Source organism: Microbacterium sp. Z6_144 (assembly GCF_057197625.1).
Genome location: NZ_JBXVPT010000001.1, coordinates 2,305,673 through 2,511,838, shown reverse-complemented (window position 1 = coordinate 2,511,838; position 206,166 = coordinate 2,305,673). Strand labels below are relative to the sequence as shown.

The 206,166-nt window shown below is 70.2% G+C and carries 185 protein-coding genes, 1 tRNA gene and 1 riboswitch (1 of these 187 running past the window's edge); of the genes, 97 read left to right on the top strand and 89 right to left on the bottom strand.

Annotation, left to right across the window (positions count from 1 at the left end):
* Positions 1-92: 92 nt before the first annotated feature.
* Entirely contained in the window at positions 93-1,742 is a 1,650-nt protein-coding gene (locus tag AC2DGY_RS12170) for a thiamine pyrophosphate-binding protein (RefSeq protein ID WP_484509951.1), read from the bottom strand.
* 247 nt (positions 1,743-1,989) lie between these two features.
* Between AC2DGY_RS12170 and AC2DGY_RS12165 the strand changes: the two genes are divergently transcribed.
* On the top strand, positions 1,990-3,879 hold the full coding sequence (locus tag AC2DGY_RS12165) for an FAD-binding monooxygenase (protein ID WP_484509950.1): 1,890 nt from the start codon (positions 1,990-1,992) through the stop codon (positions 3,877-3,879).
* A 13-nt stretch (positions 3,880-3,892) separates the two neighbouring features.
* Here the strand turns inward: AC2DGY_RS12165 and AC2DGY_RS12160 are convergent, their stop codons facing one another.
* Positions 3,893-4,600, bottom strand: coding sequence for an IclR family transcriptional regulator (locus tag AC2DGY_RS12160; protein WP_484509949.1), 708 nt, complete (start codon positions 4,598-4,600; stop codon positions 3,893-3,895).
* A gap of 191 nt (positions 4,601-4,791) precedes the next feature.
* Here AC2DGY_RS12160 and AC2DGY_RS12155 point away from each other — a divergent pair, with 191 nt between their 5' ends.
* Together AC2DGY_RS12155 and AC2DGY_RS12150 are read left to right on the top strand one after the other, a co-directional pair.
* Positions 4,792-6,264 (top strand): NAD-dependent succinate-semialdehyde dehydrogenase, encoded by a 1,473-nt coding sequence (locus tag AC2DGY_RS12155; protein WP_484509948.1) that lies wholly within the window; start codon positions 4,792-4,794, stop codon positions 6,262-6,264.
* A 56-nt stretch (positions 6,265-6,320) separates the two neighbouring features.
* Positions 6,321-7,394, top strand: a complete 1,074-nt coding sequence (locus AC2DGY_RS12150) for a winged helix DNA-binding domain-containing protein (RefSeq protein WP_484509947.1) — start codon at positions 6,321-6,323, stop codon at positions 7,392-7,394.
* A gap of 3 nt (positions 7,395-7,397) precedes the next feature.
* Here the strand turns inward: AC2DGY_RS12150 and AC2DGY_RS12145 are convergent, their stop codons facing one another.
* Positions 7,398-8,840: a helix-turn-helix domain-containing protein gene (locus tag AC2DGY_RS12145; protein ID WP_484509946.1), complete on the bottom strand. Its 1,443-nt coding sequence runs from the start codon at positions 8,838-8,840 to the stop codon at positions 7,398-7,400.
* Between the two features lie 118 nt (positions 8,841-8,958).
* On the opposite strand from AC2DGY_RS12145, the gene AC2DGY_RS12140 reads away from it, so the two are divergent.
* Complete coding sequence (locus AC2DGY_RS12140) at positions 8,959-10,848, top strand: phosphoenolpyruvate carboxykinase (GTP) (RefSeq protein WP_484509945.1); 1,890 nt, start codon at positions 8,959-8,961, stop codon at positions 10,846-10,848.
* Between the two features lie 95 nt (positions 10,849-10,943).
* Here AC2DGY_RS12140 and AC2DGY_RS12135 read toward each other — a convergent pair whose 3' ends face one another.
* The 3 genes from AC2DGY_RS12135 to AC2DGY_RS12125 form a co-directional block, all read right to left on the bottom strand.
* On the bottom strand, positions 10,944-11,408 hold the full coding sequence (locus AC2DGY_RS12135; protein ID WP_484509944.1) for an ester cyclase: 465 nt from the start codon (positions 11,406-11,408) through the stop codon (positions 10,944-10,946).
* 161 nt (positions 11,409-11,569) lie between these two features.
* A complete protein-coding gene (locus AC2DGY_RS12130) occupies positions 11,570-13,468 on the bottom strand; it encodes an ABC transporter ATP-binding protein (protein ID WP_484509943.1) in 1,899 nt (632 codons plus the stop codon).
* 21 nt (positions 13,469-13,489) lie between these two features.
* Positions 13,490-13,711 (bottom strand): AsnC family protein, encoded by a 222-nt coding sequence (locus AC2DGY_RS12125; RefSeq protein WP_484509942.1) that lies wholly within the window; start codon positions 13,709-13,711, stop codon positions 13,490-13,492.
* Between the two features lie 177 nt (positions 13,712-13,888).
* On the opposite strand from AC2DGY_RS12125, the gene AC2DGY_RS12120 reads away from it, so the two are divergent.
* From AC2DGY_RS12120 to AC2DGY_RS12110, 3 genes are read left to right on the top strand one after another with little or no spacing between them, the layout of a single operon-like run.
* Positions 13,889-14,830 carry an ABC transporter ATP-binding protein gene (locus AC2DGY_RS12120; RefSeq protein ID WP_484509941.1) on the top strand — a complete coding sequence of 314 codons (942 nt, stop codon included), beginning with the start codon at positions 13,889-13,891 and terminating at the stop codon, positions 14,828-14,830.
* Complete coding sequence (locus AC2DGY_RS12115; RefSeq protein WP_484509940.1) at positions 14,827-15,702, top strand: ABC transporter permease; 876 nt, start codon at positions 14,827-14,829, stop codon at positions 15,700-15,702. Before AC2DGY_RS12120 ends, AC2DGY_RS12115 begins: the two co-directional genes overlap by 4 nt.
* Positions 15,699-16,523, top strand: a complete 825-nt coding sequence (locus AC2DGY_RS12110) for an ABC transporter permease (RefSeq protein WP_484509939.1) — start codon at positions 15,699-15,701, stop codon at positions 16,521-16,523. Before AC2DGY_RS12115 ends, AC2DGY_RS12110 begins: the two co-directional genes overlap by 4 nt.
* 57 nt (positions 16,524-16,580) lie before the next feature.
* Here the strand turns inward: AC2DGY_RS12110 and AC2DGY_RS12105 are convergent, their stop codons facing one another.
* The 8 genes from AC2DGY_RS12105 to AC2DGY_RS12070 form a co-directional block, all read right to left on the bottom strand.
* Positions 16,581-18,026: an MFS transporter gene (locus AC2DGY_RS12105; protein WP_484509938.1), complete on the bottom strand. Its 1,446-nt coding sequence runs from the start codon at positions 18,024-18,026 to the stop codon at positions 16,581-16,583.
* Positions 18,027-18,078: 52 nt separating this feature from the next.
* Positions 18,079-18,429: a Fe-S protein gene (locus tag AC2DGY_RS12100; RefSeq protein ID WP_484509937.1), complete on the bottom strand. Its 351-nt coding sequence runs from the start codon at positions 18,427-18,429 to the stop codon at positions 18,079-18,081.
* 85 nt (positions 18,430-18,514) lie between these two features.
* Positions 18,515-18,988, bottom strand: coding sequence for a 6,7-dimethyl-8-ribityllumazine synthase (gene ribH / locus AC2DGY_RS12095; protein WP_484509936.1), 474 nt, complete (start codon positions 18,986-18,988; stop codon positions 18,515-18,517).
* Positions 18,985-20,265, bottom strand: coding sequence for a GTP cyclohydrolase II (gene ribA / locus AC2DGY_RS12090; protein WP_484509935.1), 1,281 nt, complete (start codon positions 20,263-20,265; stop codon positions 18,985-18,987). Before ribA ends, ribH begins: the two co-directional genes overlap by 4 nt.
* Positions 20,262-20,891 (bottom strand): riboflavin synthase, encoded by a 630-nt coding sequence (locus AC2DGY_RS12085; RefSeq protein ID WP_484509934.1) that lies wholly within the window; start codon positions 20,889-20,891, stop codon positions 20,262-20,264. Before AC2DGY_RS12085 ends, ribA begins: the two co-directional genes overlap by 4 nt.
* Positions 20,891-21,931, bottom strand: coding sequence for a bifunctional diaminohydroxyphosphoribosylaminopyrimidine deaminase/5-amino-6-(5-phosphoribosylamino)uracil reductase RibD (gene ribD, locus AC2DGY_RS12080; protein ID WP_484509933.1), 1,041 nt, complete (start codon positions 21,929-21,931; stop codon positions 20,891-20,893). The genes AC2DGY_RS12085 and ribD overlap by 1 nt, the downstream gene beginning before the upstream one ends.
* Before the next feature lie 54 nt (positions 21,932-21,985).
* Positions 21,986-22,142: riboswitch (FMN riboswitch) on the bottom strand.
* A 67-nt stretch (positions 22,143-22,209) separates the two neighbouring features.
* Positions 22,210-23,073, bottom strand: coding sequence for an Fpg/Nei family DNA glycosylase (locus tag AC2DGY_RS12075; protein ID WP_484509932.1), 864 nt, complete (start codon positions 23,071-23,073; stop codon positions 22,210-22,212).
* Between the two features lie 26 nt (positions 23,074-23,099).
* Positions 23,100-23,663 (bottom strand): GNAT family N-acetyltransferase, encoded by a 564-nt coding sequence (locus AC2DGY_RS12070; RefSeq protein ID WP_484509931.1) that lies wholly within the window; start codon positions 23,661-23,663, stop codon positions 23,100-23,102.
* Between the two features lie 263 nt (positions 23,664-23,926).
* Between AC2DGY_RS12070 and AC2DGY_RS12065 the strand changes: the two genes are divergently transcribed.
* Positions 23,927-24,766 carry an endonuclease domain-containing protein gene (locus AC2DGY_RS12065; RefSeq protein ID WP_484509930.1) on the top strand — a complete coding sequence of 280 codons (840 nt, stop codon included), beginning with the start codon at positions 23,927-23,929 and terminating at the stop codon, positions 24,764-24,766.
* A gap of 236 nt (positions 24,767-25,002) precedes the next feature.
* On the opposite strand, the gene trpS is transcribed toward AC2DGY_RS12065, so the two are convergent.
* From trpS to sdhC, 7 genes are all read right to left on the bottom strand, one after another.
* Positions 25,003-26,007 carry a tryptophan--tRNA ligase gene (trpS, locus tag AC2DGY_RS12060; RefSeq protein ID WP_484509929.1) on the bottom strand — a complete coding sequence of 335 codons (1,005 nt, stop codon included), beginning with the start codon at positions 26,005-26,007 and terminating at the stop codon, positions 25,003-25,005.
* A gap of 174 nt (positions 26,008-26,181) precedes the next feature.
* Entirely contained in the window at positions 26,182-27,030 is an 849-nt protein-coding gene (locus tag AC2DGY_RS12055; protein WP_484509928.1) for an exodeoxyribonuclease III, read from the bottom strand.
* Between the two features lie 106 nt (positions 27,031-27,136).
* Positions 27,137-28,369: a YihY/virulence factor BrkB family protein gene (locus tag AC2DGY_RS12050; RefSeq protein WP_484509927.1), complete on the bottom strand. Its 1,233-nt coding sequence runs from the start codon at positions 28,367-28,369 to the stop codon at positions 27,137-27,139.
* 188 nt (positions 28,370-28,557) lie between these two features.
* Entirely contained in the window at positions 28,558-29,343 is a 786-nt protein-coding gene (locus AC2DGY_RS12045; protein WP_484509926.1) for a succinate dehydrogenase iron-sulfur subunit, read from the bottom strand.
* A 2-nt stretch (positions 29,344-29,345) separates the two neighbouring features.
* Positions 29,346-31,154 carry a succinate dehydrogenase flavoprotein subunit gene (gene sdhA / locus AC2DGY_RS12040; RefSeq protein WP_484509925.1) on the bottom strand — a complete coding sequence of 603 codons (1,809 nt, stop codon included), beginning with the start codon at positions 31,152-31,154 and terminating at the stop codon, positions 29,346-29,348.
* A gap of 32 nt (positions 31,155-31,186) precedes the next feature.
* Entirely contained in the window at positions 31,187-31,633 is a 447-nt protein-coding gene (locus AC2DGY_RS12035; RefSeq protein ID WP_484509924.1) for a succinate dehydrogenase hydrophobic membrane anchor subunit, read from the bottom strand.
* A complete protein-coding gene (sdhC, locus tag AC2DGY_RS12030; protein WP_484509923.1) occupies positions 31,633-32,070 on the bottom strand; it encodes a succinate dehydrogenase, cytochrome b556 subunit in 438 nt (145 codons plus the stop codon). Before sdhC ends, AC2DGY_RS12035 begins: the two co-directional genes overlap by 1 nt.
* Before the next feature lie 233 nt (positions 32,071-32,303).
* Between sdhC and AC2DGY_RS12025 the strand changes: the two genes are divergently transcribed.
* The 9 genes from AC2DGY_RS12025 to AC2DGY_RS11985 all read left to right on the top strand — a co-directional run bounded on the left by AC2DGY_RS12025 (position 32,304) and on the right by AC2DGY_RS11985 (position 42,783).
* Positions 32,304-33,422, top strand: coding sequence for a mannose-1-phosphate guanylyltransferase (locus AC2DGY_RS12025; RefSeq protein WP_484509922.1), 1,119 nt, complete (start codon positions 32,304-32,306; stop codon positions 33,420-33,422).
* 147 nt (positions 33,423-33,569) lie between these two features.
* Positions 33,570-34,646 carry a BMP family lipoprotein gene (locus AC2DGY_RS12020; protein WP_484509921.1) on the top strand — a complete coding sequence of 359 codons (1,077 nt, stop codon included), beginning with the start codon at positions 33,570-33,572 and terminating at the stop codon, positions 34,644-34,646.
* Positions 34,647-34,754: 108 nt separating this feature from the next.
* Positions 34,755-36,251, top strand: a complete 1,497-nt coding sequence (locus tag AC2DGY_RS12015; protein WP_484509920.1) for an ABC transporter ATP-binding protein — start codon at positions 34,755-34,757, stop codon at positions 36,249-36,251.
* Entirely contained in the window at positions 36,248-37,510 is a 1,263-nt protein-coding gene (locus tag AC2DGY_RS12010; RefSeq protein WP_484509919.1) for an ABC transporter permease, read from the top strand. The genes AC2DGY_RS12015 and AC2DGY_RS12010 overlap by 4 nt, the downstream gene beginning before the upstream one ends.
* Entirely contained in the window at positions 37,510-38,787 is a 1,278-nt protein-coding gene (locus tag AC2DGY_RS12005; protein ID WP_484509918.1) for an ABC transporter permease, read from the top strand. Before AC2DGY_RS12010 ends, AC2DGY_RS12005 begins: the two co-directional genes overlap by 1 nt.
* A gap of 1 nt (position 38,788) precedes the next feature.
* Complete coding sequence (locus tag AC2DGY_RS12000; RefSeq protein ID WP_484509917.1) at positions 38,789-39,190, top strand: cytidine deaminase; 402 nt, start codon at positions 38,789-38,791, stop codon at positions 39,188-39,190.
* A complete protein-coding gene (locus AC2DGY_RS11995) occupies positions 39,187-40,500 on the top strand; it encodes a thymidine phosphorylase (RefSeq protein ID WP_484509916.1) in 1,314 nt (437 codons plus the stop codon). Before AC2DGY_RS12000 ends, AC2DGY_RS11995 begins: the two co-directional genes overlap by 4 nt.
* 24 nt (positions 40,501-40,524) lie before the next feature.
* Complete coding sequence (locus AC2DGY_RS11990; protein ID WP_484509915.1) at positions 40,525-41,640, top strand: adenosine deaminase; 1,116 nt, start codon at positions 40,525-40,527, stop codon at positions 41,638-41,640.
* 231 nt (positions 41,641-41,871) lie between these two features.
* On the top strand, positions 41,872-42,783 hold the full coding sequence (locus AC2DGY_RS11985) for a hypothetical protein (RefSeq protein ID WP_484509914.1): 912 nt from the start codon (positions 41,872-41,874) through the stop codon (positions 42,781-42,783).
* Between the two features lie 73 nt (positions 42,784-42,856).
* Here the strand turns inward: AC2DGY_RS11985 and AC2DGY_RS11980 are convergent, their stop codons facing one another.
* The 6 genes from AC2DGY_RS11980 to AC2DGY_RS11955 all read right to left on the bottom strand — a co-directional run bounded on the left by AC2DGY_RS11980 (position 42,857) and on the right by AC2DGY_RS11955 (position 48,528).
* Positions 42,857-44,011 carry a mannitol-1-phosphate 5-dehydrogenase gene (locus AC2DGY_RS11980; RefSeq protein ID WP_484509913.1) on the bottom strand — a complete coding sequence of 385 codons (1,155 nt, stop codon included), beginning with the start codon at positions 44,009-44,011 and terminating at the stop codon, positions 42,857-42,859.
* Positions 44,008-44,445: a PTS mannitol transporter subunit IIA gene (locus tag AC2DGY_RS11975; RefSeq protein WP_484509912.1), complete on the bottom strand. Its 438-nt coding sequence runs from the start codon at positions 44,443-44,445 to the stop codon at positions 44,008-44,010. The genes AC2DGY_RS11980 and AC2DGY_RS11975 overlap by 4 nt, the downstream gene beginning before the upstream one ends.
* Positions 44,446-44,551: 106 nt before the next feature.
* Positions 44,552-46,162, bottom strand: coding sequence for a PTS mannitol transporter subunit IIBC (locus tag AC2DGY_RS11970; RefSeq protein WP_484509911.1), 1,611 nt, complete (start codon positions 46,160-46,162; stop codon positions 44,552-44,554).
* Positions 46,159-47,886 (bottom strand): phosphoenolpyruvate--protein phosphotransferase, encoded by a 1,728-nt coding sequence (gene ptsP, locus AC2DGY_RS11965; RefSeq protein WP_484509910.1) that lies wholly within the window; start codon positions 47,884-47,886, stop codon positions 46,159-46,161. Before ptsP ends, AC2DGY_RS11970 begins: the two co-directional genes overlap by 4 nt.
* 13 nt (positions 47,887-47,899) lie before the next feature.
* The gene (locus AC2DGY_RS11960; RefSeq protein ID WP_484509909.1) at positions 47,900-48,175 is read right to left on the bottom strand and encodes an HPr family phosphocarrier protein; all 276 of its coding nucleotides are present in this window, start codon (positions 48,173-48,175) and stop codon (positions 47,900-47,902) included.
* Positions 48,176-48,204: 29 nt separating this feature from the next.
* A complete protein-coding gene (locus AC2DGY_RS11955; protein WP_484509908.1) occupies positions 48,205-48,528 on the bottom strand; it encodes a PTS sugar transporter in 324 nt (107 codons plus the stop codon).
* Positions 48,529-48,727: 199 nt separating this feature from the next.
* On the opposite strand from AC2DGY_RS11955, the gene AC2DGY_RS11950 reads away from it, so the two are divergent.
* Entirely contained in the window at positions 48,728-50,653 is a 1,926-nt protein-coding gene (locus tag AC2DGY_RS11950; RefSeq protein WP_484509907.1) for a BglG family transcription antiterminator, read from the top strand.
* A 39-nt stretch (positions 50,654-50,692) separates the two neighbouring features.
* Here AC2DGY_RS11950 and AC2DGY_RS11945 read toward each other — a convergent pair whose 3' ends face one another.
* The 3 genes from AC2DGY_RS11945 to AC2DGY_RS11935 form a co-directional block, all read right to left on the bottom strand.
* Positions 50,693-51,274: a GNAT family N-acetyltransferase gene (locus tag AC2DGY_RS11945; RefSeq protein ID WP_484509906.1), complete on the bottom strand. Its 582-nt coding sequence runs from the start codon at positions 51,272-51,274 to the stop codon at positions 50,693-50,695.
* A gap of 544 nt (positions 51,275-51,818) precedes the next feature.
* Entirely contained in the window at positions 51,819-53,507 is a 1,689-nt protein-coding gene (locus AC2DGY_RS11940) for a phospho-sugar mutase (protein WP_484509905.1), read from the bottom strand.
* Positions 53,504-54,337, bottom strand: a complete 834-nt coding sequence (locus AC2DGY_RS11935; protein WP_484509904.1) for a purine-nucleoside phosphorylase — start codon at positions 54,335-54,337, stop codon at positions 53,504-53,506. Before AC2DGY_RS11935 ends, AC2DGY_RS11940 begins: the two co-directional genes overlap by 4 nt.
* Before the next feature lie 75 nt (positions 54,338-54,412).
* On the opposite strand from AC2DGY_RS11935, the gene AC2DGY_RS11930 reads away from it, so the two are divergent.
* A complete protein-coding gene (locus AC2DGY_RS11930) occupies positions 54,413-55,870 on the top strand; it encodes an NAD(P)H-quinone dehydrogenase (RefSeq protein WP_484509903.1) in 1,458 nt (485 codons plus the stop codon).
* Positions 55,871-55,882: 12 nt separating this feature from the next.
* Here AC2DGY_RS11930 and AC2DGY_RS11925 read toward each other — a convergent pair whose 3' ends face one another.
* Together AC2DGY_RS11925 and AC2DGY_RS11920 are read right to left on the bottom strand one after the other, a co-directional pair.
* Positions 55,883-57,649 carry an acetyl/propionyl/methylcrotonyl-CoA carboxylase subunit alpha gene (locus AC2DGY_RS11925; protein WP_484509902.1) on the bottom strand — a complete coding sequence of 589 codons (1,767 nt, stop codon included), beginning with the start codon at positions 57,647-57,649 and terminating at the stop codon, positions 55,883-55,885.
* Between the two features lie 78 nt (positions 57,650-57,727).
* A complete protein-coding gene (locus AC2DGY_RS11920) occupies positions 57,728-58,384 on the bottom strand; it encodes a Maf family protein (RefSeq protein ID WP_484509901.1) in 657 nt (218 codons plus the stop codon).
* 36 nt (positions 58,385-58,420) lie between these two features.
* Here AC2DGY_RS11920 and AC2DGY_RS11915 point away from each other — a divergent pair, with 36 nt between their 5' ends.
* Genes AC2DGY_RS11915 through AC2DGY_RS11900 form a run of 4 tightly spaced genes read left to right on the top strand, consistent with a single transcriptional unit; the run spans position 58,421 to position 62,666 of the window.
* A complete protein-coding gene (locus AC2DGY_RS11915) occupies positions 58,421-59,701 on the top strand; it encodes a class I SAM-dependent RNA methyltransferase (RefSeq protein ID WP_484509900.1) in 1,281 nt (426 codons plus the stop codon).
* A 19-nt stretch (positions 59,702-59,720) separates the two neighbouring features.
* Positions 59,721-60,383 carry a response regulator gene (locus AC2DGY_RS11910; protein WP_484509899.1) on the top strand — a complete coding sequence of 221 codons (663 nt, stop codon included), beginning with the start codon at positions 59,721-59,723 and terminating at the stop codon, positions 60,381-60,383.
* On the top strand, positions 60,376-61,632 hold the full coding sequence (locus AC2DGY_RS11905; RefSeq protein WP_484509898.1) for a sensor histidine kinase: 1,257 nt from the start codon (positions 60,376-60,378) through the stop codon (positions 61,630-61,632). Before AC2DGY_RS11910 ends, AC2DGY_RS11905 begins: the two co-directional genes overlap by 8 nt.
* Entirely contained in the window at positions 61,629-62,666 is a 1,038-nt protein-coding gene (locus AC2DGY_RS11900; protein WP_484509897.1) for a hypothetical protein, read from the top strand. The genes AC2DGY_RS11905 and AC2DGY_RS11900 overlap by 4 nt, the downstream gene beginning before the upstream one ends.
* A 367-nt stretch (positions 62,667-63,033) precedes the next feature.
* On the opposite strand, the gene AC2DGY_RS11895 is transcribed toward AC2DGY_RS11900, so the two are convergent.
* Together AC2DGY_RS11895 and AC2DGY_RS11890 are read right to left on the bottom strand one after the other, a co-directional pair.
* Entirely contained in the window at positions 63,034-63,264 is a 231-nt protein-coding gene (locus tag AC2DGY_RS11895) for an acyl-CoA carboxylase epsilon subunit (RefSeq protein WP_484509896.1), read from the bottom strand.
* Entirely contained in the window at positions 63,261-64,850 is a 1,590-nt protein-coding gene (locus tag AC2DGY_RS11890) for an acyl-CoA carboxylase subunit beta (RefSeq protein ID WP_484509895.1), read from the bottom strand. Before AC2DGY_RS11890 ends, AC2DGY_RS11895 begins: the two co-directional genes overlap by 4 nt.
* 151 nt (positions 64,851-65,001) lie before the next feature.
* Here AC2DGY_RS11890 and AC2DGY_RS11885 point away from each other — a divergent pair, with 151 nt between their 5' ends.
* The 10 genes from AC2DGY_RS11885 to AC2DGY_RS11840 all read left to right on the top strand — a co-directional run bounded on the left by AC2DGY_RS11885 (position 65,002) and on the right by AC2DGY_RS11840 (position 75,400).
* On the top strand, positions 65,002-65,796 hold the full coding sequence (locus tag AC2DGY_RS11885) for a biotin--[acetyl-CoA-carboxylase] ligase (protein ID WP_484509894.1): 795 nt from the start codon (positions 65,002-65,004) through the stop codon (positions 65,794-65,796).
* Between the two features lie 123 nt (positions 65,797-65,919).
* Positions 65,920-66,648 (top strand): hypothetical protein, encoded by a 729-nt coding sequence (locus AC2DGY_RS11880; RefSeq protein WP_484509893.1) that lies wholly within the window; start codon positions 65,920-65,922, stop codon positions 66,646-66,648.
* 106 nt (positions 66,649-66,754) lie between these two features.
* Positions 66,755-67,309: a PH domain-containing protein gene (locus AC2DGY_RS11875; RefSeq protein ID WP_484509892.1), complete on the top strand. Its 555-nt coding sequence runs from the start codon at positions 66,755-66,757 to the stop codon at positions 67,307-67,309.
* A 50-nt stretch (positions 67,310-67,359) separates the two neighbouring features.
* Positions 67,360-68,496 carry a 5-(carboxyamino)imidazole ribonucleotide synthase gene (locus AC2DGY_RS11870; RefSeq protein WP_484509891.1) on the top strand — a complete coding sequence of 379 codons (1,137 nt, stop codon included), beginning with the start codon at positions 67,360-67,362 and terminating at the stop codon, positions 68,494-68,496.
* Positions 68,497-68,593: 97 nt separating this feature from the next.
* On the top strand, positions 68,594-69,061 hold the full coding sequence (gene purE, locus AC2DGY_RS11865; protein WP_484510015.1) for a 5-(carboxyamino)imidazole ribonucleotide mutase: 468 nt from the start codon (positions 68,594-68,596) through the stop codon (positions 69,059-69,061).
* Complete coding sequence (locus AC2DGY_RS11860; RefSeq protein WP_484509890.1) at positions 69,058-70,527, top strand: LCP family protein; 1,470 nt, start codon at positions 69,058-69,060, stop codon at positions 70,525-70,527. Before purE ends, AC2DGY_RS11860 begins: the two co-directional genes overlap by 4 nt.
* Entirely contained in the window at positions 70,524-71,609 is a 1,086-nt protein-coding gene (locus AC2DGY_RS11855) for a glycosyltransferase (protein ID WP_484509889.1), read from the top strand. The genes AC2DGY_RS11860 and AC2DGY_RS11855 overlap by 4 nt, the downstream gene beginning before the upstream one ends.
* A gap of 21 nt (positions 71,610-71,630) precedes the next feature.
* Positions 71,631-72,563 (top strand): glycosyltransferase family 2 protein, encoded by a 933-nt coding sequence (locus tag AC2DGY_RS11850; protein ID WP_484509888.1) that lies wholly within the window; start codon positions 71,631-71,633, stop codon positions 72,561-72,563.
* 132 nt (positions 72,564-72,695) lie between these two features.
* Positions 72,696-73,151, top strand: a complete 456-nt coding sequence (locus tag AC2DGY_RS11845) for a hypothetical protein (RefSeq protein ID WP_484509887.1) — start codon at positions 72,696-72,698, stop codon at positions 73,149-73,151.
* Between the two features lie 17 nt (positions 73,152-73,168).
* Positions 73,169-75,400 (top strand): hypothetical protein, encoded by a 2,232-nt coding sequence (locus AC2DGY_RS11840; protein WP_484509886.1) that lies wholly within the window; start codon positions 73,169-73,171, stop codon positions 75,398-75,400.
* Between the two features lie 12 nt (positions 75,401-75,412).
* On the opposite strand, the gene rfbD is transcribed toward AC2DGY_RS11840, so the two are convergent.
* Genes rfbD through rfbA form a run of 3 tightly spaced genes read right to left on the bottom strand, consistent with a single transcriptional unit; the run spans position 75,413 to position 78,711 of the window.
* Complete coding sequence (gene rfbD, locus AC2DGY_RS11835) at positions 75,413-76,831, bottom strand: dTDP-4-dehydrorhamnose reductase (RefSeq protein ID WP_484510014.1); 1,419 nt, start codon at positions 76,829-76,831, stop codon at positions 75,413-75,415.
* 5 nt (positions 76,832-76,836) lie between these two features.
* Positions 76,837-77,838, bottom strand: a complete 1,002-nt coding sequence (gene rfbB, locus AC2DGY_RS11830) for a dTDP-glucose 4,6-dehydratase (RefSeq protein ID WP_484509885.1) — start codon at positions 77,836-77,838, stop codon at positions 76,837-76,839.
* A 3-nt stretch (positions 77,839-77,841) separates the two neighbouring features.
* Positions 77,842-78,711 (bottom strand): glucose-1-phosphate thymidylyltransferase RfbA, encoded by an 870-nt coding sequence (gene rfbA / locus AC2DGY_RS11825; RefSeq protein ID WP_484509884.1) that lies wholly within the window; start codon positions 78,709-78,711, stop codon positions 77,842-77,844.
* A 198-nt stretch (positions 78,712-78,909) separates the two neighbouring features.
* Here rfbA and AC2DGY_RS11820 point away from each other — a divergent pair, with 198 nt between their 5' ends.
* From AC2DGY_RS11820 to AC2DGY_RS11805, 4 genes are read left to right on the top strand one after another with little or no spacing between them, the layout of a single operon-like run.
* Positions 78,910-80,838: a rhamnan synthesis F family protein gene (locus AC2DGY_RS11820; RefSeq protein WP_484509883.1), complete on the top strand. Its 1,929-nt coding sequence runs from the start codon at positions 78,910-78,912 to the stop codon at positions 80,836-80,838.
* Positions 80,835-82,772, top strand: a complete 1,938-nt coding sequence (locus tag AC2DGY_RS11815) for a rhamnan synthesis F family protein (protein WP_484509882.1) — start codon at positions 80,835-80,837, stop codon at positions 82,770-82,772. Before AC2DGY_RS11820 ends, AC2DGY_RS11815 begins: the two co-directional genes overlap by 4 nt.
* A 42-nt stretch (positions 82,773-82,814) precedes the next feature.
* Positions 82,815-83,735 carry an ABC transporter permease gene (locus AC2DGY_RS11810; RefSeq protein WP_484509881.1) on the top strand — a complete coding sequence of 307 codons (921 nt, stop codon included), beginning with the start codon at positions 82,815-82,817 and terminating at the stop codon, positions 83,733-83,735.
* Between the two features lie 6 nt (positions 83,736-83,741).
* Positions 83,742-84,944 (top strand): ABC transporter ATP-binding protein, encoded by a 1,203-nt coding sequence (locus AC2DGY_RS11805; protein WP_484509880.1) that lies wholly within the window; start codon positions 83,742-83,744, stop codon positions 84,942-84,944.
* A 16-nt stretch (positions 84,945-84,960) separates the two neighbouring features.
* Here AC2DGY_RS11805 and AC2DGY_RS11800 read toward each other — a convergent pair whose 3' ends face one another.
* The 3 genes from AC2DGY_RS11800 to AC2DGY_RS11790 are packed head-to-tail and all read right to left on the bottom strand — an operon-like array spanning position 84,961 to position 89,077.
* A complete protein-coding gene (locus AC2DGY_RS11800) occupies positions 84,961-87,198 on the bottom strand; it encodes a glycosyltransferase family protein (RefSeq protein WP_484509879.1) in 2,238 nt (745 codons plus the stop codon).
* The gene (locus AC2DGY_RS11795) at positions 87,195-88,244 is read right to left on the bottom strand and encodes a glycosyltransferase family 2 protein (protein WP_484509878.1); all 1,050 of its coding nucleotides are present in this window, start codon (positions 88,242-88,244) and stop codon (positions 87,195-87,197) included. Before AC2DGY_RS11795 ends, AC2DGY_RS11800 begins: the two co-directional genes overlap by 4 nt.
* Positions 88,241-89,077 (bottom strand): glycosyltransferase, encoded by an 837-nt coding sequence (locus tag AC2DGY_RS11790; RefSeq protein ID WP_484509877.1) that lies wholly within the window; start codon positions 89,075-89,077, stop codon positions 88,241-88,243. The genes AC2DGY_RS11795 and AC2DGY_RS11790 overlap by 4 nt, the downstream gene beginning before the upstream one ends.
* 111 nt (positions 89,078-89,188) lie before the next feature.
* Here AC2DGY_RS11790 and AC2DGY_RS11785 point away from each other — a divergent pair, with 111 nt between their 5' ends.
* The 6 genes from AC2DGY_RS11785 (at position 89,189) to AC2DGY_RS11760 (ending at position 98,362) form a co-directional block, all read left to right on the top strand.
* The gene (locus AC2DGY_RS11785; protein WP_484509876.1) at positions 89,189-89,686 is read left to right on the top strand and encodes a GtrA family protein; all 498 of its coding nucleotides are present in this window, start codon (positions 89,189-89,191) and stop codon (positions 89,684-89,686) included.
* A gap of 129 nt (positions 89,687-89,815) precedes the next feature.
* Positions 89,816-92,068, top strand: a complete 2,253-nt coding sequence (locus AC2DGY_RS11780) for a hypothetical protein (protein WP_484509875.1) — start codon at positions 89,816-89,818, stop codon at positions 92,066-92,068.
* Positions 92,069-92,127: 59 nt separating this feature from the next.
* The gene (gene glf / locus AC2DGY_RS11775) at positions 92,128-93,264 is read left to right on the top strand and encodes a UDP-galactopyranose mutase (RefSeq protein WP_484509874.1); all 1,137 of its coding nucleotides are present in this window, start codon (positions 92,128-92,130) and stop codon (positions 93,262-93,264) included.
* A 7-nt stretch (positions 93,265-93,271) separates the two neighbouring features.
* Positions 93,272-95,293: a DUF6541 family protein gene (locus AC2DGY_RS11770; RefSeq protein WP_484509873.1), complete on the top strand. Its 2,022-nt coding sequence runs from the start codon at positions 93,272-93,274 to the stop codon at positions 95,291-95,293.
* Between the two features lie 31 nt (positions 95,294-95,324).
* Entirely contained in the window at positions 95,325-96,725 is a 1,401-nt protein-coding gene (locus AC2DGY_RS11765; RefSeq protein WP_484509872.1) for a hypothetical protein, read from the top strand.
* Complete coding sequence (locus AC2DGY_RS11760) at positions 96,725-98,362, top strand: hypothetical protein (protein ID WP_484509871.1); 1,638 nt, start codon at positions 96,725-96,727, stop codon at positions 98,360-98,362. Before AC2DGY_RS11765 ends, AC2DGY_RS11760 begins: the two co-directional genes overlap by 1 nt.
* On the opposite strand, the gene AC2DGY_RS11755 is transcribed toward AC2DGY_RS11760, so the two are convergent.
* The 4 genes from AC2DGY_RS11755 to AC2DGY_RS11740 all read right to left on the bottom strand — a co-directional run bounded on the left by AC2DGY_RS11755 (position 98,363) and on the right by AC2DGY_RS11740 (position 101,932).
* Positions 98,363-98,881 (bottom strand): GtrA family protein, encoded by a 519-nt coding sequence (locus tag AC2DGY_RS11755; protein ID WP_484509870.1) that lies wholly within the window; start codon positions 98,879-98,881, stop codon positions 98,363-98,365.
* 65 nt (positions 98,882-98,946) lie between these two features.
* Positions 98,947-99,975, bottom strand: a complete 1,029-nt coding sequence (locus AC2DGY_RS11750; protein ID WP_484509869.1) for an NAD-dependent epimerase/dehydratase family protein — start codon at positions 99,973-99,975, stop codon at positions 98,947-98,949.
* A complete protein-coding gene (locus tag AC2DGY_RS11745) occupies positions 99,975-100,736 on the bottom strand; it encodes a glycosyltransferase family 2 protein (RefSeq protein WP_484509868.1) in 762 nt (253 codons plus the stop codon). Before AC2DGY_RS11745 ends, AC2DGY_RS11750 begins: the two co-directional genes overlap by 1 nt.
* Positions 100,733-101,932 (bottom strand): nucleotide sugar dehydrogenase, encoded by a 1,200-nt coding sequence (locus AC2DGY_RS11740; RefSeq protein WP_484509867.1) that lies wholly within the window; start codon positions 101,930-101,932, stop codon positions 100,733-100,735. Before AC2DGY_RS11740 ends, AC2DGY_RS11745 begins: the two co-directional genes overlap by 4 nt.
* Positions 101,933-102,059: 127 nt before the next feature.
* Here AC2DGY_RS11740 and AC2DGY_RS11735 point away from each other — a divergent pair, with 127 nt between their 5' ends.
* Together AC2DGY_RS11735 and AC2DGY_RS11730 are read left to right on the top strand one after the other, a co-directional pair.
* Positions 102,060-102,851: an ABC transporter permease gene (locus AC2DGY_RS11735; RefSeq protein ID WP_484509866.1), complete on the top strand. Its 792-nt coding sequence runs from the start codon at positions 102,060-102,062 to the stop codon at positions 102,849-102,851.
* Complete coding sequence (locus tag AC2DGY_RS11730; RefSeq protein WP_484509865.1) at positions 102,851-103,597, top strand: ABC transporter ATP-binding protein; 747 nt, start codon at positions 102,851-102,853, stop codon at positions 103,595-103,597. The genes AC2DGY_RS11735 and AC2DGY_RS11730 overlap by 1 nt, the downstream gene beginning before the upstream one ends.
* Before the next feature lie 1,685 nt (positions 103,598-105,282).
* Here the strand turns inward: AC2DGY_RS11730 and AC2DGY_RS11725 are convergent.
* Genes AC2DGY_RS11725 through AC2DGY_RS11710 form a run of 4 tightly spaced genes read right to left on the bottom strand, consistent with a single transcriptional unit; the run spans position 105,283 to position 110,971 of the window.
* Positions 105,283-106,266: a glycosyltransferase family 2 protein gene (locus tag AC2DGY_RS11725; RefSeq protein WP_484509864.1), complete on the bottom strand. Its 984-nt coding sequence runs from the start codon at positions 106,264-106,266 to the stop codon at positions 105,283-105,285.
* Positions 106,250-108,172: a glycosyltransferase gene (locus tag AC2DGY_RS11720; protein ID WP_484509863.1), complete on the bottom strand. Its 1,923-nt coding sequence runs from the start codon at positions 108,170-108,172 to the stop codon at positions 106,250-106,252. The genes AC2DGY_RS11725 and AC2DGY_RS11720 overlap by 17 nt, the downstream gene beginning before the upstream one ends.
* A 52-nt stretch (positions 108,173-108,224) precedes the next feature.
* The gene (locus AC2DGY_RS11715) at positions 108,225-109,571 is read right to left on the bottom strand and encodes an O-antigen ligase family protein (protein ID WP_484509862.1); all 1,347 of its coding nucleotides are present in this window, start codon (positions 109,569-109,571) and stop codon (positions 108,225-108,227) included.
* A complete protein-coding gene (locus AC2DGY_RS11710) occupies positions 109,568-110,971 on the bottom strand; it encodes an O-antigen ligase family protein (protein ID WP_484509861.1) in 1,404 nt (467 codons plus the stop codon). The genes AC2DGY_RS11715 and AC2DGY_RS11710 overlap by 4 nt, the downstream gene beginning before the upstream one ends.
* Before the next feature lie 41 nt (positions 110,972-111,012).
* Between AC2DGY_RS11710 and manA the strand changes: the two genes are divergently transcribed.
* The 4 genes from manA (at position 111,013) to AC2DGY_RS11690 (ending at position 116,937) form a co-directional block, all read left to right on the top strand.
* Positions 111,013-112,182, top strand: coding sequence for a mannose-6-phosphate isomerase, class I (manA, locus tag AC2DGY_RS11705; protein WP_484509860.1), 1,170 nt, complete (start codon positions 111,013-111,015; stop codon positions 112,180-112,182).
* Positions 112,183-112,325: 143 nt separating this feature from the next.
* Entirely contained in the window at positions 112,326-112,649 is a 324-nt protein-coding gene (locus AC2DGY_RS11700; RefSeq protein ID WP_484509859.1) for a WhiB family transcriptional regulator, read from the top strand.
* A gap of 68 nt (positions 112,650-112,717) precedes the next feature.
* Positions 112,718-115,546, top strand: a complete 2,829-nt coding sequence (locus AC2DGY_RS11695) for a glycosyltransferase (RefSeq protein ID WP_484509858.1) — start codon at positions 112,718-112,720, stop codon at positions 115,544-115,546.
* Positions 115,543-116,937 (top strand): DUF5719 family protein, encoded by a 1,395-nt coding sequence (locus AC2DGY_RS11690; protein ID WP_484509857.1) that lies wholly within the window; start codon positions 115,543-115,545, stop codon positions 116,935-116,937. Before AC2DGY_RS11695 ends, AC2DGY_RS11690 begins: the two co-directional genes overlap by 4 nt.
* 9 nt (positions 116,938-116,946) lie before the next feature.
* On the opposite strand, the gene AC2DGY_RS11685 is transcribed toward AC2DGY_RS11690, so the two are convergent.
* Positions 116,947-117,381, bottom strand: coding sequence for a metallopeptidase family protein (locus AC2DGY_RS11685; RefSeq protein ID WP_484509856.1), 435 nt, complete (start codon positions 117,379-117,381; stop codon positions 116,947-116,949).
* Positions 117,382-117,450: 69 nt separating this feature from the next.
* Here AC2DGY_RS11685 and AC2DGY_RS11680 point away from each other — a divergent pair, with 69 nt between their 5' ends.
* A complete protein-coding gene (locus tag AC2DGY_RS11680; protein ID WP_484509855.1) occupies positions 117,451-117,657 on the top strand; it encodes a DUF3499 family protein in 207 nt (68 codons plus the stop codon).
* Between the two features lie 24 nt (positions 117,658-117,681).
* Here the strand turns inward: AC2DGY_RS11680 and AC2DGY_RS11675 are convergent, their stop codons facing one another.
* Positions 117,682-118,506, bottom strand: coding sequence for an RDD family protein (locus tag AC2DGY_RS11675; protein WP_484509854.1), 825 nt, complete (start codon positions 118,504-118,506; stop codon positions 117,682-117,684).
* Positions 118,507-118,522: 16 nt separating this feature from the next.
* On the opposite strand from AC2DGY_RS11675, the gene AC2DGY_RS11670 reads away from it, so the two are divergent.
* The 3 genes from AC2DGY_RS11670 to katG all read left to right on the top strand — a co-directional run bounded on the left by AC2DGY_RS11670 (position 118,523) and on the right by katG (position 122,398).
* On the top strand, positions 118,523-119,518 hold the full coding sequence (locus AC2DGY_RS11670; RefSeq protein WP_484509853.1) for a stage II sporulation protein M: 996 nt from the start codon (positions 118,523-118,525) through the stop codon (positions 119,516-119,518).
* Between the two features lie 160 nt (positions 119,519-119,678).
* Positions 119,679-120,140 carry a Fur family transcriptional regulator gene (locus AC2DGY_RS11665; protein WP_484509852.1) on the top strand — a complete coding sequence of 154 codons (462 nt, stop codon included), beginning with the start codon at positions 119,679-119,681 and terminating at the stop codon, positions 120,138-120,140.
* A complete protein-coding gene (katG, locus tag AC2DGY_RS11660; protein WP_484509851.1) occupies positions 120,137-122,398 on the top strand; it encodes a catalase/peroxidase HPI in 2,262 nt (753 codons plus the stop codon). The genes AC2DGY_RS11665 and katG overlap by 4 nt, the downstream gene beginning before the upstream one ends.
* Before the next feature lie 54 nt (positions 122,399-122,452).
* Here the strand turns inward: katG and AC2DGY_RS11655 are convergent, their stop codons facing one another.
* The 5 genes from AC2DGY_RS11655 to AC2DGY_RS11635 are packed head-to-tail and all read right to left on the bottom strand — an operon-like array spanning position 122,453 to position 127,864.
* Entirely contained in the window at positions 122,453-123,754 is a 1,302-nt protein-coding gene (locus tag AC2DGY_RS11655) for a DUF58 domain-containing protein (RefSeq protein ID WP_484509850.1), read from the bottom strand.
* A gap of 3 nt (positions 123,755-123,757) precedes the next feature.
* Positions 123,758-124,744 (bottom strand): AAA family ATPase, encoded by a 987-nt coding sequence (locus AC2DGY_RS11650; protein WP_484509849.1) that lies wholly within the window; start codon positions 124,742-124,744, stop codon positions 123,758-123,760.
* Complete coding sequence (locus AC2DGY_RS11645) at positions 124,741-125,904, bottom strand: DUF4350 domain-containing protein (protein ID WP_484509848.1); 1,164 nt, start codon at positions 125,902-125,904, stop codon at positions 124,741-124,743. The genes AC2DGY_RS11650 and AC2DGY_RS11645 overlap by 4 nt, the downstream gene beginning before the upstream one ends.
* Entirely contained in the window at positions 125,901-126,548 is a 648-nt protein-coding gene (locus tag AC2DGY_RS11640; protein WP_484509847.1) for a DUF4129 domain-containing protein, read from the bottom strand. Before AC2DGY_RS11640 ends, AC2DGY_RS11645 begins: the two co-directional genes overlap by 4 nt.
* An 8-nt stretch (positions 126,549-126,556) precedes the next feature.
* Positions 126,557-127,864 carry a glycerophosphoryl diester phosphodiesterase membrane domain-containing protein gene (locus AC2DGY_RS11635; protein ID WP_484509846.1) on the bottom strand — a complete coding sequence of 436 codons (1,308 nt, stop codon included), beginning with the start codon at positions 127,862-127,864 and terminating at the stop codon, positions 126,557-126,559.
* 156 nt (positions 127,865-128,020) lie between these two features.
* On the opposite strand from AC2DGY_RS11635, the gene mtrA reads away from it, so the two are divergent.
* The 5 genes from mtrA (at position 128,021) to hpf (ending at position 133,557) form a co-directional block, all read left to right on the top strand.
* Complete coding sequence (gene mtrA / locus AC2DGY_RS11630; RefSeq protein ID WP_484509845.1) at positions 128,021-128,701, top strand: MtrAB system response regulator MtrA; 681 nt, start codon at positions 128,021-128,023, stop codon at positions 128,699-128,701.
* A 7-nt stretch (positions 128,702-128,708) separates the two neighbouring features.
* The gene (mtrB, locus tag AC2DGY_RS11625) at positions 128,709-130,376 is read left to right on the top strand and encodes an MtrAB system histidine kinase MtrB (RefSeq protein WP_484509844.1); all 1,668 of its coding nucleotides are present in this window, start codon (positions 128,709-128,711) and stop codon (positions 130,374-130,376) included.
* Positions 130,373-132,037 carry an LpqB family beta-propeller domain-containing protein gene (locus tag AC2DGY_RS11620; protein ID WP_484509843.1) on the top strand — a complete coding sequence of 555 codons (1,665 nt, stop codon included), beginning with the start codon at positions 130,373-130,375 and terminating at the stop codon, positions 132,035-132,037. The genes mtrB and AC2DGY_RS11620 overlap by 4 nt, the downstream gene beginning before the upstream one ends.
* 92 nt (positions 132,038-132,129) lie before the next feature.
* Positions 132,130-132,792: a ComF family protein gene (locus tag AC2DGY_RS11615; RefSeq protein ID WP_484509842.1), complete on the top strand. Its 663-nt coding sequence runs from the start codon at positions 132,130-132,132 to the stop codon at positions 132,790-132,792.
* A 102-nt stretch (positions 132,793-132,894) separates the two neighbouring features.
* Positions 132,895-133,557 (top strand): ribosome hibernation-promoting factor, HPF/YfiA family, encoded by a 663-nt coding sequence (hpf, locus tag AC2DGY_RS11610; protein WP_484509841.1) that lies wholly within the window; start codon positions 132,895-132,897, stop codon positions 133,555-133,557.
* 532 nt (positions 133,558-134,089) lie between these two features.
* Here hpf and AC2DGY_RS11605 read toward each other — a convergent pair.
* Entirely contained in the window at positions 134,090-135,403 is a 1,314-nt protein-coding gene (locus AC2DGY_RS11605; RefSeq protein WP_484509840.1) for a hypothetical protein, read from the bottom strand.
* 179 nt (positions 135,404-135,582) lie between these two features.
* Between AC2DGY_RS11605 and secA the strand changes: the two genes are divergently transcribed.
* The 3 genes from secA (at position 135,583) to AC2DGY_RS11590 (ending at position 140,172) form a co-directional block, all read left to right on the top strand.
* Positions 135,583-138,405, top strand: a complete 2,823-nt coding sequence (gene secA / locus AC2DGY_RS11600; RefSeq protein WP_484509839.1) for a preprotein translocase subunit SecA — start codon at positions 135,583-135,585, stop codon at positions 138,403-138,405.
* Positions 138,406-138,493: 88 nt separating this feature from the next.
* On the top strand, positions 138,494-139,720 hold the full coding sequence (locus tag AC2DGY_RS11595) for a pyridoxal phosphate-dependent aminotransferase (RefSeq protein ID WP_484509838.1): 1,227 nt from the start codon (positions 138,494-138,496) through the stop codon (positions 139,718-139,720).
* Positions 139,721-139,824: 104 nt separating this feature from the next.
* Positions 139,825-140,172: a hypothetical protein gene (locus AC2DGY_RS11590; RefSeq protein WP_484509837.1), complete on the top strand. Its 348-nt coding sequence runs from the start codon at positions 139,825-139,827 to the stop codon at positions 140,170-140,172.
* 1 nt (position 140,173) lies between these two features.
* On the opposite strand, the gene AC2DGY_RS11585 is transcribed toward AC2DGY_RS11590, so the two are convergent.
* Positions 140,174-140,614 carry an Rv3235 family protein gene (locus AC2DGY_RS11585; RefSeq protein ID WP_484509836.1) on the bottom strand — a complete coding sequence of 147 codons (441 nt, stop codon included), beginning with the start codon at positions 140,612-140,614 and terminating at the stop codon, positions 140,174-140,176.
* Between the two features lie 150 nt (positions 140,615-140,764).
* Here AC2DGY_RS11585 and AC2DGY_RS11580 point away from each other — a divergent pair, with 150 nt between their 5' ends.
* A complete protein-coding gene (locus AC2DGY_RS11580) occupies positions 140,765-141,382 on the top strand; it encodes a hypothetical protein (protein ID WP_484509835.1) in 618 nt (205 codons plus the stop codon).
* Positions 141,383-141,387: 5 nt separating this feature from the next.
* On the opposite strand, the gene AC2DGY_RS11575 is transcribed toward AC2DGY_RS11580, so the two are convergent.
* The gene (locus tag AC2DGY_RS11575) at positions 141,388-141,669 is read right to left on the bottom strand and encodes a helix-turn-helix domain-containing protein (RefSeq protein ID WP_484509834.1); all 282 of its coding nucleotides are present in this window, start codon (positions 141,667-141,669) and stop codon (positions 141,388-141,390) included.
* A gap of 98 nt (positions 141,670-141,767) precedes the next feature.
* Here AC2DGY_RS11575 and AC2DGY_RS11570 point away from each other — a divergent pair, with 98 nt between their 5' ends.
* From AC2DGY_RS11570 to AC2DGY_RS11560, 3 genes are read left to right on the top strand one after another with little or no spacing between them, the layout of a single operon-like run.
* Entirely contained in the window at positions 141,768-142,397 is a 630-nt protein-coding gene (locus tag AC2DGY_RS11570; protein ID WP_484509833.1) for an SAF domain-containing protein, read from the top strand.
* Positions 142,394-143,650 carry a CpaE/TadZ family protein gene (locus AC2DGY_RS11565; RefSeq protein WP_484509832.1) on the top strand — a complete coding sequence of 419 codons (1,257 nt, stop codon included), beginning with the start codon at positions 142,394-142,396 and terminating at the stop codon, positions 143,648-143,650. The genes AC2DGY_RS11570 and AC2DGY_RS11565 overlap by 4 nt, the downstream gene beginning before the upstream one ends.
* A gap of 34 nt (positions 143,651-143,684) precedes the next feature.
* Positions 143,685-145,178: a sensor histidine kinase gene (locus tag AC2DGY_RS11560; RefSeq protein ID WP_484509831.1), complete on the top strand. Its 1,494-nt coding sequence runs from the start codon at positions 143,685-143,687 to the stop codon at positions 145,176-145,178.
* Positions 145,179-145,286: 108 nt separating this feature from the next.
* On the opposite strand, the gene AC2DGY_RS11555 is transcribed toward AC2DGY_RS11560, so the two are convergent.
* Positions 145,287-145,535 carry a WhiB family transcriptional regulator gene (locus AC2DGY_RS11555; protein ID WP_019182239.1) on the bottom strand — a complete coding sequence of 83 codons (249 nt, stop codon included), beginning with the start codon at positions 145,533-145,535 and terminating at the stop codon, positions 145,287-145,289.
* Positions 145,536-145,751: 216 nt separating this feature from the next.
* Here AC2DGY_RS11555 and AC2DGY_RS11550 point away from each other — a divergent pair, with 216 nt between their 5' ends.
* Positions 145,752-146,138 (top strand): histidine kinase, encoded by a 387-nt coding sequence (locus AC2DGY_RS11550; RefSeq protein ID WP_484509830.1) that lies wholly within the window; start codon positions 145,752-145,754, stop codon positions 146,136-146,138.
* 14 nt (positions 146,139-146,152) lie between these two features.
* Here the strand turns inward: AC2DGY_RS11550 and bcp are convergent, their stop codons facing one another.
* Genes bcp through aroA form a run of 3 tightly spaced genes read right to left on the bottom strand, consistent with a single transcriptional unit; the run spans position 146,153 to position 149,034 of the window.
* Positions 146,153-146,629: a thioredoxin-dependent thiol peroxidase gene (bcp, locus tag AC2DGY_RS11545; RefSeq protein ID WP_484509829.1), complete on the bottom strand. Its 477-nt coding sequence runs from the start codon at positions 146,627-146,629 to the stop codon at positions 146,153-146,155.
* Positions 146,626-147,678: a ribosome small subunit-dependent GTPase A gene (gene rsgA, locus AC2DGY_RS11540; RefSeq protein WP_484509828.1), complete on the bottom strand. Its 1,053-nt coding sequence runs from the start codon at positions 147,676-147,678 to the stop codon at positions 146,626-146,628. The genes bcp and rsgA overlap by 4 nt, the downstream gene beginning before the upstream one ends.
* 15 nt (positions 147,679-147,693) lie before the next feature.
* The gene (gene aroA, locus AC2DGY_RS11535; RefSeq protein ID WP_484509827.1) at positions 147,694-149,034 is read right to left on the bottom strand and encodes a 3-phosphoshikimate 1-carboxyvinyltransferase; all 1,341 of its coding nucleotides are present in this window, start codon (positions 149,032-149,034) and stop codon (positions 147,694-147,696) included.
* 82 nt (positions 149,035-149,116) lie between these two features.
* On the opposite strand from aroA, the gene AC2DGY_RS11530 reads away from it, so the two are divergent.
* The 3 genes from AC2DGY_RS11530 to AC2DGY_RS11520 all read left to right on the top strand — a co-directional run bounded on the left by AC2DGY_RS11530 (position 149,117) and on the right by AC2DGY_RS11520 (position 151,352).
* Positions 149,117-149,734 carry a sigma-70 family RNA polymerase sigma factor gene (locus AC2DGY_RS11530; protein ID WP_484510013.1) on the top strand — a complete coding sequence of 206 codons (618 nt, stop codon included), beginning with the start codon at positions 149,117-149,119 and terminating at the stop codon, positions 149,732-149,734.
* A 13-nt stretch (positions 149,735-149,747) separates the two neighbouring features.
* The gene (locus AC2DGY_RS11525; protein ID WP_484509826.1) at positions 149,748-149,987 is read left to right on the top strand and encodes a zf-HC2 domain-containing protein; all 240 of its coding nucleotides are present in this window, start codon (positions 149,748-149,750) and stop codon (positions 149,985-149,987) included.
* Positions 149,988-150,053: 66 nt separating this feature from the next.
* Positions 150,054-151,352 (top strand): GNAT family N-acetyltransferase, encoded by a 1,299-nt coding sequence (locus tag AC2DGY_RS11520; protein WP_484509825.1) that lies wholly within the window; start codon positions 150,054-150,056, stop codon positions 151,350-151,352.
* Positions 151,353-151,408: 56 nt separating this feature from the next.
* Here the strand turns inward: AC2DGY_RS11520 and AC2DGY_RS11515 are convergent, their stop codons facing one another.
* Positions 151,409-155,077, bottom strand: coding sequence for a multifunctional oxoglutarate decarboxylase/oxoglutarate dehydrogenase thiamine pyrophosphate-binding subunit/dihydrolipoyllysine-residue succinyltransferase subunit (locus AC2DGY_RS11515; RefSeq protein ID WP_484509824.1), 3,669 nt, complete (start codon positions 155,075-155,077; stop codon positions 151,409-151,411).
* A gap of 144 nt (positions 155,078-155,221) precedes the next feature.
* On the opposite strand from AC2DGY_RS11515, the gene guaB1 reads away from it, so the two are divergent.
* From guaB1 to AC2DGY_RS11500, 3 genes are all read left to right on the top strand, one after another.
* Positions 155,222-156,679, top strand: a complete 1,458-nt coding sequence (guaB1, locus tag AC2DGY_RS11510; RefSeq protein WP_484509823.1) for a GMP reductase — start codon at positions 155,222-155,224, stop codon at positions 156,677-156,679.
* A 253-nt stretch (positions 156,680-156,932) separates the two neighbouring features.
* Positions 156,933-158,276: a hemolysin family protein gene (locus tag AC2DGY_RS11505; RefSeq protein ID WP_484509822.1), complete on the top strand. Its 1,344-nt coding sequence runs from the start codon at positions 156,933-156,935 to the stop codon at positions 158,274-158,276.
* Positions 158,273-159,319: a hemolysin family protein gene (locus tag AC2DGY_RS11500; protein WP_484509821.1), complete on the top strand. Its 1,047-nt coding sequence runs from the start codon at positions 158,273-158,275 to the stop codon at positions 159,317-159,319. The genes AC2DGY_RS11505 and AC2DGY_RS11500 overlap by 4 nt, the downstream gene beginning before the upstream one ends.
* Positions 159,320-159,370: 51 nt before the next feature.
* On the opposite strand, the gene AC2DGY_RS11495 is transcribed toward AC2DGY_RS11500, so the two are convergent.
* Positions 159,371-160,435: an NADH:flavin oxidoreductase/NADH oxidase gene (locus tag AC2DGY_RS11495; RefSeq protein WP_484509820.1), complete on the bottom strand. Its 1,065-nt coding sequence runs from the start codon at positions 160,433-160,435 to the stop codon at positions 159,371-159,373.
* A gap of 31 nt (positions 160,436-160,466) precedes the next feature.
* On the opposite strand from AC2DGY_RS11495, the gene AC2DGY_RS11490 reads away from it, so the two are divergent.
* From AC2DGY_RS11490 to AC2DGY_RS11475, 4 genes are read left to right on the top strand one after another with little or no spacing between them, the layout of a single operon-like run.
* Positions 160,467-161,312, top strand: a complete 846-nt coding sequence (locus AC2DGY_RS11490; RefSeq protein WP_484509819.1) for an ADP-dependent NAD(P)H-hydrate dehydratase — start codon at positions 160,467-160,469, stop codon at positions 161,310-161,312.
* Positions 161,313-161,357: 45 nt separating this feature from the next.
* On the top strand, positions 161,358-162,575 hold the full coding sequence (locus tag AC2DGY_RS11485) for a hypothetical protein (protein ID WP_484509818.1): 1,218 nt from the start codon (positions 161,358-161,360) through the stop codon (positions 162,573-162,575).
* A 9-nt stretch (positions 162,576-162,584) separates the two neighbouring features.
* Positions 162,585-162,902, top strand: coding sequence for a thiamine-binding protein (locus AC2DGY_RS11480; RefSeq protein WP_484509817.1), 318 nt, complete (start codon positions 162,585-162,587; stop codon positions 162,900-162,902).
* Between the two features lie 19 nt (positions 162,903-162,921).
* The gene (locus AC2DGY_RS11475) at positions 162,922-164,142 is read left to right on the top strand and encodes an MFS transporter (RefSeq protein WP_484509816.1); all 1,221 of its coding nucleotides are present in this window, start codon (positions 162,922-162,924) and stop codon (positions 164,140-164,142) included.
* Between the two features lie 27 nt (positions 164,143-164,169).
* On the opposite strand, the gene metX is transcribed toward AC2DGY_RS11475, so the two are convergent.
* Both metX and AC2DGY_RS11465 read right to left on the bottom strand, forming a co-directional pair.
* The gene (gene metX, locus AC2DGY_RS11470; RefSeq protein ID WP_484509815.1) at positions 164,170-165,375 is read right to left on the bottom strand and encodes a homoserine O-acetyltransferase MetX; all 1,206 of its coding nucleotides are present in this window, start codon (positions 165,373-165,375) and stop codon (positions 164,170-164,172) included.
* Positions 165,376-165,609: 234 nt separating this feature from the next.
* Positions 165,610-166,932, bottom strand: a complete 1,323-nt coding sequence (locus AC2DGY_RS11465; RefSeq protein ID WP_484509814.1) for a bifunctional o-acetylhomoserine/o-acetylserine sulfhydrylase — start codon at positions 166,930-166,932, stop codon at positions 165,610-165,612.
* 126 nt (positions 166,933-167,058) lie between these two features.
* On the opposite strand from AC2DGY_RS11465, the gene AC2DGY_RS11460 reads away from it, so the two are divergent.
* Entirely contained in the window at positions 167,059-167,838 is a 780-nt protein-coding gene (locus tag AC2DGY_RS11460) for an SDR family oxidoreductase (RefSeq protein WP_484509813.1), read from the top strand.
* A gap of 104 nt (positions 167,839-167,942) precedes the next feature.
* On the opposite strand, the gene AC2DGY_RS11455 is transcribed toward AC2DGY_RS11460, so the two are convergent.
* Positions 167,943-169,400 carry an MFS transporter gene (locus tag AC2DGY_RS11455; protein ID WP_484510012.1) on the bottom strand — a complete coding sequence of 486 codons (1,458 nt, stop codon included), beginning with the start codon at positions 169,398-169,400 and terminating at the stop codon, positions 167,943-167,945.
* 103 nt (positions 169,401-169,503) lie between these two features.
* Here AC2DGY_RS11455 and AC2DGY_RS11450 point away from each other — a divergent pair, with 103 nt between their 5' ends.
* From AC2DGY_RS11450 to AC2DGY_RS11440, 3 genes are all read left to right on the top strand, one after another.
* The gene (locus AC2DGY_RS11450) at positions 169,504-170,001 is read left to right on the top strand and encodes a phosphoribosyltransferase (RefSeq protein ID WP_484509812.1); all 498 of its coding nucleotides are present in this window, start codon (positions 169,504-169,506) and stop codon (positions 169,999-170,001) included.
* A gap of 1 nt (position 170,002) precedes the next feature.
* Entirely contained in the window at positions 170,003-170,701 is a 699-nt protein-coding gene (locus tag AC2DGY_RS11445) for a uracil-DNA glycosylase (RefSeq protein ID WP_484509811.1), read from the top strand.
* 118 nt (positions 170,702-170,819) lie between these two features.
* Positions 170,820-171,431 carry a GNAT family N-acetyltransferase gene (locus tag AC2DGY_RS11440; protein ID WP_484509810.1) on the top strand — a complete coding sequence of 204 codons (612 nt, stop codon included), beginning with the start codon at positions 170,820-170,822 and terminating at the stop codon, positions 171,429-171,431.
* Between the two features lie 24 nt (positions 171,432-171,455).
* On the opposite strand, the gene AC2DGY_RS11435 is transcribed toward AC2DGY_RS11440, so the two are convergent.
* The 8 genes from AC2DGY_RS11435 to AC2DGY_RS11400 all read right to left on the bottom strand — a co-directional run bounded on the left by AC2DGY_RS11435 (position 171,456) and on the right by AC2DGY_RS11400 (position 178,900).
* Positions 171,456-171,728: a protealysin inhibitor emfourin gene (locus AC2DGY_RS11435; RefSeq protein ID WP_484509809.1), complete on the bottom strand. Its 273-nt coding sequence runs from the start codon at positions 171,726-171,728 to the stop codon at positions 171,456-171,458.
* Between the two features lie 58 nt (positions 171,729-171,786).
* Positions 171,787-172,854, bottom strand: a complete 1,068-nt coding sequence (locus AC2DGY_RS11430) for a M4 family metallopeptidase (RefSeq protein ID WP_484509808.1) — start codon at positions 172,852-172,854, stop codon at positions 171,787-171,789.
* Positions 172,855-172,891: 37 nt separating this feature from the next.
* Positions 172,892-173,683, bottom strand: a complete 792-nt coding sequence (locus tag AC2DGY_RS11425) for an ABC transporter ATP-binding protein (RefSeq protein ID WP_484509807.1) — start codon at positions 173,681-173,683, stop codon at positions 172,892-172,894.
* A complete protein-coding gene (locus AC2DGY_RS11420; RefSeq protein ID WP_484509806.1) occupies positions 173,680-174,483 on the bottom strand; it encodes an ATP-binding cassette domain-containing protein in 804 nt (267 codons plus the stop codon). The genes AC2DGY_RS11425 and AC2DGY_RS11420 overlap by 4 nt, the downstream gene beginning before the upstream one ends.
* On the bottom strand, positions 174,480-175,367 hold the full coding sequence (locus tag AC2DGY_RS11415) for an ABC transporter permease (protein WP_484509805.1): 888 nt from the start codon (positions 175,365-175,367) through the stop codon (positions 174,480-174,482). The genes AC2DGY_RS11420 and AC2DGY_RS11415 overlap by 4 nt, the downstream gene beginning before the upstream one ends.
* Entirely contained in the window at positions 175,364-176,314 is a 951-nt protein-coding gene (locus AC2DGY_RS11410; protein WP_484509804.1) for an ABC transporter permease, read from the bottom strand. Before AC2DGY_RS11410 ends, AC2DGY_RS11415 begins: the two co-directional genes overlap by 4 nt.
* A complete protein-coding gene (locus AC2DGY_RS11405; RefSeq protein WP_484509803.1) occupies positions 176,311-177,822 on the bottom strand; it encodes an ABC transporter substrate-binding protein in 1,512 nt (503 codons plus the stop codon). The genes AC2DGY_RS11410 and AC2DGY_RS11405 overlap by 4 nt, the downstream gene beginning before the upstream one ends.
* 130 nt (positions 177,823-177,952) lie before the next feature.
* A complete protein-coding gene (locus tag AC2DGY_RS11400) occupies positions 177,953-178,900 on the bottom strand; it encodes an alpha/beta fold hydrolase (protein WP_484509802.1) in 948 nt (315 codons plus the stop codon).
* Positions 178,901-178,978: 78 nt separating this feature from the next.
* Here AC2DGY_RS11400 and AC2DGY_RS11395 point away from each other — a divergent pair, with 78 nt between their 5' ends.
* From AC2DGY_RS11395 to AC2DGY_RS11385, 3 genes are all read left to right on the top strand, one after another.
* Complete coding sequence (locus AC2DGY_RS11395) at positions 178,979-179,455, top strand: carboxymuconolactone decarboxylase family protein (protein WP_484509801.1); 477 nt, start codon at positions 178,979-178,981, stop codon at positions 179,453-179,455.
* Positions 179,452-180,177 (top strand): tyrosine-protein phosphatase, encoded by a 726-nt coding sequence (locus AC2DGY_RS11390; RefSeq protein WP_484509800.1) that lies wholly within the window; start codon positions 179,452-179,454, stop codon positions 180,175-180,177. Before AC2DGY_RS11395 ends, AC2DGY_RS11390 begins: the two co-directional genes overlap by 4 nt.
* A gap of 83 nt (positions 180,178-180,260) precedes the next feature.
* On the top strand, positions 180,261-180,725 hold the full coding sequence (locus tag AC2DGY_RS11385) for an SIP domain-containing protein (protein WP_484509799.1): 465 nt from the start codon (positions 180,261-180,263) through the stop codon (positions 180,723-180,725).
* A gap of 124 nt (positions 180,726-180,849) precedes the next feature.
* On the opposite strand, the gene AC2DGY_RS11380 is transcribed toward AC2DGY_RS11385, so the two are convergent.
* From AC2DGY_RS11380 to AC2DGY_RS11365, 4 genes are all read right to left on the bottom strand, one after another.
* A complete protein-coding gene (locus AC2DGY_RS11380; RefSeq protein ID WP_484509798.1) occupies positions 180,850-181,308 on the bottom strand; it encodes a Fe-S oxidoreductase in 459 nt (152 codons plus the stop codon).
* Complete coding sequence (locus tag AC2DGY_RS11375) at positions 181,305-182,114, bottom strand: arginase family protein (protein WP_484509797.1); 810 nt, start codon at positions 182,112-182,114, stop codon at positions 181,305-181,307. The genes AC2DGY_RS11380 and AC2DGY_RS11375 overlap by 4 nt, the downstream gene beginning before the upstream one ends.
* Before the next feature lie 93 nt (positions 182,115-182,207).
* Positions 182,208-182,969 carry a PspA/IM30 family protein gene (locus AC2DGY_RS11370; protein ID WP_484509796.1) on the bottom strand — a complete coding sequence of 254 codons (762 nt, stop codon included), beginning with the start codon at positions 182,967-182,969 and terminating at the stop codon, positions 182,208-182,210.
* 85 nt (positions 182,970-183,054) lie between these two features.
* Entirely contained in the window at positions 183,055-185,061 is a 2,007-nt protein-coding gene (locus AC2DGY_RS11365) for a TPM domain-containing protein (RefSeq protein WP_484509795.1), read from the bottom strand.
* A 143-nt stretch (positions 185,062-185,204) separates the two neighbouring features.
* On the opposite strand from AC2DGY_RS11365, the gene AC2DGY_RS11360 reads away from it, so the two are divergent.
* The 6 genes from AC2DGY_RS11360 to AC2DGY_RS11335 all read left to right on the top strand — a co-directional run bounded on the left by AC2DGY_RS11360 (position 185,205) and on the right by AC2DGY_RS11335 (position 189,824).
* A complete protein-coding gene (locus AC2DGY_RS11360; protein ID WP_484509794.1) occupies positions 185,205-186,038 on the top strand; it encodes a DUF3097 domain-containing protein in 834 nt (277 codons plus the stop codon).
* A 104-nt stretch (positions 186,039-186,142) separates the two neighbouring features.
* Positions 186,143-186,877: a tRNA (guanosine(46)-N7)-methyltransferase TrmB gene (gene trmB / locus AC2DGY_RS11355; RefSeq protein ID WP_484509793.1), complete on the top strand. Its 735-nt coding sequence runs from the start codon at positions 186,143-186,145 to the stop codon at positions 186,875-186,877.
* Complete coding sequence (locus AC2DGY_RS11350) at positions 186,874-187,809, top strand: CPBP family intramembrane glutamic endopeptidase (RefSeq protein WP_484509792.1); 936 nt, start codon at positions 186,874-186,876, stop codon at positions 187,807-187,809. Before trmB ends, AC2DGY_RS11350 begins: the two co-directional genes overlap by 4 nt.
* A gap of 112 nt (positions 187,810-187,921) precedes the next feature.
* Positions 187,922-188,239, top strand: a complete 318-nt coding sequence (locus AC2DGY_RS11345; protein ID WP_484509791.1) for a DMT family transporter — start codon at positions 187,922-187,924, stop codon at positions 188,237-188,239.
* A gap of 95 nt (positions 188,240-188,334) precedes the next feature.
* Positions 188,335-189,624: a hypothetical protein gene (locus AC2DGY_RS11340; protein ID WP_484509790.1), complete on the top strand. Its 1,290-nt coding sequence runs from the start codon at positions 188,335-188,337 to the stop codon at positions 189,622-189,624.
* 127 nt (positions 189,625-189,751) lie between these two features.
* Positions 189,752-189,824: transfer RNA gene (locus AC2DGY_RS11335), tRNA-Arg, on the top strand.
* 95 nt (positions 189,825-189,919) lie between these two features.
* Here the strand turns inward: AC2DGY_RS11335 and AC2DGY_RS11330 are convergent.
* On the bottom strand, positions 189,920-190,129 hold the full coding sequence (locus tag AC2DGY_RS11330) for a hypothetical protein (protein ID WP_484509789.1): 210 nt from the start codon (positions 190,127-190,129) through the stop codon (positions 189,920-189,922).
* A 215-nt stretch (positions 190,130-190,344) separates the two neighbouring features.
* A complete protein-coding gene (locus AC2DGY_RS11325) occupies positions 190,345-190,527 on the bottom strand; it encodes a hypothetical protein (protein WP_484509788.1) in 183 nt (60 codons plus the stop codon).
* A 212-nt stretch (positions 190,528-190,739) separates the two neighbouring features.
* Between AC2DGY_RS11325 and AC2DGY_RS11320 the strand changes: the two genes are divergently transcribed.
* The 4 genes from AC2DGY_RS11320 (at position 190,740) to AC2DGY_RS11305 (ending at position 196,172) form a co-directional block, all read left to right on the top strand.
* Positions 190,740-191,786 carry a YihY/virulence factor BrkB family protein gene (locus tag AC2DGY_RS11320; protein WP_484509787.1) on the top strand — a complete coding sequence of 349 codons (1,047 nt, stop codon included), beginning with the start codon at positions 190,740-190,742 and terminating at the stop codon, positions 191,784-191,786.
* Positions 191,787-191,886: 100 nt separating this feature from the next.
* Positions 191,887-192,057, top strand: a complete 171-nt coding sequence (locus AC2DGY_RS11315) for a CsbD family protein (RefSeq protein ID WP_484509786.1) — start codon at positions 191,887-191,889, stop codon at positions 192,055-192,057.
* Between the two features lie 135 nt (positions 192,058-192,192).
* Entirely contained in the window at positions 192,193-194,952 is a 2,760-nt protein-coding gene (locus AC2DGY_RS11310; RefSeq protein WP_484509785.1) for a cation-translocating P-type ATPase, read from the top strand.
* Between the two features lie 17 nt (positions 194,953-194,969).
* Positions 194,970-196,172: a Fic family protein gene (locus tag AC2DGY_RS11305; RefSeq protein ID WP_484509784.1), complete on the top strand. Its 1,203-nt coding sequence runs from the start codon at positions 194,970-194,972 to the stop codon at positions 196,170-196,172.
* A 34-nt stretch (positions 196,173-196,206) separates the two neighbouring features.
* Here AC2DGY_RS11305 and AC2DGY_RS11300 read toward each other — a convergent pair whose 3' ends face one another.
* The 4 genes from AC2DGY_RS11300 to AC2DGY_RS11285 form a co-directional block, all read right to left on the bottom strand.
* Entirely contained in the window at positions 196,207-196,614 is a 408-nt protein-coding gene (locus AC2DGY_RS11300) for an HIRAN domain-containing protein (protein WP_484509783.1), read from the bottom strand.
* A 69-nt stretch (positions 196,615-196,683) separates the two neighbouring features.
* Positions 196,684-197,511, bottom strand: a complete 828-nt coding sequence (locus AC2DGY_RS11295) for a universal stress protein (RefSeq protein WP_484509782.1) — start codon at positions 197,509-197,511, stop codon at positions 196,684-196,686.
* A gap of 99 nt (positions 197,512-197,610) precedes the next feature.
* Positions 197,611-199,113: a Cys-Gln thioester bond-forming surface protein gene (locus tag AC2DGY_RS11290; RefSeq protein WP_484509781.1), complete on the bottom strand. Its 1,503-nt coding sequence runs from the start codon at positions 199,111-199,113 to the stop codon at positions 197,611-197,613.
* Positions 199,110-200,642, bottom strand: coding sequence for a Cys-Gln thioester bond-forming surface protein (locus tag AC2DGY_RS11285; protein WP_484509780.1), 1,533 nt, complete (start codon positions 200,640-200,642; stop codon positions 199,110-199,112). The genes AC2DGY_RS11290 and AC2DGY_RS11285 overlap by 4 nt, the downstream gene beginning before the upstream one ends.
* A 400-nt stretch (positions 200,643-201,042) precedes the next feature.
* On the opposite strand from AC2DGY_RS11285, the gene AC2DGY_RS11280 reads away from it, so the two are divergent.
* Complete coding sequence (locus AC2DGY_RS11280; RefSeq protein WP_484509779.1) at positions 201,043-201,810, top strand: LuxR C-terminal-related transcriptional regulator; 768 nt, start codon at positions 201,043-201,045, stop codon at positions 201,808-201,810.
* Positions 201,811-201,853: 43 nt separating this feature from the next.
* Here AC2DGY_RS11280 and AC2DGY_RS11275 read toward each other — a convergent pair whose 3' ends face one another.
* Positions 201,854-202,693 (bottom strand): SDR family oxidoreductase, encoded by an 840-nt coding sequence (locus tag AC2DGY_RS11275; protein WP_484509778.1) that lies wholly within the window; start codon positions 202,691-202,693, stop codon positions 201,854-201,856.
* A 155-nt stretch (positions 202,694-202,848) separates the two neighbouring features.
* On the opposite strand from AC2DGY_RS11275, the gene AC2DGY_RS11270 reads away from it, so the two are divergent.
* Together AC2DGY_RS11270 and AC2DGY_RS11265 are read left to right on the top strand one after the other, a co-directional pair.
* Positions 202,849-203,187 carry a sugar ABC transporter ATPase gene (locus tag AC2DGY_RS11270; RefSeq protein ID WP_484509777.1) on the top strand — a complete coding sequence of 113 codons (339 nt, stop codon included), beginning with the start codon at positions 202,849-202,851 and terminating at the stop codon, positions 203,185-203,187.
* A 57-nt stretch (positions 203,188-203,244) separates the two neighbouring features.
* Entirely contained in the window at positions 203,245-204,357 is a 1,113-nt protein-coding gene (locus AC2DGY_RS11265) for a DNA glycosylase AlkZ-like family protein (RefSeq protein ID WP_484509776.1), read from the top strand.
* A 70-nt stretch (positions 204,358-204,427) separates the two neighbouring features.
* On the opposite strand, the gene AC2DGY_RS11260 is transcribed toward AC2DGY_RS11265, so the two are convergent.
* A complete protein-coding gene (locus AC2DGY_RS11260) occupies positions 204,428-204,757 on the bottom strand; it encodes a hypothetical protein (RefSeq protein ID WP_484509775.1) in 330 nt (109 codons plus the stop codon).
* A 103-nt stretch (positions 204,758-204,860) separates the two neighbouring features.
* A complete protein-coding gene (locus AC2DGY_RS11255; RefSeq protein ID WP_484509774.1) occupies positions 204,861-205,079 on the bottom strand; it encodes a hypothetical protein in 219 nt (72 codons plus the stop codon).
* A 144-nt stretch (positions 205,080-205,223) separates the two neighbouring features.
* On the opposite strand from AC2DGY_RS11255, the gene AC2DGY_RS11250 reads away from it, so the two are divergent.
* Positions 205,224-205,382: a hypothetical protein gene (locus AC2DGY_RS11250; protein ID WP_484509773.1), complete on the top strand. Its 159-nt coding sequence runs from the start codon at positions 205,224-205,226 to the stop codon at positions 205,380-205,382.
* A gap of 36 nt (positions 205,383-205,418) precedes the next feature.
* On the opposite strand, the gene AC2DGY_RS11245 is transcribed toward AC2DGY_RS11250, so the two are convergent.
* Positions 205,419-206,166 carry the 3' portion of an SGNH/GDSL hydrolase family protein gene (locus tag AC2DGY_RS11245; protein ID WP_484509772.1) on the bottom strand. The gene runs 86 nt beyond the window's last position, so 748 of the gene's 834 nt are visible here — the last part of the coding sequence; its start codon lies off the right edge, out of view — the gene reads right to left on this strand; its stop codon occupies positions 205,419-205,421.

Genomic DNA, 206,166 nt, shown 5'->3' with positions numbered 1-206,166 from the left:
GGGGGGGGGGGGGGGGGGGGTGGGGGGGGGGAGGGGGGGGGGGGGTGTGGGGGGGGGGGGGGGGGGGGGGGGGGGGGGGGGGGGGTGAGGGGTCAGCCGGCGTGGATGATCTCTTGCCAGAAGGGGGCGATGACGCTGCCGCTGACCCGCAGGTCGAGCAGCAGGAACGGCCGGTCCGCCACCGGGCGTCCGGTCCAGGCCGCCAGGGCGTCGAGGTCGGCGACCGTCCGCACGACCACGCCCTCCGCGCCGAAGCCTCGGGCGACGCCCGCGAAATCCACCTCCGGGATCAGCATCGGCTCGCGTGCGAGGCCCTTGGCGCCGTAGTTGTTGACCTCCGCGCCGTACTGCGCGTCGTTCCACACCACCGCGATGCCTCGGCCTCGGGCGACCCGGACGGCCGTCTCCAGGTCGGCCAGCGCCATGAGCCCGCCCCCGTCGCCGGTGGTGAGCACGATCGTGGAGTCCGGGCGGGCGACGGCGGCGCCGGGGAGGCTGGGAAACCCGAGCCCGATCGACTGGTACGCGGTGCCGACCATGATCATGCGATCGGGGGATGCCACGGGCCAGTACATGTTCGACCAGCCGAGGAAGTGCCCGCCGTCCGAGACGATCACCCGATCCTCGGGCAGCAGCTCGGCGATCCGTGCGGCCGCTCCCCGCGGGTCCATCCGCCCGTCCGGCGCGAGGTCGTCGCCCCGTTCCTGCCGGCGCGCAGCAACGACGTCCACGCCGTCACGCCATCCCGACCGGGTGCCGCCGAGGGCGCGGAGGCGGCTCAGGATCGCACCGGCGGCCGAGGCCGCGTCGCCGCGGACGTAGCCGCCGACATGGGGATGGGTCGCCGTCTCGGCGAGGTCCACCTGGAACACGCGCGTGCCGGGCCCGAACAGGTCGCCGAAACGCATCGTGAACTGGTTGAGGGCCGCGCCGAAGACCACCACGACGTCGGCCGAGCGGACGAGCTCCATGGCCGCCGGTGCGCCGAATCCGCCCGCGACCCCCAGATCGAACCGGCCGTCGGGAAAGAGGCCGCGGCCGAGCGCGGTGGTGGTGGTGAGGGCTCCGGATGCGGCGGCCAGCTCGCCGAGCACCTCGCCGGCCCCCGCCAGCCATGCGCCACGGCCGCCGAGGAGCACTGGCCGCTCCGCCTGGGCGAGGGCGGCGGCGACGGTGTCCAGCACCGCCTCACCGAACGCCGTCCGGGGGGGAACGAGCGAGACGGGCTCCAGCTCGAAGTCTCCGGGGATGGGTCCGGCATCGCGCGTGGCGAGGTCGTAGGGGATCGCCAGCACAACAGGCACCCGGTACGCGTGCGCGTGCTCCAGGGCGATCGTCACGGTGGCCGCGGCATCCCGGTGCCCGACGCTGTACGTACGCGCCCCGATGCCGTCGGCCAGGGCGATCTGGTCCACGCCCCAGGGGCGCGGGCCGGACGTCGGCTCGTCGCCGACCAGCAGGACGAGCGGGGTGCGCGCATGAACGGCCTCGGCGAGGGCGGTCAGCGCGTTGGTGAAGCCGGCGCCGTAGGTCGCGGTCGCGGCGGCGATCCGCCCGGAGGCGCGGTAGTAGGCATCGGCGGACGCGACCCCCGCGGCCTCGTGCCGGACCGCGACGAAGCGGGCCGGGGTGTCGCGCTCGATCGCATCGATGAAGTACGCGTTGCCATTGCCCATGACACCGAACACCGTGTCGATGCGGCGGGCGAGAGTGGCGGCGACGTGGGCGGAGACGGAGGGCATGGCGAGGCCTTTCGAGACAGGGACGGATCAGCCGTATGTGTCTCGCGCGCTCCGGGGAGCGGGCTGCGTACCCCTTTTTCGGGCACCGGCGGCTCGCAACTCCCGCCGGACGGTCGCCAGTATAGGCGGCGCCCCTGGTACGCGGCTTGCGCGGGACGGGGGCCGGCCCTATTCTGCCTCCGCGCGATATGCGAATAGCGCATTCGCATAGAGAACACGCGCGACACGATGACGTGAAGGAGATCCCGTGCAGTTCCACCACCACGGTTATGTGTCCGCCGATCCGCGCGTCCAGCCGGCCGCAGGCACCGGGATCGATCGCCCCGCGGAGCTGCCCGACACCATGGACGTGCTCATCGTGGGGAGCGGACCGGCCGGGATGGTCGCCGCCGCTCAGCTCGCCCAGTTCCCGGGCGTCTCGACGCGCATCATCGAGCGTCGCCCCGATCGGCTGGCGATCGGCCAGGCCGACGGCATCCAGGCGCGCAGCGTCGAGACGTTCCAGGCGTTCGGGTTCGCCGAGCGCATCATCGCCGAGGCCTATCGGATCACCGAGATGGCGTTCTGGAAGCCCGACCCGAGCGACCCCTCGCGAATCGTCCGCACCGCGCGCACCCCTGACGACGCGACGGGCATCAGCGAGTTCCCGCACCTCATCGTCAACCAGGCGCGGGTGCTCGACTACTTCGCCGAGTACGCGGCGCACTCGCCTGCCCGGGTTCGTCCCGACTACGGCTGGGAGTTCCGCGGGCTCGCCGTCGGCGAGGACGAGTACCCCGTCGAGGTCACCCTCGCCCGCACTGCCGGCGATGGCGCCGGTGCCGAGCGCGTGGTGCGGGCCAAGTACGTCATCGGCGCCGACGGCGCGCGCAGCCGGGTCCGCGAGGCCATCGGGTGCCGTCTGGAGGGCGACCAGGCCAACCACGCGTGGGGGGTCATGGACGTGCTCGCGGTGACGGATTTCCCCGACATCCGCACCAAGTGCGCGATCCAGTCCGGCGGCGGCGGCAACATCCTGCTGATCCCCCGCGAGGGCGGGCACCTCTTCCGGATGTACGTCGACCTCGGCGAAGTGCCCGCCGGCGGCGGGTCCGCGGTCCGGGCCACGACGATCGACCAGATCATCGCCACCGCCAACGCGATCCTGCATCCCTACCGTCTTGACGTGAAGGACGTCGCCTGGCACAGCGTGTACGAAGTGGGTCATCGCCTCACCGACCGGTTCGACGACGTCCCCCTGGACGAGATCGGCCGGCGCACCCCCCGTGTCTTCATCACCGGCGACGCCTGCCACACCCACAGCGCCAAGGCGGGACAGGGGATGAACGTGTCGATGCAGGACGGGTTCAACATCGCGTGGAAGCTCGGCCATGTGCTGGAGGGGCGTGCGCCCGAGAGCCTGCTGACGACGTACTCCGGTGAACGCCAGGTGGTCGCGCAGAACCTGATCGACTTCGACAAGCAGTGGTCAACGCTCATGGCCAAGCGTCCCGAGGAGTTCGACGACCCGTCGGAGCTGGAGGAGTTCTACGTGCGGACGGCGGAGTTCCCGGCCGGCTTCATGACCCGGTACGCCCCATCGATCCTGGTGGCCGAGGCGCGTCATCAGGAGCGTGCCGCCGGGTTCCCCGTCGGGAAGCGCTTCCACTCGGCCCCGGTGACCCGGGTGTGCGACGGCAACCCGATGCAGCTCGGCCACCATGCCCGCGCCGACGGTCGCTGGCGCATCTACGTCTTCGGCGACGCGCAGAACTCCGGCGCGGTGGAGCGCCTCGCCGCCTGGCTCGCGGAGGCTCCCGAGTCGCCGGTCGCGTCCACGCCGGCCGGAGCGGACCGCGACGCGTGGGTCGACGCGAAGGTCGTCTACCCCCGCCCGCACACCGAGGTGGATCTCGGGTCGGTCCCGCCGGTCTTCCTGCCGCGCGTCGGGCCGTTCCAGCTCATCGACTACGAGAAGGTGTACGCCGCCGATCCCGCCGACGACATCTTCACGCGGCGCGGCGTGGGCGCGGAGGGCGCGATCGTGGTCGTGCGCCCCGATCAGTACGTGTCGGCCGTGCTGCCCCTGGACGCCACCGACGAGCTCGCGGGGTTCTTCGCCCCACTCTTGCGGGGGGAGCGCGCGGCGGTGGTGTGACGCGCGCCGCGGATCAGCCGCCGTAGGCGCGGACGATGCGTTCGCCCGCCTGGATGAGGCGCGCGGCGATGACCTGCTCGGGGGCGGTCAGCTCCACGTGGATGACCGCGATGGCCGCATGGGGTTGGCCGGGGAGATGGAGGGGCACCGCCACCGAGCGCAGGGACGGCACGACCTCGCTGTCGCTGACGGTGTACCCGCGCTCGCGGGAGAGCTCGAGTTCGGCCCGGAGCGTCTCATCCACGGTGCTCGGCCACGCACTCTGCGGGATCCCCACCAGGATCGCCTTCCCCGGCCCGCCCCGGGTGATCGGATGCCGATGGCCCGGCCGGTAGGAGATCACCGCGCCGGCGCGTCGTGGGGCGGCGCTGACCAGCGTCACGGCCTCGTCGACGTCGGCGAGCATCGCGAGGAGGCACGTCATCCCGAACTCGTTGGCCACCTCGTCCAGTTCCGGCATCGCCGCCTGCTGCACGTCTCGTGCGACCCCCGACGCCAGGGCCGCCAGGCCCGCGCCCAGGGCGACCCGTCCGCCTCGGTCGCGTGCGACCAGTCCGTGATCCTCGAGAGTGCGCAGCATCCGGTAGGCGATGGAGCGGTGCACACCCAGCTCTGCCGACAGCTCCTCGATGGACAGGGTCCGGCTGGCGCCGGCGAGGATCTCCAGCAGCCGGATGCCCCGGCTGAGGGTCTGCGAGCGGGCGGTGTGGGGGTCGGGCATGCGGGCATCCGTTTCAGGCAGGTCGCGCCGCGAGACGGCGCGTGTTCGATAGTAGGACGCCGTGCTCACTGGGAGAACGCCGGTCGCCTCGCCGTCTATACGCGACAGCGCGGTTATACGCAACGTCCATCGCTGCCGAGCTCTCTGCTGGCCAGAATGAGCGGAGACCCGAACACGATCGAGGAGCACACATGACCGAGGCGCGCGAAGCCGAACTACTGGCATCGATTCCCGACGGGCTGTTCATCGGAGGGCAGTGGCGCCCGGCCGAAGGCGGCAAGACCCTGGATGTCGCCGACCCCTCCACCGGCACTGTGATCCGCTCGATCGCCGACGCCTCGGTCGCCGACGGACAGGCGGCGATGGACGCCGCCGCCGACGCCTTCCCCGGGTGGGCTGCCACCCCGGTGCGCGAACGGGCGGAGATCCTGCGCCGTGCGTTCGACCTGCTGCAGGCGCGCAAGGAGGACGTCGCGCTCGTCATGACGCTGGAGATGGGAAAGCCCCTCGCCGAAGCGCGCGGGGAGATCGCGTACGGCGGCGAATTCCTGCGCTGGTTCAGCGAGGAGGCCGCGCACGTGTCCGGCCGGTACGGCGCGAACCCCGAGGGCACCGGCCGCATGATCGTCACCCAGCATCCCGTCGGACCGGCGTTCCTCATCACGCCGTGGAACTTCCCGCTGGCCATGGCGACACGCAAGATCGCTCCGGCGCTCGCGGCCGGGTGCACGGTCGTCATCAAGCCGGCGTCCCTCACCCCGCTGACCACGCTGTTCTTCGCGCAGATCCTCGAGGAGGCGGGCGTTCCCGCCGGCGTCGTCAACGTGGTGACCACCACCTCCTCCGGCGCGGTGTCGGAGCGCATCATCCGCGACCCGCGGCTGCGCAAACTCTCCTTCACCGGTTCCACGCCCGTGGGCCAGGGACTGCTGAAGCAGGCATCGGAGAACGTGCTGCGCACGTCGATGGAACTCGGCGGCAACGCGCCCTTCGTCGTGTTCGACGATGCCGACCTCGACAAAGCGGTGGACGGGGCGATGCTCGCGAAATTCCGCAACATCGGGCAGGCCTGCACCGCGGCCAACCGCTTCATCGTGCACCGCCCGGTGGTGGAGGAGTTCACGCGCCGCGTGACCGAGCGCGTGAAGGAGCTGCGCATCGGCCGCGGCACCGAGGAGGGCGTGGTCATCGGCCCGCTCATCGACGACCGCGCGGTCGCCAAGGCCACGGCGCTGGTCGGAGACGCCGTCGAACGCGGTGCCACGGTGACCACCGGCGGGTCTGCCGTGGACGGCCCCGGGACGTTCTACGAGCCCACCGTCGTCTCGGACGTCCAGCCGGGAAGCGAGATCCTCCGCGAGGAGATCTTCGGGCCCGTGCTGGCGATCGTGCCGTTCGACACGGAGGACGACGCGGTGCGTATCGCCAACGACACCGAGTACGGCCTGGTCTCCTACGTGTTCACCGAGAACCTCGCCCGTGGCCAGCGCATGATCGAGCGGCTGGAGACGGGGATGATGGGCCTCAACGTGGGTGTGGTGTCCAACGCCGCGGCGCCTTTCGGCGGCTGGAAGCTCTCCGGCCTCGGCCGCGAGGGCGGAGCCGAGGGCATCCACGAGTACCTCCAGACGAAGTACACCCTCACGGCGAACCCGTTCGCCTGAGCCCCCGCCCGCCCCCGCGGACAGACACTGTCCGCGGGGGCGGGCAGGATGGCGCAGTGACCACCGCGCAGGCTCTCGACCGCAGACTCCGCTCGCACCGGCTGTCCGCTCCGGCGGCCTCGGTGACGGATGCGGCCGCCCACATGCTCGCCGTGCAGTCCCAGGAGTTCTGGGGCGGCCGGTGGGCGCTCGCCGTGCGCACACGCGGGACGCCGACGGTCAGCGACGTGGACGCGGCGTTCGACCGGGGAGAGCTCGTCCGCGCATGGCCCATGCGCGGTACCCTCCACATCGTCCCGGCGCGCGATCTCGCCTGGATGCTGTCGCTCACGGCCGACCGCCAGCTGAAGGCCGCCGCGCCCCGCCGCCGCGATCTCGGACTCGATGAGGAGGCGCTGGCGCGCGGGGAAGTGCTCGTCCGCGCGGCACTGGCCGGGGGCAATCGGTTGACCCGGGCGGATGCCTTCGACGTGCTGGAACGCGGCGGAGTCGATCCGGCCGGGCAGCGCGGCATCCATGTGCTGCACGTGCTGGCGCTCCGCGGCGTGATCGTGTCGGGGCCGGTGGTGCCGCGCGTGGGCGGGCCCCCGCGCGAGCAGTATCTCGTGCCGGCCGAGGAGTGGATCGCCGATCCGGTGATCCCGACCGACCCCCTCGCGGAGCTCGCCGCGCGTTTCGTCGCCTCGCACGGCCCCGCCACGGCGCGCGACCTGGCCTGGTGGGCCGGCCTTCCGCTGGGAACCGCGCGCACGGCGATGGCCGCCGCCGCCGGCCGGGTCGAGGCCTCCGGGGACGGCCCCGATCCGTCGTATGTCGGTGCCGGCGCGGCGCCGCGGCGCGTCGCATCCGCCCCCGACGTCCTGGCGCTCCCGCCCTTCGACGAGTACTACCTCTCGTACGCCGATCGCACGCTGCCCTGTGCGCCGGAGTTCCTCCCGGTCGTGGGGCCGAGCAAGAACGGGATCGTGCGTCCGATCCTCCTCCATCACGGGCGGGTCGCCGGCGTCTGGGCCCATTCGCTGGCCGTCGGGCGGCACGCCGATGATCCGGTGCCCGACCTCTTCGCCCCCGTCGATCCGGCGGAGGTCGCCGCCGCGCTGGGCCGCTACGCCGCCTTCATCACCGGCTGAGCCTCAGCTGCCGGCGTGCCGCTCCAGGAACTCGAAGACCTCGGTGTCGTCCACGCCCGGGAAATCGCCCCGGGGGAGGGGCGAGAACATGTGCATGTGCACACGTGCGCTCGGCCACGCCTTCCCCGCCCACCGCTCGGCGACGCCGGCGGGGGGACGGCGGCAGCACGACTCGTCGGGGCAGCGCGATTCCGCGCGCTGTTGCGTCTCGCGGCCGCGGAACCACTTCGCGTCGTCGAAGGGCACTCCGACGGTGATGGAGAAATCGCCGTCGGAGGTCGATCCGGTCTGCGTGGAGCACCAGAAGGTTCCCGCCGGAGTATCGGTGTACTGGTAGTGCTCCGTGGTGCGGTTCTGCTCGGAGAACGCCCGCCGCGCCGAGAACCGGCGGCAGGCCACCTGCCCCTCGATGGATCCGGTGACATCCGTCGGAAGCGGCAGGTCGTCGTTCTCGTAGACGCGGGAGATCGCCCCCGACCCGTCGACGCGCAGGAAGTGCAGCCGGATGCCCAGGTGCTCCGTTGCCAGGTTGGTCAGCCGCATCCCGGCGGCTTCGTGGGTCACGCCGAACGCGTCACGGAAGTCCTCCACCGCCAGGTTGCGGTCGCGCTTGGCCTGCTGGAGGAAGGCCACGGCGTTCGTCTCGGGCATGAGGCAGCACGCGGCGAAGTAGTTGATCTCCAAGCGCTGCTGGAGGAAGTCCGCGTAGTCGTTGGGGCGCTTGTGCCCGAGGATGCGGTGGGCCATCGCCTGCAGCGCCATCGACCGCAGACCGTGACCTCCGGGGATGGATGCCGGGGGCAGGTAGATGCGGCCGTTCTCGAGGTCGGTGACCGACCGAGCCGAATGCGGCAGGTCGTTGACGTAGATGAGCTCGAAGCCGAGCTGCTCGGCCATGATGCTCACCGAGCGGTGCGTCAGCGCGCCGCCGAGGTGGCCGGCGGCTTTCAGCTGCTTCTCGGCGAGCTTCTCGATCTCGGGCAGGTAGTTGCCCCGCTCGCGCATCCGCAACCGCAGCTCGGTGTTCGCGCGGCGCGCCTCCTCGGGGGTGGCGATCGCCTCCCGCTCGCGTCGCTGCAGTTCCCGGTGCAGACCGAGGATGGATTCGAGCGTCTCATCGCTGACGCCCTTGGTGACCTTGATCGGCGGGATGCCCAGCTGCCGGAACACCGATCCCCCTTGCGCGCGCTCCAGCTCGATCTCCAGGGCCGCCCGGTGGTTGGGCGGCTCGGCGGACAGCAGATCGGCGACCTCCGTCCCGGTGGCCCGGGCGATCTCCTGCAGCAGTGAGAGCTTCGGCTCCCGCTTCCCGTTCTCGATCAGGCTGAGCTGGCTGCCGGCGACGCCCACGAGGGCGCCCAGCTCGTCCAGTGTGAAGCCCGAGGTGAGCCGCTGGTGGCGGATGCGGTGGCCGAGCGTGGCGAGTTCGATCGCGGGGGGAGCCATTCCTTTAGCGTAGCGAAAGAACCGCAACTCTTGACGCTCGAATGTTCGGAAAGAGGCGAGCGGACCGGCCAAGGTGGAACAAGACACCCTTTCTGAACCTCGACCTGGAGGAGCATCCATGGCTCTCGCCGAGATCCACAGCAGCCGTCCCACCCGCGCTTCGGTGGGGGCTCTGCGCCGCTTCGGGAAGCGCCCGGATGTGCGCGGACCCGGGATGGACGCGCTCGTGGCGTGGGTCGACGAGATCGCCGCGCGCACCCAGCCCGACCGCATCCACTGGGTCGACGGCTCGCGCGCCGAGAACGATGCGCTGCTGCGTCAGATGGTGGACGAGGGCAAGCTCCTCAAGCTCAACCCGGAGTGGCGGCCCGGGTCGTACCTGGCGCGCTCGCACCCGGGCGACGTCGCCCGTCTCGAGTCGCGCACCTACATCGCCTCCGAGCTGGAAGAGGATGCGGGCCCCACGAACAACTGGATCGCGCCCAAGACGATCCGCGCCACGCTCGACGGAGTCTTCGAGGGGTCGATGCGCGGACGCACGATGTACGTCGTGCCGTTCTCGATGGGGGCGGTCGGCGGTCCGCTGTCGCACATCGGCGTGCAGGTCACCGACAGTGCATACGCGGTGACCTCGATCGGCATCATGACCCGCGTCGGCCCCGAGGTGCTGGGGCGGATCGCCCAGGGCGACCCGTGGGTCAAGACCGTGCACTCGGTGGGCGCCCCTCTCGCGCCGGGCCAGGCCGATGTCCCCTGGCCGTGCAACGACGAGAAGTACATCGTCCACTTCCCCGACACCCTCGAGGTGTGGTCGTACGGCTCGGGCTACGGCGGCAACGCGATCCTGGCCAAGAAGTGCTTCGCCCTCCGCATCGCCTCGGTGATCGGCCGCGACGAGGGGTGGCTGGCCGAGCACATGCTGCTGATCCGGGTCATCGATCCGGCCGGTCGCGCGTACCACGTGGCCGCGGCGTTCCCCTCGGCGTGCGGCAAGACCAACCTCGCGATGCTCCGACCGACCATTCCGGGCTGGCGCGTCGAGACCCTCGGCGACGACATCGCCTGGATCCGTCCCGGCGCGGACGGGCGCCTGTGGGCGATCAACCCCGAGGCGGGATTCTTCGGCGTTGCGCCGGGAACGGGTGAGTCGACCAACGTCACCGCCGTGGAGACGCTGTGGGGAAACACGATCTTCACCAACGTCGCGCTGCGCCCCGACGGCGACGTGTGGTGGGAGGGGCTGACCGACGACGCTCCGCCGCACCTGACCGACTGGGAGGGCAACGCCTGGACGCCCGACAGCGGACGTCCCGCCGCGCATCCGAACTCCCGCTTCACCGTCGCCGCGGCGCAGTGCCCGCAGATCGCCGCCGACTGGGAGGCTCCGGAGGGCGTACCGCTGGATGTCATCCTCTTCGGTGGCCGCCGCGCCACCAACGTGCCGCTCGTGGTGGAGGCGACCGACTGGACCCACGGCGTGTTCCTGGGGTCGACCATCTCTTCGGAGAAGACCGCAGCGGCCGAGGGAACGGTCGGCGAGCTCCGCCGCGACCCGTTCGCCATGCTCCCCTTCTGCGGCTACAACATGGCCGACTACTTCGGGCACTGGCTGAAGGTCGGGCAGACGCTGCGGTTCGACCGGGCCCCCCGCATCTTCCAGGTGAACTGGTTCCGCAAGGGCGCCGACGGCCGGTTCCTGTGGCCGGGATTCGGTGAGAACTCCCGCGTGATCGACTGGATCATCCGCCGCATCCAGGGCCAGGCCGGAGCGGTGGAGACGCCCATCGGCCGCATCCCGCGCGCCGAGGACCTCAACCTCGACGGCATCGACGTCCCCGAGGCCGACCTCGACGAGCTGTTCGCCGTCGACCCGGATTCGTGGCTGCAGGAGGCTGACCTCACCGAGGAGTTCTACGCGACCTTCGGTGGCCGCATCCCCGCTCCGCTGAATGCCGAGCTGGCTTCGCTGCGTTACCGCCTGAAGGCCGCGAAGGCCGCGCAAGCCTGAGGCCCCGCCACACGCCGAGAAACGACATCCCGGACGAGAAACCACGCGGCGCGTGGCGTCTCAGCCGGGATGTCGTTTCTCGCCGGGGCGGGCGGCTAGGACTGCGCGGGGACGAGGTCGACGCCGAGCTGGCGCATCCACTCGAGGTTGTCGTACGCCACCCACTCCTCGGCCAGCTTGCCGTCGGCGTCATAGCGGAACATGTTGATCAGCGACAGCGTGACCGTCTTGCCGTGGGGCTGCACGGTGCCGAACCGGGTGGCGAACGGCGCGGTGAAGGTGCCGCCCATCTCGGTGCGGCAGCCGATGAAGTCGCCGGCGGAGACGATCTCGTAGCGCTCGCAGTAGTAGCCGGTGAAGGATTGGCGCATCTGCGCGAAGTAGGCCGCCAGCGCGGCGAAATCGAGGTCGCCGTCCGGACCGTGGAACTGGAAGTCCGAGCTGAAGTAGGCCCGCAGCGCTTCCGCGTTCTCGTGGGCGATGGCTTCGCGGCCGACGGCGACGAGCGCGCGGGAGCGCTCGTCATAGCGGGTGTCGTCGGGCTCGATGAACTGGGACATGGTCGCATCCTCCGAATCACTCGGTCGGCGGGTGTGCGGACCGATTGGATGCCACGCTATGGGCTGGGGTGCACTCCAGGTCAAGTCTTCCGCGCAGTGGGCTGCGCGGCGGGCAGGAGCCTCTCCCGCTCGTAGAAGCGCTCCTCTCGGGCGTGCGCGGTTCACACCAGGAGCTGGTGCTTCGCCAGCTCGCGGTACAGGGGGGTGGATGCGACGAGCTCCGAGTGGGTGCCCGCCCCCACGACCTGCCCGTGGTCGAGCACGACGATGAGGTCGCTGTCGACCACGGTGGACAGGCGATGGGCGATCACCAGGAGGGTGCGCCCGGTCGCCACGGCGTCGATGGCCTCGCGCATCCGTTGCTCGTTGACCCCGTCCAGGGATGAGGTGGATTCGTCCAGGAGCAGCACCGGGGGAGCGGCCAGCAGTGCGCGGGCGATCGCGAGGCGCTGACGCTCTCCGCCGGAGAGCATGACCCCGTCCTCGCCGACGGGCGCGTCCACGCCGAGGGGACTCCGCTCGAGGACATCGCCGAGGTTCACCGCGCGCAGCACCGCCGCGCACTCCGCATCGCTCGCCTCGGGGGAGGCCAGCCGGAGATTGTCGGCGATGGTGCCCGCCAGGGTCGGAGCATCCTGTTCGACGTAGCCGAAGCGCGCCCGCAGCGCATCACGGTCGAGGCTGCGCGCGTCGACGCCGTCGATGAGGATGCGGCCTCCCGTGGGGTCGTAGAACCGCTCCACGAGCGACAGCACGGTGCTCTTCCCGGCACCCGACGGCCCGACCAGCGCCACGCGTGCGCCGCGCGGGACGTCGAACGAGACGCCGCGCAGCACGTCGCGCAGCACGTCGCGCTCCGCGGCGTCCTCGGCCCCGTCCTCCTCATCGGGGAGGCGCTCGACGTGCACCTGTTCGAGCACCGCGCGCGCCTCCTTGGCCGCCGCCTCACGCGCCTGGACGACGTTCTCGGGGTACCGGAACCGCACGTCGCGGAACGCGATCGCCGGCGCCTGCGGATCGGGCACGGCGGCGGGGTCGGGGGAGTCGGCATCCGTCTCGGTGGGCAGGTCGAGGATCTCCTGGATGCGGCCGAGAGCACCGAGCGCCTGGCTCACGGAGGTGATCGCGCCGAGGGTCGATCCCAGCGGCGCGATGAGGAGGAAGAGGAACATGATGAACGTGATCAGGCCGGAGATCTCGATCGCGCCGGAGGCGACGCGGAACCCGCCGACTCCGAGCACGACCAGGAGCGAGACCTGCAACGCGATGCCGGCGACGGGGACGACCAGGGCCGAGACCTTCGCGATCCGTATGCCGACGCCGTAGGCCTCGGTCGCCAGGCCCGTGACCGAGGTCGTTTCACGCTCGGTCGCTCCCGCGGCCCGCACGGTGCGGATCGAGCCGACGGCACGTTCGACGGCGGATGCGAGCTCCCCGACCTTGACCTGCTGCTCGGTGGATGCGGTGCGGATGCGGCCGCTCAGGAGGACGACCGTGAGCACCGAGAGGCCGAGGACGAGCACGATGAGCGCCAAGAGCACCGGGTCGATCAGTGCCATGGCGACGAGTGCGCCGAGGAAGATGAGCAGGTTGCCGACGGCGTCGGCGAGCCCCTGCGTCAGGACGGCGTACAGCAGCGTCGTGTCGGTGCCCACGCGCGAGACGAGGTCGCCGGTGCGGCGGGCGTCGAACTCGCTGATCGGGAGGTGCAGGATGCGGCGGATCAACTGCCTCCGGCTGGAGTAGACCACTGCGGTGCCGGTGCGCTGCAGCAGATAGTGCTGGTAGCCGGAGATCACCGATGACACCACCACGAGCCCCACGACGAGCCAGATCAGGGCGCCGAGGTCGATTTCGCCCTGCACGCGCGCGATCACCTCGCCCACGAGGAGCGGCTGGGCGAGCGTGGCGGCCGCGCCGAGGATGCTGAGGATCGCCACCACGACGAACACGCGACGGTGTTCGAGGAGGAACGGCAGGAGCTGGCGAAGGGTGGCGCGCGGCCCTTCCGGCTGCGCGCGGCGCCCGCGGCGCGCGCGGGCAGGGGCTGAGGTGGACATCGGTTCCTCGTTCGGGTGGGGTTACTTTCGACCGTACTTCTTGTGCACGGCCTGTTTGGACACGCCGAGGGCTCCGGCGATGGCCTGCCAGGAGAATCCCTGGTTGCGGGCGCGGCGCACCTGCACTTCCTCCGCGCGGGCGAGCTCACGGCGCACCTCGGCGAGGCGGTGCAGTTCGGCGATCGGCTCGCGGTCGGGTGCCGCTCCGAGAGCGGTGCGGATGTCGTTTCCGGTCACGAGCATTCCCTCCTGTATGCGTCAACACTAGTTGACACGCCGCTGCAATGTCAATCGATGTTGACGCGCCATCTGTCGCGGCCTCAGGGGTCAGCTTCCGCCGCCTCGGAGCACCGTGAGCCGGCAGAACCTGTCCCCGGAAGCACGCGATGAGCGTGTCAGCGGCGGTTATAGGGTGGTGCGGTGCCAGAAGCGGTGATCCGAGCCAGCAACCTCGTCAAGGCGTACCGGGTGAAGGGCAAGCCCGACTTCCTCGCCGTCGATGGACTGTCCTTCGAGGTCGCGCCGGGGGAGTCGTTCGGCCTCCTCGGGCCGAACGGGGCGGGCAAGTCCACGACCATGAAGATGATCGGCGCCGTATCCACCCGCACCGCCGGTGACCTCAGCATCCTGGGCCTCGATCCCGACAGCCACGGTCCGGAGATCCGTTCGCGCCTCGGAGTCGTACCGCAGCAGGACAACCTCGACGGCGAGCTGAACGCCCGGGAGAACCTCTACATCTACGGGCGGTACTTCGGACTCCCCGGGAAGGTCTGCGCGCAGAAGGCGGACGAGCTGCTCGCCTTCGCCCAGCTGCAGGACAAGGCCAAGAGCAAGGTCGACCAGCTCTCCGGCGGGATGAAGCGGCGCCTCACGATCGCACGGGGTCTCATCAACGACCCCCGCATCCTCCTCCTGGACGAACCGACCACCGGCCTCGACCCGCAGGCCCGCCATGTGCTGTGGGATCGCCTGTTCCGCCTCAAGGAGCAGGGCACCACCCTGGTGCTGACCACGCACTACATGGATGAGGCCGAGCAGCTGTGCGATCGACTGGTCGTCGTGGACAAGGGCCGCATCATGGCCGAAGGAACCCCGTCCTCCCTGATCCGCGAGCACTCGAGCCGTGAGGTGCTCGAGGTGCGGTTCGGCTCCGATCGCAACGAGCAGGCCGCGGAGCAGGTGCAGGGCATCGGCGAGCGCGTCGAGGTGCTCCCCGATCGCGTGCTCATCTACGCCGCCGACGGCGAGGCGGCGCTCGAGCGCGTCACCGCGCTGGGCCTGCAGCCGATCACGTCCCTCGTCCGCCGTTCGAGCCTGGAGGATGTGTTCCTTCGGCTGACCGGAAGGTCGCTGGTCGAATGACCCTCAGCCAGGCGCCCGGCGCGGGGGACGCGCGCATCCACCCCTCGTTGGACGAGTTGCGGGCCGAAGCGCTCGAGTGGGGGCGGAAACCGCGGGCTCGGGGCTCGTGGTACGTCACCGAGCACATGGTGCGCGCGATGCGCGCGTATGGCTGGACGATCCTCTTCGGCGCGCTGGGGCAGCCCATCCTCTACCTCCTGGGCCTGGGCCTGGGCCTGGCAGCCCTCATCCAGAGCGATATCGACGACGGCGGCCAGCCGGTCTCCTACCTCGTCTTCATCGCACCCGCCCTCCTCATGACCGCCGCGATCGCCGTCGCGTCGGAGGAGTTCACCTATCCCGTCATGGCCGGATTCAAGTGGCGGCGGTACTTCTACGGCTTCAACGCCTCGCCGCTGGCGTCGGCGCAGATCGCGCACGGCGTGATCCTCGGCGCCGTGGCCCGCATGTTCGTCGCCGTCGCGGCGTACTACCTGTTCATCTGGGTCTTCGGTGCCGTCCCGCACCCGCAGACGGGGTGGATCTCCATCGCCGTGGGCGTGCTCGCCGGGGTGAGCTTCGGCATCCCCCTCATGGCATACGCCGCGTCGATCGAAGACGACAAGGGCCAGTTCGCCCTGGTGCAGCGGTTCATCTTCATGCCGATGTTCCTGTTCTCGGGAACGTTCTACCCCCTGGAGACGCTGCCCGTGTGGCTGCAGTGGATCGGCTGGATCTCGCCGCTGTGGCACGCCACGGAACTCGGTCGCATGGCCACGTACGGCCCGGTCGACCTTCCCACCGGGGCATTGCACCTGGCCTACCTGATCGTGCTCGCCGTCATCGGCTATGTGCTCGGCCGTCGCACCTTCGAACGGAGACTCGCCAGATGACCGCCCTCGCCGCGCCCGAGACCGCCGGCCGCCGGCGTGGGGTGCGCGCCCTGTGGGCGGGCAACCCCCAGGCCGTCGTCCAGCGGGGCCTGCTGGCCGCCCGTTCGTCGAGCTGGATCGTCGTGCTGTCGGGATTCTTCGAGCCGGTCCTCTATCTGGCGTCGATGGGCATCGGCCTGGGCGCGCTGGTCGGCGACGTCCAGACGTCGGCGGGCGTCGACGTGCCCTACGCCGCGTTCATCGCTCCGGCCCTGTTGGCGGTGTCGGCGATGAACGGCGCCATCTACGACTCCACCTGGAACGTCTTCTTCAAGCTCAACTACGGCAAGCTCTACGAGGGGATGCTGTCCACGTCGCTCGGGCCGCTGGATGTCGCCCTGGGCGAGATCCTCTACGCGCTCCTGCGCGGGCTGCTCTACGCCACCGGCTTCATGATCATCATGCAGCTGCTGGGCCTGAACCTGGCCCCCACCGCCATCCTCGCCCTCCCGGCCGTCGTCCTCATCGCGTTCGGGTTCGCCAGCGTCGGCATGGCGATCACGAGCTACATGAAGACGTTCCAGCACATGGACTGGATCAACTTCGTGATGCTGCCGATGTTCCTCTTCTCGGCGACGTTCTACCCGATCACGGTGTACCCGGAGGTGGTGCAGTGGATCGTGCAGGCCCTGCCGCTGTGGCACGGGGTCGAACTCATCCGGGGCCTGACGACCGGAGCACTGAGCGCGGGGATGCTGTGGCACGTCCTGTACTACGCCGTGATGATCGCGATCGGGCTGGTCCTCACCACGAAGCGGCTCCGCGCCCTGTTCCTAGACTGACACCGGCGACGACGGATGCCGCGGAGCCGAAGCCCCGCGGCATCCGTTTCGGCCGTGTCAGAGCGAGCCCGTGGCTCCCACGCCGATGTTCTCGTCGTAGTCGACGTCCTTGGTCTCCTTCGACAGCGCAAGCGCGATGAAGGTCAGTACCGCCGAGCCCGTGAGGTACAGCCCGACCAGCCACGGTTCGCCGTCGGCAGCGGCCCACAGCGCGACCGCGATGAGCGGTGCCACCGCGGCGCCGAGGATCGAGGCGACGTTGTACGAGATCGCCGAGCCGGTGTAGCGCACGTTCGTGGGGAACAGCTCCGGGAGCACCGCGCCCATCGGACCGAAGGTGAGGCCCATCAGCAGGAAGCCGAGGATGAGGAAGGCCTGGATGAGCGCGCCCGTGAACTTCGGGTCGGCCTGCGGCATCAGGAAGACGTTGAACGCCACGCCGAACACGGCGATCGCTCCCGTCACCCACAGCAGCAGCTTGCGGCGGCCGATGGCGTCGGCCACCGGACCCGACAGCAGCGTGAAGACGCCGAAGAACACGACTCCGATGATCTGCATGGTCACGAAGTCGGTGTACCCGAAGCCGAGCCCGGGGACGTAGGCGGCCGCATCGAAGGGTTCACCCGCCGCATCCGCCGTCGCCTGAGCAGCGTCGGTGGTCGCCTTCGTGCCGTAGGAGAGTGTGAAGCTCGTCATGAGGTAGAAGAGCACGTACGTGGCGAGCATGATGAACGTGCCGAGGACGAGCTGGCGCCAGTGCTGGCGCACCACCTCCCCGAGCGGGAACTTCCGCAGCGCCCCGGTCTTCTCCGCACGCGCGAACGTCTCAGACTCCACGAGCTTGAGGCGCACCCACAGGCCGATGATCACCATGACGGCCGAGAAGAGGAACGGCACGCGCCATCCCCACGCCAGGAACTCCTCGGAGCGCTGCGCCGGGCCGTCGGGGTGGGGGAGGGCGAAGTTGATCACGAGGAAGACGGTGTTGGCGATGATGAACCCGATGGGCGCACCCAGCTGCGGGAACGTGCCGTACCAGGCACGCTTGCCCGCCGGCGCGTTCTCCGTGGCCACGAGGGCCGCGCCCGACCACTCGCCGCCCAGGGCGAAGCCCTGCGCGAGACGGAGGAACAGCAGGATGAGCGCCGCCCACCAGCCGATGTCGTTGTAGGTGGGCAGCAGGCCGATGATGAAGGTCGCGATGCCCATCGTCAGGAGCGACGCGACGAGGGTGGCCTTGCGACCGAACCGGTCGCCGAAATGCCCGAAGACCACAGCGCCGATGGGGCGGGCGACCATGGCGGCGCCGAACACGGCGAAGGAGGACAGCAGCGAGGTGGTCTCGTCGCCGGTCGGGAAGAACAGGACCGGGAAGACCAGAACCGCGGCGGTCGCGTAGACGTAGAAGTCGTAGAACTCGATGGTCGTTCCCACCAGGCTCGCAGTGATGACACGCGAGCGGGGGTTGGCGGGGGCGGGGGGAGCAGAGGTGGGGGAGGTCATGAAGCTCCTGTCGGGGGGACGCGAGGGACCCCCAGATACTATGCGACGGAAGTCACCACAGCAGCGCGATGGCCGCGTTCGTCAGGGTGAGGACCCCGACCAGCCAGAACATCACCGGGGGGAGCGACCCGGTGCGGCGCTGTCGCACCGAACCCATCCCCAGGAGCGCGCCGATCACGACGAGGATGAGGAGCTTGACGCCGAGCTTCACGTAGTTCAGCTCGCCCTCGATTCCCCAGGGTGCTGCGAGGATCAGGCCGGCGACCCCGGCGATCGCGAGGCCCCAGTCCATGATCCGGGTGAACCGGATGCGCCGCGCGACGGCTTCGACGACCCAGGCGCCGAACAGGGTCGCGAACCCGACGAGGTGGACGAGGACGACGATGTTGCGCAGGGTCTCCATGTCCTTCACCGTAGGGCGCGGCATCCTCGCCCGCCAGGAAGGCAGGCCTCAGCGGCGCTCCGCCGGGCGGACGAGCGGGCTGGGGTCAGGTGCGCAGGTCGCGGAGGACGAGTGCCGTGCGCAGCGCCGCGTCCGCGGCCTCGGCGCCCTTGTCCTCCTTCGAGCCGGGAAGACCGGCACGGTCCAGACCCTGCTGCTCGTCGTCGAGCGTCAAGACCCCGAAGCCGATGGGGCGGCCGGTGTCGAGGGCGACGCGCGTCAGCCCGTCCGTGGTGGCCGAGGAGACGTACTCGAAGTGCGGGGTGCCGCCCCGGATGATGACCCCGAGGGCGACGACGGCGTCGGCGCCGGCGTCCAGGGCGACTTTCGCAGCGACCGCCAGCTCGAACGAGCCGGGCACCCGCACGAGCTGCCACGACGCCCCCGACGCATCCAGGACGCGCCGGGCACCGGCGATGAGCCCGTCGGTGATGACGTCGTGCCAGGTGCCGGCCACGACGACGACGGTCAGGTCGCTCGCGTCGACGCTCCCGGCCTCGGGTGCTCCTTTGCCGCTCATGCTTCGGCCCCTTCCTTCATCTGCTTCAGCGCATCGGCCAGGTCGGCCTCGGCGATGAGGTGGCCCATGCGGTCGCGCTTGGTCTCGAGGTACTGGTGGTTGTTCGGCCCGACTCCCACCAGCAACGGCACCTGCTCGGTGACGTCCAGCCCCAGTTCGCGCAGCTGAGAGACCTTGTCGGTGTTGTTGGTCATCAGCCGCAAGCGGCTCACCCCGAGGTCGGCGAGGATGCCCGCAGCCGCGGCGTAGTCGCGCGCATCGGCGGGAAGACCCAGGGCGAGGTTGGCATCGACCGTGTCCAGGCCCTGCTCCTGCAGGCTGTACGCGCGCAGCTTGTTGATGAGCCCGATGCCGCGGCCCTCGTGCCCGCGCATGTACACCACGACCCCGCCATCCTGTTCGATGGCATCCAGGGCGGCTTCCAGCTGCGGGCCGCACTCGCACTTGAGCGACCCGAACGCCTCGCCGGTGAGGCACTCGGAGTGCACCCGCACGAGCGGCGCATCGTCGCTGAGGTCACCCGAGACGACGGCGAGGTGATCGGTGCCGGTCACGCGGTCCTTGTACGCCAGGAAGCGGAAGCTGCCGTGCGAGGTGGGCACGTGGGCCTCTGCGCGGAGGCTGACCCGGCGCGTGTGCCGCTCGGCGGCGACTTTCGGGGGGAGGGGAGACTGCTCGTCCAGGTACCCGATGAGCTGCTCGATCGTGATGACCGGGATGCCGCTGCGCTCGCCGAGCTCGAGGAGCCCGGGGAGCCGCATCATCGAGCCGTCCTCGGCGACGACCTCGGCGATCGCGCCCACCGGCTGCAGGCCGGCGAGTCGCATCAGTTCGACGGCGGCTTCGGTGTGGCCGCTGCGTTCGCGTACGCCGCCGTCCACCGCACGCAGCGGCAGGACGTGACCGGGTCGGATGAGGCTGCCCGGGACTGACTCCGGGTCGGCCAGCACGTTGAGGGTGTGTGCCCGGTCCGACGCGCTGATGCCCGTGCTGTTGCGACCGGATGCGTCGACGCTCACGGTGTATGCGGTACCCCGGGCGTCCTCGTTCACCGCGACCATCGGCGGCAGGTCGAGGCGGTCGGCCCAGTCGGCGGGCATCGGTGCGCACAGGAACCCGCTGGACCAGCGGATGGTCCAGGCGATCCACTCCGGGGTGGCGAGCTCGGCGGAGAGGATGACGTCGCCCTCGTTCTCGCGGTCCTCGTCATCGGCGACGATGACGGGGCGGCCGGCGCGCAGCGCGTCGAGAGCTTCGGGGATGGTGGCAAGGCTCATCGTGAGCGTCCTTCGGGGGTTGTGGGGAAGGCGAGGAGTCTCTGCACGTGGCGCGCGAGGATGTCGGTTTCGAGGTTGACGGGGTCGCCGACGGCGGCGTCGCCCAGGGTCGTGGCCGTCAGGGTCTCCGGGATGAGGGAGACCTCGAGCCACGGGTCGGCGGCGTCGGCCGGGCTCACGCCGCTGACGGTGAGCGAGACGCCGTCGATCGCGATCGACCCCTTGTCCACGACGAGCGGGGCGAGGTGGGCGGGGATGGCGATCCGCACCACTTGCCAGCGGTCGCCGGGGCGCACCTCGACGACCGTTCCGGTGCCGTCGATGTGCCCCTGGACGATGTGCCCGCCCAGGCGCCCGTGAGCGGCCGTGGCCCGCTCGAGGTTGACCGTACGGCCGGGCTCGGCACCGGCGAGAGTCGACATGTCCAGGGTCTGCTTCATGACGTCGGCGGCGAACCAATCAGGACCCTGGTCCACGACCGTCAGGCATACGCCGCTCACCGCGATCGAGTCGCCGTGCGCCGCATCCGTCACCGCCAGCGGGGCGCGCACGGTCAGCCGGACGCCGTCGCCGGACGGCTCGACCGCCGTGAGGGTTCCGAGCTCTTCGACGATTCCGGTGAACATCAGGCGTCTCCTTCGGTGACAGGTCGTGCGGTGATCAGCAGGTCGTGGCCGAGGGCCTGGACGGACGACACCGCGAGGCGCCGTTGCTGCGTGATCGTATCGACTCCGAGGCGCCCCAGCGCGGGGCGGTCGGTGCCGTCGGCGCCGTGGCCGATGAGGGTCGGGGCCACATAGGCGAGTACCTCGTCGACGAGGTTCTCGCGCAGGAAGGCGCTCGCGATCGTGGGGCCGCCCTCGACGAAGACGCGCTGAGCGCCGAGGTCGCGCAGTTCGGCCAGCACCGAGAGCAGGTCGCTCCCCGACCTCTGGATGAGCTGCCGCGGATGGCGGCGCAGCGCAGCATCCTCGGGAACCCGGCGGTCGCCGAGCACGACGGGGATCGGCTGGTGCTCGTACAGGGTCCCGTCCGGGCGACGGGCGGTGAGGGCGGGGTCGTCGGCGAGGACCGTCCCGGTTCCCACCAGGATCGCGTCGGCCTCGGCGCGGCGACGGTGCACGTCGGCCCGTGCGTCGGCGCCCGTGATCCACTGGCTCGTACCATCCGGTGCCGCCGCACGGCCGTCTAGGCTCTGCGCCCACTTCACGGTCACGAAGGGGCGTCCCAGCCGCTGCACCGTCAGCCAGCCGTCGAGCAGCGCCCGCGCCTCGTCGGCTCCCACCCCGCCCTCCACCGACACGCCGCCGGCGCGGAGGCGTGCGGCACCGCCGGCCGCGACCTGGTTCGGATCGTCGAGGGCGTAGACCACGCGGGCGACGCCGGCCTCCAGGAGTGCGAGCGCGCAGGGACCCGTCCGTCCGGTGTGGTTGCACGGCTCGAGGGTGACGATCGCGGTGGCGCCGCGCGCGGCGCCGGGGGCGAGCTTCGACAGCGCGTCGACCTCCGCGTGCGCGGTGCCGGCCCCCCGGTGCCACCCTTCGGCGATCACGTCGCCGCCGGGGGAGAGGATGACCGCGCCCACCTGCGGGTTGACGCCGACGGGTCCGCGCGCGGCGAGGGCGAGCGCACGGCGCATCGCCTCGCGTTCCGCGTCGTCCGCCATGTCGATCCTCCGGTCCGGTCCGGGGTCGTTGCGGCAGGGCGGCGCGGTGCGCCGACCGTGCGCCTCCCATCCGGACTCGCGACGGCGGACCGTCGCATCACCGTCGGTTCCGGATTTTCACCGGATCGGCTTCGACCTCCGCCCGAAGGCGGGGGTCGGGCTCGCGGACTGTCACCGCCGGTTCGGATTCTCACCGACCCCGGAGCACGTTGATGTTCTCGATACTAACGAACGCAGAGCCTGGCCGGGCATTCCCCGGTCCGTCGCTGCATCCGGGGTCACTTCAGCAGGCGCGAGAGTCGCCGATCGGCGAGGATCTTGCCGCCGGTCTGGCAGGTCGGGCAGTACTCCAGGGAGTTGTCGGCGAAGAAGACGCTCCGCACCTCGTCGCCGCACACCGGGCACGTCTGGCCGCGCCGGCCGTGGACGCGCATGCCGCGGCGCTTCGCGTCCTTCAGGTCGGCGGGTGGTTTGCCGGATGCTTCGTCCAACGCTTCGGCGAGGGTGGCGGTCATGGCCGCGAACAGCCGGTCGATCTCGGCGTCGTCCAGGGTGGAGGCCAGGGCGTACGGTGACATCTTCGCCGCGTGCAGGATCTCGTCGGAGTACGCGTTGCCGACGCCCGCGATCACCGACTGATCGCGCAGCACACCCTTGATCTGCGTGCGACGCCCGGTGAGGAGGCCGGCGAGCGTGTCGCGCGTGAAGGCGGGGTCGAGGGGATCGGGACCGAGCCGGGCGATGCCCGGCACGTCGGCGACGTCGCGCACCACGTAGACGGCGAGCGACTTTTTCGTGCCGGCCTCGGTCAGGTCGAACCCGGAGGCGTCGTCGAACGCGACGCGCAGGGCGATCGGCGACTTCCCCGGCTTGATCAGTGTCGACGGGAGGGTGTCGTACCAGCGCAGCCAGCCGGCCTTGGCGAGGTGGAAGACGAGGTGAGCGCCGCCGTCGGTCGCGACGTCGAGGAACTTCCCGTGGCGCTCCACGCCGCTCACGGCCGCGCCCTGCAGATCGGTGATCGGCGGGTCGTACGTCTTCAGCGCCGAGATCGCCGACACCGTCGCCCGCGTGATCGTGCGGCCGACCACCCGTCCGCGGAGGTAGTCGACGAGCCCCTGCACCTCGGGCATCTCCGGCATGCGGTCATCCTGCCACGGATCGCGACTCAGTCGCCGAGAACGCTCCACGGCTGCGGTGCGCGGTCGTCCCGCGGGAGCAGGCCGGCGATCCACACGTCGTCGCGGCCGAAGGCGTTCGACATCGCCTGACGCAGGGTGCCCTCATAGCGGAACCCGAGGCGCTGCGCCACGCGCGCCGAGGCGCGGTTGCCGACGACGGCACGCCACTCGATGCGCGCGGCGCCCAGTCCGTCGCTCGCGAAACCCCAATCGACGGCGGCGCCGGCCGCCTCGGCGAGGAACCCGCGCCCGCGAGAGGTCCGACACATCCAGAAGCCGATCTCCTGTCCGCCGCCGGTCTGCCGGTGAAGGCTCAGCATCCCGGCGAGCGTGTCGCCGTCGCGGATGGCCCAGGTGGCCTCGATCCCGTCGGCCCACCGTCCGGGAACGGCGGCGACGAAGGCCTCGGCGTGCTCGGGCAGGTACGGCGAGGGCACCGCCGTGTAGCGCTGGATGTCCGCATCCTGGCACGCCCGGAAGATCGCCTCGACGTCGTGCTCGGTCGGTGGCAAGAGCACCGTCCGCGGGCTCCTCAGGGTCACCGGTTCCATGCCCGCCACCCTACTTCTGGACGCGTCGCCGCTTCCGGATGCGCCGCCGCCGTCTCCGTACCGTACTCAGTCCCGTTGGCCGGCGAAGTGCGGACAAACCGCACGATCCCGCGACGACCTGGTGGGCGACACGCGACTGAGACTGAATACGGTACGACTTGGGCGAGGTGCGGCCGCTCTGCACAGCACCCCAACCCGGGGAACTGATCCACAGATCCGGCCGCCGTCCGTCAACGGGAGGCCACCGGAGCGACAGTCGACCGATGACCGTCGCATTCGCGCACCGTGCCGAGTTGATGTCGAGCGGACTGAGCCGCCGCGAGATCGACCGAGCTGTCACCGCCGGGAGCTTGATCCGCGCGCGACGTGACCACTACGTCCCCGGTGATACCCCGGAGGCCGTCGTGCGTGCGGTCCGCGTCGGCGGACGGCTGACGTGTCTGTCCCTGCTCGCGTCGCTCGGGGTGTTCGTGCTCGTCAACCGGGTCCTGCATGTGCACATCACGCCAGGGTCGAGCAGGATGCGCTCGCCGCACGATCGCTTCCGCCGTTTGGAGCACCGAGCTCAGCGGGGCGTGCGCCTGCATTGGGCGCCGCTCGGCGAGCAGCCCGGCCAGGCAGCGGTCGTGTCGATTCTCGACGCTCTGGCACACAGCGTGCTCTGCCAGACGCCACGCGCTGCCGTCGCCACTCTCGACAGCGCGCTTCACTTGGGGCTCATTTTCCTCGGCGACCTCCCCGAGGTGTTCCGCCGTCTTCCCCAGCGATACGCCGTGCTGATTCCTCTCGTGGATGGTCGCTGCGAATCCGGATCGGAGAGCTTCCTGCGCCTGATGCTGCGTGGGCTTGGTTGTCGGGTCGAGCCACAGGTCGTCGTGCGCGGGGTCGGCCGGGTCGACTTCGTCATCGATGGATGGCTCGTCATCGAATGCGACAGTCGCGCTCACCACTCGGATTGGGATGCCCAGATGCGGGACCGGCGCCGCGATCTGTTGCTCGCCGCTCTCGGATATACGCCGTTGCGAGTGACCGCATCTCAGATCTTCGACGAACCGGAACTCGTCCTCGCCGCTATCCGAGGCCTGCTCGCAGCGCACGGCTGAATTCCGCACCTGTCGGCGCGTCGGCTGACACGGTGGCACGCGCGTCGGCACGCGCGGTGGCGCACGCGGTGGCACTAACTCAGTCTGGTTTGCCCCGGCCCGCACTGGCGTCCCGGAGTTCCGGGCCTCACCGACGCGGGGTGGGTGAACAAGACTGAATTCGGCACGGGGAGCGGGCGCGGCGTGGCGGGCGGCGCGAGAGCCGGCGGGCACGCTCTGGCGCGGCGGGGGGAGGGTCAGGCGCGGCGGAGGAGGCCCAGGCGGTCGTAGACGGCGGAGAGGGTGCCGTCGGCGACGGATGCTGCCCGGCCCGCGTTCTCCGCAAGCACCCGGTCGAGCTCGGCGGGGTCGTCGAGCATCGACAGTGCGCGCTCACGCACCGGCGCGAACTCGTTCACGACGACCTCGGCGAGGCCCTTCTTGAAGTCGCCGTAGCCGCGGCCGGCGTACTCGTCCTCGATCGCGGGAATCTGACGTCCGGTGAGTGCGGCATAGATCACGAGGAGATTCGACACGCCCGGCTTGGCCTCGCGGTCGAAGCGCACGCTGCCCTCGCTGTCGGTCACGGCCCGCATGATCTTCTTCGAGGTCACCGACGGCTCATCCAGCAGCCACAGGGTCCCCGCATCCGACTCGGCCGACTTCGACATCTTCGCCGTCGGATTCTGCAGGTCGAAGATGCGCGCGGTGTCGCGCTGGATCACCGGCGTCGGCACCGTGAAGGTCTCGCCGTAGCGGGCGTTGAACCGCTCGGCGAGGTCGCGCGTGAGCTCGATGTGCTGCTTCTGGTCGTCGCCGACGGGAACGACGTCGGTCTGGTAGAGCAGGATGTCCGCGGCCATGAGCACCGGGTAGGTGAACAACCCGACGTTCGTTCCGTCCGTGCCGTACCGGGCGGACTTGTCCTTGAACTGCGTCATCCGGCCGGCCTCACCGAACCCCGTGATGGTCGACAGCACCCAGGCCAGCTCGGCGTGCGCGGGAACGTGCGACTGCACGTAGAGCGTCGATCGCGACGGTTCGATGCCCGCGGCGATGTACTGTGCGGCGGTGCGGCGGGTCTTCGCGCGCAGCTCCGACGGGTCGTTCGGCTGGGTCAGCGCGTGCAGGTCGACGACGGAGAAGAAGGCGTCGTACGACTCCTGCAGGTCTCGCCACTGCATGAGCGCCCCGATGTAGTTGCCGATCTGGAGCGAGTCGGCGGAGGGCTGCATGCCGGAGTAGAGACGGGGTTTGGTCACTCACCGATTCTACCGGCGGGCGATGCGGCCCCTGCCGGTCCGCGGGTTCGGGGGAGGACGACACGTGCGGATGCTGCGCCCTGAACCGTCCGAACCCGGCGACGATCTCCGCATCCGGCGACGGCAGCGGAGGACCGGCCGAGCCGAGCCGGGGCACCAGGGGTTAAGAGGGGGTCAGCGGCCGAGCGTGTAGTCGGCGATGACCGGCGCGTGGTCGCTCCAGCGCGTGTCCCAGGACGGGGCGCGCACGACGCGGTAGTCCGCGACGCGCTCGGCCAGGGCGGGGGTGGCGAGGTGGTAGTCGATGCGCCACCCGGAGTCGTTGTCGAACGCGCGCCCGCGCATCGACCACCACGTGTACGGACCGTCGACGTCGCCGGCGTGGCGGCGGCCGATGTCGACCCATCCGAGGCCCGTGCCGACGCTGCCGTCGGCGCCGGTCACCGTGGCTCCCGCGTCGCCGAGGAAGCGGTCGAAGTACGCGCGCTCGCGCGGGAGGAAGCCGGCCTTCTTGACGTTGCCCTTCCAATTGCGGATGTCCAGCTCGCGGTGCCCGACGTTGAGGTCTCCCATGATGAGGGCCAGCGGATGCTCCGCCTCGAGCTGCGGCATCCGTCGTTCCATCGCGTCCAGGAAGGCCCACTTGGCGTCCTGCCGAGGGGTGTCGGCCTCACCGGTGTGCACGTACGCACTGACGATCGCGATGCTCTCGCCGTCGATGTCGAAGTCGGCTTCGATCCACCGGCCCGCGGAATCCAGCGGCTCGGGCCCGAGGACGGTGCGCATCTGGACGGACGGCAGCCGGCTCGCGATGGCGACCCCGGCGCGGCCCTTGGCGAGTGCCTCGTCGTTCACGACCTCCCACCCCGGGAGCGCGGATCGCAGTTCGTCCTGGGTGGCGCGCACCTCCTGGATCGCGAGGATGTCGGCGTCGGCCTCGTCGAGCCACTCGCTCATACCCTTGCGGGCGGCAGCACGGATGCCGTTGACGTTGATGGACACGATGCGGACGCGGCGGGGCACCTCCCGAGCCTAACCGCGCGCCCCGACATCGGCGGGTCGCGCCTCTGCGTGCTGACGCGTCCGCCGGGATGATCGCCCCCGGTCGGCCGGGAGGGTCTCGCCCGCGTCAGTCCCAGGGGAGAGCGGAGCGGGGGAGGGACGCGGCGTTCCGCTCGGCATCGGAGACAGCCGCCTCGGCCTCGGCGACCCGGCGCCGCGCGGCTCGGCGCGCGTACCACGGCGCCGTCTGCGCCTTCTGACGCGCCTCCCGCAGCCGGACCCGGGCGGCGACCAGCAGGGCGGCGCGCTCGTCCGCCCGCTCGTCTCGTTCGCTTTCGAGCGACTCCCCGTGGTCGGCGGCGGCCACGGCGATCCACGCGGCGGCGACGAGGATCACGATGCCGTTCAGACGGAACCAGAGGAGGAAGCCGATGAAGATGGCGAAGGTCGCCAGGAGCGGGTTGGACGGGGTGTAGACGAAGACGAATCCTGCCCCGATCTGCAGCACCACGATCGCGCCCCCGCCCAGGAGCGCGCCGGGCCAGATCCGTCGCCAGCGGAGCGACGTGCCGGTGAGAAAGCGGAACAGCGCCGCGAGGGCGAGCGTGTTCACCCCGAACGCGACCACGAGCGACAGCCCGCGGGTGACGACCTGGGCGCCCACCGAATCGCTCGTGCGTCCCAGGAGCGAGAAGAGCAGGTCCACGGCGCCGGTGGTGATGGAGCTCAGGGCGGCGCCGGTGATGAGTGCGAGCCCGAACAGAAGGGCCGCGAGGAGGTCGCGCGCCTTCAGGAGCAGGTAGCTGCGGCGATCGAAGGGCAGTCCGAAGGTGTCCCGGACGGCGCGGCGCGCGTAGGTGACGAAGCCGATCGCCGTCCAGATCACGGCGACGAGCGCCACGACGCCGGTCGCCGTGAACAGCCTGCTGCTTCCGGATGCGATCTGCTGCACCTGCTCGGGGGTGATCAGCCCGGTCTCGCTGATGAGTTCGGGGATGTAGCGATCGATGAGGTCGACGAGGGCGCTCACGGCGCGCCGGCTGTCGCCGAGCCAGACGCCCACCGCCGCGAACGCCAGGTAGATGACGCTGAAGATCGCGAACAGCGATTGATACGAGATGCCCGCGGCCAGGAGGAACCCGTTGTGCTGCAGGAAGTGGCGCCACACGCGGACGGGGAACCACTCGAGGGTTCGCCGCGTGATCTCGCCCGCGCGTTCGAGAGGTACGTCGAGACGCTCGCGGAGCTCGCCGCGGCGATCACCCGCGGCGTCCGCGCCGGTGGGCACCGCGCCGGCGGACGCCGCCGGAAACGGCCCGGGGTCGGGCCTGCGGCGGCGCGGGGGCGGAGTCTCGGTCACGCGAACAGGGTATCGAGGCCGCCATCGCGCGGGGCGAGGCATCCCCGGTGCGCGCCCGGGCGCGCACGGACCCGGGATCAGCATCCGCGCCCGGGCGCGCGCACGGACCCGGGATCAGCATCCGCGCCCGGACACGCTGACGGCCCCGGATCAGCGTCCGGGGCCGTCAGCGCGCGATGCGTCGGTTCTCAGCGCCGACCGCTGAGGACGGCCTGCTTGACCTCGGCGATGGCCTTCGTGACCTCGATGCCGCGGGGGCACGCCTCGGTGCAGTTGAAGGTCGTGCGGCAGCGCCAGACGCCCTCTTTGTCGTTGAGGATGTCCAGGCGCACATCCGCGGCGTCATCGCGCGAGTCGAAGATGAAGCGGTGCGCGTTGACGATCGCGGCCGGGCCGAAGTACTGCCCGTCGGTCCAGAACACGGGGCACGACGACGTGCACGCGGCGCACAGGATGCACTTGGTGGTGTCGTCGAAGACCTCGCGGTCGACGATCGACTGGATGCGCTCCTTGCCGGCCTCCGGCTTGGAGTTCGCGATGAGGAACGGCTGCACGTCGCGGTAGGAGGCGAAGAACGGCTCCATGTCGACGATGAGGTCCTTCTCCAGGGGGAGACCCTTGATGGCCTCGACGTAGATCGGCTGCGAGATGTCGAGGTCCTTGATCAGCGTCTTGCAGGCGAGGCGGTTGCGGCCGTTGATGCGCATCGCGTCCGAGCCGCAGATGCCATGGGCGCACGACCGGCGGAAGGCGAGCGACCCGTCGACCTCCCACTTGATCTTGTGCAGGGCGTCCAGCACACGGTCGGTGGGGTACAGCTCGACGTCGTAGTCGACCCAGCGCGGTTCCGCGTCGACCTCCGGGTCGAACCGGCGGATGTTGAAGGTGACCAGGAACGACTGGACGCCGGTGGACTCGGGCGCCTGCTCGACGCTCTGCGAATCCCGTGCGGTGTCGATGGTGGCAGTGGCCATGCTCAGTACTTCCTCTCCATCGGCTGGTAGCGGGTGATCACCACGGGCTTCCAGCCGAGCTCGATGTGGTCGGCCGGATGCGACGAGTGGGGGTCGCCCGTCAGGTAGGCCATGGTGTGCTGCATGTAGTTCTCGTCGTCCCGCTTGGGGTAGTCGTCGCGCATGTGCCCGCCACGGCTCTCCTTGCGGTTCTGCGCGGCGTAGACCACGACCTCGGCGAGATCGAGGAGGAACCCGAGTTCCACAGCCTCGAGCAGGTCGGTGTTGTAGCGCCTGCCCTTGTCGTCGACGTGCACGTTGAGGTAGCGCTCGCGAAGGTCGGCGATGACGTCGAGCACGTGGGCGAGGGACTCTTCGGTGCGGAACACCTGAGCTCCCTTGTCCATCTCGTCCTGCAGCGTCTTGCGCAGCACGGAGATCCGCTCCGTGCCGGGGTTGACCCGCATCCGCTCGATCAGCTCGCGGATCTCGCGGGTGGGATCCTCCGGGAGCGCGACGAAGTCGGCGGTCTGGACGTACTCGACGGCGTTGCGGCCGGCGCGCTTGCCGAAGACGTTGATGTCCAGCAGCGAGTTGGTACCGAGCCGGTTGGAGCCGTGGACGGACACGCACGCGCACTCCCCGGCGGCGTACAGGCCCGGGACGACGGTGGTGTTGTTGCTCAGCACCTCGGCGTTGTTGTTGGTGGGGATGCCGCCCATCGCGTAGTGCGCCGTGGGCATCACCGGCACCGGCTCCACCACCGGGTCGACGCCGAGGTAGGTGCGGGCGAACTCGGTGATGTCGGGGAGCTTCGTCTCCAGCACCTCGGCGCCCAGGTGCGTGCAGTCCAGCAGCACGTAGTCGCGGTGGGGGCCGGCGCCGCGGCCCTCCGCGACCTCCTGCACCATGCATCGCGCGACGATGTCACGCGGGGCCAGGTCTTTGATCGTGGGGGCGTATCGCTCCATGAAGCGCTCGCCGCTGGCGTTGCGCAGGATCGCGCCCTCTCCGCGGGCGCCCTCGGTGAGGAGGATGCCGAGCCCCGCGAGGCCGGTCGGGTGGAACTGGAAGAACTCCATGTCCTCCAGCGGCAGGCCCTTGCGCCACACGATCCCGACGCCGTCTCCGGTGAGGGTGTGGGCGTTCGAGGTCGTCTTGAAGATCTTGCCGAACCCGCCGGTGGCGAAGATCACGGCCTTGGACTGGAAGACGTGCAGGTCGCCGGTGGCCAGCTCGTACGCGACCACGCCGGCGACCTGGGTGCCGCCGTCGGCATCCTTCACCGTGATGAGGTCGAGCACGTAGAACTCGTTGAAGAAGTTGATGCCGAGCCTGACGCAGTTCTGGAAGAGCGTCTGCAGGATCATGTGGCCGGTGCGGTCCGCCGCGTAGCAGGCGCGTCGGACGGGGGTCTTGCCGTGGTCGGCGGTGTGGCCGCCGAAGCGGCGCTGATCGATCTTCCCCTCGGGGGTGCGGTTGAAGGGGAGGCCCATGTTCTCGAGGTCGATGACCGCGTCGATGGCCTCCTTCGCGAGGATCTCCGCCGCATCCTGGTCGACGAGGTAGTCGCCGCCCTTGACCGTGTCGAAGGTGTGCCACTCCCAGGAGTCCTCTTCGACGTTCGCGAGCGCGGCGGCCATGCCGCCCTGCGCCGCACCGGTGTGCGACCGGGTCGGGTAGAGCTTGGAGATGACCGCGGTCTTCGCGCCCGGGCCCGCCTCGATCGCCGCGCGCATGCCGGCGCCGCCGGCGCCGACGATGACGATGTCGAACTGGTGGTAGTGCACGCCGTCGCGGACGACGGAATCAGCGCTGGTCTGGGTGCTCACGGAATGATGCCTCTACTGGTTCGGTCGGAAGGTCAGGCGGCCTGGCACATGTCCCACAGGGAGCTGGATTCGGTCACGCCGATGCAGGGGTCGAAGGTGAAGACCACGAGAGTGCCGAGCAGGATCAGGAGACCCGCCGACAGCCACAGCGCCCACACCAGCACGCGACGCACGGTGGGGGAGGCGACGTAGTCGTTCACGATCGTGCGCATGCCGTTGGCGCCGTGGATCATGGCCAGCCACAGCATCAGCACGTCCCACCACTGCCAGAACGGCGAGGCGAACTTGCCGACGACGAAGGCGAAGTCGATCTGGTGGATGCCGTCGCCGGTCATGAGGTTGACGAACAGGTGCCCGAAGATGAGGACGACCAGGAGCACGCCGGAGGCGCGCATGTACACCCAGCCCCACTTCTCCAGGTTCGAGCCCTTGTTGCGGGTGCGCGGTGCCGGCACCGTCGAAGCGATCTGGGCGGTCATCAGTGCCCCCCTCCCACGTTGGCGAAGACATTGATGAGGTGCCGGGGGGTGAACCCGAGCATCGTCACGGCCCAGACGCCCAGGACGATCCACCACAGCTGACGCTGGTGGCGCGTCGCCCAGCCCCAGAAGTCCACGAGGATGATGCGGATCCCGTTGTACGCGTGGTACGCGATCGCTCCGACGAGGGCCACCTCGCCGAGGCCCATCACCGGGTTCTTGTACGTCCCGATGACCGCGTCGTACGCCTCGGGCGAGACGCGGATGAGCGCGGTGTCGAGGATGTGGACGAGCAGGAAGAAGAAGATGGCGACGCCGGTGATGCGGTGCAGAACCCACGACCACATGCCTTCGCGGCCGCGGTACAGCGTCCCGCGTGGAACCTTCGAGGTGGTCTCGGCCACCGTCGGCGTGATGCGCGCTGGTGCAGACACCATCGTCCTCCCTGATCGAACACGGCTGAGCGGGCGGTCCGTTGCCCCGAGAAGCGCCAATGGCTTCTGCGTCACACGGGCGCGGGATCATCCTACGACCGGGGGCGTAATTCCGGGGATTAGGCCGACCTTACTGTCTCGATATCGAGATATCCGGCGGGGCCGCGGATGCCCCGTTCCACGACGGTCATCCGTCCGACACCTGCCGCCAGCCCGCGCGCGGCTAGCCTGTTCGCATGTCCCACGATCCCATCGACGACTTCTACGCCGTCATTCCCGCCGGCGGCATCGGCAGCCGGCTGTGGCCGCTCTCGCGCGCGGAGGCGCCGAAATTCCTCCACGACCTGACGGGGTCCGGCCAGACGCTCCTGCGCGCCACCTGGGACCGGCTGGAGCCGCTGGCAGGTCGTGACCGCATCGCCGTGGTCACCGGGCGCGCCCACCGCGCGGCGGTGGAGAACGAACTGCCCGGTATCCCCGACCACAACGTCTTCCTCGAGTCCGAGCCCCGTGACTCGTCGGCGGCCATCGGTCTGGCCGCGGCGATCCTGCACCGTCGAGAGCCGGATGTCATCATCGGTTCGTTCGCCGCCGACCACGTCATCCGCGGAACGCGCACGTTCGAGTTCGCCGTCCAGCAGGCCGTGGCCGTCGCCCGCGCCGGCTACATCTGCACGATCGGCATCCAGCCCAGCGAACCGTCGGTCGGCTTCGGCTACATCCGCAAGGACGGTGAACTCGACGTCGACGGCTCACCCGAAGCGGCAATGGTGGAGCGCTTCGTGGAGAAGCCCGACCTGGAGACCGCGCGCGGCTACTTCGCCGACCGCAACTACCTGTGGAACGCGGGCATGTTCATCACCCGCGCCGACGTGCTCCTGGCCGAGCTCGCCGCGAACGAGCCCGAACTGCACGCCGGGCTCCTGGAACTGGCGGAGGCGTGGGATGACCGCGACCGCCGCGGTCCGGTCGTTGACCGGGTGTGGCCGACACTGAAGAAGATCGCCATCGACTACGCCGTCGCCGAGCCGGCCGCGGAGAAGGGCCGCCTCGCCGTCATCCCCGGTCACTTCGACTGGGACGACGTCGGCGACTTCGCGAGCCTGGCCAAGCTCAACTCCCACGGGGGCAAGAACGAGCTGGCGATCCTGGGCAGCCATGCCCGGGTGCTGGCCGACGCCTCCAGCGGGATCGTGGTGTCGCAGACCGAACGGATCATCAGCCTCATCGGCGTGCAGGACATCGTGGTGGTCGACACCGCCGACGCGCTGCTGGTGACCACGAGCGAGCACGCCCAGCGCGTCAAGGGCGTCGTCGACGCCCTCAAGCTCACCGGGCGCGGCGACGTGCTCTGACGGCCTCGAAGCATCGCAACTTGGTAACTCTTCGGGCCTGAGGGCCGACCAGAGTGGGTGGTCTCGCGCCATCCGACGTAACGTTCAGAAATATCCCGGCCGGGCGCTGCGGTTTTCCGCGCCCGAACCTGTTCAGAGAGGACTGCAGTGACTGCACCCACCCGTAAGCGGACTTTCGCCACCATGGCGTTCATCGGAGCCGCCGGCCTGCTGCTGTCGGCGTGCGCACCGGCTCCCGAGGAGGGTGGCGGCTCCGCAGAGGACAGCGACTTCCTCGCCTGCGCCGTGTCCGACGAGGGCAGCTGGAACGATAAGAGCTTCAACGAGTCGGCCTACCAGGGCCTGCTCGATGCGGAATCCGACCTCGGCATCGAGATCGCCGACGCCGAGTCCAACAGCGAAGAGGACTTCACCCCGAACCTCACGCAGATGGTCGACGCCGGGTGCGACGTGACCTTCGCGGTCGGCTTCAACTTCTCCATCAACGACGTCATCTTCGACTTCGCCGAGGCCAACCCCGAGGCCCGCATCGTGTGGATCGACGGGTGGAACCAGGGCCAGGAGAACCTCAAGCCGATCACCTACGCGATGCAGGAGTCGAGCTTCCTCGCCGGCTATCTCGCCGCGGCGTTCTCCACCAGCAAGATCATCGGTACCTACGGTGGCGACCAGATCGACTCCGTCACCTCCTTCATGACCGGTTACTACAACGGGGCGAAGTACTACGAGGAGGAGACCGGTACGCCGATCACCATCGTCGGCTGGGACCCGGCAGCCAACACCGGTGACTTCGTGGGCGACTTCGCGAACACCGGTGTGGCCCAGACCATCTCGCAGGGGCAGCTCGCCGCCGGCGCGGATGTCATCTTCCCTGTCGCAGGCAGCCTCTTCACCGCGACCGCCGAGGCTATCCGCGAGGCAGGGTCGGGCGTCATGCTCGGTGTCGACAAGGACATCGCCGTCACTCAGCCCGAGCTCGCCGACATCACGCTCACCTCGGTGGAGAAGCGCATGACTCAGGCCGTCCTCGAGGTCATCACGACGATCATCGAGAGCGACGAGTTCACCGCTGACCCGTACGTCGGCACGCTCGCGAACGACGGCACCACGCTGAGCGACTTCGGTGTGTTCGACAGCGAGATCCCGCAGGAAGTGAAGGACCGGCTCGAAGAGATCAGGGCAGGCATCATCGACGGGTCGATCGACCCGCTCGCCGGCCCCTGATCCTTCGTCCCATCCCTGGCACAGTCACACCCCTGGCACACGCCGGGGCGGCACAGTCCGCCTCGGCGTGTGCCGTTTCGAGCCGGTTCCGGCAGGATGGGTCGCACCATGAAACTCGAACTCCGCGGGATCACGAAGCGGTTCGGACCGCTGGTGGCCAACGATGGCATCGACCTGGTGGTCGAAGCCGGCGAGATCCACGCGCTCCTCGGTGAGAACGGCGCCGGGAAGTCCACCCTCATGAACGTGCTTTTCGGGCTCTACCAGCCCGACGAGGGCGAGATCCTTCTCGACGGCGTCCCCCAGCACTTCTCCGGACCGGGCCGGGCCATGGCCGCCGGCATCGGAATGGTGCATCAGCACTTCATGCTCATCCCTGTGTTCACCGTGGCCGAGAACGTGATCCTCGGCCACGAGCCCAGCCGTGGCGGAGTGCTCGACCTCGCCGAGGCGCGCCGGCGCGTGCGCGAGATCTCCGACCGGTTCGGCTTCGAACTCGACCCGGACGCCGTCGTGGGTGACCTGCCCGTGGGCGCCCAGCAGCGCGTCGAGATCATCAAAGCGCTCGCGCGGGACGCCCGTGTGCTCGTCCTTGACGAGCCCACCGCGGTGCTCACCCCCCAGGAGACCGACGAGTTGATGGCGACGATGCGTCGCCTGGCCGACGGCGGCACCTCCATCGTCTTCATCACGCACAAGCTCCGCGAGGTGCGCGCGGTCGCCGACACCATCACGGTCATCCGGCTCGGCAAGGTCGTCGGGTCGGCCGCCCCCAGCGCATCCACCGACGAACTGGCCGCCCTCATGGTGGGGCGCGCGGTCGGGCTGACCGTCCACAAGGATCCGCCGAAGCTCGGCGCGGAAGCGCTGGTCGTGGAGAACCTCACCCTGTTCGGGCCCGCCGGCGAGCGGCTCCTGGACGACGTCTCCTTCACCATCCGCGCCGGCGAAGTGCTCGCCGTGGCCGGCGTACAGGGAAACGGGCAGACCGAACTCACCGAGGCTCTCGTCGGTCTCCGCGACAAGATGCAGGGGAGCATCCGCCTCGACGGGGAGGAACTCTCCTCCGCCCACGTGCGACACGTGCTCGACAGCGGCGTCGGGTTCGTCCCGGAGGACCGGAAGGTGGACGGGCTGGTCGCGGAGTTCTCCGTGGCGGAGAACCTGATGCTCGACCGATCGTTCTCCGGCCCCTTCACGAAGGGCCCCGCGATCGACTTCGCCGAACGCGACCGCTTCGCCGACGAGGCCATCGAGGAGTTCGACATCCGCACCCCGCACCGCGGCGTCCTGGTCGGGCGCCTCTCCGGCGGCAACCAGCAGAAAGTGGTGCTCGCCCGCGAGCTCGGACGCGACCTCAAACTGTTCGTGGCCTCGCAGCCCACCCGGGGCGTGGACGTGGGGTCCATCGAGTTCATCCACGAGCGGATCGTGGAGATCCGCGACTCGGGCATTCCCGTCCTCATCATCTCGACCGAGCTCGACGAAGTCGTCGCCCTCGCCGACCGCATCGCCGTGATGTACCGGGGCGCCATCATCGACATCGTTCCCGCCGACACGCCTCGGGAGCGGCTCGGCCGCCTGATGGCAGGAGTGCACGAATGACCCAGCCGCAGACCGACGTCATCACGCCGGATCCGCCCCCGGGGAGCCGCCCGACGCTCGGCGACGTGCTTCGCGACATCGCCTCCGGCGGCATCGTCCGCACGATCGCCGCGATCGTGCTGTCGCTCATCGTGGCTTCGGTGCTCATCATCTTCACGAACGAAGATGTCGGTCGCACGCTGCCGTATTTCTTCTCCCGCCCGACGGACTTCCTCGGGGAGGCCGGGCGTGCGGTCGGGAACGCCTACGCGGCGCTCTTCCGGGGATCGGTCTACAACTTCTCCGCCGAGTCCCCCGAGCGGGCGTTCCGGCCCCTCCTGGAGTCGCTCCGCTTCGCCGGCCCCCTCATCGCCGCCGGCCTCGGTGTCGCGCTGACCTTCCGCGCCGGCCTGTTCAACATCGGTGGCCAGGGCCAGATGGTCATGGCCGCGATCTGGTCGGCGTGGGCCTCGTTCCAGCTGCACCTGCCCTACGGCATCCACCTCGTCGTCGCGGTGCTGTTCGGGCTGGTCGGCGCCGCGATCTGGGCCGGCATCGCGGGGGTGCTCAAGGCGACGACGGGCGCCCACGAAGTGATCGTCACGATCATGATGAACTACATCGCGGTGTCGTTCGCGACGTTCCTCATGCGCACCCCGGTGCTGCACGACATGGAGTCGGGGAGCAACCCGACGACGCGGCCCCCCGACCCGACCGCGGTGTTCTCCCGCATCTTCGGTCCGGGCTTCGATCTCCGCTGGAGCTTCGTCCTCTGCATCGTGGCCGTCGGCGTCTACTGGTGGCTCATGGAGCGCTCGTCGTTGGGCTTCCGGCTGCGCATGGTCGGGCTGAACCCCGACGCCGCGCGGACGGCGGGCATCGACGTGAAGCGGATGTACATCGTCGCGATGGTGCTGTCGGGCCTGTTCATCGGCCTGGCGGGCATCAACCAGTCGCTGGGGCGCGACGGCAACTTCGGCCCCTCGATCGACTCCGGCATCGGATTCGACGCGATCACCGTGGCTCTGCTCGGCGGATCGCGGGCGGGCGGCGTGCTGCTGGCCGGCATCCTGTTCGGGATGCTGCGTGCCGCCGGCCCCACGATGCAGCTGGCCGATGTCGCACCGGAGATCCTCGGCGTCGTGCAGGGCCTCATCGTGCTGTTCATCGCCGCGCCGCCGCTGGTGCGCGCCATCTTCCGGTTCCTGCCGACGCCGCGCGAAGTGACCGAGCTGAACACCGGTCGAAAGCCGCAGCTCGAGGCGAAGGGAGACGAGTGATGACCGCCGTCGCCGTTCCCGAGAAAAGCGCTCCTGCCACCGCCCTCCCGCCCCGCGCCTGGCGCACCCCGATCCTCCTCGGCGCGCTGGCCGCAATCACTCTCATCGCGTTCGGCCTGCTGGGCAATGACGAGACGGTGGCGTTCCAGCTTTCCGGACGCGACGACGCCGTCCAGCTCGCCCCGTTCGTCACGACCGCGCGTGCGGCCGGTGTCGTGTCCGGGGTCGTCGCGGTCGCCGCGGCCGTGGGCGCTTTCGCACTGGCCGCCCGCCGTCGCCGGGTGAGCGTCTGGTTCCCGCTCGTCGTCGGCCTCGGATTCCTCGTCGCCCTCGTCGCCTGGGTCGGGGCGGGGGGATCGGTGCCCGTGGTCTTCCTCCTCACCGGCGCGATCGCCCTGTCCACCCCCATCGTGTTCGGCGCGCTCTCCGGGGTCATCGGCGAGCGTGTCGGCATCGTGAACATCGCCATCGAAGGGCAGCTCCTCGCCGGTGCCTGCACGGCCGCGATGGTGGCATCGGTCACGGGAAACCAGATCCTCGCCCTCGGTGCCGCGATGATCTCCGGCGCGCTGATCGCGATGGTGCTGGCCTGGTTCTCCATCAGCTACCTGGTCGACCAGGTGGTGGTCGGTGTCGTGCTGATCGGCCTGGTCACCGCCGTGACGAACTTCCTCTACTCGGCGGTGATCGGCGCCAACTCCGCGGCGCTGAACGACCCCGGCACCCTCCCGCGGATCGCGATCCCGCTTCTGTCGGACATCCCTGTTCTCGGCCCGGTCTTCTTCGATCAGCGGCTGACGACCTACATCATGTTCGTCCTGGTGCCGCTGACCTGGTTCGTGCTGTTCCGCACGACCTGGGGCCTGCGCATCCGCGCCCTCGGCGAGCATCCGCTGGCGGCTGACACCGTCGGCATCAAAGTGAACGTGTGGCGATTCTGGACCGTCAGTGTCGCGGGTCTCATCGCCGGTCTCGGCGGTGCATCGCTGACCATCGGTGCGGTCGGCCCGTTCGTCCGCGAGATGAGCGCGGGGCAGGGCTTCATCGCCCTGGCCGCCGTCATCCTCGGCCGGTGGAACCCGTGGGGCGCGGCGATCGCGGCACTCCTGTTCGGCTTCGCCAGCAACTTCCGCATCTGGGCCGGCCAAGCCGGATCGCAGATTCCGACCGACCTCATCCAGATGACCCCGTACGTGGTGACCCTCATCGCCGTGGCGATCGTGGCCGGCCGAGTCGTCGGCCCCAAGGCCGCCGGCAAACCCTATGTCAAGGAGTGACGTGACCGACATCGACTGGGACGTTCTCCGCGTCGCCGCAACCGAGGCCATGCAGCGCGCCTACGCGCCGTACTCACGGTTCAAGGTGGGGGCGGCGGCGCTGGTCAGCGACGGGCGGATCGTCTCGGGGTGCAACGTCGAGAACGCCTCCTACGGTGTGGGCCTCTGCGCCGAATGCGGTCTCGTCTCCGACCTGCACATGTCCGGGGGCGGTCAGCTCGTGGCCTTCGTGTGCGTCAACGGCGAGGGGCAGACCATCATGCCGTGCGGACGGTGCCGCCAACTGCTGTTCGAGCACGCGATCCCGGGGATGCTCCTGGAGACGGTGTCGGGGATCCGCACGATCGACGAGGTGCTGCCCGACGCGTTCGGTCCGCGCGACCTGGAGGAGGTCGCTCGATGACGGTCTCCTCCTCCGCCTCCGGCTCCATCGAGCCCCATGACGCGATCGATGTGATCCGCGCGAAGCGCGACGGCGGCCGCATCCCGGAGCCGGCCCTGCGCTGGATGATCGACGCGTACACGCGCGGCTACGTGACCGACCCGCAGATGGCGGCGTTCGCCATGGCGGTGCTCCTCAACGGGATGGAGCGCGACGAGATCCGCGTGATGACCGACGCCATGATCGACTCCGGCGAACGGATGGACTTCTCCTCGCTGGACAAGCCCACCGTCGACAAGCACTCCACCGGCGGCGTGGGGGACAAGATCACCCTGCCGCTCGCTCCGCTCGTGGCGGCCTTCGGTGTGGCTGTGCCGCAGCTGTCCGGCCGGGGCCTCGGACACACCGGTGGCACGCTGGACAAGCTGGAGTCGATCCCCGGCTGGCGCGCCGCGCTCACCAACGACGAGATCCTCGCGCAGCTGGATGAGATCGGCGCGGTCATCTGCGCCGCCGGGTCGGGCCTCGCCCCCGCGGACAAGAAGCTCTACGCCCTGCGCGATGTCACCGGCACCGTCGAGGCGATCCCGCTCATCGCCTCGAGCATCATGTCGAAGAAGATCGCAGAGGGCACCGGATCTCTCGTGCTCGACGTCAAGTTCGGCTCGGGTGCCTTCATGCAGGACATCGACCGCGCACGCGAGCTGGCCCGGACGATGGTCGCGCTCGGCACCGACTCGGGTGTGGCGACCACGGCGCTCCTCACCGACATGAACTCACCGCTCGGGCGCGCGATCGGCAACGCCAACGAGGTGCGTGAGTCGGTCGAGGTGCTCGCCGGCGGCGGGCCCGCCGACGTCGTGGAACTGACCGTCGCCCTGGCCCGCGAGATGCTCACCCTGGCCGGCAGGCCCGACGCCGACGTGGAAGCCGCCCTCGCCGACGGCCGGGCGATGGACGTGTGGCGACGGATGATCCGCGCCCAGGACGGCGACCCGGATGCCGCGCTGCCGCAGCCGCGCGAGACCCACACCGTCACCGCCGACCGCGCCGGCACCGTGCGCCGCCTCGAGGCACTGCCCTTCGGCATCGCCGCCTGGCGGCTGGGTGCGGGCCGTGCCCGGCCGCAGGATCCCGTGATCCACGCCGCCGGGATCGACCTGCACGTCGCCCCGGGCGACACCGTCGTCCCCGGTCAACCGTTGTTCACCCTCCTGGCCGATGATGGTGAGCGGTTCGGCCGGGCCCTCGAGGCTCTGACGGGTGCGTGGGAGATCGGCGACGAGGCCCACCAGGCCCCGCCTCGGGTTCGCGAACGCATCACCGCCTGACGAATTCACGATCCGGGAGGAACCATGGCCATCGACTCCGACGGCGACATCCGCGTCCAGGGGCAGTCGCTTCGTGCGCTGCCCAAGGTCTCGCTGCACGACCACCTGGACGGCGCGGTGCGGCCGGAGACCGTGCTCGATCTCGCCGACGCCGCCGGCCTGGAGGTGCCCGAGACCGACGCCGACGACCTCGGCGACTGGTTCGCCGACCGTGCCGATTCCGGCTCCCTCGTGGAGTACCTGAAGACCTTCGAGGTGACCGTGGGGGTCACGCAGACACGCGAAGCCCTCACGCGGGTCGCCCGGGAGTACGTCGAGGATCTCGCCGCGGACGGGGCCGTCTACGGCGAGGTTCGGTGGGCGCCGGAGCAGCACCTCGCGCTCGGGCTCACTCTCGATGAGGCGGTCGGAGCCGTCCAGGAGGGCCTGGAGGAGGGCGAGGATGCGGCGCAGGACGCCGGCCGTGACATCCGCGTCGGGCAGATCCTCACCGCCCTCCGACACAACGAGCGGTCGCTGGATGTCGCGCGGCTCGCCGTGCAGTGGCGCAGCCGCGGGGTTGTCGGGTTCGACATCGCCGGACCGGAGGACGGGTTCCTCCCCGCCCGCCACCGCACGGCGTTCGATTACCTCGCCGGCGAGTTCTTCCCCGTGACCGTCCATGCCGGTGAGGCGGCCGGGCTCGAGTCGATCCGGTCGGCCCTGCTGGACGGCCGGGCGCTCCGCCTCGGCCACGGGGTGCGCATCGCGCAGGGCCTCGATGTCGTCTCGCGTGAGGGCGACGAGGTCCGCGTGCACCTGAGCGACCTCGCCCGGTGGGTGCGCGACCGCGAGATCCCACTGGAGCTGGCGCCGTCCTCCAACCTGCAGACCGGCGCCATCGCGGCGTGGGGGACGAGCCTGGAGGACCACCCGTTCGATCTGCTCTACCAGCTCGGCTTCGCCGTCACGGTGAACGTCGACAACCGGACGATGAGCCGCACATCGCTCACGCGCGAGCTGGCGCTGCTCGTGCAGGCGTTCGACTACGGTCTCGATGACCTCGAGGCCTTCCAGCTGAACGCCGCCGCAGGCGCGTTCCTCCCGGTGGAGGAACGCGAGGAGCTCATCGACCTCATCGCCGACGGCTTCGCCTCCTGACCCCCACCCCCCACCCCCCACCCCCCACCCCCCACCCCCCACCCCCCACCCCCCACCCCCCACCCCCCCCGGCGTGATGTCTCACTTCCGCAGGTTCTGAGGCGCTGGAAGCTGCACAACTGAGACATCACGCCGCTCGATACGTCCTCCACAGGAGTGCGATGCCGGCGAGAGGGGGCGGGAAGCTGGGGAGAGAGCGGGGGAGGGCGGCGGCGGGGATTGGCTGGGCGGATGACGACGCGGCATTCCCCCTTCGGCGACCGGCCGTTCTCCATCGCTGCCGGCACGGCAGCCGGGCTGGGGCGTGGAGCGCTGGCGGGCCCGATGTTCGACGCGCCCTTCCGGGGCGTTCGGCAATGGAAGGACGCGGGGGCGGCGGATGACGAGCGTTCCCGGCTGATCCGTCGCTGCCGGCAGTATGCGCCGCGGATGTCGGCGGCGCAGTTCTTCAGTCATGACACGGCACTGGTGGCGTACGGCGCGCCCACCCCGTACGGCTGGGAGCTCGCCGATCTTCATGTCTCGGTCCATCGGCCCCACCAGGCCCCTCGGACACGCGGCATCCGCGGTCATCGTCTGCAGGAGCGCGTCGCGGCCGTTCGTGAGGTCGCGGGCCTCCGCCTCGAAGACCCCTCCCGCGCGTGGGTACAGCTGGCGCGCGATTGGCCGTTCGACGCGATGGTCGCTGCCGGAGACTTCCTCGTCGCGCGTCGTCGCCCGCTGGCGATGCTGGACGACCTGCGCGCCGAGGTCGCCTCGGCGCGACGAGAGCGGGCTCTCGCGGGCGTGCTGGCCGCCATCCGCGTCGGATCGGAGTCGCCCGAGGAGACGCGCCTGCGCCTGGTGCTGGTGCGCGGCGGGCTGCCCGAACCCGAGCTGAACGTCGACATCTTGGACGACGCCGGCCGTTTCCTCGGCCGAGGAGATCTGGTGTTCCCGCGATGGAAGGTGCTCGTGGAATACGACGGTCGACAGCATGCGAGCGACCCGGACCAGTTCGCCAGGGACGCCGACCGCTGGCACGGGTTCGCCGAGAACGGCTGGACCCTCGTCCGCGTGCTCCGTCATCACCTCCGGGGTGGCGGAGCCGTCGCCCTCGGCCGCACCCGCTCCGCTCTCCTCCGCGCCGGCTGGCGCCCCTGACGGCGCGGGATGTCTCACTTTCGCAGGAAACCCGGGCGGGAAAGCTGCGGAGGTGAGACATCACCCGCGCGGGTCAGACGAGCTCGGCCTGGCGGGTCTGGACGATCTGCTGGATACGGGGGAAGAGGGGATGCTCCGGCTCCAGGCCCGTCACGGCTGCCGTGAACTCCGCGGCCGACTGCTCCCGCAGCATCCGCTGCAGGTCCACCGACTGCGCGTCCTCCGGGTCGTCGAACGCGAGGGCGGCCGCCATCGCGCCCACCAGTCCGTCCACGGGAAGACCCCGCTCGACCGCCTCCGCGGCGGGCCCGACGAATCGCTCGTGCCGCGACAGCTTGCGCAGCGGCTGCCGCCCCACCCGCCACACGGTGTCGGGGAGGGCGGGGTTGCGGAAGCGGCGGAGGATCGTCTCGCGGTACCGGGTCTGCGTCGCCGGGTCGAGGTCGTGCTTCTGGATCAGCAACTCAGAGGTCTCCCGCAGCGCGGCATCCACGTTCGCGGCGATGCGGGGGTCGGCCAGCGCATCGGAGATCCGCTCGACGCCGGCGGCCGCGCCGAAGTACGCCGTCGTGGCGTGACCGGTGTTAACGGTGAAGAGCTTCCGCTCGATGTACGGCGTGAGATCGTCGACGAAGTGCGCGCCGGGGATGTTCGGCGGGGTGTCACCGAAGGGTCCGCGCTCGATCGCCCACTCGTAGAACGGCTCGACGGTGACATCGATCCCGCCACCAGGCTCCTGGGCGGGCACGATGCGGTCCACGGCGGTGTTGGCGAACACCGCCCGGCCGGAGATGGCCTCCCACCCGTCGCCGGCGACGGACGCCATCTCCTCGCGGAGCAGGTCCGTGGCACCGATCGCGTTCTCGCAGGCCATGACCTGCAGCGGAGGCGCCGCCGGGTCGCGGAGGCCGAGACCGGCGACGATGTGCGGCGCGACGAACTTCAAGATGGTCGGTCCGACCGCGGTGGTGACCACATCCGCCGTGGAAACCTCGTCGACGAGAGCGGATGCGTCGGTCGCGCTGTTGATCGCCCGGAATCCGGTGACGACGGTGTCGACGCCGCCCTCGCCCACCTCGTGCACCGTGTACTGGGAGGCCGCGTTGATGGCCTCCACGAGGGGTTCGGCCACGTCGGAGAACACCAGCTCGTACCCGCCCTGGTGCAGCAAGAGCCCGACGAATCCCCGGCCGATGTTGCCGGCGCCGAAGTGGACGGCCTTGCTCACCGGTTGACCGCCGACAGCGCCGCGTACAGATCTTCCGCCGACTCCACCGTCTTCAGCCGCGCCACCTCATCTTCGTCAGAGAACAGGATCGCGATCTGCGACAGGATCTCCAGGTGCTCGTCGCCCTTGCCGGCGATCCCCACCACGAAGGTGACCGGCTCCCCGCCCCAGTCGACACCGCCGTCGTAGCGCACGACCGACAGGCCGGACTCGAGGATGGTCTGCTTGGTCTCGTTCGTGCCGTGGGGGATGGCGAGCTCGTTGCCCATGTACGTCGACACGGTCTCCTCGCGCTGCTGCATCGCGTCGTAGTACGCGCTGGTCACGGCGCCGGCGGACTCGAGGATGTCGGCGGCTTCTTTCATCGCCTCCTCGCGGGTCGCACTGCCGGAGTGGATGCGTACCTGTCCGATGCTGAGGACGTCACGGGCCATAGTCTCGCCTTTCGTTGATGTGTTCAGCCTCCCAAATGGCAGGCCGAACGGGAAGAAGGCCGCGGGACCGGGGGCATCACGCCGGCCCGGCCCCGCGGCGGTCGTTCTACTGCGCGGTGTCGTGCTGGTCGCGGACCAGGTCGACGACCTCGTCGTACTTCGGCGAGTTCATGAAGTTGTCCACCGAGACGTGCACCGCGTGCGGCGACTGCCGCCGCGCACGGTCGGTGAGCTGGCTCTGCGTGATGACCAGGTCAGCCGAGTCGTCGAGGTTGGCGATGGACTTGTTGGTCACCGTCACGTCCTGGTAGCCGGCCTTCTTGATCTTGTTCCGCAGGACGCTCGCGCCCATGGCGGACGAACCCATGCCCGCGTCGCACGCGAACACGATGCTGCGCACCGGCTTGGTGGCGACCACGCCGCCCTCCAGCCGGCCGCCCGTCTCCCGCTCGGTCTCGAGCCGGTCCACCGCGTCCTCGGCCTCGCGGACCGCCTCACGGTCGGTGCCGTCGGCGGCACGCAGCCCGTCCAGCGCCGCGGAGGACTTGCCCTTGTTCGCCGCCGTCTTGGAGACCGCCGCAGAGAACTGGTCGCCCTCGGCGAGGAGGTCGCGCTTGCGGGAGGCGCGCAGGATGACCGCTGCAACGAGGAAGGTCACCGCTGCCGACAGCACGACGGAGAGGATGACGGCGAAGTACGCACCCGATGCCGTCTGCGCGAGCACCGCGAAGATGCTCCCAGGGGCTGCCGGGGCGCGAAGGGCTCCGCCGAGCAGCATGTTCGTGGTCACGCCGGTCGCCCCGCCCGCGATCAACGCGACGATCAGTACCGGCTTCATGAGGGCGAACGGGAAGTACACCTCGTGGATACCGCCGAAGAACTGGATGACCGCAGCGCCCGGTGCCGAGGCGCGAGCTGCACCGATGCCGAAGAACGTGAACGCGAGGAGCAGACCCACACCGGGGCCGGGGTTGGCCTCGAGCAGGAACAGGATCGAGGAGCCGTTCTCCGACGCCTGTGCGATGCCGAGGGGCGTGAGCACGCCGTGGTTGATGGCGTTGTTGAGGAAGAACACCTTCGCCGGCTCGATGATGATGCTCGTCAGCGGAAGCAGGTTGGTCTCCACCAGCCAGTTCACCGCGATGCTCAGCACGTTCATGAGGCCGTTGACCAGCCACGCGACGGGGTAGAACCCGACGATGGCCATCACGAAGCCCCAGATGCCGGCCGAGAACATGTTCACGAGCATCTCGAAGCCGGCCCGGATCTTGCCGTCCCACAGCCGGTCGAGCCACTTCATGGTGTAGGCCGCGAGCGGCGCCATGATCATCGCGCCGATGAACTGGTGGATCTCACCCAGCGGCGGCTCGCCCGCCGGGAGCGTCGCGTTGAACTGCGCGATGAGCAGGTCGGAGCCGGCGATGACACCCATCGTGGCGATGGCACCGACGACGGCACCGCGCACGCCGTAGACCATGTGGCCGGCGGTGTAGGCGATGATGATCGGCAGCAGGTAGTGGATGAAGGGGCCGACGATCGTGGCGAGGTCGGCGTTGGGCGTCCATCCCACGTCGATGAAGAACGCCGTGAAGATCCCCCACGCGATCAGCGCCGGGATGTTGGGCATGATCATGCCCGAAAGGAAGGTGCCGAATCGCTGAATCGCGACGCGGGCGCCCCCTTGCTTGGGGGCCACCTCAGGCGACGTCGTCGTCATTGGATTGTCTCTTTCTGTGATGCGGGGGCGGCGTCTGCCGCCTCCGGCGCTGATGAAAGCGAAGCCGCGTCGGCGGCGTCGCGGGCGGAGGCCGCGTCATCCGCGGCCAGGGCTGCCTCGGCGATGCGACGGGCGTCGTCGAGAGTGTGGGTGAGGAGGGTGGCTCGCACGTCGGCCAGCGCGGTGGGCGCCATGGACAGGCTGGTCGCCCCCAGCCCGACGAGCACCACCGCGAGAAGCGGGTCGGCCGCCGCCTCGCCGCAGATGCCCACCGGCTTGCCGGCGGCCGCGCCGGCAGCACCCACCTCGCGCACCAGCCGGAGCACGGCCGGGTGCCACGGATCCTGGAAGGAGGCGACCGATCCGAGCAGCCGGTCGGCCGCCAGCGTGTACTGGGTGAGGTCGTTCGTTCCGATGGAGGCGAAGTCGGCGCGAGCAAGGATGCGGTCGGCCATAAGTGCCGAGGAGGGCACCTCGACCATGACACCGGCCGTCTTCAGGCCGTAGTCGTGGGCGAGGGCGACGAAGTACTCCGTCTCCTCGACCGTGGACACCATCGGTGCCATGACCCACAGGTCGGCGGGGCCTTCCGCGGAACGGCGGGTGGCGGCATCCGCTTCGGCCAGCGCCGTCAGCTGCTCGCGCAGGATGTCTTCGCTGGCCCGCAGCGCGCGGAGGCCCCGCAGCCCCAGCGCGGGGTTCTCCTCGTGCGCGTCGTTGAGGAAGGGCAGCGGCTTGTCGGCGCCGGCATCGAGCACCCGTACGACGACCTTCTTGCCGGGGAAGGTCGCCAGCAGTTCGGTGTATGCCTTCCGCTGCTCCTCGACCGTCGGCGCGGAGTTGGCGCTGAGGAAGAGGAACTCGGTACGGAAGAGGCCCACGCCCTCGGCGCCCAGCTCGACGGCCTGGGCCGCGCCCCCGGGCTTGCCGAGGTTGGCCAGCAGCGGCACCGCGGTGCCGTCGGCCAGGGCGCCGGGCGTGATCGGCGCCGATGCGGCCGACGCCCGCTGGGAGGCGCGGGTCTCAGCGCGAGAGAGTTCGTCCCGGTTCGGGTCGGCGATCACGACCCCGGCCGCCGCATCCACGATGACCGTGGTGCCGTCGGCGAGCGTGTTCGCGTCGGCTGCTCCCACCACCGCGACGATGGACTTCTCGCGAGCGAGGATCGCGGTGTGCGAGGTGGGGCCGCCCTCGGTGGTCACCAGCGCGAGCACCTTGTCGAGATCGAGGAGGGCGGTGTCTGCGGGGGCGAGGTCTTTCGCGACGAGGACGAAGGGATGCCCCGGGTCGGGGACGCCCGGCGCCGGAACGCCTCGCAGCCGGGCGAGGACGCGCTGAGCGACGTCGTCGAGGTCGGCCGCGCGCTCGCCGAGGTATCCGCCGAGGGCCGTCAGCTGCTCGCGGAACGAGGCGAACGCATCCCACACGGCCCATTCGCCGGTCTTGCCGGCCGCCAGCCGCGTGTCGATCTCGGTCTCGAGGCTCGGGTCTTCCGCCATCATCGCCTGCGCCTCGAGAACGTCGCGCGCGGCGCCGCCGGCCTGCGCACCCCGCTGCTCGAGCTCCCGGGCAACCGCGGTGACGGCCTCCCGCACCCGGGCCGTCTCCTCCTCGGTGGACATCGCGCTCGCGGCGTCGTCCGGTGCGGGGAGCGGCTCCGCCATGCGGGCGACCGGGCCCTGGGCGACCCCGAGTCCGATCCCGACCCCGCGCAGCTGCGTCATCGTCGCGTCCCCGTCACTCGGCATCATGGTCGGTGCTCAACAGGTCGGCGAGCGAATCCAGGGTCGCGTCGGCCGAGTCGCCGTCGGCGGTGAGGGTGACGTAGTCGCCCTGATCGATGCCGAGGGCGATCACGCCGAGGATGCTGGCGGCGTTGACCGGCGCGCCGGAGTCCTTGGCGATCGTGATCGGGATGCCGGCTTCCTTCGCCGCCTGCGCGAACAGCTTCGCCGGCCGCGCGTGGAGTCCGTGGGACGATCCGATCCGTACCGTGCGGGTGACCTGGGGCATTGTCTCTGCTTTCTCGTATGACAGGGGGGTCAGCGGCTGGCGCTGGAAGAGGACGGGAGTGTTGCGCGGACCAGTTCCAGGGTCCGCTCGCCGGTGAGGTCGGAGAAGATGTCGTCGGGGAGCACCGCGACGGCGACGCCGTGCTCGGCGGCGCTTCGCTGGATCCACTCGCGCTCAGCGGCCAGGTGCGGACCGACCAGCACGATGTCGGCGGAATCGAGATCGATCACCAGCGAACCGGCGGTGCCGGCGACCGCCGAGTAGGGCAGGCCACGTTCGTGGGCGGCGCGTCGAACGCGTTGCGCCACGAAGGTGCTGGACGCACCCGCGCCACAGACCACCAGGATCCTCATCGATCACCCTCCTTCTCGCCCATCCTTGTGAGTTTGCTGAACGCGGACAACCACATCTGTTTCCCACCCCCCGGAACGGGAGCACGGACTCGCCGGGGGCCGGGTGGCGGCGGCACCCGCGCCGCGGCGGACGTCCCGTGGTTGACTGGGACGGCGGCCCCGCCGAACCGGCCGCGGAAACGATCGTGACGGCACCATGATGACGAGGGCGCGCCAAGACCGGCTCCTCGGTCTGCTCACCCGCGACGGGGACTGGGCCACCGCGGCCTCCCTCGCCGATGTGCTCGGCGTCACCCCCCGCAGCATCCGGTCCTACGTCACGTCGCTGAATGCGCGCGTGCACGCCGGTGTGGCGGTCGAGTCTGGTCCGCTCGGCTATCGTGCCGGCCCGGATGCCGCGGCTGCTCTGCGCGCCGCCCCGGCCGCGGACGGGGGCACCCCGCGCGACCGGCTGCACACGCTGGTGCGGGCGCTCCTGGACAGCCGGGAGGGGATCGACGTCTTCGACACGGCCGATGCGCTCCACGTCAGCGCGGCGACACTCGAGGCAGACCTCGCACGCGTGCGCGGGCTTCTGGGCGGAACCGAGCTGACGCTGGAACGGTCGGCGTCCACCGCGCGGCTGCGTGGCACCGAGATGGCCCAGCGGCGCCTGCTCAGCCGGCTGGCCCACGACGAGATGGACGCCGGGTCCTTCGACCTCGAGGTGCTGCGGCGGACGCTCGGGGAGGGCTCGGTGGGCGCCCACGCCTTCGGACCCTTCAAGGCCGAACTGACCTCGGAGCTCGGGGCGCTCGGCTACTTCGTCAACGAGTACGGGATCGGCGATGTCGTGATGCACATCGCGATCGCCGCCGACCGCATCGCCCGCGATCGGGCGCTGGAGCGCACGGCGGGGGAGACCTCGGCGGCGCATCGGCAGGTCGCCGCGCTCCTGGACCGGCTCTCCGAGAAGCATCTCGGCCTGCGGCTGGGCGCCGGCGACCAGCAGCATCTCGCCACCCTCGTGCTCACGCGGGTGGTCGCCCCCGGTGCCCCGGCGGCCGACGACGCGCGCGCGCGGCTCGAGCCCGATGTCGAACAGGCCGTCCGCGCGGTGGTCGAGCGCGCCGCATCCGAATTCCTCGTCGACATCGCGCACGACGATTTCATCCTGCGCCTCGCGCTGCACGTGCAGAACCTGCTGCACCGCTCGAAGGAGCAGGCGTGGTCGCGCAACCCGCTCACGCGGTCGCTGAAATCCACGTACCCGATGATCTTCGAAGTGGCCGTCTTCATCTCCAGCGGACTGCACGAGAGCCTGGGGATCCCGATCCTCGACGACGAGATCGCCTATGTCGCGATGCACGTGGGGGGCCGGCTGGAACGCAGTCGTCGCTCCGATCAGCTCCTCACCGCCACGATCGTCTGCCCCGGCTACTACGAGCTCCACGAACTGCTGCGTTCCAGCGTCGACCGCTCCCTCGGGCAGGCGATCGAGGTCGTCGGAGTCGAGACCCGCGTCGACCCCGACTGGCCCTCGATCGACACCGACCTCGTCCTCACCACCATCGACCCACCACTGGCGGGGGACCGGATCGTCCGCATCCAGCCGTTCCTCACCGACGCCGACGTGGACCGGGTGCAGGCCGCGGCCGCACGGATCCGCCGCGGGCGCCGGCTGCGGCGACTCCGGGCCGAACTGGAGCGCTACTTCGACTCCTCCGCGTTCGTGCGCGGGGTCGATGGGGCATCGGGCGAGGAAGGCGTTATCCGCCACCTCGGGAGCCTCCTCGTGCGACAGGGCGTGATCGACGAGGGATATGTCGAACGGGCGATCGAGCGGGAGCGCCTGTCCTCCACCGCGTTCACCGATGCGCTGGCCGTTCCGCACGCGATCGGGATGACCGCGACCCGCACCCAGATCGCGATCGGCATCGCCGAGCCCTCCATCCCGTGGGGGGAGGGGCGCGTGCAGGTCGTCGCGCTCGTGGCGTTCTCCGAGGCCGACCGCGAGGCCTTCCAGACGGTCTTCGAGCAGTTCGTCGAGGTGTTCTCCGAGCGGGAGAGCGTGCAGCGGATCGTGCGGCGAGCAACCGATTTCGCCGGGTTCCTCGATGAGCTGGTCGCCGTCATCGACGGCTGAGGCGGCTTGCGGCTGACACCGTTTCCGGCTGGCGCTTTCTCAGGCCTCGCGTTCGAGCCGGGTCTCGAGTCCGCGCCGGACGGCCGGCCACTCGCCGGGCAGGATCGAGTACACGACCGTGTCTCGGAGGATGCCGTCCGGGCTGATGCGGTGGCTGCGCAGTACGCCGTCCTGCTTCGCGCCGAGGCGCTCGATCGCCGCGCGCGACTGCCGGTTGTGCCAGTGGGTGCGGAACTCCACGGCGATCGCGTCGCAGACCTCGAACGCATGGCCGAGGAGGAGGAGCTTCGCCGCGGTGTTGACGGCCGTGCGCTGGGCGCTGAGCCCCAGCCACGTGTGGCCGATCTCCACGTGCCGGTTGGCCTGATCGATGTTGCAGAACGTGGTCTCTCCGACGACCGTGCCATCGCGGATCACCGCCCACGGGTTCATCGTGCCCTCGTCGCGCCAGCCCAGTCGCTGCGCGATGTCGTCGGTCACAGCATCCGGTGCGGGCACCGACGTGTACCAGACGTGCTCGAGCCCTCGGGCGGCTTCTGCGAGGCCCGGGCCGTGCTCGGGGCGGAGAGGCTCGAGGCGGACGAACGCGTTCTCCAGCCTCACCGGCGCGACGAACTCCATGCCGGCGAGCATAGGACGCCCGCCCGCCCGCGGGCATCCGGCGCGGCCCTTCCCGGCCCCCGGCGCGGGCCCTGCCCGGCCCCCCGGCGCGGGCCCTGCCCAGCCCCCGGGCGCGAGCCCTGCCCCGCACTCCCGGCGCGGGCCCTGCGCCGGCACTTGCGCGTGCGGCTGTCCGCACCCGCCCGCCCGTGCGGCTGTCCGCACCGGCGCACCGTACTCAGTCTCATTCCGTCGTGGGCCTGCGCAATTCCCGGATTTCCGCGGGCCCGCTGGTTGCGGCGTCGGTTCAGACTGAGTACGTGCACGGGGTGGGCGCGCCCGGCCAGGGTCGGAGCACCGAACGAGCCCCACACACGCTCCGGCCCGGCGGCTGCCCTCACCGGCGCCGTACTCAGTCTCGTTGCCGCGTGCGGCTTGCGTGGGTCGCGGATTTCCGCAGCTACGACCGATGCGGCGTCGGTTCAGACTGAGTACGTGCACGGGGTGGGCGCCCACCGCGCCGGGTCGGGGAACCGAACGAGCCCCAGCGCGCCCCCGGCGGCGGTCAGCGGAGGTTGTCCAGCAGCGCCCGCGCGCCGGCGGCGAGAGCGGCCAAGCGCTCCCGTGCCTCGGGTTCGGACTGGCCGTGCACGTCGAGGTACATCTTCAGCTTCGGCTCGGTGCCGCTGGGCCGGACGATGAGGCGGGAGCCGTCGTCGAGCCGGATGCGGAGGACATCGCCGGGGGGAAGGTCGTCGACGCCGGTGAGCAGGTCGTCGATCCGGGCGACGGGGCTGTCGCCCACCCGCGTCGGCGGCTCGGCGCGGAGGCCGGCCATGATGCGCGCGATCTCCGACACCTCCGACACGCGGATCGAGATCTGGTCGCTCGCGAAAGCGCCGAAGGTGGCGCGCAGTTCGTCGAGCAGACCGCGGAGGTCCGTTCCCCGCCCCCGCGCCTCGGTCGCGAGTGCGAGCAGGGCGATGGCGGCCGAGATGCCGTCCTTGTCGCGGACTGTCTCGGGATCGACGAGGTAGCCGAGCGCCTCCTCGAACCCGTAGACGATGCCGGGTGCCCGGGAGATCCACTTGAAGCCCGTCAGGGTCGCGGTGAAGCCGAGGCCGTAGTGCTCGGCGATCGCCTGCAGGCCGGGGGAGGACACCAGCGAACACGCCAGCGTGGCGCCCGGGATACCGGCTTCGGAGGCGATCCGCGCGGCACGCCACCCCAGAAGAAGCCCGACCTCGTTCCCGCTGAGGCGGCGCCATCCCCCGTCGGACTGGGCGTCGGGGATGGCCACGGCCAACCGGTCGGCATCGGGATCGTTCGCCAGCACGAGTTCGGCACCGGAGCCGCGTGCGGTGTCGAAGGCCAGGTCCATCGCTCCCGGCTCTTCGGGATTGGGGAAGGCCACCGTGGGGAACGCGGCGTCCGGCTGGATCTGCTCATCCACGACGGTCGGTTCGGGGTACCCGGCGGCCGTGAGGATGCTGCGGAGGGTCTCCCACCCGACGCCGTGCATCGCGGTGTAGACCCAGGTGAGGCCTTCCGCCGCCGCGGCGGCCGGCGCCACGGCGGCGGTCGCCGCGATGTAGGCCTCCACGACCTCCTCCGGCGCGTTGGCGTAGCCGACCGAGCGCGGGATCGTTCCGATGTCGCCGCGGTCGGCGACGGCCTGGATGTGGGCGGCGATCTCGGAATCGGCGGGGGAGACGATTTGCGCGCCGGCGTCCTCACCGCCGAGGTACACCTTGTATCCGTTGTCTTCGGGCGGGTTGTGGCTGGCGGTGACCATGACCCCTGCGGCAGCGCCGAGATGACGTACCGCGAACGCGAGGACCGGGGTGGGCAGCATCCGCGGCAGCAGCACGGCGTGAAGGCCCGCTCCCGCGAAGATCTCCGCCGACTCGCGCGCGAACACGTCGGAGTTGCGGCGCCCGTCGTATCCGACCACGACGAGCGGCGTCGCCCCGCCGGACGCGCGTTCGACGAGGTAGGCCGCGAGGCCCGCGGCGGCCTGGGCGACCAGGACGCGGTTCATGCGATTCGGCCCGGCACCCAGCGCCCCGCGGAGGCCGGCCGTGCCGAACGCGAGCCGGTGCGAGAAGCGGTCGACGAGATCCGATGCCGCCGCGGCGTCGTCGCCCTCGGCGCGCTCGATGAGCTCCTCCAGTTCGCGGCGGGTCTGGGGGTCGGGGTCCTGCGCCAGCCACGCCCGGGCGGAGGCGATCAGTTCGTCGGGGAGGCCGTTCACAGCGCCTCGATGATCCGGGCCAGGAGCGAAGAGATCACCGGTTCGGCCTCGCGGCCTGCCTCGAGGACCTCCGCGTGGCTCAGGGGGGTCTTCTGGATGCCCGCGGCGAGGTTGGTGATGAGTGACATCCCGAGGATCTCCATCCCGGCCTGGCGGGCGGCGATCGCCTCCAGCGCGGTCGACATGCCCACGATGTGGCCCCCGATGGCCTTGGCCATCTGCACCTCGGCGGGTGTCTCGTAGTGCGGCCCGCGGAACTGGCAGTACACGCCCTCATCCAGCTCCGGGTCGATCGTCCGGGCGACCGCGCGCAGCCGCGCCGAGTACAGGTCGGTCAGGTCGATGAAGGTGGCGCCTTCCAGGGGCGAGGCGGCCGTGAGGTTGATGTGGTCGCTGATGAGCACCGGCTGCCCCGGGTGCCAGGTCTCGCGGATTCCGCCGGCGCCGTTGGTGAGGATCATGGTGGATGCTCCCGCCGCCGCCGCCGTCCGGACGCTGTGCACGACGCGGCGTACGCCGTGGCCTTCGTAGAAGTGGGTACGGGCACCGATCACGAGCACGTGCCGGCCCGCGGGGGTGCGGACGCTGCGGAGCGTGCCCACGTGGCCCTCCAGCGCCGGCTTGCTGAACCCGGTGACCTCGGCGGCCGGCACGCTGGCGACCGTCTCGCCGAGGAGTTCGGCGGCACGGCCCCATCCGCTTCCGAGGGTCACGGCGATGTCGTGGTGCTCCACGCCGGTGAGCCGTGCGAGGTCGGACGCGGCCTGCGCGGCGATGTCGAAGGGGTCGGCGGAGGGGTCGTCGAGCGGGTTCGCCGCGGTGTCTGGCATCCCCCCACTCTACGAACGTGCGGGGCCGGGTGCCACGCGCGCTGCCCCGGCCCAGTACGCGACAGAATGGATGCCATGTCCCTCAGCTTCGAGCGCACCCAGAGCGTCGCCATCCTCGGCGGCGGACCCGGCGGCTACGAGGCGGCGCTCGCCGCCGCTCAGCTCGGAGCGGAGGTGACGGTCATCGAGCGCCAGGGCATCGGTGGGGCGGCCGTGATCACCGACGTCGTCCCGTCCAAGACGCTGATCGCCACGGCCGACGCGGCGGTGGCGGTGCAGGGTGCCAGCGATCTCGGCGTGCAGCTGTTCGCGAAGGGCGGCGACGGCCGGCCCCTGTCTGCGCAGGTCGCCGTCAACATCGCGGCCGTCAACCGCCGCGTGCTCGCGCTGGCCCGTCAGCAGTCCGACGACATGCGGGCGTCGCTGGTGGAAGCGGGAGTCCGGATCATCGCGGGCCAGGGGCGCCTGGACGGCGACTCCGCCGTCATCGTGTCCACCGAGGCCGGCGGCGCCGACTTCGACCGCGTCGAGGCCGACACCCTGGTGGTGGCGGTCGGGTCCTCCCCGCGGGAGCTCCCCTCCGCGCGACCCGACGGGGAGCGCATCCTCACGTGGACGCAGCTGTACGACATGAAGGCCCTCCCCAAGCACCTCATCGTCGTGGGGTCGGGGGTCACCGGCGCGGAGTTCGCGTCGGCGTACATGAACCTCGGGTCTCAGGTGACGCTCATCTCCAGCCGCGACCAGGTGCTCCCCGGTGAAGACACGGATGCCGCGGCCGTGCTGGAGAAGGTCTTCAAACGGGGCGGCATGACCCTGCTGTCGAAGTCGCGGGCGCAGAGCGTGGTGAACACCGGCGAGGGTGTCGTCGTGACCCTCTCGGACGGCCGCACCATCGAGGGGAGCCACTGCCTCATGGCCGTCGGCGCGGTGCCGAACACCGCGGGCATCGGGCTGCAGGAGGCCGGCGTGCAGTGCGCCGACTCCGGACACATCCGCGTGAACCGGGTAGCGCGCACCTCGGTGCCGAACGTCTACGCCGTGGGAGACTGCACGAACTTCGTGCCGCTCGCTTCGGTCGCGTCGATGCAGGGTCGCACCGCGATCTTCCACGCGCTCGGCGACACCGTCATCCCGCTCGAGCGCCGCCGCATCACCGCCAACATCTTCACCGCCCCGGAGATCGCGTCGGTGGGGTTCTCGGAGCAGGACGTCACCGAAGGGCGCGTCGACGGGGTCGTGCGCAGGCTCCCGCTGTCGGCGAACCCGCGCGCGAAGATGCAGGGCATCAGGGACGGATTCGTGAAGATCATCGCCCGGCAGGGGAGCGGCACCGTAATCGGCGGGGTCATCGTCGGACCGCGCGCGTCGGAACTCATCTACCCGCTGGCCATCGCGGTGGAGCGGCGCCTCACGGTCGACCAGGTCTCCCGGGTATTCGCGGTCTACCCGTCGCTGTCGGGGAGCATCACCGACGCCACGCGGGCGATGCACATCGTGGAGCGCAACGACGCCCCGGAGCCCGACGCCTGACCGGTCGGCGGTTCAGGAGATCGTCAGCAGCAGGTGACCGGCGGCCACCGTCGTGCCGGGAGCTGCGTCGATGCCGCCGACGACACCGTCCTTGTGCGCCGGGATGGGCTGCTCCATCTTCATCGCCTCCAGCACCACGACGAGGTCTCCCTTGACGACGATCTGACCGTCGGCTACGGCGACCTTGACGATGGTGGCCTGCATCGGTGCCTTCACCGCGTCACCGGTGGCCCCGCCGACGGCGGATGCGGCGTGCGAACGCCGTGAGGGCGGTACGGCGGCGGGGCGCCCCGCCGCCGTCCCCGAGGAGGCGATGCGCTCGGGCAGGTTGACTTCGAGGCGCTTTCCGCCGACCTCGACCACGACGGTGTGCCGGGGGGAGGGGGCGGTGGGCGGCTCGAGTTCGCCGTCCCATGCGGGGATGTCGTTGTGGAACTCCGTCTCGATCCACCGCGTGAAGACGCCGAACGACCCGTCCTCGGCGGTGAAGGCCGGGTCGCGGACCACGCGGCGATGGAACGGCAGCACGGTGGGGAGCCCCGCGACTTCGAACTCGTCGAGGGCCCGGCGGGCGCGCTCCAGCGCCTGGGCGCGGTCGCGCCCCGTGACGATGATCTTCGCTAGCAGCGAGTCGAACGATCCCGACACGGTGTCCCCGGCGGTCACGCCGGAGTCCAGTCGCGTGCCAGGGCCCCCGAACGTCTTGAAGACGTGGATGGGGCCCGGCTGGGGCAGGAAGCCGCGGCCGGGGTCCTCGCCGTTGATGCGGAATTCGATCGAGTGCCCGGTGGGGGTCGGATCGTCGTAGCCGATCTCCTCGCCCTCGGCGAGGCGGAACTGCTCGCGCACGAGGTCGATTCCGGTGACCTCCTCGGAGACGGGATGCTCCACCTGCAGGCGCGTATTGACCTCGAGGAAGGAGATCGTCCCGTCCTCGCCGATGAGGAATTCGCACGTGCCCGCACCCACGTAGCCGACGTCGCGGAGGATCGCCTTGGACGAGGTGTAGAGGATGTCGTTCTGCTCGGGGGTGAGGAAGGGCGCCGGTGCCTCCTCCACGAGCTTCTGGTGCCGGCGCTGCAGTGAGCAGTCGCGGGTGGAGATCACGACGACCGTTCCCGCGGCATCCGCCAGGCACTGCGTCTCGACGTGGCGGGGACGGTCGAGATACTTCTCGACGAAGCACTCGCCGCGTCCGAACGCCGTGACGGCCTCTCGCGTGGCGGAATCGAACAGTTCCGGGATCTCCTCGATCGTGCGGGCGACCTTGAGGCCGCGTCCGCCGCCGCCGTAGGCGGCCTTGATGGCGACCGGCAGGCCGACGCTCTCGGCGAAGGCGATGACCTCCTCGGCGCCGGCGACGGGGCCGGGGGTGCCGGGTGCCAGCGGAGCACCCACCTTCTCGGCGACGCGACGTGCGGTCACCTTGTCGCCGAGGGCCTCGATGGCCTCGGGCGACGGGCCGATCCAGATGAGCCCTGCATCGATCACCGCGCGGGCGAACTCGGCGTTCTCGGCGAGGAAGCCGTAACCGGGGTGGACGGCGTCGGCGCCGGAGCGGCGGGCGACGGAGAGGATCTTCTCGATCGAGAGGTACGTCTCGGCGCTGGTGGCGCCCTCCAGCGCGTAGGCCTCGTCGGCGAGGCGCACGTGCAGTGCGTCGCGGTCGGAGTCGGCGTAGACCGCGACGCTCGCGCGACCGGAGTCGCGGGCGGCGCGGATGACTCGGACGGCGATCTCGCCGCGGTTAGCGATCAGCACCTTGGCGATTTTCGGCATGGGTGCCAGCCTACTCACGGCACGGGGGCGATTTTTGAGCCACCTGCACAAGAAACGCCGGAGAAGGTGTGGGGGAGTCTACGAATCGACCCGGCGGTTCCAGAGGTCCGTCCACTCGCCGCCCAGGGTGCGGACCAGCGCGCGGACCGTGGACAGCGACATCCCCACCACCGTGGAGGGGTCGCCCTCGACCCGCTCGATGAAGGCTCCGCCGAGACTGTCGACGGTGAACGCGCCCGCGACGTGCAGCGGTTCCCCCGTGGCGACGTATGCGGCGATCTCCCGGTCGGTGATGTCCGACCGGAAGGTGACGGATGCTTCGGCCGCGGCATCCGCGCCGGTCGCCGGCGCCCCCGGCGACAGGCGCAGCACGCTGTGCCCCGAGTGCAGGACGCCGGTGCGCCCGCGCATCCCGCGCCAGCGTTCGGTCGCCACCTCGGCGGTGTAGGGCTTTCCGAGGATCTCCCCGCCGAGGGCGAACATCGAGTCACCGCCCACGACGAACCCGTCGAAATCCGGGTCGAGAGTCATCAGCTGGACGGCGACGTCAGCGGCCTTGCGCCGCGCGAGGAGCAGCACGTGCTCCGCGGCGGGCAGCCGTCGGCCCTGGGCGGCCTCCGCCTCGGCCACGACGGCGTCCTCATCCACGTTCGGTGCGATGGTCTCCGGCTCGATGCCGGCCTGGCGCAGCAGCATCAGTCGGGCGGGCGAGGTGGAGGCCAGGCAGACGCGCATGCTCTCACGCTAGCCCTCGCGTGGGAGGCTGGAGGAATGGATGCCGGAGACCTCGTCGAACTGGAGATCACCGATGTCGCCCACGGCGGCGTCTTCGTCGCGCGGCTGGACGGGCGCGTCGTCTTCGTCGCCGACGCGATTCCCGGGGAGACCGTCCGGGCTCGGCTGACGGACACGCGGAAGAAGTCCTTCTGGCGGGCCGAGACCGTGGAGGTTCTCACCGCATCGGCGCACCGGCGTCCGCACGTGTGGGCGGCAGCGGACGTGTCGGTCGCGCCCGAGGAGCGCCCCGGGGGCGCGGATTTCGGGCACATCGACCTGTCGCACCAGCGCGAGCTCAAGCTGCGCGTGTTCGATGACGCGCTTCGCCGGATCGGCAAGGTGACCGTGCCGGTGACGATGGAAGCCCCCCATCCCGTCCGCGACGCCGCCGGGGCGGTGCTCGCCGAGGAGAGCCCGGACGGCACGGGATGGCGCACCCGCGTGAGCCTGCACGTCGATGACGAGGGCAGGATCGGCCCCTACGCCGCGCGAAGTCACCGGGTCATCCCCACCGCCGACCTCCCGCTGGCCACCTCCGCCGTCGCTGCCGCCGCGTCGCGGCTGCGCGGGCAGGCGCCGGGGCGTGTGGACCTCGTGCAGCCCGCGGACGGCCGGGTGCGGATCGTGCCGCGGCCCGATGCGCCGGCGCGGACGCCGGGGGAGCCCGAGGTGCTGCTCGAGCAGGTCGGCACCCGTTCCTTCCGGGTGGATGCCGGCGGCTTCTGGCAGGTTCACCGCCTCGCCGCGCACAGCCTCACCGCGATCGTCACCGAGGAGCTCCGCGCCGTCGGGGCGGTGGGCGACCCGGACGCCGCGCATCTCGACCTCTATGGCGGGGTGGGCCTGTTCGCCGCGGCGCTCGGAGACCTGGGGGGACCAGCCACCCGTGTCACCTCCGTTGAATCCGACCCCCGTGCCACCGAGTATGCGGGGGAGAACCTCGCGGAGTGGGTGGGTGCGCGGGCGGTCACGGCGCGCGTGGACCGCTTCGTGCGGGAACTGGCGGCGGATGCGTCGGCGCGCGAGCGTGAGCGCCTCTCCCGCGGCGTCGTGCTGCTGGACCCGCCCCGAGCTGGAGCGGGGCGCGAGGTGGTCGAGGGGATCGTGGCTCTCGGCCCCGCACATGTCGTGTACGTGGCCTGCGACCCCGTCGCCCTGGCACGCGATCTCGGCACGTTCCGCGACGCCGGCTACGAGGCCTCCCGCGGAATCCGCGCCGTCGATCTGTTCCCCCATTCGCATCACGTCGAGGCGATCACGGTACTGAGCCGGTGACACCGATAGCATGACGACTATGACGCGAGTCGCCCTGATCGACGATCACGAGTCGGTGCGCCTGGGACTCGAGGCGGCGATCGCTCACGACGAGAGCTTGACGGTCGCTTTCTCCGGGAGCACGGTCACCGAATATCTGGCATGGCGAACCGGCCAATCGGCTTCCCCGGCCGACGTGGTGGTACTGGACCTCACCCTCGGCGACGGGACGACGGTCTCGGAGAACGTCGAGCGTCTGGTCGCCGACGGCTCGAGCGTCATCATCCACAGCGTCGCCGACCGGCCCGCGGCCGTGCGGGAGGCGCTGTCTGCCGGAGCCGCCGGAATCGTCAGCAAGGCCTCGCCCATCCATGAGGTGCTCGGCGCCATCCGCACCGTCGCGATGGGCGAACTGCTGAACAACGTCGAGTGGGCCAGCGCCGTCGAGGCCGACCGCGCCTTCGCCGACGCGCAACTGTCGGCGCGCGAACGCGAGGTACTGCGACTGTACGCCGCGGGGTTGCCGCTGAAGGCCGTCGCCGAGCGACTGGGCGTCGCCTACTCCACCGCGAAGGAGAACATCACGCGCGTGCGAGTGAAGTACGTCGAAGTGGGTCGCCCGGCCCCGACGAAGATCGACCTGTTGCGCCGCGCAATGGAAGACGGGATCCTGCAACGCCCCGAGGGCGACACCGATGGCTGAAGCTGATCGGTCCGTTCTCGACGCGGCGTGGGGGCGCCTCCCGAGCTCGCGCGAGGCGACCGAGACCCTCGGCTCCTTCACCCGCGCGCGCATCGAGCGCGTCATCGAGCTCCTGGTCGGCCCCGGGTCGCTGATTCTCGGCGCCCAGGCGGTGTTCGCGTCATTCGGCCCGGGAGACGAGCGCACCGGGTGGCACCTCCCGCTGGTGCTCGCCGTCTTCCTTCCGCTGGCTGCCATGGTCATCGCGTGCGTCGTCGGCAGGTTCTCACGGGTGTTCTGCGGTCTGTTCGCGGTCGTCTACGTCATCGCCCTGGCCCTCTGGCCGGTCGCGACCACCGGCGGCGCTCAGCCGGTTCCCGCCGAAGAACCCTGGATCTTCTATCTGGTCAACGTCGCGACCGTCGCGACGGTCGTTGCCTTTCCGCTGCCGCTCCAGATCGTGTGGACGGTGGTCACCCCGCTGCTGTTCGGCCTCGTGCGACTCATCCAGGCCGGATTCGCGGAGGAGTTCTTCTTCCCCGTGGGCCTGGACGTCTCCTTCGCGCTGATCCTCGGCGGGGTCGTCGTCGTCCTCGGCTGGACCTACCGGGCGGTTGCGGCCAACGTCGATGAGACTCGGGCGCGGGCGGTGGCCAGCTACGCAACGGCAGCCGCCGCTGCCGCCACCGAGCGAGAGCGGGTGGCGGTGGCCGCGCTGATGCATGACAGCGTCCTCGGGGCGCTCCTGGCCGCCGAACGGGCCACGACGCCGCGCGAGCGCACGCTCGCGGTGAGCATGGCCCGCGAGGCGCTCACGCGTCTCGCCAACGCCGAGAAGGACCCGTGGGAGGGCAGCGACGAGCCGGTGGACGCCGCGCGCCTCGCGGACGACCTGGAAAGCGGTGCGCGCGAAATGGGTGTCCAGCTGCTCGTCGCGCGCTCGTTCGACCCCGACACACCCCGAGTTCCCGGACGCGTGGCGCGCGCCCTCGTGCTGGCGGCACTGCAAGCGGTCGCCAACGCGGTGCAGCACGCCAACGCGCAAGGGCTGACCGTGCAGCTGCGCGGGCACGCCGACCCCGGCGGCGTGGTCGTGCGCGTGGGTGACACCGGCGGCGGATTCGACGTGGACCACATCCCCGAAGACCGGCTCGGCATCCGCGGTTCGATTCTCGCCCGGGTCACCGCGGTCGGCGGGCGCACCGAGATCGAATCCGGTTCCCACGGCACGACGATCACCCTCGAGTGGGACAGCGGGGATCGCTGGTGAGCGTCCGTGCGATCGTCTCCGCCCTTGCCGTCGCCTTCACGGCCTATCTGGCAGCCCGCGGATTCTGGTGGGACAGAGCCGACGTCGACCACCCGTGGCTGATCTTCCTCGCGCTGCCGGTGTATCTCATCGTGACGTGGCTCACGATCTTCTGGGGCGTCGGCCGGCACAAGCCCGGTGCCGCCGCGGTCATCCCCACGCGCAAGGGGATGCTGCCGGTGTGGGTCTGCGCGATCGCCCTGGGCGTGGCGGTACTCGTTCCCAACGCGATCTTCTTCGCCGTGGAGCCGACCTCGCGGACGCAGCCGTTCGCCACGTGGGTGATCGGTGGGATCGGCGCCCTGATGACCATCGTCATGGTCCGTCGGCGGCCGTGGTTCGCCTGGGTCGGACTCGGCGTGGCCGCAGCCTCCGTCTCGCTGTGGATCGGCGTCCTGCCTACCCTGGCCCTCGGAATGGTCGGCTCGATCGTGTGGGTCGCGGCCGCCCAGCTGCTCATGTCGGCCCTGGACCGGGCCGCGAACGACACGGTGCGCCTCGCTGAACTCCAGCAGGCCGCATCCGCCTGGCAGGCGTCGCAATCCGGCCGCCAGCGGGAGCGGCGCGTGCAGGTGCAGCGGGCCCTGCAGATCGCGGGACCGATCCTCGGCCGCACGATCGAGACGGGGGGCAACCTCCGCCCCGCCGAGCGGCTCGAGGCGCGTCTGGCCGAGGGGCGCCTGCGGGACGAGCTGCGCGGCCCGAGTCTGCTGGATGACACCGTGCGCACCGAGCTGGAAGCCGCCCGCCGGCGCGGCATCACCGTCACGATGCTCGACGAGGGGGGCCTGGAAGACCTCGAAGAACCGGCTCTCGCCGGCATCCGCGGCGAACTGGCCGACATCCTGCGGTCGGCGTCGTCCACGCGGTTGATCATCCGGACCTCGCCGCACGACCGGGTGGCGGTCACGATCGTCGGGCGATCGGGAGACGGCGACAGCCTCTCGGACGAAGACAGCGTCGAACTCTGGCACGAGATCCTGCGCACGCGGTGATCCACCCGACTCGCCGGTCCGGCGGGGGAGGGCTCCGGACCGGCGAGACGAACGGGGGGAGGCGAGGGGCGGCGAAGCCGCCCGCCCCTCGCCTGGCGGACAGTTACCCGAAAACCGTCCGCAAGACCGGGACTGGCTGTAGAAGCAGTCCCGGCCGAACGCGTAATGCGTTCCAGCTCCTCCAGTATGCGCTTCGTGCAACGCCCCGTCTGTAGGTATTTCGGGGGACAGGTATCAGCATTCCGGGCGACCCGGTATCAGTCTTCCGGAGGACAGGCGCGCGATGACGGCCGAGACACTCAGCCGGACACCCAGCCGCGTTCGCGCGACAGCTCAGCCGGAGACCTGGCCGCGTTCGCGCGACAGCTCAGCCGGCGAAGCCGCCCCAGCCCCGCTCGCGCGACAGCGTCGCGCGGGCATCGCGCGCCGACACGCGCCACCGGGAACGACTGCGCTCCACCGGCACGACGGCCGCGGCGGCCTCTTCCGCGTACGCCTCGCTCACGACGGCCATGAGGGCCGCGAGCTCCTCCTCGGTGGGATTCCCGTGGCGGACGTCGATCGAGACGACCGGCTCCGGCTCGTGCGCGGAACTCACAGCGGGATGTTCCCGTGCTTTTTCGCGGGGAGGCTCGCGCGCTTGCCGCGCAGCGCGCGGAGGGCCTTGGCGATCGCGACGCGGGTCTGCGCGGGCTCGATGATGCCGTCCAGTTCGCCACGCTCGGCGGCGAGGAAGGGGGATGCGACGTTATAGGTGTACTCGTTCGCGAGGCGGGTACGTACCGCTGCGACGTCCTCCCCGGCGGCTTCGGCGCGCTTGATCTCGCCGCGGTAGAGGATGTTCACGGCCCCCTGGCCGCCCATCACGGCGATCTCGGCGGTCGGCCAGGCGAGGTTGATGTCGGCGCCCAGCTGCTTGGAGCCCATCACGATGTACGCGCCGCCGTAGGCCTTGCGCAGGATCACGGTGACCAGCGGAACGGTGGCCTCGGCGTACGCGTACAGCAGCTTCGCGCCGCGGCGGATGACACCGGTCCACTCCTGGTCGGTGCCGGGGAGATAGCCCGGGACATCCACCAGCGTGACGATCGGGATCGAGAAGGCGTCGCAGAACCGCACGAAGCGGCTGGCCTTCTCGCCCGCGTCGATGTTGAGGGTTCCGGCCATCTGCGACGGCTGGTTCGCGATGATGCCGACGGTGCGGCCCTCGATCCGGCCGAAGCCGATGACGATGTTCGGGGCGAACAGCGGCTGCACCTCGAGGAAGTCGCCGCCGTCCACGATCCGCGAAATCACGGTGTGGATGTCGTACGGCTGATTCGCTGAGTCGGGGATGACGGTGTTCAGCGAGCGGTCCGCATCCGTCGTCTCGAACTCGAACGGGGTGTCGTACACCTGGATCTCGTCGAGGTTGTTGTCGGGGAGGAAGCTGAGGAGGGTGCGGGCGTAGTCGAGCGCGTCGTCTTCGTCTTCGGCGAGGTAGTGCGCGACGCCCGAACGGGTGTTGTGCGTGTACGCGCCGCCGAGCTCCTCCATCCCCACGTCTTCACCGGTGACGGTCTTGATCACGTCGGGACCGGTGACGAACATCTGGCTGGTCTTGTCGACCATGATCACGAAGTCGGTGAGGGCGGGGGAGTACACCGCGCCGCCGGCGGCCGGGCCCATGATGATCGAGATCTGCGGGATGACGCCGGAGGCGGCGGTGTTCAGGCGGAAGATCTCGCCGTATTTGCCGAGGGCGACGACCCCCTCCTGGATGCGGGCACCGCCGGAATCGAGGATGCCGATGATCGGGATACCGCCGCGGAGGGCGAACTCCATGACCTTGATGATCTTGTCCCCGGCCACCTCACCGAGCGACCCGCCGAAAGCGGAGAAGTCCTGCGCGTACACCGCGACGGTGCGCCCGTGGATGGTGCCGGTGCCGGTCACCACGGAGTCGCCGTAGGGGCGCGACTTGTCCATGCCGAACGCCGTCGTGCGGTGACGGACGTATTCGTCCAGCTCGACGAACGATCCCGGATCGACGAGCAGTTCGATACGCTCGCGCGCGGTCAGCTTGCCCTTCGCGTGCTGCTTGACGCGAGCGGCCTCCTCCGCGTCGACCACCGCCTCCTGGTACCTGCTGCGAAGGTCCGCGATCTTGCCCGCGGTGGTGAATGGATCGTGCTGCTCGGTCACGCGTTCCACCCTATCGGCGCGGTGTTGCGCGGCGTTGGAGGGTGCGCACAACGCATCGCGCGTTCGCCTGTCGACTCGGCTGCCTCACACCGGGGCCCGGGAGGGTGTCAAGGACCCGACGCCTGGCCGGCGGGCGGCCTAGGGTGGGGCCATGCCGATCCCCGAGAAGGGCTACCCGCGCGCCGCGCAGGTCAGTCCGCGCCTCCAGGTCGTCGAGACGACCGACTCCACCAACGCCGACGTGCTGGCCGCCGCCGCGGAGGACCCGGCCGGCTGGCCGCACCTGTCGGCGCTCGTCACCACCGACCAGCGCGCCGGCCGTGGGCGGCTCGACCGCACCTGGACGGCGCCGGCCGACACCGCGCTCGCCGTCTCCGTGCTCGTCCGCGTCCCCGGGCTCCCCATGCACGCGCGCGGGTGGATACCGCTGGCCGCCGGCGCCGCGATGACCCGCGCCGTGGCCGCGCAGCTCATCGCCACGGGCAACTCGGCCCGGCTGAAGTGGCCGAACGACGTCCTCGTGGACGGGGGGAAGATCTCCGGAATCCTGGCCGAGGTCATGCCCTCGGACTCCGACGCCGTCGTGGTCGGCGCGGGCGTGAACACCACCATGACGCGGACGGACCTGCCCGTCTCCACCGCCATCTCCTTCGCCGCCCTCGGGCTGGAATGCGACGACGACCGTCTCCTCGCCGATTACCTGCGGGCGCTGGACGAGCAGCTGCAGGCGCTGCTCGCCGCGCACGGCGATGCCGCGGCATCCGGGGTGCTCGGTGAGGTCGAGGCGCTGTGCACGACGCTCGGGCGGGACGTGACCGTCGCCCTCCCCGATGGCACGACCGTCGCCGGCCGGGCGCAGCGCATCGACGCGGACGGCCGCCTCGTGATCGTCACGGGCGTCGACGAGGTGCCGGTGTCAGCCGGCGACGTCGTGCACGTGCGCTGACCGCGTGGGAGCGCCCGACCGAACAGCAGCCTGGGACATTATGACGTGTGAGCGAAACCGAAGCAGGGCATCAGCGAACAGGTGACGGCGTCGGCCCACGGCGCCGACAAAGGGAATGGAGCCGTGACCGGGAGAGATGAGCTTGCGGCTCAGGAGCGCGCAACACTTCCGTCGGTCATGCAGCGCGGCGTGAAGAGTCTCGAGCGAAGCCGCCGGAAACGCACGGCGGTCGTCTGGGGTGTCGTCGTCGCCGTGCTCGCGGTGGTCCTGGTGGGATCGGTCTTCGTCGCGGGTGCGCAGACTGGGTCGGGACCGGCGACCATGACAGCATCTCCCTCGGTGTCTCCGCGTCCGACGCCGACACCGACAGACCCGCAGTCTCCCCTGCCTACCCCGACCTCCGCCTCCGGCGAGGAGCCGGCCGCGTGGGATCCCACCGAGTGGATCGTCAGCGAAGACGGCATGGGCCCGTTGCGCGTTGGGATGCCCTTCCCGGCTGCGGTGGCTCTCATCCCCGATGCAGTGAACGCCTGCGGCCATGCATTCACCAACGAGACCAGCACACTGTGGATGGCGCGGTGGAGTCAGGACCCCACGGGTGCGCTGGCCGATGTCCAGTGGTCTCGCTGGGACGTCACCACGTGGGACATCTCCATGGGGCCGCGGACTGCCGAGGGGATCGGCCTGGGTTCCACTGCAGAAGAGGTGCTGGCGGCTTATCCCGCCGCCGTCCCGGTCCAACGCAACGGTGAGTACCTCCAGGTGGGTCGCATGTACTTCGAGACCCGGGACAACATGGTGCGAAGCATTGGCGTCACCTCGTCGGAGATCCCGTACGAGTACTGCGGATGAGGTGTGGCGAGCCGGCCCGCTCGCGTCCCAGCCGCGGCGACGTCGTGCACGTGCGCTGACCGCGTGGGAGCGCCGCGATGTCGGCGCAGCCGGTGACAATAGGAGGGTGACCTCTCCGACGACCTATGGAGGGCGGCCCCGCACGCCCGCTCCGGGAGCGCCCACGCCCGAAATGCGCGTCGCGCGGTTCCGCCCGCACGCGCGGCGGTTGTTCTGGTCGTCGCTCGTGCTCATCGCCGTGGCAGGCGCGACCGGCTACTTCTACGGCAACCTCCCGGCTCCCTTCGAGAACTGGATGCTGCTGACCGCTGCCGCGGTCGTCGTCCTTCTCCTCGTGGTGCTGCCGTGGGCGGTGTGGTGGTCGCACACCTACACGATCACGACGCGTCGCGTGATCGAGCGCGCGGGGCTGTTCGGCACCCGCCGCAGCGAGCTGCCGCACATGCGCGGATACACGATCCAGGTGCGCCGTGGTCCGCTGCAACGGCTGTGGGGCGCGGGCACCCTCATCCTGTCCAACGGCATGGACGCTCCGCTGCGGCTGCGGAACGTTCCCAACGCCGAGCTCGTGCACGAGGTGCTCGTCGACCAGGTCGAGGTCAACCAGATCCTCGCGCACCGCGACTCGCAGCCCACCACCTTCCCGACGCCGTCCGCCTGAGGTCACCGCGGCCCGGGCTGCGGGATGATGGGAGCGACGGAAGGGGAACCATGACGATGCGAGTGGGGATCATCGGCGGCGGACAGCTGGCCAGGATGATGATCGCGCCGGCGGTCGAGCTGGGACTGGACGTCCGCGTCCTCGCCGAAGAGCCGGGGATGTCGGCATCCCTCGCCGCCACCGCGACGGGCGACTATCACGACGCCGAGACGGTGCTCGCCTTCGCGCGTGACGTCGACGTGATCACCTTCGACCACGAACACGTTCCCCAGGACGTCCTCGCCGCCCTCGTCGACGCCGGAGTGCCGGTGCATCCGGGGCCGGCGGCGCTGGGCGTCGCGCAGGACAAGATCGTCATGCGCCGGCGCATGGCGGAACTCGGGGCGCCGCAACCCGACTGGGCGGCGGTGGCGGACGAGACGCAGCTTCAGGAGTTCCTCGACGACCACGGCGGTCGCGCCGTCGTGAAGACCCCGCGGGGCGGCTACGACGGCAAGGGCGTGCGCGTCCTGTCGGCCGCGCACGAGGCGCAGGACTGGTTCGCCGTGCTCGCCGAGGATGCCCGAGGGGGCGAACTGCTGGTCGAGGAACTCGTGGACTTCTCCCGCGAACTCGCCCAGCAGGTCGCACGCCGCCCGTCGGGCGAAATGGCCGTCTATCCCGTTGTCGAGACCGTTCAGCGCGGCGGCGTGTGTGCCGAGGTCGTCGCCCCCGCACCCCGGGGGGACGGCCGGCTCGCGCGGGCCGCTGCCGACCTCGGCGTCGCGATCGCGGAAGGGCTCGGGGTGACCGGGATGCTCGCCGTGGAGCTGTTCGAGACCACGGATCAGCGCATCCTCGTGAACGAACTCGCGATGCGGCCGCACAACAGCGGTCACTGGACGCAGGACGGCGCCGTCACCAGCCAGTTCGAGCAGCATCTGCGGGCCATCCTCGACCTTCCGCTGGGCGCCACGGACGCCGTGGCGCCGTGGTCGGTCATGGTGAACATCCTCGGCGGCCCGGCCGAGGACGGACTGGACACGCGGTTCGCCGCAGCCATGGCGGAGCATCCGAACGCCAAGATCCACACGTACGGCAAGGCCCCCCGGCCGGGCCGCAAGGTGGGTCATGTCAACGTCGCCGGCTTCGACCTCGACGACGTCGTCTACCAGGCGCGGGCGGCAGCAGCGTTCTTCCTCGACTGAGGCCGCGCCGTTGCGGCGATCTCGCAGACAACCGCCCTAGCCTGGTCGGGTGACCCGGCCGCTGCATTCCTCCGAGACGCCTGTGGTCGGCGTCGTCATGGGTTCCGATTCCGACTGGCGCGTGATGAGCGACGCATCCCAGATCCTCACCGAACTGGGCGTCGCGCACGAGGTCGAGGTCGTCTCGGCGCACCGCACCCCCGACAAGCTGATGCGCTACGGGCGGGAGGCCCGGGCGCGCGGGCTCAAGGCCATCATCGCCGGGGCCGGCGGTGCCGCGCATCTCCCCGGGATGCTGGCCTCGGTCACGGCGCTCCCGGTCATCGGCGTGCCGGTGCAACTGGCGACGCTCGACGGGCTCGATTCGCTCCTGAGCATCGTGCAGATGCCCGCGGGAATCCCGGTGGCCACCGTGTCGATCAACGGCGCGAAGAACGCCGGGATCCTCGCCGCGCGCATCCTCGCCGCAGGGGACGACGCGCTGGCCGACCGTCTCGAGGCGTACGCGCGCGACCTCGAAGCGCAGGTCGAGGAGAAGAACCGCCGGCTGAAGGACTCCCTGTGAGTGTCGCCGCAGCCGACCGCGTGCGCCCTGGCGCGCGAGCGGTCGTGGAGAGCAGGCCGCTGCGCCACCCCGACGCGGGGTCGCGCCAGGTCATGACGCGGCGCGGCTGGTGGCTCGTGCTCTTGAACTTCCTGCTCCCCGGGGCGGCCCAGGTGCTCGCGGGGAGCCGCCGGCTCGGCCGGTTCGGACTCGGCGCGACGCTCGCCCTGTGGGGGGGCCTCATCCTCACCGGGCTGTTCGCGCTCCTCTCGCCGACCGCGCTCGTCTCCGCCGTGTCGGGCGCGTGGATCCCGGAGTGGTTCGCCTGGTTCCGCTGGGTGCCGCTGACGCTCGTGCAGATCCTCCTGCTGGGGTACGTCGTCCTGTGGATCGTGCTCACCGTCGACACGCTGCGGCTCGTCCGGCTGGTGCGCACCGGCGGTGCCGCCCGCTTCGGCATCGCCGCGCTCTCCGTCCTCCTCCTCGTCGGCGCCAGCATCGGCGGCGTGTGGGGAGCTCAGGCCGCGGGGACCGCGCGCGACACGCTCGGCGCGATCTTCGGTCAGTCGGCGCCGGTGGTCCCGCCGTCCGACGGGTACTACAACATCCTCCTTCTCGGTGCCGACAGCGGCGAGGGCCGCGACTCCATGCGGTTCGACAGCATCTCCGTGGTGTCGGTCAACGCCGCCAGCGGCGCCGTCACGATCACCGGCATCCCGCGGGACATGCCGCACTTCCCCTTCTCCGCCGGGCCCATGCAGGACAAATACCCGAACGGGCATGAAGGGCACGCCGATAGCACCTGCGGCTGGGGGAGCGGTGTCAATCAGCTCCGCACTGAGGTGGAGGTCTGCCAGGACGGCAGTCAGCTGTACCCGGATGCGGAGGCCAACGGCTCCGCCCCTGGGGTCGAGGCCACGAAGGATGCCGCCGAAGGAATCCTCGGCATCGAGATCTCGTACTACGTCTTCATCGACATGCATGGCTTCGCTGCTCTCGTCGACGCCCTCGGCGGGGTCGACATCACCGTCGAGCAGCGCCTGCCCAAGGGCGGCGGCCCCGCGTACTCCGGCCAGCCGGCCGAGGATTGGGCGATCGGATGGATCGAGGCCGGTCCGCAGCACATGGACGGCGACACCGCCCAGTGGTACGCCCGCTCGCGCTACACGACGAGCGACTTCGACCGCATGAAGCGCCAGCGTCAGCTCCAGGAGGCGATCCTCGCGCAGGCGAGTCCGCAGAACGTGCTCACGCGGTTCCAGGACGTCGCCGCCGCCGGTACCGCGATCGTGCAGACCGACCTTCCGCAGCCGTTGCTGCCGGCGCTCGTCGACCTGGCGATGAAGGCCAAGGAGCAGCCCGTGAGCACGATCGAGCTGACGCCCGAGGGCGGTATCGACGAGTTCGATCCCGACTACGCATACATCCAGGAGCTCGTCCGGACCACGCTGCACCCGCCGACCCCTTCTCCGGAGGCGGGCGGGTGACCGCCACGCTGCGGGTCATCCTCGACCAGCTCGTCTCACCCACGTCGCGCGATCTCGCCGAAGCGTCCCGCGAACTCGCGAGAGCGCTCATCGGTACGGCGCCACGGGGGGCGGACGTCGCCGGTATCGTGCCCCGTGGCGGCGAGGTGGACCGTCTCGACGGCCTGGTCGACGTCTCCACGCTGGGTCTGGCGCGGCGCGAGCTCGCCGCATCCTGGCAGATCGGCATCGCACCAGGCGTGGGAAAGGGCATGATCCACTCGCCCACCCTGTTCGCGCCCCTGGTGCGGCACGATCGGGTGCACGAGACGCATCAGATCGTCGCGACGGTATGGGACCTCCGCGCGTGGGAGGCGCCCGAGACGCTGGGGCGCGGTGAGGCCGCCTGGCACCGCGCGATGCTGAAGCGTGCCGAGAAGCACGCGGATGCGGTGGTCGTTCCCACCCACGCCCAGGCCGACCGGCTCTTGGAACTCGGGCGGTTCAGCGGCCGCATCCGCGTCATCGCGGGAGCGGCGCCCGACGGATTCCGCGTGCACACGGATGTCGCAGGCCGGCTGCGCTCGCTCGAGTTGCCGCCGCGGTTCGTTGCGATGGCCGGGGGCGCGGCCGAGTCGGACGGACTCGCGTTCGGGTTTCGCGCCGTCGTGGAGGCGGGCTGGGACGGGGAGGTCGTCGTTCTCGACTGCCCGGAGGGTCAGGAAGCGGCGGTGCGGGAGCGGGCCGCCGCTGCCGGCCTTTCGGAGTCACGCGTTCGCGTCCCGGCCGCGCTCGAACCGTTCGACCGCGCCTCCGTGCTCGGCAGCGCCGCCCTCTTCATCGCACCCTCGGAGCGGGCGGATTGGCCGTGGCGCGTCGTCGAGGCGATCACCGTGGGGACCCCCGTGGTGGCGGCCGACTCGCCCGTGCACCGCGAGGTGCTCGCGGACGCGGCTTCGTATGCGATCGACGGCCGATTCGCCGACGCGGCTGCGGCGGGTCTGGACGATGGTCGATTGCGCATTCTGGCGCAGGATCGCGCGAAGTCGTTCTCGTGGCGTGAGCACGGAGACCGCGTGTGGCAACTGCACGCCGAGCTCTGACGTTCTCATAGGCTGAGCATCATGCCCGCGCGCGTTGGAATCGTCGTCCGCACCGTCGATCGACCGGAGTTCTTGGCGCGCGCCCTCGCCGACCTGGCGGCGCAGACCTTCGCAGACTGGCGGGTCGTGGTCGTCAATGACGGCGGCGATGGAGCCGCCGTGCAGGCCGTCGTCGGAGAATCCGTCGTCGCCGATCGCGTGACGGTCCTCGACTCGCGTGAGCCCGGTGGCCGGTGCGTCGCAGCCAATACCGGCATAGAAGCCCTCGACACCGAGTTCGTCGTCGTGCACGACGACGACGATTTCTGGCATCCGGCCTTCCTGGAGCGCACGGTGGCATTCCTCGATGAGCATCCCTCGGACGCCGGCGTGGGGGTGGCGACGGCGATCGTCTACGAGGAACGCCGCGGCAATCGGTGGGTCGAGACGTTCCGCGTGCCGTTCTGGGCCGACCTCACAGAGCTGCGGTTCATCGATCTCCTCGAAGTCAATCGGGCCGTGCCGATCTCGCTCCTCTATCGCCGCAGCATCCACGACACCGTCGGCTACTACGACGAGACGATCGACGCGGTCGAGGACTGGGAGTTCTATCTCCGCGTGCTCGCCGTCGCCCGCCTCGGCTTCATCGGCGGGGAGCCGCTCGCCTTCTGGACTCAGAGGCCGGGAGTCGGGGGCGTGGACGGCAACAGCATGTTCGCCCTCGGTCATCTCCACGACCGCGACGACCTCGCCGTTCGCGATCGCGAACTGCGCGCGTGGGTCGCGACCAACGGGGCGGGACTGCCGCTGTACCTCGCCGACATCGAACGCCGGATCCGTGAGGACTTGCGACGCGAGATCCGAGACGGCTTCGAAAGGCAGCGCGCGGAGCTCCGCGCCGACATCGACTCGCACCAGCCGGTGTGGTCACGCCTCCGGCGGCTGCGGCGGCGCCTGGGCGCTCCCCGGCCATAACGGCGCGGCGACGCACCGGCGTGGGATACGGCCGGTTGACGAGAAGACCATGAGAATGACGGCGTGATGAGCGCGCGCGAGAGTCTGCTGTCCGGTCGAGGACGTCGAGCTGTACGGATATGGTCGGCGGGAGTGCTCCTGGTCGGTGCATTGTCGCTCGCCGCGTGCGCCACGCCCATGGGGGCGGGTCAGCCCTCGCCGTCCATCACCCCCAGTGAATCCACGCCGACCGCTGCACCCACGGAACCCGTGGCCTCACCCGACCCGACGCCGACGGAGTCGGCGACCGTCGTGACGCCGTACAACGGCGACGTGCTCATCGTGACGTCCGAGGTCATCGAGGGCCGACTCGAGGTGACCGCCATGATCCCCGGTGTGAGCGAGGCCGGGGGGACGTGCGCTCTGGAAGTGGCCGGGCTGACCGAGACCAGCTCCGTGAGCGGAAACGCCGGGAACGACGTGACGTATTGCGGCGTGATGGCGGTGCCGATCCCCTCCGGGACGGACCCCATCCGGTTCGAGGTCTCGTACAACTCGGATTCGACGCGGGCGAAGTCCGCCGCGTCGACGGTGGAGTCCGCCGGATGAGTCCTCGCCGCCGCCGCATGCGCAGCCTCGCGGGCGTTCTCGCCGCATGCTTCTCCGTCGTCGCTCTCCTCGTCGCGCTTCCCGCCACGGTGGCCCCGGCTCCGCAGGCCCAGGCGGCCAACGCAGCGGACTGGAATCCGGGCAACATCATCGACGATGCTGTCTTCTACGACTCCAACGCCATGGATGCGGGGGCCGTTCAGAGCTTCCTCAATCAGCGCGTGCGAAATTGTGCAGCAGGGTTCACCTGTCTGAAGGACTACCGGCAGAACACCGACAACAGACCGGCGGACCAGTACTGCGCCGGGTACACCGGGCGCGCCGGAGAATCCGCGGCCCAGATCATCGACAACGTGGCCCGGTCGTGCGGCATCAGCCAGAAGGTGCTCCTCGTCCTCCTGGAGAAAGAGCAGTCGCTCGTCACCCACACCTCCCCGGACGCCACGCGTTTTGCCAAGGCAACGGGTCAGGGCTGTCCGGACACCGCTCCGTGTGACACGGCGACGGCGGGCTTTTTCTACCAGGTCTACTACGCTGCGCGCCAGTACGAGATCTACCGTCTGAACCCCACCTGGTGGGGCTATCAGGCGGGACGTTGGAACAACATCCTGTACTCGCCCTATGCCGACCGAAACTGTGGGACGCAGCGGGTCTTCATCGAGAACCAGGCGACGGCCGGGCTGTACATCTACACCCCCTACGTGCCCAATGCTGCGGCACTGAACAACATGTACGGCGAGGGCGACCGCTGTTCCGCCTACGGCAATCGCAACTTCTGGCGCATCTTCACCGACTGGTTCGGGTCGACTCGAGGCGGGAGCGGAGTGGCCGCCATCGGCGCGGCCTACGAGCGCTACGGGGGCGCGAGCGGGCGCCTCGGCGCCGCAAGAGGCGTTGTCTCCTGCGGGCTCGCGCAAGGCGGTTGCTGGCAGGGCTTCGCGAACGGCGAGATTCATTGGACCGCATCAACCGGGGCCGTAGCCACCTTTGGTCCCATCTCGAGCGCCTGGCGCAGCGAGGGGAGCGAGACGGGCCCTCTCGGGTATCCCCGGACCGAGGAACTGTGCGTCCTGGTCAATAACGGCTGCTACCAGGAGTTCCAGAACGGTCAGATGCATTGGAGCGCGGCGAGCGGAGCGCAGCGCACTCTGGGTGCGGTGCTTGCGGAATGGCAGTCGCTGTCGAGCGAGCGCGGACCTTTGGGCTATCCGCTGGAGCGCGAGCGGTGCGTCCTGGTCGACAACGGCTGCTACCAATTGTTCCAGGGCGGTCAGGTGCACTATTCGCCTGCGAGCGGTGCTCATGCCACACGTGACCCCGCTCTGACCTACTGGCAGGGGCGAGGCGCAGAGAGGTCCATCCTGCGCTACCCGACCAGCGATCAGAACTGCGGGCTCAAGGATGGCGGCTGCTTCCAGCACTTCCAAGGCGGCCTCGTTCACTGGACCGCACAGACCGGTGTGCGCGCGACAGCTGGCGACACCCTCCAAGCGTGGGCGCGAACCGACTGGGAACGCGGTCCGCTGGGATATCCCACTGCTGATGACCGCTGCGGATTGGCTCAGGGCGGATGCCGTCAGGACTTTCAGGGCGGCAGGATCTATTGGCTGCCTTCGACGGGCGCGCAATGGGTGTACGGACCCATCTTGCAGAAGTGGGTCGAGTCCGGCGCCGAGTCGGGACCACTCGGGTATCCCCGCTCGTCTACGAGTTGCGTGTTGGCCGACGGTGGCTGCTACCAGGAATTCCAGAACGGGCAAATCCATTACTCGCCCGCAACCGGGGCACACGCGACGTCCGGCGCGACACTCAACCTGTGGCTGTCGCTCGGCAGCGAGAAGTCGCCGCTGGGGTACCCGGCCGGCGGTCTGCAGTGCGTACTGGCGAACGGCGGTTGCTACCAGGACTTCCAGGGCGGACAGATCCACTTCAGCCCCGGCTCCGGTGCGCACGCCACACGAGGTGACATCCTGCGGAAGTGGCAGCAACTGGGAAGCGAGAGGTCGTCGCTCGGGTACCCGCTAAGCGAGCAGAAGTGCGGGCTGCGGGCGGGAGGCTGTTACCAGGACTTCCAAGGAGGCCTCGTGCACTGGACGTCCGCCACCGGGGCGCACGCCACCCAGGGGGTCATTCTCCAGCGGTGGGCGGCAGCCGGCTACGAGCATGGAAGCTACGGCTATCCCGTCGCCGATGCGGTGTGCACGGCGGCCGGCTGCTCGCAGGCGTTCCAGGGGGGGACTATCCGATAGGGGAGTCCGCGCTCAATCCGCGATGTAGGCGGCCAGCGAGTCTCGTTGATCAGGGGCTGCGAATCCTCGCTCGACGATAGTCGTCAAGCGCAGCGCGCTGTTGGCGGGTCGAGGTGCGACGGGGCCGTGGGCGTTCGCGTAGTACTGCTCGGTGGTGACCGGCGTGACGCGGTCGGGGTCGTGGCCGGTGAGGCGGTAGACGTCGCGCGCGATTTCGTACCAGGTGGCGGTCTCGCCGGTGTTCGTGACGTTGTAGACGCCGTATGGTGCTGCCGTGTCGAGGAGGTGGCGGATGGCCTGGGCGATGGTGGGGGTGAAGGTGAGGCGCCCGGTTTGGTCGTTGACGACGGTGGGGTTGATCCCGCGTTCGGCAAGCGTCGCCATGGTGCGGACGAAGTTGCTGCCTTCGCCGATGACCCAGCTCGTGCGGATGATGTAGTGGCGGGGGACGACCGACACGATCGCGTCGCCGGCGGCTTTGGTCTGTCCGTAGACGCCGAGGGGCGAGATCGGGTCGGTTTCCGCGTATTCGCCGGGTTCCGTGCCATCGAAGACGTAGTCGCTGGAAATGTGGACGAGGGTGATTCCGTTTGCGGTGGCGATCCTCGCGAGCGCGGCGACGGCGGTGACGTTCGCAGCCCAGGCGTCGGCGCGGCCCTCGGGCGTTTCGGCTTTGTCGACGGCGGTGTAGGCGGCGGCGTTGATGATGGTGCCGTAGTCGCGCCAGCGCCGGGCCGTCAGCAGGTTCGGGTCGGTCAGGTCCAGCTCGGAACGGGTGGCGTAGTCGATCCCGTCGTGGTCGCCGAATTCGTCGCGCAGGGCCCTGCCGAGTTGACCGTTGGCGCCGGTGATCAGGATTCGCTGCGGCGGCATGGGGACGACGTCTGCCAGGCGGGGGTGGTTCTTGTCCTTCTCGCTGATCTCGACCTGATCGAGCGGGATGGGCCACTGGATCGCGGCGGTCTCGTCGGCGAGGTTGAGGAACGTGTAGGACGCCGTGGGTGACCAGTGGTCGTTGACCAGGTAGGTGTAAGCCGTGTTCTCTTCGAGGGTCTGGTAGCTGTTGCCCACACCGCGGGGCACGAAGATCGCCTTCGACGGGTCCAGTTCGGTGGTGTACACCGCACCGAAGGTCTCGCCTTCCCGCAGGTCGACCCAGGCGCCGAAGATGCGGCCGGTCGCGACGGAAACGTACTTGTCCCATGGTTCGGCATGGATGCCGCGGGTGGTTCCGATCGCGTCGTTGAAGGAGATGTTGTTCTGCACCGGCCCGAAGTCCGGCAGGCCGATGCCGGCGGCAGTCATCTTCTCCCGCTGCCAGTTCTCTTTGAACCATCCCCGTGCATCCCCGTGCACCGGCAGATCCAGTACCAGAACCCCCGGAATGGGGGTGGTGGTGACCGACAGCTCCTTGCCGAACTCGACGCCCATCGCAGTCACTGCCCCTTGCTGGCGTAGAACGCTTCCACGCCGTCCTTCGCGCCGGCCCACCAGGCCTCGTTGTCGCGGTACCAATCGATCGTCGCGGCGAGCCCGGCTTCGAAGTCCTGGTACCGCGGTGCCCAGCCCAGCTCGGTGCGGAGCCTGCTGGAGTCGATCGCGTACCGCAGGTCGTGACCGGCGCGATCGGTGACGTGATCGTACGCGTCGGCCGGTAAACCCATGGTGGTCAGGATGAGCTCGACGACGTCCTTGTTGCTGCGTTCCCCGTCGGCGCCGATCAGATACGTCTCCCCGATCACGCCCTTGTCCAAGATCGTCAGCACCGCACTGGAGTGGTCATCGGCGTGGATCCAGTCCCGCACGTTCTCACCCGCCCCGTACAGCTTGGGGCGGATCCCGCGGATCACATTCGTGATCTGACGCGGAATGAACTTCTCCACATGCTGGTAGGGACCGTAGTTGTTCGAACAGTTCGAAATGGTGGCCTGCACGCCGAACGAGCGCACCCATGCCCGCACCAACAGGTCGCTGCCAGCCTTGGTGCTGCTGTACGGAGAGGACGGGTTGTACGGGGTGTTCTCGGTGAACCGGGCCGGGTCGTCCAACTCCAGATCCCCGTACACCTCATCCGTGGAGATGTGATGAAACCGCGTCCCGTGCTTCCGGGCCGCTTCCAGCAGCGTGTACGTGCCGACGATGTTGGTGTCCAAGAACGGACGCGGATCATTCAGGGAGTTGTCATTATGGGACTCCGCCGCAAAATGCACGACCGCGTCCACGCCCGGGAACAGCGAGTCGACCAGGGCGACGTCGGCGATGTCTCCGACGACGAGATCGACACGGTCCTCGGGGAGCGTGGCGAGGGATTCCCGGTTGCCTGCGTAAGTGAGCTTGTCCAGCACCGTCACATGGTCATCGGTGTGCGCGATGACGTGGCGGACGAAGTTGGACCCGATGAATCCGGCACCGCCGGTGACAAGCAGGCGACGACCCATGGCTTACTTTCCTCGCTTCAACACGTTCAGAAGGTACGTCCCGTACCCGGACTTCACCAGCTTCTGGGCGCGTTCTTCGAACTGCTCATCCGACAGATAGCCCATCCGCCACGCGACCTCCTCGGGGGCACCGATCCGCATGCCTGTGCGTCGCTCCATCGTGCGGACATACTCCCCAGCATCCATCATCTGGTCGAACGTGCCTGTGTCCAGCCAGGCTGTGCCGCGCGGCAGCACCTCGACCTGCAGCTTGCCGCGCCTCAGATACTCGAGATTCACATCCGTGATCTCCAGCTCCCCGCGCGGCGACGGCTGCAGATTCCGGGCGATGTCCACCACATCGTTGTCGTAGAAATACAGCCCCGGCACCGCGAAATTGCTCTTCGGCTCCGCCGGCTTCTCCGCCAACGACACCGCCCGACCATCCGCACCGAACTCCACCACCCCGTACGCGGACGGCTCCGCCACCCAGTACGCGAACACTGCGCCGCCGTCCACATCCGCATACCGCTGCAGCTGCTCCCCGAGTCCCGGCCCGTACAGGAGGTTGTCGCCGAGGACCAGGGCCACCCTGTCCTCGCCGATGAAATCCGCGCCGATCGTAAAGGCCTGCGCCAAGCCGTCCGGGCTCGGCTGTGTCCGGAACGACAGGCTGATCCCGAACTGCGACCCATCGCCGAGGAGACGTTCGAAAGCCGCCGCGTCGTGCGGCGTGGTGATCACAAGAATCTCGTCGATCCCGGCCAGCATCAGCGTCGACAGCGGGTAGTACACCATCGGCTTGTCGTACACCGGCACCAACTGCTTTGATACGCCCAAAGTGATCGGATGCAACCGCGTCCCCGAACCGCCCGCCAGGATGATTCCGCGCATATTTACCGCTCCTCCGCCTCACCGACCCCACAAGGCTAACCTTTCCTCCCGCGCGCCTCGAATTGGAGATGTGAGTCGTGGAATTTGCCATCGCGCGCCCGGGTGCCCGGACGGCTGTCGGTGCAACGATCCTCGCAGGGTAAAATCGGTGGTTCGTGCGCCGCCTTCATAAGAGACAGCGCGAGAGGACGGACGAGAGTGGAACGCGATCAGCAGCAGGAGTCCGAGCACGATTCGCCGCTCCGCCGTTGGATCGTCTATGCGATCGGGCGCGGGCAGCAGGCGCCCGACCGCCACGTCGTCCACGCATTGCAGGCGCTCCGTCCCTTCGCCGTGCGACTGCTGGTCGTGCACCCCGGCCCGCTCAAGGGCCCGCACGCGGAAAGCATCGTGGCCCTCGCCGACGAGACGGTGACCACCGCCGAGGAACGGTTTTCACCGTCCGATTACGCGCTCGCGCTCGACCGACTGGCGCCGCTCGACGACGTGGACGAGCTCGTGCTGACCGGAGACGCCTGGTTCGGGCCGGTGCGCGAGCTGCGTCCCGTGATCGAGCGCATGGACGCGACGCCCGCGGATTTCTGGACCATGGTGGAGAACGCGCGCGGTCCGCGCGAGTCGTTCCCGGACCAGGACTTCGCGGCGGTCCCGCAGCCGTGGCAGTGGGTGGCGGCCCGACGGTCGGTCTTTCAGAGCGATGCCTGGCGGCAGTACTGGAATCAGGATCGCTCCGAGTCGGAGCAGGTGGCGCAGGAGGCGCAGTTCGCCGCCCACTTCCGTGCTCGCCGCTTCGCGGGCGGGGAGGCGTTCTCAGTCGCCAATTTCACCTCGGACGACGCGGCCCTCTTTGCGGCGGAGGAGCTACTTGATGCGGGCTATCCGTTCGTCGACGGCGCGGTATTCACCAGCTACCCCTCCTTCCTCGATCGCAACGGGGTGCTGGGCAGGGAAATCGCGCAGACGATGGGGGAGTACGGATATCCCCTCGACCTGCTGTGGGCCCACCTCGCGCGCACGACCGCTCCGAAGACCATCTACACCAACCTGGGAATGCTCGAGGTCCTGCCGGAGGAGGAGGTCGCGTACGACCCGGACGCGCCTCTGCGCCTGGCCGCTATCGTCCACATCACTGATCTCGAGGGCACCGACGAGATCCTCGCCCGCCTGAACAATCTCCCGACACCGTTCGACCTCTACGTCACCACGACGGAAGGCACCTCTGGCGCGCGCTTGGAGCGCATATTGGAGTCGTGGGTGGACGGGACCGATCGGACATCCGAAGTGCGCGTGACACCGCGAAACTTCGGGCGTGACATGAGCGACTTCTTCGTCGCGTTCCGCGACGTGCTCCGCTCCGATCGCTACGACGTCGTGGTGAAGCTGCACTCGCGGCACGCCTGGTGGAAGACGGTCAATCGCCGCCGCTACTTCCGCCGTTATCAGCTGGAGAATCTACTCAGCAGCCCCGGGTACGCGCGCAACCTGCTTGGTCTGTTCCAGAGGGAGCCGGGGCTGGGACTGGTCTTCCCACCGATGATCAACATCGGTTACGCGACCATGGGCAACGGGTGGAGCTACCTCCGAGCGCCCGCGGAGGCCCTCGTCAAGCGCCTCGGGATCCACGTGCCTTTGGACGCAGTCTCACCCCTCGCCCCCTACGGTGGGATGTGGGTGGCGCGGCCTGCGGCACTGCGCATTCTGACCGACGTGGACTGGACCTTTGATGACTACGGCCAGCCTCATGAGCGGGAGTACCGCAGTCTCGCCCGCCTGCAGGAGCGCCTCGTCACCTACGCCGCCGGCGAGCGCGGATATCACTCGCGGACGGTTATGAACGCCGAGCACACGTCGATCAGCCACACAGCCGTCGACTTCAAGCTCGACCAGATGCTCTCCACGACGCACGGGTGGCCGGTGCAGCAGATCCAGCTCCTTCACCGCGCGGGATACACCGGGTACGGCGGAACGGTCGCCCTCATGCGGATGTACCTCCGCCTCCACCATCCCGGAGTAGTGCGGGCACTCGGCCCGCTCTATCGACTCGCTTTCCGCGCCTACGCCGTTACGGCGCCGGTACGTCGGCTGGTGGGGCTCCTGCGGCAGAAGGAAGGCGGGGCGAACCGATGAAGACGGCCGAACTGATCGGTTACCCGGAGCGCGCCGCGCAGACGTTCCCCGAAGACGGCAAGCGACTACTCATCTACGTCGTGTACGACCGGCGCGGCGATGTCGAGGAGTACATCCCCTACGCACTGACGGCGTTGCGCGCGCACTGCACCCACATCCTGGTCATGGTGAACGGGCTGCTCAGCCCGTCCGGACGAGAGCGGCTCGAGGCCGTCTCCGATCGAGTGGTCGTGCGAGAGAATCGCGGCTTCGATAGCTGGGCGTACAAGGAGGGCCTTGACCTCATGGCCGACCGGATGTCGGAGTTCGATGAGGTCCTCCTTCTCAACGACACGTGGTTCGGGCCCATCCGCCCTTTCGAGCCGGTCTTCGAGCGCATGAACCGACGGGCACTGCATTTCTGGGGGATGACCGACCACATGCGCGTGGAGCCCAATCCCTTCACGCAAACGGGCTACCTGGCCTACCACCTTCAGTCGTACTGGGTCGCCGCGCGAAGGGACATGTTCCTGAGCCCCGAGTGGCTCGCCTATTGGCGGGATCTGCCGGAGATGAATTCCTACAACGACGCGGTGGCCAAGCACGAGGGAGTCTTCACCGAGCATTTCACCGGACTCGGTTTCTCCGGCGAGGTGGCGTTTCCCACGCTCACCGACATGCACGAGAACCAGTCGATCCTGTACGCCGAGCAGCTCATCGAGGCGGGGTGCCCGACACTCAAGCGCAGGCCGTTCTTCCAGTGGCCCGTCTTCATGGATCACGTGGCCGTGGTGGGACGCTGGACGCTGGAGGCCGCCGCGCGCACCGGGTATCCGACAGAACTGATTTACCAGGATCTGGCCCGCAACGTGGAGCCGCGCGTCCTCAACGCGGACGCGGCCATGCTCGAAGTCCTCTCGCCAGCGGTTTCCTCGTACGACCGCGCATCCCCCCTGCGCACGATCGTGATCGCGCACATCTACTATCCGGAGATGACGGGCGAGATGCTCGACCGAACGGACACCCTGCCAGGCGCGTACGACCTGCTCGTGACAACGCCGGACGAGCGTCGGGCGGATGAGATCCGCTCCGAGCTCGCGCGGCGCGAGCCGCGCGGGTCGGTCGAGGTGCGCGTTGTCGCTTCCAATAACGGACGCGATCAGGCCGCGTTCTTCATCGGCTGCCGCGACGTGCTCCTCGACGGCGGCTACGAGTTGGTCGTCAAGATCCACTCGAAGAAGACCCCGCAGGACGGGGCGAACGTCGGTCGTCACTTCCGTCGCCAACAGTTCGACAACCTGCTGGCCAGCACCACACAGACGGGCAATATCGTCGCGATGTTCCAGCGAGAGCCGGGACTAGGACTGGCGTATCCGCCCACCATTCACATCGGGTACCCGACGATGGGCCACGGCTGGTGGGCGAATCGTCCGGGATTCGAGAAGATGCGGGAGGATCTCGGCGTGCGCGTGCCGATGGACGAGATCTCCCCGCTCGCGCCGTACGGATCCATGTTCTTCGCCCGCCCCGAGGCGCTGCGACTCCTGGTGGAGCACGAGTGGACCTACGAGGAGTTCGGGGGAGCTGAGGCCTACAGGGACGGCGGCCTCGCGCACGTCCTCGAGCGGATGCCGAGCTATGCGGCCGGTGAACTCGGCTTCCACACCCGCACGGTCGCGACGCCTGAGTACCTCGCCAAGAGCTATCCGATCCTCGACTTCACGCTTGACCAGGTGTCTCGGACCATGCCCGACCACACGATGCATCAGGTGGATTTCCTGAAGCGCGCCGGCGATATGGGCAACGGCTCGGCCCGCGACTTCGTCAACATGTGGGTACGTCTGCACCGGCCGGGCGCCCAAGGACGGGCGGATGCGCTGTTCGCTCGCACCGAGGCGCTTCGCGGAGTTCTGTGGCGGCTTCGTCACCCGCGGACGTGGCGGCGTCGTCATTGAGTTCCCAGGGTCCCGGCTCGCCCGGCGATAGGATTGTAGGACATGCCTGAAAACCACGCCGCCGCGGCAGAGGAGCGCTACGCGCGGCTAGCAGCGGCGCCGATGCAGCACATCGGCGGCTCGACGGGTCTGGGGCTCGTGGCCCTGGGCCGGTCGATCACGGACCTCTTCGCGCACAGACAGACGCTCGATCTCCTGATCCGGCGCGACATCAAAGCGCGCTACAAGGACTCGGTGCTCGGGTTCATGTGGGCTCTGGTCCGTCCTCTCATCCAGCTCGCGGTGTACTTCATCGTGCTCGGCCAGTTCCTGGGTGCCGCGCGCGGCATCCCCGACTTCGCCATCTTCGTCTTCGCCGGCCTCACGGCGATGGGGCTGTTCCAGGAGATCGCCGTCGGAGGCACGGGCTCCGTCCTGGCGAACGGCGGCGTAGTGAAGAAGGTGTACCTGCCGCGCGAGATCTTCCCGCTGGCCAGCACCGGCTCCGCCGTCTTCAACTTCGGGATTCAACTCGTCGTGCTCGTCGTCGCGACGGTGATCGCAGGGAAGCCACCGGTGCATTTCGGGCTTGTCTACGCCGTGCCCGCCGTGCTTCTGATCCTCGTCTACGGAGTCGCTTTCGCCCTCTTCTTCTCGGCCGTGAACGTCTACCTTCGCGATGTGCACTACCTGGTCGAGGTGCTGACGATGCTCCTGATCTGGCTCTCACCGGTGCTCTACTCCTGGCAGATGGCGCGGGACATCATCGCGAACCCGCTTCTGCTGGAGGTCTACACGAACAATCCGCTGACGCTGGCCATCCTGGGCTTTCAGCAGGCGTTCTGGGTCGCGGGCGATACGCTCCCCACGCCCGAGCATCTGGCCCTCCGGATGTTGGCGGCATTCCTCGTCGGCCTGGTTCTCCTGTTCATCAGTCATCGCGTCTTCATGCGTCTACAGGGCAACTTCGCCCAGGAATTGTGAGTACGGGTGAGCAATCGATCTGTCGGCGTCGCTCACGAGCGACCGGAGGTGGTCGTCCTCGACGGGGTGTCCAAGCGGTTCACGGTTCGCAGGGACTCGTCGGTGAAGGAGCGCGTCGTGACGCTCGGCCGCGCCGGGAGGCGACACCGACAGGACTTCTGGGCGCTGAGCGACGTCGACCTGAAGATCCGAGCGGGAACGACGGTCGGCCTCATCGGGCACAACGGCTCGGGGAAGAGCACTCTGCTCAAGGTCATCGGGGGGATCATTCAACCCTCGAGCGGAGCAGTCGCGCAGCGGGGGCGGATTGCCGCGCTGATCGAGCTGGGGGCGGGCTTCCACCCCGACCTCAGCGGCCGTGAGAACGTCTATCTGAATGCGTCTGTGCTCGGGCTCACTCGCGCGCAGACGCGGGCGAGTTTCGATGACATCGTGGAATTCTCGGGCGTCGGTGAGTTCATCGACACCCAGGTGAAGTTCTACTCGTCGGGGATGTTCGTGCGGCTCGCGTTCGCGATCGCGGTCCACACCGATCCCGACATCCTGCTCGTCGACGAGGTGCTGGCAGTCGGTGACGAGCAGTTCCAACGGAAGTGCCTGGACAAGATCAAGGAGTTCCAGAAACAGGGCCGGACGATCATCATCGTTTCGCACGCGCTCGACCAGATCGAGGAGCTCTGCGACCGGGTAGTACTCATGCACCGCGGACGTGTGGCGTACGACGGACTTGCCGATGTTGCCGTCGAGCGGTTCCGCGAGCTTCTTGAGGAGAACGCGGTCGGCCAAGCTCGGCCCGAGCAGATCAGCCGCGCGGCCGAGATCGAGCGCATCGAGGTGCTCGACTCCGACGGGCGAAATGTCGGGGAGATGCGCCGCGGCGAGTCCTTCCGACTGCGGATAACGGTGCGGGCGGAGCGTGACCTCCAGCGATGGGCGATCGGCTTCAGCATCGATACGGCGAACGGTCAGCTGGCGCTGGCGTCCAACACGGATCTCCTGGGAGTCCAGCTCCCGCCGCTCACCGGATCCCGCACGGTGGAGGTCGCCGTGGACCGCCCGCAGCTCAATATCGGCAGCTACTACGTCAACGCCAACCTCAACGGCGTCAGCGAACCGAGCGCCCACGCCCTCATGCAGGGCGCGGAGTTCACCGTCCGCGGCGAGAGCACCTCCCTCGGTGCCGTCGCTGCGGACGTGCGCATCTTCTGACGTCGAGTGCAGCGCCTCAGCGCGTGTCCAGCACCGCGTCCAGGAGTGTTCGCGCGCGCGCGTCGAACGAGTGCTTCCTGCGTACGTCGACCGAGATGCGCAGGAGTTCGTCGTCGTCCGGGAACTGGGCGTCGAGGTCTCCACGCAGCAGGGCGATGAGCTCCTCCTCACGACGGTAGGTGAGCACGGCGCCGCCGAAGAGCTCCGCGATCCCTTCCACATGGTCGCTGATCACCCGCCCGCCTGCCGCGACGACGTCGTACGGACGGTTGGCGATGAACCCGCGTTCCCGCATCGCCGGCCAGTGATCGTTGAGGACCGCAGCCGCCGTCTCGTAGACCGCGGGCAAGTCCGCGTTCGGGATGCCGGTTCCGGCGATCGAGCGCGCGGGGATCCACGCGCGCCAATCGGGGCCGTAGACGCGCACCGGGATGCCGGCGCGAACCGGTGCGACCACCGAGGGCCGAAGGATGCCACGGGCCGTGCCGACGAAGACGACGTCTGAACCGCGAGGCAGGCCAACCGGCCGGAACCGGGTTGGGTCGGTGCACTGGAGGAGAGGCCGCACCTCCCGCCCGAACAGCGCGCCGGCCTCGCGCGCCCAGGGCGCCGATGCGGCGAAGACCACATCGAAGCCGGAGAGGGCCTCTGCGGTGATCTCGTCGGGATGACTGATGATCCACGCGATGGAAGTTCCCGTTTCGGCGGGTTCGAGGTGCTCGGGGCCGCGCAGCGCGAGCGTCACGTCGTCGAGGTGCGAGGTGGAGCGATGTCGGGCGGGATACGCATCGATCACGACCTCCTGGCCGAGACGCCGGAGGGCGTCGGCCAGCCCGCGCGCGAAGTGCGTGTCTCCCCACCACTCGCCGCGAGGACCGGCGGGCGCGGCGGTGCGAATCGCCCACCGGAGAGCCGGCACTCGCGATCCGTCGGGAAGGACGCTCGATCGCGGCGCCCGCCTCAGCCCGGAGACGGTCCCCTCTTGGGCTGGCTCCCAACCCGCCCGCTGAAGCAGATCGCGTGCCGACGGGTCGGGACGGGGGGTGCTGCCCACGTCGACGACGCTGCGCGCGCGTGCGACCAGATCGACGCGCACCTCAAGCGGAGCGGTGGCCGCGAGAGACGCTGCGGCGGCGATCTCCTCGTCGTCGGGGAGGGGGGGCATCAGCGTCGCCGGCGCCGCAACCACGACGCCGGCGAGGGCCGGCACCTCCACGACGCCCCCTTCCGCGAGCGCCGCGGCGTCTTCCGATGGATGCCCCGCGAGGATCCTTCCTTCACGAGCGGCGCCGACGGCGGCGATGGTCCCGTCGTCGGCGAGCCACAGCGGTGCGACGAGCCGGCCGCGTTCCGCGTGCGCGGCGAGAGCAGCCATGTCCTGCGCGCTCATGGCCGTGTTCGTGCCCCGGAGGATGAGCACGCCCGCCCGGCTCGAGGCGCGTAGCTCCTCCAGGCCCTGAGCCGTCGACGCGCGGGGGCGCAAGATCGCCCGCACCCCGGACGTGCATCGCGTGAGGAGGGAGACCTGCGCCCAGACTTCGGGATCCGACGCCGTCAACACGATCGCGACGGGGCGACCCGAGGCGGCGAAGGTCGCCGCCTCGGCGAGCGACTCGTCGAAGTCGCGTTCGTGCTCCCCGATCGCCATGAGCAGCTCTGTTCCACCCGCGGTAGAAGAGGATGCTGCGTCCGCATCGCTTCCCCACGCGGCGGCCTCCGCCGCGTGGGCGACCACGGCGGCGAGCGTCTCACCGTTCGCCGGAGCCGGGAGGGCGTCCGGGCCGAACGGAAGAGACTCTGTGCGCCGTCGCCGCCACGCGGCTCCGACGGCGGCGCCGGGTTCCTGGGCGCGCTCGGGGTGGCGGCGGAGGTAGGCGCCGGCATCCCATAGCGGACTCACCTGCACGCCCGACGGGTCGTGGGTGAGGTAGGCGTACAGCGCGGGCACCTGGAACAGGCCCGGCAGGTGATCGCCGACGGCGACGTCGACGAAAAGGGGGTTCAGCCTGAAGCCGGTCTGGTAGCCGCGCCGGGAGTAGCGTCGCACCGCTGCCCGCGACGAGATGCGACGCCCGACCTGAGCCGCGACGTAATCGTCGGCCACAAGGTCGGCGGCGTTGATGACTCGAGCCCACCGGCGGCTGTTGATCTCGATGACCACGGCGCGGGCGACGCGACGAGCGACCCGGAAGGGAAAGCGCAGAAGGCGGGAGGTCGCGGTGATGGGACCCGACGGCGTCGCGCGTCCGGTCATCGGTCGTCGGCCACGGCTGCACGATCCGCGACCGACGGTGCGACCCGTTGCCGCGGTTGCCGCGGGCCTGTCTCCGACACTTCCTTCCCCGTCCACTCCCCGCGGAAGGCGTAGAGCGGACGGTTCTGCGTTTCGATGTAGATCCTGCCGATGTAACTGCCGAGGATCCCGAGCATCATCATCTGGATGCCGCCCAGGAGGAACATCCCCGCGACGACGAATGTCCAGCCTTCGACGAGGGTCTCCGGGCTGACGAGACGAGCGATCACGAGGTAGACGACCCAGATGAAGGAGAGAGCCGCGAGGATGGAGCCGGCGCGGCTGATGAACCTCAGCGGGAGCGTGGAGAATCCGAAGATGCCGTCGCCCGCGAGCCTCAGCATCTTCCGGATCGGGTAGCCGCTCTCGCCGGCGAAGCGTGCGTCTCGGTCGAAGGGCACCGCGACCTGCGTGAAGCCGATGTACGCGACGAGCCCGCGGACGAACCGGTCGTGCTCGCGGTAGCGCCGTAGCTGGTCGACGACCTTGCGGTCCATGAGGCGGAAGTCGCCCGTGTTGCGGGGGATGTCGATCGCCGCCAGGCGCGACAGCGTCCAGTAGAACGCGTGTGCGGTGAAGCGCTTGAACGCGGTGTCCTGCCGCGAACGGCGCTGCGCATAGACGACGTCGGCGCCGTCCTCCCAGGCACGAATGAGGTCGACGCTTACCTCTGGAGGGTCCTGCAGATCGGAGTCCATCACGATCACCGCGTCGGCGTCCGCCACATCGACACCGGCGGTGATAGCGGTCTGGTGCCCGTAGTTCCGCGCGAAGGAGTGCACGGAGACCCGCCGGTCCTGCGCGCGGAGCTCGAGCAGGAGGCGGAGGGAGGAGTCCTTGCTGCCATCGTCGACGAAGATGAAGTCGACGTCGTACCGCTCCTCCAGGGGGTCGGTGACCGCTCGCATCCGCGTGTAGAGGGTGGGGATGGTCGCTTCCTCGTTGTAGATGGGGAAGACGAACGAGATTCGACGTCGGGAGTCGGGGGGAATGGGGCTGTCGGTCACGACATCCGGCCTTTCAGGAGGGAGTAGACGATTCTGCGCTGGTAGGCGAGCCGGCGGGCCCGGCGATTGCCCAGGCGCACATCGGCATCGCTCACGGCACGGGGCAGCCGGTCGCGCACGCCGGCATGGAGCGCGGCCATCTGCGCGGCCTGCTCGCGGGCGAGCGCGACGCTCCATTGACCGCCGCTGAGCCGGAACGTGGATGCGGTGGCGAGGTCGGGTGCGAAGTCGCCGCGTTCGAGGACGCGGATGTAGGTGGAGACGTCGATCGCGTATGCGGTGGCGGCGTCCCACATGCCCGCCGCGAACAACGCGTCGCGCCGCATCATCACGGCGCCGGGCTCCCCGAAGAGGTTCGTGCCGGCACGCACCGTGGCTCGGATCGCCTCAGCGCCGGGCACGCGCGCGGTGAGGGGGCCGAGGCCGCGCGCGCTCATGACGGCCTTGCCCCGCGCGTCGACCACGTCTCTGCGCCCGGCCGTCAGGACGATGCCCGGATCCGCGTCCAGGATCTCAGCCTGACGCGCGAGGGAGCCGGGAAGGAGGAGGTCGTCGCCGGGAAGGAGTTTCACGAAACGGGCGCGCGTCGCGGCGGTCCCCTCGTTCCAATTGCGCGGGGCGCCGCCGCCGGGCGACGTCCGCATCAGGCGTACGCGTGGGTCGGCGGCGTAGGACTGAAGGCGTTCCCACGTGCCATCGCTTGAGGAATGGTCAGCGACGATGAGTTCGAACTCGACACCCTTCTGACCCAGCACCGAGGCGATCGTCTCGTCGATGTATGCCGCTTGCTGGAAGCTGGGGACCACGACGGACACGGTGGGCTCGTGCGTCATCACAGTCCTTTCATCGCGCGGAGGGGTCGGGTTCGCGCGCTGGCTAGGGTACCGCAGCGTCCCGGACGGACGCCGGGGCGCGCAGCCAGCGGGGGGTATAGGCTGAGGCGGATGCGCAGCCTTATCGCAGCGGTGGCGCGACGGTCCGAAGCTCGCTACCTCTTCTTCGGCGGGATAAACACCGCCTTCTCATACGGGCTGTTCACAGTCGGTCTTCTTCTCCTGCACGCGTGGGGCGTGCCCGGTGATTACGCGATCGCGATCACGTTCAGCTGGATCGTTTCCAACCTGACATCCTTCGTGCTCCAGCGGCGGTTCGTCTTCCACGGGAGCGGGCATGTGCTCCGAGAGTTCGTGAAGTTCAGCTCCGTCTCCTTCGCTTCCTTCCTCGCGAACATCGGGCTCAGCACCGTCTCGGTCTGGCTCGGCTTCACGGGCCAGGCGGAGAAGCTCGTGAGCCAGCTGGTCGTCACGGTCGTTCTCGTGATCGCGACGTACGCACTGCACAAGTTCTTCTCCTTCCGCCGCCCCTTGACCATTGAGGCTGCGGGCACGACGGCGGTCGCGACTCCGGAGTTCGACGAGCCGGAGCCGCCGGTCGCCCGATGACAGCGGCCGCGCCCGGCTGGGTCACGAGGGTCATCGGCTAGCCTGGTGGGCGGTCCGCCGCCCGGCGTGCCGTCCCCCCACAGTAAGGCCCCGTATGCACCGCCTGGCACCGTGGCAGAACGAGCTCGCGTGAGCAGCGCTGTCGCAGAGGCCACACCGCTGACATCACCGACCGAACGGGCTGCGCCGCCGTGGCTCGCCGTGGCCGTGCCGGCGCTGGTCGTGCTCGTCACGGTGATGATCTCCGTCGGCCGGATCATCTGGACGCCGGGGTTCTACTACGCCGACGACACGCAGCTCGGCGCGGTCGGCATCTGGCGCGAAATCGGCGACAACCTTCTGAACGGAACGATCCGGCACTTCAACCCGCAGGGGTGGCAGGCCGGCAACTACTGGGCCGAAGGTCAGTGGGGCCTCATCAACCCGATGATCTGGCTCATCGGCCTCGGCGTGCGGCTTGCGGCCGATGTCGCGCTCGCTGCGACGGTCGTCAAGGTGGTCTTCCTCTGCGTCATGGCGACCGGCGCGTACGTGCTCGCGCGATCCTTCGGCGCTGCGCGTGTCTGGGCCGGTCTGGCGGCGACGCTACTGCCGCAGGCGGGATTCACGGCGTACATGGATGCTCCGTCGTGGGTCACCGGGCTGATGACCACCGCGCTCTTCCCCTGGGCCTGGTGGGCTCTTCGTCGTGTCGTCGCCGGGCGGTCACCGGTCGCGTTCCTCGTCGTCAGCTACCTCCTCGTGACCGTCGGCTACGTGTTCGGAACGATGCTGCTCGCCTTCGTCCTGCTCGAGTCCCTCATCGCCGCGCTCGTCCGCAAGGACTGGCCGGTGGTCCTGCGGGTGGTCGCTGCGAGCCTGTGGGCGGGGCTGTGGGCCGTGGTGGTCTATCTCCCGGGTGTGCTGACCGCGCCCGTCACCGAACGTGGCAACACCGAGATCGCCAACTATCTGTTCCTGACGGCGGATCTGAGCGACCTCGCGTCGTCGGCGATGCCGATCGCGACGGCGACCATCGGGTCGTGGTGGGGGAGCGTGACGGCAGGACCGCTCGTCTACATCGCGTGGGTGCTACCGCTGGTCGTGCTGGTGCGCCCGTGGTCACGCGAGCTCTGGCGCGGCTCCCGGTCGCTCGTGGTCGTCGCGCTCGCGATGCTGGTGCTGGTGATCGGCCCCAGCGACATCGGTCCCATCCGCTGGCCGGTGCGATTCATGCCCTACCTCGCGCTCGCCGTCCTGGTGCTGTTCGCGCTCCTGCTCTCCCGGGGGTTCCCGAGCCGCGTCAGCCGGACGGCGGCGTTCTCCGCGGCCGTGACGGCGGCCGCCGCGGCGTGGGTCAGCTGGGCGCAGACACCCGCGATCACGCGCTCGGTCCTGGTCGTTCTGTTCCTGCAGCTGGTGGCGATCGGGGTCGCCTATGTCGTCGCGCGCGCGATGCGGCATCGGGAAGCCGACGGCGGAAGCGAGTCGGTCTTCGCCCGACGTGCGGTGGCGGCACTCGGAGCGGGCATGGTGATCGTGACCGTCGGCCTGGCGGCGTACCAGATGCGGGCGTTCCCCACCACGCCGCTGCCGACCTTCGCCGCCCCCGGCTCCGCGGATCGGATGACATCTGTCCTCGACGATGCCCAAGGCGACGTCATGACGGTGGGCGACTCCTTGGCAAACGCGTTCTCGACGGAGATGTTCGACGAGTCACTCGTCGCCAACCTGTGGTATTTCAGCCCCGCCGACGTCTCGAACCTGTACACCGTCCTTCCCTTCACGGCGTACTCGCGCGACTTGTGCATCGACCTGCGCGGCGGTACGTGCGACACGGCGCTCGACACCCTCCTCGGCAAGGATCCCGACACCGGCGCCACGGTCGCCGATCTGCTCGCCGTGAGCGAGATCGTGGGCTACCGTTCCACCTTCCCCGATGTGCCGGACGAGCTTCCCGGAGACTGGGGCATCGAGGAGACCGGCGAGACGACCTGGCGCATCGCGCGAGACAGTGCCGTGCCCACAGCAGGCGGTGTCACCTGGACGGGCGCCGGCACCGAGGTGACGGAGCTGACACGCGACGACACCTCGGTGACCTTCCGCGTCGACGCCACCGGGTCCGACCCTCGTGTCGTCCTCAGCAGGCTCGCCTGGCCCGGCTACCACGTCGAGGGTGCCGCCTTCGCGGATCCCACCCGCGGCTACCTCCTGACGGTCGACGTGAACGACGTCAGCGCCGGTGACATGGTGACCGTCTCGTTCGCCCCGCCCGGGCGTGCGGTGCTCACCGGCGCCGCAGCGCTCGCCGGTGCTGTCGCGGTCCTGTGGATCGGGGTCCTCGTCGTCGGCCGAGTCCGCGCAAGACGCGCCGAGGCGGTCAGGCACTCGCCGGTAGACTAGTCCGCCGGGGCTTCGGCCCCGTAACAGTCTGCCCCCCGTCTGAAAGGCGCCTGCGCTCCATGGATCTTCTCGTCGTCGGCTCCGGGTTCTTTGGTCTCACGATCGCGGAGCGCGCGGCAGCATCCGGTCGGAAGGTGACTGTCATCGATCGACGTCGCCACATCGGCGGGAACGCCTACAGCGAGGATGAGCCGGAGACCGGCATCGAGGTGCATCGATACGGCGCGCACCTCTTCCACACGTCGAACCCGACGGTGTGGGAGTACGTGAACCGTTTCACCGACTTCACCAGCTACGTGCACAGGGTGTACACGAACCACAAGAACGTGGTGTTTCCCCTCCCGATCAATCTCGGCACCATCAACCAGTTCTTCGGTGCGGCGTACTCGCCCGACGAGGCTCGCGCGCTGATCGCCGAGCAAGCGGGGGAGTTCGAGCCGAAACAGGCGATGAACCTCGAGGAGCGGGGTATCGGCCTCATCGGCCGGCCCCTGTACGAGGCGTTCATCCGCGACTACACCGGCAAGCAATGGCAGACCGACCCGAAGGACTTGCCCGCCGAAGTCATCAGCCGACTGCCCGTGCGCTACACCTACGACAACCGTTACTTCAACGACACATGGGAGGGGCTCCCGGTCGACGGGTACACCGCCTGGCTGGAGCGGATGGCCGACCACCCGAACATCGATGTTCGGCTGAACACCGACTACTTCGACGCCTCGCAACCGCTGAACAAGGAGGCCACCGTCGGGCAGCTACCGGTCGTGTACACCGGGCCGGTCGACCGCTACTTCGACTACACCGAGGGTGCTCTGTCATGGCGCACGCTCGACTTCGAGGAAGAGGTTCTGCAGGTGGGCGACTTCCAGGGCACCAGCGTCATGAACTACGCCGACGCCGACATCCCCTACACACGCATCCACGAGTTCAAGCACTTCCACCCCGAGCGCGCCGACCGGTACCCGGCCGACAAGACGGTGATCATGCGGGAGTACTCCCGCTTCGCGACCCGCGACGACGAGCCCTACTATCCGGTGAACACGCCCGACGACCGTGCTGGCCTCCTCGCCTATCGCGAGCTGACCAAGGGCGAGACCGACGTGCACTTCGGCGGACGCCTGGGCACCTACCAGTACCTCGACATGCACATGGCCATCGGCTCGGCCCTCTCCATGTGGAACAACACCCTCGCCTGAGTTCCCGGTGAGCTGGATCGAGGCGGCACCCGCCCTCCTCGCGACGATCACTCTCCTCCTCGCCCCTGGAGCGATCGTCCTCGCCCCGCTGCGTCTGGGGTTCATCGCACGCGCGGCCGCATCCGGGCTGATCAGCGTGCTCGCGATCGGCGTCGCGGGGGTCGCTTCCGAGATGCTGGGGCTGCCGTTCGCCGCCTGGCAGCTGCTCCTCGTAGCGCTCGTCGGCGAGGTCGTCGTGTGGCTCGTCGCTCGCCGCCGCATCGGAGCCGGGGTCATCGGGGAACAGTCGGGATGGCGGTGGCTGCTGCTCACATGGGCGGGCGCCGCCGCCGTCATCGCCGTCGTGGCGTTCGCGGCGGTGCCGAGTCCCGACCGCGTCAGCCAGACGTATGACAACGTCTTCCACATGTCGGCGATCGCCTCGATCCTCGACGGGCGGAGCGCGTCGTCGCTTACCCTGCGCACCCTGATCGAGACGGACCGCGCCTTCGGCTTCTACCCGGCGGCGTGGCACTCTCTGGCCGCACTCGTATCCCAGGTGACGGGGGCGGCGCCGACCGTCGCCGTCAACGCGGCCTGGATCGCCGTCGCGGCGGCGCTCTGGCTGCCCGGGGCGGCCTGGCTCGCGCAGGTGCTGCTGCCCGGCTGGTCCGCCCGCACGGTCGGTCTCGTGGCGCTCCCGGTCGCCACCGCGTTCGCCGCGATGCCGTACGCGCTGCTGTCGTGGGGGACCCTCTATCCGACCTACCTGGCGACCGCCCTCCTTCCCGCCGCGGTCGCGGTCCCCATCCTCGCAGGCCGTGCGTTACGCGTGGCAAGGGGACTGCGGCGATGGCGTGCGGCGGTGCTGGGTGCTCTCGCCGTCAGTGCGGCGATCGTCGCGGTGTCGTTGGCTCAGCCGCGGGTGCTCGCATCCTGGGCCCTGCTGCTCGCCCCGGTCGCGGCGGGCTCGGCGCTCGCTTTCGTGCGGGCGGCCAGGCGGGCCGGGCCGCGGGAGCGCCGACGCGCGCAGTGGTCGCTGGTCGCAGGAGCCGTCGCGCTCGTGCTCGCGGCGGCCGCCGCCTTCGTCTACCTGGTCACGGCCCTCGACCTGTTCGAGCGTCCGCTGGAAGACCGGCTGGGCGGTCCTCAGGCTGTCGCGACTCAGACGGTGACCGATGGGCTGATGCAGGTATTGGTTCAGTCCGCCCCGACAGGGGTGAATGGCACCGTCACCTTCCCCGCGCTGCTGCTGGCGGCGGTGGTGGTCGCCGGTATCGTCGTCGCCGCGCGTACGCGCGGTCTGCGGTGGGTCGTCGTCGCGTACGCCGCCGTCGCCGTCCTCTTCGTCCTTGCGGCAGGGTCGGACGACGTCTTCTCCAAACTCGTGACGGCACTCTGGTACAAGGACCGGTACCGGCTCAGCTCGGTGCTTCCCGTGCTGGGGGTGACGTTCGCCACTTTGGGCATTCTCGCCGCCGCTGACCGACTGAACCGGCGTCGCCGCCGGAAGTCGGCGTCGCCTGCCATGGCGGTGGTCTCCGCGTGGCTCGTCGCGGGAACGTCCGCGCTCGCACTGGGATTCGGCGGCGCGACAGCGTCCATCGGACACGTCTTCCGTCTGCCGGAGGCGAACGCGTCCTCCGAAGTGATCTCGGCGTCGCAGATCGCCTTCCTCTCGCGTATCGGGGAGGAGGTGCCGCACGGGCAGCGAGTTCTCGGCGACCCCTGGGACGGCTCCGCCTGGGCGCAGCTGTATGGCGGCCGCGAGCCAGTCTTCCCGCACGTGAACGGACAGTGGGATGCTGCGCGCCTCACTCTGGCGTACCGGCTGGACGCGATCGAGACCGATCCGGCGGTCTGCGCGGCCCTCGACGCACTCCGCGTGCGGTACCTGATCTACAACCCGCACGAATTCGGCGGCGGCGATCCGGCGGGTAATCACTTCCCCGCACTGCATCGTGCGGTCGAGGCGGGACTGTTCACGCAGGTCGCGAGCGACGGGGAGACGAGCCTGTATCGCCTCGACCAGTGCGCGCCCGTGCCGTGACGCCGGCGGAGCCCGATCTATGATCTCTAAGGTGACGACTGCCGAACCGCCCGCGCTCTTCCGCGCGGGCCGGCGGGGGACTGACCGTCTTCAGCTGCGGCGCCTCTCGGCGGCGTTCTTTCCCGCCCGCGAGAGACCGCTCCTCGACGGGTGGCGGCGAGCCGCACTCTTCCTCGGTCTGATCGTCGCGGGCACCCTGCTCTCGCTGGCACGAATGCCGGTGGAATCCTGGAACACCCTTTGGGCCGAGGACGGCGCCGTCTTCCTCAACGACCTGCTTCGTGACGGCGTGCCCCACGTGTTCGAGCCCTACGCCGGGTATATGCATCTGGTGCCGCGACTGGCCATCACTGTCGCCCTCATCGTTCCCATCGACATCGTGGGGCTGTCGGTCACGGTGGTGGCGGCACTCATCACGGCGCTCAGCGCCGCAGCGTGCTTTCTCTTCCTGGAAACGCGAGTGCGATCGCTACTCCTGCGGCTTACCGCGTGGTTGATCGTGCTGATCCTCCCGACTGCCGCGGGGGAGGTCGTCAACAACCTGGCGAATCTCCACTGGTTCCTCATGGTGGCAGGCGTGTCGGCGCTCGTGGTGAGTGCCCCCACGCGCGGTTTCGCGGTCGTGCAGTGCATTGTCGTGGTCGCCGCGGTCGGAAGCGACCCCCTCATGCTGCTCTTCGCCCCGTTGCTGCTGATCCGCCTCCTCCTCTTGCGGCGCGCGCGTGACATGGCCGTGGCGATCAGCTTCGCTGCCGCGACTGTGGCACAGGTGGCAGTGAGCCTGGTCGGTGTAGTCATCAACGGCAGCCGCACTTTCGCGCGGGACCTCCCCCAGTTGCCCGAACTCGCGGACTTCTATACCTTCCGCGTCGTGATCAGCGGCTTGGTCGGCCCGTCGGCGACCGAGAGATGGGGTGCGGCGCTCGGCGCGACCATCCCCGGGATCATCGTGGCGATGGTATTCGCCGTGGTGACGATCGCCGCAGTCAGAGATCGTCGGCGGCGCTTCGTCATCCTCGCGTTCGCCCTCAGCTCTCTCCTCTTCTTCGCCGTCGTCGTCTGCCTGCAATGGAACCTCCTCTCCGCGAACGACATGCTCAATCTCTCCTACTCCTCCCGCTACGCGCTGCTTCCGACAGCGCTTCTGCTGCTCGCCCTCGTGCTGGCCGTTGACGGATTCGTCGAGCGGTCGAGCCGGGTGACAGCGGTGATCGCGTCGGCGGCGGTCCTGGCAGTCGTTCTGATCCCCTCGATTGTGGACTACCGGTGGGTTCAACTCCGCGACGCTGCGCCGACGTGGCAGGACGCGCTGGCGGAGGCCCAACACGAGTGTTCGGAGAACGGAAGCGGTACGGCGCGAGTTGCGATCGCGCCGGTCGGTTTCGCAATGCCGTCGATGCCGTGCGATGTGATCCTGGGATGGGAGAGATGATGTCCGAGCCGTCCCGTGAGGTCGATTCGCCATCGATGGTGGCGCCCGTGTCACGCGGACGCGTCTGGATCATCGGTCACGTCGCATCGCTGGTCTTCATCGCGGCCGTCCTCGTGTACAGCGGCCGCGGTCAGTGGTTCTACTACGACGAGTGGGATTTCCTCGCCGTTCGAGACGAGTGGAGTCTTCTCGCTCCGCACAACGGACACCTCAGCTTCTTCCCGCAGCTGCTGATGACCGTCATCAAACTCGTCTTCGGCCTCACGACCTACGTGCCCTATCTCGCCTGCGTCTTTGCGGTACACCTGCTGCTGGTGCATCTCCTCTGGCGTCTGGCGAACCGGATCGGCGTTCACCCCCTCGTCGCTATTCTTGTCACCGCCGCGTTCGGTGTGATGGGAGCGGGGGCAGAGAACATCCTGTGGGCATTCCAGGTCGGCTTCATCACGCCCATAGCCACGGGTATCGCGTCGGTCCTCATCGTCCTGCGGCCGCGTCTGCGCGCACGGGACGTCGCGGCCGTGACCGTGTTGCTCGTGGTGGGTCTCGGGTCGTCCGGAACGGCGGTACCGATGACGGCGGTGGTTCTCGCGTTGCTCTGGAGCCGCCACGGCTGGCGAGCGCTCGTATGGCCTGCAGGCGTGGCTGCGGTGCTGTACGGCACGTGGTACCTCGTCTCCACTGTGCTTGCCGGCGACGAAGGCGATGCCGGGAAGTACAGCCCGAACACGCTGGGGGAACTGCTGATCCGGGTGCCCGAGTACGTGGTTCGTGGACTGGCTGACAGCGTCGGAAAGACGACGCCGCTCGTGGCGCTCGGGCCCGCATTGCTCGTGCTGCTGGTGGTGTGGACGCTGTGGGATCTCCGCGGCGCCCGGCGGGCGTCCGACGTGTCCGCGGCGCACTTCGTCGCGCTCGGCGCAGTCATCTTCGCTGTGCTGACCGCCCTGTCCCGGGTGCAGCTCGGCCCGGAGAGCGCCTCGTCCGGCCGGTACGTGTACATGTATGCCGCGCTGCTCGTTCCGACAGCCGCGCTCCTGATCACGCGACTGATCGGACGTTCGCACGTCGCTGCGACCGTCGCGGGCTTCCTCTTGACGGTCATCGTCGTGTACAACGCGGGCTCCCTCGTCCTCGCGTCTCAGCAACAGGCGGGCATCGAGCAGAGCGTCAGGCGGGCGATGTCGGCTGCCGTCGCGCTGGACGACGGCAGCGCCGAGATCGCAACACGATTCCCCGCCGCTCTCTGGGCGCCGACTCTGACGATGGCCGATATCCGAGCCTTTCTCGATCGGGGGCTGTTCACACCGGGCGAATATGAAGAGGGAGACCTGCTCGACGCTCGCGTCAACCTCTTCCTCACAGCCGAGGGTGTTTCCGCCTCCGACGCCCCCGTCGCTCGGCAATGTCGCGCTAGTGAGGCCGGCTGGGTCGACGTCCATCCCGAGCTGGACCTCGTCGAGGCCCCGTCGGGTGGGTTGGTCACCATCCGCGCCCACGACGACGACGTGGTGTCGGCGTACACGCAGATCTCCGTGCCGGCGGGTGTCAGTCGATTGACCGGTCTTCCCCGCGACATCACGATCGAGGTGGACGCGACCGACGCCGGTGGGCTGTGTGTCTTCCCGCGGGAGTGATCAGTGTCGCTCGTCGAGATCCGGCTCGTGGTGCTCTTCGATGTACGTGATCGGGTCCTCGCCGGGAGAATGGGGGAAGACCCATAACGTGTACAGCACGTAGCGAAGCGCGGTGGCCAGCGCCTGACCGATGAGTGTGCCCGAGATGTTGTCGGCCAGGATCGTGTCGAATCCGAGCACGTAGCGCGAGAAGCCGAGACAACCGAGCTGGACCAGGATCGCCACGACGTTGACGACGGCGTACCGGAGGACCTGACTCCAGCTCACCGGAGCCTTGCGGTCGCGGTAGGTGAGCGCTTTGTTGCCTGCGTAGGTGACGATCAGGCCCGCGATGACCGCGATGGTCTTCGCCACCAGCGGGTAACTGTGCAGCGGGCCGTCGCCACCGGCGAAGACGAGCAGGTTGTAGACGACGGCGTCGACAACGAATCCGAATCCGCCGATAGCGAGGAAGATGCCGCCCCGACGGATGTTCCGGATGAAGAAGTCTCGGAGATGGGTTGTGTCGGGCAGTCTCATGCGCCACTTCTCTCAGGATGGAACGGCGACGGCGCCGGGCGGAAGCCCGGCGCCGTCGGATACCTCTAGATGGTCCCTTCGGAGACCGCGTTCTTGATCCACGGGATGACCTCGTCCAGCATGTCCTCGAGGGAGGTCGTCGCCTCGAAGCCGAGTACGTCCTTCGCCTTCTGGACGTCCGGGACGCGCTTCTGCACGTCGTACTCGAACGCAGGGTCTTTGACGAGGTTGAGCGGCACGTCGGGACCCTTGATCTTGCGCCAGATGATCTCGGCAAGCTCGACCACCGTATGACCGACCGGCGTCGAGATGTTGAAGTCGGTGTTCAGTGCACCGGGGTGGTTCAGCGTCGTCACGATGCCGCGGGCGAGGTCGCCGCCATACGTGTAGTGCCGCACCTGGTTGCCTTCGCCGAGGATGTGCAACGGGTCCTGGCCCTTGAGTACCTTCTGGACGAGGTCGGGCACGACGTGACTCATGGCCAGCTGCACGTTGCCCGAATGGATCTCCACGTCGCCGAGCGCGCGCGACTCGCCGATGCCGACACAGTTGAACGGACGGAGGATCGTGAAGTCGATGTCGTACTGACCTTTCGCGGCGCGGGCGAAGTACTCGACGGCGAGCTTCTGGAAGCCGTACGACGACAGCGGCGGCGGGACGATGAGTTCATCGCCCTCTTTCGAGGGCCAGCGGTCGGTCGACTCGAAGACCATCGAGGACGACATGTACGTGACCTTCTTGAGCTTGCCACCGGCCTTCTTGACGGCGATCGCGGCGTCGCACGACGAGGCGATGATGCGCTCGTTGGCGGCGAGCAGGTCGTACTGGTACGTGTGGAAGTAGGAGATGCCGCCGATGAGCGCCGCCCCCGCGATGAAGTGGTCGCAGTCCATCAGGAGTTCGGTCATCTTCTCGGTGTCGAGCACGTCCGCGACCACGAGCTCATAGTTCGGGTCGTCGTCGTACGACTTCTTCACCGGACCGTACTTCGAGTAGTTGTCGACGCCGAGCACGTGGTACCCCTGGCGCAGGAGCTCTTCGACGACGTAGCCGCCGATGAACCCGGCGGAGCCGGTGACGAGGACCTTTTCCATTAGTTGTTTCCCTTCGCGCCTTCGGCGGCGGCTTTTTCGATGTCGGGCAGGGCAAGCGGCTTGCCGAACGCGAAGAAGTACCAGCGCAGGTACTTCGGAATCCACTTCCGGAGTTGGAAGTTGGAGACACCTTCTGTGCGATCGAGCCAGATCGTGGGCAGCTCGGCCACGGGTTGCCGCGCTCGGCGCGCCTTCGCCGTGAGCTCGAGGCCGATCTCGAAGCCGTCCCGCGACTGGATGGTCACCGCGCGGACGAACTCGGCGTTGTACGCCTTGAAGGAGTTGGTGGCGTCTCGCGTGCCGATGTTGGCGAACAGGTGAAGCGATCGCCCCGCGATCTGCGAGAGCAGGCTCTTGAATCGCGGCCCACCCACTTGCTGACCGCCGGGCATGTAGCGGCTGCCGGCCGCGACCACCACGCCGCGCTCGACGAGTTCGGTCAGGGCGTCGATCTGCCGCGGATCGTCACTGCCGTCGGCCATGGTGACGACCACGGTGGCGGCGGTCGCGACGTCGAAGCCGTAGCGGATCGCCTGGGCAGGGCCGCGTCCGTGCGTGTTCACGACGGCGCGGAGTCGGGGATTGCCAGCGGAGATGCGCTCGACGACAGCGATCGTGGTGTCGTCGGCACTGTCGACGACGACGAGCAACTCGTACGGCAACTCGACCGTCTGAGCGACGCGGTCGAGGAACGGGACGATCGCCTCGCCCTCGTTGTAGGCCGGGACGACGATCGAGACCCGCGGGTCGGGAGAGGTCAAATCAGCACTCCGTTGCCCAGGAGGTTCCAGACATCGGCGACCGGCTTGTCGGTGGTGAGCTCGCGGTACTCGGCGTGCGGTGTGGCGATGATGAGCACGTCCGCGCGTTCCAGCACCTCTTCGAGGGGCAGCAACGTCGAGTCGATCGTTGCTGGCACGTACGGATCGGTCGCGATGACTTCCTTGGCCTTGAATCGCAACACGCGCTGGAGCTTGTAGGAGAGGCTGGATCGGATGTCGTCCGAGCCGGCCTTGAACGCCATACCGAGAATGCCGACGGTGAGGTTCTTCAGGTCGTGGCTGAGCGCGAGCTGGCTCGCGACATAAAGCGGCAGGCCCTCGTTCACGAGCATCGCGGAGTGTCCGAGCTGGAAGGTGTTATCGCTGAAGGCGGCGAGCTGCATCGTGTCCTTGAACAGGCAAGGTCCGGCCGCGAAGCCGGCACCTGGCATGTCCTGGGCGCGGGGATAATCCTGGGTGAGGCCCTTGCGCACGCGCTCGAAGTCCACTCCCTTGGAGTTCGCCATCATGTAGAACTGGTTCACCGCGGCGAACTTGATGTAGCGCCAGGTGTTGGTGAACAGCTTCGCGAGCTCAGCCTCTTCGGGAGTGAGCTGCACGATCGACTCGGTGAGAGCGCCGAAGAGTTCGCCCGCTCGGGCGAGGGCGCGATCCGTGTAGCCGGAGACGATCTGAGGCAGCTCGAAGAGCTCGGTCATCGCTCTGTGCTCGGCGATGCGCTCGGGGCAGAACGCGACATCCATGTCCAGCCCCATGTCGGTGATCATGTCGCGCACGAGAGCGGTGACCCCGGGGTAAATGGTGCTGCGGAGCGCGAGAAGCTGTCCGTCTCGAAAGTAGGGTGCGCACGTGGCGAGCGCGCGTGGGATGGCGTTGGGGTCGGGATTCAGGTGTTCGTCAACGGGGGTGCCGATGACCACCACGACGTTCTCTGCGGTGGACACGACGGCGGGGTCCGTCGATGCGGTCAGCAGTCCGTCCGAGACGACGCGCCGCAGGACCTCGGCGGCTCCTGGCTCGATGAAGGGCATCTGCGCTTCGCGGATCTTTCCGACCGCCGCCTCCGAGACGTCGTAGACCACGGTGCGTTTCCCGCGACTCGCGAGCGCGATGGCCAGCGGCAGCCCGACATGACCGCCTCCGCCAACTACCACCACATCGTTCTCGAAGTCCATCGGGCGATCCACCTTCCGTTCAAACCTCCTCAGGGTACCGGATCGAACTCGCGAACCTGTGCATGCGGGCGAGTAATGCCCCGCGTCGCAAGGAGTTCGCGCAGGCGCTCGGCTCTAAGATCATCGGATGACCACCGCCGCCGTCGGCGCTCCCGGTTCGCCCCGACGCTACCTCCACTCGCTGTGGCTGCTGTCGGCCCGCGATCTGCGTGTGCGGTACGCCACCAGCGCCTTGGGTTACCTGTGGTCGGTCCTCGACCCCCTGGTGATGAGCCTCATCTACTGGTTCATCTTCACGCAGGTATTCCAGCGCTCGGTCGGCGAGGAACCGTACATCGTCTTCCTCATCACCGCCCTCCTGCCGTGGGTGTGGTTCAACGCCGCCGTCACCGACTTCACGCGAGCCTTCAACAAGGATGCGCGGTTGGTGCGATCGACCTCCATCCCTCGCTCGATCTGGGTCAACCGCATCGTGCTGAGCAAGGGGATCGAGTTCCTCTTCGCCATTCCCGTGCTCGTGCTCTTCGCGGTCTTCGGCGGCGCCACCGTGAGCTGGGGCCTGCTGATGTTCCCGGTGGCAGTCGTGCTGCAGACGGTATTGCTGGTGGGGCTCGGACTCCTCGTGGCGCCCTTGTGTGTCTTGTTCGCCGACCTCGAGCGGACCACGCGACTCATTCTGCGAGTCCTCTTCTATGCGTCGCCCGTCATCTACGGCGTCGGTGATCTGCCCGGGATCTTCCCCCAGCTCGCCGCGTTCAACCCGCTGTCCGGTATTTTCACCCTCTTCCGGTTCGGTTTCTTTCCTGACCAGTGGGACACGTTCTCCGTCGTCATGTCCGCTGTGATTTCGATCGGTCTCCTCCTCCTCGGGCTGTTCGCCTTCCCGCGGCTGGAACGGCCCCTGCTGAAGGAGCTGTGATGAGCACTCCGCCCGCCGCCATTGAGGCTCGCGAGCTCGGCGTACGGTTCCGCCGCAATAAACGGGGCAAGCGCACGATCAAGGACCTTTTCGCAGGCTCGTCACGGCGCACACGTCCCGGCGAATTCTGGGCCCTGCGCAACGTCACGTTCGACGTGCAGCCAGGGGAGTCGATCGGGGTGGTGGGGCGCAACGGTCAGGGAAAGTCCACGCTGTTGAAGCTGGTGGCCGGCGTCCTGCTTCCCGATGAGGGCGGGGTGAGAGTCCGCGGGGGGGTCGCGCCGCTCATCGAGATCACCGGTGGCTTCGTCGGTGACCTGTCGGTGCGGGAGAACGTGCGGCTGGCTGCCGGCCTGCATGGGATGTCACGAGCGGAGGTCAACCGCCGGTTCGATGGCATCATCGACTTCGCCGAGATTCGCGACTTCGTGGACACGCCGTACAAGCATCTGTCGAATGGGATGAAGGTTCGGCTCGCCTTCTCTGTGGTTTCTCAGCTGGACGAACCGACCCTGCTCGTCGACGAGGTGCTCGCCGTCGGTGACCGGGCGTTTCGTGAGAAGTGCTACCGGCGCATCGACGAGCTGCTGACGGAGGGCCGCACGCTCTTCTTTGTGAGCCACAACGAGAAGGACCTCCGGCGTTTCTGCACCCGCGGTCTGTACCTCGACAAGGGTGCGCTGGTTATGGACGCGCCGATCGCTGAGGTGCTCGACCGCTATAACGCCGACTACGTCACAGGCTGAGTCGTTCCCTGATGCTCGGTCTCTGCGTCAGCGCGCTGCTGATACTCGCCGCCTTCGTAACCGTTGCCGCCGCGCCTGCCCTTGCGGCACGGGTCCGGTGGGGCGTGGACGTCCCGCTTGCCACGGGAGTCGGCATGGTGAGCATAGGGGGCGCTTCGATCGCTGTGGCGGTGGCGACGTTCATACACGAGTCGGCGGGCGTAGCGGTCGCCGTGGTCGTCGTCGCGGTGGCGAGCGCGGCTCACGTGAGGATGCGCTCCTGGCGGTATGTGGGCGCCGCTCTCCCTCCGCTGCTCGCATCCGCCGGCGCCGTCGTGCTCTCGCTCGGGTTCGCAGGGGAGGGGGGCCTGGACCCGTTCGCTTCGGCGAGCGCACGATTCCTGCCCTGGCAGTTGCCCGTCGACAACATCATCCCCGCTCTGCTTGCATCGTGGATCACGCAGCCGGGGGAAGGTCCGTACCTCCTGGGTGATTGGCTGCCGGGCGACCGGCCGCCGCTTCAAGCAGGCCTTGTGCTGATGGCTCGCACGGTGCTCGCCCCCGCGGTGGGGCTGGCGGATCACCGGATTTCAGCGATTGACGTGGACTTTGCCGCCAGTGTCGTGGCGCAGATGGCCTGGGTGCCCGCCGCCATGATCCTCTGCAACGCCGTAGGTGCGCCCGCTCGCATCGGCGTTGCAGCCGTAGCGTTCACGGCCATCGTTCCCACGACGATCCTCAACACGGCATTCACGTGGCCGAAGCTCCTCGCGTCCGGGTATGCAGTCGCGGCTGTGGCCGTGCTCGTCGCCGGGATACGCCGCCGCGAGCGCCTTCCCGCATCGCTCATCACGGGGGCGATGCTCTCTGTGCTCGCTCTCCTTGCGCACGGCGGGTCGGTCTTCGTACTGCCCATCGTCGCCGCCGCGGCCGTGGTCGTCATCGTTCGGATGGGTGATCGCCGCACGCGCCTGCTATCGGTAGGCGCTGCGGGCTTCTCGGCGCTGCTGCTGTACACGCCATGGCTGGCCTACCAGCGCTTCGTCTCGCCGCCCGGAGACCGGCTGCTGAAGTGGCATCTCGCCGGCGTGATACCGATCGACGGTCGGTCGGTGCTGCACGCTCTGATCGATCAGTACGGTGCGCTCGGCAGCGAGGACTTCTGGAACGCTCGTTGGTCGAATCTCGGACACGCCTTCGACATCAACGTGCTGCGCGGACTGGATCTCTGGACCGCCGGCGCGGTCGACGAGCGGTTGACGACGGAGTTCTACCAGACCCCGCACGCGCTCTCACTCGGCATCTTGCCCCTGCTTGCTCTCCTGGCGGTCGGGGTCGTCGCCGCAGCCCGAGGCCGGCTTGACGCGCTGACGCGAAGGTCGCTCGCGGTCGTGGTCGCCGCCGTCGCGTGCGTCGCGCTCTGGGCTGTCGTGATGTTCCTGCCCGGCGGAGCGATCGTCCACCAGGGAAGTCACGCCTGGTTGATCATCCTGCTCGTCGTCCCCTACGCCTGGCTCTGCCTCCGGTCGGAATGGGCGGCGATCGCGCTCGCCGTACTGCAGGCGCTCTTGACTGTCGTCTTGCTGGCCCACCGGCCTCTCACCGGCGAGCTGGGAGTGGTTCCGATCGTGACGGTCGCGGGGGCGGCGATGCTCGTCTGTGCCATCGCCCTGCCCGGACGCCGTCACGCACCCGGCGGATCAAAGTCACTGGTGCGCCGCGACGTCGGCGGCCTCCAACGGCGGCATCGGCCGCCAGGACCGGTCGCGCGCGATGCGCCCGCCGTCGCGGAGCCCGCGCAACAGGTGGCTCGTGCCGCGGACCGTGCGCTCCACGAGCAGGAGCCGGATGAGCTCCTTGACGAACGTCAGTGAGGTGCCGGCGGCGAAGGGAAGCGGCTTGTAGGCGCCGAGAGCGCGGTAGTACTGCTTGATGAGCGCCCGGTTGCGCATGATGTAGTACCGGTAGGCGTCGCTGGAGGCGTTCATGTGCCGGATGCCCATGTCCCACTGCTTGATCTCGCGGGTGCGGCGCAGCACGAATTCGTCGACGATCACCGATGTGGTGTGCCGGGAGGCGAGCCAGCCGTACAGCTGGTCGTCCCAGTAGATGAAGAACCGCGGATCGGGGAGGCCGATCTTCGCGACGATGTCGCGGTGGATGAACATGCCCTCGAAGCAGCCGGAGTTCATCTCCTTGTAGCCGGACTCGTCGAAACCGGCAGGTGCGAACGGGATCGGGATGGCCATGGATTCGGCGACGCGGTACTGCCAGTAGAACTCGCTGCCGTCGTAGTCGTAACGTCGTCCTTGGATGCTGCGGAAGCGGGGCGCCCACGCGCCCATGCGCGCGAGGCCGTCGGGGAGGACCTCGACGTCGTCGTCCATGAGCCAGATCCACTGCGAGCCCAGCTCGTAGGCGGTGCGCATGCCCTCGCTGAATCCGCCGGATCCGCCGGTGTTCGTGTCGAGCCTCCGGTACACCAGCTCCGATCCCAGGCGTGCGCGGAACGATTCGACAACCTCGGTGGTGTCATCCACCGAGGCGTTGTCGATGATCACGATGTGCCCCGGTTTGGGATCCATCCGCTCGATGCTCGTCAGCAGGCGCGAGAGCAGACCCGATCGGTTGTAGGTGACGATCGCAATCGTCGCGGACGCCGGGTCGAACGGCTTAGCGTCTTGCGTCATCGGGGCTCCTGAAGGTGTCTTGCCACTCGGCCTCGGAGGTGAGCTGGGGCAGGGCGTCGCGGTATCGCCGCGCGAGGGTGGACCACTCCCGGCGGAGGCGCCGATGCAGACGCACGGTGTCGATCAGCATTCGACGATACTTCGCGCGATCGCGGGTGTAGACGTTCTTGCCCGACCCGTCGGCCGCGCTCACAAGGGCGCTGTCATACAGCGGCACCCGCCACCAGTTCGCATCGCCCTTCCCGAACTCGACCTCGGGCTGGGCGGTGTTCTCCGGCTTCGGTGCATGGATCCAGTGCGAGAGGAGAGTGCGCGCCGTGAATGTCCGCAGCGCGAGTCCGGTCGGGCTGTCGAACTCATGGGCCTTCATCCGCCGGAAGACCTGACGCCCGCGCCGGGATCGCAGCGGGACGCCCGAGTCCTTGTGTACGACGGTCTCCGGGAACGACTTCGCCACTTGGCGCGCGGCAGGCATCGCCGTCGCGAGCCCCGCCCGCATATGCTGCGGGCCGGAGAGGACGTCGCGGATGGCCCGATGCCGGAGCGCGACCGGGTAGTACTGCATCATCATCAGATGCTTGAGGTCGACGCGTCGGCTGTGGCGCACCAGCGTCCCGCCGGCTGGCGTCCGCGAGTGCAGAAGCGCCGCCACGATCCGGTTGCGCGCATGGAAGTAGGCCTGCCAGTCGATCGAGTCGTCCTTGCCCATCCATGAGACGTGCCACAGAGCGACGCCGGGAACGGAAACCGTGGGGAAGCCGGCGTCGCGCGCGCGGAGGCTGTATTCGGCGTCATCCCACTTGATGAAGGCGGGGAGGGCGAGGCCGATCTCGCGGATGACCTCGACGGGGATGAGGCACATCCACCAGCCGTTGTAGTCGGCATCCATCCGCATATGCAGCATCGGCGACTGCCGGAGGTTCGCGACGCTGAAGTCGTGCGGCAGATTCTCCTGGTACAGCGCGCGCCACATGAACGGCGCGTCGTCGACGACCTCGGCCCACGCGTGCAGCTTCGGGCGGTCGAGCAGGTCGAACATGTGCCCGCCCACGAGCGTGGGGACTGACGCGTACCGCCCGAACATGATCGACCGGCGCACCGACTCGGGTTCGATCGTTACGTCGTCATCCAGCAGCTGGACGAAGTCGCTGTCGGGGCGCTGCAGCGTCTCGGCCATCGCCCGGGCGAAGCCACCGGAGCCGCCGAGGTTGGGCTGCCGGATGACCTCGAGCGTGTCGCCGAGGCGCGCGGCCACGGCGGGGAAGGCGTCCTGCTCAGTGACCAGGTCGGTGCCCTGATCGATGAGGAAGATCCGATCGACCAGTTCGAGGGCCTCGGGGGCATCCGCGAGATTCTCGAGCGTGGAGACGCAGTAGTCGGGCTTGTTGTACGTGGTGATGCCGATGCTGGCCTTGCCTGCTCGCACCGGTTCGTCCTCTGTGGTCCACTCGGCGCCCTCGAAGGTCGCCGGTTCCTCGTCGGCAGCGATGTCGAACCAGATCCACCCGCCATCGCTGTACTGGGTCAGTTCCAGGTCGAACGACGTCTCGGATTCGCCGGAGACCTCCTCCGTCTCGAGCCGCTGCTTCACTCCGCCGCCGTTGGAGCGGTACACCAGGATGGTGGCCTTCCCGCTCATCCTGACCGTGAGCCGCACCCGCCGGACGGCCGTCCAGTGCTGCCAGTACGAGGCGGGGAAGCCGTTGAAGTACGTGCCGAACGAAACGCGTCGCCCCGCCGCGATCCGTGCGCGCCGGCGCCCGAGGACGTTGCCGAGCTGCGCGAGATTGGACACGCGCACGGGCTCCTCATCGATCACCGACCACGTTTCGGGGTCCGCGTAGAGAGGCAGGAGGTCGGGGTCGCGTTCGATCGGGAAGACGACATGCTGAAGGGTGTACGCCACGTGAAGAGTCTCCGGATGCTGCACCGGGCCGACGATTCGGCCACGCTGAATCCTACCCGCGCCGGCCGTCCAACCCCTGAGCGCCGTCCACCAACGGCAATATTCCGGGCGCGTCGGGCTCGCCGAGGGAGTCCATACGCTCGCGCCAGGAGCGACTCTGCCCCGCCCGCATGGCACACAGAACGAGCATGAACCAGCCGAATCCGCTCAGGGTGAAGCTCTCGAAGAGCGAGTCCACGAGGAGGGCGACGAGGACGAGCGGTGTCCACGCGTAGACGACCGACCGGCGCTCGCTCGCGACGAGCCACGACCGCACGAGGGCGACCACGCCCAGCGCCAGGAAGAGCAGCAAGCCCGCCCACCCGATCTGCAGCAGGACGTCGAGGTACGCGTTGAGCGCCGAGGCGTGTGATTCCCGGAGGGTGGCGTTGATCGCGTTGAAGGGGAACTCGCCGGGAACCCAGGCGCCGAACCATCCCCAGCCCTGGACCGGGCGGAATCGAACCAACGGCACGAGGGTGCCCCACAGATCGGTGCGCAGCGACAGGTCGCTCTGCGCGCCGAGCCGCTCGATGACCGTCCCTCGCATCGCGTACCCGGTGAGGACGACCACGGCGACGACGCCGCCGATGGTCCACTGCAGGATGCTCCGCCGCTCGGGTGCCGCGCTGCGGACGGCCACGAGGGCCGCCGTCGCCACGGCGACGGCGACGGCCACCACGAACACGGTGGGGGAGTCGGTGAGGACGGCCGTGACCCCGCCGAGCACGACGGAGAAGACGGCGACGCCGGTGCGCACCGACAGGGTGCGGTACTCGATGAGGAACGTGATGAGGGCGATCACTGTGACGAAGCCGAGCAGGTTGCGGGTGCCGAAGATGCCCTGGATGGGTCCGAACTCCGCGATCCGGCCCTGGATGCCGAGGAAGCCGAACGGCATGTCCAGGAGGATCCCGGAGAGGATCTCCACGGCCAGCGAGATCGACAGCAACCAGCGCAGCACGTCGCCGAGAGCGCGCACGGTCTGGAGGGTGTCTCGGACGAGCGCGACGACGACGGCGAGGAGCGCGATCGCCGCGAGGGCGGTCCACCCGGCGACGGTGTGCCCGCGGTCGCCGGTCCAGGCCACCGAGGCCAGCGTCCACGCCAGGAAGCTCAGCAGCGTCGTGGGCGCCACGCGCGCGAGGGAGTACTCCTCTCGGCGGGCCAGCAGCATCCCGATGCCGACGACGCACAGGCCGGTGACGATGGTCATGAACGTGACGGTGCCGGCGATCCGCTGGATCGCGAACGCCGAGAACACCGTGCCCAGGGTCGTGAGCGTGTACGCGCGGGCGAAGGACGCCGAGGCGAGCAGGGCCGGCAGGGTGGAGGCCGGGTGCGGCGCGGGGCCGCTCACGGGACTGCGCCCTGCAGGTCGCCGCGCTCGATGGCCAGACGCTGCTCGGCAGGACCGACGCCCACCAGCGGCGCCTGCTTGATCTTGAACGAGAAGAGGATGAACAGCATCCATCCCCACACCAGGAGCGGCCCGGATTCCGAGATGCCCTGCACGAGCAGAAGCGTGGCGGTCAGGGTGGGAAGAAGGGTGAGGGGCGAGTACGGACGATCGGCGCGCAGGTCGAAGCGGGGCCGGTCGACCGCGAAGAACCACGCACGCCAGACGAACGCGAGGTAGGCGAGGGCCAGCAGCACGACGCCGACGACGCCCAGCTGGAGGTACGCGTCCAGCCACATGCTGTGCGCCTGCAGGACGGTCTCCCCGTGATCCACGATCCACCCGTCGAACTGGGGGTCCTGCGGCAGCCACGGCGTCGCGAAGCCCCATCCGATGAGGGGATGCTGCGAGGCGCGTTCGAGCACCTGCTGCCAGATCTGCTCGCGCCCGGTGAGGTCGGCCGAGCGGCCGAGGAGCGTGAAGAGGGCGTCACGGCCGAACCACAGCGCGGCCCCGCCGCCGAACCCCACGAGGGCGTAGAGGACATACCAGCGGGTCCGCTCGCCGGGGCGCCGGGCGGTGCGCATGAGGAGGACGGTGCCCAGCACGACGACGATCGCGGCGACGCAGAGGTAGGCCGTGGCGGAGCCCGCGCGCACCAGGAGGAAGGCGGCGGCGACCATCCACGCGACGAGCAGTTCCCGCCGGGGGGAGCGGGCGGCGAAGCGGATCGCGAAGACGACCAGGGCCAGCACCATGACGCCCGCAAGGAGGTTGGAGTTGCCGAAGATCCCCTGGATGCGTCCGCTCCAGTCGAAGAGGTTGTCGCGCGACCAGTAGACGATCGGATCCATCTTTCCGACCGGTCGCTCCCATCCCGGGAGGATGGGGCCGCCGACGACGATCGAGACCCAGAGTTCGAACACGATGCTGAGGCCGATCACCCACTTCAGTGCGGAGGCGATGGTGCGGACGATCTCGCGCCACGTGAGTGCGGCGGCGACGAACAGGCCCTGGAGCGTGGTGATCGCCAGCAGCAGCCACGTGAGGGCCGAGGTCGCCGGCCACGCGCTCCAGAGCACGGACACCCCCGCCCAGGCGATGTACCCGAAGGCCAGCCACGGCATGCGCCGGCCCTGCACGGGCGGCCGGATCGAGAGCCACAGCACCACGGACACCACGCCCGACAGGACCGTCAGAGCGCCGGTGGCGACCTCGCCGAAGGCGTGCACCCATGCCGTTCCCCCGAGGGCGAGGAGCACGACGAAGACGCACCAGCCCCGCAGCAACAGGTGCCCGGTCTTCTCTCGCGCGGGTGGGGTAGGCGGGGCCGACGCGGGATGCTTCGTGTGAACCGCCATGGGAACTCAGGGTAGTCCCCGGCGCGCCGTAGGCTGGGCGCGTGCTGACCCGGATCTCCAACGCCCCGCGCGACTACGCGTGGGGATCGACCGCGCTCCTCGCCGAGCTGGAGGGACGGGAACCCTCGGGAGCCCCGGAGGCGGAGGTGTGGTTCGGTGACCATCCCGGCTCACCGGCCTTCGTGCATGACGGCTCGCATCGCACCCTCGACACCTGGTTGCCCGAGGAGGCGACGGCCCTCGGGGTGCCCGAGCGGCTGCCCTATCTGATGAAGCTGCTGGCGGCCGGCGCGCCGCTGTCGATCCAGGCCCATCCGTCGAAGTCGCAGGCGGAGGAGGGGTTCGCCCGGGAGGAGACGGCCGGAGTCCCGCGGGATGCGGCCGACCGCAACTACCGCGACGACAACCACAAGCCGGAATTGCTCGTCGCCCTCAGCGACCGGTTCGACGCGCTCGCCGGACTCCGCGACATCTCCGCGACGCGCCGGCTGATCGCGGCGCTGGGCGACGGGCCGGGTCCGCGCGCGCTGGCCGCTCACCTCGCCGAGGAGGATGCGGCGGAAAGCCTGCGCGCGACGATCGGATGGCTGCTCGACGGCGATGCCGCCGGCGAGGTCGCGGAGATCATCTCCGCCATCCCCGGCGCCCGGTCGGAGGAGTTCGCCCCGGAGCTCGCGCTCGCGCGGAGTCTCGCTGAGGCCTACCCGGCCGACCCCGGCGTGGTGGTGGCGCTGCTGATGAACCTCGTGACCCTGCGCCGTGGCGAGGCCATCTTCGTCCCCGCCGGCGTCCTCCACGCCTACGTGGCGGGCTTGGGTGTGGAACTGATGGCTGCGAGTGACAACGTCCTCCGCGGTGGCCTCACCTCGAAGCACATCGACACCGGCGAGCTGATGCGGGTGCTGGATGCGACGCCCTCGGGCCCTCCGGTGCTGTCACCGCGCGCCCTGGCGCCCGGCGTCGACCTCTTCGACGCCGGAGTGCCCGACTTCGCGCTCGCCGCGGTCACCGTGGGAGAGGGTTCCCTCGAGGTGGAGCTTCACGGCACGGCGCTCGCCCTGGCGGTCACGGGGATCGTGGAGGTCACCGGCGCCAGCGGCGCTCGGCTCACCCTCCAGCCCGGGCAGGCGCTGCTCGCCACGCCGGTCGAGAGCCCTCTCGTCTTCGCCGGCGCCGGTCAGGCCTTCGTGGCGATGCCGGGTCGGGCATAACATCCCCGACACGCCGCGGGCGTGGTGAAGTTTGAAGTCCGCCTTGAGGCTTTAGTATCTGCGACTTGACCTGAGCGAATGACACGGGTGTAATTATGACTACACGCGGCCGGCGTGGCTGAGGGGCTCAGGTAGGAGACGAGATGGCTGGATCACCGTATCGTTCCGGCGTACCTGAGAACTGGTTCGTCGACCCCGTTCATCTCGGAGTGCCGGGAGTCCGCCGCGACACCGACGCCGACGACAACGCCCTGTCCTGGCAGACCGACGCCCTGTGCGCCCAGACCGATCCCGAAGCCTTCTTCCCGGAGAAGGGCGGATCCACCCGCGACGCCAAGCGCATCTGCACCACGTGCGACGTCCGCGACGCGTGCCTCGAGTACGCACTGCAGAACGACGAGCGGTTCGGTATCTGGGGCGGGCTCAGCGAGCGCGAGCGGCGCAAGCTCAAGCGCCGCGCAAGCTGAGCGCGATCCGCTCTCCGCGGCGCGTGCGCCGCAGCGCGGACACGGTCTCGGCCTAGGCTGACTGCGTCATGCCCGCTCGAGTCCACGCGATCCTCGTCGTGCGCCCGGAAGGGCGCACGCCCGCTGCCGCACACCTGCGCCGAACGCTTGCTGCGCTGGCCGCGCAGACCCGGCCCGTGGACGCGCTGACGATCATCCTCTGCGGCGGGGGCGACGACCTGCGCGACCTCGCCGCGCGCTCGGGTGCCGAGGGCGTCATCACCGCCTCCCACGGCACGGGTTTCGCCGCCGCCACGGCGATGGCCACCCCGCGCCTGACCGGTGACGCCGTGTGGCTGCTCGCGCAGGACACCGCTCCGGAGCCCGACGCCCTCATCCGGCTCGCCGGCGCCCTGGAAGTGGCGGCGTCCGTCGCTTTCGTCGCCCCCAAGCTCGTGCGGTGGGACGACCCCTCGGAGCTCGTCTCGCTCGGGGTGAGCCTGTCGCCGCTGGGAAGAACCGTGGAGCTCGCCGCCGGCGAACTCGACCAGGGGCAGCACGACATGACCGAGGACGTTCTCGGCACCGACATTCGCGGGGTACTCGTCCGCCGCGACGCGTGGCGCGAACTCGGCGGGCTGGATGCCGGCCTCGCCGGCGCGGACGAAGGACTCGACCTGGGGGTCCGCGCCCGTCTCGCGGGGGAGCGGGTGACCCTGGTTCCCTCCGCCGTGGTGGCCGTGGCCGGGGACGGAGTGGCAGGTCTTCCGTCCGAGCGCCACTCGACGAGGCGCGAGTTCGCCACCCGCACCGCCGAGCTGCATCGCAGGATCGTCTATGCGCCCGCGGTGGCCGTGGCGTTCCATTGGCTCTCGCTGCTGCCGCTCGCGGTGTGGCGCACGGTCTCCCTTCTCGTGGCCAAGCAGCCGGGTCGAGTGGGACCGGACTGGTGGGCCACCCTGGTCGTTCTCGTCCGGTGGGGCGCGATCGCGCGGGCCCGTGGCCGCATCCGCGCCACCCGCCGCACGGGGTGGGCGCGCCTGACGCCGCTGCGCATCACCTCGGCGCAGCTGCGGCTCCGATGGGACGGCGACGGCGCAGACCCCGACGCGCCGGTGCGCTCGGAGCTGCGCTTCTTCACCGGCGGAGGGGCATGGGTGGTGCTGGCAGCCGCCGTCGTGTCGGTGGGCGTCTTCCCTGAGCTCCTGGCCTGGCCGGTGCTCGGCGGCGGCGCACTCCTGCCGCTGCGGTCCACCGTCGGGCGACTGTGGGCCGACGCCGCGTTCGGCTCCCGCGCGCTGGGGCTGGCCGATGTCGCACCGGCCGACCCGTTCGCGGCGGTGATCGCCGTGATCGGCACGCTGTGGCCGGTCGAGCCGTCCCGCGCCATCGTGCTCCTGTGGCTCCTCGCTCTTCCCCTGGCCGTCCTCGGCGGGTGGTTCGCAGCGACCCGGCTGACGGAGCGCTCGCTCCTGCGGATCGGTGCAGCCATCGTGTGGGGTCTTGCCCCGACATTCCTCACGGCGCTCGTCGAGGGGCGCCCGGCCGCGGTCCTCGTTCACCTCCTTCTTCCCTGGCTCCTGTACACCGGCAGCGTCGCGCACCGATCGTGGGCGAGCGCCGGTGGCGCGTCGCTCCTCCTGGCCGCCGTGCTGGCGTGCGCCCCATCCCTCGCACCCGCGCTGCTGATCGCCTGGCTCGGGATGCTCGTGACCGTCATCGCCGCCCGGCGCGGCCGCGGGGTGGCGAAGGTCGTGTGGCTCGTCGTACCGTCGGCGGTCTTCTTCGCCCCGCTCGTCTGGGTGCGCGTCCGCTCCGGCGACCTGCTCGCGCTCCTGGCCGACCCGGGTGTTCCCGTGGGCGGGGGAGTGTCGGCGGATGCTGCCGGACGCCTGCTCCTGGCCGCCGGGTTCCCCACCGCTGACCCGGGCGGATGGAGCGCGTTCCTCGGCGGCGCGCCGGTGTGGTGGGTGCCGCTGCTGCTGGCGCCGCTGGCCGTCCTCGCGCTCATGTCGCTCGTGACTCCGCGATGGCCGGTGGGCGCGGCCCTCGTCGTGCTGGCCGTGCTGGGGATGGCGACCGCGTTCGCGGCGGTCGGGATCGCGGTGTCGTTCGCCGGGACGGCGTCCGTGCCCCTGTGGCCCGGCACGGCACTGAGCCTTGCGTGGGCGGGCGCGGCCGGTGCGGCGGTGGTGACGCTGGATTCGGGGCTCGTCCCGCGTCTGCGGATGCTGCGCCCGGTCGCAGCCCTCCTCCTCGTCGCCGGGGTGGTCGTGGTGGCTGTTCCTTCCCTCACGGCGCCCGCGCGCGACGCGTCGGTGCTCACGAACGGGCCCGCGGCGACCCTGCCCGCCTATGTCGCCGCCGAGGGCAACGGCGACCCGCGCGTGGGCACGATCGTGCTGAATCCGGTCGACCAGGGCATGGTCGTGCAGGTGGTGTGGGGCGGCAGTGAGACGCTCGGCGGACAGAGCACCGTCCAGGCCACTCGTACCGAGGCCTCCGCCGCCGATCGAGAGCTGGCCGACCTGTCAGCCGACCTGGTGACCTCGACCAGTCCGGAAGCCGTGCAGGCGCTCGCCGAGCGCGGGATCGGCTTCGTCCTGCTCCAGGCCCCGGACGGTGACGTCGAGACCGTCCAGGCACTGCGGCTGGCCGCATCCACGGCGCTCGACCAGCGGGACGGCCTGGACGCCGTCGGGGAGACCGCACGCGGTGCCCTCTGGCGGCTCACCGGCGACGTCGAGCCGCGCGCACCGGACTCGGCGGCCGTCCGCGACACCGCGCGGGCGCTGGCGCTGGCCCAGCTGGCCGTCGTCGCGATCTGCCTACTGCTGTCCGTGCCGACCGCCGCGAGCCGTCGTATCGCACGTCGGACCCCTCGCATCGTCGGGCCGGCACCGAAGGAGACGCGATGACGCAGCGGCGGCTGTTCCGGTGGGTGCTCACGAGCACCCGCGTCGTGGCGGGTGCTGCCGCCGCCGCAGCGACGGTCATCGCCGTCGTGCTCGCGATCGCCTTCCCGTGGCCGACGGTGACGGCCGAGCCCGTGCGCGTGGTGGCGACGCCGGCGCCCTCGGATACCGTGCTGGCCTGCGACGGACCGCTCCTGGCGCTCGGCCGGGTGGTGGAGGAGGCCGGACAGCTGTCGGTCGCCGCTTCCCAGTCGGTGGTCGCCGGCCCCGCGAGCGCCGGGGCCACCGAGCGCGCACTGACCGCACCCGCAGAAGGCGCGGAGTCGCTCGCCTTCGCCTCCGCCCCCGACGGCTCTCAACCGGCGACCTTCGCCGCGGCGGGCTCCAGTTCCATCGACGCAGCCGATCTTCGCGGATTCGCCGCATCCGCCTGCCGCCCGCCGCTTCTGGAGTCGTGGCTCGTGGGGGGCGCGACGACCACGGGTTCGAGTGACCTGGTCGTGCTGTCGAACCCGGGCACGGTCGCCGCGACCGTGCAGGTCACCGTCTACGGCGCATCCGGCCCGCAGGTGGCCCCCGGCGGTACCGACCGGGTCGTTCCCGCAGGCAGCCAGGTGGTGATCCCCCTCGCCGGTCTCCTCCCGGACGAGGCGAGCCCCGTGATCTCGGTGACGGCGATGGGTGCCCCCGTCACGGCGGCTCTGCAGTCCAGCCTCATCCGCACGCTCCTTCCCGGCGGGATCGACCAGGTAAGCCCGGTCGCCGCGGCCACGGAGCGCCAGATCGTCGCGGGAGTGGTCGTCCCCGAAGAGGGCACCGAAGGCGTGGAAGGGGCGCGCACGATCGTCCGTCTCCTCTCGCCCGCGGCCGACACCCAGGCCATCGTGTCGGTGCGCGACAGCGCCGGCCGCACGGTGGGCGAGGACGCGGCCGTGCCGCTCGTCGCCGGAATTCCGAGCGAACTCGGTCTCCCGGCGCTGAGCCCGGGCACCTACACGGTCGACGTGGCGGCCACGGCGCCGGTGGTCAGCGGCGTGTGGGGGACCACGGGCTTCGGAGAGGGATCCGATTTCGCGTGGTTCGCCGCCGCCCCGGAGGTCGACCGACCGACGGCGGTCGCCGTGCCCACCGGCGCATCGCCGGCGCTGACCCTGGTCAACGAGGGCGGCGAAACGGCGACGGTGACGGTGACCACCCCCGGCGGTTCGACGACCGAGGTGGACGTGGCGCCGGATGCCGCGGCGCAGGTGGCTCTCGCCGAGTCGGGGGCGTACGTCCTCGACCCGTCCGCACCGGTGCGGGCGGCGGTGTCCTTCTCCGCGGCGGGAGCGCTCGCCGGGTTCCCGGTGTGGAGCGCGGACGCCGCGGCTCCGCCCATCCCCGTCTTCCCGTAGCCGGGAGGCTCAGAAGTAGCGGAACCGCTCGGGGCCGAGGTCCCACGGATCGCGGTCGAGGTATTCGGCGGCAGCGCGGAACACCGCGCTCTCGATCATCATGCGCCGGTGCAGGTCGTCGTCGCGGTGCAGGTGGCTCAGCCGCTCGATCGGTACGCGATAGAGGATGATGCGCTTCTGCTCGCGCAGCACCCGCCAGCGCGGGATGCCGTGGTCATCGGTCGAGGGTGGCAGCACCCCGATCTCGAAGGACACCTCCCGCAGCTCGCTCCACGCGGAGCGGAGGAACTCCGCGGCGGTGCCGACGGCCAGATCGAAGCGCTCCACGCGGGTGTCCAACGGGGGAAGCGGAGGGCGCACGACCGGGCTGCGGTTCTCGCGGCCATGACGACCGTGCCGCGGAGGTCGTGCGCGGAGGCGCTCGCGGGAGCGGCGGCGGACCATGGCCCCATCCTACGGCGCGGTCGGCGAGGCGGCGGGGCGCCGGCCGATGCCGCGGTTAGGCTGACGGCGATGCGCGACAGACTCTGTTCCAAGGTGGGATGCTCCCGCGAGGCGGTGACGACCCTGACCTACGATTACGGCGACCAGATGGCGGCCGTCGGACCGCTCGGTCGAGGCGGCGATCCGCACGCGCATGACCTGTGCGCCATCCACACCGACCGGCTGTCCGTCCCCCGCGGATGGGTCGTCGTCCGCCACGAGACGCTGCGCGTCTGACGCTTCCCCCCGGTCAACCGGGGTTCAGTGACCGGTCGGCGGGAGGAGCGCGGCGACGCGCTGGTCTTCGAGGAGGAGCGCCCGGAACTCGCGGTCCCGCCGCACCGCGGCGATGCCGTGGAGGAGAAGCTCGGCGTCGACCGGCGGTAGTGGAGCGACGAACGGGCGCGCCTCCGCGGCGAGCGACTCGGCAAGGCGGACCCGCGCGGACGGCTCCAGGTGCGGGGCCGAGCGCACGAACTGGGCGATGCGGGCGGCGAGGCGGTCGGGCAGGCGCGCGACATCGGCGACCTGAGCCCAGCCGGTGAGCGCCGGAGGGACCCCCGGCGCCGGCGCCGGGAGCGGCGGCGTGCGCGTGCGTTCGCTGTAGGTTCCGGCCAGCAGATCGCCCAGGCGCTGCGCCCGCGGCGTGAACGCGCCGACGAGGGCGGCCAGCGACCCGAGCGTGAGCCACAGTTCGAGCACCCCCGCCAGCGCCCGCAGGAATGCGTGCCGGAATCCGATGGCGCCGCCGTCTGCGCGGACGATCCGGCCGCCGACGGCCAGCTTGCCGAGGCTGCGTCCGCGGGTGGCCGTCTCCACGGTGGTCGGGGCCACCACCGCCACGAGCACCAGCACCGTGATCGCCAGAGGCGGCACCGCCTCTTCGCCCACGACGCCCGCGCTCACCAGCCATGTCAGGACGCTCGCCAGCAGCACGAGCACGGCCACCCCGATGAGGAAGTCGATCAGCGCGCCCACGGCGCGGAGGAAGAATCCCACCGACTGCACGTCCAGCGCCACGGCTTCGCCGGTGACCGTCTCGTCCTGAGCGATCTGCACCAGGGCGGGGGGTCGGTCGGAGGCCATGGGTACAGTAAAGCAAATGGACCTCGACGCCCTGACGGCCGCGCGGCGGCAGGAGTGGGCACGCCTGGACGAACTGAGCCGCGCCCGCCGCCTGTCCGGGGCGGAGGTCGATGAACTCGTCACGCGCTATCGCGCCGCATCCGCCGACCTCGCCGAGATCAAGACCTCGGCAGGCCGAACGCCCCAGGGCGACTACGTCTCGACGCTCCTGGCACGCACTCGGCTGCGGCTGACCGGTGTGCGGGAGAACCCCGGCCCACTCGTGCCCCGCTTCTTCCTGTGGCAGCTGCCCGCCGCCCTCTACCGCGTGCGGTGGATGCTGCTGGCCGTGGCCGTCGGCTTCCTCGCGGTCACGACCCTCGTGGCCGTGTGGATCGCCTCCGACCCGGCCGCCGTCGCCGCACTGGGGGACGAGGCCGAGTTGCAGTCCTATGCCGAGGAGGAGTTCACGGCGTACTACAGCGAGAATCCGGCTGCCGTGTTCGCGGGGACGGTGTGGACCAACAACGCCTGGATCGCCGCGCAGTGCGTGCTGTTCGGGATCACCGGCATCTGGCCGCTCATGGTGCTCGTGCAGAACGCGGTGGGAATCGGAACGGCCGCGGCCGTGATGTTCGCGTTCGGCCGCGGCGACGTGTTCTTCTCCTTCATCCTCCCGCACGGTCTGCTGGAGGTCACCGCGATCCTGGTGGCCGGGGCCGCCGGGCTCCAGATCTTCTGGGCCTGGGTCGCGCCGGGCCCCCGCTCCCGGGCGGACGCGCTGGCCTCGGCGGGACGATCCCTCGGCACGATCGCGATCGGCCTGGTCTTCGTCCTCGCTCTCTCCGGGGTCATCGAGGGGTTCGTCACCCCATCGCCGTGGCCGACGCCGGTCAAGATCACCATCGGCGCGCTGGCACTCGCGGCTGTCCTCGCCTACCTGCTCGTGCTCGGCCGACGCGCAGCCCGGGCCGGCGAGGACGGCGACCTCACGGAGTACGAGGCGGGGACCGCGCGCCTCGTCTCGGGCTGAAGCGCCCGCTCAAGGGGCAGGAATCGTCGCCTCGCGCCTCGGTGAGGCGGCAGGAGTTGTCCCCTGAACGGGCGGATGCTCCGGCGAACAGGTGGGCTACGAGGCTCGCCGCGCGACCGGCCTTTTTTTGAACGAGTCAAAACTGGGCTAGGTTCGGAACATGATCGACGGTACCGGCATGACTCTCGAGGCGCGTCTGCGTACCGCGGGTCTGCGCGTGACCGCGACCCGCACCGCCGTCTTCGACGCCCTCGCCGGCAGACCGCACGCCTCCGCCGAGGAGGTGTTCGACCGCATCCGCGTCACCCTCCCGGCGACGAGCAAGCAGTCGGTGTACAACGCGCTGGGCGACTTCGTCGATGCGGGCCTGGCGCGCCGCATCGAACCGGCCGGTCACCCCGGCACGTTCGAACTGCGGGTCGACGACAACCACCACCACATGGTGTGCACGGAGTGCGGCCGCATCGAAGACGTCGATTGCGTCGTCGGTGGCGCGCCGTGCCTGCACGTGCCCGAGGGGAGCGGGTTCGACATCCGCTCCGCAGAGGTGACGTTCTGGGGACTGTGCCCGAACTGTCGAGCAGACACGAACCACCCGAACCCTCCGAGAGGATCTGAATGAGCGACATCGCCGCTCCCGGCTGCCCCGTTTTCCACGACGGTGCAGCTCCCGACGACAACCGACTGCCCGTGGGAGAAGCCCCCGCCGACAGTCAGCCCGCCGGCCACCTGCCGCACCCGACGCAGGGTTCGGCCAACCGCGTCTGGTGGCCCAACGGCGTCAACCTCAAGATCCTCGCGAAGAACACCGCCCAGCGCGACCCGCTGGATGACGGATTCGACTACAAGGCCGCCTTCGAATCGCTCGACCTCGCGAGCCTCAAGCAGGACATCAAGGACGTGCTCACCACGTCTCAGGACTGGTGGCCCGCCGACTTCGGTCACTACGGTCCGCTCATGATCCGCATGGCGTGGCACAGCGCCGGCACGTACCGCGTGACCGACGGTCGCGGCGGTGGCGCAGCCGGGATGCAGCGCTTCGCACCCCTGAACAGCTGGCCCGACAACGTCAACCTCGACAAGGCCCGCCGGCTGCTGTGGCCGGTCAAGAAGAAGTACGGCCAGTCGATCTCGTGGGCCGACCTGATGATCCTCGCCGGAAACGTCGCGCTGGAGTCGATGGGATTCTCCACCTTCGGCTTCGCCGGTGGACGCGCCGACGTGTGGGAGCCGGACGACGACGTGTACTGGGGCCCGGAGACCACGTGGCTCGGCGACGAGCGCTACACCGGCAACCGGGAGCTGGAGAAGCCCCTCGCCGCCGTGCAGATGGGCCTCATCTACGTCAACCCGGAGGGCCCCAACGGCAACCCCGACCCGCTGCTGTCGGCACGGGATATCCGCGAGACGTTCGGCCGGATGGGCATGAACGACGAGGAGACCGTCGCCCTCATCGCCGGCGGCCACACCTTCGGCAAGACCCACGGCGCCGCCCCCGACTCCCACGTCGGCCCCAACCCCGAGGCCGCCGACATCGAGGAGCAGGGCCTCGGCTGGAAGAACGAGTACGGCACCGGCAAGGGCGACGACACGGTCACCAGCGGCCTGGAGGTCACGTGGACCTACCACCCCACGCGCTGGGACAACGAGTTCTTCCACATCCTGTACGCCTACGAGTGGGAGCTGTTCCAGAGCCCCGCCGGCGCGCACCAGTGGTGGCCGAAGAACGGCATGGGGGCCGACATGGTCCCGCTCGCCCACTCCGAGGGCAAGCGCGAGCCGCGCATGCTCACGAGTGACCTGGCGCTGCGCATGGACCCCGCGTACGACGAGGTCTCGCGCAGGTTCAAGGACGACCCGATCGCGTTCGGTGACGCCTTCGCCCGCGCGTGGTTCAAGCTCACCCACCGCGACATGGGGCCCAAGGCGCGCTACCTCGGACCCGAGGTGCCGCAGGAGGAGCTCATCTGGCAGGACCCGCTGCCCGCTGCCGTCGACCCCCTCATCGACCAGGCCGACGCGACAGCGCTCAAGCGCCAGATCCTCGACAGCGGACTGAGCGTTCAGGAGCTCGTCGGAACCACGTGGGCCGCAGCATCCAGCTTCCGCGGCAGCGACAAGCGCGGCGGCGTCAACGGCGCCCGCATCCGCCTCGCCCCGCAGAAGGACTGGGAGGTCAACAACCCCGCGCAGCTGCAGAAGGTGCTGGGCGTGCTCGAGCGCATCAAGGCGGAGTTCGACGCGCAGCAGGCGGGCGCCAAGACCGTGTCGCTGGCCGACCTCATCGTGCTGGCCGGAAACGCCGGCGTGGAGCAGGCGGCCCTGGCCGGCGGCATCGAGATCGAGGTGCCCTTCACCCCCGGTCGCACCGATGCCACGCAGGAGCAGACCGACGAGGTGTCCTTCGCGTACCTCGAGCCGGTCGCCGACGGGTTCCGCAACTACATCTCGCGGGATGCGAAGCTGCCGGCGGAGTACCTGCTGGTCGACAAGGCCAACCTGCTCACGCTCACGGCGCCGGAGATGACCGTGCTCGTCGGCGGGATGCGCGCGATCGGTGCGAACTGGGACGGGTCGCCCTTCGGTGTGTTCACCGCGACGCCGGGTGCGCTCACGAACGACTTCTTCGTGAACCTGCTCGACCTCGGCACCACGTGGACGCCGCTGGACAGCGGCAAGCACGCATTCCAAGGGGCGAAGGACGGCTCGGGGGAGCGTGTGGGCGTCGGCTCCCGCGTCGACCTGGTGTTCTCCTCCAATTCCGAGCTGCGCGCCCTCGCCGAGGTGTATGCCAGCGATGACGCCAAGGAGAAGCTCGTCCGCGACTTCGTCGCGGCGTGGCGCAAGGTCACCGAACTCGATCGGTTCGACCTCGTCTGAACACCCTCTGCGAACGGCCCGTCCCGGAAGGGGCGGGCCGTTCCGTTTTCCGGGCTACAGGCGCCCGGCGGCCTTGAGCGCGAGATAGCGGTCGGCCACGCGGGGAGGAAGATCGTCGGCGGATGCGGTGACCGCATCGCCGCCCGCGCGCTCGACGGCCGCCGTGACCCGGCGAGCGTCCTCGCTCGCCCGCACGGCGGCAGCGGCGGCGTACACCTCGGCCGCGTTCGTGCCCGCCGTGTCGGCGACGGGCGCTTCGGCGGCGGTGGCGACGAGGACCCGCGTGCGCGCGGTGAGGCCGGGAAGCGACCCCAGGAATCCGCGGGCCGCGGCCGGGTCGTCGTGAGCGGTGACGAGCACCACGAGCGAGGGGTGGTTCGCCAGCGTCCGGACGTGGGCGAGGGCGGCATCCCAGTCGGTGTCCAGGAGTGCCGGCTCCACCGGCGACATCGCGTCCACCAGCGCGGGAAGAAGCCCCGGTCCCTCCACCCGGCTCACGCGCGCACGGACGAGCCGGTCGAACATGAGGAGGTGCACATGGTCGCCGGCCCGCTGCGCCAGCGCCGCCAGCAGCAGCGCCGTCTCCATCCCCGCATCCAGGCGAGTGCCGTCGCCCACGCGCGCCGCCGAGGTGCGCCCGGTGTCGACGACGATGACGATGTGACGGTCGCGCTCCGGTCGCCACGTGCGGAGCATCGTCGCACCCGCCCGCGCGGTGGCGCGCCAGTCGATGGAACGCACGTCATCGCCGCGCACGTACTCGCGGAGGCTGTCGAACTCGGTGCCCTGACCGCGCACCTGCACGCTGGTGTTCCCGTCGAGCTCCCGCAGGCGCGCGAGGCGCGAGGGGAGGTGACGCCGCGCGCGGAACGGAGGGAGGACGCGCAGCCGTCCGGGGGCGTCCAGGCGCGCCTGGCGTCCCGCGAGGCCCAGCGGGCCGACCGAGCGGGTCACCACGAAGTCGCTGCGCAGTTCGCCGCGACGGCCGGGGCGGAGCGCCTGCCTCAGGATGCGCCGCTCCCCGGCGGGCACGTCCAGCCGGAGCCGCGTGGTCCCCGCCCCCGCCGTCGGCTGCCACGCGTCCCGCAGCACTCCGCGGACGCGTCGATCGCCCGTGTTCGTGACGACGACCTCCGAGACGACCGGTTCGTCCAGGAGGGTTCGCCCGGGGAGCCGGCGATCGATCGTGAGCAGTCGCGGATCAGCGGCAAGAGCGACGTCGGCGGCCGCGCCCGCCGCGCACAGCAGCATCCACACCCCCGCCACCGCCCACGGCGCGACGTCCGCCGCCGAGAGCAGCACGACGGGAACGACGCCCAGGGCGACGAGGATCGGAAGACGGCCGGTGACGTACACGGGTCAGAGCGGAACGCGGGTCTGCTGCAGCACCGAGGTGAGGATGGCGTCGACGGAGACCCCCTCGATCTCGGCGTCGGGGCGCAGTCGGATGCGGTGGCGCCAGGTCGGGACGAGCATCGTCTGCACGTGGTCGGGCGTGATGGCGGGATACCCGCTCAGCCACGCCCAGGCCTTGGCCGCCGCGAGGAGTCCCGTTGTCGCGCGCGGGCTCACGCCCAGCTGCACGGACGGGCTTTGGCGGGTGGCGCGGGCGAGGTCGACGACGTATCCGAGCACGTCGTCGGCCACGGTGACCGCGGCCGACGCCCGCTGGGCGTCGAGGATCTCCTGCGGGGTGACCGCCTGCTCGACCCCCGCGACCCCGAGCGCGCGCGGGTCGAAGCCGTTCGCGTGACGACGGAGCACATCCAGTTCGGCCTCGCGCCCCGGCACGTCGACGAGGAGCTTCAGCAGGAAGCGGTCGAGCTGCGCCTCGGGCAGCGTGTACGTGCCTTCGTGCTCGATGGGGTTCTGGGTCGCCGCGACGAGGAAGGGCTCGGGAAGCGGCCGGGTCACGCCGTCGGTGGACACCTGCCGCTCCTCCATCGCCTCCAGCAGGGCCGCCTGGGTCTTCGGGGGAGTGCGGTTGATCTCGTCGGCGAGGACGATGTTCGTGAACACCGGGCCCGCCCGGAACTCGAATTCGCCGGTGCGCGCGTCGTAGACGAGCGAACCGGAGACATCACCGGGCATCAGGTCGGGGGTGAATTGGATCCGTTTGGTGTCCAGGCCCACCGCGCGGCTGAAGGTGCGCACGAGCAGCGTCTTGGCGACGCCGGGAACCCCCTCCAGCAGCACGTGTCCGCGGGCCAGGAGGGCGATGAGGAGCCCGGTCACGGTGCCGTCCTGACCGACCACCGCCTTGCCGATCTCACCGCGCACACGGTGCATGGCGTCGCGCAGGGCGTCGTGGTCCGGTGCGTCGTCGTCCGGTGCGTTGTCGCTCATGAGGGGGTCCCTTCCGGTCGGGTGGCGGCGGAGACATCCGCCTCGAGGTCGTGCAGACGGTCGCTGAGGTCGACCAGCTCGCGGTCGGTGGCGGGGGCGTCGGTGATGAGGATGCTGCGTACAGCGCCCGGATCGCGCGAGAGGCGGCGGGCCGCGGCATCCGCCACCGCCATCGGCGCGACGTGGGCGCCGAGCCCCAGCATGCGGCTGATCCGGCCGATCGCGGCGGCGCGGAGCTGACCGGCCGCGTGCGCGGCGTCGCGGCTGCGGGCATAGAGGCGCCCGCGGCCGATGGTCGTCTCGGCCGCGCGCACCGTGACGGGCAGCGTCTCGGCGACGAGCGGTCCGAACCGCCGCCCGCGCCAGAGTGCCGCGGTGACGCCGGCGGCCAGGAGCAGCACGATGGCGGGGGTCACCCAGGGTGGGGTGAGTTCGCCCAGCGTGGGCGCCGCCGCATCCGCATCGGCGAGGGACGGGACGTACCAGACGAGCGTCGGTCGTGCTCCCAGCAGGCCCAGGGCGAGGGCGGCGTTGCCCGCCTGGCCGACCGTGTCGTTGGCCAGCAGCGCGCGACCGTCCACCGCGGTGACGGCGCGTGCCCCCCGCGACGCGGTCAGGAGCGCGAAGGCCTCATCGAGGGGGTAGCACCCCTCGACGCCGTCGCCGGGGGTGAAAAGCTCCCCGGCGACGATCTCGCCCGCACGACGCGCAGCGGCCTGCGTGCACTCCGGTGCGAGGGTGTCGTCGGCGAACGCGCCTGCCGCGGCCGAGTCGTGCAGGAGCACGCGGAGAGTGCGCGACCGAGGCTCCAGGAGCACCACGTCCGCCGCGCCCGCCGCCAGTTCCGTCACCGCCGCATCCGACAGACCGGGCGCATCGGGCAGTGCCAGGGTGGCGTCCCCGTCCGCCAGCGCGGCCGAGGCGGCGGGCAGGTCGCGCGCGATGCGGACGTCGATGCCCTCGTTCTCGAGGACGCGGACGAGCGCGCGGGCGCCGTCCGGACCCGCCGACTCGGGATCGAGCGCCGACCGTTCGGCCCAGCCGGCGCTCTGGCCGAGGAGAGCACCGGCGACGGCGACGAGGGTGAGCGCGACGGCGATCACCGCCCAGCCGAGCGCGCGCGTGCGCCGGCGGGGCCGGTCGAGGTCTGTCGCACTCATCGCGGCGCCTCGCTCAGCGCCGGACGGGTCTGGGCGAGAGCGTCGTCCAGACCCGCGATCCGGTCGTAGACGGCGCGGCACCCGGGGCGGCGCAGATAGCGGACGTCGTCGAATCCGGTGGCCGCCGCGGCCAGCTCGGTCGCCGCGGCGGGGAAGGCCCGCGCGGCCTCCCGAGCGAAGGCCTGAGCGGTCGCGCCGGGGGGAGGTTCGATGATGGCGCGTTCGGACAGGCCGCGTGCGAGCGCCCGGAAGCGCAGGACGATGGCCTCCTCCCACCGCTCGCGGGCGGCGCTCGCGCTCGCGTCGGACCGCAGCCGATCGGCCGACCGGTCGTCACCGTCGCCGAACAGCGGTCCGACCGTTCGATGGGAGCGTGCCGCCGGGCGCGGGCGCCCCCACACGAGGAGGGCGGCGACGAGGAGCGCGACGACCACGACCGTGGCGACGACGGCGGCAGTCGGGCCCCACCCGCCGGACAGGTCGGGGTCGAGCAGGCGGGTGAAGAACTCGCCGACGGCTCGCGCCGCACGATCGAGGAACGTCGGCTCCGCCGCCTCGTAGACCGGATCGGCCAGCTCCCGCCGCAGCCGTTCTCGGGCGTCGTCGGGACTGGGCTGGAGGGGAGCGGCGCTCCAGCGCTGCACCGGTGCCGTCACGGTCGGCCGGGGCCCGCCGGCGCGCCCGGGGGCGCCCACGTCGTCGGCGCCGGCGGGGCCGGGGGCGCCGGTGGAGCGGGCGGGGCCGGTGCCGCGACCGGCCCGGGGACCGGCGCACCCGCCGGCGGCGGCCCGCTGGGCATCTGCGGGGGTGCTGGCGCGTACGGCGGCGGGGACGAGAAAGCGCCGGGGACGGCTGCCTGCGGCATCGCACCGGCCGGCCCGGGGTACGCCCACGCCGGCGCGGCGGGTGCGCGCGGGGGGAGTTCGCGTCCGATGTGCACGCGATACGGGTCGGGGAGATCCTCCGCGCCGGCGTCGCGCTGATCGACGTAGGCGAGCAGGTCGAGGTCGAGGCCCTCGTGCCGCATCCTGCAGTCCACGTACACCAGGGCGGTCGCGGTGGATTGGACGATCAGCGCGATGCACTGGATGAGGATCGTGACGATCTGAGTGATCACGGCCGTGACGAGGAAGGCGATGAGCGCGCCCGCTTCGGGCTCACCGGTGGGCGTGACGATCGTCGTCAGCCCCAGCGCGACGAACTGGAGGGGAAGGCCCACGAGCTGCGCGACGACACCGAAAGTGAGGGAGATGATGACGATGATGCCCAGCGTCGGCCAGAAGCGGGTGCGGGTGAGCCGCCACGACCGCGCGAGCGCCTGGCCGATGCGCGCCCGCTCGAGGATGATGACCGCGGGCACGAGGAGCAGCTTGGTGTTCAGCCACAGGGTGAGGGGGATGGCGGCGAGGAACGTCAGTACTCCGCCGACGATCGCGACCGGGACGGATGCGGTGCCCAGGGCGAAGAGGACGGCCACCACGATCGCCACGACGACCGCGACGGCCAGGAGCAGGAGGAACGCATACCCGAGCAGCCGGCCGGCCACGGGACGAACCCGTCGCCACACCCCGCGGAGGGGGAGCTTCTCGGCGACCACCGCGTGCGCGACCTCGCTGACGACGACGCCCTGCACGAGAACGCCGAGCGCCCCGGCGGCAAGGGTCAGCACGACGCCGGTGATCGCCGTGATCGCGATCGACCCGGCCGTCACGGCTTCGAAGTCCTCGGTGCCGGGGGTGAGGGTGTCCAGGCGCGAGAAGGCGGCGAAGGCGACCCCGCCGGTCACCAGGATCAGCACCAGGAAGGCGAGTGCCTGCACGCCCAGGGCGAACCCGAGCAGCACCCCGGGGTTCTGCCGCAGTGCGGTGAACGACCGCCCGAGCGTGGTGCCGAAACCGTAGGGATGCAGAGGCACGATGCCCGGGCGGGGGGCCGGCGTCCAGGCCGGGTACGCGGTCACATGCGCCTCCTCGTGCTGGGCTGGTTCTATCGTGTCACACGCGGGCGAGGCGCTCGGCTGGTGCTCAGTCGCGTCGACTACTGTGTGGAGTGAGCGCACGGGGATGCTGCCGCGCGCCCGTCGCGCAGCGGGACGGATGTGAGGACGAACGCGCAGATGACTTCACGAATCCTGGTGGTCGACGACGACACGGCGTTGGCGGAGATGATCGGCATCGTGCTGCGGACCGAAGGGTTCGACACCGCCTTCTGTGCCGACGGCGCCGAAGCGGTCGACGCCTGGCGCCGCGAACGCCCCGACCTCATCCTGCTCGACCTCATGCTGCCCGGGATGGACGGCATCGAGGTGTGCACGCGGGTCCGTGCCGAGTCGGGGGTGCCGATCATCATGCTGACCGCCCGCACCGACACCGCCGACGTGGTCAAGGGGCTCGAGTCCGGCGCCGACGACTACATCGTGAAGCCCTTCAACCCGAAGGAGCTGGTCGCCCGCATCCGCACCCGCCTGCGGCCGGTGTCCGCCGCGGGGGGCGAGGTTCTGCGCATCGGCGACCTCGCCGTGGATGTCACCGCGCACGAAGTGCGCCGCGGCGATGGCGTGATCGCGCTGACACCGCTGGAATTCGAGCTGCTCGTCGCCCTCGCATCCAAGCCCCAGCAGGTCTTCTCGCGCGAGATGCTGCTCGAGCAGGTATGGGGCTACCACTACAAGGCCGACACGCGCCTGGTGAACGTGCACGTTCAGCGCCTGCGCGCCAAGGTCGAAACCGACCCCGACAACCCTCGCATCGTCACCACCGTGCGCGGAGTCGGGTACCGCGCCGGCGCGGTGGTGTGAGGCCGGCATGACCACGGCGACGGCCCCGCGGCGAGCGGTGCCGACCGTCGTGCAGGGGTGGCGCTCGTGGCCGGGCCGCGTCACGGCGCTGTGGCGGCGCTCGCTGCGGTTCCGGACGATCCTGGTCACCCTGGGGCTGACCGCGCTGACGATCCTCATCGCGTGCGTGTGGATGGCGCTGGCGATCCAGAACGACCTGTTCCAGTCCCGGCTCCGCCAGGCACTCACATCGGCGCAGCGCGCCACCATCGCCGCGCAGGTCACGTTGGACGCCTCGGCGGAGACCGATGATCCCGTGACGGTGCAGAACCTCATGAACAGCGTCCTGCGTACCCTCTCGCAGCAGTCCGGCGCGGACGCCTTCGCCTCCTACCGGATCGACACGGATGCGTCGTCCCTGGCCCCGCAGAACGTGGACTCGGTCGGATTCGAGCGCACCCTCGTGACGTCGGAGCTGCGGGAGCTCGTGCGCTCCAACACCGAGACGCAGTGGTGGCAGTCGGTGTCGCTGCCCACCGAGGGCGGGACGGGTCCGGGCATCCTCGTCGGCCAGCAGCTCGATGTCCGCGGCGTCGGCCCGTACGAGGTCTACCTCGCGTACAACCTCGAAGCCGCCTCATCCACCCTGACCTTCGTGCAGGCCATGCTGTGGGTCGTCGGGATCGCACTGGTGGCGCTCATCGGCGGCATCACCTGGTTCGCGCTGCGCTCGGTCACCGTCCCGATCGGCGAGGCGGCCGAGACCAGCGCGCAGCTCGCGGCGGGCGACCTCGCCGTGCGCCTCCCCGTGCGCGGCGACGATGAGCTGGCGGTCCTCGGCCGCTCGTTCAACGCGATGGCCGACAGCATCGAGGCGCAGATCAAGGAGCTCGCGGAGCTCTCCCTCGTGCAGCAGCGCTTCGTGTCCGACGTCTCGCATGAGTTGCGGACGCCCCTGACCACCATCCGCCTGGCCGCCGACATGCTCAACGACCAGCGCGACCGGTTCGACCCGGCCACGGCGCGAGCCGCCGAGCTCCTCCACGCCCAGGTGCAGCGGTTCGAGACGCTGCTGACCGACCTGCTGGAGATCAGCCGCTACGACGCGGGATCCGTTCAGCTGGAGCTGGAGCCGACGAGTCTCGCACACCTGGCCGAGGACGTGATCGGGTCGATGCACCAGCTCGCGGAGCGGCACGGCTCGGACGTCCGCCTGCTGGCGCCCGGGGGACATTCCCTCGTGGAGATGGATGCCCGCCGCGTGCGCCGGATCGTACGCAACCTGCTCGGGAACGCGATCGAGCACGGGGAGGGTCGCCCGATCGTCGTCACCGTCGACAGCGACCAGAACGCCGTCGCGCTCGGCGTCCGCGACTTCGGCCTCGGGATGCGGCCGGGGGAGGCGGAACACGTCTTCGACCGCTTCTGGCGGGCCGACCCCTCACGCACGCGCACGATCGGCGGCACGGGCCTGGGTCTGTCCATCGCTCTCGGCGACGCACGGCTGCACGGCGGACGGCTCGAGGTGTGGTCCGAGCTCGGCCGCGGGTCGCACTTCGTCCTCACGCTTCCGCGCCGCGCGGGGGGCGACCTCGGCGGGCGCTCGCCGATCGCGCTCGATGTGGACGACGACGACACCTCGCTGGAGGCGCTGGGACTCACCCAGCCCATCGACGTGACGGAGGGCAGCGCATGAAGCGCCTGGCCGGGGTGGCCGCCGCCGTGCTCGTCCTGCTGCTCACCGCATGCGCCGGGCTCCCGAGCTCCGGTGCGGTGTATCCGGGGCGCTCGCCGGTCGATATCGTGGCCGACCCCGACTTCCGCTTCGTGCCCGACAGCCCGCAGCCCGGTGCCTCGCCGGAAGACATCGTCAACGGGTTCATCCGGGCCGGCTCCGGCCCCCAGGACTCGTGGGCCACGGCGCGGGAATTCCTGGCCGGTTCGTTCGCGCGGGAGTGGAATCCGCTCACCACCGTCACCGTCGACCGCCTCCAGGACCGCTCCGCGCCGACGGCTCCCGTCGAAGGCGTGAGTCTCGTCGAGATCACCCCGACGGGGATCGTCGATGCCGAGGGATCGTACCTGCCGCAGGGCGGGGCGCCCTCGACGCTCAGCTTCACGCTCGAGGAGGAGAACGGCGAGTGGCGCATCTCCGATGCGCCGGATGGCATCGTGCTCTTCGAGGAGCAGTTCCGCAGCGTGTTCAGCTCGGCGTCGCTGATGTTCTTCGAGCCGTCGTGGCAGTTCCTGGTGCCGGACGTGCGCTGGTTCCCCCGTACCAACATCGCCGCCTACGTGGCCGGTGCCCTCATCGACGGTGCGCCGAGTCCGTGGCTGGCCGGTGCGGTGGTGACCGCCTTCCCCGAAGAGGTCGAGACCGCCACCCGGGCCGTCCCCATCTCCGACGGGGTGGCGCAGGTCGACCTCACCGACGGAGCGCTGTCGCTGGGGCAGAACGTGCTGGATCGTATGCAAGCCCAGCTCGAGGCGTCGCTGCGCTCGGCGGGCGTCACCACCGTGCAGATGACGGCGGACGGTTCTCCCCTGACGGCGCGTTCGGCTCCCACGCTGTCGACGCGGGTCGACCCCCAGTCCCTGGTCGAAGTCGCGGACGGTCGGTTCGGGTTCCTCAACGGGGAAGACGTCGAGCCCGTCGCGGGGCTCTCGGGGGCGGTCGAATCGCTCGACGCCATGGCCGTGGAGGCGTCGGGCGACCTCGAGGCGGCCGCCGTGCTGACCGCGACCGGTGCCGTGGTGCGCGCCGGGGGGGATGAGACCACGGCTCCGCTGGATGAGCGCCCCGGTCTCATCCGCCCGACGATCGATCCGTTCGGTTTCGTGTGGAGCGTTCCGGGGACCGACCCCGCCGCGGTCCGCGCTTTCGCCGTCGGCGCCGCCCCCGTACCGGTGGAGGCGGCATGGCCGGCAGCCACCGCCGTCTCCGCGATGCAGGTCGCCCGGGATGGTGCTCGGGTGGCGGCCGCGGTGACGGTTCGCGGCCACACCGAACTGTGGGTCGCCGGCATCCGCCGCGCCGCGGATGGGGCGGGCATCGCCCTGGGCGAGCCCCACGTCGTCGCCGTCGTCGCCGGTGAGGGCGCCGGTCTCGCGTGGCTGGATGACACCACTCTCGGTCTCCTCGTCCGGGTGGGCGCGGAGGTGTCGCTTCGCGAGCAGCCCGTCGGGGGCCCGGGGACGGAGCTGACCATTCCCGCGGGAGTGTCGTCGATCGCCGGAGGCAATTCCAGCGCCCGGCTCCTCTCCAGCGCGGGCGTGCTCTATGTGCGCCAGGGGCCCACCTGGCAACAGCTCGCGACGGACATCCGGCTTCTCGCCGGGCAGCAGGGGATGCCGTAGCGCTCTCCTGCACCGTCGCGTTCTCCGATGCAGGACTCCACGGGAACCGGTGGACGGCGCGTCACGAGGCGATGTCCGGGCAGACTCGGCGCATGGACCTGGCCCCGGTGCGCACGGCCCTCGCCGACGCTCTGGCATTCGTGCTGCCCGTCGAGTGCGCCGGATGCGGCGCCGCCGACGTGGCGCTGTGCACCACGTGCCGTGCCTGCCTGACCCCCGACCCGGTACCGCACCGGGTCGGCGAGCTGGCGGTGCGCAGCGGTCTGGTCTACGACGGAGCGGTGGCGCGGGTGGTCCGCTCCCTCAAGGAGGAGGGGCGCACGTCGCTCGCACGGCCTCTGGCCGCCGCTCTCCGCGACAGCGCCGCATCCTGGGACCTCTCCGGGGTCGTCGTCGTGCCCGTCCCGACCTCCCCGGCGGCGATGCGACGCCGGGGTTACCGCGTGGCGGAACTGCTCGCCCGCCGCGCGGGATGGCGGCCCGAACGGCTGCTCCGGGTGTCGCGGCGCACCGCCGATCAGCGGGAGCTCGGCCGCGCCGCCCGCGCGGCCAACGTGGCCGGCAGTCTGCGGGCGCAGGGGGCTGCGGGGGCCCGCGTGCTCCTGGTCGACGACGTCGTCACCACGGGCGCGACGCTGGCTGAAGCCGCCAGGGCGCTGCGCGCCGCGGGAGCGGAGGTGATCGGAGCCGTCACGGTCGCCGCCACGCCGCGGCGGGTGCTGCGGGAACCGGAAACACCATCCTTCGGCCCGTGACACCCCGAGGCGCGCCGGATAGCGTGGTGGGGACAGAAGCCACGGACAGTCCGTTCCCGGAAACCCGGAACCGGGGGCGGACCCGGAACAAGGAGGTAACGGATGGACACCAGCATCGTCGGCGTGGGGGTCGGGATCACCGATCGCTTCAGCAGTGTCGTCGAGGAGAAGGCCGCCCGCATCGAGCACCTCTTCCCCCGAGCGCAGACCCTCGAGGTCAAGGTGACGCATCGCGCGCATCACAACGGGCATATGGAAGACGACACCGTCGAACTGACCCTCATCGGCAAGGGCCCCGTCGTGCGGGCCGAAGCCACCGACGGTGACAAGTTCACCGCTCTCGATCTGGCCGTGGACAAGCTGAGCGAGCAGCTGCGGCGTGCGAAGGAGAAGCGCGTCGACGGCCGCAACCACCCGCGTGGAGCGAAGTTCGAAAAGGGCACCGGCTCGATCCAGGGCATCGACGTGCAGCCGGCATCGGTGGACGCCATCCGCGCGGTGGCGACGGGGGAGATCCCCGTCCTCCGTTCGGGAGAGGACGACGAGCCCTACAACCCCGTCGTCATCCGCACCAAGCGGTTCGATGCCGAGTGGATGACGGTCGAGGAGGCCGTGGACCGCATGGAGCTCGTCGGTCACGACTTCTTCCTGTTCATCGACGCCCGCACCGACCACCCGAGCGTCGTGTACCGACGCAAGGGCTGGGACTACGGCGTCATCTCCCTCACCGCGGCGGCACCGCCGGCCGCGCGCGCCGCGTCGTAACCGCCGCGCAGCGCTCTCGTTGAGTCGCCAACAAACGCGCGATTTTCCCGCGCGGAGCGACGGTTGCTGGCGAGTCGAGGGGGTGGGGGACCGGCATCCTCGCCGGCGCGCGCAGTCTCCTCGCCCGCTCAGGTGTGCCGTACTCAGTCTCTCCACGCGCGGACACCGCGATCCGCGGGGTGTCGCGGCGCTCGGGCGGTTTCAGCCTGAGTTAGTGCCGGGGTGGGTGGCCGCACGGCGGCCGGTGCGCTCGTCGGCGGGCACGACGGCCGGCGGTGGACGCGGCTCCGCGCTTCTCCATCCCCCAGTTTCCGAGTGGCCGGGAACCGTTCAGCCGCCGCTGAGGTGTGCCGTACTCAGTCTCTCCGCGCACGGATACCGCGATCCGTTCGGTATGGCGGTGCTCAGGCGGTTTCAGCCTGAGTTAGTGCCGGGGTGGGTGGCCGCACTACGGCTCCTGCACCACGGGTGGATGCGTTCGGCGAGGGGCGCTCGTCGGCGGGTGCTCGGCGGTGGGCGGGTTTCCCAGGGGTCAGCCGTCGAACATGTCGCCCAGGAGCGACCCGATGACGAGGCCGCCGAGGATGCCGCCGCCCATCCCGCCGCCGCCCATACCCATGCCGCGTCCGCCCATGCCGCGGCCGCCCCAGCCGCCGTTACCCCAGTCATCCGGGCGCGAGGCGTCGATGTCCTGCTGGGCCAGCTGCAGCGCCTCGCTCGCGAGCGTCCCGGCACGCCGTGCGACGGCCTGAGCGGCCTCGCGGTCGTCCTCCGGAATCGGCCCGAAGGGGATCTCGCCGCGGAGCCGCTCGGCCTCCGCGAGCCGAGTGCGGGCGTCCGCGCCGATCCAGCCGCGGTGGCCGGCGATGACGCTGCGGGCCACGGAGATCTGACGGTCTGCGTCATCCACCGTGTGGCGCACGTGCGACTCCGAGATCACCGGCCGGGCGGCGCGCTCGCGCGCGGTGTCCAGCGCGGCGTTCGCCGTGCGCAGGCGGGACAGCGCTCCGAACGGATCGTCCTTGGCCGCGGAGGCGGGGAGGGATGCCAGCGCCGACTCCAGGTCGGCCATCGCGGCGGTCACGGCTGGGGTCTGCGGGCCGCTGCGCGCCTCCACGAGGTCGCTGCGCGAATCGTCGATCACCGCGGCCAGCGTCGATTCGGCGCGCAGAGCCTCGATCTCGAACGCGTCCACGGCATCCAGCAGCGACTCCGCACGGCGCACCGACTCGGTGGCCGCCTCGAGCGCGACCGACGCCTGCTCGCGCTGGCCGGCTTCCCGGCGGCGCTGGGACACATCCGCGGTGTGCACGGCGAAGTCCAGGAGCTGGTCGGCCTCGTCGGGGTTGCCGTCGATCTGATGCAGCGCCGTCTCGCTGTAGCGGCGGGACAGGCGCTCCAGCGCCTCGCGGGCGTGCGGCACGCGCTCCTCGAGTCGCTCGCGGTCGGCGCGCACGCGCTGGAGGATCTCCGGCGCCCGGCGAACGGCCTCGATGGCCGGCTGCAGGGCCGTGGTGCGCTCTTCGAGCAGGTCTTCCGCCCACTGGCACAGCTGGATGATGCGGGCGTTGCGTGTCCGCAACTCCTCGGGGGTGTCGGGGATGTGGTCGTGGTTCAGCTGGTGCAGCTGGAACGCCTCGCCCATGTGGGTGCGAACGGCCGTCAGCGCCGCGCGCAGGTCGGCGGTCCGCACGTCACCGAGCTCCGCGACGGCGAAGTCCACTTCGTCGGTGGTGAGCCGGATCCGCTCATCCGCGGCGACGAGCGCCAGCTCGGCCTGCCGGGCGAGGTCTGCATCCGCGGCGTCCTGCTCTTCACGCTTTCGCTTACCCCAGAACCCGGCCATGGCATCGATCCTACGAGTGTCCGACGGTCGGCGCGCCGGTGTTCGCTCTGCGCGCGCTGTCAGAGCGTTCGCAGGGTCTTCCGAGGTCACAAACGGATAACATGGCACAGTATGCCTGCGTGCAGGCGGGTCCGTCGCGTCAGTCGCGCTGGGCCGAACGCGACAGATGGGAATGCTCCGTGGCCAATCCTCTCGAAAGACTGCTCCGTGCCGGAGAGGGCCGCATCATCCGGCGCCTCCAGCAAGTGGTCAAGGCCGTCAACGCGCTGGAGGAGGACTACTCGCACCTCACCGACGACGAGTTGCGCGGCGAGACCGCCGAGCTGCGCGCCCGCTTCGAGGCCGGAGAGAGCCTCGACCGCCTCATGCCGGAGGCCTTCGCCGCCGTCCGCGAGGCCGCGCAGCGCACCCTCGGCCAGCGCCCCTACGACGTGCAGATCATGGGTGGGGCAGCGCTTCACCTGGGCAACATCGCCGAGATGAAGACCGGTGAGGGCAAGACCCTGACGGCGACCTTCGCGGTGTACCTCAACGCCATCGCCGGCCAGGGCGTGCACGTCATCACCGTCAACGACTACCTCGCGACCTACCAGTCCGAGCTCATGGGTCGGGTCTATCGCGCCCTGGGGATGTCCACGGGCGTCATCGTGTCGGGGCAGACGCCGGAGGTGCGTCGCGCGCAGTACGCCGCCGACATCACCTACGGCACGAACAACGAGTTCGGCTTCGACTACCTGCGCGACAACATGGCGTGGCGCAAGGAGGACCTGGTCCAGCGCGGGCACTACTTCGCGATCGTGGATGAGGTCGACTCCATCCTCATCGATGAGGCCCGCACGCCGCTGATCATCTCGGGGCCCTCGTCCGGTGAGGCCAACCGCTGGTTCGCCGAGTTCGCGAAGATCGCCCGCACGCTCGAGGCGGGCGTGGACTACGAAGTCGACGAGAAGAAGCGCACGATCGGCGTGCTCGAGCCCGGTATCGAGAAGGTCGAGGACTACCTCGGCATCGAGAACCTCTACGAGTCGGCGAACACCCCGCTCATCTCCTTCCTGAACAACTCCATCAAGGCCCTCGCGCTGTTCAAGCGCGATGCCGACTACGTCGTGATGAACGACGAGGTCATGATCGTCGACGAGCACACGGGCCGCATCCTCGTGGGGCGCCGGTACAACGAGGGCATCCACCAGGCCATCGAGGCCAAGGAGGCGGTGCCGGTCAAGGCGGAGAACCAGACCCTCGCCACGGTCACGTTGCAGAACTACTTCCGCCTCTACGAGAAGCTCGCCGGCATGACCGGTACGGCCGAGACCGAGGCCGCGGAGTTCATGTCGACCTACAAGCTCGGCGTGGTGCCCATCCCCACCAACAAGCCGATGATCCGCAAGGACCAGTCCGACCTGGTCTACAAGAACGAGACCGCCAAGTTCGCGCAGGTCGTCGAAGACATCGCCGAGCGCCACGCGACCGGCCAGCCCGTCCTCGTGGGCACGACCAGCGTCGAGAAGAGCGAGTACCTGTCGCGACTCCTGGCGAAGAAGGGCATCAAGCACGAGGTCCTCAACGCGAAGAACCACGCGCGCGAGGCGGAGATCGTCGCGCGCGCCGGGCGCCTGGGCGCCGTCACCGTCGCCACGAACATGGCCGGTCGCGGTACCGACATCATGCTCGGTGGCAACGCGGAGTTCCTCGCCGTCCAGGAGCTGAAGGCCAAGGGTCTCGACCCGGTCGAAACGCCGGAGGCGTACGAGTCCGAATGGGATGAGGCGTACGCGCGTGTGCGCGAGGTCGTGGCCGAGGAGGGCGCGAAGGTCGTCGCAGCCGGCGGGCTGTACGTGCTCGGCACGGAGCGGCACGAGTCCCGCCGCATCGACAACCAGCTGCGCGGGCGCTCGGGCCGGCAGGGAGATCCGGGGGAGAGCCGGTTCTACCTGTCGCTGACGGACGACCTCATGCGACTGTTCCAGTCGGGTGCGGCCGAAGCGATCATGGCCCGGGCGAACTTCCCCGACGACGTCGCCATCGAGTCGGGCATGGTCTCCCGCGCCATCAAGAGCGCTCAGACGCAGGTCGAGGCGCGTAACGCGGAGCTGCGCAAGAACGTCCTGAAGTACGACGACGTCCTCAACCGGCAGCGCGAGGCGATCTACGCCGACCGCCGCCACATCCTTCAGGGCGACGACATCGCCGATCGCGTGCAGCACTTCATCGAAGACGCCATCTCCGCCGTCATCGACGATCACACCGGCAGCGGTCACACCGAGAGCTGGGACTTCGACGCGCTGTGGACAGAGCTGAAGACGCTCTACCCGGTGGGCGTCACGATCGACGAGGTCGTCGCCGACGCCGGCACGCGCGGACGCATCACGGCGGAGGGACTCAAGCGCGAGATCCTCTCCGACGCGCGGATCGCGTACGCCAAGCGCGAGGAGCAGCTGGGCGAGCAGGCCGTGCGCGAACTCGAGCGTCGCGTGGTGCTGCAGGTGCTCGACCGCCGCTGGCGCGACCACCTCTACGAGATGGACTACCTCAAGGACGGCATCGGCCTGCGCGCCATGGCCCAGCGCGACCCGCTGATCGAGTACCAGCGCGAGGGCTACCAGATGTTCCAGGCGATGATGGGGCAGATCAAGGAGGAGTCCGTCGGCTACCTCTTCAACCTCGAGGTCGAGGTGCGCCGGGTCGAGGGCGAGCAGGCCGCGCAGGTCGAGGCCAAGGGTCTGGCCGCCGGCCCCTCCGAGGCGCAGCGGCTGGAGTACTCCGCCGCGAACGATGCCGGAGAGGTCGAGGTGCGCAACGATCGCGGGCAGGTGCAGAAGGCGGCCACGAGCCGTCTACGCCAGGCCGCCGCTGCCGCCGGTGCCGCACCGGCGCCCGCCGGCGCGCCCACGCGCACGGCCGAGGCGCCCCGTGGCGCGTTCGGTCAGCGCCCGGATGGCTCCACGCCCAGCGCACCGGCCGGCAACCGCGCTGAGCGCCGCGCCGCCGACAAGAAGAAGTAGGCACGGAGGTCGGGGAGGGCGCCACGGGAGCGGCATTGGCCCGCTCCCGTTCGTGGGCGCAGCGAAGACGGCGGGATATTCTGATCCGATGAGCCCGCTGCGCCCCCTCGACCAGTCCTCGAAGCTGAGGGACGTCCTGTACGAGATCCGTGGGCAGGCCCTCGTGGAGGCGGACCGGCTGGAGTCCGAGGGTCACGCGATCCTCAAGCTCAACACCGGCAACCCGGCGGTGTTCGGCTTCGAAGCACCGTTCCAGATCGTGCGCGACATGATCGAGGCGCTTCCGCACGCGCACGGGTACAGCGACAGCCGCGGCATCATGTCGGCCCGGCGGGCGGTGGTGTCCCGCTATGAACAGGTGCCGGGCTTCCCCGCGCTGGATCCGGATGACGTGTACCTCGGCAACGGCGTGTCCGAACTCATCACGATCGTCATGCAGGCGCTGCTGGACGAGGGCGACGAGGTGCTCATCCCCGCCCCGGACTATCCGCTCTGGACCGCCATGACGAGCCTCGGCGGCGGCACGCCGGTGCACTACCTGTGCGACGAACTGGACGAGTGGCAACCCGACCTCGAGGACATCCGCGCGAAGGTCACGCCGCGCACGAAGGCGATCGTCGTGATCAACCCCAACAACCCCACCGGCGCGGTGTACTCCCGAGAGGTGTTGGAGGGGATCGCGCAGATCGCGCGCGAGCACTCGCTCCTGGTGCTCTCCGATGAGATCTACGACCGCATCCTCTTCGACGACGCCGTCCACATCCCCATGGCCGTGGTCGCCCCCGACCTCCTGTGCCTGACCTTCAACGGCCTGTCCAAGACGTACCGCGTCGCCGGCTACCGGTCGGGGTGGCTCGCCATCACGGGTCCGAAGAAGCACGCGGCCGGGTTCCTGGAGGGCATCCAACTCCTGGCCTCCACGCGGCTGTGCGCGAACGTGCCCGCTCAGCACGCGGTCCTGGCCGCCCTCACCGGCGTGCAGTCCATCGATGCGCTCATCGCGCCGTCGGGGCGACTGCACGAACAGCGGGATGCGGCGTGGGAGAGCCTCGAGGCGATCCCCGGGGTCTCGTGCGTGCGCCCGCGCGGCGCGCTGTACGCGTTCCCGCGCCTGGACCCCCAGGTGTACGACATCCCCGACGACGGGAAGTTCGTGTACGACTTCCTCGTCGCCGAGCATGTGCTGCTCGTCCAGGGCACCGGCTTCAACTGGCCGACACCCGACCACCTGCGCATCGTGACGCTCCCGGAGGCGCGTGTGCTGACGGATGCCATCGAGCGCCTCGGCAACTTCCTCGCCTCCTACCGCGCGTAGCCCACGCGAGAAACGACGTGCGGGATGAGACGGCACGCGTCGCGCCGTTTCTCGTCCGGCATGTTGTTTCTCGCGCGCAGTGTGGGCGGGCGTAACCTTCCGGCATGGCGATCGAACTGAACAAACCCGCCCTCCGCCACGCCCGCGCGCTCATCCGTGACGGCAAGGTCGTGAAGGACGAGCGAGACGACTGGTCCGAGACCGCGCCCACGGCCGCGCAGGAGAACGCGTTCCTGGAGAAGGAAGGCTGGACGGAGTACTCGCACTGGCACCTCGGCATCGACAAGAGCGAGAACCGGGAGACGAAGGGCGCCTACTCGTTCCCCTTCGGCGACTTCCGCGCCGTGCATCGCTCCGGCGTGATCTCCGCCGAGAGCCGCGCGGGCCAGTACGACCATGACGAGATCCGTGATGCCCTCCGATCGCTCCTGGAGCTCATCGACGGTTCGTGAGTCACAGCAGCGCGAGGGATGTCGCCCGCCAGCGCCGGTCGATGCCCTGCAGGCGGATCGCCACCGCGCGGGTGCGGGCAGGAGAGGCCACGATGACCACGGCCTCGACCACCCCGTCGGCAGGGATGCACGTCCGCACGGACAGGATCGCGTGCAGGGGACGGGTCGCCGGCACCCCGCGGGCACTTCGCGCGCGGGTGGCGAGATTGGCCCGCGTGAGCAGCCCGCGGTAGGCGTCCTCGGTCAGCCAGCGCGCCAGCTGCTCGATCTCCCGCACTCCGGCGAGCACTTCCAGCACGCCGCGCGTCAGGTTGCGCAGGAGCGGTTCGGGTTCGGGGAGCGCGGATGAGGACGTCCGCTGCGGCGCGAAGAACTCGTCCACATCGGCGGAGCGCACGATCACGGGGTAGTGGCGGGCAGAGCCCGCCGGCATCGGAGCCATAGGCGCGCCTATCTCGACAGGGGGGATGTCGTGGAACAACGGTCGCTTTCTCGGCTTTCAGTAGAGCACACGGGCGAGCGCCGCAACAGATTCGGTTCCGGGTGTGGACAACTCGCCGTGCTCGAGAGCCCCGTGCCCTAACCTCGCGCCATGCGCTGGGATCGCTTCTTCGAAGACATCGAGGACCAGCTCGCCTCCGAGTGGGAGGCCGAGCGGGCAGCGCTGGAGACCGAGGCGGAGCGTCTGCGGCTCTCGCGGGTCACGCTGCATGAGAGGCTGACCGCGCTCGCGGCGACCGACGGCGATCCGGTGGCCGCCTCCTTCGACCTGCGCGGCGGCGCCACCCTGACCGCCCCGATCGCGGGCTTGGGGGCGGACTGGTTGCTCGCCTCCCCGTGGGGCTCGCGGTCGGGCGCGGCGCTGGTGCCGCTGGACGCGATCATGGGGATCTCGCTCGCGCACGCCCCGTTGCTGCGCACGGCGCGCCCCGGGAGCGCCGCCGCGGCATCCGCCGTTTCGCGACGCGCCACCTTCGGGTTCGCGGTGCGAGACCTCGTGCGCCGACGCGCGGGAGTCGTCGTCCACGGGCAGGACGGACGATCCATGGCGGGGACGATCGATCGCGCGGGCGCCGACCACTTCGATCTCGCGCTGCACGAACGGGGTGCCGTGCGGCGCGCGGCCGAGGTCACGGGCTACCGGATCGTGCCGTTCGCCGCGGTCTCCTGGATCGCGGTCGAGGGTCACCCGGACGCCGTGCGAGGCTGACCCCCTCAGTCGCCCTGGGGGGCCCGCCCTCGACCCCACAGCTCCGGAAAGCTGGCGGCGTTGGACTGGCGCCACAGCGCCATCCGCCGCGCTTCCTCCGCCTGATCTTCCAGGTACGCGTCGACGCTGTCCTCCTCGACCCGCCAGCGCGCAGGACTCCCCACGCGCATGCCGCGCAGCCGCCCCTCGTGCACAAGGGCCACGACCTCGTCCACGGAGATGTCCAGGAGCTCCGCCACCTGAGCGGGGGCGAGCAAGCGCGTGCCTGGGGGCGGGCGGTCGGGCATGTGCCCATTATTACCGGCCTCCTCCGGGGGCCCCGGACGGCCCGCGCCGCTGTGGATAAACGCGGACGCGGATGCAGCGATCGGAGCACCATATCGGCATGACTGCCCTCGATCCACCGCGTGCACGCTCGCGGCCCTTCTGGGGCGACGCGCGGTTCCTTCTCGGCGTCCTCCTGGTGGTGGTCTCCGTCGCGGGCGTTTGGCTCGTGGTCAGCGCGGCTCGCCAGACCGCCCCGGTCCTCGCCGCCTCTCGCACCATCGTCCCGGGTGAGACCGTCGGCGCGGACGATTTCCGCACGGTCGACGTGGCACTCGGTACGGCCGGAGCCGCCTACGTCGCCGCCGATGCGCTGCCCGAGGGAGCCGTTGCCACGCGGACGATCGGCGAGGGCGAGCTGGTTCCCGCCGAGGCGGTGGGTGCGGCGGGCGAGGCCCGCGTGACGACCGTCGTGATCGACACCGCCGTGGACGTGCCCGCCGCGATCGCCTCGGGAAGCCGGGTCGAGGTGTGGTTCGCACCGGCCCTGGAGCGCGGAGTCTTCGACACGCCCCGCATCCTCGTCGCCGATGCGACCGTGGCCAGCGTCACGCGCGACGACGGCGTGATCGGCGAGGCGGGAGCCGCCCTCGAACTGGTGATCCCGCGCGCGGACGTGGCTGCCACTTTGGACGCGGTGTCGGACGGGTCCTCGCTCTCGGTCGTCCCCGTGGCGGGGCGCACGCCGTGATCCGGGTGCTCGTGGCGGTCGACGCCCCTCGGGGCGACCTCCTCGCCCGGGAACTCGCCGACGAGGGGGTGGAGATCGACGCCGTCGTCCCCGCCGGTGCCGCACGGGAGGCGGTTGCCGCCGCCGGCTCGGTCGACACCCTGATCCTGCAGGCGGATGCGCGCACCCTGAGCGCCGCCGTCCTCGGCGAGTGCGACGCCCGGGGGATCCGCATCGTGGCCCTGTGCGCCGACGAAACCGGTCGCCGGATCGCCGCGCGGTTCGGGCTGGCCCCGCCGCTGCCGCTCGATGTCGAGGGGTGGGTGCTCATGGATGCGCTGTCGCTGCCGGCCATGCTCCCCGTGCGCGCAGAGCCGGAGCCGGCGGGGCGGATCGTGTCGGTGTGGGGACCGCACGGGGCACCCGGACGATCCACCCTGGCGATCGAGCTGGCCGCCGAGCTCGCCCGCGGCGGGCGATCGGTCGCCCTCGTGGATGCCGACTCGCACGCGCCGTCCCTCGCCCTCTCGCTGGGACTCGCCGATGAGGGCCCGGGGTTCGCGGCGGCGTGCCGGCAAGCCGAACTCGGGGGTCTGGATGCGGCCGAACTCAGCCGCATCAGCGTGCCGCTGCGCACGGCCGGGGGCACGGTCGAGGTGCTCCCCGGCATCAACCGGCCGGGGCGGTGGCCGGAGCTGTCCGACCGGCGGGTCGGCGCGGTCCTGGGGATCTGTCGCACATGGGTGCACTCCGCCGTCGTGGATGTCGCGGCCTCCCTCGAGCGCGACGAGGAGATCGTGAGCGACCTCGACGGTCCGCGCCGCAACGCGGCCACGCTCGCGGCGTTGCGGGCGTCCGATCTCGTGGTCGCGGTGTGCGCGGCCGACCCGGTGGGGGTCGCGCGGTTCCTGCGCGCCTACACGGAGCTGCGGGCGGCCATCGGGACGACGCGGGTGGCCGTCGTCGTCAATCGCCTGCGCCCGGGAACGCTCGGAATCGACGCCCGCGGCCAGGTGCGACGCACGCTCGAGCGCTTCGCCGGGATCGAGGACGTGTGGTTCGTGCCGATGGATCCCCGGTCGGCGGATGCGGCGATGTTGGCCGCCCGCCCCGTCGCCGAGGCCGCCCCTCGGTCGCCCCTGGCCGCGGCCGTCCGGCGCTTCGTCGGTGAGGCGGTCGAGCCTCCTCGAGCGGCGGCGCCCGAACGTCGTCGCCGACGCCGCGAGCGGCGGGCGGAGCCGGCGACGATCGCCCAGACGGCCCGAGCACAGTGACGAGACCCGTCCTGCAGCAAATTAGGCTGGGGACGTGTCCACGCTCAGCGATCTCGTCTACGCCCAGGGCCGCTCGACCGAGGCCGACGTCGACTGGCTGCACCGGCTCGTGAGCGACGGCCAGCTTCTCGCCGATCTGGCCTTCGCCGACATCGTGGTGTGGGTGCCGACCCAGGATGACTCGTTCATCGCCGTGGCGCACACCAGGCCCGGGGGCGCTGCGACGCTGTTCTACCGCGACATCGTCGGCGACCGCGTGCGGCCGCAGTGGCGCACGCAGGTGCGTGAGGCGTTCGAGAGCGGCCGCATCGTCGACTCCGCATCGCCCGACTGGTTCGAGGAGACCCCCACGCGTGTGCGTGCCGTGCCGATCGTGCGTCAGCTCGCGCGCAACGGGGACGCCCCCGTGACCGTGGGTGTCCTCACGCGTCACACGAACCTGGGGGAGACCCGCACCCCTTCTCGTCAGCAGATCACCTTCAACGATTGCGCCGACGACCTGTTCGGCATGATCTCCACCGCCGAGTTCCCCGACCTGGCCGCCCCGACGGCTCCGCGCCGCGGTGCCCCGCGCGCGTCGGACGGTCTCATCCGCCTGGATGTGGACGGCATCGCCACGTTCGCGAGCCCGAATGCGCTGTCGGCGTTCAACCGGATGGGCTTCGACGACGAACTCGAGGGCGAGTCACTGGTCGACGTGACGACCCGCATCCTCCCCTCCAAGCGGCAGGTGGACGAATCCCTCCCGGTCGTGGTCACCGGCCGCGCGCCGTGGCGCGCCGACATCGAGGCGCGCGGAGTGCAGGTGTCGCTGCGCACCATCCCGCTGCGCGAGCGGGGAACCCGGATCGGTGCGATCGTGCTGTGCCGCGACGTGACCGAGATCCGCCACCAGGAGCAGGAGCTCATCACCAAGGACGCCACCATCCGCGAGATCCACCACCGGGTGAAGAACAACCTGCAGACGGTGGCGTCGCTGCTGCGCATCCAGGCTCGCCGCACGCACTCGGACGAAGCACGCGACGCGCTCACCCAGGCGATGCGGCGGGTGTCCGCGATCGCGGTCGTGCACGACACCCTGTCGGAGGGTCTCGCACAGAACGTCGAATTCGACGACGTGTTCGCCCGTGTGCTCAAGCTGGTGGCCGAGGTCGCCGCCGCACCCAACACCCGCGCTCGTACTCGCTCGACCGGTCGGTTCGGCACCCTGCCGAGCGAGTACGCGACGCCGCTGGCTCTCGCCCTGACGGAGCTGGTGACCAACGCCGTCGAGCACGGGCTGGCGGGGCAGGAGGGCGATGTCGAGATCTCCGCCGTCCGGACGGACGAAGTGCTGGAGGTGCGCGTTCGGGACAGCGGCGTCGGGCTCCCCGAAGGTCAGGTGGGCCGGGGCCTCGGGACGCAGATCGTTCGCACGCTCATCCAGGGCGAACTCGGCGGAACGATCGACTGGCACACCCTCGTGGGAAGCGGTACCGAAGTCACGATCGAGATCCCGATGCGTTACATCGACCGATCGAGCATGTGAGGCCAGGAATTCGTCTAACCCGACACTGCGCGTCGGCGCCGAGGATGCGGAGACGACCGCACTCCCGGCGCTCCGGCGCGGTGTCCTACGGAGTGGGCGAAGGGGTGGCTAGGACGCGCGGCGGGCGCGGGCGGCGCGGCGCTTCAGGGCACGCCGCTCATCCTCGGAGAGACCGCCCCACACCCCCGAGTCCTGGCCGGACTCGAGCGCGTACTGGAGGCAGATCTCGGTGACCGTGCACCGGGCGCACACGGACTTCGCCTTCTCGATCTGGTCGACGGCCGGACCGGTGTTCCCCACGGGGAAGAACAGCTCGGGGTCGACGGTGAGGCAGGCAGCTTTGTCGCGCCAATCCATGGTGGTGCTCCTTGAAACAAATTCGGTTAGCAGAGCCCGGAGTCGGGTCTCCGATACCCTGGTGGGAGATGCGAGCAGTTCGGCTCGCCCCACGTCGCTGTGGGAGCACACGGCTTGCTCCATGTTCCCATAGGCGGTCTGAGCTATCAAGAGGTTAACGGCAGGTTTACAGCCTGTTACCAGTCGCCCCCACATCCGATGACGAGGAGTCACGCCATGCCCGTACGGCTTCTCGCTGCCGGAGTCCTCGTCCTCGAGGCGGTCGGTGTCGCGGCGCTTCTCGTGTGGCAGGTGGCGGCGATCGCGGCGGGCGACATCGTGTCGGTCTCCAGCGCGCTCGCCCTCGCCGTGTTGACGCTCGTCGGCGTCATCGCCGTCGCCGCGTTCGCCGTGGCCACGGCCCGGGGTCAGTCGTGGGGCCGCTCCGGTGGCATCGTGGTGCAGGCGCTCATCCTCGCCGTCGCGCTCGGCGCGTTCACCGGCGAGCAGGCCAATCCGGCGCTGGCCGCGCTGATCGCCGCTCCGGCGGTGCTCGGTGGGATCCTGCTGTTCCTGTCGGTCCGCGATGCGGCCAAGGATGCCGGCGGGCGCGAAGCGTCCTGACCGGTTGCCGCAGCTCAGGCGGGGACGTCGATGCCGAGCGTCTTGCGCAGGCGCGCGACGTGCCCGGTGGCCTTCACGTTGGTGAACGCGTACTCGATCACGCCGTCCTCATCGATCACGAAGGTCGAGCGCAGCACGCCTTCGATCGTCTTGCCGTAGTTCTGCTTCTCGCCCCACGCGCCGTACGCGTCGTGGACGGCGTGGTCGGGGTCGCTGAGGAGCGGGAAGACGAGCCCGTCCCGCTCGCGGAACTCCCGCAGCTTCGCGGGCTGATCGCGGGAGACCCCCAGCACGGTGTAGCCCGCACCCTGAAGCGAGCCCAGGCTGTCCCGGAAGTCGCACGCCTGCGTGGTGCACCCGGGCGTCATGGCCGCCGGATAGAAGTACACGATCACGCGGCGGCCGCGGAAGTCGGCGAGCGAGACCGGATGCTCGTCCTGATCCAGAAGAGTGAAGTCTGGTGCTGCCATGCCGGGCTCGAGGGTGCTCACCCGTCCAGCCTACGGTCCGCGAAGGTCGACAGCAGCCGGTGAAGCGAATCCAGGCGGGCGGCGCCGCCCTCGCCGAGCCGCCCTTCGGCGACGGCTTCCGCGATCGCGCAGTCGGGAGCATCCGGCAGGTGCGTGCAGCCGCGCGGGCACTCCTCGGCGATCTCGGCCAGATCGGTGAACGCGGCCAGGATGTTGGCGGGGTCGACGTGTCCGAGGCCGAACGAGCGGACACCGGGGGTGTCGATGACCCACCCCGCCCCGCCCTGTCCGCGGTAGCGGAACGAGACCGTCGAGGACGAGGTGTGGCGGCCGCGACCGGTGACGACGTTGACGTGTCCGATCGCCCGCTCCGATCCGGTGAGGGCGTTGACGAGCGTCGACTTCCCGACGCCCGAGTGCCCGACGAACACCGTGGAGTGGCCCACGAGGGCCGCGCCGATGCGATCGAGGGGTACGTCGCCGGGTGCGCTGGTGAACACCTCGAGACCGAGCCCATCGAAGTGGGAGAGGAAGGCGGACGGGTCGGCGAGATCGGTCTTGGTGACCACGAGCAGGGGCCGGATGCCCGCATCCAGCGCCGCGACGAGGTAGCGGTCGACCAGCCGTGCGCGCGGCTCGGGATCGGCGGCGGCCACGACGATGAGCATCTGGTCGGCGTTGGCGACGATCACGCGCTCGACCTGGTCGGTGTCGTCGGCGCTCCGGCGCAGGAGCGACGTGCGGTCCTCGATGCCGATGATGCGTGCGAGGGTGCCCTCCGCGCCGGAGGTGTCGCCGACCACGCGGGCGCGATCGCCGTTGACGATGGCTTGCTTGCGCAGTTCGCGCGCCCGCGTGGCGGTGATCCGCCGCTCATCGGGCCCGCCTTCATCCACGAGCACGGCGTAGCGCCCGCGATCCACACCGAGCACCCGCGCGATCACGGCGTCCGCATGGGCGGGCCGCCGCTTCGTGCGGGGGCGGTTCGCCTTCGGATTCGGCCGCACGCGCACGTCGGTCTCGTCGAGGTCGTCGTCCTCGTCGGCGTCGAAGTCTTCCAGCCAGCTCATCGTCCTCGCCCGCCGTCAGCGGGCGGCACCCTCCCGCATCCCCTGCCACAGCGACACGAACTGGGGCATCGTCTTGGCGGTGGTGCCGATGTCGTCGATCCGGACGCCGGGGACCCGCAGCCCCACAAGCGCACCGGTCGTGGCCAGCCGGTGATCGTGGAACGTCTTCCACGTGCCGCCGTGAAGGGGCCTCGGCACGATGCGGATGCCGTCCTCCAGCTCATGCGCCTCGCCGCCGAGAGCGCGCAGATTCCCCACGAGAGCGGCGATGCGGTCGGTCTCGTGCCCGCGGATATGGCCGATGCCGTACAGCGTCGTGGGACCCTGCGCGAAGGCGGCCAGGCCGAAGAGCGTCGGGGCGAGCTCGCCCGCGGCGGACAGATCGAGATCGATGCCCTCGATGGCCTCTCCGGCGGTGACGGTGAGGTTGGTCGAGCGGCGGACGACCTTGGCGCCCATTTCGGCCAGGATCTCCGACAGCAGAGCGCCCGGTTGCGTCGAGTGCAGGGGCCAGCCGGGGACGGTGACCTGTCCTCCCGCGACCATCGCCGCGGCGAGGAAGGGGGCGGCGTTGGAGAGGTCGGGCTCGATGGTGACGTCCTTGCCCCGAACGGGCCCCGGCGGCACGATCCATTCTCCCGGGGCGGGACGCTCCACATGGATGCCGCGATGGGCGAGCGAATCGATCGTCATGTCGATGTGGGGGAGGCTCGGCAGGCGCCGACCGGTGTGACGCAGGTGCAGACCGACGTCGAACCGAGGTGCCGCCAGCAGGAGACCCGACACGAACTGGCTCGAGGCGCTGGCGTCGATCTCGATCTCGCCGCCGCGGACGTGGCCATGACCGCGCACCGTGAAGGGCAGCGACCAGTGGCCGCCGTCGTCGATGTCGAGGCCCACCTCGCGAAGCGCGGCGATGAGCGACCCCATCGGGCGATGCAGGGCGCTCTCGTGCGCGGTGAGGGTCACGTCTCCGACGGCGAACCCGGCGAGCCCGGCGACGAACCGCATCACCGTTCCCGCCTGGCCGCAGTCGATCTCGACACCGCCGTGGAAGGGCGCCCGGGGGGTGATCCGCAGGTCGTCGCCGGCCCGGCGCTCGCCGGCGACGCGGTCGACGGCGACACCGAGACACGTCAGGGCGTCGACCATGCGGTCGGAGTCGTCGGAGTGCAACGGTGAGCGCAGGAGGCTCGGACCATCCGCCATCGCCGCGAGGATGAGCTCGCGGTTGGTCAGCGACTTCGAGCCGGGCACCGTGACGGTCCCTCGCAGGGGACCGTGGGCGACGGGCGCCTCCCAGGCGCCGCGTGGGGGGACGTGGGAGGGGGGAGGGGAATAGCCGTGGGGGGTCATCGGTTCCACACTAGTAAAGGAGGGGTGGATGATCGGGGTTCTTGACGGCACGGCCGTAGACGTCGGCGTAGATGCGACGCGGATGGACGTAGACTGGCGGGTGATGAACGACAAGGCCGATGCCGGGGCCGACGCGCGCGCGCAGTTCGAGGAGCAGGCTCTCCCCTTCATGGATCAGTTGTACGCGGCGGCGATGCGTATGACGCGCAATCCCGCCGACGCCGCGGATCTCGTCCAAGAGACGTTCGTGAAGGCGTTCGCCTCGTGGCGGACGTTCACGCAGGGAACGAATCTCAAGGCGTGGCTGTACCGCATCCTGACGAACACGTACATCAACACCTACCGCAAGAAGCAGCGGGAGCCCTACCAAGGGACCATCGACGACCTCGAGGACTGGCAACTCGGGGGAGCGGAATCGACCACGGCCACCAGTGCACGCTCGGCCGAGGCGGAGGCGATCGATCGGATGCCTGCATCCGTGGTGAAAGACGCCCTGCAGTCGATTCCGGAGGATTTCCGGATGGCGGTGTACCTCGCCGACGTCGAGGGCTTCGCCTATCAGGAGATCGCCGACATCATGAAAACGCCGATCGGAACGGTCATGAGCCGTCTGCACCGTGGCAGGCGAATGCTCCGTGAGCTACTGACGGATTACGCGAGGGAGCGCGGCATCACTGCCGCGGAGCCCGCCCAGAAGTGAGAGAGTGACGAACATGAGCGACTGCGGCTGCGATAAGGCGCGACGCGACCTCGAAGAGTACCTGCGCAACGAGGTGTGTCCGACGTCCTATGAGGACATGGCCGAGCATCTGGCGCACTGCGCTGGATGCCGCGACGAGGCGCACTTCTCGCGGACCCTCACCGAGGTCGTTGCGCGGGCGTGCAAGGAAAACGCTCCGGAGGAGCTGCGCGAGCTCGTGATCGCGCGTCTGCGGGCAGAACCCGTCTCCTGAGCCCCGCGCGATGGGCTTCCCGGGCCGCCGTTCCGCGCTGTCGCGGGGCGACCTAGGCTAGGACGCATGGCCGACGTCGACTTCCATTCCCTTCCCCTCGACCCGGCCTCGGCCGCAGAGCTGGCCGCGGAAGGGCTGGATTACGCGCAGGTACCCCACGAGGGGGCTCCCTTCGATGCGTTCCTGCGTGCGGTGTCGCGAGGCTTCCTCGACAGTGACCCCACCGCTGAGCAGGTGGAGGACTCGCGGTCGGCGCTGCAGGAGCGGCGGCTCACCGGCGTGTTCGATGCGCGCGCGACCCATCCCGAGATTCCCGTCGGCACCGTGGATTCGTGGATCACCGAGCTGACGACCGAGCCGGGGCGTACCGTCCCGATGTGGGCGATCAGCGCCGTCACCGTCGCGCCGACGCACCGGCGTCGCGGGATCGCGCGGGCGATGCTCGGCGGCGAACTACGCACGGCGGCAGCGGCAGGCCTCGCGATCGCCGGTCTGACGGTCACCGAGGCCACCATTTACGGCCGGTGGGGCTTCGGGCCCGCCGTTCTGACCTCGGATGTCACCGTGGACACGACCCGCGCGCGGTGGACGGGACCGCGCCCGTCCGGACGGCTGGACTTCGTGCTGCAGGATGAGCTGCCTGAGCGTCTGCACGCCGTCCACGAGCGCGCTCGGTCCCAGCGCCCCGGCGAGGTCGCCGGGTGGGCGGGCCTGTACCGACGTATGGCGGGGCTCCGGCCCGGTGCCGAGGACGCACGCAAGATCCGCGCCGTCGCGTATCGGGGCGAGGATGGCCGCGAGGAGGGCATCCTCGTCTACACCGTCGCGGAGAAGGACGACCACGCCCAGCACGAACTGCGCATGCACGTGCTCTTCACCACCAACGACGACGCGTTCGCCGCGCTCTGGCGCTTCGCCATCGAGCACGACCTCGTCGGCACGGTCACGGCCACCCTGCAGCCGGCCGGCGCGCCCACGCGGTGGATGCTGTCGGACCAGCGCGCGATGCGGGAGACCGTCGTCGATCACCACTGGCTGCGCGTGCTGGACGTGCCCGCAGCTCTGGGCTCGCGGAGCTTCGCCGCTCCGCTGGCCCTCACCGTCCGCGTTGAGGACCCGCTCGGATTCGCCGACGGCACGTGGCGCGTCGAGATCGACGAGGCGGGCCGGCCGACCGCCGCGCCCACGCAGACCCGCCCCGACGTCACGCTCGGCGCCGCCGCACTGGGTTCGCTCCTGCTCGGCGGTGTGTCGGCGCGAACACTCGCCGCCGCCGGCGCGGTGGCGGGGGACCCCAGGGCCCTCGCGGACCTCGACCGTGCGTTCACGCCCGCCGCCGTACCCGCGCTGAGCATCTGGTTCTGAGCACCCCGTACGACGAAGGCCCAGGTCGGCGACCTGGGCCTTCGTCGTACGGGGTGTCAGAGCGTGAGAGCAGCCTGCATCACGGCGGCGTGCTCCTGGGCGTGCACCTTCGGCGATCCGGTCGCCGGCGACGCCGCAGCCGACCGCGACACGCGACGGATGGTGCGCCCGCGGAGGTGCTTCACCACCTCCAGGGCGATGAAGGGCCATGCGCCCTGGTTCTCCGGCTCGTCCTGCACCCACACCAATTCGGCGTTCGGGTAGGTGTCGAGCACGGCGTTGAGCTCGTCGACCGGTGCCGGGTAGTACTGCTCCAGGCGGACGAGGGCGACCTCGGGGTTGGGGTTCTTCTCGATCTCGCCGCGCAGGTCCCAGTGGATCTTGCCGGAGTGCAGCAGCACGCGCTTGACCGCCGCGCGGTCCAGGGTGCGGCTGTCGTCGAGCACGGGCTCGAACTTACCGGTGAGGAAGTCCTCCACCGGGCTCGTCGCACCCCGCAGGCGCAGCATCGCCTTCGGGGTGAACACCACCAGCGGGCGGCGGGGGCGCTGGTACGCCTGACGCCGCAGCAGGTGGAAGTACGAGGCGGGCGTCGACGGGCGGGCGACGGTCATGTTGTCCTGCGCGCACATCTGCAGGTAGCGCTCGATGCGGGCCGAGGAGTGGTCGGGCCCCTGGCCCTCGTACCCGTGGGGGAGGAGCAGGACGACGCTCGACTGCTGGCCCCACTTCTGGTCGGCGGCCGAGATGTACTCGTCGATCACCGACTGCGCACCGTTGCCGAAGTCGCCGAACTGCGCCTCCCACAGCACCAGCGCGTCGGGCCTCTCGACGGAGTAGCCGTATTCGAACCCCATCGCCGCGTATTCGCTGAGGAGGGAGTCGTACACGTAGAACCGGCCCTGGTTCTCACTGAGGTTGGCCAGCGGTATCCATTCCTGACCGTTCTCGCGGTCGTGCAGCACCGAATGACGCTGCACGAACGTGCCGCGGCGGGAGTCCTGGCCCGCCAGGCGCACCGGCGTGCCCTCCAGCAACACGGAGCCGAAGGCGAGCAGCTCGCCGAATCCCCAGTCGATGTTGCCGCTCCGGCTCATCTCCAGGCGCTTGTCCAGTAGTTGCTGGAGCTTCGTGTGCACCGTGAAGTTCTCGGGCTTGTTGACGAAGGCGTCGCCGATGGACTGGACGACCTCGCGCGGCACGCCCGTCGTCTCCGGCGCGCCGCTGACCGGCTCGTCCACGACATCCGGATCGACGACGGGGTTCGTGCCCGTCTCGGCCTCGTGGGTCTGGGCGAAAGCCACCTCGAGCCGGCGCTGGAAGTCCTGCTTGGCCTGCTCGTATTCCTCTTCGGTGATGTCGCCACGGCCAACGAGCGACTCGGTGTAGAGGCGGCGCACCGAGCGCTTGGCCTCGATGAGGTTGGTCATGAGCGGCTGCGTCATCGAGGGGTCATCGCCCTCGTTGTGGCCGCGTCGGCGGTAGCAGACCAGGTCGATCACGACGTCGCGGTGGAACTCCTGGCGGTACATGAACGCCAGTTCCGCCACGCGCACGACCGCTTCGGGGTCATCGCCGTTGACGTGGAGGATCGGCGCCTGGATGGTCTTGGCCACATCCGTGGCGTACACCGACGTCCGCGCATCGGTGGGGGTCGTCGTGAAGCCGACCTGGTTGTTGACCACGACGTGGATCGTGCCGCCGGTGCGGTAGCCGCGCAGCTGCGACATCTGCAGCGTCTCCACGACGACGCCCTGACCGGCGAAGGCCGCGTCGCCGTGCACGAGGACGGGTAGCCAGGAGAAGGTGCCGATGGGCTTGCGGTCCTGCTTGGCGCGGACGATGCCCTCGAGGACGCCGTCCACGGTCTCCAGGTGGGAGGGGTTTGCCGCCAGGTACACCGGCAGCTCGTCGCCCGCGTCGGCGACGAAGGTGCCTTCGGTGCCCAGGTGGTACTTCACGTCGCCGGAGCCGCGCTTGCTGCCCACGGCCACCGAGCCCTCGAACTCGCGGAACACCTGGCCGTAGGTCTTCCCGGCGATGTTGGTCAGCACGTTGAGCCGTCCGCGGTGGGCCATGCCGATGGCCGCACCGTCCAGGGCGGCGGATGCGGCGCCCTGGAGGATCTCGTCCAGGAGGGGGATGAGCGACTCTCCGCCCTCGAGGCTGAACCGCTTCTGTCCCACGTACTTGGTCTGCAGGAACGTCTCGAAGGCCTCCGCCTCGTTCAGCTTCGACAGGATGCGCAGCTGCTCGTCGTGGCCCGGCTTGGTGTATTTGACCTCGACGTTGTCCTGGAACCACTTGCGCTCGCCGGGGTCCTGGATATGCATGTACTCGATGCCGATGGTGCGGCAGTACGAATCGCGGAGCACCCCGAGGATGTCGCGCAGCTTCATCTGGCGCTTACCGCCGAAGCCGCCGGTGACGAACTCGCGGTCGAGGTCCCAGAAGGTCAGCCCGTGCGATTCGATCTCCAGGTCGGGGTGCGTGCGCTGCACGTACTCGAGCGGGTCGATGTCGGCCATGAGGTGGCCGCGCACGCGGAAGGCGTTGATGAGCTCGTGCACGCGAGCGGTCTTGTTGATCCGCTCGGACACGTCGACGCTGATGTCGCCGGCCCAGTGGATGGGCGCGTACGGGATGCGCAGCGCCGCGAAGATGTCGTCGTAGAAGCCGCGCTGCCCGATGAGCAGCTCGTGCACCTTCTTGAGGAACTCGCCGGAACCTGCGCCCTGGATGACGCGGTGGTCATAGGTGCTGGTGAGCGTGATCGTCTTGCCGATGGCCAGCTCGTTGAGCGTCTTGTCGCTGGCGCCCTGGAACTCGGCGGGATACTCCAGCGCTCCGGCGCCGACGATGCATCCCTGGCCCTTCATCAGGCGCGGAACCGAGTGCACGGTTCCGATGCCGCCCGGGTTGGTCAGCGAGATGGTGGTGCCCTGGAAATCGGCAGCGGTGAGCTTGTTGCCGCGCGCGCGCCGGACGACGTCCTCGTACGCGGTGAGGTACTCGCCGAAGGTCAGACTCTCCGCGCGCTTGATGCTCGGAACGAGGAGCGCGCGGGTGCCGTCGGGCCGGGGGAGGTCGATCGCCACGCCGAGGTTGATGTGCGCGGGAGCGACCACGGAGGGCTTGCCGTCGATCTCGGCGTAGAAGACGTTCTGGCTCGGGAACTCCTTGAGCGTCTGGATGATCGCCCAGCCGAGGAGGTGCGTGAAGCTCACCTTGCCGCCGCGCGTGCGCGCCATGTGGTTGTTGATGACGATGCGGTTGTCGATCATCAACTTCGCCGGGACGGTCCGCACGCTCGTGGCGGTGGGGACGGTGAGCGACTCCTGCATGTTCGCCGCGAGGCTCTTGGGCATGCCGCGCAGTGGCGTGACCTTGTCCTCCTCCAGCTTCTCCGACGACGAGTCGCGGTCGGAGACGGGGGCCTGGGCGGGGATGGGCTGCGGGGCGGCGGGCTTGGCGGTGGTGCGTGCCACGGGAGGGGCGCCGACGACGGGGATCGGTGCGGTGACCGGCTTGGGCTCGTTCACCGCGGGTGCGGGGGCACCGCTGCCGTCGACGACGGGGTGGTACGCCTCGAGGATGGGCCACCAGGCCTTGTCCACGGAGTTCTTGTCGACCCTGTACTGCTCGTAGAGCTCATCGACGAGCCATTCATTGGCCCCGAATTCGCCCTCGTTCGAAGTACCGACGCCTGTGACCTGGCTCGACACGGTCGATCGCCTGCTTTCCTCGATGAAGAACGGTGGGTGGCGAGGGGATTACCCTCCGTACACCACCCCCCAGCCTAACGCACGGAGGACTCCGGCCGCCCGACGATCGATGCCTCTACCGACCCGGGTGGGTACCGTGGACGCATGGACTTCCACGGTGAGCGTCCCGACATGGACCTGACGTACTCCGATGTCTTCCTCATGCCCCGGCGCTCGTCGATCACGAGCCGCCTCGACGCGGATCTCACCCCCGGCGACGGCACCCCCGCGCGCCTGCCGCTGGTCTCGGCGAACATGAACTCCGTCACCGGGGCGCGGCTGGCCGCGACCCTGGCTCGCCGGGGCGGGCTCGGCGTGCTGCCGCAGGACATGCCGCTGCAGGAACTGGACGCGGCCATCCGCTGGGTGAAGGCCCAGCCGGTGGCGTGGGACACGCCGCTCGTCCTGCCGGCGACGGCGACGGTGGCAGACGCGGCGCGTCTTCTGCCGCCGATCGACGGGCACGGCATCGTCGTGGGGGACGCGGCGGCCGAACACCTCACCATCGGCGAGATCGTGGGGGTCGTCCCGGCGGGCCGACTCGCCACCGCCCTCCCCGATGCCCGCCTGGGCGATCTTGCGCGCGTCGGCGTGGCATCGCTCGACGCCGACGACGTCGACAGTGCCCGTCATGCGTTCGATCTCCTCATCGCGGCGGAGGCCGAAACCGTCTGCGTGCTGCACCACGGCCGGCTCGTGGGCACCCTCTCGCGGCGCAGCGCCCTGCGCGCCACCCTCTACCCGCCTGCCGTGGATGCGTCGGGCCGCCTCGCCGTGGCCGCCGCCATCGGCATCAACGGCGACGTGGCGGCCAAGGCGCGTGCACTCGCCGCCGCCGGCGTCGACGTGCTCGTCCTCGACACGGCGCACGGACACCAGGAGGGGATGCTGCGCGCCCTCCGTGCCGTCGCCGAGGTGGGCCTCGGCATCCCGCTCGTCGCGGGCAACGTCGTGACGGCGGAGGGCGTGCGCGACCTCGTCGAAGCCGGGGCGTCCATCGTGAAGGTCGGTGTCGGCCCCGGTGCGATGTGCACCACCCGGATGATGACCGCCGTCGGTCGCCCGCAGTTCTCCGCGGTGCTCGAAAGCGCCCAGGCCGCGCGCGAGCTCGGTGCGCACGTGTGGGCGGACGGGGGTGTGCGCTACCCCCGCGACGTCGCGCTCGCTCTGGCAGCGGGGGCAGCATCCGTCATGATCGGGTCGTGGTTCGCCGGCACGATCGAGGCTCCGGGCGAGCTGCTCGTGGACGATCAGGGGCGGGGGTACAAGGAGTCGTGGGGCATGGCGTCCGCGAAGGCCGTGCACGAGCGGTTCGGGCGGCTCGACCCGTACGAGCTGGCCCGGAAGGAACTGTTCGCCGAGGGCATCTCGTCATCGAAGATCTACCTCGATCCGCTGCGCCCCGGGATCGAGGACCTCGTCGACATGATCACCTCGGGCGTGCGCTCGTCGTTCACGTACGCGGGAGCGGCGAGCGTCCCCGAGTTCGCCGAGCGCGCGCTGGTGGGCCTGCAGTCCACCGCGGGGTACGACGAGGGCAAGGCCCTCCCGATGAGCTGGTAGCCGCCGGAGCGACGCGCCACCCCCGGACGACGCGGCGCGGCCGCACCCCGCCCCCCGTTCAGAATTCAGGAGACACGCCGCGCGGAGGGCGCCGGGGCGCCCGCCGGGGGCCGGATCTCCTGAGTTTTGAACGAGGGAACGGCGGAACGGGCCGACCGGACCTGCCGTAGACTTTCGGCACGATGGACGACCCTCCCAGTTGCAGACGCTCGCCCCACCGACCCGCTCCCCGCACTCACGGGGGTGATGCGTGATGGATTACGTCATGTTGGGCGTGGGGCTCCTGCTCACACTCGGAACCGGACTGTTCGTCGCGAGCGAGTTCGCCCTGGTGAACCTTGACCGCGCAGATCTGGAAGCGCGTCGGGATGCCGGTGAGGCCCGCTTGTCGCTGACGATCAACGCGCTGCGGATCACCTCGACCCACCTCTCCAGCGCGCAGTTGGGGATCACCCTGACGACCCTCCTCACCGGTTACACGATGGAACCGGCGATCTCGAACCTGCTCCGCCCGGTGCTGATGTCGTGGGGATGGCCGGAGGCACTGGTGGCGGCCCTGGCGACGGTCATCGGGGTCGCCTTCGCGACCGTCCTGTCGATGATCGTCGGCGAACTCGTCCCCAAGAACTTCGCCCTGGCGATCCCGCGGCAGACCGCCAAACTCGTGATGCCCTTCCAAGTGGCCTTCACCACCGTGTTCCGCCCGGCCGTGGCCGTGCTCAACGGCAGCGCCAACGGCATCCTGCGCTCCTTCGGCGTCGAGCCGAAGGAGGAGCTGTCGGGCGCCCGCACCGCCGAGGAGCTGTCGAGCCTGGTCCGCCGCTCCGCCAGCGCGGGTGTGCTCGAGGAGGACACCGCGTCCCTGCTGGATCGAAGCCTCACCTTCTCGCGGCTGAGCGCCGCCGACGTGATGACGCCCCGTCCGAGCGTGCACGCGCTCGCCGCCGACGACACCGTCGAAGACGTCGTGCAGCTGGCCATGCGCACCGGCCACAGCCGTTTCCCCGTGTACCAGGAGTCGATGGACGACATCGCCGGCATCGTGCACCTGAAGGCCGCCATCGCGGTGCCGCGGGAGCGCCGGGCGGATGTCCCCGCCGCCGCGCTGGCGACCGAGCCGCTGCGGGTGCCCGAGACGGTGCACCTCGACGCGCTCGTCGCCGAGCTGCGTGCTCGGGGCTACCAGATGGCGATCGTCGTGGATGAATACGGCGGCACCGCGGGCGTGGTCACCCTCGAGGACCTCGTCGAGGAGATCGTGGGCGAAGTGCTCGACGAGCACGACCGCTCGCGCGCCGGCGTCGTCCGCTCGGCCGGTTCGGTGAGCTTCCCCGGTGACCTGCGTCCCGACGAGGCGCTGGATCGCGCGGGCGTCCGCGTGCCCGAGGGCGAGGTCTACGACACCGTCGGCGGGTACATCATGAGCGTCCTCGAGCGCCTCCCGGCGGTCGGCGACAGCGTGCCCACCGAGGACGGCGCGCTCACGGTGCAGCGGATGGAGGGTCGCCGGATCGATCGGGTGCGATTCACACCGTCGCCGAAGTCGCAGGACGTGGACGATCTCGTCCGCGCGGCGAAGGGGGGTGACCAGCGATGAACGATTGGGCAGGAATCGCCTGGCTCGTGGTGCTGCTGCTGGCCAACGCCTTCTTCGTCGGTGCCGAGTTCGCCGTCATCTCCGCGCGCCGATCGCAGATCGAGCCCCGCGCCGAACGCGGGTCGCGCGCGGCGAAGGTCGCTCTCTACGCGATGGAGCACGCGACGCTCATGCTCGCGACGTGTCAGCTGGGCATCACGATCTGCTCGCTGCTGATCCTGAACGTCTCCGAGCCGGCGATCCACCACCTCCTGGCCGAACCCCTCGGGCTCACGGGTCTGAACGAGGCGATGGTGGATGTCATCGCATTCGTCGTCGCGCTGCTGCTGGTGTCGTACCTGCACGTCGTGATCGGCGAGATGGTGCCGAAGAACCTCGCGTTCTCGCTGCCGGACCGGGCCGTGCTCTTCCTCGCCACGCCGCTGGTGTGGGTGTCGAAGGCGTTCTACCCGATCATCGTCGCGCTGAACTGGACGGCCAACCACGCCGTGCGCCTGTTCCGGGTCGAGCCCAGGGACGAGGCCGCCTCGACGTTCACGCTCGAGGAGGTCGCCACGATCGTCAGCCAGTCACGCCGCGAGGGCGTGCTGGATGATGCGGCCGGAACGGTGGCGGCCGTCGTGGAGTTCACCGACAAGAAGGCGCGCGACGTCGCCCTCCCGCTCGGTCAGCTCGTGACGCTGCCGGAGACCACGACGCCGAACGAGCTCGAGCGGGCCGTCGCCAAGCACGGCTTCTCCCGGTACGTGATCGTCGACAGCGAGGGGCAGCCCATCGGGTACGTGCACCTCAAGGACGTGCTGCGCGCCGCCGAGAACGGCGACGGGCAGGCTCACCGCATCGCGGCGAAGCGCATCCACCACATGGTCCCGGTGATGGAGTCCACCGACCTGGAAGATGCCCTCGCCCTCATGCGCCGCGCCGGGCGTCACCTCGCTCAGGTGCGCGATGAGGCCGGTCAGACCACTGCGGTGCTGTTCCTCGAGGACATCATCGAGGAACTCATCGGCGAAGTGCAGGACGCCACGGCGCGACGACGCTGAAGCGATGCCACCGCGCGGCGCTCGCCCTCGCGTCGCGCGGTGGATCCTCGCTCACGCGCGGCGCGCGCGCACGTACTGCGCCGGCCAGTTGCCCTCCACTCCCAGTTCGGTGGCGGCGCGGAGGCCGTAGTGCGGGTCGCGAAGCCACTCACGCCCGGCCATCACGGCATCGGCGTGTCCGCGGGCCACCAGTTCCTCCGCGAGGGCGGGGGAGTCGATCATCCCGACGGCGCTCACCGGGACGGATGCTCCGGCGCGCACCTGTGCGGCGAACTCCGCCTGGTAGCCGGGGCCGGTCGCGATCCGCTGGTGCGCCACCAGGCCGCCGCTGGAGATGTCGATCAGATCCGCTCCCGCGTCACGTGCGGCCGCGGCCGCCGCGATCGAGTCGGTCACGTCCCATCCGCCCTCGGCCCAGTCGGAGGCCGACAGCCGCACGAACACCACTGCCGCGGGAGCTGCCTCGCGCACCGCCTCCACCACGCGGCGGAGGAGGCGGATGCGGTTGTCCCGCGATCCCCCGTAGGCGTCGGTGCGCGTGTTCGACAGGGGCGAGAGGAACTCGTGCAGGAGGTAGCCGTGCGCGGCGTGCACCTCGAGCACGTCGAATCCGGCCGCGAGGCCCCGGTGCGCGGCGGCGGCGAAGTCGGCCACCACGCGGTCGATTCCCGCCTCATCCAGCGCAGTCGGCTCGGCGTACCCCTCGAACGCGAGGGCGGAGGGGGCGACCGCGGCCCAGCCGCCCTGGTCCTCCGGCACCGTTCCGCGGTTGCGGGTGAGGGGCGACCAGGTGGAGGCCTTGCGCCCGGCGTGCGCGAGTTGCACACCGGCGGTCGCGCCCCGGTTGTGGAGGGCGTCGACGATCGGCCGCCACGCCGCCACCTGGGCGTCGTTCCAGATGCCGGTGTCTTCCGGGGAGATGCGCCCCTCCGGCGATACCGCCGTCGCCTCGGCCATCACGAGGCCCGCCCCGCCCGCGGCGAACTGCGCCAGGTGCACGTGGTGCCAGTCGTTGGGCACCCCCTCCGCGGCGCTGTACTGGCACATGGGCGACACCCACAGCCGGTTGCGGAAGGTCGTGTCGCGGATCGTCGAGGGGTCGAACAGACGGGGCATACCGGGTCTCCTCGCGGCTAGGGTGTGGGGCATGGCGGTCGATGACTGGCGGGTGAACGAGGTGCGTGCCGTGCTGCGCATGCCGACCGCCACCGATGACAAGTATTCCCGCGGTGTGGTCGGGTTCCGAACCGGGTCCGACGCGTACCCCGGCGCAGCGGTGCTGGGTGTGGAGGCGGCATGGCGGACGGGCGTGGGGATGGTGCGTTACGTCGGGCCCCGCCGCGCGAGCGATCTGGTGCTGGCGCGCCGCCCCGAGACGGTGGCCGGGGAGGGCCGGGTCCAGGCGTGGGTCGTCGGGTCGGGGATGGATGCGGCGCACCGCTCGCCCGAGGAGGAGACGGCCCTGCGCGAACTGCTTGCCGGAGACGTGCCGGTCGTGGTGGACGCCGGGGCGCTGGACCTGGTGCCCGGGGCTGCGGCGCCGCTCGTGCTCACCCCGCACGCCCGCGAGCACGACCGCATCCGCGGTGCCGCGGGGCTCCCGCCCGTCGCTGCGGACGCGGACGACCATGAGCGGGCCGGGGCGACCCTGGAGACCGCCGCGCGCCTGGGGGCGACGGTGCTCCTGAAAGGCGCCACGACGCTGGTGGCCTCGCCGTCCGGGTGGTTGCGTCGCGTCGCGTCGGGGACGCCGTGGCTCGCCACGGCGGGCACCGGCGATGTGCTCGGGGGTGTGCTGGGGGCGGTGATCGCCGGAGCGCACGCGAGCACGGTGGACGACCTGGCGGCCCTCGCCGCGACCGCGGCGTGGCTGCACGGCCACGCCGGGTCGGAGGCGGCGTCCCTCCGCGGAGCCATGGGCGGCCCGATCACCGCGATCGACGTCGCCGAGGCGCTGCCGCTCATCGTCGGTCGCACCATCACCTCGACCTGACGCCGCATCCGGGCGTGGCGGCAGCGCCGCCCGTAGGATGTCAGCGTGTCCCGACGCGTGCCGCTGTGGAGCGCGTTCGTCCTCGTGCATGCCGCGGTTGCCGCCCTGGGGTTCTTTCTGCCGAGCCAGCCCATGGGCGACGTGTACAACGTCTACGAACCCTGGTCGCGGCAGGCGCTCGGCGGGACCGGCGTCGTGGGGATCACCGAGGCGTGGGTGTATCCGCAACTCGCGCTCGTGCCGATGGTGCTCGCGTGGGGCTTCGTGTGGGTGGGTTCGTACACTCTCGCCTGGGCGGTGCTGGTCACCGTGTTCGATGCGCTGGTGTTCGCGATGCTCGTCGGCCGCGGACGCTCCCGCGGCCGGGTCGCCGCCGCGTGGTTGTGGCTCGGCGCGATCCTGACACTGGGTCCCGTCGCGCTCTACCGGCTGGATGCGGTCACCGTTCCGCTGGCGATCGCGGGATGCCTGTGGCTGGTCGGCCGCCCGTGGCTGGCCGGCCTACTCCTGGCGGCCGGGGCGTGGATCAAGGTGTGGCCCGCCGCACTGGTCGCCGCCGCCGTCCTCGCCCTTCGCCGTCGAGGCGCCGTCGTCGGGGCGGCGCTGGCGGTGTCGGCGGTCATCCTGCTGATGGTCGTGCTGGCCGGTGGCGCCCCCTACGCCCTCGGGTTCGTCGGGGGGCAGACGGGGCGCGGGCTGCAGGTGGAGGCGCCGGTGAGCACCCCGTACGTGTGGCGGACGATGCTGGGGGTGCCCGGGTCGGCGATCTTCTACGCCGCCGACATCATCACTTTCGAAGTCACCGGTCCCGGCGCCGCGACCGTGGCGGCGGTGATGACGCCGGTGCTCGTCCTCGCCGTGGGGGCGGTGGCGCTGACCGGGGCGTGGAAAGCTCGGCGCGGAGCATCCTTCGCCGCGCTGTTCCCACCCCTCGCCCTCGCACTGGTTCTCGCCGTCATCGTGACCAACAAGGTCGGTTCGCCGCAGTACATGACCTGGCTGGTCCCGCCCCTGGTGACAGCCGTCGTTCTGGACCGGTGGCGGTGGGCGGGCCCGGCGGCCGTGGTGCTGTTCGTGTCCGGCCTCACGCAGCTGGTGTACCCCGTGCTCTACGACCCGCTCCTGGGCGCCCAGCCCACGGCGGTCCTCGTGCTCACGCTGCGCAACGCCGCTCTCGTGGCGCTGTTCGCGTGGATGTGCGTACGGCTGGTACGGGTGCCGGTGCACCGGGCACCCTCGCGCCACTTCGCTCCGGCGGAGTAGCGTCGCATCATGCTCGTTGCCTTCTCCGTCGCCCCCTCCGGATCCAGCTCCGCCGACGGCTCGGTGCACGACGCCGTCGCCGCCGCCGTACGCGTGGTGCGGGAGTCGGGCCTGCCCAACCGCACCACCTCGATGTTCACCGAGATCGAGGGGGAGTGGGACGAGGTCTTCGACGTGATCCGTCGCGCCACCGACGCGGTTCTGCCGTTCGGCTCGCGCGTATCGCTCGTGCTGAAGGCCGACATCCGCCCCGGGCGCTCCGGCGAGATCGACGGGAAGATCGATCGGCTCGAGTCCGCACTCGAATCGATTCGCGACGCCGACTGAACGGCGCTAGCATTCTGCGGTGACCTCCTCGACCTCTCCGAGGGGGGCGGCGACGTGGGCGCTCCTCGCTCTCGCCATCGGCAGCTTCGGCATCGGCATGACCGAGTTCGTCATCATGGGGCTGCTGCCCAACGTGGCCGCGGAGCTCCTCCCCGCGCAGTGGGCGGCCGACTCCGACGACGCCATCGCCCAGGCCGGATGGCTCATCTCGCTGTATGCCCTGGGCGTGGTCGTGGGCGCGCCGACGATCGCCGGGTCGGTGGCCCGCTTTCCGCGCCACCGCGTGATGATCGCGCTGGCGCTGGCGCTCACGGTCTTCAACGCCCTCACGGTGCTCGCTCCGACCTTCGAGCTGGTGGCGGCATCGCGGTTCTTCGCAGGTCTGCCGCACGGGGCGTACTTCGGCATCGGCGCCCTCGTGGCCGCTGATCTCCTCGGGCCGAACAAGCGCGCGCAGGGGGTCGCGTTCGTCCTGACCGGCCTCACGGTCGCGAACGTCGTCGGCGTGCCGCTCGGTACCCTCCTTGGTCAGCAGCTGGGATGGCGGAGCGCGTTCCTGGTCGTGGCGGCCGTCTTCGTCGTGGCCACGATCGCCATCGGGTTGACGGTGCCGCAGCATCCCGGTGAGCCGGGGCGCCGCTTGCGCGACGAGCTGCGGGTGTTCCGCGTCGGCCAGGTGTGGTTCGCCCTGGCCACCGGGGCCATTGGCTTCGGCGGCCTCTTCACGATGCTGAGCTACATCGCTCCCATGGTGACCGATCTCGCCGGCTCGCCGGAGTGGAGCGTCTCGATCGTCCTGGTGATCTCCGGCATCGGGATGACGGCCGGAAACCTGGTCGGGGGGCGCCTGGCCGACGGGAACCTCAAGCGGTCGATGCTCCTGGGCCTCACCGCCCTCGCCGTGACGTCGGCGCTGCTTGCCCTCACCGCCGGATGGGTGGTGACGCTCGCGGTGTTCGCGTTCGCGGTCTCCTTCTCCGGCGCGGCGCTGAGCCCCAGCATCCAGACCCGGCTGATGGACGTGGCCGGCGACAACCAGTCGATCGCGGCGGCGCTGAACCACTCGGCCCTGAACATCGGCAACAGCCTGGGCGCGTTCCTGGGTGGTCTCGCCATCGCCGCCGGCTGGGGCTTCGGAGCCCCCGCATGGGTGGGCGCGGCTCTGGGGCTCGCGGGCGCCGGGATCGCCGCGGTGAGCTTCGCCGTCGAGCGTCGCTCGCGCAGCGCCGCGTCGCTCTGACCGAGCAGCGAGGAGGAGGCGGCCGGCTCAGGCGGCCAGCAGGCGGCGCAGGTGCGCGGCGACGGCGGCGGTCTCGATGAGGAAGCCGTCGTGGCCGAAGTCGCTGGCGAGCACGACGGCTTCGTCGCCGTCGAGGGTGTTCGGGATGCTGCGGGCGATGCGGTGCTGGCCGTCGATGGGGAAGAGCCGGTCGCTGTCGATGCCGAGCACGAGGGTGATCGCCGTCACGCGGCGGAGCGCCTCTTCGATGCCGCCGCGTTCTCTGCCGACGTCGTGGGAGTTCATCGCCTCCACGAGGGCGATGTAGCTGTTGGCGTCGAAACGGCGCGTGAACTTGTTGCCGTGGAAGTCCAGGTACGACTCCACCGCGAAGCGGCCGCCCCGTCCGAGGGGGCTGACCCCGGACTGCCAGCTGCGCTGGAAGCGGGAGTTGAGCTCGGTGGGGCTGCGGTAGTTCAGCAACGCCATCCGCCGGGCCAGGGCCAGCCCGCGGTGGGGCCCGTCGCCGTCGCCGGCGTCGTAGAACTCGCCGCCGGCGAACCGCGGATCGATGCGGATGGCTTCCAGCTGCACCGAGTTCAGCGCGATCTGGTCGGCCGTGTTGGCCGGGGGAGCCGAGAGGATCGCCGCCCGCGCGACGCGCTCGGGATGGCCGACCGCCCATTCGAGGGTGTGCATTCCCCCCATGGAGCCGCCGATGACGGCGGCCCAGGTGTCGATGCCGAGCGCGTCCGAGAGGCGGGCCTGGGCGGTGACCTGGTCGCGGATGGTCAGGTAGGGGAAGCGCGAGGCCCACTCGTATCCGTCGGGCGCGATGCTCGCCGGACCCGTCGAGCCCTGGCATCCCCCCAGCATGTTGGGGGCCACGACGAACCACCGGTCGGTGTCGATGGCAGCACCCGGGCCGACGAGGTCGTCCCACCATCCGGCGGTGGGATGGCCGGGACCGGCCGGGCCGCGTACGTGGCTGTCGCCGGTGAGGGCGTGGAGGATGAGGACGGCGTTGTCGCGAGCGGGGGAGAGCTCGCCCCAGGTCTCGTATGCGAGCCGGAATCCGGGGAGCTCGGACCCGCCCTCTGTGGCGAAGGCGCCGAAGGAGGCGAAGTGCCGCTCACCGGCCGGGTCGCCGTCGCGCCAGGCGCCGGTGGCGGGCGGGCGGCCGAGGAGGAGCCGGGCGTCGGCCTCTGTGACCGGAGCGGAGGGCACCGTGTCTTCGGACGTCTGCCAATCCATCAGGCAGCGCCCGTGCGCTCGTGGGCGGCGTCGCGCGCGGTCACCCGTCGGGCGGAGGTGTGCCGGTGCATCCCCCCATTGTCTCGGAGTCCGCGACGTGTCCGGCACGTGTTACGGCGCCGGGGCCCGTGGATGCGGCGACCGGCCCCGGACGCAGCGCGCACAGGCGAATGCCCCGGCCCGCCGAGGCGGAACCGGGGCATCCGGATGCGGGCGACGGGCCGGCGCAGCGACTCAGACGCGTGCGGCCTCGACCGAGCGTCGGGCGGCGTCGAGGGCCTGCTCGAGGTCGGCCTTGAGGTCGTCGACGCTTTCCAGACCGACCGACAGGCGCACGAGCCCCGGCGTCACGCCGGAGGTCAGCTGCTGCTCGGGCGTGAGCTGGGAGTGCGTCGTGGAGGCGGGGTGGATGACCAGCGACCGCACATCGCCGATGTTGGCGAGGTGGCTGAAGAGCGTGAGCGAGTTGACGAACTCGCGCCCGGCCTGCACACCGCCCTTGAGCTCGAACGACAGCACAGCGCCGACGCCCTTCGGCGCGTACGTGTTGGCGGCGGCGTACCAGGGCGACGTGGGCAGGCCCGAGTAGTTCACCGACGCGACGTCGTCGCGCGCCTCGAGCCACTCCGCGATCTCCTGCGCGTTCTGCACGTGGCGCTCGATGCGCAGGGAGAGGGTCTCGATGCCCTGGATGAGCAGCCACGCGCTGTTCGGCGAGATCGCGGCACCGAGGTCGCGCAGCAGTTGCACGCGGGCCTTGATGATGTAGGCCAGAGCGTCGCCGACGGCCGTGGTGTAGCTCGCCCCGTGGTAAGACGGGTCGGGCTCGGTGAGGCCCGGGAACTTCTCGACGTTCTGCGACCACGCGAACGTGCCGCCGTCGACGATGATGCCGCCGATGACCGTGCCGTGCCCGCCGAGGAACTTGGTGGCCGAGTGCACGATGATGTCGGCGCCGTGCTCGAACGGGCGGATCAGGTACGGCGTGGCGATCGTGTTGTCGACGATCAGCGGCACGCCGGCCTCGTGGGCGAGGTCGGCGACGGTGCGGATGTCGAGGACGTTGATCTGCGGGTTGCCGATGGTCTCGGCGAAGAAGAGCTTCGTGTTCGGGCGGACCGCTGCGCGCCACTCCTGCGGGTCGTCCTGGTTCTCGACGAAGGTGACCTCGATGCCCAGCTTGGCGAGGGTGTACTTGAAGAGGTTGTAGGTGCCGCCGTAGATCGAGCTCGACGAGACGATGTGGTCGCCGGCCTGCGCGATGTTGAGCACGGCGAACGTCTCCGCCGCCTGGCCGCTGGCCACGAGCAGGGCGCCCGTGCCACCTTCGAGGGCGGCGACCCGCTGCTCGACGACATCCTGGGTGGGGTTCTGGATGCGGGTGTAGATGTTGCCGAACTCGGCGAGCGCGAACAGGTTCGCCGCGTGGTCGGCGTTGTCGAACACGTACGACGTGGTCTGGTAGATCGGCGTCGCGCGCGCCTTGGTCGTCGGGTCGGGCTGCGCGCCCGAGTGGATCTGCTTGGTCTCGAACTGCCAGTTCTCGGGTGTGGACATGTTCGTACTCCTGCGTGTCTCGGGGTGGCGGCGGGGTGCCCTCACCACGTGCGAGGCTACGAAAGCGGCGGCTCGGCGACAACCGGAGGGAAATGTTACGTAACACCGCCGAGGTAGCGTTGCGGCATGACACGACGTGCGGTGGTGACGGGCGCGAGCTCGGGAATCGGCGAGGCGACGGCGCGGCTGCTGCGCCAGCGCGGGTGGGACGTGGTGGGCGTGGCTCGACGCGCGGAACGCCTCGAGGCCCTCCAGGACGAGACCGGCATCGTGGGCTACGCGGCCGACCTCACCCGGCAGGAGGACGTGGAGGCGCTCGCGCAGTGGCTCGGCGAGTCCGGACCCGTGCACGCACTGGTGCACGTCGCCGGTGGCGCGCGCGGCGCCGACACCGTGGAGAACGGACGGCCCGACGACTGGCGGTGGATGTTCGAGGTGAACGTCCTGTCGGCCCAGATGCTCGTCGCCGCGATGCTGCCGCTCCTCCGCCGGGCGGCGGCGGCCGACGGTCACGCCGACACGCTTTTCGTCACCTCGACCGCCGCGCACGTCGCCTACGCGGGGGGCGGGGGGTACAACGCGGCCAAGGCGGGGGAGGCGATGCTCGCCGGTGCGCTCCGGCTCGAACTCAACGGCGAGCCGATCCGGGTGACGCAGGTGGCACCGGGGATGGTCTACACCGAGGAGTTCACGGTGAACCGCCTCCGGGGCGACCGCAACGCGGCCGACAGCGTCTACGACGGCGTCGAGAACCCGCTGGTGGCCGACGACGTCGCCGACGTGATCGCCTACGCCCTGGATGCCCCCGGGCACGTGAACCTCGACCTCATCACGATGCGTCCCGTCGCGCAGTCGGCCCAGCACCTGCTCGCCCGCGGCCCGCTCCGTCCCCGCCTCGCCGAGTAGCCCATCGCCCCGAGCCCTCGTCTGCGGCGTGATGTCTCACTTCTGCAGCATCCGGGGCCGCAGAACCTGCCGAAGTGGGACATGCGGCGGGGAGGGGGCTGGGGTCAGAGGACCTGCGCCTGGCCGGCCGCCTCCTCGGGGAGGGTGTCGGCGAAGGCCACCTTCGGCATGAACAGCAGCAGGAGCGCCGCGAGGAACCCGCCCGCCGCGCACACCGTCCACACCGTGAGGTACCCCACCAGCGGGGCGGCGGTGGATGCGACGGCCGCCCCGGCCGATCCGGCCAGGACCACCCCGAACACGGCGGAGGCGAACGTGCCGCCGATCGTCTTGGTGGTGTTCGTCAGCGCGGAGGAGATGCCGGTCTGCCCGCGCGGGGCGGCGGCGGCGGCAGCAGCGGGCATGGCGCCCACGAGAGCGCCCGACCCGATTCCGGCGAGGGAGAGGTTCAGCACCACCTGCCACAGCTCGACGTGGAACGGCACGAACAGGGCGTACCCGATGCCGACGAGGAGGGCCGCACCGATCAGCATGACGCGCGGATTCGCGCGGCGCGAGGTGATCGCGAACAGCGCCGCACCCACGATCAGCGACACGAGGTACACGCCGATGATGTTGGAGCGATCCGTGGCATCCAGTCCCAGTCCGTAGCCGAGATACGCATCGGTCCCGGCGTAGGTGGCGAGCGGTCCCTGCGCGCCCAGCAGGCTGATGCCGACGAGGAAGGCCGTCGCCTGCACCGGCCACATCTGCGGCTGAATGAGCACGCGGATGTCGATGGCGGGGTCGCTCTGGCGGAGCTCATACCAGACGAACACGGCGAACGCGGCGATGCCGGCGACGATCAGCGCAAGCACCATTGCGGGGCCCGGCCCCTCGGGGACGCGCAGGAACGACAGGCCGCCGGTGACCAGCAGGAGCGCGAAGGCGAGGAGGACGAATCCGCCGGTGTCCAAACGCCGCCCCGCCACCGGCTCCGATTCCGGCACCCTCAGCCAGATGACCACCGACACCAGCGTCACGGCGATCGCGGGGATCATCAGGGTCAGCTGAAGGTTCTCGCTGGATGCGGCGAACAGGCGCCCCGCGGCCAGGGCGCCGACGATCGCGCCGGCCTCCAGGCCCACCACGAGCAGCCCCGCGGCGCGGCGGGTCTGCGAGACGCCGCGCGACTGGCGGCGCCCGCGCTCGAAGATGAGCGCGATCTCCAGCGGCAGCCACACGACGTAGAAGCCCTGCAGCGACCACGCGAGGAGGAACGTCCAGAACGAGTCCGCGAACACCAGCCACCAGCTGGCACCGGCCGTGAGGAGCGCCGAGATCAGGAGGATCTTCTTGTGGCCGAACATGTCGCCGAGCTTGGCGAGGATCGGCAGGACGAGCGCCGAAAGGAGAAGCTGCCCCGCCTCGAACCAGTTGACGTCGGAGTCGTGGATGCCGAGGGCGATGACGATGTCGCTGAACAAGGGCACGTAGTACCCCTGCAGGATGCCGCTGACCAGCTCTACGACGATGAACCAGCCGATGAGCCCGGCGGTCACGCCGAGGCCGGTTCTCCGCATCCCCGCGGAGGTGGAAGCTCGGGTCACGCGCTGAGGATACACCGGTGACGGGGCGGGCCCGGGAGCGCCCGTAGGCTGGGGGTTTCAGCACCGAGGAGGGCATGTGAGCGAGGGCACCGGCGACCGGGAGATCCTGACGTGGGACCAGTTCGGGGAGGCCTCGCGCGATCTCGCCCGGTCGGTCCTGGCCGACGGGTTCGTCCCGGAGGTGGTCGTCGCCATCGCCCGCGGGGGGCTCCTCCCTGCCGGGGCGATCGCGTACGGCCTGGGGGTGAAGAACTGCGGCGCGCTGAACGTCGAGTTCTACACCGGCATCGGCACGGTGCTGGACAAGCCGGAGGTGATCCCGCCGGCCCTCGACATCGACTACCTCGAGGGGCGACGCGTGCTGCTGGTGGACGACGTCGCCGACAGCGGCCGCACCCTCGCGCTGGCCGTGGAGCTCCTCCGCGACCGCGGCGCCGACATGAGGTCGGTGGTGATCTACACCAAGCCCACCACGATCGTGCGACCGGACTACTCGTGGAAAGACACCGCGCTGTGGATCGACTTCCCGTGGTCGGCGCGCGGCTCGGTGCTCGATGAGGCCGCAGGAACCTGACGTGCCGCGGAGCCTGCCCGAACTGGCCGCAGCCGGACTGGTGGATGCGGGATGGGCGGAGGCGCTCCACCCCGTCGGCCCGCAGATCGCGGCCCTCGGCGATCGGCTCCGCGCGGAGGTCGCGGCGGGCCGGAGCTACCTCCCCGCCGGTGACCGTGTGCTGCGGGCATTCCAACGTCCCCTCGACGCGGTGAGGGTGCTGATCGTCGGACAGGACCCGTACCCCACCCCGGGGCATCCCATCGGGTTGTCGTTCGCCGTCGACGCCGGTGTGCGGCCGCTGCCACGCAGCCTGGCGAACATCTATGCCGAGCTGCAGACCGACCTCGGCATCCCGCCCGCACCGCACGGCGACCTCTCCGCGTGGAGCGATCAGGGCGTGATGCTCCTGAACCGCGTGCTCACCGTCGCCCCCGGCTCTCCGGCGTCGCACCGGGGGTGGGGGTGGGAGCAGGTCACCGAGCACGCGATCCGCACCCTCGTCGCCCGCGACGCACCGCTGGTGGCGATCCTGTGGGGTCGGGATGCCGCGAACCTGCGCCCGCTGCTCGGTGCGACCCCCATCGTGGAGTCCGCGCACCCCTCGCCGTTGTCGGCACGCCGGGGGTTCTTCGGGTCCCGCCCGTTCTCCCGCGCCAACGCTCTCCTCGAACAGCAGGGCGTACCCCCGCTCGACTGGCGTCTCCCCGCCCGCCCGTAGCTCAAGCGAGAAACGACGATGCGGATGAGACATAACGCGGCGCGTTGTTTCCCGTCCCGAACGTCGTTTCTCGTGGGCTGGGCCGGGGGGCGAGGACCCGGGCGCTAGAGTGGCAGCCGTGCTGGAGGACGAGTACGACAAGAGCCGCCGCCGCCTTCCCCGGCATCTGCGCCCGGCCGCGCCGGCGGAACAGCCCTTCGCCTACTCGATCCGCCCGGTCGAGGAGCGTGACATCCCCGACATCCGGGAGATCTACAACTACTACGTGACCAACTCCGTCGTGACCTTCGACGAGAAGGCGTGGAAGGTCACGCAGTGGCGGGAGAAGTTCGCCCACCTCACCAAGCTCGGCATGCCGTTCCTCGTGGCGGAGAGCCCCCGCGGTCAGGTCCTCGGGTACGCGCTCGTGCAGCCGTGGAAGTCGAAGTCGGCCTACCGATACACCGTCGAGGACTCGATCTACCTCGGGCAGGCGGCAGCGGGGAAGGGCCTCGGGTCGGCTCTCCTCGGTGCGCTCCTGGAGGCATGTCAGGAGGCGGGCATCCGCGAGGTCGTCGCCGCGATCAGCGACAAGGGCGCTGACGCCTCGATCCGCCTGCACGAGAAGTTCGGATTCACCGAAGTGGGGCGCATGGGGCGCGTCGGGTACAAGTTCAACCGCTGGCTGGGCGTGGTCTATCTGCAGAAGAGCCTGCCCAAGCGCAGGAAGCGGTCGTTGCTGGACCGCTGATCTGCCGGCTCGGCATGCGGCGATTCAGGATGCGGCCCGGACCGCGTCCACGAGCTCGCGCCACGGGCCGTCCAGCCGCGAGTCCGGAAGCTCGGCTTCACGGGGCGGGATGTGACCGTCCGCGACGCGGATGATCCACACGAAGCGGTCAGCGCCCCCGGAGTCGCCCCCGATGTCGTCCCACGGGCAACGGTCCACGAGCGACCTCCAGTGCGGCGTGTCGTCCGGCGGCGGCTCGGCACGCCACTGGCGGCGCCGCCCGGCGATGCCGCCGGAGCGGATCACCGTGACGACCACGGTGTGCGCAGGCTCGTCGCGGTCGGCGCCTCCCGGCGCGGCAGGGCTCCGCGGGTCGTCAGAATGCGGGTGATCCATTCTCGATGACGCCGACGCCCACCCATCCGTCGCGGACGGCGGCGACCTCCTCCGAGTTCTCACCGTACTCCGCCCGTGCCGCATCCAGCGTGGCCTGCGCGAACGCGGGGAAGTCGACGGAGGGACTGAGTCCCTCGGTGAGCGCGCGATACCAGACCCGTCCGGCCCGTTCCCACGCGAAGCCGCCGAGGGCCTCCGCGGCGAGATAGAACGCGCGATTGGGGATGCCCGAGTTGATGTGCACGCCGCCGTTGTCTTCGGCCGTCTCGACGTAGTCGCGCATGTGGCCCGGTTGCGGGTCGCGCCCGAGCACGTCGTCGTCGTACGCCGTGCCCGGGTTTTTCACCGAGCGGAGCGCGACGCCCTCCACCGCATCCGCGAAGATCCCCGTCCCCACGAGCCACGACGCATCCTGGACGGTGTGACCCGCGGCGTGCTGCTCGGCCAGCACCCCGAAGACGTCGGAGAACGACTCGTTCAGGGCGCCGGACTGCCCCTGGTACTCCAGGCCGCCCTCGGCGTCGGTCACCCCGTGGGCGAGCTCGTGGGCGATCACCGACAGCGACCGGGTGAACCCGGTGAACACCTCGCCGTCCCCGTCGCCGAACACCATGCGCTCGCCGTTCCAGAACGCGTTGTCGTACTCCACGCCGTAGTGCACGGTCGCCAGGAGCGAACCCCCCGCCCCGTCGATGCCGTTGCGGGTGAACGCGTCCCAGAAGAAGTCGAAGGTCGCCCCGAGGCCGTCGAATGCTTCGTCGACCGCGGCGTCGCCGGTGGCCGGGTCGTCCTCCCCGCGTACGCGGACGCCGGGGAGCGTCTCACGGTTCTGCGCGTCCGAGACCAGGCGGTCGGGCGCGGGGGAGGTCTCGGCCACCAGGGTGCCGGATTCCTCGATGGAAAGCCGGAGGCGCGTACGGGCGGGCCCGTGTGGGGGGCGCGGCACCGCGAGCGTACGAGCCGCTGCGGCGGCGGCACGGGCGAACTGGGGCTCGGCCGCTGACGCGATCCGCGCCAACAGGAACGGCGGGACGATACCGGGGGTCATCCCCCGACTGTACGACCGACCCCCGACCTTCGCCCGCTCAGGGGCGGATGGTGGGGATGGACGCGAGGAGTGCGCGCGTGTACGACGCCTGCGGCTGCAGCAGCACCTTCTCGGTCGGCCCCTCCTCGACGATGCGTCCGTCCTTCATCACGACGACCTGATCGCAGAGGTTCTGCACGACCCCGATGTCGTGGCTCACCATGAGGAGGGTCAGACCGGTGCGCTCGCGCAGGTCCCCGAGCAGGCGCAGGATCTGCGCACGCACCGTCACGTCGAGGGCCGAGAGCGGCTCGTCGCCCACCAGCAGACGCGGACGGTGCACGATGGCCCGGGCGATCGCGATGCGCTGACGTTGGCCGCCGGAGAACTCATGCGGGTGGCGCTCGGCCATCGCCGGCTCCAGGCCCACCTCCTCGAGCACCTCGCGCACCCGCGCTCGGCGGTCGCCGGGCACGTCCAGCGCCCACAGGGGCTCGCCGACGATCCGGCCGATGCTCATCCGCGGGTCGAGAGAGGCGTACGGATCTTGGAAGACGATTCCCGTGTCCCGCCGCAGCCAGTGCAAAGCGCGGGCATTGCTCCGCGCATCGACCGGACGCCCGTCGAACTCCACGGTGCCCGCGGTCGGGACATCCAGCGCGAGGACCAGGCGCATCAGGGTCGACTTGCCCGAGCCCGACTCGCCGATGACCCCGACCGCCGACCCGGCGTCCACGTCGAGATCGGCATCGTCCAGCGCGGTGGTCACGGTCCGCGGGCCGAACAGCGTCCGGCGGGCAGACACGTAGCGGCGGGTCAGTCCTCGCGCGCGCAGCAGCGTGTCGCTCATGCGTCCGCTCCCCGGTGTCCGTTCTCGGGATGCCACAGGGTGGCCGTCGCATCCCGCAGGAGCGCTTGCGTCACGGCGCTGGCGGGCGCGGTGAGGAGCTGCGTGAGGGGGCCCGCCTCCGCGACGCGTCCGTGCTCGAGGACCACGGCGTGGGTGGCGATCTGACTGAGCACCGCGAGGTCGTGGGTGATGAAGACCAGCGACATGCCCGACTCCGTCACGAGCGAGCGCAGGAGGGTCAGGATGCCGGCCTGGATGGTGACATCCAGTGCCGTGGTCGGCTCGTCGGCGATGAGAAGCCGCGGGCGGCAGGCCAGCGCCATCGCGATCGCCACGCGCTGCCGCTGCCCGCCCGACAGCTGGTGCGGATACCGGGCGACGGTCGTCGCCGGATCGGGAAGGGCGACCCGCTCGGCCTCGGCCACCGCGCGGCGGCGCGCCTCGCCGCGCGTCACGTGCTCGTGGATGCGGATCGACTCGGCGATCTGCCGGCCGACCGTGCGGATCGGGTTCAGCGCCGTCGCCGGCTCCTGGAAGACGATGCCGATGTCGTCGCCGCGGAGGCGCGCGAGCTCACGGTCGGGAAGGCCGAGGATTTCGCGGTCGTCCCAGCGCACGCTGCCGGTCGCGCGGGCGTCGTCGGGGAGGAGCCCGAGGATGGCGAGGGCCGTCAGCGACTTCCCGGAGCCGGATTCGCCGATGAGTCCGAGCCGGGCGCCGTCGGGCACGTCGAAGGAGATCCCGTCCACGACCCGTCGGCCGCCGATCTCGACCGCGAGGTCGCGCACGTGGAGCGTCATGCCACGACCTCCGGCACGTGCAGGCGCGCAGCGGGGGAGCGCTGGGAGAGGGTGGGATCGGTCGCCTCGCGCAGCCCGTCGCCGAGGAGATTGAGACCGAGCACGGTCAGCGTGATCGCGAGCCCCGGCCAGATGACCGACAGGGGATACAGCGTGATGTACCGCTGCAGGTCGGACAGCAGCACGCCCCACGAGGGCTCGGTGACCGGCGCGCCGAACCCGAGGTAGGACAGCCCGGCCTCGGCGAGCACCGCCACCGCCATGCCCCAGGACAGCTGCACGATGAACACGGGCGCGACGTTGGGGAGGAGGTGCCGCCACAGGTTCTGCGCCGGGGTGAGGCCGCTTGCCCGCCCGGCGAGCACGAAGTCGCTGTGCAGCACGCGCCGCAGTTCGGGACGGGTGACGCGAGCGACGTTCACGCCGAATCCGATCCCGACCGACCAGATCACAACCCACAGCGACCCGCCCCACACGGCCGAGATCATCATGGCGATGATCAGCACGGGGAAGGCGATGAGGATGTCGACGAGTACCGCGATGCTCTCGCGCACCCAGCGGGCCGTGAGAGCGCCGAGAGCGGCGAGGAACAGGCCCAGGATCGTCGCCACGACACCGGCCCCCACCGCCACGAGGATCGTCGTCCGCGCGCCGGCCATGATGAGGCTCAGGATGTCGCGGCCGAGGTTGTCGGTACCCAGGACGTGCGGCCATCCCGGCGGCTCCCACGCGTCGCCGAGCTCGACGCGCTGCGTGGGGAAGGGGGTCCACACTGCCGCGACGATCGCCGTGAGGACGATGATCGAGACGACGATCAGTCCGAACCGCCCAGTGCCGAGGCCCCAGAGCCGCCCGAGCCACGCCATCCGCCGGCGCCGGTTCATGAGGTCTCCCGCTGTCGGGGGTCGATGGCTCGGTGGAGGAGATCCACGAGGAAGCCGACGACGAGGACGAATCCGGTGAGCACGAGGAGTTCGCCCTGCACCATGGGGAGGTCGCGCGCGCCGACGTCGGTCACCAGCATCCGCCCGATGCCGGGGAGGGTGAACAGCTGCTCGATGACGACGGCGCCGACGAGGATTCCGGCGACCTGCAGGCCGAGCACCGTCACCACGGAGAGCGCGACGTTGGGCAGGCCGTGTCGGAGGAGCGCCTGCGTGCGGGTGAGCCCTTTCGCCGCGGCGGTGCGCACGTAGTCCTGGCCGAAGGCCTGCAGCGTCGCGCTGCGCACGAACCGGAGCAGCATCGCGCCCTCGACGATGCCGATCGTCAGCGCCGGGAGCACGAGGGCGCGGAGCGCCGCGCCCGGATCGCTCCAGCCGGCGCGGGGGAACCCCTGCGCGGGAAGCCACCCGAGCCAGACCGCGAAGACGACGACGAGCATCATCCCCGCCCACACCACCGGTACGGCCGCCATCGCCTGGGCGGCCACGCTCATCGCGGTGCCGTCGGCACGCCCGCGGCGGACGGCCGACAGCACCCCGAGGGGCACCGCGATCAGCAGGGCGATCAGGAGCGACAGGATGCCGAGGGGCACCGTGATGCGGCCCTTGTCGGCCAGTGCGCTCATCACCGGGGTGCCGGACAGCAGCGACGAACCGAGGTCGCCACGGAAGATCCCGCCGATCCACTCGGCGTACTGCACGGGCAGCGGCACGTTCAGTCCGAGCCTCTCCCGGATCGCCGCGACCTGCGCCGGCGATGACTCGGTGCCGGCGATCAGCTGCGCGACGTCACCAGGAAGGACGCGGAGCGAGACGAAGATCAGTGCACTGGCCACGGCAAGCCCCACGACCAGCAGGGCCAACCGGGTGAGCGCGTACCGGATCACTCCGACGAGACTGTCACACCCGCGAGGTTGATGCGGGAGTTGATCGAGTCCTGGGGGAATCCGGAGACACCTGCACCCACCGCCGTGATCGCCTCTGCGGTGTACAGCCAGTCGGCGGCGTGGTCCTCCGAAACGCGGCGGGCGGCCTCAGCGCGCAGCGCGGCCGACTCCTCCTCATCCAACGCGGCGAGGGCCTGCGCGTACAACTCCTGCACCTCGGGGTTGTCGTACCCGAAGTAGTACGCGGGGTCGGTGAAGTTGTCGAGGTCGCGTGACTCGACGTGGAGCACGAAGCTGAGCTCGTAGTCGCGGTTCTCGAGAACGTCGCCCAGCCAGGCCTGGAACCCCACGGATTCCACTTCGAGGTCGACGCCGATCTCGTCGAAGTCCGACACGAGCACCTGGGGGACGGTCGTGCCGTAGAGCGACGGGATGGTGAGGGTGAGCTCGAGGTCCTCGACCCCGGCCTCCTCGAGGAGTTCCCGCGCGCGCTCGGGGTCGTAGGGGGCCACATCGGAGAGGTCTTCGTAGCCCGGATCGAGGGCGGGGATCGGGCCGTACTGCGTTTGGCCGGCGCCGATCGCCTCCACGAGAGCCTCGTGGTCGATCGCGAGGCGCAGCGCCTCCCGCACCCGCACGTCGTCGAGCGGCGCGCGCGTGTTGTTGAAGGCGAGAGTGCCCTTGTCGGTGGTCTGCCCCGTCGTGAGGGTGAAGTCGCCGCCCTCCAGCTGCGCGGCGAGGTCGGGCTGCACGGCGGTGAGCACGTCGAGGGAGCCGTCCAGCGCCGCGTTCACCCCGGCGGTGAATTCGGGGATGTACTGCAGCACCACTTCGGCCACGCCGGCCGGTTCGCCCCAGTACTCGTCGTTGCGGGCGAGCTCGATGCTGTCGCCCTGGTTCCAGGCGGTCAGGGAGAAGGGCCCGGTCCCGTTGGCGGCGGTCTGCAGATCGGTGGTGTCGCCCGTCTTGAAGACGAGCCCCGGGCGCCCGGTCAGGAGGAACAGGAAGTCCTGGTTCGGCTGCGTCAGGGTGATCACGACGGTGGAGTCGTCCGGCGCCGTGACGGACGCGACATTCTGGAAGTCGGCGTTCCCGACGAGCAACGTGTCATCCTTCACCTGTGTGAGCGAGGTCACCACGTCGTTCACGGTCATCGGGGTGCCGTCGTGGAAGGTCACCCCCTCATTCAGCGTGAACGTGTAGGTCAGGCCGTCCTCCGACACGTCGTAGGCGCTCGCGAGCGACTCCACGATCTCGTTCTCCGGCGTGCGGGCGACCAGCCCCTCGTACACGTTGCCGATGAGGGCCTGCTCCAGCGCTGCGCCGGCCTGCCGGCGGACATCGAGGTTCCCCGGCTCCAGCACGAGGCCCACGGTGAGGGTCGCATCAGGGTCGGGTGCGCCGCCCGAGGTGGGCGTCGGCGTGGGCCCGCCGCCCGTGCAGGACGCCAGCGCGAGGGTTCCGGCAAGCAGGAGCGCGGAGGCGGCGAGGGCGGTGCGTCGTGGCATGGATGATCCTTTCGCAGGCCAGCGGCACCTTCGATGATGTCGGATGCCGCTGGAGGCAACTCGGTGCGACATCAGCCTATTGCGGCCTTTCTCACCGAGTCGCCGTGTTACCCGAACGCACGGAGGCGCGTCATCCTTCCCTCGACTCTGCGAGGTCGCGCAGGAGCCTCCCCAGAGCCAGCGGCGCGTCTTCCTGGAGGTTGTGCCCGCCTCCCAGGGTGACCACGCGTGCGCGGGGCATGCGGCGGGCGAACTCGTCGGCGTCGGCGGGCGTGACGTAGCCGCGTTCCCCGCGGACGAGCGTGACGGGGGCGGTGACCCCGGCGAGGTCTTCCCACCCGGCCGCAGACAGCAGCCCGGTCACGGCATCGTCGGATGCCGGGGCGTCGGCCCCCGCGCCCGCTGCCGCTGCGGCGAGGTGTGCGAAGTGATGCTTCCACTCCACGCGCCCGTCTGGGCGCACCCGCGAGTTGAGGTACACGCCCCGCTCGGCCGTCCGGCGGGAGCCGCCGCCCAGCCCGAACGACAGCGCGCGGTCGACGAGCTCGTCGCGGGAGGCCCAGTCGGTGGGGCCGGCGAAGAACGACCGGATCTGCGTGGGCCCGGCGTGGGGATCGACGCCGGGGGTGATGTCGACGATGACCAGCTCGGCCACCGACTCTGGGCGCGACGCCGCGACCGGCGCCGCCGTCAGAGCGCCGAGGGACTGCCCGACCAGCACCTGTGGCCGGTCGGTCCACGCGTCGAGCGCGGCGACGACGTCGGGCGCGAGGATGCGGCCCGTGTAGGCCGCGTCGGGGCGCCACGACGAGTCTCCGTGCCCCGGGAGGTCGAGCGCGAGGGCCGGAAGGCCCAGCGCGAGGACGGTGGTGTCCCACGTGTGGGCGTTCAGCCCCGCCCCGTGGAGCAGGGTGACCTGCGGCGGCGCGTCGCCGTACCGCAGCGCGCTGAGCGTGCGGCCGTCATCCAGCGTCAGTGAGAGGCGCTCGACACGGGGGATGGGACCGGGGATGCCGTTGTCGGCGGCCTGGTCCGGCAGGTAGGAGAATTCGTCGAAGACATCGGGAGATTCGGTCATGCGGCATCCTTCCGGCCAGGGGGCTGGCACCATTGTGCCCGGCCGCCGCTCATCGCGAGCGCGCATTACCCTGGGGGTATGAGCGAAGAGCAGCGCGTTCACCTGTCGCGCTCGGCCCCCAAGGCCTACCTCGCGCTGTCGGGTGTGGCCAAGACGGCGGGATACCTGGCAGCCGAGGCGGGTATCGAGCCCGGGCTGAAGGAGATCGTCCAGATCCATGCGTCACAGCTGAACAAGTGCGCGTACTGCGTGCGCATCCACTTCGATCGTGCCGTCGAGGCGGGCGTCTCGCCGGACACCATCTCGCAGATCCCGGTGTGGCGCGACTCGGGAGTCTTCTCCGAGAGGGAGCGGGCCGCCCTCGCCCTGGCGGAGTCGTTCACGTTCATCTCCGAAGCGGGAATTCCCGACGAGGTGTACGACCAGGCCGGCGGCATCTTCACCGAGGCGGAGTACGTCGCCCTCTGCTGGGTGCTCGTCTCGATCAACGCGTTCAACCGCGTGGCGATCGCCGGGCGTTACGACGTCGCGCGCCTCGACGATCCGCAGCCATGAGTGAGGGGCAGTCCCTCGTCTCGGGTTCGATGAACTTCCGCGACGTGGGCGGCCTCCCGGCCGGCACCGGCCGGACCCGCTCCGGCGTCCTCTACCGCTCCGGCAACCTCGCACACGTGGATGAGGCGGGGTTCGCGACGTTGCGCGCCCTGGGCCTCAGGCGTGTGATCGACCTGCGCGATGACGAGGAGGTGCGCTGGGCGCCCAGCCGCGTAGAGGGACTGGACCTCGTCACCCAGCGCGTGCCGCTGTTCCTGGGGTCGGTCGCCTCGTTCTTCGAGAACGACGTCAGCCTTCCGGGTCTGTATTCGAGCCTCATCGAAGACTCCGCCGATCAAGTCGTGGAGGTCGTCCGCGGGGTGCTGCACGACCAGCCCGTGCTGGTGCACTGCACCGTGGGGAAGGACCGCACCGGGGTCACGGTCGCCCTGACCCTCGCGGCGGCCGGGGTCGATACCGACGCCGTCATCGCCGACTACGCCCGCACGGAGGCGTTGCTGCCGGCCTCGCGCAACCGCGAGGTCGTCGCGCGACTGCGGGCTTTTCATCCGGAGGCCGTGCACCTGGAAGACCTCGCCACGCGGTCGCCGGCCCCCGTCATGCGCGATCTGCTCGCACACCTGGATGCGGTGTTCGGCTCTCCGGCGGATTACCTCCGGGCACACGGGCTCGGAGACGACGAGATCGCGGAACTCCGCCGCATCCTCGTCGCCGAGCAGTAACCGAGTGCGCTTCCCGTACGTCGGCTGCGAGTAGCGAAAGCTAGGTAAGGCAACCCTATGCTTCGGGTATAGTCGGTGGTGCCATGGCCGCTTCCCTCGAACACAATCCGACCGCCTGCCGCGCGTCGCGCCACACGCGCGTGCAGCACTTGGTGACCGCCGATGAGAACTCCCTCGCCGAGCTGGAAGCGCTGCTGAGCACCCTGCCGCTGTGCTCCACCGGGCGTGTATTCGTGGAAGTACCGGACGAGTCGTGGATCGGTAAGGTGTCCGCCCCCGCCCGGATGACGGTGACGTGGCTCGACCGGTCGCGCCGCAGCGGAGCACCGGGGACGAGCCGCGGATGCGCGGCAGGCGAGGCCGTCGCGCGCGCCGTGTCGGGCTGGGCCGGAGAGATGCTCGGCCACGAGGGCGACTCCACTCGCGTGATCCTCCTGGGCGGGTACCTCGGTACGGCCGAGATCGTGGACGACCTGGTCGAGCGCCGCGGCGTGGCGCCCGAGTCGATCCACACGCCCGAGCGTTTCGGCCTGGCCACCGCCCGCTGACCCGCGTCCTCGCGTCGCGCGTCGCCCGCGGAAATCGAGGAGATCGCGCGGATCGAGGAGCCCAGCACCTCCGAGCGCCCTCGATCGGCGAGATCTCCTCGTTTTGCTCGCTGTCCGGTGCGCCCTATGCCGCGTTGCGCGGGATGTAGTTGCCGTCGGCGAGGCCGGCCTCGATCTCGAAGCGGTTGCGCAGCGGGTTTCGGCCGGAGACCCAATAGAGCACGGGCATCAGGAGCCCGAAGCGGCGCCACTGCCGTGCGTGGACGGCTTCGTGGCGGAGGAGCGCCGGGGTGACGCGGCCGTTTCCGGTGAGGAAGCATCCGCCGACGGTCACTCCGCCCCGGCCGAAGGTCCAGCGCGGCATCCCGCGGAAGACCCACAGGCCGTCTCGTCGCTCGACGCGCCCCCTGCTCCACAGCGACCCCCACACCCAGCCGACCGCGGTGCCGTACAGATAACCGAGGTAGCTGATGGGGGAGTCCAGGAGCAGCCGCGGCAGCAGCCGCTCGATGCGGCGGCTGCGAGCCACGGCGCGTTCGGCGCCGTCCCGCCAGTCCGCCGGTGGGGGAGGGATGGGGCTCACGCGACCGCTCCGATGAGACGGAGGATCGCGCCGAGGTCGTCCACCGCGGCCGCGGGGCTCGCCGGCGCGAATCCGGCGATCGTCGCACCGGCGAGCGGGATCTCGGTGCGCAGGCGCTGCAGGGAGGCGACGAGGTCGCTGACGGAGACACCGAACGGGATTGCCCATGCCGACCCGGTGAATTCCGACGGGTCCAGAACGTCCAGGTCGAGGTGCACGTACACGCGCGATGCGCCCGTCGCCGCCACCGCGGCGGCCAGGGCGCCGGGGTCGGCGAGGTCGTTCTCGGTGAGGTGGCGGATCCCGCTCGCCGCGAGGAACGCGTCTTCCGCGGCATCCCGCTCGCGTGCCCCGACCAGGACCACCCGTTCCGCGGCCACTGCCGCGGCCTCCAGCGCATCGGGGACGCCGCCCACGAGGGCGCGCAGCGCCATGCCGGCGAGGGAGCCCGAGGGGGAGCTCACGGGGTCGTTGAGGTCGGCGTGAGCATCGATCCACACGACGGCGAGATCGTCGGCGGCGTAGTGGGCGGCAGCAGCGACGCTGACGCTGCAGTCGCCGCCGATCACGACCGCCCGCTCGGATGACATCGACAGAGCGTCGTCCAGGAGCGCGGCGGTGCGGCGGACCGCGCTCAGGCGCGAGACGCCCGTGCCCTGGGAGTCACCCGCCTCCAGGGGCACGTCCAGCACGACGGTCCCTGCACGGGGCAGGTCGCCCGCGATCGCCTCTGCTCCATCGCGCAACAGCATCGCGCGCGTCGACGGACTGCCTTGCCACTGGGGCACCACCACGAACCGGGTCACGCGTTCATCCTGCCATCCGTGCACCGCACCGAGCTCCGGCGGGGGGACGACGATGGGACGCCGCGAAGCGGCGTCCCATCGAAGGAAAGCGGGTCAGACGGCGTCCGGGCTGGGTGCCGTGATGGCCTGCTGCGGCTGCGCGGAGCCGCCGGCCTTCAGGGCCGACAGGCGCGCCTCGACCTCGGTGAGCTCACCGAGGTCTTCCAGGCTGTTGAACTGCGCGTCGATGCTGGATGCGGCGAGCTCCTCCTTGCCGGCGGCCAGCGCCTCTTCGCGACGGATCTTGTCTTCGAACCGACCGAGCTCGCTGGTGGGATCGAGCACGTCGATCGACTTGACGGCGTCGTGCACCTTGATCTGCGCCTGCGCGACCTTGGCGCGGGCGAGCAGTTCGCTGCGCTTGGACCTGAGCTGGTCGAGCTTGCCCTTCATGCCGTTGAGGCCGTCCTTGAGCTTGTCGACGACCTCGGTCTGGGAGGCGATCGTCGGCTCGGCCGACTTCGCCTCGCCCTCGGCGGAGATCTGGCGCTGTAGCGCGATCTTCGCCAGGTTGTCGAACTTGTCGGCCTCGCCCGCGTCGCCGGCCGTGCGCAGTTCGTCCGCCTTGCGGCTGGCTGCCAGGGCCTTGTTGCCCCACTCGGCGGCCGCCTGGACGTCCTCCTGGTGGTCGCGCTCGAGAAGGCGCAGGTTGCCGATCGTTTCGGCGATGGCCGACTCGGCGTCGGCGATCGAGTTGGTGTAGTCGCGCACTAGCTGGTCGAGCATCTTCTGCGGGTCCTCGGCCTGATCGAGGAGTGAGTTGATGTTCGCCCGCATGAGGGTTGAGATGCGACCGAAGATGGACTGCTTGGCCATCGCGGATTTCCTTTCCTGTCGACGTCGTATCAAGTGTGTCGGCGTTTCCTGTGGGATGCGTGGGATGAGGGACGAAATTCGGGGGTCAGAAGCGGCCACCTCCCCGGCGTGAGCGCGAACCCCCGCCGAAGCCGCCGCCGCCACTGCGCGATCGGCCGCCGCCGAATCCGCCACCGAAGCCGCCGCCGCGCGACGAGCCGCCGCCGAAGCCGCCGCGGACCCCGCCCCCGCCGAGGAGGGAGTTGATCACGATGCCGCCGAGGATGGCGCCCATCATGCCGTCGCCGCCCGACGAGCCGCCGCCGCCGTAACCACCGAACGCTCCGACGTCGTTCTGCGCGGCGTTGGCCGCTGACCCGGCCAGCTGTGTCGCGCGTTGCGCGGCCGCCAGGGCCGACGCGGGATCTGCCGCCCGCACCTGCTCGGCGTGGGAGAGGGAGGCGTTGGCCTCGGCCAGCCGCGTGCGGGCCTCGGCGCCCACGGCGCCGCGGCGAGCCGCGATGAAGTCCTCCGCGGCGGAGACCTGCGCGCGCGCCTGGAGCAGGGCCTGGTCCACCTGCTGCGCCGCCCGGCGCTGACGCTCCGCCGCATCCCGCCCCTCGGCGATCACCTCGTCGAGGGCGGCGCCCGCGGCATCGAGTCCGGAGAGGGCCTCCAGAGGTCGACGGCCGGCGGAGGAGAGCGCCTGGCGTCCGCGGGTCAGCTGCTCGCGGGCCGCCGCCACGGCCGCCGCGATCCGCCCGTCCGGGTCGGGGAGGGCCGACGCGGCCGTGATGTCGTTCTCCACTTCGCGCAGAAGTCCGGCGGCGCGGGTGCCTGCAGCGGCCAGGTCGGCGCCCACCCGTTCGACGGCATCCTCCAGCAGCTTCGCCTGCGCCACCGCTTCCTGCGCGGCACGGATCCCCACCGCGGCCTCGCCTGCGCGCCCGGCCGCGAGGTCGGACTGCGCCTCGGCGAGCTGCGCGTCGGCGAAGGCGATGCGCTCGCGCGCCTGGGCGGGATTGTCGGCGACGGTCGCGAGTGCGTCGTCGGCGTATTCGGCGTGCAGCGCGGTCAGTCGCGCCTCGGCAGCGGCGACGGCAGAGGCGACGGCGGCGCGCTCCTGCTGCGTGCGGGCGAGCTCTTGGGGGGCGTTGCGTTCGAGGTCGCGCAGCGCGTCGAACGCATCGGCCTTGGCGTCGAGGGCCTCGTTCGCCGCCGTCGTGAGCGTCAGGATCTCCCCGCGCCACGCCCGGATCTGCTCCTCGGTGTCGGCGGTGGAATCGTCGAGCAACTGCTGCAGCGAGAAAGCGCGGTCAAGGTCGGTCTTGGCCTGCGTGAGCACGGCGCGGAATTCGGCCACCGCGTCATCACCGAACTGCGCGCGGGCGAAACCGAGCTCCTGCTCACTGGTCTTGATCGCGTCGTCGGCGGCCACGAGAGCGGAGCCGGAGCGCCGTTCCAGTTCCTCCAGGCTCAGTTGCTCGACGGGGGCGGGTGCGGATGCGGCGCGCCGGCGCCTGCGCACCGCCAGCCAGATGAGCGCGCCCGCGAACACCGCGATCAGAAGAAGAACCAGCCCGATGAGCGACCAGTTCACCCCGCCGCCCGCGCTGTCGGTGCCGCCGGTGCCTCCGCCGACCGCATCGGTGAGCCCGTCGGCTGCGGCCTCGACCGCGCCGAGCCACTCCTCGTCGGAGAGCTGCGGCTGGATCCGCTGCTGCTCGATGGCGCCCAGCTGGTCGAACGAGACGGGCCCCTCGGAGAATCCGGAGAGGTAGAACGCCCGCCCGTCGACGGCGACGGCCAGGAGGTATTGGTTCGGCCCGAGGTTGTTGAGGTCCGCGGTGGTGTTCGCCCAGTCCTCGGCGCTCGCCGGATCGGTGAACTCGTCGACGAAGACCGCCCACAGGTCGAGGTCCGTCTCATCCGAGAGTCGTTCGAGCCGGTCCTCCGCCTGGTCCAGCTCGTTCGCGCTGAGGACGCCGGCCTCGTCGAGCACGGATCCGCTGCCCAGGCTCACGGGGTCGGTGGCGGATGCGGCCGGCGCGGCGGCCAGCCCGAGCGCCACGGCGAGCGTCGAGATGAGCACTAAAGACCAGCGGGCGCGCATCGTCCTCCTCGGGCGGGGTGGAAGCCCAGTCGAGTCTATGCAGGGTGACGAATATGCCGATAGCGGTTGCGCTCGGGCCCGGCGTGGTCCTCGGGCTCGCGGATCGAGCCGGGTTAGGGTCGTGGCTTCGAGGAGGCACGCACATGGACGATCGCTACGGCACTGACGTGCTGGCCAAGGGATGGCGCGATGTGGGGCGCCGCGCGGTTCCGCAGGTGCCGGCCGAGCGAGACCTCGTGGTCGAGGTGTCCGGCGACGGCTTCTGCGGTGCGGTCACGAAGGTCGCGTCGGGGACCGTCGAACTCGAAGACCGCCGCGGCCGGCGACGCCTGTTCCCGCTCGGGCCCGGGTTCCTGGTCGAGGGGGCCCCGGTCGTGCTCATCCCGCCCGCCCCGGCCGGTCCGGCCGGCCCCAAGCGCACCGCATCCGGGTCGTTCGCGGTGGAGGACGCCCGTGCCCGGGTCGCGCGGCCCAGCCGCATCCTCGTGGAGGGGCGACACGACGCCGAGCTGGTGGAGAAGGTGTGGGGCGATGATCTCCGCGTCGAGGGCGTCGTGGTGGAGTACCTGCAGGGGATCGATCTGCTCGCCGACGCGCTGGAGGCGGAACCACCGAGCGCCGACCGCCGCTACGGAGTGCTGGTCGATCACCTTGTTCCCGGGTCGAAGGAGACCCGCATCGCCGAGACGATCGCCCGCGGGAAGCACGGCGCGCACGTGCGGATCGTCGGGCACCCCTTCGTCGACGTGTGGCAGTGCGTGCGGCCCGCCGCCGTCGGCATACCGCGATGGCCGGAGGTGCCCCGCCCGATCGAGTGGAAGGTGGGGGTGTGCCGCGCCCTCGGCTGGCCCGCGCGCGACCAGGCCGACCTGGCCCGCGCGTGGCAGCGCATCCTCGGCAGTGTCTCGTCCTACCGCGACCTGGAGCCGGCACTGCTGGGCCGGGTCGAAGAGCTCATCGACTTCGTGACGGCCTAGCGGTGGCAGGGCGTGCATCCGGCCGCTCGGCGGTCTCCCGGCCGGGGAATGAGGGGCAGCAAGACGATGCGGCATCCGCCGGCTCGCTCGGTAGCCTGAACGGTATGCCCGACACCTCCGCCGCGCCCGGCGCCTTCCGCGAGCGGCCGGTGTCGTTCGTACGCCGCAGCGGCCGCATGTCGGAGGCGCAGGAGCGCGCATGGACCGAGCTGTCGCCGATCTACCTCCTGGAGGCGCCGCGGGATGCTGCCGCCACGAGCGTGCGCGCAGGATCCGAGATCGACCCGGCAGCGGTGTGGGGGCGGAAGGCGCCCCTGATCGTCGAGATCGGCTCGGGCCAGGGGCACGCCATCGTGCACGCGGCATCCGAGCGCCCCGACAGCGACTTCCTCGCCGTCGAGGTGTTCAAGGCGGGCCTTGCCCGCACGATGCTCGACGCCGGTCGCGCGGGCGTGCGCAACCTCCGCCTGGTCGAGGCGAACGCCCCCGAGGTGCTCGCACACCTGCTGCCTGCCGCATCCGCTGACGAGGTGTGGGTGTTCTTCCCCGACCCGTGGCACAAGAACAAGCACACCAAGCGACGCCTCGTCGATGCCGACTTCGCCCCCGTGGCGGCCTCCGCGCTGAAGGACGGCGGGATGCTGCGGCTCGCGACCGACTGGGAGGACTACGCGCGGCAGATGCGTTCCGTGCTCGACGAGTCGCCGCTGTTCGAGAGAGCGTTCGAGGGCGACTGGGCCGGGCGCTTCGACGGCCGAGTGCTCACGGCGTTCGAGCGCAAAGGCGCTCGCGCCGGACGCGACATCCGTGACCTGACCTACCGGCGGTCCGGCGCATGAGCGCGCGCAAGGCGCACGTCGCCCCGCCCCGCGCGGCCTCGTCGGCATGGGGGCTCATTCCGGCGCTCCTGGCGTGCCTGGCCGCCCCGGCCTTCTTCGTGTTGCTCGCCCCGTGGCTCGGGTTTCTGCTTCTGGCCGCCGCGCTCCTCGGCGCGTGGCTCGTCGACCGCCGCTCGTCGGTGCCGATCCTGCCGGCCCGGCCGAGCCGGGGGGCAGGCGGCGGGGACCGGGAGAACGCGATGCGGATGCACGCAGCATCCCCGCCCCCCAGCCTGCTGCGCGACCTCTCGCTCATCGCCATCGGGATGCTGATCGTCAGTGCCATTCCCCTGAAGGCCGAGCTCGACAACGCCGCGTTCGTGCGGTTCGGGCTGGCGCTCGGGGGAGCGGTGGTGGTGCCCTACGTCATCAGCCGGTACCTCTACAAAGACCACGCCATCCGTTTCCCGTGGCGCGGCGGCGGGCGCTGGGAGTGGTGGCAGTGGGTGTGGCTCGTCGCGGTCATCGCCCTCGGCTGGCTCATCCTGCCGTTCTATTTCATCACCAGCGGGGTGTACCAGAACTGGCCCACCGTCGACACTCCGGAGATGATCGCGCGGCTGTTCGTCGGCGTGGGCGCCGTGGGCATCTGGGACGAGCTGTTCTTCATCTGCACCGTTTTCGTGCTGCTGCTGCGGCACTTCCCGGTGTGGCAGGCGAACCTGCTGCAGGCGGTGGTGTTCGTCTCGTTCCTATGGGAGCTCGGCTACCAGGCGTGGGGGCCCGTCCTCACCGTCCCGTTCGCGCTCGTGCAGGGATTCCTCTTCCTCCGCACCCAGTCGCTCTGGTACATCGTCGTGGTGCACCTGCTCTTCGACGCGGTCGTATTCGGCGTGCTCGTGCACGCCCACAATCCAGGCCTCGTGTCTCTCTTCCTCGTTCCCGCGCCCTGAGCGCCACCCCGGTCGCGAGAAACGACGTTCCGGACGAGAAACGACGCGGGGCGTTATGTCTCGTCCCGGATGTGGTTTCTCGCGCGAACTTAGACTGGCCAAGGAGCTGCTCATGTCGTGGATCGTTCTCGTCGTCTCCGGTGTGCTCGAGGCGGTCTGGGCCACCGCACTCGGAAAATCCGAGGGCTTCAGCAGGCTGTGGCCGACCGTGGTCTTCGGAGCCGCGCTCGTGGCGAGCATGGGCGGTCTCGCCTGGGCGCTGCGTGAGATCCCCACCGGCACCGGCTACGCCGTCTGGGTAGGGATCGGTGCGAGCCTGACGGTCGTGTACGGGATGGCCACGGGCAGCGAACCGGTGTCGCTCGTCAAGGTGCTCCTCGTCCTGGGGCTCGTCGGCTGCATCGTCGGGCTCAAGCTCGTCAGCGACTGACCCGCGGCGGCACGCGTCACCATCACGCCACCGGCGGTTCACCCGATGGGAACATCGCGCTGGCAGGATGCGCGGACCCCCGCGAAAGGTTCCGTGTGAGCACACCGCAGCGCGGCCGAACCGACATCCTCCGTTCGCCGCTCCGCCCCCCGCTGCGTTCGCGGACTGCGCGGTCGCTGCGTCTGTTCGCGGCCGACCTGCTGCGCGCCCCGCGCGACGTCGAGCCGATCGAGCGTGGCGCTTTCGCCCGCATCGTCGCCCTGTGGGTGACCGCGCGAGCGGTGAACCTGTCGATCCTCTTCGGCTTCTACGCGATCGCCCGCGCGGCTCGCTGGGGATTCGGCCCCGATGACGCGCACGTCCGGACGTTTCTCGACTTCCTCAACGGCTGGGATGCCGATCGCTACGGCACGATTGCGACCCAGGGGTACCCCGACCGCCTGCCGGTGAACGAGTTCGGCGACATCATGCCGAACAACTGGGCGTTCCTGCCCGTCTTCCCCTACCTCACGCGGTACCTGCACGACGCCACGGGATTCTCCTGGCAGGTCATCGCCGTGGCGATCAGCCTCGCCGCCGGCCTCGGCGCCACGTGGATGCTGTTCGTCCTCCTCCGCCGGGTCACGAACCCCCGGGCGGCCTGGTGGGGCGTGACCTTCTTCTCCTTCGCCCCGCTGTCCTTCGTCTACGTCCTGGGCTACAGCGAGGGGCTGGCTCTCTTCCTCACCTTCGCCGCGCTCGTCCTGGCGCTGGACCGCCGATATCTGCCCATCGCGCCGATCGGAGTCATCGCCGCCTTCACGCGGCCGGGGGCGCTGGCGCTCGCTGCGGCACTGGGCATCCTGTTCCTGGTGCGGATGCTGCGTCACCGTGCCGACCCGTTCACCCCGGCCCAGGCGGCCGGCCTGTTCGTCGCGGGGATGTCGACGGCGGCGGGGGGTCTGGGCTGGACGGTGATCGCCGAGCGCGCCACCGGGGTGGACAGCGCGTACATCCGCACAGAGCTCGGGTGGTGGCTCGGGTCGGTGGGAAACGGTCCGTTCGTCCCCTTCACCCCGTGGTTCCGTCAGGCGGGCACGCACCTCGGCGTGATCGGGATCGTGCTGGTCGTCGCGCTCATGGTCGGGTTCGCGCTGGTGCTGTGGTCGCGACCGGTTCGCCGCCTCGGGGTCGTGGTGGTCGCGTACGCCTTCAGCTACGGGCTCTACCTGTTCGCGGTGTTCCTGCCGCAGAGCAGCACGTTCCGCCTCATGGTGCCGTTGTCGCCGTTGCTCGGCGACAACCGCCTCGCCGCCACGCCCCGTCGCCGGGTGGGCATCCTCGCCGGGTGCCTCGCGCTGCAGGTCGTCGCGGTGTGGCTCCTGTGGGCCATCAACCACCCGTGAAGCCGTGCCCGCGCGGCGTGGGCGCGGAGCGGTGACCGCCGAACTCCCACGCTGCCGCGCCGGTGCCGGGGGAGGCGCGGCACGCTGGCGGGAGAGGCCCTGCGCCGGTGATAACCTCGATCAGTACGCCTCCGTAGCTCAGTGGATAGAGCGCCGGTTTCCGGTACCGTAGGTCGCAGGTTCGACTCCTGTCGGGGGCACTCCACGATGAGTTCGGCGACCCCATGTCAGGGCGTGTCCTCGCCGTTCCACCGTCGTCGCGCGGTCACCCGGTAGGGACGACGCGGGAGCCGCGTCAGCCGGCCGGGCTGTCTTCCGTGTCGGTCTGCGGACCGCCGATGACCCCGATCCCCACGGCCTCGTGATCGGGCTTCGACTCCGCTTCCTGGTTCGTTCCGCCCTTGGGTTCTTCGCCGGGCTCGTTCTCCGTGCTCGGCTGCTCCAGTTCGCTGTCCGCCAGCGTCTCTTCGTTGCCGTCCTGCTCGTCCCTGGCCGTGTCGCTCATTGGTCGCTTCCTCTCTTCACCCAGAAGGCTCTCATCCGCGCATCCCGGCGACAACGCCCTTGACGAGCCGGCCGGGCGTGGACGCCGCTTCTCCTTGTTGTCCGTATTGGTGCGCGGTCGCGCCCCGGGGTGGGCGAGAGCCACCCCGGGGCGACATCGGCCGCTCGCACCCTTCGGTGTTCGCGACGCGTCAGGCCGCGTCGTGCATGGTGAAGCTAGATGCTGGCGGCGCCTCCTGAGTCAGGGTCGACGACCGCGTCGGCCGCTGCCTCCTCCGCTGCGGCGCCCTCCTCGGGCGACTCCGACCCCGTCTCGGCGGCGGTGTCGTCATCGGCAACGGAGTTGTCCTGCTGGCCGCCGGAGTCCTCGGGGCGGTCGGTGGGGGTGGAGTCGGTCATGGGTGCTCCTTTCGGTTGGGCCTAGCCAACCGCATCCAGCCTCCCGGGGAGGGGGGCTTGCGGATCTCGCGCCGCGATCGGTGGATGACCGGATCGGCGAAGAATCGCCCCGTGTGACACACCGGTCGCCGCTCGTCAACCCGCCCGACGTACGGGTCGGGTCGACGTAAACCGGAGGGAGGCCGTCCCCACCGGCACCCGAGAGGACCCCCATGTCGGACACACAGCACGCCCGCCCGCACCCGGAAAGCGACTCCAAGCCGGATTCGCCAAACGATCTCACCAAGCGATCGTGGAAGTACGTCTTCGTCAAGGCCGTTCGGGAGTTCTCCTCGGATCAGTGTCTTGACATCGCCGCCGCACTGACCTACTTCGGGGTGCTGGCGCTCTTCCCGGGGCTCATCGCCGTCTTCTCCCTCCTCGGCGTGGTCGGGCAGGGCGACCAGACCGCCACAGCGGTTCTGGACATCATCGACCAGGTGGCGCCGGGCGGGACGGCGGAGACCTTGCGCGGCCCGATCGAGCAGGTCGCATCCGCGCCGGGGGCCGGCTTCGCTCTCATCAGCGGAATCGTGCTGGCCCTCTGGTCGGCATCCGGCTACGTCGGCGCGTTCAGCCGGGCGATGAACCGCATCTACGAGATCGAGGAGGGGCGCCCCTTCTGGAAGCTCAAGCCGGTTCAGCTGCTTCTGACGGTGATCGTCGTCATCCTCGTCACCATCGCGGCGCTCATCCTCGTCGTCTCCGGACCGATCGCCGAAGCCATCGGCAACGCGATCGGGCTGGGTGAGGTCGCCGTGACCGTGTGGCAGATCGCCCGGTGGCCGGTGCTGCTGGTCATCGTGGTCCTGACCCTCGCGATCCTCTACTACGGTGCTCCCAACGCGAAGCAGCCGAAGTTCCGGTGGATCAGCGTCGGGGCCATCATCGCGCTCGTGGTCCTCGCCATCGCCACGGCCGGTTTCGTGCTCTACGTCGCGAACTTCTCCAACTACGACCGCACCTACGGCTCGCTGGCCGGTGTCATCGTTTTCCTGCTGTGGCTGTGGATCGCGAACCTTGCCATCCTCTTCGGCGCGGAGTTCGACGCGGAGCTCGAGCGCGGACGCCAGTTGCAGTCGGGTATCGCAGCCGAGCGCGACATCCAGCTGCCCCCGCGGGATACGCGCAAGAGCGACAAAGCCGCCGCGAAGGAGCAGAAGGACATCGAAGAAGGCCGCCGTATCCGGGTGCAGCACGGCGAGGACCACGACGCCTAGCGCAGGATGCCCGGTTGGCGAGCCTATCCTCGGCAAGCCTGCCGCGGGTAGCGTAAGAGGCCGGGGGATACGCCCCCGGCCGTCAGAGAGAGGAGACCTCATGGGACTCGATGACAAGATCAAGAACGCCGCCCAGGACGCCGCCGGTCACGCCAAGGAAGCCGCCGGTAAGGGTACCGACGATGAGAACTTGGAGCGTGAGGGCAAGGCCGACCAGACGAAGGCCAACCTGAAGAAGGCGGGCGAGAACGTCAAGGACGCGTTCAAGTAAGCAGAAGTCAGGAACGCCCCGACCGCCACGCGGTCGGGGCGTTCCTCTTTTCGTCTCAGCACGGGCCGGCGAGGGGCAACGAAGTCACCGGGGACCCTACCCGCGGACTCCCCGCACGCGTAGGGTGCAGAGGCCATGGCCCACGACGCTCATGTCCGTACTCTTGCGGACCACGCCTACGCCCAGGCTCCCCGGACAGTGCTGGAGGAGCTGGGTTCGTCCCGCGCGGGCCTGTCGACGTCAGAGGCGACGGCACGGCTGGCGGAGGGGGGACCGAACCGGCTGCCCGAGCAGCGACGCCGCCCGGCGCTGGTGCGACTGCTCGGCCATTTCCACAACATCCTCATCTACATCCTCCTCGCCTCGGCGGTCATCAAGGTGGTCTACCGGGACTGGCTGGACTTCGGCGTCATCCTCGCCGTCGCCGTCGTCACGGCACTGATCGGGTTCCTCCAGGAGGGGCAGGCGGAGCGGGCGCTCGCCGGTATCCGCGACATGCTCTCCCTGTCGGCGCGCGTTCGCCGTGATGGCCGCTGGGCAGAGATCCCCGCGGAGGACGTGGTGCCCGGGGACATCGTCCGCGTCCGGGCGGGAGACAAGGTGCCCGCCGACATGCGCCTGGTGTCCGCGTCGCAGGTGGAGATCGACGAGTCAGCCCTCACGGGCGAGTCGGTGCCCGTTGCCAAATCGACCGAGGCGACGATCCCCGATGCGGGGATCGGTGATCGTGTCGGAATGGCGTACTCGGGAACGCTCGTGACGCGTGGCAGCGCGGACGGCGTCGTCACCGCGACGGGCGGTGACACGGAGATCGGACACATCCAGAGCCTGATCGCCGAGGCGCAGCCCCTCACGACGCCGCTGACCCGACAGCTCGCGGCGCTCAGCACGCAGATCGCAGTCCTCATCCTCGTCACTGCGGCGGTCATGACGGTCGTCGGGTTGGTTCTGCATGACCAGTCGCCGGAGTCGCTGCTGGATTCGGCGATCACCTTCGCGGTGGCCGCGGTTCCGGAGGGCTTGCCGGCCATCGTGACCATCACCCTCGCGCTCGGCGTGCAGCAGATGGCGAAGCGGCAGGCAATCACGCGGAAGCTCACCGCCGTCGAGACGCTCGGGGCCGTGACGACCATCTGCTCGGATAAGACGGGCACGCTCACGCTCAACGAGATGACGGTGCGAGCTGTCGTCACACCGGCCGACACCTACGCCGTCGCGGGCGAGGGTTATCGTCCGGAGGGCGAGGTGCGCGGTTCGGACGGCAACGTGGTGACGCTGACGGATGCGCCTGACCTCGGCGAGCTCGTATCGGCCATGGCGCGGTGCAACGACGCAGCGGTGCGGCGCGACGGCGATGCGTGGACCGTGGTGGGCGCGCCGACCGAGGGCAGTCTGGTGGTGCTCGCCCGGAAGCTGGGCTATGACCCGGCGGGCCGTACCCGGCTCGACGAGCTGCCCTTCGACTCGGCGCTCAAGTTCATGGCTGTGCTCGATCGCGACGCCGACGGGGTGGTGCACATGATCGCCAAGGGCGCTCCCGACCGTCTGCTCGAGCGCTGCCGCGATGAGCTCGCCCCGGACGGAACGGTGCGGCCGCTGGACGCCGGCCGATGGCACGCCGTGATCGCAGAGCTGGGCGGCAGAGGTCTGCGTACCCTGGCCGCGGCCTCGGCTCCGGCGTCCCCCTCGCACGTGCTCGGCCCCGCTACGGTCCGCGATCTCACCTTCCTCGGACTGGTCGGCATCGCCGACCCGCCACGCCCCGAGGCGATCCGCGCGATCCGCGAGTGCCGGGATGCCGGCATCCGCGTCACCATGATCACCGGCGACCACGCCGTGACCGCCGCGGCGATCGGCGGAGACCTCGGTATCGCGCTCCGTGCTGCGCCCTTCGTGGTGACCGGCGCGGAGGTGGACGCCATGAGCGATGCCGAACTGGCCCACATCGCCCCGGACGTCGACGTGTTCGCGCGCACCAGCCCCGAGCACAAGATCAGGGTTGTGCGGGCGCTGCAATCCCGCGACCAGGTCGTCGCGATGACAGGCGATGGCGTGAATGATGCGCCCGCCCTCGCCCGCGCCGACATCGGGATCGCCATGGGCGTCACTGGCACCGAGGCGACCAAGGATGCCGCCGATATCGTCCTGGCCGACGACAACTTCGCCACCATCGAGCGTGCGGTGTCGGAAGGCCGCCGCATCTTCGACAACATCCAGAAGTCGCTGATGTTCATCCTGCCGACGACCTTCGGGCAGGCGCTGGTCGTCCTCACCGCGGTGCTGGTCGGGTATGTCCCGCCACTGCAACCGACGCAGGTGTTGTGGGTCAACCTCGTCACGGCGGTCACGTTGTCGATCGCTCTCGCGTACGAGCCGGCTGAGCGGGGCATCATGCAGCGTCCACCCCGGGATGCCCAGGGGCCGGTGATCGATCGCATTCTGTTGCCTCGCGTGGGGTGGGCGGCCCTGCTGATCGCCGCAGCATCCACGGGGGTGTTCTTCTACGAGATGAACACTGGTGCGCCCTTCGCGGTGGCCCAGACCAGCGCGGTCACGCTGCTCGTCTTCGCCCAGGTCGCGTACCTCTTCAATTCGAGGTTCCTGCGCAGCAGCGGCTTCACGTGGCGTGTCTTGAGCGGGAATCCCGTGGTGTGGTACTCGATCGGTGTGCTGGTGGTCCTTCAGCTGCTTCTGATCTACGCGCCGTTCATGCAGGCCTGGTTCCACACGGCACCGCTCGGCCCGGAGGAGTGGCTCCGCGTGGGAGCACTGTCGGCGGCCATTTTCGTCGCGGTCGAGGTGGAGAAGGCGTTCGCCATCGCAGCGGAGCGCCGACCGCGGCGGCAGGCTCCCGGGGGCGGTTCAGTCTCGGTTAGGACTGCTAAGCCGGAATAACGTGGCAGAGTACGGCTATGAACTCCTTCGGTGAATTCGTTGAGGTATGGCCGGCGCACCGATCGGAGACCCTGCCGCGCGACGCGTACGAGGACCCCGCAGACGGTTCGGGCAGCGTCCCCATCGATGCCGCGATTCCTCCGACCATCGCGGCCCTGGACTACTCTCCGTCGCTGCGCACCGTCGGAACCTGCGAGGCTGCGCTCATCGCGGTCGCGCAGGCAGACACCGGAGCTGCAGGCGCGCCGGCGGCCGTGCGGCGGTTCATGATCCGATGCGAGTCGATCGCCTCTTCCCGCATCGACGGCATCGGCGTGAGCCCCGCTGAGTACGCGAAGGCGGAGGCGGGGCTCGGCGACCACGAGAACGCGAGGCGGGCGGTTCGAGCCGGCGAGGCGCTGGACGCCCTGCTCGGGAGCATCGACGCGCACGGGGTTTTCACCGTCGACGGCATCCGGTCTGCCCATGCGGTGCTTCTCGCAGGCGCTGAGGAGGGCGTCGCCGGCCAGGTGCGCGACACGCAGACCTGGATCGGCTCTGCCGGGGCTCCGCGAGACGCGGCGTACATGCCACCGACTCCGGCTCGGGTACCGGCGCTGCTGGCGGATCTGGTGGCGTATCTCAACCGCGACGACGTCCCGGTGATCGTGCAGGCTGCCATCGGGCACGCGCAGTTCCTCTCCATCCGCCCGTTCGTGCGCGGCAACGGCCGCATCGGTCGTGCACTCCTCGGTGCCTCCTTACGGCGGCGGGGGGTGAGCAGCCATGCGCTCGTGCCGGTGACCTGCGGCCTGCTTGCGCGGCCGGAGGAGTACCTCGAGTCGCTCGTGGCGTACCGGGACGGCGACCCCTCGCCGATCATCGTCCTGGTCGCGAACTGCGCGCGCGTCGCCGCGACCGAATCGCGTGTGGGTGCCGTCCGCGTGAAGGAGCTCCCCGAGGCGTGGGGCGCCGCGGCGAAGCCGAGGCGGGGGTCTGCCGCTGCCGCGCTCATCCCCGCGTTCGCGGAGCACCCGGCAATGGGAGCGGCGGAGGTCGAACGGTTCTCCGGAGCAGGGCGCGCGCAGGCCTACCAGGCGGTGGAGCGGCTCGAGGCGGCCGGCGTGATCCGCGAGGTCACCGCGCGCAAGCGCGGCCGAGTGTGGGTGGCAACCGACGTGCTGACCGAGCTGGACGACCTCGACCGGCGTATTCAGGAGCGCATGCGCGCCGGCCGGTGACAGGAGGCCGTCTGGGCAACAGAGGCGTGAGGGCTCAATCCGGCTGGTAGGAATGAACGAAGTCCCGGAGGACATCCTCGTCGGGGAGGTCGACCCATAACCGGATGCTGTCCGTGTCCGCGCCGACCCCGTTCACCAGGGCAGCACCCCCGATGCGGTCCAGCAACGGCGCCATCCGCTCGGCTCGCACGGTCGAGACATAGCCGATTCCACGACCCTCCGCATACACCGCGATGGCGGCGGAGTGGCGTCGATTGCCGGGCTCCCGCCGCAGGACGTACAGCCGATCGCCGGCGAGGCCCCGCTCCGGATCGTGAACGCGGTACTGGGTGCCCTTGACCCGCACTCGGGTCGACTGAAGTGCGCGCAGGTCGGGAAGCGTCCCGTGGTCGAGCGCAGGCATCGACAGCAGGTGTCGGACGCGTTCCCACCACACAGGCATGTATCGACGGTATCGGCCGGCACCTGTGAGACCACCCGGCCTGCCCGTCCCCAGGCACCGCGCGGCGTGTCAGCGGACGACTGCGGTGGCCGTGGAGAGGGTCAGGAGCACATCGTGGCTGGTCGACCCGAGCAGGAAGCGCGCGACGGCTCCCCGCCCGCGAGACCCCACGACTGCCAGGCGGGCGTCGGCGGCCACGCGATTGATGAGTGTCGCGGGATCGCTGGCTTCGACGATTCGTCGCACCTCGAGGTCGGGGTAGTCCTGGGCAAGACCGGCGAGGGAGAGCCCCATCGCCTCCTCTGTCAGCCGTCGCGCGTTCTCGCGGTAGTCGTCGGGGTAGGTGATCACGCCGAGCGTCGCGGTGATGGGCGTCCACGCGCTGACGGCGATCAGCGGCTCGCCCAGCCGATCCGCCTCGGTGGCGGCGAATCGGATCGCGGCCTCCGACAGTTCGGAGCCGTCGACTCCGACGACCACGCCGGTGCGGCCGGCAAGGTCGAACTGGGGTACCACGACGACCGGGCACGATGAACCGGCGGCGACCCGCACGCCATGGGGGCCACGAGTGATCCCTGATCGGGGGCCGCGGAAGTCGCTGCCGATCACGAGGAGGTCGGCAGTCTCGGACGCGGTCAGGAGTTCTTCCACCGGCTTGCCACGCGTGACGCGCACTTCCACGGCGCCGAGCCGTTCGGCTTCACGCTCCAGTTGCGCCCGGGTCGTCTCGACGGCGTGTTCCAGGACGTCACCCTCGCCGACCACGCCGAGCGCGCCGCCGACGACCGACATCAGCACGAGCCGATCGCCGCGATCGGACGCGCGCTGGGCAGCCCACTCCGCCGCCGCGCGCGCCGCTGGGGACTCGGTCATCCCGACCAGGATCGTTCCGTTCATGGGTATGCCTCCGCGGCCAGCGTATCGGTGTGACATCCACACCCGGTACAGCGCCGGGACGGTGCTCAACCGCTCCGTCGCGCGTCACCGAGTCCCGTGTCACCGCGGGGACGCCGCGGAGGGCCTGCGTCGCGTCAGGCTGGCGATGACCAGCAGCGAGCCGACCACCAGGCCGCCGGCGCCGGCCCAGAGGAGAGGCGCGGGAGTGTCCGCCCCCGTGGCCGGGAGCACCCCGGGCACCTCTGCGCGGCGCGTCACCGTGTTGGTGATCGTCGCCGTTGCCCCCGTCTCGGTGATGAAGGCCTCCTGAGGCGCGTCGGTCGTCACATCCACCATGGACGTCGCACCGGTCGCGGGCTCAGCGATGACGCAGGTCGCGCCGACGGCGATGCCCGGGAAGGTGAAGACCTGGGTCGTGGACGCGCCCTGGGGGAGGTCCGCTACCCGTGCCACGCCGTCACCGCAATCGACGGTCAGCTGACTTGCCCCTTGTTGCCCCACTCCGGCGCCCGTGAAGGCCTTGTTGACGGTCAGACTGGCCGCCGCGAAGAACTCCGCAGGCGCTTGGGCGGTGGCCTCCAAAGTGGCCGTCTCGGCAAGGACGAGTTTTTGCAACTCATCGACGCCCGGTGCCAGACCGTCATAGAGGTACACCCGCCCGCGCTGGACGGGCACGACCGCTCGAGCGCTCAGCAGCGTCTGGTCTACCGCGTCGATTCCGCTGCCCACCCACACCTGGGCCCCCGAGGTGGTCGGGTAGGGGTTGGGGAGAGGAGCGGTGGCCGCCGCGTCACCGTACATCGTGTACCCGTCGGGTACTGAGAGGGTCACGCTGGGGGCGTCCGTTGCCACGGTGAACGGGCCGGCCGCCGACCCCACCGGCGCGGCGGCAGCGGGCGGGGTGATGGACACCGCCGGGGGAGGCGGCTCGGTCACAGGGCCGTTGAGCTGCGCGGCCGCGATGATTTCTGCCGTCGCTGCCCGCATCGGCAAGCCTGCGTTCAGGATGAAGCCGTCCGTGAAGTACCAGATGGCCGATTGCACGGCGGCGGCCTGTTCGCCTTCGGACAGACCCGCCGGTTCGCCGGGGACCGCGGGGTAGAAGTTGTTCAGAATGTAGGCGACGTACCCGAGGTTCTGGACGTTCGATTCGTCCCACGTTCCGTTCTCGTAACCGCCGCCGATCAGGGTCCCGACGCGGACGTCGATGCAGTACATCTCCGCGGTCAGTGCCGGATCAGTCACGCTCGCGGTGTTGATCAGCCCGGTGAGGCCGCCGCCCTGGGTGTATTCCGCGGGGGGTGCAGCGGGGTAGGGCGCCGTCGGATCCTGCGGCGTCGGAGTGGCCGGATACCCTCCCGTCAACCTCGCTCCGGTTCCGACGCCGGTCACCTCGATATCGGTGTTCGGTCCGTCCGGCGATTCGATGATGGGAGACTCCTCGGTGAGCCTCGCCTGGGCAGACCCACCGACCGGGAGGAAGACGAAGGCGAGAGCGGCCATCCCGGCCATCGCGGCCATCGCGGCCGTCGCCCAGAGGACGGACGCGGGCAGACGTCCGCCGGGGTTCCGGGATCGAAGACGGGGGCGCGAGTAGGTCACGGGGAGGCCTTTCGTCGGTGTGGGGGGACCAGCGCGGCTACGACCAAGGCGGTCGCCCCGGGTCGGCGGAGGAGCGTCAGACGCGCAGCTATCAGGAGGGCGCCCCCCAGCAGCCCCGCGAGGCCGCCCCACAAGAGCGGGAACGGAGTTTCCGTGCCCGTCGCCGGGAGAACCCCGGGCACATCCCCACGCCGGGTCACGGTATTGGTGATCGTCGCCGTCGCGCCCGTGTCGGTGATCACGACCTGCTGAGGCGCGTCGCTGGTCACATCCACCGCGGTGGTCGCACCCGTCGTCGGTTCGGTGATGACGCACGTGGCCCCCACCCGAATACCCGGGAACGGGAACGACTGAGTCGTGGACGCGCCGGCTGGGATGGTCGTCGAACGCGGAACCCCGTCGCCGCAGTCGACGACCAGCTCCATCGCTCCCTGCTGGCCGACGGCGTCACCGGCGAAGGCCTTGGTGATCGTGAGGCCGGCCACGGCGAAGAACTCGGCGGTCGCCTGCGCCGTCGCCGTCGTCTCCAGCTGGGCCGTCTCGGCGAGGATGAGAGGCTGGGACTCCGGGAGGCCCGGGGCCAGGCCGTCGTAGAGGTAGACCCGGCCACGCGGCACGGCGACCGATGCGGTCGCGGTCAGGACCGTCGTATCGGCCGCGCCGGATTCGCTGCCGACCCACACCTGTGCGCCCGAGGTGGTGGTGTACGGGTTGGGGAGAGGGGTGCCCCCGACCGCACTGCCGTACATGGCGTATCCGGCGGGGACAGCGAGGGTCACCGCCGCGGCGTCGGCGGTGACGGTGAACGGTCCGGCAAGGGAGCCCACCCCCACGGAGCTCGAGGCCGGAGTGATGGCGAGCGGGAGCTCAGGCTCCGGGGCCGGGGAGTTCCCCTGCGCGTCGGCGATGATCTCGGCCGTGGCGGCACGGACGCTGTCGGCAGGGTCGAGCACGAAGCCGTCGGTGAAGTACCAGATCGCCGCCTGTACCGCGGCGGCGCGCTGGTTCGGCGTGCCCAGCGTGGCCGGGGCGCCGGGGACGGCCGGGTAGTAGTTGTTCAGGATGTAGGCCACCTGCCCGAGGTTCGCTACCTCCGACTCGCTCCAGGAGCCGGACTCGTACCCGACACCGACGTACGCGGGGGTGCGAGCGCTGATGCAGAACACCTGCCCCCTTTGGGTCAGATCGGAGACGCGGGCCACGTTGAGCACGCCGGCGAACCCGCTCCGCACGGTATACCCCGCGGGGGGTGCGGCAGGGTAGTCCGCTTGCGGATCCGGCACGACGGCGGTGGCCGGATATCCGCCGCTGATCCTCTGGCCCGCGCCGGTGGACGCCAACTCGATCGCGGTGTCCGGCCCGTCCGGCGACTCGATGACCGGCGCACCGTCCTCGATCCACGCGTTGGCCGCTCCGCCAACGGGGACGATCAGCATAGCCAGGGAGACGACGACCGCCATGAGGCCGAATCGGGCGGTCGGTCGTCGACGCAGGGGCGGGCGGCGGTGGGTCGCAGGCGCAGCGGTCAAGGGGGGGCCTTTCCGGGGGGAGGGGAAGGGTGAGCGCGGGCGCCCGGGTTTTCGGGTCCGGCTCAGCCGGTCGGGAGCCGCCCGCGCGGCCGCGGCCAAGACCACGTCGAGACCGACCGGCGCTGCCGCCCGCCGGTGACGGCGTCGTTCCTAGCGAGTCCAGGGGGCATTGTCATGGGATTCTCAGTGAAGCCGCTTTCCGTGCCTCGCAGTAGGGCCCAAGGTCCCGCAGTCGGCGCCGTCGGCCGACCCGACGTGGCCCGGCAGTGGGGTCCACAGTCCCCTGGGCGAGCCGCCATCCGACCCTGGCCGATGCACAGATCGGCGGCGGCGGAAGCCCTTTACGGAACCGCGAAATCGTGCTTATCCTGTGCCCAATATCTGGACGGGAGGTGCCGCCATGTCCGGACAATCGGAGACCGCGCACGTGGTCGGCCCTGGTGGTGCGCCGAATCCTGAGACCGCGACGGTGAGGGTGTTCCTCATCCACTCCCGGGAGATCGTCCGCCGTGGGCTCCGACATCTTCTCGAGACCACGCCGGGCCTGGATCTCGTGGGAGAAGCCGAGGCGGTGACGGGAAGCGTCCGCCGAGTCGCGCGCAGTCGCCCCGACGTCGTGATCATCGACGTCTCTCTCCCCGACGATGGCGCGATCGACCTGGCGCGCACGATCCGGGCCAAGAACCGGCGCGCCCGGTGCGTGATCTTCGGTCGCTCCGACCGAGAGGAGGCACGCCGCGCGGCCGAGGCCGCGAACGCGCACGGCTATCTCACGGACGACGTGCGTGCCCGGGTTCTCCTCGACGTGATCCGCCGGGTGGCGCGCGGGCAGCGCATGATGACGCGAGCCAGCGTCCTCCCCCTCGACGCCGGTGCCGTGCCGATGGTCGTCCGGGTTCAGGATCCGAAGCTCACCACCCGCGAACAGCAGGTTCTGAAACTGATCGGGACGGGGATGACGAACAGGCAGATCGGAAACCGGCTCGGCCTGGCGGAGAAGACGGTGAAGAATTACGTCTCCGCGTTGATGGCCAAGCTGCAGGTCGAGCGCCGCACTCAGGCCGCCATCTACGAGATGACCCACAACGGGCATGCGACCTACTCGGAAGGCTCGGCCGGTTCCGGGGATGTCGCGGGCCGGGTCGCGGGCGACCCGGCCCGGAAATGAAGGTCGGCGGCGGGACCTCGACCGGGACCGCCGCCGACCGGTCTCAGAGGATCGGCTTCCCGCCGGTCACGGCGATGCGCGCACCGGAGACGTAGCTGGCCTCGTCGGAGGCGAGCATCACGTACACCGGCGCGAGCTCGGCGGGCTGCGCGGCGCGGCCGAGGGGTGTCTGCTCGCCGAAGCTCGCGACGGTGTCGGGCGGCATCGTCGCGGGGATGAGCGGCGTCCACACCGGCCCCGGTGCGACGCTGTTGGCACGAATCCCTCGCTCGCCCAGCATCTGCGCGAGCGACGCGGTGATGCTCGCGATCGCCGACTTGGTCGCGGCGTAGGGGAGGAGGTTCGGCGAGGGCTGGTCGGACTGGATCGAGGAGGAGCCGATGATGGATGCTCCGGGCTTGAGGTGCGGCAAGGCCGCCTTCACGAGGTGGAAGTAGGCGCTGACGTTGGTCGCCCACGTGTAGTCCCACTCCTCGTCGGAGATCTCGTCCAGGCTCGGGTGATCCATCTGGAATGCCGCGTTGCTGACGAGGATGTCCAGCCCACCCAGCTCCTCGACGGTACGAGCGACCAGCGACCGGCAGTGCGCGGGGTCGGAGATGTCGCCGGGGAGGAGCAGGGCTCTGCGGCCGGCGTCTTCGACGAACCTCTTCGCCTCCTCGGCATCCTCGTGCTCGTTGAGGTAGCTGATGGCCACGTCGGCGCCCTCCCGCGCATAGGCGAGGGCCACGGCCTTGCCGATGCCGCTGTCGCCGCCGGTGATGAGGGCGACCTTGCCTTCCAGGCGGCCGGAGCCGCGGTAGCTGTCCTGGCCGTAATCCGGTTTCGGATCCATCTTCTGATCGGATCCGGGCACGGGCTGCTGCTGCGCGGGCTGGTTCATGCGCGACCTCCTGGGTTCGGAAACGGGGATTGCCTCCTACGACTGGACAGCATCCCGGCCATTTCGCCATCGGGGTTGACATCCCGGCTGCCCTTGTCAAGGCCCCCCGGTGCGGGCATCCGACCTCGTTCGATGGATGCAACGAGAGGAGCATGATGAGCGACACCACGTCTGATTCGTTCGCGGAGATCGAGGATCCCAGCATCCAACCGCTGCGCGACGGAGACACATCGATCGAGCCGGACCCCGCGATCGACCCGGCCCAGGCGGAGTGGGACGCGACCACCGCCCTGGATGCGGGAGCCTCGCCGGACGACCTCGCCCCGGCGACGGCGACCGGTGCCGACCCGGCGGAGATCCCGGCGCCCGACGACGAGATCCCGGCAGAAGACCTCGCCGCCGAGTGGCAGCAGCCCGAGACGCAGGGGCAGGACCCGGAGATCGCCGAGCTCGGCGAAGACGGCAACGGCGACCTCGCGCCCGAGGACTACTGATCGGCACCGCCGGGTGGCGCCCCTTCCGGGCCACCCGGCGGTCCACGCCCCGCGGAGATGTCGGGAGGGGGCGCTAACGTCAGTGGCGTGACGCACCGCCTCACGCTCGATCAGGCCCGCCGCATCATCGTGCGCGCGCAGCTCCTGGATGCCGACCGCCCGGGCGACGTCGTGGAAGTGGCCGAGCAGCTCGACTACATCAAGATCGACCCGACGGCGACGATCGCCCCCGCCGAGCACACCATGCTGTGGTCTCGCATCGGCTGGTCCTACGAGCCGGGCCAGCTGCGGAAGGCGGTGGAGGTCGACCGCCTGCTGTTCGAATTCGACGGCACCTTCCGGGCCATGAGCTCCCTTCCTCTCCTCCTCCCGTGGATGCGACGGTGGCCGCAGCGCGAGAGCAGCAGGCAGTGGCTCGAAGCCAACGCACGGTTCAAGAACGATGTCGTGGCGCGGCTCCGAGCCGAGGGCCCGCTGCTGGCAAGCGACATCCCCGACACCGCTCAGGTGCGGCGAGCGCCTGACGGATGGTCCGGGGCGAACCCGGTGCCGCACATGCTGGAGTTCCTCATGCGGCAAGGCGTGGTCGCCGTCCACGGACGCGACGGCCGCCACCGCCGGTGGGACCTCGCCGAACGCGTGTACCCGGACGACCTGCCCGAGTACAGCGATGACGAGGCCGAGCACCTCCGCCATCACCGGCGCCTGCAAGCGGCGGGATTGGCGAAGCAGCGCTCGCCGTGGACCCCGATCGGCCAGGCCGGGGAGTCGGCGGAGATCGAGGGTTCGAGCCGGAAATGGCGCGTCGACCCCGAGGCGGTGGCCGCCCTGGAGGACGAGGATGCGGGCGGGCGGGTGGCCGTGCTGAACCCCTACGACAGCCTGCTGTTCGACCGCCCCCGATTGAGCGAGATCTTCGAGTTCGAGTACGTGCTGGAGCAGTTCAAGCCGAAGGCGCAGCGCAGGTACGGGTACTTCGCGCACCCGATCCTGTTCGGAGACCGCTTCATCGGGATGCTCGACGCGGAGGTCGACCGCCCCCGGGAGGTCCTCCGGGTCAACGCGGTCCACGAGTTCCTCCCCTTCGAGCCGGAGGAGGAGGACATGGTGCGGGCCGAGATCGCCGAGCTGGGGGAATGGCTGGGGCTGACCGTGGTCGACGCGCGTTAGCCCGCTCGGTGGGCCCCCCGCGAGCCCAGATGGCCCGATGGAGCGGGCTACCGCCCGGGGATCCGCCGGCTCAGAGGTAGGGAGCCAGCACCCCTGCCGTCAGCGCCATCGTGCCGGCGAGGCCACCCGCGACGGCGGCGGCGGTCTGGCTGACGCGGCGCATCCGCGCGCGACGGCGCTCGTTCGACGGCGTGGTGGTGGTCGACAGCGAGCTCTGCGCGTCGCGCAGGCGGGAGAACCGTCCGATGGGAGTGGAGTATTCGTCGAAGGCCACGAACGACCCGTCGGACGTCTTCTCGACGAAGCCGGCGAACTCGCCCTGGCGCGACCCCACATGGAACCCGGGCTCGACCTCGGACCAGGCGATATCGGCGAGCGCGACGAGTGCGAGGTGTGCCATGCGGGCTCCTAGGACGACGGGAGGTCGGGCGACTTCCTCGACAGCAAGATTACTAGGCATCCTAACTATCAGTCAAGCGAAGTAACGCGTCCCTCCCGGCGTGTCATGCGGAGGGGGCGCCGGGATCGAGTGCCCGAAGCATGTCCTCCTCCACGGCGTTGTCGGCCTGGAGGTTGTCCTCGGTCAGCTCGTCGCCGCCCGTCGGCGCGTCGTCGCCGGTGGGCGCTTTCGAGCCGCTCGGGTCGTCGTCGGGGGCCGGTACCGCTTCGGCGTTGTCGTCATCGCCCGGTGCGGCGGCCGGCAGGGGGGTGGAATCGGTCATGATGCCTCCTTCGACCTGTGACGGTACGCCGCCGAACGCAGCAGGCAGCGGGGCTTGTCGGCGGTAGACCCGCGGTGTACGCGCTGTCACGCCGACGGTGTCAAGCCCTGGATGCGAGGACCATCGGTAGGGGAGTGTCGGGTCATGGCCGGACTCGCAGTCATCCTTCTCATCGTGGGCGTCGTTCTCCTCCTCCTCGGCATCTTCGTGGAGGCGGTGAAGTTCCTCCTGTGGGTGGGTGTCGTCATCCTCGTGCTGGCCGTCATCGCGTGGCTGATGCGCTTCATCCGGCGCCAGACGTGACGGTGCCCGCGCGGTGGCCGGGGTGAGCGAGGCCGCTCAGTCGCCGGACGGTTCGAGCACGCCGCCGGAGGTGGAATCGATCGGCGCGTCGGCGATGACGTCGGTCGGAGCCGAGACGGAGGCCAGGGATTCCGCCACGCGCTCTGCCAGGTAGGCGTGTCCCGCCGTGGAGGGGTGATCCCGGCCGACATCGCTCGTATCGATGACGGCGAGGTAGTTCTCCGACGTGATCCACTCCTCGGCGATCGGCGAGATGTACCACCATCCGCGCGCCTCGGCGAGGGCGGCGAGGTCGCCGTCGATGCGGGCGGTCGCCGGTTCGACGGGCAGCACCTGCGGCGCAGGTCCGAGGATGACGATCGTGGCGTCGGGGTAGAGCCCGGCGAGCGCGTCCCACGCCGCCGTGACGGCCTCGCCGTAGCCCTCCGCCGGCAGGCGGCGATCGTTGATCGACCCCTCGACGATCACGAGATCGGGGTCGAGGGCCGGGTCGAGAGCGGCGATGCGCTCGCCGAAAGATCCGCCGTCCCAACCGGGCTTGAGGTAGCCGCTTCCGCGCACGCCGTCCACGACCGTGTCCCACCCGAGGGTCTGCCCCAGGACGTAGGCGTAGCCGAGTGCGGGATCGGATGCGGCCGAGCCGTAGGTCCACGAATCGCCGAAGATCAGCACGCGCGGGTCATCCGGCAGCGCCAGTGCCGCGGGGGCGGCGGCCACGGGCGCGGACTCTCCGCTCGCGGAGACCACCGCATTCGGCTGCGTCCAGGGGCGCCACCCGGCGAGT

Excerpts from the sequence above, each read along its gene's own strand:
- AC2DGY_RS11975 (WP_484509912.1), bottom strand. The coding sequence starts at position 44,445 with ATGGCCCGTGACGTCCTCAGCATCGGACAGGTACGCATCCACTCCGGC.
- AC2DGY_RS11350 (WP_484509792.1), top strand. The coding sequence starts at position 186,874 with ATGAGCGCGCGCAAGGCGCACGTCGCCCCGCCCCGCGCGGCCTCGTCG.
- AC2DGY_RS11685 (WP_484509856.1), bottom strand. The coding sequence starts at position 117,381 with ATGGTCCGCCGCCGCTCCCGCGAGCGCCTCCGCGCACGACCTCCGCGG.
- AC2DGY_RS11570 (WP_484509833.1), top strand. The coding sequence starts at position 141,768 with ATGACTGCCCTCGATCCACCGCGTGCACGCTCGCGGCCCTTCTGGGGC.
- AC2DGY_RS11675 (WP_484509854.1), bottom strand. The coding sequence starts at position 118,506 with ATGGCCTCCGACCGACCCCCCGCCCTGGTGCAGATCGCTCAGGACGAG.
- AC2DGY_RS11360 (WP_484509794.1), top strand. The coding sequence starts at position 185,205 with ATGGACGATCGCTACGGCACTGACGTGCTGGCCAAGGGATGGCGCGAT.
- AC2DGY_RS11490 (WP_484509819.1), top strand. The coding sequence starts at position 160,467 with ATGGCGGTCGATGACTGGCGGGTGAACGAGGTGCGTGCCGTGCTGCGC.
- AC2DGY_RS11370 (WP_484509796.1), bottom strand. The coding sequence starts at position 182,969 with ATGGCCAAGCAGTCCATCTTCGGTCGCATCTCAACCCTCATGCGGGCG.
- ptsP (WP_484509910.1), bottom strand. The coding sequence starts at position 47,886 with ATGACGCAGCTGCGCGGGGTCGGGATCGGACTCGGGGTCGCCCAGGGC.
- AC2DGY_RS12155 (WP_484509948.1), top strand. The coding sequence starts at position 4,792 with ATGACCGAGGCGCGCGAAGCCGAACTACTGGCATCGATTCCCGACGGG.
- AC2DGY_RS11945 (WP_484509906.1), bottom strand. The coding sequence starts at position 51,274 with ATGGAGTTCGTCGCGCCGGTGAGGCTGGAGAACGCGTTCGTCCGCCTC.
- AC2DGY_RS12105 (WP_484509938.1), bottom strand. The coding sequence starts at position 18,026 with ATGACCTCCCCCACCTCTGCTCCCCCCGCCCCCGCCAACCCCCGCTCG.
- AC2DGY_RS11930 (WP_484509903.1), top strand. The coding sequence starts at position 54,413 with ATGTCCCTCAGCTTCGAGCGCACCCAGAGCGTCGCCATCCTCGGCGGC.
- AC2DGY_RS12125 (WP_484509942.1), bottom strand. The coding sequence starts at position 13,711 with ATGCTCGTGACCGGAAACGACATCCGCACCGCTCTCGGAGCGGCACCC.
- AC2DGY_RS11595 (WP_484509838.1), top strand. The coding sequence starts at position 138,494 with ATGAGCCCGCTGCGCCCCCTCGACCAGTCCTCGAAGCTGAGGGACGTC.
- ribD (WP_484509933.1), bottom strand. The coding sequence starts at position 21,931 with ATGGCGGACGACGCGGAACGCGAGGCGATGCGCCGTGCGCTCGCCCTC.
- AC2DGY_RS11650 (WP_484509849.1), bottom strand. The coding sequence starts at position 124,744 with ATGAGCGACAACGCACCGGACGACGACGCACCGGACCACGACGCCCTG.
- AC2DGY_RS11265 (WP_484509776.1), top strand. The coding sequence starts at position 203,245 with ATGTCGGGAGGGGGCGCTAACGTCAGTGGCGTGACGCACCGCCTCACG.
- AC2DGY_RS11730 (WP_484509865.1), top strand. The coding sequence starts at position 102,851 with ATGAGCACTCCGCCCGCCGCCATTGAGGCTCGCGAGCTCGGCGTACGG.
- AC2DGY_RS11645 (WP_484509848.1), bottom strand. The coding sequence starts at position 125,904 with ATGAGTGCGACAGACCTCGACCGGCCCCGCCGGCGCACGCGCGCGCTC.
- AC2DGY_RS11810 (WP_484509881.1), top strand. The coding sequence starts at position 82,815 with ATGCCTGAAAACCACGCCGCCGCGGCAGAGGAGCGCTACGCGCGGCTA.
- AC2DGY_RS11495 (WP_484509820.1), bottom strand. The coding sequence starts at position 160,435 with ATGCCCCGTCTGTTCGACCCCTCGACGATCCGCGACACGACCTTCCGC.
- mtrA (WP_484509845.1), top strand. The coding sequence starts at position 128,021 with ATGACTTCACGAATCCTGGTGGTCGACGACGACACGGCGTTGGCGGAG.
- AC2DGY_RS12045 (WP_484509926.1), bottom strand. The coding sequence starts at position 29,343 with ATGGCCACTGCCACCATCGACACCGCACGGGATTCGCAGAGCGTCGAG.
- AC2DGY_RS11315 (WP_484509786.1), top strand. The coding sequence starts at position 191,887 with ATGGGACTCGATGACAAGATCAAGAACGCCGCCCAGGACGCCGCCGGT.
- AC2DGY_RS11850 (WP_484509888.1), top strand. The coding sequence starts at position 71,631 with ATGCCCGCGCGCGTTGGAATCGTCGTCCGCACCGTCGATCGACCGGAG.
- AC2DGY_RS11815 (WP_484509882.1), top strand. The coding sequence starts at position 80,835 with ATGAAGACGGCCGAACTGATCGGTTACCCGGAGCGCGCCGCGCAGACG.
- AC2DGY_RS11430 (WP_484509808.1), bottom strand. The coding sequence starts at position 172,854 with ATGACCCCCGGTATCGTCCCGCCGTTCCTGTTGGCGCGGATCGCGTCA.
- AC2DGY_RS11755 (WP_484509870.1), bottom strand. The coding sequence starts at position 98,881 with ATGAGACTGCCCGACACAACCCATCTCCGAGACTTCTTCATCCGGAAC.
- AC2DGY_RS11885 (WP_484509894.1), top strand. The coding sequence starts at position 65,002 with ATGCCGATCCCCGAGAAGGGCTACCCGCGCGCCGCGCAGGTCAGTCCG.
- AC2DGY_RS11250 (WP_484509773.1), top strand. The coding sequence starts at position 205,224 with ATGGCCGGACTCGCAGTCATCCTTCTCATCGTGGGCGTCGTTCTCCTC.
- AC2DGY_RS11970 (WP_484509911.1), bottom strand. The coding sequence starts at position 46,162 with ATGACGACGACGTCGCCTGAGGTGGCCCCCAAGCAAGGGGGCGCCCGC.
- AC2DGY_RS11760 (WP_484509871.1), top strand. The coding sequence starts at position 96,725 with ATGTCCGAGCCGTCCCGTGAGGTCGATTCGCCATCGATGGTGGCGCCC.
- ribH (WP_484509936.1), bottom strand. The coding sequence starts at position 18,988 with ATGAGCGGCAAAGGAGCACCCGAGGCCGGGAGCGTCGACGCGAGCGAC.
- AC2DGY_RS12140 (WP_484509945.1), top strand. The coding sequence starts at position 8,959 with ATGGCTCTCGCCGAGATCCACAGCAGCCGTCCCACCCGCGCTTCGGTG.
- AC2DGY_RS11400 (WP_484509802.1), bottom strand. The coding sequence starts at position 178,900 with ATGACCGAATCTCCCGATGTCTTCGACGAATTCTCCTACCTGCCGGAC.
- AC2DGY_RS12025 (WP_484509922.1), top strand. The coding sequence starts at position 32,304 with ATGTCCCACGATCCCATCGACGACTTCTACGCCGTCATTCCCGCCGGC.
- AC2DGY_RS11500 (WP_484509821.1), top strand. The coding sequence starts at position 158,273 with ATGAACGATTGGGCAGGAATCGCCTGGCTCGTGGTGCTGCTGCTGGCC.
- AC2DGY_RS11785 (WP_484509876.1), top strand. The coding sequence starts at position 89,189 with ATGCGCAGCCTTATCGCAGCGGTGGCGCGACGGTCCGAAGCTCGCTAC.
- AC2DGY_RS11425 (WP_484509807.1), bottom strand. The coding sequence starts at position 173,683 with ATGAGCGACACGCTGCTGCGCGCGCGAGGACTGACCCGCCGCTACGTG.
- AC2DGY_RS11505 (WP_484509822.1), top strand. The coding sequence starts at position 156,933 with ATGGATTACGTCATGTTGGGCGTGGGGCTCCTGCTCACACTCGGAACC.
- AC2DGY_RS11700 (WP_484509859.1), top strand. The coding sequence starts at position 112,326 with ATGGCTGGATCACCGTATCGTTCCGGCGTACCTGAGAACTGGTTCGTC.
- AC2DGY_RS11590 (WP_484509837.1), top strand. The coding sequence starts at position 139,825 with ATGGCGATCGAACTGAACAAACCCGCCCTCCGCCACGCCCGCGCGCTC.
- AC2DGY_RS11385 (WP_484509799.1), top strand. The coding sequence starts at position 180,261 with ATGGCCGCTTCCCTCGAACACAATCCGACCGCCTGCCGCGCGTCGCGC.
- AC2DGY_RS11960 (WP_484509909.1), bottom strand. The coding sequence starts at position 48,175 with ATGCCCCAGGTCACCCGCACGGTACGGATCGGATCGTCCCACGGACTC.
- AC2DGY_RS11710 (WP_484509861.1), bottom strand. The coding sequence starts at position 110,971 with ATGGCGGTTCACACGAAGCATCCCGCGTCGGCCCCGCCTACCCCACCC.
- AC2DGY_RS11405 (WP_484509803.1), bottom strand. The coding sequence starts at position 177,822 with ATGCCACGACGCACCGCCCTCGCCGCCTCCGCGCTCCTGCTTGCCGGA.
- AC2DGY_RS12075 (WP_484509932.1), bottom strand. The coding sequence starts at position 23,073 with ATGCCGGAGATGCCCGAGGTGCAGGGGCTCGTCGACTACCTCCGCGGA.
- AC2DGY_RS11740 (WP_484509867.1), bottom strand. The coding sequence starts at position 101,932 with ATGGACTTCGAGAACGATGTGGTGGTAGTTGGCGGAGGCGGTCATGTC.
- AC2DGY_RS11275 (WP_484509778.1), bottom strand. The coding sequence starts at position 202,693 with ATGAACCAGCCCGCGCAGCAGCAGCCCGTGCCCGGATCCGATCAGAAG.
- AC2DGY_RS11995 (WP_484509916.1), top strand. The coding sequence starts at position 39,187 with ATGACGGTCTCCTCCTCCGCCTCCGGCTCCATCGAGCCCCATGACGCG.
- AC2DGY_RS11465 (WP_484509814.1), bottom strand. The coding sequence starts at position 166,932 with ATGTCCACACCCGAGAACTGGCAGTTCGAGACCAAGCAGATCCACTCG.
- AC2DGY_RS11520 (WP_484509825.1), top strand. The coding sequence starts at position 150,054 with ATGGCCGACGTCGACTTCCATTCCCTTCCCCTCGACCCGGCCTCGGCC.
- sdhC (WP_484509923.1), bottom strand. The coding sequence starts at position 32,070 with ATGGTGTCTGCACCAGCGCGCATCACGCCGACGGTGGCCGAGACCACC.
- AC2DGY_RS11365 (WP_484509795.1), bottom strand. The coding sequence starts at position 185,061 with ATGCGCGCCCGCTGGTCTTTAGTGCTCATCTCGACGCTCGCCGTGGCG.
- AC2DGY_RS12100 (WP_484509937.1), bottom strand. The coding sequence starts at position 18,429 with ATGGAGACCCTGCGCAACATCGTCGTCCTCGTCCACCTCGTCGGGTTC.
- AC2DGY_RS11915 (WP_484509900.1), top strand. The coding sequence starts at position 58,421 with ATGGATGCCGGAGACCTCGTCGAACTGGAGATCACCGATGTCGCCCAC.
- AC2DGY_RS11345 (WP_484509791.1), top strand. The coding sequence starts at position 187,922 with ATGTCGTGGATCGTTCTCGTCGTCTCCGGTGTGCTCGAGGCGGTCTGG.
- AC2DGY_RS11415 (WP_484509805.1), bottom strand. The coding sequence starts at position 175,367 with ATGAACCGGCGCCGGCGGATGGCGTGGCTCGGGCGGCTCTGGGGCCTC.
- AC2DGY_RS11525 (WP_484509826.1), top strand. The coding sequence starts at position 149,748 with ATGAGCGACTGCGGCTGCGATAAGGCGCGACGCGACCTCGAAGAGTAC.
- AC2DGY_RS12110 (WP_484509939.1), top strand. The coding sequence starts at position 15,699 with ATGACCGCCCTCGCCGCGCCCGAGACCGCCGGCCGCCGGCGTGGGGTG.
- AC2DGY_RS11280 (WP_484509779.1), top strand. The coding sequence starts at position 201,043 with ATGTCCGGACAATCGGAGACCGCGCACGTGGTCGGCCCTGGTGGTGCG.
- AC2DGY_RS11555 (WP_019182239.1), bottom strand. The coding sequence starts at position 145,535 with ATGGATTGGCGCGACAAAGCTGCCTGCCTCACCGTCGACCCCGAGCTG.
- AC2DGY_RS11985 (WP_484509914.1), top strand. The coding sequence starts at position 41,872 with ATGACGACGCGGCATTCCCCCTTCGGCGACCGGCCGTTCTCCATCGCT.
- AC2DGY_RS11620 (WP_484509843.1), top strand. The coding sequence starts at position 130,373 with ATGAAGCGCCTGGCCGGGGTGGCCGCCGCCGTGCTCGTCCTGCTGCTC.
- glf (WP_484509874.1), top strand. The coding sequence starts at position 92,128 with ATGGATCTTCTCGTCGTCGGCTCCGGGTTCTTTGGTCTCACGATCGCG.
- AC2DGY_RS12005 (WP_484509918.1), top strand. The coding sequence starts at position 37,510 with ATGACCGCCGTCGCCGTTCCCGAGAAAAGCGCTCCTGCCACCGCCCTC.
- AC2DGY_RS11530 (WP_484510013.1), top strand. The coding sequence starts at position 149,117 with ATGGACGTAGACTGGCGGGTGATGAACGACAAGGCCGATGCCGGGGCC.
- AC2DGY_RS11260 (WP_484509775.1), bottom strand. The coding sequence starts at position 204,757 with ATGGCACACCTCGCACTCGTCGCGCTCGCCGATATCGCCTGGTCCGAG.
- AC2DGY_RS11390 (WP_484509800.1), top strand. The coding sequence starts at position 179,452 with ATGAGTGAGGGGCAGTCCCTCGTCTCGGGTTCGATGAACTTCCGCGAC.
- AC2DGY_RS12015 (WP_484509920.1), top strand. The coding sequence starts at position 34,755 with ATGAAACTCGAACTCCGCGGGATCACGAAGCGGTTCGGACCGCTGGTG.
- AC2DGY_RS11870 (WP_484509891.1), top strand. The coding sequence starts at position 67,360 with ATGACGATGCGAGTGGGGATCATCGGCGGCGGACAGCTGGCCAGGATG.
- AC2DGY_RS11305 (WP_484509784.1), top strand. The coding sequence starts at position 194,970 with ATGAACTCCTTCGGTGAATTCGTTGAGGTATGGCCGGCGCACCGATCG.
- AC2DGY_RS11270 (WP_484509777.1), top strand. The coding sequence starts at position 202,849 with ATGAGCGACACCACGTCTGATTCGTTCGCGGAGATCGAGGATCCCAGC.
- AC2DGY_RS12135 (WP_484509944.1), bottom strand. The coding sequence starts at position 11,408 with ATGTCCCAGTTCATCGAGCCCGACGACACCCGCTATGACGAGCGCTCC.
- AC2DGY_RS11420 (WP_484509806.1), bottom strand. The coding sequence starts at position 174,483 with ATGACGCTCCACGTGCGCGACCTCGCGGTCGAGATCGGCGGCCGACGG.
- AC2DGY_RS11990 (WP_484509915.1), top strand. The coding sequence starts at position 40,525 with ATGGCCATCGACTCCGACGGCGACATCCGCGTCCAGGGGCAGTCGCTT.
- rfbA (WP_484509884.1), bottom strand. The coding sequence starts at position 78,711 with ATGCGCGGAATCATCCTGGCGGGCGGTTCGGGGACGCGGTTGCATCCG.
- AC2DGY_RS11800 (WP_484509879.1), bottom strand. The coding sequence starts at position 87,198 with ATGACCGGACGCGCGACGCCGTCGGGTCCCATCACCGCGACCTCCCGC.
- AC2DGY_RS11695 (WP_484509858.1), top strand. The coding sequence starts at position 112,718 with ATGCCCGCTCGAGTCCACGCGATCCTCGTCGTGCGCCCGGAAGGGCGC.
- hpf (WP_484509841.1), top strand. The coding sequence starts at position 132,895 with ATGGACACCAGCATCGTCGGCGTGGGGGTCGGGATCACCGATCGCTTC.
- rfbB (WP_484509885.1), bottom strand. The coding sequence starts at position 77,838 with ATGGGTCGTCGCCTGCTTGTCACCGGCGGTGCCGGATTCATCGGGTCC.
- AC2DGY_RS12170 (WP_484509951.1), bottom strand. The coding sequence starts at position 1,742 with ATGCCCTCCGTCTCCGCCCACGTCGCCGCCACTCTCGCCCGCCGCATC.
- AC2DGY_RS11935 (WP_484509904.1), bottom strand. The coding sequence starts at position 54,337 with ATGCCAGACACCGCGGCGAACCCGCTCGACGACCCCTCCGCCGACCCC.
- AC2DGY_RS11460 (WP_484509813.1), top strand. The coding sequence starts at position 167,059 with ATGACACGACGTGCGGTGGTGACGGGCGCGAGCTCGGGAATCGGCGAG.
- AC2DGY_RS11480 (WP_484509817.1), top strand. The coding sequence starts at position 162,585 with ATGCTCGTTGCCTTCTCCGTCGCCCCCTCCGGATCCAGCTCCGCCGAC.
- AC2DGY_RS11910 (WP_484509899.1), top strand. The coding sequence starts at position 59,721 with ATGACGCGAGTCGCCCTGATCGACGATCACGAGTCGGTGCGCCTGGGA.
- AC2DGY_RS11725 (WP_484509864.1), bottom strand. The coding sequence starts at position 106,266 with ATGACGCAAGACGCTAAGCCGTTCGACCCGGCGTCCGCGACGATTGCG.
- AC2DGY_RS11955 (WP_484509908.1), bottom strand. The coding sequence starts at position 48,528 with ATGAGGATCCTGGTGGTCTGTGGCGCGGGTGCGTCCAGCACCTTCGTG.
- AC2DGY_RS12065 (WP_484509930.1), top strand. The coding sequence starts at position 23,927 with ATGACCGTCGCATTCGCGCACCGTGCCGAGTTGATGTCGAGCGGACTG.
- guaB1 (WP_484509823.1), top strand. The coding sequence starts at position 155,222 with ATGGACTTCCACGGTGAGCGTCCCGACATGGACCTGACGTACTCCGAT.
- AC2DGY_RS11735 (WP_484509866.1), top strand. The coding sequence starts at position 102,060 with ATGACCACCGCCGCCGTCGGCGCTCCCGGTTCGCCCCGACGCTACCTC.
- AC2DGY_RS12160 (WP_484509949.1), bottom strand. The coding sequence starts at position 4,600 with ATGCCCGACCCCCACACCGCCCGCTCGCAGACCCTCAGCCGGGGCATC.
- AC2DGY_RS11925 (WP_484509902.1), bottom strand. The coding sequence starts at position 57,649 with ATGCCGAAAATCGCCAAGGTGCTGATCGCTAACCGCGGCGAGATCGCC.
- AC2DGY_RS11395 (WP_484509801.1), top strand. The coding sequence starts at position 178,979 with ATGAGCGAAGAGCAGCGCGTTCACCTGTCGCGCTCGGCCCCCAAGGCC.
- AC2DGY_RS11790 (WP_484509877.1), bottom strand. The coding sequence starts at position 89,077 with ATGACGCACGAGCCCACCGTGTCCGTCGTGGTCCCCAGCTTCCAGCAA.
- AC2DGY_RS11300 (WP_484509783.1), bottom strand. The coding sequence starts at position 196,614 with ATGCCTGTGTGGTGGGAACGCGTCCGACACCTGCTGTCGATGCCTGCG.
- AC2DGY_RS12115 (WP_484509940.1), top strand. The coding sequence starts at position 14,827 with ATGACCCTCAGCCAGGCGCCCGGCGCGGGGGACGCGCGCATCCACCCC.
- AC2DGY_RS11580 (WP_484509835.1), top strand. The coding sequence starts at position 140,765 with ATGCGCTGGGATCGCTTCTTCGAAGACATCGAGGACCAGCTCGCCTCC.
- rsgA (WP_484509828.1), bottom strand. The coding sequence starts at position 147,678 with ATGAGCTGGCTGGAAGACTTCGACGCCGACGAGGACGACGACCTCGAC.
- AC2DGY_RS11615 (WP_484509842.1), top strand. The coding sequence starts at position 132,130 with ATGGACCTGGCCCCGGTGCGCACGGCCCTCGCCGACGCTCTGGCATTC.
- katG (WP_484509851.1), top strand. The coding sequence starts at position 120,137 with ATGAGCGACATCGCCGCTCCCGGCTGCCCCGTTTTCCACGACGGTGCA.
- AC2DGY_RS12035 (WP_484509924.1), bottom strand. The coding sequence starts at position 31,633 with ATGACCGCCCAGATCGCTTCGACGGTGCCGGCACCGCGCACCCGCAAC.
- aroA (WP_484509827.1), bottom strand. The coding sequence starts at position 149,034 with ATGACCCCCCACGGCTATTCCCCTCCCCCCTCCCACGTCCCCCCACGC.
- AC2DGY_RS11325 (WP_484509788.1), bottom strand. The coding sequence starts at position 190,527 with ATGACCGACTCCACCCCCACCGACCGCCCCGAGGACTCCGGCGGCCAG.
- AC2DGY_RS12130 (WP_484509943.1), bottom strand. The coding sequence starts at position 13,468 with ATGTCCACCTCAGCCCCTGCCCGCGCGCGCCGCGGGCGCCGCGCGCAG.
- AC2DGY_RS11950 (WP_484509907.1), top strand. The coding sequence starts at position 48,728 with ATGACGAGGGCGCGCCAAGACCGGCTCCTCGGTCTGCTCACCCGCGAC.
- AC2DGY_RS11840 (WP_484509886.1), top strand. The coding sequence starts at position 73,169 with ATGCGCAGCCTCGCGGGCGTTCTCGCCGCATGCTTCTCCGTCGTCGCT.
- purE (WP_484510015.1), top strand. The coding sequence starts at position 68,594 with ATGGGTTCCGATTCCGACTGGCGCGTGATGAGCGACGCATCCCAGATC.
- AC2DGY_RS11320 (WP_484509787.1), top strand. The coding sequence starts at position 190,740 with ATGTCGGACACACAGCACGCCCGCCCGCACCCGGAAAGCGACTCCAAG.
- AC2DGY_RS11605 (WP_484509840.1), bottom strand. The coding sequence starts at position 135,403 with ATGGCCGGGTTCTGGGGTAAGCGAAAGCGTGAAGAGCAGGACGCCGCG.
- AC2DGY_RS11750 (WP_484509869.1), bottom strand. The coding sequence starts at position 99,975 with ATGGAAAAGGTCCTCGTCACCGGCTCCGCCGGGTTCATCGGCGGCTAC.
- AC2DGY_RS11295 (WP_484509782.1), bottom strand. The coding sequence starts at position 197,511 with ATGAACGGAACGATCCTGGTCGGGATGACCGAGTCCCCAGCGGCGCGC.
- AC2DGY_RS12010 (WP_484509919.1), top strand. The coding sequence starts at position 36,248 with ATGACCCAGCCGCAGACCGACGTCATCACGCCGGATCCGCCCCCGGGG.
- AC2DGY_RS11455 (WP_484510012.1), bottom strand. The coding sequence starts at position 169,400 with ATGCGGAGAACCGGCCTCGGCGTGACCGCCGGGCTCATCGGCTGGTTC.
- metX (WP_484509815.1), bottom strand. The coding sequence starts at position 165,375 with ATGGATTGGCAGACGTCCGAAGACACGGTGCCCTCCGCTCCGGTCACA.
- AC2DGY_RS11575 (WP_484509834.1), bottom strand. The coding sequence starts at position 141,669 with ATGCCCGACCGCCCGCCCCCAGGCACGCGCTTGCTCGCCCCCGCTCAG.
- AC2DGY_RS11550 (WP_484509830.1), top strand. The coding sequence starts at position 145,752 with ATGCCCGTACGGCTTCTCGCTGCCGGAGTCCTCGTCCTCGAGGCGGTC.
- AC2DGY_RS11690 (WP_484509857.1), top strand. The coding sequence starts at position 115,543 with ATGACGCAGCGGCGGCTGTTCCGGTGGGTGCTCACGAGCACCCGCGTC.
- trmB (WP_484509793.1), top strand. The coding sequence starts at position 186,143 with ATGCCCGACACCTCCGCCGCGCCCGGCGCCTTCCGCGAGCGGCCGGTG.
- AC2DGY_RS11665 (WP_484509852.1), top strand. The coding sequence starts at position 119,679 with ATGATCGACGGTACCGGCATGACTCTCGAGGCGCGTCTGCGTACCGCG.
- AC2DGY_RS11920 (WP_484509901.1), bottom strand. The coding sequence starts at position 58,384 with ATGCGCGTCTGCCTGGCCTCCACCTCGCCCGCCCGACTGATGCTGCTG.
- mtrB (WP_484509844.1), top strand. The coding sequence starts at position 128,709 with ATGACCACGGCGACGGCCCCGCGGCGAGCGGTGCCGACCGTCGTGCAG.
- AC2DGY_RS11585 (WP_484509836.1), bottom strand. The coding sequence starts at position 140,614 with ATGGCTCCGATGCCGGCGGGCTCTGCCCGCCACTACCCCGTGATCGTG.
- AC2DGY_RS11310 (WP_484509785.1), top strand. The coding sequence starts at position 192,193 with ATGGCCCACGACGCTCATGTCCGTACTCTTGCGGACCACGCCTACGCC.
- AC2DGY_RS11905 (WP_484509898.1), top strand. The coding sequence starts at position 60,376 with ATGGCTGAAGCTGATCGGTCCGTTCTCGACGCGGCGTGGGGGCGCCTC.
- AC2DGY_RS11670 (WP_484509853.1), top strand. The coding sequence starts at position 118,523 with ATGGACCTCGACGCCCTGACGGCCGCGCGGCGGCAGGAGTGGGCACGC.
- ribA (WP_484509935.1), bottom strand. The coding sequence starts at position 20,265 with ATGAGCCTTGCCACCATCCCCGAAGCTCTCGACGCGCTGCGCGCCGGC.
- AC2DGY_RS12085 (WP_484509934.1), bottom strand. The coding sequence starts at position 20,891 with ATGTTCACCGGAATCGTCGAAGAGCTCGGAACCCTCACGGCGGTCGAG.
- AC2DGY_RS11330 (WP_484509789.1), bottom strand. The coding sequence starts at position 190,129 with ATGAGCGACACGGCCAGGGACGAGCAGGACGGCAACGAAGAGACGCTG.
- AC2DGY_RS12070 (WP_484509931.1), bottom strand. The coding sequence starts at position 23,663 with ATGGAACCGGTGACCCTGAGGAGCCCGCGGACGGTGCTCTTGCCACCG.
- AC2DGY_RS11255 (WP_484509774.1), bottom strand. The coding sequence starts at position 205,079 with ATGACCGATTCCACCCCCCTGCCGGCCGCCGCACCGGGCGATGACGAC.
- AC2DGY_RS12145 (WP_484509946.1), bottom strand. The coding sequence starts at position 8,840 with ATGGCTCCCCCCGCGATCGAACTCGCCACGCTCGGCCACCGCATCCGC.
- rfbD (WP_484510014.1), bottom strand. The coding sequence starts at position 76,831 with ATGGGCGTCGAGTTCGGCAAGGAGCTGTCGGTCACCACCACCCCCATT.
- AC2DGY_RS11680 (WP_484509855.1), top strand. The coding sequence starts at position 117,451 with ATGCGCGACAGACTCTGTTCCAAGGTGGGATGCTCCCGCGAGGCGGTG.